Annotated in this window: 217 protein-coding genes, 4 tRNA genes and 4 pseudogenes (2 of these 225 cut by a window edge); 86 read left to right on the top strand and 139 right to left on the bottom strand. The window is 70.6% G+C overall.

Features of this window, described 5'->3' with window-relative positions:
• From rnc to rsmD, 7 genes are all read right to left on the bottom strand, one after another.
• Positions 1 to 334, bottom strand: the 5' end (the start) of a protein-coding gene (gene rnc / locus CRP55_RS05550) for a ribonuclease III (RefSeq protein ID WP_097318378.1). 428 nt of this gene lie to the left of the window's left edge; 334 of the gene's 762 nt are visible here — the first part of the coding sequence; it begins with the start codon at positions 332 to 334; its stop codon lies beyond the left edge, outside the window.
• A gap of 2 nt (positions 335 to 336) precedes the next feature.
• A complete protein-coding gene (locus CRP55_RS05545; protein WP_342751520.1) occupies positions 337 to 1248 on the bottom strand; it encodes a phosphate acyltransferase PlsX in 912 nt (303 codons plus the stop codon).
• A 111-nt stretch (positions 1249 to 1359) separates the two neighbouring features.
• Positions 1360 to 1533, bottom strand: a complete 174-nt coding sequence (rpmF, locus tag CRP55_RS05540) for a 50S ribosomal protein L32 (RefSeq protein WP_097318372.1) — start codon at positions 1531 to 1533, stop codon at positions 1360 to 1362.
• A gap of 3 nt (positions 1534 to 1536) precedes the next feature.
• Entirely contained in the window at positions 1537 to 2100 is a 564-nt protein-coding gene (locus CRP55_RS05535) for a YceD family protein (RefSeq protein ID WP_097318370.1), read from the bottom strand.
• Positions 2101 to 2204: 104 nt separating this feature from the next.
• A complete protein-coding gene (locus tag CRP55_RS05530; protein ID WP_097318369.1) occupies positions 2205 to 2702 on the bottom strand; it encodes an ATP synthase subunit B family protein in 498 nt (165 codons plus the stop codon).
• An 81-nt stretch (positions 2703 to 2783) separates the two neighbouring features.
• Complete coding sequence (gene coaD, locus CRP55_RS05525; RefSeq protein WP_097318367.1) at positions 2784 to 3263, bottom strand: pantetheine-phosphate adenylyltransferase; 480 nt, start codon at positions 3261 to 3263, stop codon at positions 2784 to 2786.
• The gene (gene rsmD, locus CRP55_RS05520; protein ID WP_097318364.1) at positions 3260 to 3823 is read right to left on the bottom strand and encodes a 16S rRNA (guanine(966)-N(2))-methyltransferase RsmD; all 564 of its coding nucleotides are present in this window, start codon (positions 3821 to 3823) and stop codon (positions 3260 to 3262) included. Before rsmD ends, coaD begins: the two co-directional genes overlap by 4 nt.
• Before the next feature lie 340 nt (positions 3824 to 4163).
• On the opposite strand from rsmD, the gene CRP55_RS52785 reads away from it, so the two are divergent.
• Entirely contained in the window at positions 4164 to 5243 is a 1080-nt protein-coding gene (locus CRP55_RS52785; protein WP_179855016.1) for a hypothetical protein, read from the top strand.
• Positions 5244 to 5365: 122 nt separating this feature from the next.
• Here CRP55_RS52785 and CRP55_RS05505 read toward each other — a convergent pair whose 3' ends face one another.
• The 4 genes and pseudogenes from CRP55_RS05505 to CRP55_RS56440 form a co-directional block, all read right to left on the bottom strand.
• Positions 5366 to 5713, bottom strand: a complete 348-nt coding sequence (locus tag CRP55_RS05505; RefSeq protein WP_097318358.1) for a DUF952 domain-containing protein — start codon at positions 5711 to 5713, stop codon at positions 5366 to 5368.
• Positions 5713 to 7896 (bottom strand): ATP-dependent DNA helicase RecG, encoded by a 2184-nt coding sequence (gene recG / locus CRP55_RS05500; protein ID WP_097318356.1) that lies wholly within the window; start codon positions 7894 to 7896, stop codon positions 5713 to 5715. The genes CRP55_RS05505 and recG overlap by 1 nt, the downstream gene beginning before the upstream one ends.
• Positions 7893 to 8822, bottom strand: a pseudogene (locus tag CRP55_RS56445) (fatty acid kinase subunit FakA-related protein); the annotation flags it as partial. The gene recG and the pseudogene CRP55_RS56445, both read right to left, overlap by 4 nt.
• Positions 8823 to 9554: 732 nt before the next feature.
• Positions 9555 to 10256, bottom strand: a pseudogene (locus tag CRP55_RS56440) (DAK2 domain-containing protein); the annotation flags it as partial.
• A gap of 157 nt (positions 10257 to 10413) precedes the next feature.
• Here CRP55_RS56440 and rpmB point away from each other — a divergent pair.
• Positions 10414 to 10605 (top strand): 50S ribosomal protein L28, encoded by a 192-nt coding sequence (gene rpmB / locus CRP55_RS05485; RefSeq protein ID WP_097318353.1) that lies wholly within the window; start codon positions 10414 to 10416, stop codon positions 10603 to 10605.
• Between the two features lie 53 nt (positions 10606 to 10658).
• Here rpmB and CRP55_RS05480 read toward each other — a convergent pair whose 3' ends face one another.
• Entirely contained in the window at positions 10659 to 11117 is a 459-nt protein-coding gene (locus CRP55_RS05480) for a GNAT family N-acetyltransferase (protein WP_438865754.1), read from the bottom strand.
• A 19-nt stretch (positions 11118 to 11136) separates the two neighbouring features.
• The gene (locus CRP55_RS05475; RefSeq protein ID WP_097318352.1) at positions 11137 to 12075 is read right to left on the bottom strand and encodes a thiamine-phosphate kinase; all 939 of its coding nucleotides are present in this window, start codon (positions 12073 to 12075) and stop codon (positions 11137 to 11139) included.
• 76 nt (positions 12076 to 12151) lie between these two features.
• Here CRP55_RS05475 and CRP55_RS05470 point away from each other — a divergent pair, with 76 nt between their 5' ends.
• Both CRP55_RS05470 and CRP55_RS05465 read left to right on the top strand, forming a co-directional pair.
• Entirely contained in the window at positions 12152 to 12385 is a 234-nt protein-coding gene (locus CRP55_RS05470) for an Lrp/AsnC ligand binding domain-containing protein (RefSeq protein ID WP_097318348.1), read from the top strand.
• 1 nt (position 12386) lies between these two features.
• Entirely contained in the window at positions 12387 to 13028 is a 642-nt protein-coding gene (locus tag CRP55_RS05465) for a DUF3515 family protein (RefSeq protein ID WP_097318346.1), read from the top strand.
• Here the strand turns inward: CRP55_RS05465 and CRP55_RS05460 are convergent.
• The 8 genes from CRP55_RS05460 to CRP55_RS05425 all read right to left on the bottom strand — a co-directional run bounded on the left by CRP55_RS05460 (position 13022) and on the right by CRP55_RS05425 (position 19389).
• Positions 13022 to 14104 (bottom strand): D-alanine--D-alanine ligase family protein, encoded by a 1083-nt coding sequence (locus CRP55_RS05460; RefSeq protein ID WP_097318343.1) that lies wholly within the window; start codon positions 14102 to 14104, stop codon positions 13022 to 13024. The genes CRP55_RS05465 and CRP55_RS05460 overlap by 7 nt on opposite strands.
• Positions 14105 to 14223: 119 nt before the next feature.
• On the bottom strand, positions 14224 to 14907 hold the full coding sequence (locus CRP55_RS05455; RefSeq protein WP_097318340.1) for a hypothetical protein: 684 nt from the start codon (positions 14905 to 14907) through the stop codon (positions 14224 to 14226).
• Positions 14904 to 15782: an ABC transporter ATP-binding protein gene (locus tag CRP55_RS05450; protein WP_097318338.1), complete on the bottom strand. Its 879-nt coding sequence runs from the start codon at positions 15780 to 15782 to the stop codon at positions 14904 to 14906. Before CRP55_RS05450 ends, CRP55_RS05455 begins: the two co-directional genes overlap by 4 nt.
• On the bottom strand, positions 15779 to 16129 hold the full coding sequence (locus CRP55_RS05445; RefSeq protein WP_097318337.1) for a GntR family transcriptional regulator: 351 nt from the start codon (positions 16127 to 16129) through the stop codon (positions 15779 to 15781). The genes CRP55_RS05450 and CRP55_RS05445 overlap by 4 nt, the downstream gene beginning before the upstream one ends.
• Before the next feature lie 83 nt (positions 16130 to 16212).
• On the bottom strand, positions 16213 to 16575 hold the full coding sequence (locus tag CRP55_RS05440; protein ID WP_245922791.1) for a hypothetical protein: 363 nt from the start codon (positions 16573 to 16575) through the stop codon (positions 16213 to 16215).
• Complete coding sequence (locus tag CRP55_RS05435) at positions 16572 to 17672, bottom strand: cystathionine gamma-lyase (protein ID WP_097318333.1); 1101 nt, start codon at positions 17670 to 17672, stop codon at positions 16572 to 16574. Before CRP55_RS05435 ends, CRP55_RS05440 begins: the two co-directional genes overlap by 4 nt.
• Positions 17669 to 18664 carry an NAD(P)H-dependent glycerol-3-phosphate dehydrogenase gene (locus tag CRP55_RS05430; RefSeq protein WP_097318330.1) on the bottom strand — a complete coding sequence of 332 codons (996 nt, stop codon included), beginning with the start codon at positions 18662 to 18664 and terminating at the stop codon, positions 17669 to 17671. The genes CRP55_RS05435 and CRP55_RS05430 overlap by 4 nt, the downstream gene beginning before the upstream one ends.
• Entirely contained in the window at positions 18661 to 19389 is a 729-nt protein-coding gene (locus CRP55_RS05425) for a lysophospholipid acyltransferase family protein (protein ID WP_097318327.1), read from the bottom strand. The genes CRP55_RS05430 and CRP55_RS05425 overlap by 4 nt, the downstream gene beginning before the upstream one ends.
• A 121-nt stretch (positions 19390 to 19510) precedes the next feature.
• Between CRP55_RS05425 and cofC the strand changes: the two genes are divergently transcribed.
• From cofC to CRP55_RS05410, 4 genes are read left to right on the top strand one after another with little or no spacing between them, the layout of a single operon-like run.
• Positions 19511 to 20149, top strand: a complete 639-nt coding sequence (cofC, locus tag CRP55_RS05420) for a 2-phospho-L-lactate guanylyltransferase (protein ID WP_245922790.1) — start codon at positions 19511 to 19513, stop codon at positions 20147 to 20149.
• 17 nt (positions 20150 to 20166) lie between these two features.
• Positions 20167 to 20364, top strand: coding sequence for a cold-shock protein (locus CRP55_RS54350; protein ID WP_245922789.1), 198 nt, complete (start codon positions 20167 to 20169; stop codon positions 20362 to 20364).
• 43 nt (positions 20365 to 20407) lie between these two features.
• Positions 20408 to 22624: an RNA degradosome polyphosphate kinase gene (locus CRP55_RS05415; protein WP_097318324.1), complete on the top strand. Its 2217-nt coding sequence runs from the start codon at positions 20408 to 20410 to the stop codon at positions 22622 to 22624.
• Positions 22624 to 23505 (top strand): NUDIX hydrolase, encoded by an 882-nt coding sequence (locus tag CRP55_RS05410; protein WP_097318321.1) that lies wholly within the window; start codon positions 22624 to 22626, stop codon positions 23503 to 23505. Before CRP55_RS05415 ends, CRP55_RS05410 begins: the two co-directional genes overlap by 1 nt.
• Here the strand turns inward: CRP55_RS05410 and CRP55_RS05405 are convergent.
• From CRP55_RS05405 to leuC, 4 genes are all read right to left on the bottom strand, one after another.
• Positions 23462 to 23893, bottom strand: coding sequence for a hypothetical protein (locus tag CRP55_RS05405; RefSeq protein ID WP_179855015.1), 432 nt, complete (start codon positions 23891 to 23893; stop codon positions 23462 to 23464). The two genes, CRP55_RS05410 and CRP55_RS05405, sit on opposite strands and share 44 nt — an antisense overlap.
• Positions 23894 to 23984: 91 nt before the next feature.
• Entirely contained in the window at positions 23985 to 24854 is an 870-nt protein-coding gene (locus CRP55_RS05400) for an HU family DNA-binding protein (RefSeq protein WP_097318316.1), read from the bottom strand.
• A gap of 178 nt (positions 24855 to 25032) precedes the next feature.
• Positions 25033 to 25620 carry a 3-isopropylmalate dehydratase small subunit gene (gene leuD / locus CRP55_RS05395; protein ID WP_097318313.1) on the bottom strand — a complete coding sequence of 196 codons (588 nt, stop codon included), beginning with the start codon at positions 25618 to 25620 and terminating at the stop codon, positions 25033 to 25035.
• Between the two features lie 14 nt (positions 25621 to 25634).
• The gene (leuC, locus tag CRP55_RS05390) at positions 25635 to 27074 is read right to left on the bottom strand and encodes a 3-isopropylmalate dehydratase large subunit (RefSeq protein WP_097318310.1); all 1440 of its coding nucleotides are present in this window, start codon (positions 27072 to 27074) and stop codon (positions 25635 to 25637) included.
• Positions 27075 to 27123: 49 nt separating this feature from the next.
• Here leuC and CRP55_RS05385 point away from each other — a divergent pair, with 49 nt between their 5' ends.
• From CRP55_RS05385 to CRP55_RS05365, 5 genes are read left to right on the top strand one after another with little or no spacing between them, the layout of a single operon-like run.
• Positions 27124 to 27810, top strand: a complete 687-nt coding sequence (locus CRP55_RS05385) for an IclR family transcriptional regulator (RefSeq protein ID WP_023561932.1) — start codon at positions 27124 to 27126, stop codon at positions 27808 to 27810.
• A gap of 30 nt (positions 27811 to 27840) precedes the next feature.
• On the top strand, positions 27841 to 30555 hold the full coding sequence (locus tag CRP55_RS05380; protein WP_097318308.1) for an AAA family ATPase: 2715 nt from the start codon (positions 27841 to 27843) through the stop codon (positions 30553 to 30555).
• Positions 30479 to 31441 (top strand): alpha/beta fold hydrolase, encoded by a 963-nt coding sequence (locus CRP55_RS05375; protein WP_438865766.1) that lies wholly within the window; start codon positions 30479 to 30481, stop codon positions 31439 to 31441. Before CRP55_RS05380 ends, CRP55_RS05375 begins: the two co-directional genes overlap by 77 nt.
• Positions 31438 to 32226 carry an alpha/beta hydrolase gene (locus CRP55_RS05370; RefSeq protein ID WP_097318302.1) on the top strand — a complete coding sequence of 263 codons (789 nt, stop codon included), beginning with the start codon at positions 31438 to 31440 and terminating at the stop codon, positions 32224 to 32226. Before CRP55_RS05375 ends, CRP55_RS05370 begins: the two co-directional genes overlap by 4 nt.
• Entirely contained in the window at positions 32223 to 32969 is a 747-nt protein-coding gene (locus tag CRP55_RS05365) for an MBL fold metallo-hydrolase (protein ID WP_097318300.1), read from the top strand. Before CRP55_RS05370 ends, CRP55_RS05365 begins: the two co-directional genes overlap by 4 nt.
• On the opposite strand, the gene CRP55_RS05360 is transcribed toward CRP55_RS05365, so the two are convergent.
• The 8 genes from CRP55_RS05360 to CRP55_RS05325 form a co-directional block, all read right to left on the bottom strand.
• Positions 32918 to 33616, bottom strand: coding sequence for an N-acyl homoserine lactonase family protein (locus tag CRP55_RS05360; RefSeq protein ID WP_097318298.1), 699 nt, complete (start codon positions 33614 to 33616; stop codon positions 32918 to 32920). The genes CRP55_RS05365 and CRP55_RS05360 overlap by 52 nt on opposite strands.
• A 724-nt stretch (positions 33617 to 34340) precedes the next feature.
• Positions 34341 to 34413, bottom strand: a tRNA-Glu gene (locus tag CRP55_RS05355).
• A 99-nt stretch (positions 34414 to 34512) separates the two neighbouring features.
• Positions 34513 to 34584: transfer RNA gene (locus CRP55_RS05350), tRNA-Gln, on the bottom strand.
• Between the two features lie 87 nt (positions 34585 to 34671).
• Positions 34672 to 35475 (bottom strand): NAD(P)H-binding protein, encoded by an 804-nt coding sequence (locus CRP55_RS05345; RefSeq protein ID WP_097318296.1) that lies wholly within the window; start codon positions 35473 to 35475, stop codon positions 34672 to 34674.
• A gap of 65 nt (positions 35476 to 35540) precedes the next feature.
• Complete coding sequence (locus CRP55_RS05340) at positions 35541 to 36332, bottom strand: fumarylacetoacetate hydrolase family protein (RefSeq protein WP_097318295.1); 792 nt, start codon at positions 36330 to 36332, stop codon at positions 35541 to 35543.
• A 39-nt stretch (positions 36333 to 36371) separates the two neighbouring features.
• Entirely contained in the window at positions 36372 to 36593 is a 222-nt protein-coding gene (locus CRP55_RS05335) for a helix-turn-helix transcriptional regulator (RefSeq protein ID WP_097318760.1), read from the bottom strand.
• 36 nt (positions 36594 to 36629) lie between these two features.
• On the bottom strand, positions 36630 to 37472 hold the full coding sequence (locus CRP55_RS05330; protein ID WP_097318293.1) for an ABC transporter permease: 843 nt from the start codon (positions 37470 to 37472) through the stop codon (positions 36630 to 36632).
• Positions 37472 to 38395 (bottom strand): ABC transporter ATP-binding protein, encoded by a 924-nt coding sequence (locus tag CRP55_RS05325; protein WP_245922841.1) that lies wholly within the window; start codon positions 38393 to 38395, stop codon positions 37472 to 37474. The genes CRP55_RS05330 and CRP55_RS05325 overlap by 1 nt, the downstream gene beginning before the upstream one ends.
• A gap of 183 nt (positions 38396 to 38578) precedes the next feature.
• Between CRP55_RS05325 and CRP55_RS05320 the strand changes: the two genes are divergently transcribed.
• Positions 38579 to 39520, top strand: coding sequence for a 3-methyladenine DNA glycosylase (locus CRP55_RS05320; RefSeq protein WP_097318287.1), 942 nt, complete (start codon positions 38579 to 38581; stop codon positions 39518 to 39520).
• Here the strand turns inward: CRP55_RS05320 and CRP55_RS05315 are convergent.
• Positions 39507 to 39737 (bottom strand): hypothetical protein, encoded by a 231-nt coding sequence (locus tag CRP55_RS05315; RefSeq protein ID WP_097318759.1) that lies wholly within the window; start codon positions 39735 to 39737, stop codon positions 39507 to 39509. The two genes, CRP55_RS05320 and CRP55_RS05315, sit on opposite strands and share 14 nt — an antisense overlap.
• Before the next feature lie 132 nt (positions 39738 to 39869).
• Here CRP55_RS05315 and CRP55_RS05310 point away from each other — a divergent pair, with 132 nt between their 5' ends.
• On the top strand, positions 39870 to 40148 hold the full coding sequence (locus tag CRP55_RS05310) for a helix-turn-helix domain-containing protein (RefSeq protein WP_097318284.1): 279 nt from the start codon (positions 39870 to 39872) through the stop codon (positions 40146 to 40148).
• Positions 40149 to 40364: 216 nt separating this feature from the next.
• On the opposite strand, the gene CRP55_RS05305 is transcribed toward CRP55_RS05310, so the two are convergent.
• Positions 40365 to 40562, bottom strand: a complete 198-nt coding sequence (locus CRP55_RS05305; protein ID WP_097318281.1) for a hypothetical protein — start codon at positions 40560 to 40562, stop codon at positions 40365 to 40367.
• 14 nt (positions 40563 to 40576) lie between these two features.
• The gene (arfB, locus tag CRP55_RS05300) at positions 40577 to 41017 is read right to left on the bottom strand and encodes an alternative ribosome rescue aminoacyl-tRNA hydrolase ArfB (protein WP_438865753.1); all 441 of its coding nucleotides are present in this window, start codon (positions 41015 to 41017) and stop codon (positions 40577 to 40579) included.
• A 73-nt stretch (positions 41018 to 41090) separates the two neighbouring features.
• On the opposite strand from arfB, the gene CRP55_RS05295 reads away from it, so the two are divergent.
• The 6 genes from CRP55_RS05295 to thrS all read left to right on the top strand — a co-directional run bounded on the left by CRP55_RS05295 (position 41091) and on the right by thrS (position 47597).
• Positions 41091 to 42395: a M16 family metallopeptidase gene (locus tag CRP55_RS05295; RefSeq protein ID WP_179855013.1), complete on the top strand. Its 1305-nt coding sequence runs from the start codon at positions 41091 to 41093 to the stop codon at positions 42393 to 42395.
• On the top strand, positions 42392 to 43738 hold the full coding sequence (locus tag CRP55_RS05290) for a M16 family metallopeptidase (RefSeq protein WP_097318277.1): 1347 nt from the start codon (positions 42392 to 42394) through the stop codon (positions 43736 to 43738). Before CRP55_RS05295 ends, CRP55_RS05290 begins: the two co-directional genes overlap by 4 nt.
• Positions 43739 to 43774: 36 nt before the next feature.
• Entirely contained in the window at positions 43775 to 44785 is a 1011-nt protein-coding gene (locus CRP55_RS05285) for an endonuclease/exonuclease/phosphatase family protein (RefSeq protein ID WP_097318275.1), read from the top strand.
• Positions 44782 to 45729, top strand: a complete 948-nt coding sequence (locus CRP55_RS05280) for an endonuclease/exonuclease/phosphatase family protein (protein WP_097318273.1) — start codon at positions 44782 to 44784, stop codon at positions 45727 to 45729. The genes CRP55_RS05285 and CRP55_RS05280 overlap by 4 nt, the downstream gene beginning before the upstream one ends.
• Complete coding sequence (locus CRP55_RS05275) at positions 45726 to 46253, top strand: GNAT family N-acetyltransferase (protein WP_097318271.1); 528 nt, start codon at positions 45726 to 45728, stop codon at positions 46251 to 46253. The genes CRP55_RS05280 and CRP55_RS05275 overlap by 4 nt, the downstream gene beginning before the upstream one ends.
• 144 nt (positions 46254 to 46397) lie before the next feature.
• Positions 46398 to 47597: a threonine--tRNA ligase gene (thrS, locus tag CRP55_RS05270; RefSeq protein ID WP_097318757.1), complete on the top strand. Its 1200-nt coding sequence runs from the start codon at positions 46398 to 46400 to the stop codon at positions 47595 to 47597.
• On the opposite strand, the gene CRP55_RS05265 is transcribed toward thrS, so the two are convergent.
• Positions 47563 to 47934 carry a RidA family protein gene (locus CRP55_RS05265; RefSeq protein ID WP_097318269.1) on the bottom strand — a complete coding sequence of 124 codons (372 nt, stop codon included), beginning with the start codon at positions 47932 to 47934 and terminating at the stop codon, positions 47563 to 47565. The two genes, thrS and CRP55_RS05265, sit on opposite strands and share 35 nt — an antisense overlap.
• Positions 47931 to 49508, bottom strand: coding sequence for a citramalate synthase (gene cimA / locus CRP55_RS05260; protein WP_097318267.1), 1578 nt, complete (start codon positions 49506 to 49508; stop codon positions 47931 to 47933). Before cimA ends, CRP55_RS05265 begins: the two co-directional genes overlap by 4 nt.
• 228 nt (positions 49509 to 49736) lie before the next feature.
• Between cimA and CRP55_RS05255 the strand changes: the two genes are divergently transcribed.
• Positions 49737 to 50489, top strand: coding sequence for a tyrosine-protein phosphatase (locus tag CRP55_RS05255; RefSeq protein WP_097318265.1), 753 nt, complete (start codon positions 49737 to 49739; stop codon positions 50487 to 50489).
• On the opposite strand, the gene CRP55_RS05250 is transcribed toward CRP55_RS05255, so the two are convergent.
• A complete protein-coding gene (locus CRP55_RS05250) occupies positions 50481 to 51461 on the bottom strand; it encodes a LacI family DNA-binding transcriptional regulator (RefSeq protein ID WP_245922788.1) in 981 nt (326 codons plus the stop codon). The genes CRP55_RS05255 and CRP55_RS05250 overlap by 9 nt on opposite strands.
• Positions 51462 to 51565: 104 nt before the next feature.
• Here CRP55_RS05250 and CRP55_RS52780 point away from each other — a divergent pair, with 104 nt between their 5' ends.
• Positions 51566 to 51709, top strand: coding sequence for a hypothetical protein (locus CRP55_RS52780; protein WP_179855012.1), 144 nt, complete (start codon positions 51566 to 51568; stop codon positions 51707 to 51709).
• Here CRP55_RS52780 and CRP55_RS56160 read toward each other — a convergent pair.
• A complete protein-coding gene (locus tag CRP55_RS56160) occupies positions 51706 to 52086 on the bottom strand; it encodes an MmyB family transcriptional regulator (protein ID WP_369076901.1) in 381 nt (126 codons plus the stop codon). The two genes, CRP55_RS52780 and CRP55_RS56160, sit on opposite strands and share 4 nt — an antisense overlap.
• Between CRP55_RS56160 and CRP55_RS05245 the strand changes: the two genes are divergently transcribed.
• Positions 52054 to 52683, top strand: a complete 630-nt coding sequence (locus tag CRP55_RS05245) for an SDR family oxidoreductase (RefSeq protein ID WP_245922787.1) — start codon at positions 52054 to 52056, stop codon at positions 52681 to 52683. The two genes, CRP55_RS56160 and CRP55_RS05245, sit on opposite strands and share 33 nt — an antisense overlap.
• Before the next feature lie 24 nt (positions 52684 to 52707).
• Here the strand turns inward: CRP55_RS05245 and CRP55_RS05240 are convergent, their stop codons facing one another.
• Together CRP55_RS05240 and CRP55_RS05235 are read right to left on the bottom strand one after the other, a co-directional pair.
• Entirely contained in the window at positions 52708 to 53805 is a 1098-nt protein-coding gene (locus CRP55_RS05240) for a branched-chain amino acid aminotransferase (protein WP_097318262.1), read from the bottom strand.
• Between the two features lie 126 nt (positions 53806 to 53931).
• Positions 53932 to 54963, bottom strand: coding sequence for a 3-isopropylmalate dehydrogenase (locus CRP55_RS05235; protein WP_097318260.1), 1032 nt, complete (start codon positions 54961 to 54963; stop codon positions 53932 to 53934).
• A gap of 317 nt (positions 54964 to 55280) precedes the next feature.
• Here CRP55_RS05235 and CRP55_RS05230 point away from each other — a divergent pair, with 317 nt between their 5' ends.
• Entirely contained in the window at positions 55281 to 55709 is a 429-nt protein-coding gene (locus tag CRP55_RS05230) for a hypothetical protein (RefSeq protein WP_438865752.1), read from the top strand.
• An 11-nt stretch (positions 55710 to 55720) separates the two neighbouring features.
• Here CRP55_RS05230 and serA read toward each other — a convergent pair whose 3' ends face one another.
• From serA to CRP55_RS05200, 6 genes are all read right to left on the bottom strand, one after another.
• Positions 55721 to 57325, bottom strand: coding sequence for a phosphoglycerate dehydrogenase (gene serA / locus CRP55_RS05225; RefSeq protein WP_097318259.1), 1605 nt, complete (start codon positions 57323 to 57325; stop codon positions 55721 to 55723).
• A 45-nt stretch (positions 57326 to 57370) separates the two neighbouring features.
• On the bottom strand, positions 57371 to 58582 hold the full coding sequence (gene mpgS / locus CRP55_RS05220) for a mannosyl-3-phosphoglycerate synthase (RefSeq protein ID WP_097318257.1): 1212 nt from the start codon (positions 58580 to 58582) through the stop codon (positions 57371 to 57373).
• Positions 58583 to 58676: 94 nt separating this feature from the next.
• Positions 58677 to 59690, bottom strand: a complete 1014-nt coding sequence (gene ilvC / locus CRP55_RS05215) for a ketol-acid reductoisomerase (protein WP_097318255.1) — start codon at positions 59688 to 59690, stop codon at positions 58677 to 58679.
• Positions 59691 to 59704: 14 nt separating this feature from the next.
• Positions 59705 to 60220, bottom strand: coding sequence for an acetolactate synthase small subunit (gene ilvN / locus CRP55_RS05210; protein ID WP_097318253.1), 516 nt, complete (start codon positions 60218 to 60220; stop codon positions 59705 to 59707).
• On the bottom strand, positions 60220 to 62043 hold the full coding sequence (locus CRP55_RS05205; protein WP_097318251.1) for an acetolactate synthase large subunit: 1824 nt from the start codon (positions 62041 to 62043) through the stop codon (positions 60220 to 60222). Before CRP55_RS05205 ends, ilvN begins: the two co-directional genes overlap by 1 nt.
• Before the next feature lie 203 nt (positions 62044 to 62246).
• Positions 62247 to 64559, bottom strand: a complete 2313-nt coding sequence (locus tag CRP55_RS05200; protein ID WP_342751515.1) for a putative bifunctional diguanylate cyclase/phosphodiesterase — start codon at positions 64557 to 64559, stop codon at positions 62247 to 62249.
• Between the two features lie 101 nt (positions 64560 to 64660).
• On the opposite strand from CRP55_RS05200, the gene ilvD reads away from it, so the two are divergent.
• Together ilvD and CRP55_RS05190 are read left to right on the top strand one after the other, a co-directional pair.
• A complete protein-coding gene (gene ilvD / locus CRP55_RS05195) occupies positions 64661 to 66508 on the top strand; it encodes a dihydroxy-acid dehydratase (RefSeq protein WP_097318249.1) in 1848 nt (615 codons plus the stop codon).
• Between the two features lie 744 nt (positions 66509 to 67252).
• Positions 67253 to 67984, top strand: a complete 732-nt coding sequence (locus tag CRP55_RS05190; RefSeq protein WP_179855011.1) for a siderophore-interacting protein — start codon at positions 67253 to 67255, stop codon at positions 67982 to 67984.
• Here the strand turns inward: CRP55_RS05190 and CRP55_RS05185 are convergent.
• Positions 67981 to 70623, bottom strand: coding sequence for a DHA2 family efflux MFS transporter permease subunit (locus CRP55_RS05185; protein WP_097318247.1), 2643 nt, complete (start codon positions 70621 to 70623; stop codon positions 67981 to 67983). The genes CRP55_RS05190 and CRP55_RS05185 overlap by 4 nt on opposite strands.
• Positions 70624 to 70661: 38 nt before the next feature.
• The gene (locus CRP55_RS05180) at positions 70662 to 71675 is read right to left on the bottom strand and encodes a LacI family DNA-binding transcriptional regulator (RefSeq protein WP_097318246.1); all 1014 of its coding nucleotides are present in this window, start codon (positions 71673 to 71675) and stop codon (positions 70662 to 70664) included.
• Between the two features lie 300 nt (positions 71676 to 71975).
• Here CRP55_RS05180 and CRP55_RS05175 point away from each other — a divergent pair, with 300 nt between their 5' ends.
• The 4 genes from CRP55_RS05175 (at position 71976) to CRP55_RS05160 (ending at position 77623) form a co-directional block, all read left to right on the top strand.
• Entirely contained in the window at positions 71976 to 73262 is a 1287-nt protein-coding gene (locus tag CRP55_RS05175) for an ABC transporter substrate-binding protein (protein WP_097318245.1), read from the top strand.
• 55 nt (positions 73263 to 73317) lie between these two features.
• The gene (locus CRP55_RS05170) at positions 73318 to 74301 is read left to right on the top strand and encodes a carbohydrate ABC transporter permease (RefSeq protein WP_097318244.1); all 984 of its coding nucleotides are present in this window, start codon (positions 73318 to 73320) and stop codon (positions 74299 to 74301) included.
• Positions 74302 to 74378: 77 nt separating this feature from the next.
• Complete coding sequence (locus CRP55_RS05165; protein ID WP_438865765.1) at positions 74379 to 75158, top strand: carbohydrate ABC transporter permease; 780 nt, start codon at positions 74379 to 74381, stop codon at positions 75156 to 75158.
• 17 nt (positions 75159 to 75175) lie between these two features.
• On the top strand, positions 75176 to 77623 hold the full coding sequence (locus CRP55_RS05160; RefSeq protein ID WP_097318242.1) for a glycoside hydrolase family 2 protein: 2448 nt from the start codon (positions 75176 to 75178) through the stop codon (positions 77621 to 77623).
• 39 nt (positions 77624 to 77662) lie between these two features.
• Here the strand turns inward: CRP55_RS05160 and CRP55_RS05155 are convergent, their stop codons facing one another.
• From CRP55_RS05155 to CRP55_RS05140, 4 genes are all read right to left on the bottom strand, one after another.
• Complete coding sequence (locus CRP55_RS05155; RefSeq protein ID WP_097318241.1) at positions 77663 to 78352, bottom strand: hypothetical protein; 690 nt, start codon at positions 78350 to 78352, stop codon at positions 77663 to 77665.
• Between the two features lie 5 nt (positions 78353 to 78357).
• The gene (locus CRP55_RS05150; RefSeq protein WP_245922786.1) at positions 78358 to 80952 is read right to left on the bottom strand and encodes a GGDEF domain-containing phosphodiesterase; all 2595 of its coding nucleotides are present in this window, start codon (positions 80950 to 80952) and stop codon (positions 78358 to 78360) included.
• A gap of 189 nt (positions 80953 to 81141) precedes the next feature.
• Positions 81142 to 81426, bottom strand: a complete 285-nt coding sequence (locus CRP55_RS05145; protein WP_097318239.1) for a MoaD/ThiS family protein — start codon at positions 81424 to 81426, stop codon at positions 81142 to 81144.
• Complete coding sequence (locus tag CRP55_RS05140; protein ID WP_097318238.1) at positions 81426 to 82505, bottom strand: WD40/YVTN/BNR-like repeat-containing protein; 1080 nt, start codon at positions 82503 to 82505, stop codon at positions 81426 to 81428. Before CRP55_RS05140 ends, CRP55_RS05145 begins: the two co-directional genes overlap by 1 nt.
• 65 nt (positions 82506 to 82570) lie before the next feature.
• Here CRP55_RS05140 and CRP55_RS05135 point away from each other — a divergent pair, with 65 nt between their 5' ends.
• From CRP55_RS05135 to CRP55_RS55545, 5 genes are read left to right on the top strand one after another with little or no spacing between them, the layout of a single operon-like run.
• The gene (locus CRP55_RS05135; RefSeq protein WP_097318753.1) at positions 82571 to 82945 is read left to right on the top strand and encodes a PH domain-containing protein; all 375 of its coding nucleotides are present in this window, start codon (positions 82571 to 82573) and stop codon (positions 82943 to 82945) included.
• A gap of 48 nt (positions 82946 to 82993) precedes the next feature.
• Complete coding sequence (locus CRP55_RS05130) at positions 82994 to 84175, top strand: PQQ-dependent sugar dehydrogenase (RefSeq protein WP_245922785.1); 1182 nt, start codon at positions 82994 to 82996, stop codon at positions 84173 to 84175.
• Positions 84176 to 84221: 46 nt separating this feature from the next.
• The gene (locus CRP55_RS05125) at positions 84222 to 85853 is read left to right on the top strand and encodes a metallophosphoesterase family protein (protein WP_097318237.1); all 1632 of its coding nucleotides are present in this window, start codon (positions 84222 to 84224) and stop codon (positions 85851 to 85853) included.
• Between the two features lie 52 nt (positions 85854 to 85905).
• Positions 85906 to 86955: a hypothetical protein gene (locus CRP55_RS05120; protein WP_097318236.1), complete on the top strand. Its 1050-nt coding sequence runs from the start codon at positions 85906 to 85908 to the stop codon at positions 86953 to 86955.
• A gap of 42 nt (positions 86956 to 86997) precedes the next feature.
• Entirely contained in the window at positions 86998 to 87123 is a 126-nt protein-coding gene (locus tag CRP55_RS55545; protein WP_281260755.1) for a hypothetical protein, read from the top strand.
• 8 nt (positions 87124 to 87131) lie between these two features.
• On the opposite strand, the gene gatB is transcribed toward CRP55_RS55545, so the two are convergent.
• The gene (gene gatB, locus CRP55_RS05115) at positions 87132 to 88625 is read right to left on the bottom strand and encodes an Asp-tRNA(Asn)/Glu-tRNA(Gln) amidotransferase subunit GatB (protein WP_097318235.1); all 1494 of its coding nucleotides are present in this window, start codon (positions 88623 to 88625) and stop codon (positions 87132 to 87134) included.
• Between the two features lie 115 nt (positions 88626 to 88740).
• On the opposite strand from gatB, the gene CRP55_RS05110 reads away from it, so the two are divergent.
• Positions 88741 to 90189 (top strand): M1 family metallopeptidase, encoded by a 1449-nt coding sequence (locus CRP55_RS05110; protein ID WP_097318234.1) that lies wholly within the window; start codon positions 88741 to 88743, stop codon positions 90187 to 90189.
• On the opposite strand, the gene CRP55_RS05105 is transcribed toward CRP55_RS05110, so the two are convergent.
• The 11 genes and pseudogenes from CRP55_RS05105 to CRP55_RS05055 all read right to left on the bottom strand — a co-directional run bounded on the left by CRP55_RS05105 (position 90182) and on the right by CRP55_RS05055 (position 103908).
• Positions 90182 to 90820, bottom strand: coding sequence for a DUF4276 family protein (locus tag CRP55_RS05105; RefSeq protein WP_097318233.1), 639 nt, complete (start codon positions 90818 to 90820; stop codon positions 90182 to 90184). The genes CRP55_RS05110 and CRP55_RS05105 overlap by 8 nt on opposite strands.
• Positions 90820 to 92226, bottom strand: a complete 1407-nt coding sequence (locus tag CRP55_RS05100) for an AAA family ATPase (protein WP_097318232.1) — start codon at positions 92224 to 92226, stop codon at positions 90820 to 90822. The genes CRP55_RS05105 and CRP55_RS05100 overlap by 1 nt, the downstream gene beginning before the upstream one ends.
• A gap of 29 nt (positions 92227 to 92255) precedes the next feature.
• A complete protein-coding gene (gatA, locus tag CRP55_RS05095; protein WP_097318231.1) occupies positions 92256 to 93719 on the bottom strand; it encodes an Asp-tRNA(Asn)/Glu-tRNA(Gln) amidotransferase subunit GatA in 1464 nt (487 codons plus the stop codon).
• 5 nt (positions 93720 to 93724) lie between these two features.
• Positions 93725 to 94024 carry an Asp-tRNA(Asn)/Glu-tRNA(Gln) amidotransferase subunit GatC gene (gatC, locus tag CRP55_RS05090; RefSeq protein WP_097318230.1) on the bottom strand — a complete coding sequence of 100 codons (300 nt, stop codon included), beginning with the start codon at positions 94022 to 94024 and terminating at the stop codon, positions 93725 to 93727.
• A gap of 78 nt (positions 94025 to 94102) precedes the next feature.
• Positions 94103 to 96181 (bottom strand): putative bifunctional diguanylate cyclase/phosphodiesterase, encoded by a 2079-nt coding sequence (locus CRP55_RS05085; RefSeq protein WP_097318229.1) that lies wholly within the window; start codon positions 96179 to 96181, stop codon positions 94103 to 94105.
• A 158-nt stretch (positions 96182 to 96339) separates the two neighbouring features.
• Positions 96340 to 98586, bottom strand: coding sequence for an NAD-dependent DNA ligase LigA (gene ligA, locus CRP55_RS05080; protein ID WP_097318228.1), 2247 nt, complete (start codon positions 98584 to 98586; stop codon positions 96340 to 96342).
• Positions 98587 to 98660: 74 nt separating this feature from the next.
• Positions 98661 to 99665 carry a uroporphyrinogen decarboxylase/cobalamine-independent methonine synthase family protein gene (locus CRP55_RS05075; protein WP_097318751.1) on the bottom strand — a complete coding sequence of 335 codons (1005 nt, stop codon included), beginning with the start codon at positions 99663 to 99665 and terminating at the stop codon, positions 98661 to 98663.
• A gap of 199 nt (positions 99666 to 99864) precedes the next feature.
• A pseudogene (gene mnmA / locus CRP55_RS05070) lies at positions 99865 to 100926 on the bottom strand (tRNA 2-thiouridine(34) synthase MnmA); the annotation flags it as partial.
• Between the two features lie 20 nt (positions 100927 to 100946).
• The gene (locus CRP55_RS05065) at positions 100947 to 102122 is read right to left on the bottom strand and encodes a cysteine desulfurase family protein (protein WP_097318226.1); all 1176 of its coding nucleotides are present in this window, start codon (positions 102120 to 102122) and stop codon (positions 100947 to 100949) included.
• Positions 102123 to 102192: 70 nt separating this feature from the next.
• Positions 102193 to 103116, bottom strand: a complete 924-nt coding sequence (locus CRP55_RS05060; protein WP_097318225.1) for an electron transfer flavoprotein subunit alpha/FixB family protein — start codon at positions 103114 to 103116, stop codon at positions 102193 to 102195.
• 12 nt (positions 103117 to 103128) lie between these two features.
• Positions 103129 to 103908, bottom strand: a complete 780-nt coding sequence (locus CRP55_RS05055) for an electron transfer flavoprotein subunit beta/FixA family protein (protein ID WP_097318224.1) — start codon at positions 103906 to 103908, stop codon at positions 103129 to 103131.
• Positions 103909 to 104274: 366 nt separating this feature from the next.
• Between CRP55_RS05055 and CRP55_RS05050 the strand changes: the two genes are divergently transcribed.
• From CRP55_RS05050 to CRP55_RS05040, 3 genes are all read left to right on the top strand, one after another.
• The gene (locus CRP55_RS05050; protein WP_245922784.1) at positions 104275 to 104655 is read left to right on the top strand and encodes a YidH family protein; all 381 of its coding nucleotides are present in this window, start codon (positions 104275 to 104277) and stop codon (positions 104653 to 104655) included.
• A gap of 81 nt (positions 104656 to 104736) precedes the next feature.
• The gene (locus CRP55_RS05045) at positions 104737 to 105057 is read left to right on the top strand and encodes a DUF202 domain-containing protein (protein WP_097318222.1); all 321 of its coding nucleotides are present in this window, start codon (positions 104737 to 104739) and stop codon (positions 105055 to 105057) included.
• Between the two features lie 293 nt (positions 105058 to 105350).
• Positions 105351 to 105692 carry a PLDc N-terminal domain-containing protein gene (locus CRP55_RS05040; protein WP_097318221.1) on the top strand — a complete coding sequence of 114 codons (342 nt, stop codon included), beginning with the start codon at positions 105351 to 105353 and terminating at the stop codon, positions 105690 to 105692.
• Here CRP55_RS05040 and CRP55_RS05035 read toward each other — a convergent pair.
• Genes CRP55_RS05035 through CRP55_RS05020 form a run of 4 tightly spaced genes read right to left on the bottom strand, consistent with a single transcriptional unit; the run spans position 105689 to position 110464 of the window.
• On the bottom strand, positions 105689 to 107311 hold the full coding sequence (locus CRP55_RS05035) for an acetolactate synthase (protein ID WP_097318220.1): 1623 nt from the start codon (positions 107309 to 107311) through the stop codon (positions 105689 to 105691). The two genes, CRP55_RS05040 and CRP55_RS05035, sit on opposite strands and share 4 nt — an antisense overlap.
• A gap of 21 nt (positions 107312 to 107332) precedes the next feature.
• Positions 107333 to 109024, bottom strand: coding sequence for an Hsp70 family protein (locus CRP55_RS05030; RefSeq protein ID WP_097318219.1), 1692 nt, complete (start codon positions 109022 to 109024; stop codon positions 107333 to 107335).
• A gap of 26 nt (positions 109025 to 109050) precedes the next feature.
• On the bottom strand, positions 109051 to 109650 hold the full coding sequence (locus CRP55_RS05025; RefSeq protein ID WP_097318218.1) for a hypothetical protein: 600 nt from the start codon (positions 109648 to 109650) through the stop codon (positions 109051 to 109053).
• 40 nt (positions 109651 to 109690) lie between these two features.
• Positions 109691 to 110464 (bottom strand): enoyl-CoA hydratase/isomerase family protein, encoded by a 774-nt coding sequence (locus CRP55_RS05020; protein ID WP_097318217.1) that lies wholly within the window; start codon positions 110462 to 110464, stop codon positions 109691 to 109693.
• A gap of 55 nt (positions 110465 to 110519) precedes the next feature.
• Here CRP55_RS05020 and CRP55_RS05015 point away from each other — a divergent pair, with 55 nt between their 5' ends.
• From CRP55_RS05015 to CRP55_RS05000, 4 genes are read left to right on the top strand one after another with little or no spacing between them, the layout of a single operon-like run.
• Positions 110520 to 110978, top strand: coding sequence for a DUF6232 family protein (locus tag CRP55_RS05015; RefSeq protein ID WP_097318216.1), 459 nt, complete (start codon positions 110520 to 110522; stop codon positions 110976 to 110978).
• 4 nt (positions 110979 to 110982) lie between these two features.
• Positions 110983 to 111339: a DoxX family protein gene (locus CRP55_RS05010; RefSeq protein ID WP_097318215.1), complete on the top strand. Its 357-nt coding sequence runs from the start codon at positions 110983 to 110985 to the stop codon at positions 111337 to 111339.
• Between the two features lie 38 nt (positions 111340 to 111377).
• A complete protein-coding gene (locus CRP55_RS05005) occupies positions 111378 to 111911 on the top strand; it encodes a PAS domain-containing protein (RefSeq protein WP_097318214.1) in 534 nt (177 codons plus the stop codon).
• A complete protein-coding gene (locus tag CRP55_RS05000; protein WP_097318213.1) occupies positions 111911 to 112798 on the top strand; it encodes a methyl-accepting chemotaxis protein in 888 nt (295 codons plus the stop codon). Before CRP55_RS05005 ends, CRP55_RS05000 begins: the two co-directional genes overlap by 1 nt.
• Here the strand turns inward: CRP55_RS05000 and CRP55_RS04995 are convergent.
• Genes CRP55_RS04995 through CRP55_RS04985 form a run of 3 tightly spaced genes read right to left on the bottom strand, consistent with a single transcriptional unit; the run spans position 112795 to position 115704 of the window.
• The gene (locus CRP55_RS04995) at positions 112795 to 113685 is read right to left on the bottom strand and encodes a ribokinase (protein ID WP_097318212.1); all 891 of its coding nucleotides are present in this window, start codon (positions 113683 to 113685) and stop codon (positions 112795 to 112797) included. The genes CRP55_RS05000 and CRP55_RS04995 overlap by 4 nt on opposite strands.
• 1 nt (position 113686) lies before the next feature.
• Positions 113687 to 114487: an ABC transporter ATP-binding protein gene (locus CRP55_RS04990; RefSeq protein ID WP_179855010.1), complete on the bottom strand. Its 801-nt coding sequence runs from the start codon at positions 114485 to 114487 to the stop codon at positions 113687 to 113689.
• A gap of 26 nt (positions 114488 to 114513) precedes the next feature.
• Positions 114514 to 115704, bottom strand: a complete 1191-nt coding sequence (locus CRP55_RS04985; protein ID WP_097318210.1) for an ROK family transcriptional regulator — start codon at positions 115702 to 115704, stop codon at positions 114514 to 114516.
• An 882-nt stretch (positions 115705 to 116586) separates the two neighbouring features.
• On the opposite strand from CRP55_RS04985, the gene CRP55_RS04980 reads away from it, so the two are divergent.
• The 3 genes from CRP55_RS04980 to CRP55_RS04970 are packed head-to-tail and all read left to right on the top strand — an operon-like array spanning position 116587 to position 118863.
• Complete coding sequence (locus CRP55_RS04980; protein WP_097318209.1) at positions 116587 to 117009, top strand: hypothetical protein; 423 nt, start codon at positions 116587 to 116589, stop codon at positions 117007 to 117009.
• The gene (locus tag CRP55_RS53825) at positions 117006 to 117956 is read left to right on the top strand and encodes a thiol-disulfide oxidoreductase DCC family protein (RefSeq protein ID WP_097318208.1); all 951 of its coding nucleotides are present in this window, start codon (positions 117006 to 117008) and stop codon (positions 117954 to 117956) included. The genes CRP55_RS04980 and CRP55_RS53825 overlap by 4 nt, the downstream gene beginning before the upstream one ends.
• On the top strand, positions 117937 to 118863 hold the full coding sequence (locus CRP55_RS04970) for a TetR/AcrR family transcriptional regulator (RefSeq protein ID WP_245922783.1): 927 nt from the start codon (positions 117937 to 117939) through the stop codon (positions 118861 to 118863). The genes CRP55_RS53825 and CRP55_RS04970 overlap by 20 nt, the downstream gene beginning before the upstream one ends.
• A gap of 305 nt (positions 118864 to 119168) precedes the next feature.
• Here CRP55_RS04970 and CRP55_RS04965 read toward each other — a convergent pair whose 3' ends face one another.
• On the bottom strand, positions 119169 to 121571 hold the full coding sequence (locus CRP55_RS04965; RefSeq protein WP_097318206.1) for a heavy metal translocating P-type ATPase: 2403 nt from the start codon (positions 121569 to 121571) through the stop codon (positions 119169 to 119171).
• Positions 121572 to 121606: 35 nt separating this feature from the next.
• Positions 121607 to 122452: an alpha/beta fold hydrolase gene (locus CRP55_RS04960; RefSeq protein WP_218854061.1), complete on the bottom strand. Its 846-nt coding sequence runs from the start codon at positions 122450 to 122452 to the stop codon at positions 121607 to 121609.
• 678 nt (positions 122453 to 123130) lie between these two features.
• Here CRP55_RS04960 and CRP55_RS04955 point away from each other — a divergent pair.
• Positions 123131 to 123736, top strand: coding sequence for a TetR/AcrR family transcriptional regulator C-terminal domain-containing protein (locus CRP55_RS04955; protein ID WP_097318205.1), 606 nt, complete (start codon positions 123131 to 123133; stop codon positions 123734 to 123736).
• Here the strand turns inward: CRP55_RS04955 and CRP55_RS04950 are convergent.
• The gene (locus CRP55_RS04950) at positions 123725 to 124255 is read right to left on the bottom strand and encodes a YbhB/YbcL family Raf kinase inhibitor-like protein (protein ID WP_097318204.1); all 531 of its coding nucleotides are present in this window, start codon (positions 124253 to 124255) and stop codon (positions 123725 to 123727) included. The genes CRP55_RS04955 and CRP55_RS04950 overlap by 12 nt on opposite strands.
• A gap of 52 nt (positions 124256 to 124307) precedes the next feature.
• Between CRP55_RS04950 and CRP55_RS04945 the strand changes: the two genes are divergently transcribed.
• Positions 124308 to 124931: a GntR family transcriptional regulator gene (locus tag CRP55_RS04945; RefSeq protein ID WP_097318749.1), complete on the top strand. Its 624-nt coding sequence runs from the start codon at positions 124308 to 124310 to the stop codon at positions 124929 to 124931.
• On the opposite strand, the gene CRP55_RS04940 is transcribed toward CRP55_RS04945, so the two are convergent.
• A complete protein-coding gene (locus CRP55_RS04940) occupies positions 124909 to 129843 on the bottom strand; it encodes an NAD-glutamate dehydrogenase (RefSeq protein WP_097318203.1) in 4935 nt (1644 codons plus the stop codon). The two genes, CRP55_RS04945 and CRP55_RS04940, sit on opposite strands and share 23 nt — an antisense overlap.
• Before the next feature lie 218 nt (positions 129844 to 130061).
• Between CRP55_RS04940 and CRP55_RS04935 the strand changes: the two genes are divergently transcribed.
• Positions 130062 to 131972, top strand: a complete 1911-nt coding sequence (locus CRP55_RS04935; protein WP_097318202.1) for a penicillin-binding transpeptidase domain-containing protein — start codon at positions 130062 to 130064, stop codon at positions 131970 to 131972.
• Positions 131973 to 132742: 770 nt separating this feature from the next.
• Here CRP55_RS04935 and CRP55_RS04930 read toward each other — a convergent pair.
• Both CRP55_RS04930 and CRP55_RS04925 read right to left on the bottom strand, forming a co-directional pair.
• Positions 132743 to 133682: pseudogene (locus CRP55_RS04930) on the bottom strand (arginase family protein); the annotation flags it as partial.
• A 15-nt stretch (positions 133683 to 133697) separates the two neighbouring features.
• Entirely contained in the window at positions 133698 to 134645 is a 948-nt protein-coding gene (locus CRP55_RS04925; protein WP_097318200.1) for a tetratricopeptide repeat protein, read from the bottom strand.
• A 96-nt stretch (positions 134646 to 134741) separates the two neighbouring features.
• On the opposite strand from CRP55_RS04925, the gene CRP55_RS04920 reads away from it, so the two are divergent.
• Positions 134742 to 135317: a TetR/AcrR family transcriptional regulator gene (locus CRP55_RS04920; protein WP_218854051.1), complete on the top strand. Its 576-nt coding sequence runs from the start codon at positions 134742 to 134744 to the stop codon at positions 135315 to 135317.
• Here the strand turns inward: CRP55_RS04920 and icmA are convergent.
• Both icmA and CRP55_RS04910 read right to left on the bottom strand, forming a co-directional pair.
• A complete protein-coding gene (gene icmA, locus CRP55_RS04915; RefSeq protein ID WP_097318199.1) occupies positions 135293 to 136966 on the bottom strand; it encodes a coenzyme B12-dependent isobutyryl-CoA mutase large subunit in 1674 nt (557 codons plus the stop codon). The two genes, CRP55_RS04920 and icmA, sit on opposite strands and share 25 nt — an antisense overlap.
• Positions 136967 to 136999: 33 nt before the next feature.
• Positions 137000 to 138160, bottom strand: a complete 1161-nt coding sequence (locus tag CRP55_RS04910; protein WP_097318198.1) for an FAD-dependent oxidoreductase — start codon at positions 138158 to 138160, stop codon at positions 137000 to 137002.
• A 52-nt stretch (positions 138161 to 138212) separates the two neighbouring features.
• Between CRP55_RS04910 and CRP55_RS04905 the strand changes: the two genes are divergently transcribed.
• On the top strand, positions 138213 to 138818 hold the full coding sequence (locus CRP55_RS04905; RefSeq protein WP_245922782.1) for a PadR family transcriptional regulator: 606 nt from the start codon (positions 138213 to 138215) through the stop codon (positions 138816 to 138818).
• A gap of 287 nt (positions 138819 to 139105) precedes the next feature.
• Here the strand turns inward: CRP55_RS04905 and CRP55_RS04900 are convergent, their stop codons facing one another.
• From CRP55_RS04900 to CRP55_RS04890, 3 genes are all read right to left on the bottom strand, one after another.
• Positions 139106 to 139561, bottom strand: a complete 456-nt coding sequence (locus CRP55_RS04900; protein WP_097318197.1) for a hypothetical protein — start codon at positions 139559 to 139561, stop codon at positions 139106 to 139108.
• Positions 139562 to 139721: 160 nt separating this feature from the next.
• Complete coding sequence (gene meaB, locus CRP55_RS04895) at positions 139722 to 140675, bottom strand: methylmalonyl Co-A mutase-associated GTPase MeaB (protein WP_097318196.1); 954 nt, start codon at positions 140673 to 140675, stop codon at positions 139722 to 139724.
• The gene (locus tag CRP55_RS04890) at positions 140672 to 141853 is read right to left on the bottom strand and encodes an acetyl-CoA C-acetyltransferase (RefSeq protein WP_097318195.1); all 1182 of its coding nucleotides are present in this window, start codon (positions 141851 to 141853) and stop codon (positions 140672 to 140674) included. Before CRP55_RS04890 ends, meaB begins: the two co-directional genes overlap by 4 nt.
• Positions 141854 to 141909: 56 nt before the next feature.
• Here CRP55_RS04890 and mce point away from each other — a divergent pair, with 56 nt between their 5' ends.
• From mce to CRP55_RS04865, 5 genes are all read left to right on the top strand, one after another.
• Positions 141910 to 142398, top strand: coding sequence for a methylmalonyl-CoA epimerase (gene mce, locus CRP55_RS04885; protein ID WP_097318194.1), 489 nt, complete (start codon positions 141910 to 141912; stop codon positions 142396 to 142398).
• Positions 142399 to 142578: 180 nt separating this feature from the next.
• A complete protein-coding gene (locus CRP55_RS04880) occupies positions 142579 to 143940 on the top strand; it encodes a DivIVA domain-containing protein (protein WP_097318193.1) in 1362 nt (453 codons plus the stop codon).
• Positions 143941 to 144180: 240 nt separating this feature from the next.
• On the top strand, positions 144181 to 145653 hold the full coding sequence (locus CRP55_RS04875) for a Laminin subunit beta-1 (protein WP_097318192.1): 1473 nt from the start codon (positions 144181 to 144183) through the stop codon (positions 145651 to 145653).
• A gap of 153 nt (positions 145654 to 145806) precedes the next feature.
• Positions 145807 to 146913: an AI-2E family transporter gene (locus tag CRP55_RS04870; RefSeq protein ID WP_245922781.1), complete on the top strand. Its 1107-nt coding sequence runs from the start codon at positions 145807 to 145809 to the stop codon at positions 146911 to 146913.
• A gap of 112 nt (positions 146914 to 147025) precedes the next feature.
• Positions 147026 to 148219, top strand: a complete 1194-nt coding sequence (locus CRP55_RS04865) for a helix-turn-helix domain-containing protein (protein WP_097318191.1) — start codon at positions 147026 to 147028, stop codon at positions 148217 to 148219.
• Here the strand turns inward: CRP55_RS04865 and CRP55_RS04860 are convergent.
• Together CRP55_RS04860 and CRP55_RS04855 are read right to left on the bottom strand one after the other, a co-directional pair.
• A complete protein-coding gene (locus tag CRP55_RS04860) occupies positions 148216 to 149013 on the bottom strand; it encodes an alpha/beta hydrolase (RefSeq protein WP_097318190.1) in 798 nt (265 codons plus the stop codon). The two genes, CRP55_RS04865 and CRP55_RS04860, sit on opposite strands and share 4 nt — an antisense overlap.
• Before the next feature lie 5 nt (positions 149014 to 149018).
• Positions 149019 to 149357 carry an Rv1322 family protein gene (locus tag CRP55_RS04855; protein WP_245922780.1) on the bottom strand — a complete coding sequence of 113 codons (339 nt, stop codon included), beginning with the start codon at positions 149355 to 149357 and terminating at the stop codon, positions 149019 to 149021.
• Between the two features lie 60 nt (positions 149358 to 149417).
• Between CRP55_RS04855 and CRP55_RS04850 the strand changes: the two genes are divergently transcribed.
• From CRP55_RS04850 to CRP55_RS04840, 3 genes are read left to right on the top strand one after another with little or no spacing between them, the layout of a single operon-like run.
• Positions 149418 to 150908, top strand: a complete 1491-nt coding sequence (locus CRP55_RS04850; protein WP_097318188.1) for an aldehyde dehydrogenase family protein — start codon at positions 149418 to 149420, stop codon at positions 150906 to 150908.
• Between the two features lie 15 nt (positions 150909 to 150923).
• The gene (locus tag CRP55_RS04845) at positions 150924 to 151562 is read left to right on the top strand and encodes an ABC transporter ATP-binding protein (protein WP_097318187.1); all 639 of its coding nucleotides are present in this window, start codon (positions 150924 to 150926) and stop codon (positions 151560 to 151562) included.
• Positions 151559 to 153055: a DUF6297 family protein gene (locus tag CRP55_RS04840; RefSeq protein WP_097318186.1), complete on the top strand. Its 1497-nt coding sequence runs from the start codon at positions 151559 to 151561 to the stop codon at positions 153053 to 153055. The genes CRP55_RS04845 and CRP55_RS04840 overlap by 4 nt, the downstream gene beginning before the upstream one ends.
• Before the next feature lie 4 nt (positions 153056 to 153059).
• On the opposite strand, the gene CRP55_RS04835 is transcribed toward CRP55_RS04840, so the two are convergent.
• The gene (locus tag CRP55_RS04835; RefSeq protein ID WP_097318185.1) at positions 153060 to 153674 is read right to left on the bottom strand and encodes a cytidylate kinase family protein; all 615 of its coding nucleotides are present in this window, start codon (positions 153672 to 153674) and stop codon (positions 153060 to 153062) included.
• Between the two features lie 2 nt (positions 153675 to 153676).
• On the bottom strand, positions 153677 to 154336 hold the full coding sequence (nucS, locus tag CRP55_RS04830; RefSeq protein WP_097318184.1) for an endonuclease NucS: 660 nt from the start codon (positions 154334 to 154336) through the stop codon (positions 153677 to 153679).
• Between the two features lie 52 nt (positions 154337 to 154388).
• Here nucS and CRP55_RS04825 point away from each other — a divergent pair, with 52 nt between their 5' ends.
• From CRP55_RS04825 to CRP55_RS04805, 5 genes are read left to right on the top strand one after another with little or no spacing between them, the layout of a single operon-like run.
• Entirely contained in the window at positions 154389 to 155015 is a 627-nt protein-coding gene (locus CRP55_RS04825; RefSeq protein ID WP_097318183.1) for a DUF4126 domain-containing protein, read from the top strand.
• Positions 155012 to 156331 carry a hypothetical protein gene (locus tag CRP55_RS04820; protein ID WP_245922779.1) on the top strand — a complete coding sequence of 440 codons (1320 nt, stop codon included), beginning with the start codon at positions 155012 to 155014 and terminating at the stop codon, positions 156329 to 156331. The genes CRP55_RS04825 and CRP55_RS04820 overlap by 4 nt, the downstream gene beginning before the upstream one ends.
• Before the next feature lie 58 nt (positions 156332 to 156389).
• Positions 156390 to 158990 carry an FtsK/SpoIIIE domain-containing protein gene (locus CRP55_RS04815; protein WP_097318181.1) on the top strand — a complete coding sequence of 867 codons (2601 nt, stop codon included), beginning with the start codon at positions 156390 to 156392 and terminating at the stop codon, positions 158988 to 158990.
• Positions 158977 to 159714, top strand: a complete 738-nt coding sequence (locus CRP55_RS04810) for a hypothetical protein (RefSeq protein ID WP_097318180.1) — start codon at positions 158977 to 158979, stop codon at positions 159712 to 159714. Before CRP55_RS04815 ends, CRP55_RS04810 begins: the two co-directional genes overlap by 14 nt.
• A 38-nt stretch (positions 159715 to 159752) precedes the next feature.
• Positions 159753 to 161039, top strand: a complete 1287-nt coding sequence (locus CRP55_RS04805) for a hemolysin family protein (RefSeq protein ID WP_097318179.1) — start codon at positions 159753 to 159755, stop codon at positions 161037 to 161039.
• Here CRP55_RS04805 and CRP55_RS04800 read toward each other — a convergent pair.
• Positions 160987 to 161340, bottom strand: a complete 354-nt coding sequence (locus tag CRP55_RS04800; RefSeq protein ID WP_097318178.1) for a hypothetical protein — start codon at positions 161338 to 161340, stop codon at positions 160987 to 160989. The two genes, CRP55_RS04805 and CRP55_RS04800, sit on opposite strands and share 53 nt — an antisense overlap.
• Positions 161341 to 161389: 49 nt before the next feature.
• Entirely contained in the window at positions 161390 to 162238 is an 849-nt protein-coding gene (locus CRP55_RS04795; protein WP_097318177.1) for a 3-hydroxyacyl-CoA dehydrogenase family protein, read from the bottom strand.
• A gap of 135 nt (positions 162239 to 162373) precedes the next feature.
• On the opposite strand from CRP55_RS04795, the gene CRP55_RS04790 reads away from it, so the two are divergent.
• On the top strand, positions 162374 to 162730 hold the full coding sequence (locus CRP55_RS04790) for a hypothetical protein (protein ID WP_097318745.1): 357 nt from the start codon (positions 162374 to 162376) through the stop codon (positions 162728 to 162730).
• Between the two features lie 3 nt (positions 162731 to 162733).
• Here CRP55_RS04790 and murA read toward each other — a convergent pair whose 3' ends face one another.
• A complete protein-coding gene (gene murA / locus CRP55_RS04785; protein ID WP_097318176.1) occupies positions 162734 to 164020 on the bottom strand; it encodes a UDP-N-acetylglucosamine 1-carboxyvinyltransferase in 1287 nt (428 codons plus the stop codon).
• Positions 164021 to 164062: 42 nt separating this feature from the next.
• On the opposite strand from murA, the gene CRP55_RS04780 reads away from it, so the two are divergent.
• The 3 genes from CRP55_RS04780 to srmL all read left to right on the top strand — a co-directional run bounded on the left by CRP55_RS04780 (position 164063) and on the right by srmL (position 166355).
• On the top strand, positions 164063 to 164641 hold the full coding sequence (locus CRP55_RS04780; RefSeq protein ID WP_097318175.1) for a cob(I)yrinic acid a,c-diamide adenosyltransferase: 579 nt from the start codon (positions 164063 to 164065) through the stop codon (positions 164639 to 164641).
• A gap of 3 nt (positions 164642 to 164644) precedes the next feature.
• Positions 164645 to 165031 (top strand): VOC family protein, encoded by a 387-nt coding sequence (locus CRP55_RS04775; protein ID WP_097318174.1) that lies wholly within the window; start codon positions 164645 to 164647, stop codon positions 165029 to 165031.
• Between the two features lie 148 nt (positions 165032 to 165179).
• The gene (gene srmL / locus CRP55_RS04770; RefSeq protein ID WP_097318173.1) at positions 165180 to 166355 is read left to right on the top strand and encodes a PheS-related mystery ligase SrmL; all 1176 of its coding nucleotides are present in this window, start codon (positions 165180 to 165182) and stop codon (positions 166353 to 166355) included.
• A gap of 234 nt (positions 166356 to 166589) precedes the next feature.
• On the opposite strand, the gene CRP55_RS04765 is transcribed toward srmL, so the two are convergent.
• The 14 genes from CRP55_RS04765 to glyA all read right to left on the bottom strand — a co-directional run bounded on the left by CRP55_RS04765 (position 166590) and on the right by glyA (position 178459).
• The gene (locus tag CRP55_RS04765; protein ID WP_097318172.1) at positions 166590 to 167393 is read right to left on the bottom strand and encodes a PhzF family phenazine biosynthesis protein; all 804 of its coding nucleotides are present in this window, start codon (positions 167391 to 167393) and stop codon (positions 166590 to 166592) included.
• A gap of 60 nt (positions 167394 to 167453) precedes the next feature.
• On the bottom strand, positions 167454 to 167918 hold the full coding sequence (locus CRP55_RS04760) for a DUF2550 domain-containing protein (protein WP_097318171.1): 465 nt from the start codon (positions 167916 to 167918) through the stop codon (positions 167454 to 167456).
• A gap of 9 nt (positions 167919 to 167927) precedes the next feature.
• On the bottom strand, positions 167928 to 168209 hold the full coding sequence (locus CRP55_RS04755) for a F0F1 ATP synthase subunit epsilon (protein ID WP_097318170.1): 282 nt from the start codon (positions 168207 to 168209) through the stop codon (positions 167928 to 167930).
• 69 nt (positions 168210 to 168278) lie between these two features.
• Positions 168279 to 169334: an LCP family protein gene (locus CRP55_RS04750; protein WP_097318744.1), complete on the bottom strand. Its 1056-nt coding sequence runs from the start codon at positions 169332 to 169334 to the stop codon at positions 168279 to 168281.
• A 236-nt stretch (positions 169335 to 169570) separates the two neighbouring features.
• On the bottom strand, positions 169571 to 171013 hold the full coding sequence (atpD, locus tag CRP55_RS04745) for a F0F1 ATP synthase subunit beta (RefSeq protein WP_097318169.1): 1443 nt from the start codon (positions 171011 to 171013) through the stop codon (positions 169571 to 169573).
• Positions 171013 to 171942, bottom strand: coding sequence for a F0F1 ATP synthase subunit gamma (locus CRP55_RS04740; RefSeq protein ID WP_097318168.1), 930 nt, complete (start codon positions 171940 to 171942; stop codon positions 171013 to 171015). Before CRP55_RS04740 ends, atpD begins: the two co-directional genes overlap by 1 nt.
• 2 nt (positions 171943 to 171944) lie before the next feature.
• The gene (gene atpA / locus CRP55_RS04735; RefSeq protein ID WP_097318167.1) at positions 171945 to 173594 is read right to left on the bottom strand and encodes a F0F1 ATP synthase subunit alpha; all 1650 of its coding nucleotides are present in this window, start codon (positions 173592 to 173594) and stop codon (positions 171945 to 171947) included.
• 89 nt (positions 173595 to 173683) lie between these two features.
• Positions 173684 to 174505, bottom strand: coding sequence for a F0F1 ATP synthase subunit delta (locus CRP55_RS04730; RefSeq protein ID WP_097318166.1), 822 nt, complete (start codon positions 174503 to 174505; stop codon positions 173684 to 173686).
• Positions 174505 to 175065: a F0F1 ATP synthase subunit B gene (locus CRP55_RS04725; protein WP_097318165.1), complete on the bottom strand. Its 561-nt coding sequence runs from the start codon at positions 175063 to 175065 to the stop codon at positions 174505 to 174507. Before CRP55_RS04725 ends, CRP55_RS04730 begins: the two co-directional genes overlap by 1 nt.
• 29 nt (positions 175066 to 175094) lie before the next feature.
• A complete protein-coding gene (locus CRP55_RS04720) occupies positions 175095 to 175331 on the bottom strand; it encodes an ATP synthase F0 subunit C (RefSeq protein WP_097318164.1) in 237 nt (78 codons plus the stop codon).
• Positions 175332 to 175419: 88 nt separating this feature from the next.
• A complete protein-coding gene (gene atpB / locus CRP55_RS04715; protein ID WP_097318163.1) occupies positions 175420 to 176214 on the bottom strand; it encodes a F0F1 ATP synthase subunit A in 795 nt (264 codons plus the stop codon).
• Positions 176215 to 176229: 15 nt separating this feature from the next.
• Positions 176230 to 176463, bottom strand: a complete 234-nt coding sequence (locus tag CRP55_RS51955) for an AtpZ/AtpI family protein (RefSeq protein WP_143234411.1) — start codon at positions 176461 to 176463, stop codon at positions 176230 to 176232.
• A 209-nt stretch (positions 176464 to 176672) separates the two neighbouring features.
• Positions 176673 to 177173 (bottom strand): hypothetical protein, encoded by a 501-nt coding sequence (locus CRP55_RS04710; protein ID WP_245922778.1) that lies wholly within the window; start codon positions 177171 to 177173, stop codon positions 176673 to 176675.
• Positions 177170 to 178459: a serine hydroxymethyltransferase gene (glyA, locus tag CRP55_RS04705; RefSeq protein WP_097318162.1), complete on the bottom strand. Its 1290-nt coding sequence runs from the start codon at positions 178457 to 178459 to the stop codon at positions 177170 to 177172. The genes CRP55_RS04710 and glyA overlap by 4 nt, the downstream gene beginning before the upstream one ends.
• 80 nt (positions 178460 to 178539) lie before the next feature.
• On the opposite strand from glyA, the gene CRP55_RS04700 reads away from it, so the two are divergent.
• Positions 178540 to 179997 carry an SDR family oxidoreductase gene (locus CRP55_RS04700; RefSeq protein WP_097318161.1) on the top strand — a complete coding sequence of 486 codons (1458 nt, stop codon included), beginning with the start codon at positions 178540 to 178542 and terminating at the stop codon, positions 179995 to 179997.
• Here CRP55_RS04700 and CRP55_RS04695 read toward each other — a convergent pair.
• From CRP55_RS04695 to prmC, 4 genes are read right to left on the bottom strand one after another with little or no spacing between them, the layout of a single operon-like run.
• Entirely contained in the window at positions 179975 to 180934 is a 960-nt protein-coding gene (locus CRP55_RS04695; RefSeq protein WP_097318160.1) for an L-threonylcarbamoyladenylate synthase, read from the bottom strand. The genes CRP55_RS04700 and CRP55_RS04695 overlap by 23 nt on opposite strands.
• Positions 180931 to 181524 (bottom strand): arsenate reductase/protein-tyrosine-phosphatase family protein, encoded by a 594-nt coding sequence (locus CRP55_RS04690; protein WP_097318159.1) that lies wholly within the window; start codon positions 181522 to 181524, stop codon positions 180931 to 180933. Before CRP55_RS04690 ends, CRP55_RS04695 begins: the two co-directional genes overlap by 4 nt.
• 1 nt (position 181525) lies before the next feature.
• Entirely contained in the window at positions 181526 to 182170 is a 645-nt protein-coding gene (locus CRP55_RS04685) for an L-threonylcarbamoyladenylate synthase (protein WP_097318158.1), read from the bottom strand.
• Positions 182171 to 182207: 37 nt separating this feature from the next.
• The gene (gene prmC, locus CRP55_RS04680; protein ID WP_438865764.1) at positions 182208 to 183035 is read right to left on the bottom strand and encodes a peptide chain release factor N(5)-glutamine methyltransferase; all 828 of its coding nucleotides are present in this window, start codon (positions 183033 to 183035) and stop codon (positions 182208 to 182210) included.
• Between the two features lie 129 nt (positions 183036 to 183164).
• On the opposite strand from prmC, the gene CRP55_RS04675 reads away from it, so the two are divergent.
• Both CRP55_RS04675 and CRP55_RS04670 read left to right on the top strand, forming a co-directional pair.
• On the top strand, positions 183165 to 184670 hold the full coding sequence (locus tag CRP55_RS04675; RefSeq protein ID WP_097318156.1) for a GGDEF domain-containing protein: 1506 nt from the start codon (positions 183165 to 183167) through the stop codon (positions 184668 to 184670).
• Positions 184671 to 185948: an outer membrane protein assembly factor BamB family protein gene (locus tag CRP55_RS04670; RefSeq protein WP_097318155.1), complete on the top strand. Its 1278-nt coding sequence runs from the start codon at positions 184671 to 184673 to the stop codon at positions 185946 to 185948. It abuts the gene before it with no gap.
• On the opposite strand, the gene prfA is transcribed toward CRP55_RS04670, so the two are convergent.
• Positions 185932 to 187023, bottom strand: coding sequence for a peptide chain release factor 1 (gene prfA, locus CRP55_RS04665; protein ID WP_097318154.1), 1092 nt, complete (start codon positions 187021 to 187023; stop codon positions 185932 to 185934). The genes CRP55_RS04670 and prfA overlap by 17 nt on opposite strands.
• Positions 187024 to 187105: 82 nt before the next feature.
• Positions 187106 to 187327, bottom strand: a complete 222-nt coding sequence (gene rpmE, locus CRP55_RS04660) for a 50S ribosomal protein L31 (RefSeq protein ID WP_097318153.1) — start codon at positions 187325 to 187327, stop codon at positions 187106 to 187108.
• A gap of 251 nt (positions 187328 to 187578) precedes the next feature.
• Here rpmE and CRP55_RS04655 point away from each other — a divergent pair, with 251 nt between their 5' ends.
• Together CRP55_RS04655 and CRP55_RS04650 are read left to right on the top strand one after the other, a co-directional pair.
• Positions 187579 to 188475 carry a phosphatase domain-containing protein gene (locus tag CRP55_RS04655; protein ID WP_097318152.1) on the top strand — a complete coding sequence of 299 codons (897 nt, stop codon included), beginning with the start codon at positions 187579 to 187581 and terminating at the stop codon, positions 188473 to 188475.
• Positions 188475 to 189092: an RNA ligase family protein gene (locus CRP55_RS04650; RefSeq protein WP_097318151.1), complete on the top strand. Its 618-nt coding sequence runs from the start codon at positions 188475 to 188477 to the stop codon at positions 189090 to 189092. The genes CRP55_RS04655 and CRP55_RS04650 overlap by 1 nt, the downstream gene beginning before the upstream one ends.
• On the opposite strand, the gene CRP55_RS04645 is transcribed toward CRP55_RS04650, so the two are convergent.
• Complete coding sequence (locus tag CRP55_RS04645; protein ID WP_097318150.1) at positions 189089 to 190165, bottom strand: NAD(P)/FAD-dependent oxidoreductase; 1077 nt, start codon at positions 190163 to 190165, stop codon at positions 189089 to 189091. The two genes, CRP55_RS04650 and CRP55_RS04645, sit on opposite strands and share 4 nt — an antisense overlap.
• A gap of 101 nt (positions 190166 to 190266) precedes the next feature.
• Between CRP55_RS04645 and CRP55_RS04640 the strand changes: the two genes are divergently transcribed.
• The gene (locus tag CRP55_RS04640) at positions 190267 to 191088 is read left to right on the top strand and encodes a helix-turn-helix transcriptional regulator (RefSeq protein WP_097318149.1); all 822 of its coding nucleotides are present in this window, start codon (positions 190267 to 190269) and stop codon (positions 191086 to 191088) included.
• On the opposite strand, the gene CRP55_RS04635 is transcribed toward CRP55_RS04640, so the two are convergent.
• From CRP55_RS04635 to thrB, 3 genes are all read right to left on the bottom strand, one after another.
• Positions 191050 to 192216, bottom strand: coding sequence for a nitric oxide synthase oxygenase (locus CRP55_RS04635; protein ID WP_097318148.1), 1167 nt, complete (start codon positions 192214 to 192216; stop codon positions 191050 to 191052). The two genes, CRP55_RS04640 and CRP55_RS04635, sit on opposite strands and share 39 nt — an antisense overlap.
• Before the next feature lie 125 nt (positions 192217 to 192341).
• Entirely contained in the window at positions 192342 to 194408 is a 2067-nt protein-coding gene (gene rho / locus CRP55_RS04630) for a transcription termination factor Rho (RefSeq protein ID WP_097318147.1), read from the bottom strand.
• A gap of 328 nt (positions 194409 to 194736) precedes the next feature.
• A complete protein-coding gene (gene thrB / locus CRP55_RS04625) occupies positions 194737 to 195648 on the bottom strand; it encodes a homoserine kinase (protein WP_097318146.1) in 912 nt (303 codons plus the stop codon).
• A gap of 62 nt (positions 195649 to 195710) precedes the next feature.
• Between thrB and CRP55_RS04620 the strand changes: the two genes are divergently transcribed.
• The gene (locus CRP55_RS04620) at positions 195711 to 196058 is read left to right on the top strand and encodes a hypothetical protein (RefSeq protein ID WP_097318145.1); all 348 of its coding nucleotides are present in this window, start codon (positions 195711 to 195713) and stop codon (positions 196056 to 196058) included.
• Here the strand turns inward: CRP55_RS04620 and CRP55_RS04615 are convergent.
• Positions 196041 to 197264, bottom strand: a complete 1224-nt coding sequence (locus CRP55_RS04615; protein ID WP_097318144.1) for an MFS transporter — start codon at positions 197262 to 197264, stop codon at positions 196041 to 196043. The two genes, CRP55_RS04620 and CRP55_RS04615, sit on opposite strands and share 18 nt — an antisense overlap.
• 27 nt (positions 197265 to 197291) lie before the next feature.
• Positions 197292 to 200474, bottom strand: coding sequence for an efflux RND transporter permease subunit (locus tag CRP55_RS04610; protein ID WP_097318143.1), 3183 nt, complete (start codon positions 200472 to 200474; stop codon positions 197292 to 197294).
• A 143-nt stretch (positions 200475 to 200617) separates the two neighbouring features.
• On the opposite strand from CRP55_RS04610, the gene CRP55_RS04605 reads away from it, so the two are divergent.
• A complete protein-coding gene (locus tag CRP55_RS04605) occupies positions 200618 to 201088 on the top strand; it encodes a MarR family winged helix-turn-helix transcriptional regulator (RefSeq protein WP_097318142.1) in 471 nt (156 codons plus the stop codon).
• Here CRP55_RS04605 and thrC read toward each other — a convergent pair.
• The 5 genes from thrC to argS all read right to left on the bottom strand — a co-directional run bounded on the left by thrC (position 201074) and on the right by argS (position 206923).
• On the bottom strand, positions 201074 to 202123 hold the full coding sequence (thrC, locus tag CRP55_RS04600; RefSeq protein WP_097318141.1) for a threonine synthase: 1050 nt from the start codon (positions 202121 to 202123) through the stop codon (positions 201074 to 201076). The genes CRP55_RS04605 and thrC overlap by 15 nt on opposite strands.
• A gap of 71 nt (positions 202124 to 202194) precedes the next feature.
• Positions 202195 to 202563 (bottom strand): VOC family protein, encoded by a 369-nt coding sequence (locus CRP55_RS04595; protein WP_097318140.1) that lies wholly within the window; start codon positions 202561 to 202563, stop codon positions 202195 to 202197.
• A gap of 3 nt (positions 202564 to 202566) precedes the next feature.
• Positions 202567 to 203874, bottom strand: a complete 1308-nt coding sequence (locus tag CRP55_RS04590) for a homoserine dehydrogenase (RefSeq protein ID WP_097318139.1) — start codon at positions 203872 to 203874, stop codon at positions 202567 to 202569.
• Complete coding sequence (lysA, locus tag CRP55_RS04585; RefSeq protein WP_097318138.1) at positions 203871 to 205256, bottom strand: diaminopimelate decarboxylase; 1386 nt, start codon at positions 205254 to 205256, stop codon at positions 203871 to 203873. The genes CRP55_RS04590 and lysA overlap by 4 nt, the downstream gene beginning before the upstream one ends.
• Before the next feature lie 2 nt (positions 205257 to 205258).
• The gene (gene argS / locus CRP55_RS04580; protein ID WP_097318137.1) at positions 205259 to 206923 is read right to left on the bottom strand and encodes an arginine--tRNA ligase; all 1665 of its coding nucleotides are present in this window, start codon (positions 206921 to 206923) and stop codon (positions 205259 to 205261) included.
• Between the two features lie 101 nt (positions 206924 to 207024).
• Here argS and CRP55_RS04575 point away from each other — a divergent pair, with 101 nt between their 5' ends.
• From CRP55_RS04575 to CRP55_RS04565, 3 genes are all read left to right on the top strand, one after another.
• Positions 207025 to 207831 (top strand): thioredoxin-like domain-containing protein, encoded by an 807-nt coding sequence (locus CRP55_RS04575; RefSeq protein ID WP_097318136.1) that lies wholly within the window; start codon positions 207025 to 207027, stop codon positions 207829 to 207831.
• On the top strand, positions 207831 to 208487 hold the full coding sequence (locus CRP55_RS04570) for a DUF305 domain-containing protein (RefSeq protein ID WP_097318135.1): 657 nt from the start codon (positions 207831 to 207833) through the stop codon (positions 208485 to 208487). The genes CRP55_RS04575 and CRP55_RS04570 overlap by 1 nt, the downstream gene beginning before the upstream one ends.
• 75 nt (positions 208488 to 208562) lie before the next feature.
• Positions 208563 to 208634, top strand: a tRNA-Arg gene (locus CRP55_RS04565).
• 84 nt (positions 208635 to 208718) lie between these two features.
• Here the strand turns inward: CRP55_RS04565 and CRP55_RS04560 are convergent.
• The 16 genes from CRP55_RS04560 to CRP55_RS04485 all read right to left on the bottom strand — a co-directional run bounded on the left by CRP55_RS04560 (position 208719) and on the right by CRP55_RS04485 (position 219872).
• On the bottom strand, positions 208719 to 210164 hold the full coding sequence (locus CRP55_RS04560) for a tyrosine-type recombinase/integrase (protein ID WP_179855008.1): 1446 nt from the start codon (positions 210162 to 210164) through the stop codon (positions 208719 to 208721).
• Between the two features lies 1 nt (position 210165).
• Positions 210166 to 210360 carry a helix-turn-helix transcriptional regulator gene (locus tag CRP55_RS04555; protein WP_097318134.1) on the bottom strand — a complete coding sequence of 65 codons (195 nt, stop codon included), beginning with the start codon at positions 210358 to 210360 and terminating at the stop codon, positions 210166 to 210168.
• On the bottom strand, positions 210357 to 210566 hold the full coding sequence (locus CRP55_RS04550; protein ID WP_097318133.1) for a hypothetical protein: 210 nt from the start codon (positions 210564 to 210566) through the stop codon (positions 210357 to 210359). Before CRP55_RS04550 ends, CRP55_RS04555 begins: the two co-directional genes overlap by 4 nt.
• A gap of 51 nt (positions 210567 to 210617) precedes the next feature.
• Positions 210618 to 212468 carry a replication initiator gene (locus CRP55_RS04545; protein WP_245922777.1) on the bottom strand — a complete coding sequence of 617 codons (1851 nt, stop codon included), beginning with the start codon at positions 212466 to 212468 and terminating at the stop codon, positions 210618 to 210620.
• 11 nt (positions 212469 to 212479) lie between these two features.
• On the bottom strand, positions 212480 to 213559 hold the full coding sequence (locus CRP55_RS04540; protein ID WP_245922776.1) for a hypothetical protein: 1080 nt from the start codon (positions 213557 to 213559) through the stop codon (positions 212480 to 212482).
• Positions 213560 to 213564: 5 nt separating this feature from the next.
• Positions 213565 to 214050 carry a Pycsar system effector family protein gene (locus CRP55_RS04535; RefSeq protein WP_097318132.1) on the bottom strand — a complete coding sequence of 162 codons (486 nt, stop codon included), beginning with the start codon at positions 214048 to 214050 and terminating at the stop codon, positions 213565 to 213567.
• Positions 214047 to 214286 carry a hypothetical protein gene (locus CRP55_RS04530; protein ID WP_097318131.1) on the bottom strand — a complete coding sequence of 80 codons (240 nt, stop codon included), beginning with the start codon at positions 214284 to 214286 and terminating at the stop codon, positions 214047 to 214049. Before CRP55_RS04530 ends, CRP55_RS04535 begins: the two co-directional genes overlap by 4 nt.
• Positions 214283 to 214789: a hypothetical protein gene (locus tag CRP55_RS04525; protein WP_097318130.1), complete on the bottom strand. Its 507-nt coding sequence runs from the start codon at positions 214787 to 214789 to the stop codon at positions 214283 to 214285. The genes CRP55_RS04530 and CRP55_RS04525 overlap by 4 nt, the downstream gene beginning before the upstream one ends.
• The gene (locus tag CRP55_RS55980; protein ID WP_342751513.1) at positions 214786 to 215442 is read right to left on the bottom strand and encodes a hypothetical protein; all 657 of its coding nucleotides are present in this window, start codon (positions 215440 to 215442) and stop codon (positions 214786 to 214788) included. The genes CRP55_RS04525 and CRP55_RS55980 overlap by 4 nt, the downstream gene beginning before the upstream one ends.
• Positions 215439 to 215738 carry a hypothetical protein gene (locus tag CRP55_RS04515; RefSeq protein ID WP_097318129.1) on the bottom strand — a complete coding sequence of 100 codons (300 nt, stop codon included), beginning with the start codon at positions 215736 to 215738 and terminating at the stop codon, positions 215439 to 215441. The genes CRP55_RS55980 and CRP55_RS04515 overlap by 4 nt, the downstream gene beginning before the upstream one ends.
• A complete protein-coding gene (locus CRP55_RS04510; RefSeq protein ID WP_143234409.1) occupies positions 215735 to 216793 on the bottom strand; it encodes a DUF6197 family protein in 1059 nt (352 codons plus the stop codon). The genes CRP55_RS04515 and CRP55_RS04510 overlap by 4 nt, the downstream gene beginning before the upstream one ends.
• A gap of 183 nt (positions 216794 to 216976) precedes the next feature.
• Positions 216977 to 217384: a hypothetical protein gene (locus CRP55_RS04505; protein WP_097318127.1), complete on the bottom strand. Its 408-nt coding sequence runs from the start codon at positions 217382 to 217384 to the stop codon at positions 216977 to 216979.
• Positions 217385 to 217449: 65 nt separating this feature from the next.
• A complete protein-coding gene (locus tag CRP55_RS04500; RefSeq protein ID WP_143234407.1) occupies positions 217450 to 218322 on the bottom strand; it encodes an FtsK/SpoIIIE domain-containing protein in 873 nt (290 codons plus the stop codon).
• A gap of 17 nt (positions 218323 to 218339) precedes the next feature.
• Positions 218340 to 218789 carry a single-stranded DNA-binding protein gene (gene ssb / locus CRP55_RS04495; protein ID WP_097318126.1) on the bottom strand — a complete coding sequence of 150 codons (450 nt, stop codon included), beginning with the start codon at positions 218787 to 218789 and terminating at the stop codon, positions 218340 to 218342.
• 4 nt (positions 218790 to 218793) lie between these two features.
• Positions 218794 to 219000, bottom strand: coding sequence for a hypothetical protein (locus CRP55_RS04490; protein WP_097318125.1), 207 nt, complete (start codon positions 218998 to 219000; stop codon positions 218794 to 218796).
• Complete coding sequence (locus CRP55_RS04485) at positions 218997 to 219872, bottom strand: hypothetical protein (protein WP_143234405.1); 876 nt, start codon at positions 219870 to 219872, stop codon at positions 218997 to 218999. The genes CRP55_RS04490 and CRP55_RS04485 overlap by 4 nt, the downstream gene beginning before the upstream one ends.
• 726 nt (positions 219873 to 220598) lie before the next feature.
• Between CRP55_RS04485 and CRP55_RS04475 the strand changes: the two genes are divergently transcribed.
• The 5 genes from CRP55_RS04475 to CRP55_RS04455 all read left to right on the top strand — a co-directional run bounded on the left by CRP55_RS04475 (position 220599) and on the right by CRP55_RS04455 (position 226304).
• Complete coding sequence (locus CRP55_RS04475) at positions 220599 to 221909, top strand: NsdA family TPR-like regulatory protein (RefSeq protein WP_498368165.1); 1311 nt, start codon at positions 220599 to 220601, stop codon at positions 221907 to 221909.
• 14 nt (positions 221910 to 221923) lie between these two features.
• A complete protein-coding gene (locus CRP55_RS04470; protein ID WP_097318122.1) occupies positions 221924 to 222469 on the top strand; it encodes a GNAT family N-acetyltransferase in 546 nt (181 codons plus the stop codon).
• Between the two features lie 1518 nt (positions 222470 to 223987).
• Positions 223988 to 224051: transfer RNA gene (locus CRP55_RS52770), tRNA-Ser, on the top strand.
• Between the two features lie 891 nt (positions 224052 to 224942).
• The gene (locus tag CRP55_RS04460; protein WP_218854041.1) at positions 224943 to 225182 is read left to right on the top strand and encodes a helix-turn-helix domain-containing protein; all 240 of its coding nucleotides are present in this window, start codon (positions 224943 to 224945) and stop codon (positions 225180 to 225182) included.
• Positions 225183 to 225356: 174 nt separating this feature from the next.
• Entirely contained in the window at positions 225357 to 226304 is a 948-nt protein-coding gene (locus CRP55_RS04455; RefSeq protein ID WP_097318119.1) for a type II toxin-antitoxin system HipA family toxin, read from the top strand.
• Between the two features lie 11 nt (positions 226305 to 226315).
• On the opposite strand, the gene CRP55_RS04450 is transcribed toward CRP55_RS04455, so the two are convergent.
• On the bottom strand, positions 226316 to 226795 hold the full coding sequence (locus tag CRP55_RS04450; protein WP_143234403.1) for a hypothetical protein: 480 nt from the start codon (positions 226793 to 226795) through the stop codon (positions 226316 to 226318).
• A gap of 162 nt (positions 226796 to 226957) precedes the next feature.
• Between CRP55_RS04450 and CRP55_RS04445 the strand changes: the two genes are divergently transcribed.
• On the top strand, positions 226958 to 227093 hold the start of the coding sequence (locus tag CRP55_RS04445; protein ID WP_097318117.1) for a hypothetical protein. It continues 176 nt past the right edge of the window; the window shows 136 of its 312 coding nt (coding positions 1–136); its start codon is at positions 226958 to 226960; its stop codon lies beyond the right edge, outside the window.

Below are 227093 nucleotides of genomic sequence, written 5' to 3'. Positions count from 1 at the left end.
CCTCGCCCTTGCCCAGCAGCAGGTGCTTGCCGAGCCCTTCCGGGCCGAGGCCGCGGGCCACGTCGGCCAGCGCGTGCATGTTGACCACGCTCGCCCGCAGTTTGGCCAGCTGCCCCTCGGGCAGGTCGGGGTGGTTGTGGAAGAGCGCCGAGGTGATCACGACGCCGAGCACCGAGTCGCCGAGGAACTCCAGGCGCTCGTTGGTCGGCAGGCCACCGTTCTCGTACGCGTAGGAGCGGTGGGTGAGCGCGCGTTCGAGCAGGGCGGGCTCGATCGGGACGCCGAATGCCTCCTCCAGAGGCAGGGTCGGTGGCCGGCGGCGCTTATCACTCATCTTCAGACACCTCGTTGTGCTTCGATCATGTCGGCCATGGCCGCGACGGCGGCCCGGCGGTGCAAATCGGCGGCGAACCCGATGCCCGCGGCGACGTCCGGCCCGGACGCGGCGCCGTGGCAGACCACCACGGTGCCGGCGACGCCGAGCAGGAGGGCGGCGCGCGGGGGCGGTGCGCCGTCGGTCAGGGGAGGCCCGAGTTCGGCGTACGCCGCCTCGAGCCCCTTGAGCAGGATGTTCCCGGTGAAACCGTCGGTCACCACGACGTCGGCGGCGGTGCCGGAGACGACGTCGTTGCCCTCGACCAGGCCGGCGTACCGGGCACCGCCCGGCAGATCGAGGGCGGCCAGCGCGGGCGGGAGGGCGCGGCGCAGGCGGTCGCCCTTGCCGCGCTCGGTGCCGATGGTGAGCAGGCCCACCCGGGGCGCGGCGACGCCGTGCACCACCGACGCGTACGCGGCGCCGAGCCGGGCGTGCATGGCCATGGTCTCCTCGTCCGGGTCGACGGACGAGCCCACGTCGAGCAGGACGAGACGGCCGGCGCCGGTCGGGAGGACGGCGGCCAGCGGCGGGCGGCGGACCCCGGGCCAGCGGCCCAGGCCGAGCGCGGCCGAGGTCACGGTGGCGCCGGTGTTGCCGGCCGAGATCACCGCGTCGGCCGCGCCCTGTGCCACGGCCAGCACGGCGGAGCGGACACCGGACTCGACCCAGCTCTCCACGCGCTCGCCGGGAGCTATGGGCATGCGAGTGACCCGGCCGTGCTCGGCCGGGTCGAAGGCATCAAGAAACTCGTCGGCGGCCTCGGCCGGTCCGACGAGCAACAGGTGAAGGGCGGGGTCGGCCTGGCAGGCACGCAGAGCGCCGTCAACCACGACGGCGGGAGCACTGTCCCCGCCGAGGAGGTCGACGGCGATCCGCGCGGTGCCCGGCTCCCCGACAGCTAGCTGTGGGGAGACCGAAGCACCGGGACGCCGTTGCGCAGGTGCGACCCGCCCGATGATCGGGCGCGTCACCTAAGCGCGGCTTCAGACCTCGAGGACCTGACGGCCGTTGTACGTGCCGCAGACCCCGCACGCGGTGTGCGGCAGGTGCGGCGACTTGCACTGGGGGCAGGCCACGGTCTGCACCGCGGTCGCCTTCCAGTTCGCCCGGCGGGACCGGGTGTTGCTGCGCGACATCTTGCGCTTGGGGACGGCCACGGCTTACTCCTCGGTATTCGTTAGGTTACGCAAAGCGGCCCAGCGGGGATCGACTTCCTCGTGGCTGTGACCAGCCGGAAGGTCGTCGAAGTGCACCCCGCAGTCGGGGCACAGGCCTGGGCAGTCCTGTCGGCAGAGCGGGTTCGTCGGCAAGGTCAGCACCACCGCGTCCCGCAGAGCCGGCTCCAGGTCGATCAGGTCGCCCTGCATCCGGCCCACCTCGTCCTCGTCCGTCGTCTCCTCCGTGGTGCTGTCCTCGTAGGCGAACAGCTCCGCGATCTTGACTTCGAAGGACTCGTTGATCTCGTTGAGGCACCGACCGCACTCGCCGACCAGCGAGCCGCGGGCGTTGCCGCTGACGTACACCCCCTCGGAGACCGACGTGAGCACGAGATCGAGCTCGACGTCAGACCCCTCGGGAACCGAGAGCAACTCCAGTCCGAGGTCCGCCGGGGCCGGGATCACCCGCTTGAGGGCACGCGTCGCACCAGGCTGGCGCGGAAGTTTCGTCGTGTCTGCGACGAGCGGCTGCCTGGGATCGAGGTGACTCTGTGGTGACTTGGGCATCGTTGTTCCTCAGCCTGGGTAGGCCGACAGAAAAGGTTACCTGAGCTGCCGCCGTACCGTCGAATCCGGGGTTACCCCCGCGCAGGAACTCTTCCCTGCCCTGCTTAGAACGGCAGCGGCCGTTCACTATCTTCCCCCTGGAAGTTCCCGATCTCGCGCAGGGCGTGCATCTTGTCACGGCCACGCTCGATCGAGGCCAGCGCCCGGGTCAGGAACTGCTCGAAGTTGGCCAGGGCGGTGTCGACGTAGTCGTCGACCTCCTCACGCAGGCGCTGGGCCTCCGTGCGGGCCTCGGCGATGATCCGGGCGCCCTCGTGCTCGGCCGACACCGTGATCTCGTTGACCGAGACGAGCCGGGCGTGTTCCGTCTCACCCTCGCTGATGATCCGGTCGGCCTCGCGCCGGCCGGCCTCGATGATCCGGTCGCGCTCCTCCAGCACGGCCGCCGCCTTGCGCAGCTCGCTGGGCAGCTCGGAGCGGAGCTCGTCGAGACGCTCGACCATCTCGTTGCGGTCGAACATGAAATTCGTCCGCGACATGGGCACGGAGCGCGATTCCTGAACGAGCTCGATGATCTCGTCGATACGGTCGAGCGGATCCACCGGTTCCTGCCTTTCCACGTGGTTCGCTCACGGTACTGCGTGTGTGACCGCTCCAGGAGGCACCGGCGCGCCGGGCGCCCCCTAGTTCTGCTTGAGCCGAGTCACCAGACGCTCGCCGACGAAGTCCGGTACGTACGCCGAGGCGTCGCCGCCCCACTTCACCACGTCCTTGACGAGACTCGACGACAGGAATGAGTACAGCGGGTTCGTCGGCATGAACAGTGTCTCCACGCCGGAGAGCCCGATGTTCATCTGCGCCATCTGCAACTCGTAATCGAAATCGCTGACCGCGCGCAAACCCTTGACAACGACCGCCGCGCCCTGAGCCCGGCAGAAATCGACGAGAAGCCCGTGAAACGAGGCCACCCGGACGTTGGCGTACGAAGACGTCGCCTCACGCAACATCTCGATGCGCTCTTCGATGGTGAAGAGGCCGGTTTTCGACTGATTGATCAACACGCCGATGATCACTTCGTCGAACAGCCGGCTGGCCCGCCCGACGATGTCGAGGTGGCCGTTGGTGACCGGATCGAAGGAGCCGGGACACACCGCTCGTCTCATGATCGGCGACCGTACCAAAGAGTGGTCTCCCCGTAACGCCTGCTGCGATCCGCGGTGATGCCGTCCACCCAGCTCATCGACGCGCCCCGGGTCGAGCGCTCCATGGTCACCACCGCGTCGGGGGCCAGCCAGCCGAGCTCGACCAGCGCCGCCTGCACCTCGGTGACCTCGCGGTCGGTCACCGCGTACGGCGGGTCGGCGAAGACCACGTCATAAGGCCCGCCGTCCGGCGGCGAGGCCAGGACCTGCGCGACCTTGCCGGTGACGAGCCGCGCCGAGGAACCCAGCCGCAACGCGACGATGTTGTCCCGGATCGTGCGGGCGGCCCGCCCGTCCGCCTCCACGAGCAGAGCGTGACTCGCACCCCGCGAGATCGCCTCGAGGCCGACCGCTCCCGAACCCGCATAAAGATCAAGAAAGCGAACGCCGGAAAGATCGATCATCGAATCGAGCGCGCTGAAATACGCCTCCCGCACACGGTCCGATGTAGGCCGGGTCTGCGCGCCGGCGGGCGCCGACAGCCGCCGGCCACCGTGCGCCCCGGCGATGATCCTTGTCATACGGCCTCTAACGGGTCGGAGATGAGCACGAGTCGAAGCTACTTCACGGTCTACCGCACGGTGGCGCCGAGTAGCCGGAATGCCCGAGAATTCCGCCACTCTCAGCAACGGGACGGTACCGTACCGTCGATCGAAGATCACGACTGTGCAACGAGACCATTAGCTGTCTCTGAGGGATTTCCCAGATTCGTATTAGTCGCTATGGTCACTGCTCGTTGCAGGCCGTTTTTCAAGGCTTGCCGACGACGTGGGGAGGCGCCGTCGACGGCCATCGCCTTAAATGCGCGACGGCCCGCCGCTTCCTCGCCGCATCCCGTTGATCCCCCAAACAGGAGTAGGCGTGAACCTGCTTAAGACCAAGCTTCGGCGGACCAGCGCGGCCCTGGCCGGCGCGGTCATCGGCCTGACCGGTGCCTTCGCTTTCACCGCGCCCGCCAGCGCCCACGCCCCCGTCCTCTCAGGCGACACCTCGTGCATCAAGGGCGAGAAGACCTGGGACATCGACTGGTCGATCGCCAACGACTACAAGCTGGACGCCAACATCACGGTGCTCTCGGCGAAGGCCTCGAACGGCCAGCCGGTGGACGTGACCGGCGTCAAGGTCGGCGACGTCGTCGCCAAGGCCGAGGGCCGTCACAACGGTCCGGCTCTGCACGGGGCGAGCGAGGTCAGCACCTCGGTCAACTGGGTGGAGCTGAAGGTCGTCCTGGCGTGGACGGACGGTTACACCAACAAGGACCGGCCGAAGACCGCGAAGGTCTACAAGCCGAACCGGTGCACCACCCCGCCCACCACGCCGCCGACGACCCCGCCGACGACGCCTCCCACCACGCCGCCGACGACTCCTCCGACCACGCCGCCGACGACGGAGCCCACCACGGTTCCGCCGACGACGCCGCCGACCACGGAGCCCACCACGCCGCCGGCCACCACCCCGGCCACGACGGAGCCGACGCCGAGCCCGTCCGAGACGCCGGAGCTGCCGGTTCCGACCCCGTCGACCACCAACGAGCCGGGCGAGTTCACGCCGATCGTCGAAGAGGACTGTGACACCATCACGGTCGGCATCGACAACCCCGCCGACGGTGTCGAGTGGAAGATCGACTACGAGACCAGCAAGGGCGAGAAGCGCAGCATCACCGTCGCCCCGGGCGAGAAGAAGACCGAGAAGTTCAGCGCCACCGAGGGCTTCTGGGTCAAGGTCACGCTGACCGTCACCATCGACGGTGAGACCTACTCGGACTTCACCCAGATCGACTACACCAAGCCGGCCGACTGCGCCGCTGGTGGCAGCGGTGGCGGCCTGCCCGTCACGGGTGCCGCCGCGGGCACCATCGCGGGTGGCGCGGCTCTGCTGCTCGCCATCGGTGGAGGCCTGTTCTTCATGGCTCGCCGTCGCAAGCTGAAGTTCACCGCCTGATAACCAGGCAGGGGAACTACTCCTGAGAAAGAGCGCGTCGACTTCGGTCGGCGCGCTCTTTCTTTGTCCCACGCAAAAGGCGCGCCGACCGAAGCCGGCGCGCCCTTTGCTATTTGCCCAGGTCAGACGAGATTGTCGGGCGGAGCGAATGTTCCGTCCGACTGCGGGTGATATTTCCTGACATGCGTGACCGCCTCCAGCGGCAGGGGCGCGTACAGGTGCGGAAACAGGTCCCCGTCCGGATCGGGCGGATCGCCCTGCTCCCAGGTGAGCGGCACCGGCAGGCGGGACTCGTCGATCACCAGCAGCAGGAGATCGTCGCGACCGCGGAACAGCGCCGTCGCCGGGCGATGCACCTGGCGCTCGGTGGAACAGTGAATGAAGCCCTGGACGGCCAGGGTGTCGCCCTCATAGACGCCGGCCGCCTGGGCGGCCTCCCACGCCGCGCGGGGAACGATGTGCAGAATCATCAGCCCTTCTCCAGGTACTCGGCCCGCTCCTCGTCGACGAACGCGGCCACCGAGGCGGCCAGGGCGGGGTATTTCGACAGGTCGGGGTCGTCGCCGACCAGGTCGGCGGCCTCGGCTCGGGCGTCGGTGATGAGCTTGGTGTCGCGCAGCAGGGACAGCAGGCGCAGGTGGGAGTGCTTGCCGGACTGGGAGGCGCCCAGGACGTCGCCCTCGCGGCGCTGCTCCAGGTCGATCTCGGAGAGCTTGAAGCCGTCGGTGGTGGAAGCCACGGCGTCCAGCCTTTCGCGAGCCGCCGTGCCCTCCACCGACTCGGTGACCAACAGGCAGATGCCGGCCGCCGAACCCCGGCCGACGCGGCCGCGCAACTGGTGGAGCTGGGAGACGCCGAACCGGTCGGCGTCCATGATCACCATGACGGTGGCGTTCGGGACGTCGACGCCGACCTCGATGACCGTGGTCGCCACCAGCACGTCCAGGTCGCCGGCGGCGAAACGGCGCATCACCGCGTCCTTCTCGTCGGCCGGGAGCTTGCCGTGCAGCACGGCGATCCGCAGGCCGTGCAGCGGGCCCTCCTCGAGGATCGGCGCCACCTCCATGACGGCCAGGGGCGGGCGCCGGGCCGGCTCGTTGTCGCCCGGTGGCTCCTCCTCTTCCTCGTTGGCGCCGGTGCCGATGCGCGGGCAGACCACGTACGCCTGATGGCCGGCCTGGACCTCCTCGCGCAGACGGCGCCAGGCCCGGTCGAGGAAGGCCGGTTTCTCGGGCGGCACCACGTGGGAGGCGATCGGCGAACGGCCGCGCGGCAGCTGCGACAGCACGGAAGTCTCGAGGTCGCCGTAGACGGTCATGGCGACCGTGCGCGGGATCGGCGTCGCCGTCATCACCAGCACGTGGGGCGGGGTGGCGGCCTTGGCCCGCAGCGCGTCGCGCTGCTCGACCCCGAACCGGTGCTGCTCGTCCACGACCACCAGTCCGAGATCGTGGAAGTCGACACCTTCGTACAGCAAAGCGTGTGTGCCCACGACGATGCCCGCCGTGCCGTCGGCGACCTTGGCCAGCGCGTTCCTCTTGGCGACGGCGCCGAGCGAGCCGGTGACCAGGGTGAGCTGCGTGCCGGCCGGATCGCCGTCGATCTCGCCGGCCCGGCCGGGCGCGCCCAGCTGCGCGCTGATGCCCCGGAAATGCTGGGTGGCCAGGACCTCGGTCGGCGCCAGGAGGGCGGCCTGGCCGCCGGCGTCGACGACCTGGAGCATCGCCCGTACGGAGACGAGCGTCTTGCCGGAGCCGACCTCGCCCTGCAGGAGCCGGTGCATCGGGTGGGCCTGGGCGAGGTCGGCGGCGATCTCCTCGCCGACGCTGCGCTGGCCGTCGGTCAGCTCGTACGGAAGACCGGCGTCGAACTTGGCCAGAATGCCGCCCTCTTTACGGGGCCGGGCCCGTCCCGGCGACTCCGCGGCCTTCTTGCGGCGCTGCGCCAGGGTCACCTGCACGGCGAAGGCCTCGTCCCACTTGAGGCGGTATTTCGCGACCTGGAGGGACTCCTGCGAGCTCGGCCGGTGGATCTCATGCAGCGCCTTGCCGATGCCGATCAGGTTGCGGTTGGCCCGCACCGGGGCCGGCAGCGGATCGGGCGGCGCCTCGAACGTGTCGAGCAGGGTCCGCACACACTTGGCGATCACCCAGGTCGGCACGGCCTGCGCGGCCGGGTAGACCGGGATGAGGGCGCCCGCGAACTCCTCGATCTCCTCGGCCGCCTCGTCCTGCGTGGCGTCGGCGCTGAGCAGCTGATAGGCCGGGCCGTTGAGCTGGCGCTTGCCCCGGAAATCGGTCACCTTGCCCGCGAACAGCCCCCAGCGCCCCTTGCGCAGCTCCCGCTCGCGCCACGCCTGGTTGAAGAAGGTGCAGGTCAGGGTGGCGCCGGAGCCGTCGCCGATGGTGACCTCGAGCATGTTGCCGCGGCGCTGCCGCATCGGCTTGACCGCGATGCCCTGCACCTGGGCGAGGAGGGTGACCTGCTCGCCGATCTGCAGGCCGCGCATGTCGGTGTGCTCGCCGCGCTCGTCGTAGCGGCGCGGGAAGTGGTAGACGAGATCACCGGCGGTGTGCAGCTCGAGATGGTCGGCGAGGGCCTTGGCGGTCTTGGCGCCGAGAACCTTCTCGAGCGGGGTGTCGATGGTGGTCATTCCACTCCAACCAGCAGGTGATAGCGGGGTTGCCCGCCGGCGTAGCTGTGCAGCTCGACAAAAGGCCAGGCCCGCGTCACGTACGACCGCAGCTTCTCCTCCAGGCCGTCGGGCGCGTCGGCGCCGAGCACGACGGTGGCCAGCTCGCCACCGCCGCCGAGCATGCGGTCGAGCAGTTGGAGACCGACCGCGGCGACGTCGTCACCGATCACGTGCACCTCACCGTCGACCAGCCCGAGCAGATCACCGGCCCGGCAGGGCCCGGCGACGGTGAGAGAGTCACGCTGGGCGGTGCAGACCTCGCCGTAGCGGCAGGCGCCGGCGGCCTCGGCCATGGCGATGACATCGTCGGCGAAGGACCGCCCCGGATCACGCACGGCGAGAGCGGCCAGCGCCTGCACGGGCGATCGCGTGGGCACGACACTGACCCGGACCCCGGCGGCCTCGGCCTCCCGGGCGGCCGAGACGGCGACGGCATGAGTGTTGGCGTCGTTGGGCAGCAGCACGACGCACCGGGCCCCGGACGCGGTGATCGCCTCGAGCATCTCCCGCGTCGACGGGTTGCGCCCGACGACGGTGGCCCCTTCGGCCTCGAACAGAGAGGTGAGCCCCTCACCGGCGGCGACGACGACGGCTCCGCGCCCGCTGGCGGGCCGCTCGGCCTCACCGGGCCCGTGCCCACGATCGTCGAGCGGCGTGACACTGATCCGATGCGGCCGCCCGGCCTCGACACCGGCCTCGACCGCGGGCCCGATCCCCCGCGCGCCGACATGCACGTGCACGTTCCAGGTCTGCGGCCCCGGCCCGCCGCTGCCCACCACGACAAGGGAGTCGCCCAGGGCGTCCAGCACCCGCCGCAGCCCGTCGACAGCCTCCGGCTCGGCCTCAAGCAGATATTGCACCTCGTAGCCGTACTCGCCCTCGCCCTCGCGTTCGCCCGGCCCGGACTCGCGGACGCCGGCATCGCCGCGCGTCTCGCCCATACGGCCGGGAGAGGGGTCGCCGCCGGGCAAAGGGCTGCCGACAGGCAAGGGACCGCCGCCGGACAAGGGGCTGCCGGCAGGCGAGGGGCCGCCAGGCAAAGGGCTGCTTGCGGGAGAGGAGCCGCCGCCTGCCCTCAAGCCGCCGGTGGACAGGGAGCCGCCGCCTGCCCTCAAGCCGCCGATGGACAGGGAGCCGTCGCCGGGCAAAGGGCTAACGACGGGCGAAGAGCCGTCGCCGGGCGCAGGGCTGTGAGCCGGCGAGGAGTCGTCGCCGGGCGCAGGGCTGTGAGCCGGCGAGGAGTCGTCGCCGGGCGCAGGGCTATGGGCCGGCGAGGAGTCGTCGCCGGGCGAGGGGCTGCCAGCGAACGAAGAACCGTCGCCGGGCGCAGGGCTGTGGACCGGTGCAGGGCTGTGGGCCGGCGAGGGGTCGTCGCCGGGCAAGGGGCTGCCAGCGGGCGAAAGGCCGGCAGCGGGCGAAAGGCCGGCGGCGGGCGAAAGGCCGGCGGCGGGCGAAAGGCCGGCGGCGGGCGAAAGGTCGGCATCGGGCGAAAGGCCGGCCGCGGGGGCAGGTATGTCGCTGGGCTTGGGTGTGCCGTTGGGGGAAGGTCTGTTGGTGAGGGCGGGATTGTTGTTCGGCTCAGCAACTTGGTCGTCGTGCGGGGTGGCGGCGGCTGGGGTCAGAGCTTCGACCAGGGCGTCCAGCAGGAGGCAGAGGCCGCGGCCGCCGGCGTCGACCACGCCCGCCCGGGCCAGGGCGGGTAGCTGCTGCGGGGTGCGGGCCAGGGCCTCGGAAGCGGCGCGGGCGGCGGCGCGGGCCACGGCCAGCAGGTCGTCGGACTTTATGCGGCCGGCGGCCTCGGCGGCGGCGGCCACGACGGAGAGCACGGTGCCCTCGACCGGGCGGGCGACCGCCGCGTAGGCGGCCTCGGAGGCCGACCTCAGCGCCCGAGCCAGCTCGCCGCCGCGCACGGCGGCCGACGCGGCGAGGCTGTCGGCCATGCCCCGCAGGATCTGCGAAACGATCACCCCGGAGTTGCCGCGCGCCCCCAGCAGCGCGCCCCGGGCCATCCGCCGCATGGCCCGCGCGAGCGGAGTGCCGTCCGCCACCCCGGCCAGGGCGGCCGGCGTGCCGTCCATGTCAGTCCGGGTGCCGTCCGTGTCAGTCGAAGTGCCGAGCGCCCCATGAGCCTCTCGAGCCTCGACAGCCTCCAACGCTTCCTGGGCCGAGGTGAGGGTGAGCACCAGGTTGGTGCCGGTGTCGCCGTCGGGGACGGGGTAGACGTTCAGCTCGTCTATCTCGTGCTGGTGGGCCCGCAGGGCGCGCAGGCCGACGCCGCACCAGCGGCGGACGGCGGCGGCGTCCAGGGTCTCGAGCACGCGAAAATCGTACTAACCACCTCTGACAATTGCCGGGGCGCCGCGAGCGGGGGCGACCGATTCGCCGACTCGCCCGGGCATCATGTAACCTTGCCGGGTTGCCTGCGGCCATGCTCGCTGGGCGCCTTCAGTTTTCGTTTCGACCCAGGAGTTACCCGTGGCTAGCGTGTGCGACGTCTGTGGCAAGGGACCGGGCTTCGGCCACAACGTGTCCCACTCGCACCGGCGGACCAACCGCCGCTGGAACCCGAACATCCAGTCTGTGCGCACCCCCGCCGGTGGTGGCACGACCCGCAAGGTCAAGGCCTGCACGTCGTGCATCAAGGCCGGCAAGGTCACTCGCGCCTGACCTGAGTTCGTCCCACCAGCCCTTCGGCCACCGGCCGGAGGGCTGGTGGCGTTTCAGAGGGGCTTCGCGAAGGACAGGACGCCCTCTTCGCCGGCGTAGTAGCCGAAGTCCTCGATGCGGACGTAACCGGCCGACTCGTACAGGCCGATCGCCTCGGGCTGTTTGTCGCCCGTCTCGAGGATGATCCGGCGGTAGCCGGCCTCCCGCGCCGATTCCTCGACCTTGGCCAGCAGGCGCCGGCCCAGTCCTTGGCCCCGGGCCGACTTCGCCGTGAACATGCGCTTGAGCTCGGCGTCGTCGCCGTGCCGACGCCAGCCGGCGCAGCCGACCAGCTTTTCGCCGTCGTCGGCCACGAAGAAGTCGCCGTTCGGCGGGAGGAACTCGGCCGCGTCGACGGGGGTGTCGTCGCCGCTGCCGCCGTAGCGGTCCGCCAGCTCTCGCATCACGTCGACGAGCAGCAGGCGGACCACGGGTTCGGCGAGCTCGGCCCGCCTGATCTTGATCTCTGGCACGGGCCCAACAGTAATGGCCTCAGCGGAAGTGGTCCCAGCCGAGCGGTCCGCTCCACGGCTTCTGGTCGACCGTGACTCCGGTGCCCTCGTGGACCCGGCCGATCGGGCGCCACCCGTCCGGCAGCGGGGTCTGCGCGGGGAAGGTGGCGGCCAGCGCGTGGTCGTCGCCGCCGCCCAGGAGCCACTGCATGGGATCCACCCCCAGGGCCTGGGCCGCGTCGCGCATCTGGTCCGGCACCTCGAAGGCGCCGCTGTGGATGTCCAGGCCGACGATGCTCGCCTTCGCGATGTGACCGATGTCCTGGAGGAGCCCGTCCGAGATGTCGATCATCGAGGTGGCGCCGGCCCGGGCCGCGGCCGGGCCGGCCTCGTACGGAACCGAGGGGCGGCGGTACGCCTCGACCAGAGCTTTGGGCGTACGGAATCCGCGGGAGAGCACCGTATATCCGGCCGCCGCGTAGCCGAGGCGGCCGGCCAGGGCGATGACGTCGCCGGGCTGGGCGCCGCTGCGGACGACCGGCGCCTGGCCGCCCAGGTCGCCCAGGGCGGTGACGGCGATGGTCAGGGTCGGGCTCGACGACATGTCACCGCCGACCACGCTCGCTCCCACCAGGGACGCCTCGGCCGACAGGCCGGAGGCCAGGTCTTCGGCCCAGGTGATGTCCATGTCGGGCGGAGCACACAGCGCGACCAGCAGCGCCGTCGGCTTCGCGCCCATCGCCGCTATGTCGGCCAGGTTGGCGGCGGCGGCCCGATGGCCCACGTCGGTGGCGCCGGACCAGTCGCGGCGGAAGTGACGGCCCTCGACAAGGACATCGGTGGATGCCACTATCCGACCGTCGGGCGCGGCCACGATCGCGCTGTCGTCGCCCGGACCGAGCAGCGTCGTCGGGCCGGTCTCGAGCCGCGCGACCACTCGGGCGATGAGCCCGAACTCGCCGGCCTCGGCAATGCTCACGTGTACACGGCCTTTCGTTGCTGGGTCACTACGGTAGTTTCACGTTCGGGTTACGGCGGTGGAATGGAGTCGGAGAGTGGTCCAGGCATACATCCTGATCCAAACCGAGGTCGGAAAGGCCCATGACGTGGCCGCCGCGATCGGCAAAATACCGGGTGTGGTACGAGTCGACGCGGTCACCGGGCCTTACGACGTGGTCGTGCTGGCCGAGGCGCACACCGTGGACGACCTCGGCAGTCTCATTGTGAGCAAAGTCCAGTACGTTCCGGGCATCATGCGGACGCTCACCTGCTCCGTGGTAAACCTCTGACATGGTTGACGTGGAGAACCCCCCGGTCGAGAAGCCGGATCCGGGCACGAAACGCGCGGCTCTGTGGGCCACGCTCATCGCCGTTCCGGTGGCTCTGATCGTGGGTCTCCTGGTCTTCTGGAAGATCACACCGGACGGCGACACGAAGGCCGCCGAGCCGGCCGCCGGCGCGTCCACTCCGGTCGTCGTGCCGTCCACTCCGGTGCGGATGGACGCGCCGAAGCTGGACGCCACGACGGCACAGGTCTGCCTGGCCGTGACTTCGCAGCTGCCCACCGACGTCCGCGGTCTGCCCCAGCGCAAGGTGAGCGCCGGCCCGGAGCAGAACGCGGCGTACGGGGAGCCGGCCATCACCGTCGCGTGTGGCCTGCCGCAGCCGACCATGTGCGAGCGCACCGACGGCGGCCACCCGGGCTGCGTGCCGCTGGACGCCACGATGCTGAAGATGAACGGCGTCTGCTGGTACGGCCAGGACCTGCCCGCCACCGACATCTTCACCACGATGGACCGTGAGGTTCCCGTGCAGGTCCAGGTGCCCGGCAGCTACGAGCAGACCGCGCAGTGGGCCAACGAGTTCTCGGACGCCGTGGTCCAGACGGTGAAGTCGAAGACCAGCGGCGTCCCCACGGGATGCAATCAGTGAAGGCCGGTGCCGCGGCGTAGCGCGGTGCGGACCAGGCGGTCGACCACCTTGGGGTACTCGAGGCCGGTGGCCGCCCACATCAGCGGGAACATCGACGTCGGCGTCATGCCGGGCATCGTGTTGATCTCGTTCAGGAAGATCTGGTGGTCCGCGGTGACGAAGAAGTCGACGCGGGCCAGGCCGGCGCAGTCGAGCGCGGTGAAGGTGCGCCGCGCGTAGTCCTGCACCTGCCGGGTGACCTCGTCCGGCAGGCCGGCCGGAAGGTCGTAGCCACCGCCGGTGATGTATTTCGTCTCGAAGTCGTACCAGTCGTTGTCGCCGACGTGGATCTCGGCCAGCAGCGACGCGTCGGGGGCGCCGCCGGCCTCGCTCTCCAGCACCCCGCACTCGATCTCGCGGCCGACGATGGCGGCCTCGATGAGCACCTTGGGGTCGATCTGGCGGGCGGTGGCGACGGCGTCGTCCAGGTCGGCCCAGTCGGTGACCTTGGTGATGCCGTGCGACGAGCCGGCGCGCGACGGTTTCACGAAGACCGGCAGGCCGAGCCGCTCCTTGTCGGCCTCCGACAGCGAGACGCCCGCGCGCAGCACCGCGTACGGCCCGACGGGAATGCCCTCGACGGCCGCGAGTTTCTTGGTGAACTCTTTGTCCATGGCCGCGGCCGAGGCGAAGACGTTGGCGCCCACGTAGGGCAGGCCGGCCATCTCGAGCAGCCCCTGGATGGTGCCGTCCTCGCCGTAGGCCCCGTGCAGCACCGGGAAGACCACGTCGACCCCGGCCAGCGAGGAGACGCCGTCGACCGGGTCGCGGACGATCAGCTCGGACTCGGCCAGGACCACGGAAGCGCCGCTGGCCGAGGTGATCTCCGGCAGTTTGCGGTCGGTGATGGCGAGGGCGGAAGGGTCGTCGCCGGCCAGCACCCACTGACCGTCACGCGTGATGCCGACCGGGACCACCTCGTACTGATCCGGGTCGAGCGCGCCCAGAATCGCTCCGGCGCTGACGCAGGAGATCGCGTGCTCGGTGCTGCGACCGCCGAACACGATCGCGACTCGGGTCTTCCGAGGGGTCGTCACTTCTCTTCGGGCCTCTCGCTAGCGGGCTTGCCGGGGGTGACCCTACTCTGCGTGAGCCACCTCCGGGATCCGCCGGTACGGCGCGAACTCCCAGTTCATCAGGCCTTTACGGGGTGTAGTCAGCCCGACGTCCGCCGGATCGGTGTGTCGCGCATGACGCTGTAGAGCACGAGGAACCCGGCCACGACCACCGTGAGCGTGATGACGACCGCGGGCCCGTACGGCAGCCGGTGAAGTGTCTCCCCGAACTGGTCGAAACGGACCAGGTTGTCGGAGACGGCGAGCGGGATCGCGCCCGGAATGATCAGGGGCACGCCGATCCACGGGTTCCACCGGTAGAAGCCGGCCGTGACGAGCATGCCGGTCACCATGTACGCCATCGAGCCCGGCAGCAGATGGCCGAACTCCGAGAGCGCGCCGTCGAGGGTGAAGACCGGATAGGTCGCTGCGCGCAGGTCGAGCGCGCCCAGCAGCGTGCTCTCGACGGCGTGCCCGGCGACCACGAGCGCCGCGAACAGCGCGGTCAGCCCCACCGCGAACATCCCCATGCCGCCGAGGAACTCGCCGCGGGTGATGCCGTTGGCCACGAAGAGCTTCATGTGCAGGCTGATCACGAGGATGCCGGCGACCAGCGGCCAGTACTTGATGGCGGCGCCGGCCATGACGATCCAGAAGCTGAACTTGTTCGGGCCGACCGCGTGGTCGATGACGACCAGGCCGATCACCTCGACCACCAGCATGATGCCCCAGAAGATGAGCAGGATCGGGCGGTAGAGCCGGAACAGGGTGCTGAACACGGTCATCGCGACGCCTCCAGCGGCTGCGAGGTGAGGTGCACGAACAGGTCCTGGATGCCGATCGGGCCGAAGCTGAGCCCGGCCGCCTCGCCGCGCTCGATGTCGCCGGCGGTGAAGTGGCCGTCGAGGGTGACGGCGCGCACCCCGCCGAGGCTCTGCTCGCCGAGGACGGCGTGCCCGGCGACGAACGACGTGACGGCCTCGGCCGGGCCGGTGACGGTGACGCCGCGGCCGCGCAGGGCGTCGGTCTCGTCGTGCACGATGACCCGGCCGCGATCCATGATGATCACCCGTTCGAAGAGGTCGGCGACCTCCTCGATGAGGTGGGTGGAGAGGATGATCGTGCGCGGGTGCCGGAGGTAGTCGTCCAGCAGCTCGCGGTAGAACAGGGTGCGGGCCACCGCGTCCATGCCCAGGTAGGACTCGTCGAGGATGGTCAGCGGGGTGCGCGCGGCCAGACCGAGCACGACGCCGAAGGCGGAGCGCTGGCCGCGGGACAGCGAGGAGACCCGCTTGCGGGGGTTCAGCCCGAAGACCTCGATCAGATGCGCGGCGTACGAGCCGTCCCACGTGGGACGCAGCCGGGCCGCGAGGTCGAGCGCCGTCCGTAGGCGGTCGGAGTCGCTCAGGTCGAGCGTGTCGCGGATGAAGCAGGTGCGGCGGGCCACGCGCGGGTTCTCGAAGGCCTCCTCGCCGTCGATCCGGACGATCCCCGAAGAAGGTTTGCGGTACGAGGCGATCGCGCTCAGCAGGCTCGTCTTGCCGGAGCCGTTGCGGCCGAGCAGGCCGTAGATCTTTCCACCGGCAAGGTCGAGGTCGACGCCGTCCACGGCCACGGTGCCCCCGTACCGGACGGTCAGCTCGCGTATCTCGATGCTCACTTCTCCCCCAGGTGCTTGACGATCTCGTCGACGCTGATGCCGATCCGTTTCGCCTCGTCGAGCATCGGGGCGACCACTTCGGCGAAGAACCGCTCGCGCCGCTCGGCGCGCAGCCGGGCCCGGGCGTCGGGGCTGACGAACATGCCGATCCCGCGCCGCTTGTAGAGCACGCCCTCGTCGACGAGCTGGGCGAAGCCCTTCGCCGCGGTGGCCGGGTTGATCCGGTAGAACGCCGCGTACTGGTTGGTCGACATCACCTGCTGGTCCTCCTCGAGGCTGCCGCTGAGGATGTCGTTCTTGATGCCCTCGGCGATCTGGAGGTAGATCGGGCTGCGGTCGTGGAACACGCCGAAGCCTCCCTACTTCAGTGGTTCATTACTCATGTAACGAACCATAGACGTACGGAGCCAAGGTCTTCAAGAGGGGTTTTCTAGGCCGCGAAGGTCTGCGGCAGCACGCCCTCGTCCCACAGGCGGTCGAGGTGGGCCAGAAAGCCGGTCAGGCTCCGCTCGAGGTCGCGGCGCTCGGCCTCCGGCAGCACGGCCAGCGGGTCGCTGAAGACCAGGCCGCCGGGATGCTTGGCCCGGGTGCCGACGAACTTCGAGCACGCCGAGCACCACACGTAGCTCACCAGGGTCGGGCGGCGCGCGTTCGCCGGCGCGGTGAAATAGGCCCGCAGGCGGCGCTCCCCGCAGGCCGGGCAGTCCCGCTCGCCCGGCTCCGCGAAGAAGCTCGCCCCCTGGGTCAGTGACGCGACCTGGTCACCGGTGAAGCCGCTCCAGGACACGCTCACGCCTGGTCCAGCGCCGCCGACAGATCGGCCAGCAGGTCGGCGGTGTCCTCGATGCCGCAGGAGAACCGCACGAAGCCCGGCGACGTGTCGTCGCCCCACTGCGCGCGCCGGTCGGCCGTGCTGTGCACCCCGCCGAACGAGGTGGCCGCGAAGACCAGGCCCGACGCGGCCAGGAACCGCGCCACCCGTTGCTCGTCGCCGAGGTCGAACGAGACCACGCCGGGGATGCGGCGCATCTGCTGTTTCGCCACCTCGTACGACGGGTCGCCCTCCAGCCCGGGCCAGCGCACCCCGGTCACGTCGTCGCGCGAGGCGAGGAACGCGGCGACGGCGGCCGCGTTCTGCGTCTGCCGCGCGAGCCGCAGGTCGAGGGTGGCGATCGAGCGGTGGGCCAGCCACGCGTCGAACGCGCCCGGCACCGCGCCGGTCTGCTTGCGCCAGGTCTCGACCTTGTCGAAGAGCGCGTCGTCGTTTGTCGACACGTAGCCCAGCAGGACGTCGGAGTGCCCGGTCAGCGCCTTGGTGCCGGAGGCGACGACGAGGTCGGCCCCGAGCGCCAGCGGCGTCTGCCCGAGCGGCGTGGCCGTCGTGTTGTCCACCGCGACCAGCGCGCCGGCCTGGTGCGCGGCCTGCGACAGCGCGCGCACGTCGCACACGTCGAGGCCGGGATTGGCCGGGGTCTCCAACAGCACGAGGCGTACACCCTCGAAGCTCGGATAAGGACCGGCGGTGGGCACCAGAACCGTTTTCACGCCGAGGTCGCGCAGCGTGCCCTCGGCGAAGGCCCGGACGGTGAAGTAGCCGTCCGAGGGCAGGGCCACGGTGTCGCCGGTGCGCAGCACGGCCAGCATCAGCGCGGTGATGGCGGCCTGGCCGCTGGCGAAGACCAGCGTCCGCCCGCCCTCGAGCTCGCCGATGGCCGACTCGAGGTTGCGCCGGGTCGGGTGCTGGGTGCGGGCGTAGTCGTTCTGCCCGGGCCCGGTCTCCGGGTCGAGGTGGTAGGGCGCGGCGAAGACCGGCCCCGGCAGGAAGGGCTCGCCCACCGCCGGCTCGGGCAGGCCGGCGTGCACAGCGCGCGTTCCGTCGGAGTAACTCATTCCGGCTTCATCTCCCGGCCCATCAGTAGTTTCACGGCGACCCGCGGGTCGGCGCCCTCGTGGCAGACCTTCTCGACCTGCTCGGTGATCGGCATCTCCACGCCGTGGGCCCGGGCCAGGTCGCGGATCGCCAGGCAGCTCTTCACGCCCTCGGCCGTCTGCCGGGCCGCCACCTGGGCCTGCTCCAGCGTCTTGCCGAGACCGAGCTGCTCACCGAACGTACGGTTGCGCGACAGCGGCGAGGAGCAGGTCGCGACCAGGTCACCCAGACCGGCGAGGCCGGCGAAGGTGAGCGGGTCGGCGCCCAGCGCCGCGCCCAGGCGGGCCGTCTCGGCCAGGCCACGGGTGATCAGCGACGCCCGCGTGTTGTCGCCCAGGCCCATCGCCGCCGCCATCCCGTAGGCCAGGGCGATCACGTTCTTGACCGCGCCGCCCAGCTCGCAGCCGATCAGGTCCTCGCTCGTGTACGGCCGCAGGTAGGGCAGCGCCATCGCGTGCTGCACGGCCCGGCAGCGCGCGGCGTCGGTGCCGGCGACCACGGTCGCGGCCGGCTGCTCGGCGGCGATCTCGGGGGCCAGGTTGGGGCCGGAGACGACCACGACGCGGTCCTGCTCGACGCGCGCGGTCTCGACGATGACCTGGCTCATCCGCTTGGTGGTGCCGAGCTCGATGCCCTTCATCAGCGACACGATGGTCGAGCCGGGCTCGAAGGCGCCGGCCCACTCGGCCAGGTTGCCGCGCAACGTCTGCGACGGCACGGCGATGGCGACCAGCCCGGCCCCGGCCACCGCCTCGGCCAGGTCGGTGGTCGCGGTGATGCGCTCGGGCAGCTTGATGCCGGGCAGCGCGCCCTCGTTGACGTGGCTGTCCCGGATCGAGGTGGCGACCGCGTCGCGGCGGGCCCACATCGTCACGTCGGCGCCCGCCTCGGCCAGCACCTTGGCGAAGGCCGTGCCCCAGGCGCCCGAACCGATGACCGCGGCCCGGGTCACGCGCTCTCCTCCGACGTCGCGGCCTTCTTCGGGCGCTCGTAGAGCGCGGCCGGCGGCTGCTCGTGGCGCAGCGTGCCGAGCAGGGCGCTGATGTCGCGCATGATGTGCTCGGTCATCTCCTCGAGCACCGCGCGCGACGGTGTGGCGCCGGCCCAGCGGCTCAGGTCGACCGGGTCGCCGGCGGTGACCGTCACCCGGCGGCGCGGGCGCAGGCTGAGCTTGCCCGTGCGCGGGTCGAAGATGTCCTGTGAGCCCCAGTTGGCGATCGGGATCACCTGGGCCCCGGTGACCAGGGCGAGCCGGGCGGCGCCGGTCTTGCCGCGCATCGGCCACAGCTCGGGGTCGCGGGTGGTCGTGCCCTCGGGGTAGATGACCACGACGCCGCCCTGGTTCAGGGCGTCGACGAGCACGTCGAGCGATTTCACGGCCTCGACGCTGCCCCGCTCGACCGGGATCTGCTTGACCTTGCGCAGGAACGGGCCCATCACCGGCACCCGCCACAGGCTCGCCTTGCCGAGGAACTGCGGCCACCGGCCGGCGCCGTAGATGTAGTGCGCCACCACGAGCGGGTCGAAGTGCGACACGTGGTTGGGGACGAGGATCACGCCGCCCGTCTTCGGCAACTTCTCCATGTCGAGCCAGGTCCGCTTGGTCCAGACCTTGAGCACGGGAATCACCAGCACGGCCGCGAACCGCCGCCAGAATCCGAGCCTGCGGTGCGCCACGGCCCCTCCTACCTGCTGTGCGGCGTGTCCCCGCCGCGTCTCAAATACGAAATCATGCCCGCTCGAAGGCCGCGGTACCAGGTGGGGTCCTTACCGGCGGAGGGCTGGCACACTTGGCCGAATGGGTGGGGACTGGACGGCGATCATGCCGGTCAAGCGGCTGGCAGCGGCCAAGAGCCGGTTGCGCGGCGCGGTTCCGCCGTCCCGGCACGCCGATCTGGCGCTCGCGATGGTGCTCGACACCGCGGCCGCGGTAGTCGCCGTCTGCGACCTCGTCGTGGTGACCGACGACCCGGTGGCCGCGACGGCCGTCACACAAGTGGGCGCGCGGGTCGTGCCGGATCGGCCGGACGCGGGCCTGAACGAGGCCATGCGGTACGGCGCGGACGAGGTGGCCGGGCTTTCCCGGCACCGGGCCGTGCTCGCCGGTGACCTTCCGGCGCTGCGGCCGGCCGAGCTGGACGAGGCGCTGGCGCAGGCGGCGCAGAAGCGGTCCTACGTGATCGACGCCGCCGGCACCGGCACCGTGCTCCTGGCCGCGCCACCCGGCGTACACCTGGAACCGAGGTTCGGAATCGGCTCGGCGAAGGCCCATGCCGAGTCGGGCGCGCGGGCTCTGGGTGGCGATTGGCCGGGCCTGCGGCAGGACGTCGACACCCCGGCCGACCTGGCCACCGTCCTCGCCCTCGGCGCCGGGCGGCACACCTGCGCGCTGCTGCGTGATCTGGGACTCAAGGTGGCCTGCGTCCCGGCCGCCTGAACGGTAGCGTCGAGGACATGCAGGGGACGATCGCGACATTCGACGCCGGCGACCGCAGCGGCACGCTTCTTCTGGACGACGGGACTGAGCTGGCCTTCGACGGGCCCGCTTTCGACGCCTCCGGTCTGCGCAAGCTCCGCCTCGGTCAACGGGTCGACGTCCAGCGTGATCCGGCGGGCATTGTCCGTCAGGTGAGAATCCCCGGCATCGTCTAGCCAGCGCGTTTCACGTTCCGCCGAAAGCGGCAATGATGGAGCGATGCAGACCCCGCCCCGGACACCGGAAAGCCGTCGGCGTGGCCCGAACGGCCGTTTTCTCCCACGATCGGCCGAGCAGAAGACAACGGAGCAACTCGTGACAGCCAGCATTGACCCCGTCGAGGCGCCCGAGCAGGACCGCCCGGAGCTGCCCGAGGACCGTTTCCTCAACCGCGAGCTGTCCTGGCTCGATTTCAACTCCCGCGTGCTGACACTGGCCGAGGAGCCGAAGACGCCGCTGCTGGAGAGGGCCAAGTTCCTGGCCATCTTCGCCAGCAACCTCGACGAGTTCTACATGGTGCGCGTGGCCGGCCTCAAGCGCCGCCTCAGCGCCGGCCTGCCGATGCGCGGCGGCGACCGCAGCTCGCTGCGCAACCAGCTCGAGATGATCTCGCAGCGGGTGGCCGATCTGGTCACCCGTCAGGCCGCCTGCTTCGCCGACGAGGTGCGGCCCAAGCTGTCGGCCGAGGGCATCGAGCTGGTCTCGTGGAGCGAGCTCGACGCGCCCGAGCGCGAGCGCCTTCGGACGTACTTCCGCGAGCAGATCTTCCCGGTGCTGACCCCGCTGGCGGTCGACCCGGCGCACCCGTTCCCGTACATCTCGAGCCGTTCCCTCAACCTCGCGGTGGCCCTGCGCGACCCCGACGACGCCAACGCCGAGCTGTTCGCCCGCATCAAGGTGCCGAACAACGTGCCCCGCTTCGTGACCGTGCAGAACGACAGCCGCGGCGTGCGCTTCCTGCCGGTCGAGGAGCTCGTGGCGGTCCACCTCGACCAGCTCTTCCCCGGCATGCAGGTGCTCGAGTGGCACCTGTTCCGGGTGACCCGCAACGCCGAGCTCGAGGTCGACGAGGACCGCGACGAAGACCTTCTGCAGGCCCTGGAGCGCGAGCTGGCCCAGCGCCGCTTCGGCCCGCCGGTGCGGCTCGAGGTGGCCGCCTCGATCAGCGACCACGTGCTCGAGCTGCTCGTGCGCGAGCTCGACATGGACAGCGAGGACGTGCAGCGGGTGCCGGGCCTGCTCGACCTGTCGGCGCTGTGGCAGGTGTTCGGCGAGAGCGACCGCGACGACCTCAAGGACCGCCCGTTCGTGCCGGCCACCCATCCGCAGCTGGCCGACGGCGAGGTGCCGCGCAGCGTCTTCAACCGGCTGCGCGAGAGCGACATCCTGGTCCACCACCCGTACCACTCGTTCTCGACCAGCGTGCAGCGCTTCATCGAGCAGGCCGCGGCCGACCCCAACGTGCTCGCCATCAAGCAGACGCTCTACCGCACCTCCGGCGACTCCCCGATCGTCGACGCGCTGGTCGACGCGGCCGCCGCCGGCAAGCAGGTCGTGGTGCTGGTCGAGGTGAAGGCGCGCTTCGACGAGGTGGCCAACATCGCCTGGGCGCGGACGCTGGAGCGGGCCGGCTGCCACGTCGTCTACGGCCTGGTCGGCCTGAAGACCCACTGCAAGACCGCTTTGGTGGTACGCCAGGAGGGCAACCAGATCCGGCGCTACTGCCACATCGGCACGGGCAACTACCACCCCAAGACCGCCCGGCTGTACGAGGACTTCGGCATGCTGACCGCCGATCCCGAGGTCGGCGCCGACGTCACCGACCTGTTCAACGTGCTGACCGGCTACAGCCGCCAGCGCAAGTACCGCCGTCTGCTGGTGGCGCCGCACGGCGTGCGTTCCGGCCTGATCGAGCGGATCGAGGAGCAGGCCCGCATCGCCCGCGAGGGCGGCCAGGCGCTCGTGCAGATCAAGGTGAACTCGCTGGTCGACGAGGAGAGCATCGACGCCCTCTACCGCGCCTCGCAGGACGGCGTGAAGGTCGACCTCATCATCCGCGGCATGTGCGCGCTGCGGCCCGGCGTTCCCGGCCTGTCCGACAACATCCGGGTCCGCTCGATCGTCGGCCGTTTCCTGGAGCACTCGCGGGTGTTCCGGTTCGGCGCCGGCGACGACGCCGAATACTGGATCGGCTCGGCCGATCTCATGCACCGCAACCTCGACCGCCGGGTCGAGGCGCTGGTCAAGGTGGTCAAGCCGAGCGCCCGCGACGAGCTGCGCCACGTCCTGGAGCTGTCGATGGACGACAGCATCGAGGGCTTCGACCTGCACGGCGACGGCAGCTGGCACCGCAACCCGGCCAGCCAGGCCGAGACGAGCATGCACCTTCAGGAGGCGCTGCTGCGCCGTGTCGACAAGAAGACGAAGGCGGTCTGATGCCCGAGCCGATCCGCGCCGCCGGCGGTGTGCTCTACCGCCCGGCCGGCGACGGCCTCGAGGTCTGCCTGGTGCACCGCCCCCGGTACGACGACTGGGCCCTGCCCAAGGGCCACCTCGACAAGGGCGAGGCGCCGATGCTGGGCGCCGTCCGCGAGGTGCTGGAGGAGACCGGCCGGCGGGGCCGCCCCCAGCTGGCCCTGCCCCGCGTCGAGTACGACCTGCCCGACGGCCGCCCCAAGACGGTGGACTACTGGCTGATGGCCGTCACCGGCGACGAGGCACCGGTGCAGGACACCAACGAGGTCGACCAGATCGCGTGGCTCCCGCTGGCCGAGGCGGCCGAGCGGGTCAGCTACGACGACGAGCGCGCCCTGCTCGACCACGTGGCGACGCTGCCGCGGGTCACGGCCGTGACGGTCCTCGTGCGCCACGCGCACGCCGGCGAGCGCAAGAAGTGGAACGGCAACGACGCGCTGCGCCCGATCGACCCGCTCGGGCAGACCCAGGCCGAGCGCATCGCCGATCTGGTCGTGCCGCTGGGGCCGGAGCGGCTGGTGGCGGCGACGCCGCTGCGCTGCAAGCAGACCCTGGAGCCGCTGGCGGCCGCGCTGGGCGGCAAGCCGATCGTGATGGACGGCGGTTTCGCCGAGCCGTCCGACGCCGACGAGGCGCCGGCCAAGGCCAAACTGGCCGCGCAGCGCCTGTCCGACCTTCGCTCCGGCGGTCTCACCGTGGTCTGCAGTCAGGGCAAGCTGATTCCGGGGCTGCTGGCCGCGCTGGCCGACGACGCCGACACGGGGCCCTACAAGACGGCCAAGGGCGACGGCTGGTTGCTCACCTGGTCCGGCGAGCGGCTGCTGGGGCTGTCGAGGCTCTGATCTTCGAGGGTGGGCGCGTGTCGGCGCGCCAGAGCCCGAGGCGGTCGCCGGTGAGCCAGCGGGCCCGCCACAGCTCGTCCGCGCGCGGTTCCCAGTCGCGATAGGGCAGCAGCGCGACCCGCCAGCTCAACACACAGACGAGATACCAGTTGTAGACAGGGATCAACCCCAGAAAGGCGTCCCGGGGCCTGTACGAGGCCCACGGGGCCAGCAAGCGCACGGCCAGGCCGGCCCAGGCGCCGGTGACGATCCAGTCGAGCAGGCCCGAGCCGGTCCACCGCTCGGCCAGCCCGCCCAACGTCCAGCCCGGCACGACGGCGGCCGCGAACAGCAGGGCCGCGATCAGCGACCGGCCCACCAGCCCTCGCGGCGACGCTCTGCGCTCCATGACCGGACGGTAGGCACAGTGGCCACTTCCGCGCCGGGACACAGAAAAAGCGTCCACCGTACGGGTGGACGCCTTCTCGGCGGTGCGTGCCTCAGCTGGTCTTGCGGCTGGTGCGAGGCGCGCGGGCGCGGGACGGGGTCTCCGCCGCGGCCGCGGTCGTGGTCTTGCGGGCGGTGGTCTTCTTGGCCGCGGCGGTCTTCGTCGCGGTGGCAGCCTTCTTGGCGGGGGCGGCCTTGGTCGCGGCGGTCTTCTTCGCCGCGGTCGCCTTGGTGGCGGTGGCCTTGGTGGCAGTCGCCTTGGTGGCGGCGGCCTTGGTCGCGGTCGCCTTGGTGGCGGTCGCCTTGGTGGCAGTGGACTTCGCCGGCGCCGCCTTGGTCGCCGTCGCCTTGGTGGCGGCGGTCTTGGCGGGCGCGGCCTTGGTGGCGGTCGTCTTCTTGGCGGCGGCCGTCTTGGTCGCGGCCGTCGTCGTCTTCGCCGGGGCCGCCTTGGTGGCGGCGGTCTTCTTGGCCGCCGTCGCCTTGGTGGCGGTGGCCTTCGTGGCGGTGGCCTTGGTGGCCGTCGCCTTGGTGGCAGTGGACTTCGCCGGGGTGGCCTTCGTGGCCGCAGCCGCCTTGGTCGCGGTGGCCTTCGTGGCAGTGGCCTTGGTGGCGGTGGCCTTCTTGGCCGGAGCCGCGGCCTTCGCGACCTTTCCGCTCGCCACCATCTCGCGGAAGGCGGTGCCAGGCTTGAACGCCGGCACCGACGTTTTCTTCACCTTCACCGGTTCGCCGGTGCGAGGATTGCGGGCCGTACGCGCATTGCGTGCCCGCTTCTCGAAGACGCCGAAGCCGGTGATGGCAACCCGGTCGCCCTTGGTGACGGCGTTCTCCACCTCGCTGATGACCGCGTCGAGCGCCGCCGTCGCGGTTTTCCGGTCACCTAGCCGGGCGGCCAGTGCCTCGATAAGCTCGGCCTTGTTCACGATTTTCCTCCCGAACGTGAGAAGTGGCCCAATGCGAGCCATTCTGCGCGCACCGTATGCCCTCTGACCAGCGGACACAAACATTAGTGTCAAAAAAACCCTTGCGTTACAACGAAATCGCCCCCACCGGGGATGCGGTGGGGGCGAAATTTCGTGCCAGGACAGGGTTTTTCGTTGCTCAGGCGACGACCGGTTTGAAGGCGGGGCGCTTCTTCTCGTACGCCGTGATGAGCTCTTCGTGGCGAAGGGTCAGTCCGATGTCGTCGAGGCCCTCCATGAGCCTCCACCTGCTGAAATCGTCGATCGGGAACGGCCAGGAGGCGTCGTCCACGCGCACCTGACGGGCGCCGAGGTCGACCGTGATCTGCTTTTCCGGCTCGCTCTCGGCGAGATCCCAGAGGGCTTCCACGGCTTTCTGGTCGAGCTGGACCGGCAGCAGACCCTCCTTGAGGGCATTCCCCCGGAAGATATCGCCGAAGCGGGCCGCGATGACCACCTTGAAGCCCCAGTCGCGCAGCGCCCAGACCGCGTGCTGGCGTGAGGATCCGGTGCCGAAGTTGGGCCCGGCGACCAGGATCGTGGCCCCGGCGTGGGCCGGGTTGTTGAGCACGAAGGAGGGGTCGTCCTTCCACGCGCTGAACAGACCGTCCTCGAAACCGGTGCGGGTGACCCGCTTCAGATAGACGGCGGGGATGATCTGGTCGGTGTCCACATCGGAGCGGCGCAGCGGCATGACCTTGCCGCTGTGTGTCTCGAACTTGTCCATCGTTGTCTCCGGTCTCAGAGGTCGGCGGGGGCGGCCAGCTTGCCGACCACGGCGGTGGCGGCGGCGACCTGCGGCGAGACCAGATGCGTACGACCGCCCTTGCCCTGCCGTCCCTCGAAGTTGCGGTTGGAGGTCGAAGCGGCGCGCTGGCCCGGGGTGAGCGTGTCCGGGTTCATGCCCAGGCACATGGAACAGCCCGCGAAGCGCCACTCGGCGCCCGCCTCGGTGAAGACCTTGTCGAGGCCCTCGGCCTCGGCCGCCTCGCGCACCTTGTACGACCCCGGCACGATCATCATGCGGACGCCGTCGTGCACCTTGTGGCCGCGGATGACGTCGGCCGCGGCCCGCAGGTCCTCGATGCGCCCGTTGGTGCAGGAGCCGACGAAGACCACGTCGACCGCGACGTCCTTGAACGGCGTGCCCGGCGCGAGATCCATGTATTCCAGCGCGCGGCGGGCGGCGCTGCGGTCGGTCTCCTCGATGAACTCCTCGGGGTCCGGGACCACGCTGTCGAGCGGCGCGCCCTGGCCCGGGTTGGTGCCCCAGGTGATGAACGGGCTGATCGCCGAGGCGTCCAGGATGATTTCCGTGTCGAACTCGGCGCCCTCGTCGGTGACGAGCGTGCGCCAGTAATCGACGGCGGCGTCCCACTGCTCGCCCTGTGGCGCGTGCTCGCGGCCCAACAGATAGGCGAAAGTGGTGTCGTCGGGCGCGATCATGCCGGCCTTGGCGCCCCACTCGATGCTCATGTTGCAGATGGTCATCCGGCCCTCCATGGAGAGCTTGCGGATGGCCTCACCGCGATATTCCACGATGTGGCCGTTGCCGCCGCCGGTGCCGGTCTGCGTGATGAGGGCGAGGATCAGGTCCTTGGCGCTCACGCCGGGGCCGAGCTCGCCGACGACCGTGACGGCCATCGTCTTCGGCTTCGCCTGCGGCAGCGTCTGCGTGGCCAGCACGTGCTCGACCTCACTGGTGCCGATGCCGAACGCGAGCGCGCCGAACGCGCCGTGGGTGGCGGTGTGCGAGTCGCCGCAGACGATCGTCGTGCCCGGCTGGGTGAGACCCAGCTGCGGCCCGATCACGTGCACGATGCCCTGATTGACGTCGCCCAGTGGGCGGATCTGCACGCCGAACTCGGCGCAGTTCTTGCGCAGCGTCTCGATCTGCGTCCGCGAGGTGGTGTCGGCGATCGTGAAAAGCTCGCCGCGCTTGGTGTTGAACGCCGGGTCGGCATAGCCGGTCGGCGTGTTGTGGTCCTCGGTCGCGAGCGTGAGATCGGTGCGTCGAACCTGACGGCCGGCCAGGCGCAGGCCGTCGAAGGCCTGCGGGCTGGTCACCTCGTGCAAGAGGTGCAGGTCGATGTAGAGCAGATCAGGCTCACCCTCGGCAGCACGCACGACATGGTCGTCCCAGACCTTTTCGGCCAGGGTCCTCGGAGTGACTCCCACCATCTGGACATCCTAAATTCTGGGAGGTATGTTTCGGCTTGTGGGACACAGTATGAGCGGTGTCGGCGTTCTCGACAAGGCGGTCGTCATCTTGGCGGCCTGTGTCGACGGCGCCAGCCTGGCGGAACTCGTCGACCGAACGAAGCTGCCCCGGGCGACGGCACATCGCCTGGCCCAGGCCCTGGAGATCCACCGGATGCTGGTGCGCGACACCCAGGGCCGGTGGCGCCCGGGCCCCCGCCTGGGCGAGCTCGCGAACGCCGCGCCGGACGTCCTGCTGACCGCGGCCGAGCCCCTGCTTTCCGCATTGCGGGACGCGACCGGGGAGAGCGCGCAGCTCTACTTGCGCCGCGCGGACGAGCGCATCTGTGTGGCCGCGGCCGAGCGGGCGAGCGGCCTGCGCGACACGGTTCCGGTCGGCTCGGTGCTGCCGATGGTGGCCGGCTCGGCGGCGCAGATCCTGCTCGCGTGGGAGCCGCCGGAGGCGGTCATGCCGCTGCTGCCCCGCTGCAAGTTCACCGGCCGCACCCTGGCCGAGGTCCGCCGCCGGGGCTGGGCCCAGAGCGTGGCCGAGCGGGAGCCCGGTGTGGCCAGTGTCTCGGCCCCGATCCGCGACCGGACGGGCCGGGTCATCGCCTCGATCTCGATAAGCGGTCCGATAGAGCGCCTCGGCCGCCGCCCCGGCGAGCGGCACGCGATGGCCGTTGTGCGGGCCGGTCAGAGACTTTCGGGCCTGTAGAAGACCGCTCGGCGTCGATAGGGTCGCGGCGTGCGACTCTTCGGGCGCGAGACCGAGTGTGCGACGCTGGACGACCTGGTCGCCGGGATCCGGCACGGGCGCAGCGCGAGCGCGGTGCTGCGCGGTGAGGCCGGCGTCGGCAAGACGGCCCTGCTGCGGCATGCGCAGGGCAGCGCGCCCGGAGGCCTGGCCATCAACGGGGCCGAGGCCGAGTCCACCTTCTCGTTCGCGGCGCTGCACCGGCTTCTGATCCCCTGTCTGCCCGAGCGGGCCCGGCTGCCGCAGACGCAGCGGGCCGCGCTCGAGGTGGCCTGCGGGCTCGCCGACGGGCCGCCGCCCGACCTGTTCCTGGTCAGCCTGGCCGCCCTGACGCTGCTCGCCGCCGAGCCGCGGCTCTGCGTGCTCGACGACGCCCAGTGGCTCGACCGGGAATCGTTGCTGGCGCTGGCTTTCGTGGCCCGGCGGCTGCACGCCGAGGGCGTCGTCCTGTTGTTCGGCTGGCGTGCCGCCCCCGGCGACGATTTCGAGCAACTGGCCGGTGTTCCGGTGATCGAGATAGGCGGGCTCGGCCGCGACGCCGCGGTCGCGCTGCTGGCCGATGTCGCGCCGGCGCCGCTCGATCCCGGCCTGGCCGAGGAGATAGCCGTTGCCACCGGCGGCAATCCGCTCGCCCTGACCGATCTCGGCCAGGAGCTCAGCACCGCGCAACTGGGTGGCGCGAGTCCGCTCACCGAGCCGGCGCCGATCGGCAGCCGGCTCGAGGCCCACTACTCGGCCGCGGTCCGCCGGCTTCCCGAGGCGGCGCAGACCTGGTTGCTGCTGGCCGCCGCCGGGGCCGGCGCCACCGGCGGTCAGATCCTGGAGGCGGCCGCCGGTCTCGGCATCGGGCCGGCCGACGCCGAGCCGGCCGAGGACCTTCGTCTCGTCGCCGGCACACCACCGGTCGACTTCCGGCATCCGCTGGTGCGCTCGGCCGTCTACGGCGACGCCCCGGCCGGCCGGCGGCGAGCGGTGCACCGGGCGCTCGCGGTGGCCACGACGCACGCGTCCGACGCCGATCGCCGGGCCTGGCATCTGGCCGCCGCCGCGACCGGCCTCGACGAGGAGGTCGCGGCCGAGCTCGAGCGCTGCGCCGAGCGGGCGGGCGCGCGCGGCGGTGTGGCGGCCCGGGCCACGTTCCTGACCCGCGCCGCCGAGCTGTCACCGGCGCCCGCGGATCGCGCCGCCCGCACCGTGGCGGCGGCCGAGGCGGCCGTGCCGGCCGGCGCGCCCGCCCGCGCCCTACGGCTCCTCGACGAGGTCGACGACGCTCTCCTGTCCGGACCGCGGCGGGGCTCGGCGTTGATGACCAGGGCCATGGCATCGGTCACCACCGGCACGCCGGGCGCGCTGCGCGACGCCGCCGCCATGTGCCTCGCCGCGGCCGGCGCCTTCGGCGACGCCGAACCGGATCGCACCCGCGAGGCCGTGCTGCTGGCCATGCACCACTCGATCACGGCCGAGGACCTGATGCGCGGCGTCACCGGTGAGCAGATCGCCGAGGCGGCCCGCCGGCTCGCCGGTCCCGATCCGTCCGGCCCGGCCGACCTGCTGCTGGCCGGCTTCGCCGCCTTCCTCACCGGCGGCATCGAGCAGGGCGCGCCGGCCATGCGGCGGGCGATCGCCGCGCTGACCGGTCCCGAGCTTCTGCTCAGCCACTTCCAGCTCGGCGTCACCCTGTGCACGCTGCTGTGGGACGACGAGTCCCGCCGGGTGGTGCTGCGCGGGGCCGAGGACGCGGCCCGCCGCTCGGGCGCCCTGCACACGCTCGACCTGGTGCATTTCATGGCCGCCATGGACGACGCCACACTGGGGCGGCTGCGCGACGCCGACCGCCACGACGCGGTCGGGCAGCGCCTGCGCACGGCGATCGGCGTCACCGCCGACCAGGAACTGATCTGGCGTCATCCCGAGCTGGTGGCCTGGCGGTCAGGCCCCGCCGACCGGGCCGCCCTGCTGCCCGCCCTCGACGTCTTCGACATGCTCGGCGTGGGGGCGATGCGATCGGTGACCCTGCACAGCATCGCGGTGCTCGACATCGCCTGCGCCGACTACGCGTCCGCGAAACGGCTGCTCCAGCCGATGGTGGAGCTCGGCCGTCCCGGCCGCTACGCCCGGGTGCTGCCCGATCTGGTGGAGTGCGCACTGCGCTCCGGCGACCGGCGGACCGCGGCCCTCGCCCACGCCGATCTGGCCGTGGCGGCCGGCGCGGCCGGAACAACGTGGGCGGACGGCCTCCAGGAACGCTCCAAGGCTCTGCTCAGCTCACCCGACGGGGCGGAACCGCACTATCGATCGGCCATCGAGATCCTGTCCGGTACCCGTGCCGTCGGCGACCTCGCCCGGGCCCATCTGTTGTACGGCGAATGGCTGCGCCGCCGTCGCCGGCGCCGGGACGCCCGTCTTCAGCTGAGGGCGGCGCTGGAGGTCTTCGAAGCCGAGAAGGCGCACGCCTTCGCCGCCCGGGCGCGGGCCGAGCTGAGCCCGCTCGGCGAGACCGGGCCCACCCCCGTACCGGAAAGCGAAACGGCCCTCACCCCGCAGGAGGCCGCCGTGGCCCGCCTGGCCCGGGGTGGGGGAACGAACGCGGAGATCGCCGCGCATCTGTTCCTGAGCGCCAGCACCGTGGATTACCACCTGCGCAAGGTCTACCGGAAGCTGGGCGTGCGCTCGCGACGGCAACTGCGCGAGGCCCTGCACGACTGACTACGCGTTTCACGGGATTCGCGAATGGACACGCTCCCAGGACGATCGGCTCATGGCACACGTGACAGCCACCGACGGGGCGGAGATCTTCTACAAGGACTGGGGCGCCGGGCGACCGGTCGTCCTCAGCCACGGGTGGCCGCTCAACTCCGACAGCTGGGAGGCGCAGCAGCTTCTGCTCGCCACCAACGGATTCCGCGCGATCGCGCACGACCGGCGCGGCCATGGCCGGTCCTCGCAGACGTGGCACGGCAACGACATGGACACGTACGCCGATGACCTCGCGACTTTGATCGACGCCCTTGATCTGCGGGACGTGACGCTGGTCGGTTTCTCGACCGGCGGCGGCGAGGTGGCCCGTTACGTGGGGCGGCACGGCACGGCGCGGATCGCCCAGGTGGCGCTCGTCTCCGCGGTGCCGCCGTTCATGCTGCTGACCCGGGACAACCCCGGCGGTCTGCCGATCGACGTGTTCGACGGCCTCCGGGCCGGTGCGCTGGCCGACCGGTCGCAGCTGTACCAGGACCTGGCCGACGGCCCGTTCTTCGGCCACAACCGGCCCGGCGCCGACGTGCCGGCCGGCGTCCGCGACGCCTTCTGGCTCCAGTCGATGGCGGCGGGGCACCACAACGCGTACGAGTCGATCGCCGCCTTCTCCGGCACCGACTTCCGCGCCGACCTGGACGCGTTCGACGTCCCCACGCTCGTCATCCACGGCGACGACGACCAGGTCGTGCCGTTCGCGGTCGGCGGACAGGCCTCCGCCGCCCGCATCGACGGAGCCGTGCTCACCGTCTATCCCGGCGCGCCGCACGGCATCACCGACACCCACAAAGAGCGGCTGGGAGCCGACCTCCTGGCCTTCGCGAAGGAGCACACCGCATGAAGCCGATCGTTCTGGTCCACGGATTCTGGGTCACGCCGCGCAGTTGGGAGAACTGGAAGGCGCACTACGAGGCCAAAGGTCATCAGGTCATCGCACCGGGCTATCCCGGCTTCGAGGTCGAGGTGGAGGCGCTCAACGCCGATCCGACCCCCATCGTCAACGTGACCGTGCCGCAGATCATCGCCCGTTACGAGGAGGCCATCAAGGCCCTGCCCGAGGCCCCGATCATCATCGGTCACTCGGCCGGCGGCGCCTTCACGCAGATCCTGCTCGACCACGGGTTCGGCGCGGCGGGTGTCGCACTCAATTCGGCGCCCACCGAGGGCGTACGGGTCGTGCCGCTCTCCCAGCTCAAATCGACGTTCCCGGTCCTGAAGAGCCCGGCCAACCGGCACAAGGCGATCCCGCTCACCTTCGAGGAGTGGAAGTACGCCTTCACCAACACGTTCAGCGAAGAGGAATCGCGCTATCTGTACGAGCGCTACGCGATCCCGGCCAGCGGCGGCATCCTGTGGGGCGGCGTGCTCGCCAACTTCCAGCCCGGCCACCAGGACACGTGGGTCGACTACCACAACGACAACCGGGCGCCGCTGCTGTTCGTGTCGGGATCGGAGGACCACATCATGCCGCCGGCCATCCAGGAGTCGAACCACAAGCACTACAAGTCCAACACCATCACCGAACGCAAGGAGTACGAGGGCTACGCCCACCTGCTGCCGGCGCAGAAGGGCTGGGAGTCGATCGCCGACGAGGTCCTCGAGTGGGCCCTGCGGCACGCTTCATGAGTGCCCTGACGATCACCCACATCGGCGGCCCGACGACGCTGCTGGAGATCGGCGGCGTACGCCTTCTGGTCGATCCGACGTTCGACGTCCCCGGCCGCCGCTACTCGTTCGGCTGGGGCACCTCCTCCCGCAAGACGGCCGGTCCCGCCCTGCCCGTCACGGCGCTGGGCCCGCTCGACGGCGTGCTGCTGACCCACGACCAGCACGCCGACAACCTCGACGACGCCGGCCGCGCTCTGCTCAAACGCGTGCCGGCGGTGGTGACCACACCGGCCGGCGGCCGCCGCCTGGGCGCGACCGGCCTGGCCCCGTGGTCGTCGACGAGAATCGGCGACGTCGAGGTGACCGCCACCCCGTCCCGGCACGGCCCGTGGTGGAGCGTCCCGATCGTCGGCCCCACCACCGGTTTCGCCTTACGCCCCAAGGGTTCCTCAACGGTCGTATGGATCTCCGGCGACACGGTCGTCTTCCCCGGCGTCCTGCGGGTGGCCGACCGCTTCGAGGTCGACACGGCGATCCTGCACCTGGGCAAGGTCCAGTTCGGCCTGACCGGCCCCGCCCGCTTCACCATGACCGGCCGCGACGCGGCCACGCTGGTCGACCGCGTGAAACCCCGCCACGTGGTCCCGGTCCATTACGAGGGCTGGTCCCATTTCCGGGAGGGCCGCCCGCAGATCGAGGCCGCCTTCCCTCAGGGCAGGCTGACCTGGCTGGAACCGGGGGTCCAGACAGCGTTGTCGTGAGCGAAGACCACCTGCTTGGGGTCGAACGCCATCAGATATTCAAGCCACGCCGGCTGCTCACCCACGCCGGCGTGGCGCCCCAGCACATCACTGGTGAACAGATTCGCGTTGTCATGACTCTGCCCCGCCACCACAACCGTCCCGTCCCTGCGCGACACCACCACCGACTGATGCCCCGCGGTATGCCCGGGCGTAGGCACGATCCGCACCCCCGGCATCACTTCGACCTCCCCGTCGATCTCCTCGACCCGGGCCCCCGCGTGATCGACCAGCTCCGGCAGCGTGTGACTCTCCACGGCCCGGGCCAGCGCCAACTCGGCCCGCTGCGCGAAAACAGGCGTACCCGCCAGCTCCGGATTCCCCCCGCAGTGATCGAAGTGCAGGTGGCAGTTCACTACATACCGCACATCTTCGAGGTCGGCTCCGGCCCTCTTGAGCGCCACCGCAAGCGGTACCCGCACCGGCCGGTAATGCCCCTCAACCCAGGCATCCCCACCCATGCCGGTGTCCACAAGCAACCGCCCGCGCTCCGGATGCTCGATCAGATATCCCAGAGCCGGCTCCACCCGAGCCCGCCCGGTCCCGGTCTCCTCCGCCGGCCGAACAAAGTACCCATAGTCGACCCGCCGCACCGCGATATCCCTCACTCCCCCAAGCTATCCGCCCGAGGTTCCCAGCTTTTACGCCCAAAACGAACTCCCACCCCACCCTCCAGCAGCCCTCACCCACAAGGACCGGCAAGCCAGACAGCAAAGAAGGCCACCTGCGCCTCAGCCAGTCGGCCGGCCGACCAACGAGGGAAGAGCGGCGGCCCCCAACCAGCAACCCGACGACGAACGCGGCATAGGTGGCAGCAACCGGCCCGCAAGCAACGAAGAGCACCAAGGCATCCACCGCGAGGAACGGCAAAAGGCGGCCGCCCAACGCAGAAGAAACAGCCGACCAAGATCCGCGACGACAGCCAGCAGCGCCCCACGACAAAAGCCGCAACTCGGCAACGCACACATCCACGATGCAAACGCACGCACCAAGCCGGCCCGCAAGGCGCAGCCCCACAAGCCCGACGGCGAAGGCCAAGGAGAAAAGGCGAAGAGCGAGGGCCAAGGCAAGGCGAAGGACGAGAGCGAGGCGAAGAACGAGGGCGAGGGGAAGGGAAAGGCCGAAGGGCAAGAGCCAAGGGGAACGCCGAGGGCAAGAGCCAGCGAAAGGGGCAAGGCCGAAGACCCTCCGACCGGACCCCGAAGGGGTTCGGACCGTGACCTAACCCGCACCGCAACCATCGCACCGTGGGGGTCTGGGGGGTCGCCCCCCAGGCAGATATGCGGAATGACCCCCGTCCGCGCGTTCTGCGGACGGGGGTCACCCGAAATGTAGCCCCGAAGGGATTCGAACCCTCGCTACCGCCTTGAGAGGGCGGCGTCCTAGGCCGCTAGACGACGGGGCCAGGACTTGCTTTGTACTGCTTTTCGCTTCGCTCTCGCGTTTGCGACGGGCCGAACTCTATCAGAAGTCCAGCGCCGCCTCTCCCGCGGGAGTTGTAGCGCTGGGGTACCAGGACTCGAACCTAGACTAACTGAACCAGAATCAGTCGGGCTGCCAATTACCCCATACCCCATTGGCTCGGCTTCTTGGTTTTTGCCGCGTTGCCGTGCCGAGAAAGAACTCTACCTGACCCCCGCATGACCAACAAATCGGGTTCGGTTCATCGGAAGATGTCCTGGTGGCGGCGGGTCCACTCTTCGTAGGTCATGGCCGGCCGGCCGGTGAGCCGGGCGACGGTGGGCACCGCCTGTTGGGGGTGGCCGACGGAGGCGGCGAGGCCGTCGAGGTACCACTTGGCGTACTCACCCATGGTCTTTTGGAATTGGGTCAGGGCCTCGTCGTAGGGGAGGTCGATGTAGGCGAGGTCACGTCCGAGGGCCTGGCCGATGGCCGCGACTTTCTCGCGGCGGGTGAGGGTGGTGGGGCCGGTGAGCTCGTACGACTTGCCTTCGTGGCCTTCGGTGAGGATGACGTGGGCGGCGACGGCGGCGATGTCTTCTTGGGCGATGGCGGCGTTGGCCACTGAGCCGTAGGCGTCGCGTACTTCGTCGCCGGCGCGGATCTGTGGGGCCCACAGGTCGGCGTTGGCCATGAATTCGCCGGGTTCGAGGTGGGTCCAGGGGACGCCGCTGGCTTCGACGGCGTCTTCGATGGCCTGCCAGTGGTCGCCTTTGGCGCCGGCCAGGTCGACGATGCGCTGTACGCCGGCCTCGGCGGCCAGCCGGCAGGCCGCGGCGGCGGTGGGTATGTGCGGGGCGAGGTACATCACGTCGACGCTGCGGAGGGCCGCCGGCAGGGTCGAGGGCCGCCCGACGAAGCCTTGTACTACCTCGACGGATGGGGGCAGCGCCGCTTTGTCCGGGTCGACGGTCAATGCCCGTACGTCTGAAGCTCCTTGGGCCAGCAGTTCGTCGACGAGGAGCCGGCCGACGTTTCCGGTGGCGCCGGTGACCAGTACCTTCATCACCGTATGGTATACGGAATTTCGGCCGGAAAAACAGGCCCAGGACGTGCCTGGGCCTGCCGAGGTCAGTCGAGGGAGACGACGGGGTTCCGCAGCTCGCCGATGCCCTGGATGCTCACCGACACCGTGTCGCCGGACGTGATCTCGCTGACGCCGGCCGGTGTGCCGGTCAGGATGATGTCGCCGGGCAGCAGCGTCATGACATGCGACACGTACGAGACCAGGGTCGGAATGTCGAAGACCATGTCTTTCGTACGGCCGATCTGCCGCACCTCCATGGCCTCAGGATCACGGCCGACCTCGCACCGGATCTCGAGGTCGCTCACGTCGAGCCCGGTGACGATCCACGGGCCGATCGGGCAGAACGAGTCGAAGCCCTTGGCCCGGGTCCACTGCGGGTCGCTGCGCTGCAGGTCGCGGGCGGTGACGTCGTTGCCGATGGTGTAGCCGAAGATCGCCTTCTCGGCGCCGGCCCGGTCGACGCGGCGGGCGCCGGTGGCGCCGATCACGACGGCGAGCTCGGCCTCCTCCTCGACGCGCTGCGACTGCGGGGGGAGGCGGATCGCGTCGTTCGGCCCGATGACCGAGGTCGACGGCTTGATGAAGATCAGCGGCTCCTTGGGCACCTCGTTGCCGAGCTCGGCGGCGTGGTCGGCGTAGTTGCGGCCGACGCCGATGACCTTGCTCGAGAAGATCGGGGCGAGCAGCCGGACGTCGGCGAGGGCCCAGCGCTGGCCGGTGAAGCGGACCTCCTCGAACGGCAGGGAGGAAATCTCGGCGATGGTCAGGCCGGAGGCGTCGCCCTCGACGACACCGAAGGAGACCCCACCAGCATGGACAAAACGGGCGAAACGCACGATGATCTCCTGTTCGCGGCTTTGATGCTCCTAGGAAATCTACGCCGGGCGCTGCGCTCCGTCCGCCGTCGCACCGAGACGGGGGAACGGGTCGAGCGAGAAGATCACCTCGATCGGCACCTCGAAGTAGCGGCCGATCTTGAGCGCCAGGTGGAGGCTCGGGCTGAACTCGCCGCGCTCGATGTAGCCGACGGTCTGATAGTGGACCCCGACCGCGTCGGCGAGCTGGCGCCGCGAGATGCCGCGCTCGGCGCGCAGCATCGCGATCCGGTTGTGCGTGACCTCGTTGCCCAATTCCTACCGCCCGACCGTGCTCATCATTCGCTCGCGCCGCGCCGCGACGGCCGAACCGGACTCGCGGCGCGCCATCCGCCGCAGAAGCGCCGGCGCCAGCGCCAGGCCGGCGACCGCCCACGCCACGAGCACGCCGAAGGTCTCCAGCGTGCGCCAGGACCCGGTCAGCTCGACCGCGGCCAGCGCGTCCGGAAGGAACGCCGAGCGCATGCCCAACCCTAGCCAGTACAGCGGGAAGACCTGAGCGACGCCCTGGATCCAGCCCGGCATCGCGGTGATCGGATAGAAGATGCCGGAGATCGCGATCAGCCCGAACAGCGGCAGCATGATCACCGGGAAGGCCCGCGGGCTCTCGAAGATCGAGCCCAGGGCGGCGCCGATCGGCATGGTGGCCAGCAATGCCAGCGGCAGCAGCCAGAGCAGGGTCAGCCACGTGCCGGGCCCGGTCTCCAGCCCGTCGACCAGCAGGGCGCCCGGGATCAGCACGGCCAGCACCGACACCAGCGTCATGCCGCCGACCGCGATGACCTTGCCGACCAGGTAGCCGCTCATCCCGTTCGGCGTGGCCTTGGCCCGCAGCAGGGTGCCGTCCTCGCGCTCGACCACGAGCAGCTGGGCGATCGTGATCAGGCCGCCGAAGGCCAGGTTCATCCCGAGCATGCCGGGCAGGGTGCTGGCGCCGAGCGAGAAGTCGGTGCCGGGGATCGTGGCGTCGCGCATGAAGAACAGGACGACGAGCAGGATCAGCGTCGGGAACAGGTAGCCCCACAGGTCGAGCGGGGTGGTCAGCGTCTGGCGCAGCTCGATGCGCCCGCGGGCGGCGCCGATCCGGACCGTCTCGAACATCACGTGCTCCCCTCGAAGTCGCGGACCAGCCGCATGTACGTGTCCTCGAGGCTGGTGCGGCGCACCTCGAGCTCGGTGACGTCGTCGCCGTACTGCACCAGCAGCTCGCGGACGAACGGCGTGGCCTGCTCGGCCGAGTGGACGAAACGCTGACCGTCGCGGGTCCAGCGGATCTCGCTCTCGCGCGAGACCAGGCGGGACAGCTCGTCGGCCGAGCCGTCGGCGATGATCCGGCCGCCGGAGAGGATCACGATGCGGTCGGCCAGTTTCTCGGCCTCGTCGAGGTCGTGGGTGGTGAGCAGGATCGTGGTGTCGTCCACATCGGTGAGCCGGTGGACCAGGTCGTGGAACTCGCGGCGGGCGGCCGGGTCGAAGCCGACAGTGGGCTCGTCGAGGAAGAGCAGCTCGGGCCGGCCGACGATGCCGATCGCCACGTCGAGGCGGCGGCGCTGGCCACCGGAGAGCCGGGACACCCGGACGCCGGCCTGCGCGGTCAGGCCGACCACTTCGAGCAGATCGCCGACGGGCCACGGGCGATCGGCTTCGGGCGTGGAGTACGGGCGGTAGTAGCGGCCCAGGTGTTCCAGCAGCTCGGCGACGCGCCACTTGCCGTGGTCGCGCCACGACTGGAGCACCACGCCGACGCGGGAGCGCCACCGCTCGCCGCCGGAGGCGGGGTCGACACCCAGGACCCGTACGTCTCCGGAGGACCGCATCCGAAAGCCCTCGAGGATCTCGATCGTGGTGGTCTTGCCGGCACCGTTGGGGCCGAGCAGAGCGAGGACCTCACCGCGCCGGGCGGCGAAGGTCACCCCGGTCAGGACGTCCTTGGTCCCGTACCGCATGCGGAGATCGTGAATGTCGATCACCCGCTCACCGGCCGGAACCTCCGGGCCGGTGGCGAGCGCCCCCGTCAATGTCATTCCTTCCATGTCCAGGACGTTAGCAAGGATGTAGTAGATGTACTACATATTTTTGCAGGTCTGCTCCGTCGGAAAAATTTACGGACCGAATTGGACGGATATGCCGGGAGTGAGCACCGTGGCGCGGCTCATTAGCGCGTGACGGTGATCGTGTTGATCGCCTCGGCTGGATACGCTGGTGCGATGGGGATCAAGCAGGTGAGGACGCTCACCACGACGCTGCCCTCGGTCACCTGGATTCCTATCGCCCGGGCGCACGCCGAGCGCGCCGACGAGATGACCGCGGGCCACCGTGCCCGCCGGGCCTCCGGCGAGAAGCACGCCATCGAGGATTTTCTGTACGACTACTACGGCACCCGGCCGTCGGTGCTGCGCCGCTGGCACCCCGGCGTCGGCACCGGTCTCGCCCCCTCGCCGGCCGGCGTGGCCGAGCACGCCGCGTGGAAGTTCTACATGACCTATCCCGACGGCGTGGTCACCCTCGACGAGGTCGCCTTCATGCACGCCCGCGGCGAGTCGGTGCGCTACATCCACGGCCTGCTGACCGCGACCGCGTCCCGCCCGGTCTTCTCCGGCTGCTTCGGCCTGCACGAGTGGGCCATGGTCTACCGCGACCCGGAGCACCGCCACGCGCTGCCGCTGCGCCTCGGCCAGGCCGAAACCGATCGGGTGGTCGAGGATCACCCGATCAGGTGTACGCACTTCGACGCGTTCCGCTTCTTCACGCCCGAGGCGGTCGGCCTCAACCGCCTCCAGCCGACCCGGGCCACCCAGGTCGACCTCGATCAGCCCGGCTGCCTGCACGCCGCGATGGACGTCCACAAGTGGGCGACCAAGCTCGGCCCCGCGGTGCCGGGCGCACTGGCGCTCGACTGCTTCGCCCTGGCCGGCGACATCCGGCTGCTGGACATGCAGGCCAGCCCGTACGACCTGTCCTCGTACGGCTTCGATCCGGTCAAGATCGAAACCCCCGAGGGCAAGGCCGAGTACGTGGCCCGGCAGCGCGAGTTCGCCCGCCGGGCCGCCGCCCTGCGGGCCCGCCTGATCCGCGTCTGCGAGGAGCTCATGGGCCCCGAGGACGCGTCGCGCAACCGCGAGGCCGTCGCTCCCTTCAATCACCGCTGAGCCCTTCCGGCGCCGGCCGCAGGCCCGCCATCTGCACAAATATCGAACGGCGCTCGACCGCCTCCCCGACGGCGTCGAGCTCGTAGCCGTCGATCCACACCCATCCCGCGTACGTCTGCCAATCGTGCACACGGATGACCCGGAACCTGATCGGCGTGGCGAACTGCACGCTGGCCGACCGGTCCACTTCCAGCACATCTCCCGGCTGAGGCACCATCACGCCACCCCCCGCTCCACATCGGACTAGGCGTGCGACACTAGTCCCGTGATCAGTTGCTCCGTGTTGCCAATCCGGCGGCGCGAAATTGGCAACACTTCTCCAGGAGGCGTTGTGGAAACATTCGGGGTTTTGGCACGGCGACTGCGCGGCACCCGCTCCCTGCGCGAGGCCGCCCGCGCCGCCCACCTGGACCCGGGCCACCTCTCCCGCATCGAGAGAGACCTGCGCCCACCCACGGTCGCGGTCGCGCTGGCCCTGGACACGCTTTACGGCACCGAGAACCGGTTGACGGCGCTCGCCGAGGCCGAGGCCGACCTCTCTCCCGCCGCCCGGCGCCTGATGGCCCTCTTCGGCCCACTCACCTACCGATCCGAGCGCACGGCTTTCACATCGGCCGGCCGCACCTGATTGTGATGTCCAGGCACATTGATCAACCGATGATGGGCGGGGTGAAGGCCTCAGCCGTCGGCAAGGGTGCGGTGCCGGCAGCACCCGGCAGATGACGACGTGCGGCTTGACCGGCTGGAGGAACCGGACCAAGGTTCGGGGCGCTGTTGGCGCTGCCGCGGGCTTCCAGGCCGGCCGGGTGGCGGGAGGCGCGGTAGGCGCGGGCGCCTCGCGAGGCTATGGGCGCAGGCGGCCGGCGGCGATCAACATTGCGGCGGCGGTCAGGGTGGACAGGGCGACCAGCGCCCACAGGACCATGCGGTCGCCCAGACCCCAGACGGCGGCCAGGAGCAGGATCAGCGCGATGCTGGAGGTGAAACTGCCGCCGGCCACCAGGGCGGCTTTGGCGGCGACGGTCGGGCGCGGCGCGGTCACCGCCTGATTATCGGCTAGTCCGTGGGGAAAGATCGGCGGTTCTGTTTGGTCTGGCCCCGGCGCTTCTTCTCGGCTATGCGGCGCTCGACCGAGCCGCGGGAGGGGCGGGTGGCCTTGCGGCTGCGCGGGGGCGGGGCCACGGCCGCGGCGATCAGCGCGGCCAGGCGCATGGTGGCGGCCTCGCGGTTGCGCAGCTGGGAGCGGAACTCCGAGGCCGTGATCGTCAGCACACCGTGTGTCAGACGGCCCGACAGGTGGGCCAGGGCCCTTTCCTTCAGGAAGTCGGGCAGGGCCTGGGAGCCGGCCACGTCCCAGGAGAGCTCGACCCGGGAGTCGGTGGTGTTGACGCCCTGGCCGCCGGGGCCGCTGGAGCGGGAGAAGCGCCATGCGAGCTCGGCCGCCGGGATCGTCAGGCGGTCGTTCACTCGCACGTCCTCGGTCACGCTGGACAGCATGGCATCGGGGGTGGGTGGACCGCCACGCGGTTATCGATCAAGAAAACGTTGACCCAGGGGGCAGTATGGGTGGGTGACGTCCCCAAGCGTGCCGGTTGTCACGACCGGCTATCCGTGGCCTATCGAAACCACGCGACTCGCCAACGGCCTCCGGGTCGTGGTGAGCGAGGACCGGACAGCACCGGTCGTCTGCGTCAATCTCTGGTACGACGTCGGCTCGCGGCACGAGCCGGCCGGGCAGACCGGCTTCGCCCATCTGTTCGAGCATCTGATGTTCGAGGGCTCGCAGCATGTGGCCAAGACCGAGCACATGCGCCTGGTGCAGGGCAACGGCGGCTCGCTGAACGCGACCACGAACCCGGACCGCACCAACTACTTCGAGACGATGCCGGCCGAGCATCTGGAGCTGGCCCTGTGGCTCGAGGCCGACCGGATGGGTGGCCTGGTGCCGGCGCTGACCCAGGAGACGCTGGACAACCAGCGTGAGGTGGTCAAGAACGAGCGCCGCCAGCGGTACGAGAACGTGCCGTACGGCGACGCCTGGCTGCGGCTGCTGGAGCTGCTCTACCCGGTGGGCCACCCGTACCACCACGCCACGATCGGTTCGATGGAGGACCTGAACGCGGCGAGCCTGGAGACGTTCAAAGCCTTCCATCAGCAGTACTACGCGCCGAACAACGCCGTGCTGACCGTGGCCGGGGACGCCGACCCGCAGCGGGTGTTCGCGCTGGCCGAGAAGTATTTCGGGCTGCTGGAGCCGGTGGCGGACATCCCGCCGGCGCCGAAGGGGCACATCACCCAGGCAGAGCCCAGAAGGGAAACGGTCACCGCCGCGGTGCCGGCGAGCAGGATCTACATCTCGCACCGCACGCACCCGTTCGGGACCAAGGGGTACGACGCGGTCACGGTGCTCGCGGCGGTGCTCGGCAACGGCCGGGGCAGCCGCCTCTACCAGCGCCTGGCCGACGGCAAGCGGATCGCCCAGCCCGACTACATCGGCTCGTACGGCGTCGACCTGGCGCACGCACCGGCCCCGCTGATCATCACGGCCACCGCCAAGGACGGCGTGGCGGTCGAGGAGCTCGAGGCCGGCCTCGACGAGGTCATCGCGAGCCTGGTGACCGAGCCGGTGACCGAGGACGAGCTGGCCCGGGCCAAGGCGCTGCTCACCACCGCCTGGTGGCGGCAGGTGTCCACAGTGGGCGGGCGGGCCGACACCCTGAGCCGCTACACGACGCAGTTCGGCGAGCCCGAGGCGGCCGCCTACCGCCTGCCGGAGTGGCTCGCGGTCACGGCCGACGACGTCACCGAGGCCGCCAAGTTGTTGCAGCCGGAGTCGAGGGTCACCCTCACGTACGTTCCCGAGGAGAAGGCATGACCCTCATCGCCACCCGCCCCGAGCCGGGTGAGGCCCGGCCGTACACGTTCCCGGACCTTCAGCGGGTCACCGTCGCCGGCGGCACGGTGATCGGCGCGCACCTGCCGGGCCAGCTGCTCGCGACCGCGATGCTGATGCTCGACGCGGGCGCGGCCCGGGAGACGCGGGGCCGTGAGGGCACCGCCACCGTGCTCGCCAAGTCGCTGGAGGAGGGCACGCAGCGGCGCGACTCCGCCGCGTACGCCATCGCTCTGGAGAGTCTCGGCGCCGAGCTGGCGCCGTCGGTCGACTGGGACACGTTCCGGGTCGGCGTCTCGGCCCCGGTGCCGCAGCTCCTCGACGCCGTGCGTCTCGCGGCCGAGGCCACCCGCACGCCGAAGCTCGACCCGGCCGACGTGGCCCGGGTGCGCGACGACGAGGTGACCGCGCTGCGGATGGACTGGGCCCAGCCCGGCCCTCGGGCCGACGCGGCGCTGCGGGCCGACCTGTTCGGCGCGGCCGAGCGCTTCGGACGGCCCATGCACGGCGATCCCGCTTCCGTGGCCGCCGTGACCGTGGACGACGTGCTCGCCTTCCACCAGGGCTGGATGCGCCGGCCGGGCGTGCTGCTGGTGGCCGGTGATCTCGACACGCTCGACCTGGCCGCGCTGGGCGAGGCCGCGTTCGGTGGCAGCGAGGGCGACCCGCTGCCGGTCGAGGGCCCGCTGGACTTCTCGGTCCGCGACCACCGCCGGATCATCCTGGTCGACCGGCCGGGCTCGGTGCAGTCGACGCTGCGGATCGGTCACCGTTCACCCGAACGGGCGACACCCGATTATGTACAGATGACGCTGGCCGCCACGATCCTCGGCGGCGCCTTCACGTCGCGCCTCAACCACCTCATCCGCGAGGTGAAGGGCTACACGTACGGCATCCGGGGCTCGTACGCCATGTCGCGCCGGTTCGGCCGCTTCGAGGTGGCCGCGGGCGTGCAGACGGCGGTGACCGTGCCGGCGATCGTCGACACGCTCGGCGAGATCGACCGCACCCAGCAGGACGGTGTCACCGAGGACGAGCTGGCGGTGGCCCGGTCGTGGCGGGCCGGGCAGCTCAGCGTGGAGATGCAGACGCCGGGCTCGATCGTGGGGGCGCTGAGCACGCTGGTCCTCCACGGCCTCCCCGACGACTACTACCCGCAGCTGCGCCGTAGCTATCTGGAGACGCCGCTGGCCGAGGTCTCGGCCGCCGCCGGCCGCCATCTGCACCCTCACGGGCTGACTCTGGTGGTCGAGGGTGACGCCGCGATCATCCGGGATGAGCTGGTCGCGGCCGGTATCGGCGAGATCGTCGACGCCGACCTCTAGATCAAATTCCCAGGGCGGCGAGATAACTTTGCCGCCATGACGATCACCACCACGCTGGCCGGGGCCCGGCCGGGTCGCCGGGTGAGGCGCACTCTGCTCCTCACTCTGCTGACCCTGCCGGGCCTGGTCTGGGCGGTCTTCCGGTCGCTCGGCTGGGAGCCCGGCTACGTCGTGATGGTGATGGCTTTCACGCCGTACGTGGCCGCGTGGACCCTGGTGCCGCTGATCGCGGCCCTGGCCGCCCGCAAGTGGCTGATCGCCGCCGTGGCCGCGCTGGCCGCGATCCTGCTCGGCACGGCCGTCCTGCCACGGGCGATACCGGGCTCGAGCGCCACGTCCGGGGTCCCGCTCACGGTCATGACGATCAACATGTTCATCGGGCGGGCCGACCCGGCGTCGGTGGTGCGGCTGGTCCGCGAGCACGACGTCGCGGTGCTGGCGGTGCAGGAGTTCACCCCGCACGCGGCCGAGGGGCTGGCCGCGGCCGGGCTCGGCGACCTGCTGCCCTACCAGGCGCTGGCCGACGAGGTGGGCACGACCGGGTCGGGCCTCTACTCGCGATATCCGATGACCGGCCAGGGTTCGCAAAGATTCCACGGCGACAACCTTCAACCGGGCAACATGCAGGCGTACGCGACGATCCAGCCGCCCGGGGCGGGTGCGGTGACCATCGAGTCGGCTCACCCGCTCGCGCCGTACTCGAAAGAGGCCTTGCCGTCCTGGAAGGCGGACCTCGATCAGGAGCCGCGGCCGTCGGGGAACGGGACGCCGCGGATTCTGCTCGGCGACTTCAACTCGACGCTCGACCACGCGCCGCTGCGCGAGCTGATCTCGGACGGCTATCGGGACGCGGCCGACACCGTGGGCAAGGGGCTGATCGCGACATGGGGTCCGTACGACGGCAAGCCGATCCCGCCGGTGACGCTCGACCACGTGTTGGTCGACGAGCGGATCGGGGTACGGGACGTCCAGGTGCACAAGGTCACCGACAGCGACCACCGTTCCGTGATCGCGTCCGTCACCTTGCCGGCGGCGGGAGGCGCATGACGACGGTGTTGACGCTTCTCGTCCTGCCCGGTCTGATCTGGGCCGTCATCCGGCTCGGCGGCTGGGAACGCGGCCCGTTGGTGCAGTTGTTCGCCTTCACCCCGTACGTCGCGGCCTGGGCCTGGCTCCCGGCCGTGGTGGCCCTGGCCACCAGGCGCTGGACGATCGGGGCGGTGGCCGTGGTGGCGGCGATCGGGCTGGCCGTCGCCGTCGCGCCGCGCGCCTTCCCGGCCCGCGACCGCGGCCCGCAGCAGGGCGTGAAACTCACCGTCATGACCAGCAACATGCTGTTCGGCCGGGCCGATCCAGCCGCGATCGTCAAGCTGGTCAGCGAGCGCGACGTCGACGTGCTGGCCGTGCAGGAGTTCACCACCGAGGGCCGGCAGGCGCTGGCCGCGGCCGGGCTGGGCGCGCTGCTGCCGTACTCGTCGCTCGCCGACGAGCCGGAGGCCGACGGCTCGGGGGTCTACTCCCGCTTTCCGGTCACGGACGCCGGGGCCCGGCGCAACGGCGGCGGCTTCATGCAGGCGTACGCCACGGTGCACACCCCAGGCGCCAGCGCGGTCGTCGTGGAGTCGGCGCATCCGATCGCCCCGTACGCTCAATCGATTCTCGGGCAGTGGCGCGCCGATCTGCGGGCCCAGCCGCACGCGGACGCGAGCGGGACCCCGCGGATCCTGCTCGGCGACTTCAACTCGACGCTCGACCACACGCCGATGCGGCAGCTGATCGCCCACGGCTACCGCGATGCCGCCGACGCCACCGGCAAGGGCCTGGCCGGGACGTGGGGGCCGTACGACGGCAAGCCGCTGCCGCCGGTCACCATCGACCATGTGCTGGTGGACGAGCGTCTGGGCGTACGGGAAGCAAGCGTGCACGCCATTCCGCGGAGTGACCACCGGTCGATCGTGGCCGAGCTGATGCTGCCGGCGGCCGCCCGATGAGCGCGACGACCCGGCTGACCACCGAGGGCGACGCGGCCGAGATCGGGGCGCTGCTGCGGGCCAACCGCGAGTTCCTCACGCCGTGGGAGCCGGTGCGCCCGGCCGAGTTCTTCACCGACGAGGGCCAGCGGCGCCTGATCAAAGAGACGCTTCGGCAGTACGAGGGTGGCGCCACCCTGCCGCACGTGATCGTCGACGACGGGCGGATCGTCGGGCGCGTCATGCTGACCGGCATCGCGCGCGGCCCCTTCCAGTCCTGCCACCTCGGCTACTGGGTGGCCCGGGACGCCAACGGGCGCGGCATCGCCACGGCCGCGGTCGGCCGGATCGCCGGCCTCGCGTTCGGCGAGCTCGGCCTGCACCGGGTCGAGGCGGGCACGCTGGTGCACAACGCCGCCTCCCAGAAGGTGCTGGAACGCAACGGCTTCCGGCGGTACGGGGTGGCGCCCCGCTACCTGAAGATCGCCGGAGAGTGGCAGGACCACGTCCTATTCCAGTTGCTGGCCGACGACGAGCGCGCCTAGCATTCGCGGCATGAACTTCGGTCAGCAGCTGACGACGCCGGGACGCCCCGGCGCGCGCTGACCTCTGCATCGGCCCCGGGCGAGACGCCCGGGGCTTTGTCATGGGGTGTCTTCCCGGGCCTCGACCCGAAGGAGAATCCCATGATCGTCGACCACCGCCGGCTCGGGCGCGAGCTGGACCTGTTCGACTCCGACCCGCTGATCGGCGCCGGCCTGCCGTTCTGGCTGCCCGGCGGCGCGGCCGCGCGCCACGCGGTCGAGTCCTATCTCTACGAGCTGGAACGCCGGGCCGGATATCGGCACGTGCACTCCCCCGCCCTCGGCAAACGCCAGATGTACGAGTTGTCGGGGCACTGGCGCAACTACGCCGAGGACATGTACCCGGCCATGCGGATCGGCGGCGACGAGCTGGTGCTGCGGCCCAGCCAGTGCCCGCACCACGCGCTGATCTTCAAGTCGCGCCAGCGGTCCTACCGTGACCTGCCGCTGCGCATAGCCGAGCTGGGGCCGATGTACCGGGCCGAGCGCTCCGGCGTGATCGGCGGTCTCGGCCGGGTGCGGTCGATCCAGCTCAACGACTCGCACATCTTCTGCGACCTCGACCAGGTCGTCGGCGAGGTGGCCGGCGTGCTGCGGCTGATGCGGGAAGCCCACGCGGCGCTCGGCTTCGAACCCTCGTCGTACCGGCTCTCGCTGCGCGGCGACGGCGGCAAGTACGCCGGGGACGACGCCATGTGGGATCTCGCCTCATCGTTGCTGCGCGAGGCGCTGGACGGCGTCGATTATGTCGAGGCGCCGGGCGAGGCCGCCTTCTACGGGCCGAAGATCGACGTGCAGATCGTCGACCCGGCCGGCCGGGAGTCGAGCCTGGCCACCATTCAGGTCGACTTCCACCAACCTTCGGCTTTCGGGCTTGAGTACGCGGACGGCGACGGCGGCCGATCGCGGCCGGTGATGGTGCACCGCAGCCTGGTCGGCTCGATGGAACGGCTCTTCGGGCACCTCATCGAAGTGCACGGCGGGGCCTTCCCGGTCTGGTACGCGCCGGTGCAACTGGCCGTGCTGCCGGTCGCCGAGGATCTCGCGTCATCGGCCGGCGCTCTGGAAGCGGCGGCGATCGAGGCTGGATTGCGGGCCGAGGTGCACCACGAGGGCTCGATCGGCGCGCGCATCCGGGCCGCGGCGGAGCGCAAGATCCCGTACGTCGGCGTCATCGGCCGCCGCGAGGCGCCGGACGGCCTGGTGGCGCTGCGGCATCGCGACGGAAGTCAGCTCGCCCCGATGCCGCACGCCGCCGCGATCGAGATGATCAGCGCCGCCGCGCGTCCACCTCGATCTCGATGAGCATCCGCGGGTCCGCCAGGCCGCACACCTGCATGGTGGCGGCCGGGCGGACATCGCCGAAGTACTTGCGCAGCACCGGCCAGCACGGCTCGAAGTCCTCGCGGTTCGGCAGCAGATAGCGGACCCGGACGACGTCGGTGAAGTAGCAGCCGGCCTCGGCCAGGGCCGCCCCGATGTTGCGCAGGCACTGCTCGGCCTGCTCGACGACGTCATCGGAGATCGTCATGGTCGAGTAGTCGAAGCCGGTGGTGCCGGAGACGTACACCCGGTCGCCGTCGACGACCGCGCGGGCGTAACCGATCTGCTCCTCGAAAGCGGAGCCCGAGAAGATCCTCACTTGGTCTCGGCCAGGCCGTACGTCAGGGCGTCGACCAGAGCGACCCAGCTCGCCTCGATGATGTTCTCGTGCACGCCGACCGTGGTCCAGTCGCGCTCGCCGTCGCCGGTCTCGAGCAGCACCCGGGTCACCGCGTTCGTGCCGTGGGTGCCCTCCAGGATGCGTACCTTGAAATCGGTCAGCTCGAAGGTCTTCAGCTGCGGGTAGTGCGCGGTCAGCGCGGCGCGCAGGGCCTCGTCGAGCGCGTTGACCGGGCCGTTGCCCTCGGCCGTGGCGATCACCCGCTCGCCGTTCACCCGCACCTTGACGGTGGCTTCGGAGACCACGGCGCCGTCCTCGCGATGCTCGACCTGCACGCGGTACGTCTCCAGGCCGAACGGGCGGGCGAAGCCCTCACCCGGCAGCTCGCCCCGCACCAGCAGCTCGAACGAGGCGTCGGCGGCCTCGAACGACCAGCCACCGGCCTCCAGGTCCTTCACCTTGCGGGTGACCGTGGACAGGGTGTCCGGGTGGCCGGCCAGGTCGATGCCGAGCTCGCGGCTCTTGAGCTCGATGCTGGCCCGGCCGGCCATCTCCGTCACCAGGATCCGCATGTCGTTGCCCACCACCGACGGGTCGACGTGGTTGTAGAGCAGCGGATCCACCTTGATCGCGCTCGCGTGCAGCCCCGCCTTGTGAGCGAAAGCGGCGGCCCCGACATAGGCCTGGTGGGTGTCGGGGGCGATGTTGGCGATCTCGGCGAGCGCGGTGGAGACCCGCGTCGCCTTCTCCAGGCAGCCCTCCGGTAGGACCGGCAGCCCGAGCTTGAGTTGCAGGTTGCTGACCACGGCGAACAGGTCGGCGTTGCCGGGACGCTCGCCGTAGCCGTTGGCGGTGCACTGGAAGTGCTTGACGCCGGCCTCGACGGCGGCGACGGTGTTGGCGACCGCGCACGAGGTGTCGTTCTGGCAGTGGATGCCGAGCCGGCCGGCCGGGACGCCGGTCCGCTCGACGACCTCGGTGACCGCCTTGGTGATCATCGAGGGGAGCATGCCGCCGTTGGTGTCGCACATCACGACCCGCTCGGCGCCGGCGTCGATGGCGGTCTTGACGACGCTCGCGGTGTAGTCGGGGTCGTAGCGGAAGCCGTCGAAGAAGTGCTCACAGTCGACGAAGGCGCGACGGCCGCTGGCGACCAGGTGCTGGACGGTGTCGCGGACCATCGCCAGGTTCTCGTCGCCGGTGGTGCGCAGGGCGCGCTCGACGTGGCGGATGTCGCTCTTGGCGACGACGCAGACGACGGGGGTCTCGGCGTCGAGCAGGGCCTTCACCTGCGGGTCTTTCTCGGCGGTGGTGCCGGCCTTGCGGGTCGCGCCGAAGGCGACCAGTACCGCGTTCTTCAGGTCGAGCTCGGTCTTGGCCCGCTGGAAGAACTCGGTGTCCTTGGGCATCGCGCCGGGCCAGCCGCCCTCGATGAAGCCCACGCCGAACTCGTCGAGCAGCTTCGCGACCGCCAGCTTGTCGGCGACCGAGTAGCTGATCCCCTCCCGCTGCCCGCCGTCGCGCAGCGTGGTGTCGAAGACCTGGTACTCCATGGCGCGTTCCCTTCGAAATTATTGGTGGCCCAACAAAAAGACCCCCCGCGGATGCGGGAGGTCTGCGCGTCGGCGAAAGGTCAGCCGGCGCGCTAGGTGCCAATAATCAGCACGAGGTGGGTCACGTAGCGAAGTTTGCCACGGGCGGACGTTGCTGGGACAAGAAATCCACCAGCTGGGACGACGTCCCTCGTAAGGGGGATCGACAGCGCGGGATAGGTTGGCGGTGTGGCTGTGGAACAGTACCCCCGCAATCTCGGTTTCTCCGCTACCTACAACTTCAGGGACGTCGGCGGCTATGAGGGCCTCGACGGCCGGACGGTGCGCTGGCGGCGCCTGTTCCGGTCGGACGCCCTGCATCGCCTCGGCGAGGCCGACGCCGAGGCGTTCGAGGCCCTCGGCGTGCGTACGGTGATCGACCTGCGCCGCCCACACGAGATCGAGAAGTTCGGCCGCGTCTCCGAGTCGCACGGCCTCGACTACCACAACATCGTGCTCAACCACATCGACTGGGAAGAGGTCGGGCATCCCGACGACGTGGTGCACGAGCGCTGGCTGGCCGACCGCTACCTCAACTTCGCCGAGGACGGCCGCGACGGCCTGCTGGAGTCGCTGCGGTTGATTGCCGACCCGGGCAAGTCACCGGCGATCGTGCACTGCATGGCCGGCAAGGACCGCACGGGAACGGTGTGCGCCCTGACCCTGTCCCTTCTGGGCGTGTCCGACGAGGACATCACGGCCGACTACGCGCTGACGACGAGCGCGATGGCCCCCTTGACCGAATACCTTCTGAAGACCAACCCCGAGGCGGTACGGGGTAACGAGCACATGTTCGACTCCCCGCCGGAAGCGATGCAGCTCTTCCTCGACGACCTGCGCCGCCTGCACGGCTCGGTCGAGGGCTTCGTCCGCGACATCGGCCTCACCACCGACGAGATCACCACGCTCCGAGCCCACATGCTCTCGCCCGTTTCAGGCTGAGCCCCGGACGAGCAATTGGGGCTCCACCACGGAGAGGCGGGGTGGCTCGCCGGCCAGGAGGCGCTCGGCCTCGGCCACGGCCAGCTCGCCCATCCGGCGTTTGTCGAGGGCGATCGTCGTCAAGGGCGGGTCGAGGAGCTCGCCGATGCCGAGGCCGTCGAAGCCGACCACGGCGATGTCGCCCGGGATGTCCAGGCCGAGGCGGCGGGCGGCCCGGTAGGCGCCCAGCGCGACCAGGTCGTTGAAGGCGACGACGGCGGTGAGGCTTTCGTCCGCCGCGCGCAGCCGCTCGAAGCCCGAACCACCGCCGGCCAGCGACTGCTCGACCGAGACGATCGCCTCGGCGGGCACGGCCAGGCCCTGGTCGACCGCCTCGGCCAGGAATCCGGCCCGTCGTCCCGGGTCGGCCGCTCCGGGGCAGTCGATCATTCCGATGCGCTGGTGGCCGCGCTCGGTCAGATGCCGCACGGCGGCGCGGACGCCCGCCTCCACGTCGATGTCGACCGCGCCGAAGCCCTGGCCGTCGTTGCGGCGGCTCATCACCACGAGCGGCACCCCGGCCACGGCCGCGATGATCACGTCGTCCGGCTGGAAGAGATAGGCGATCACGGCGTCGGCCTGACCCGACAGTGAGCGCAAGAGGTCCGCTTCCCGCTTCGGGTCGTCCTGGCTGCTGCTCACCACCACCTGCCAGCCGCGCCGCTCGGCGGCCTCGATGACGCCGGCGATCAGCTCGGGGAAGAACGGGTTCACGACGTCGTAGACGATCAGCCCGATCGTGGTCGTGTCGGGCTTGACCAGGCCCCGGGCGAAGCGGGACGGCCGGTAGTTCAGCTCCCGGGCCGCTTCCAGGACGCGGCGGCGGGTCTCCGGGTCGATCTCGCCCTTGTCGTTGATGGCCCGCGACACGGTCTGGTGCGAGACGCCGGCCAGCCGAGCCACGTCGCGCAGGGTCGCCCGTTTGTTCTCCACGATCAGCAAATCGTAGACCGAACCCGCTTGACGCCGCCCCAACCTCGGGCGCACGATGCCGTTAACGGTCACGTGACCGCTAACGGGATTGACGGGGAGCGATCATGGATCTGTTGGCAATGGTGTTGAGCGTCGAAGTGACCCGCCGGGAGGCCCGCTCGGCCCTCCCCGGCGCCGCAGTCGAACCACCACGCCAGCGCTGGTGGACCCGGATCAGGGCATCCCGCCGCGCGGCCGGCGGGAGCTAGTGCGGATCTGAATAGATCACCAGCGTCTGCTCGGTCTGCTCGGCCAGGTGGAAGGCGGCGCAGGCGTAGTCGACCACCACGCCGTCCGGGCGGCGCACGCTCATGCGGCCGCTGTCCCGCGGCTCGACCTCGTAGTGGCGCCACCACTGGCGCACCTCGGGACAGCCGTCGTGGAGTCCTCGATCAGCTCCTTGAACGGGGCGTCGGCCAGCAGCGCGCGGGCCTCCACCTCCCAGTCGACCACTGTGTCGCGGGCCTCGGGGGGTGAGGAAGGTCCATCGGGCCAGGTTCGGCGGCGGGCCCGTGCCGGCCACGGCCGGGAAGAGGTCGAACACGGCGGGATTGTGGCTGAGCACGTCGTACGTCGCGCCGACGATGTACGCCGGGCTGGGAGCCAGCAGCAGCGGCAGCGCCGCGACCGAGGGATCGACGCGCTCCTGAAGGGCCGGGCCGAGGGCTCCACCGACGTGACCCGGCGGGGAGATCTGCACGATCTGGTCGCCCTGGCGAAGGAGCGCTTCGGGCGACTGGACGTGCTCGTCTCCAACGCCGGCATCGGGCCGGTCTCGGCGCTCGGCGAGTTGCGTGTGGACGACTGGGATCGCATGGTCGACGTCAACGTGAAGGGAGTGCTGCACGGCATCGCGGCGGCGTTGCCCGTCTTCCGCGCGAAGGGCGGCGGCCACTTCGTCACTGTGGCCTCGACCGCCGCCACCAAGGCCGCCGTCCGGGTGATCTGTGAAGGGCTGCGCCAGGAGGCCGGCGAGTCGCTGCGGGTCACCCTGGTGACGCCGGGCATGGTGCGGACCGGCTTCGGCCAGGACGCGAGCGAAGACGTGCGGGCGTGGTTCGCCGCGATGGCCGACCTGGGGATCGGGCCCGAGGCCATCGCCGACGCCATCGCGTACGCGATCAGCCGGCCCCAGCGGGTCGGCGTCGGTGAGATCGTCGTGCGCCCGGCCGCCCAGGCCTGAGACGGGCCTGGGCGGAGGGGACCGTCAGAGGACCCGGTGGACCCAGCCGAACGGGTCCTCGGCGCGGCCGCGCTGGATGTCGACCAGCTGCTTGCGGATCTCGGTGGTGACCGGGCCGGTGCCGCCGTCGCCGACGGTGAACTCGGCGCCGGCGCTCTTGACCACGCCGATCGGGGTGATCACGGCGGCGGTGCCGCAGGCGAAGGCCTCGCGGATCTGGCCCGAGGCGGCCGACGAGCGCCACTCCTCGAGGCTGACCGGGCGCTCCTCGACCTTGTGGCCGGCCCGCTCGGCCAGCTTGATGACCGAGTCGCGGGTGATGCCGGGCAGGATCGTGCCGGTCAGCGGCGGCGTCACCAGGGTGCCGTCGTCGAGGACGAAGAAGACGTTCATGCCGCCCAGCTCGTCGATGTACTTACGCTCGATCGCGTCGAGGTACACCACCTGGTCGCAGCCGTGCTCGATCGCCTCGGCCTGCGCCGACAGGCCGGCCGCGTAGTTGCCGCCGCACTTGGCCGCGCCCGTGCCGCCGGGGGCGGCCCGGGTGTAGTCGGGGGTCACCCAGAGCGAGACCGGCTTGACGCCACCGGAGAAGTACGGGCCGGCGGGCGACGCGATGACCAGGTAGAGGTATTCCATTGCGGGCCGCACACCCAGGAAGACCTCGCTCGCGTACGCGAAGGGCCGCAGGTAGAGGCTGCCCTCCTCGCTCTGCGGGATCCACGACCGGTCGATCTTGATGATCTCGTGCAGCGACCGGAGGAACGTCTCGACGGGCAGCGCCGGCATGGCCATGCGCTTGGCCGACTCGGCGAAGCGGGCCGCGTTCGCGTCCGGGCGGAACATCGCGACGCCGCCGTCGGGCAGCGTGTACGCCTTCAGACCCTCGAAGATCTCCTGGGCGTAGTGCAGCACGGCCGAGGCCGGATCCATCGGGATCGGGGCCCGGGCCTCGACGCGCGGCTCGTACCAGCCTTTGCCGTCGGCGTACCGGACCGTGACCATGTGGTCGGTGAAGATGCGGCCGAAGCCGGGGTTGGCGAGCAGCGCCGTGCGCTCGGCGTCGCCCACGGGTGCCGGGTTCGGACGGATCTCGAAATCGAGGTTGTCACCACCGCTCATGACAGGTGGACCTGCTTTCTGCAAAGAAGATTTAGGCATGCGGAAGCACCCGTAGTGCTTCAAGAATCTACCCCGAACGGTCGTTAAAAGAGAGACCGCGGGTGAGAGGACGCCTGCCGCGAGGGTCTAGAGCGCGGCGGCGACGCGGTCGCCGACTTCGGCGGTACGCAGCGGCGCGCCCGCGGTGCGGGACGCGACCTCGGCCGCGACCGCCTCGGATACTCGCCGGGCCTCGTCGTGGTGGCCCAGGTGCTCCAGGAGCAGCGAGGCGGAGAGGATGGCGGCCGCCGGGTCGGCGATGCCCTGACCGGCGATGTCCGGCGCCGAGCCGTGCACGGGCTCGAAGGTCGACGGATAGGTGCGCTCCGGGTTGACGGAGCCGCTGGCCGCCATGCCGATGCCGCCGGTAACGGCAGCGGCGATGTCGGTGAGGATGTCACCGAAGAGGTTGTCGGTCACGACCACGTCGTACCGCTGCGGGTTGCTGACCATGAACATGCTGGCCGCGTCGATGTGCTGGTACTCGGTGGTGACCTCGGGGAACTCGGCCGCGACGGCCTTGAAGGTGCGCGCCCACAGGCTGCCCGCCTTGGTCAGCACGTTCGTCTTGTGGACGAGGGTGAGGTGGCGGCGGTCGCGGCGCTGGGCGCGCGCGAAGGCGTCCCGGACGACCCGCTCGACGCCGTACCGCGTGTTGAGGCTCTCCTCGGTGGCGATCTCGGCCGGGGTGTCCTGGTGGAGCACGCCGCCGGCGCCGACGTAGAGGCCCTCGGTGCCCTCGCGGACCACGACCATGTCGATCTCGCCGGGCTTCACGCCGGCCAGCGGGCTGGTGGTGCCGGGCCAGAGCTTCGACGGGCGCAGGTTCACATACTGGTCGAAGTCGAAGCGGAGCTTGAGCAGCAGGCCGCGCTCGAGGACGCCGGGCGGGACGCTGGGGTCGCCGATGGCGCCGAGCAGGATGGCGTCGTGGCCGGCCAGCTCGTCCTCGACGGACTGCGGAAGGACCTCGCCCGTACGGTTGTAGAAGCGGGCGCCGAGGTCGTAGTCCTCGAACTGTGTGCCGGGGAGCACGGTCTCGATGACCTTGCGAGCCTGCGCGGTCACCTCGGTACCGATGCCGTCGCCGGCCACCACCGCGATACGCGCCACGCTCACTTCGCACTCCTCAAGTTCGGGTCCTCGAAGGTTAACGCGCCAGTCCCGATCTTCGGTACAGCGGTCCCATTTAATGGACGTTAAACACCAACAGCCCCCTGGTCGCGGCAAACGACCAAGGGGCTGTTGCGACGAGTACGCGTGGCTCGGTCCCGCCGAAATACACCTAACCGCACGCACGGCAGCGGGCACGTCACCCGAAGACGGGCCCACCGACGCCACGCGCGGCAGGGACAACGCTAGCGATGCGGACTAATGACGCGCAAGACGCATCCCCCGCGTGTCGGGAACGTAGTTCGCAAGCGGCGGATGGCAGCATGCGCCGGGTGAGTTTCGACCTCGTGGTGTGGGCGATGGACCAGACGGACCTGCCGGACGCCGTGCGGGCCGCCAACGCGCGCTGTGCGCGCGGCGAGCACCCGCAACGCCCGGCCGACCCGCGTGTCGTCGCCTTCTATGACGCCCTGACCAGTGACTATCCCGACCGGGGCCCGCGCGCCTCGGCGCCCGGTTCTCCCTGGGCGCACGCGCCGCTGCATGCTGCCGCCGACCACATCCAGATGAGGCTGGACGAGAACTGCCCGGACGTCGTGCTCGAGACGATCGAGCGGCTGGCCGCCGAGCTCAACCTCGACCTGCTCGACCTTCAGGACGGCACTGTCTACCCGCCCCCTCTGAGGATTATTCACGACGGTGGAGACCGTGCGGCCAACCTGCGGCTCAGCGGAGCTCAAGGTCGGTCGTGAATAACCCTCAGTCAGGACCCGTTGATCCGCAGGTCGACGACGTGGCCGCGGGCCGAACCGATCGCCGCGGCCACGGTGGAGAGCAGCTCGGCGTCGACCGACGAGTCCACGGTCAGCGTCATCAGGGCCTCGCCGCCAGCCGTGCGGCGGGCCACCTGCATGGCCGCGATGTTCACGTCGGCCTCGCCCAGGATGGTGCCGATCGCGCCGACCACACCCGGACGGTCGCTGTAACGGAAGAACAGCAGCACGCCGTCGGCGTTCAGGTCGAGGTCGAAGTCGTCGACGCCGGTCAGCTTGGCGGTCTCCCGCACCCCGGTCACGGTCAGCGTGCCGGCCACGCTGACCCGCCGGCCGTCCGGCAGGGCGCCGCGCACGGTGACCAGGTTCTGGTGCTCGCACGGCTCCTCGCTGACGATCAGCTCGACCTCGACGCCCCGGTCGGCGGCGAGCTGGGGCGCGTTCACGTACGTCACCCGCTCGTCCACGACCGAGGTGAACAGGCCCTTGGTGGCCGCGAGGCGGAGCACCGCGACGTCGTGGGTGACGATCTCACCCCGTACCTCGACGGAAACGCTCGCCGCGACACCGCCGGCCACCGCGGTGAAGACCTTGCCGAGTTTCTCGGCCAGGGACAGCAGCGGCCGTACGTCCTCGTCGACCACCCCGCCCGCCTGCACGTTCACCGCGTCCGGGACGAACTCGCCGTCCAGGGCCAGCTTGACGCTGCGGGCCACCGAGAGCCCGGCCTTGTCCTGGGCCTCGGCGGTCGAGGCGCCCAGGTGCGGGGTGACGACGACGTTCTCGAAACCGAACAGCGGCGACGAGGTGAGCGGCTCGGTGGTGAAGACGTCCAGGCCGGCGCCGGCCACCCGCCCGTCGCGCAACGCGGCCGCGAGCGCCGTCTCGTCGATCAGTCCGCCGCGGGCCGCGTTCACGATCCGTACGCCAAATTTGATTTTCGCCAGCTCTTTCTCGCCGATCAGGCCCATGGTCTCGGGGGTGCGCGGCAGGTGCACCGAGATGAAATCGCTCTCCCGCAGCAGCTCGTCCAGCCCGACGAGGCGAACGCCGAGCTGTGCGGCGCGGGCCGGCTGGATGTACGGGTCGTACGCGATCAGCCGGGTCCCGAAGGCGGCCATGCGCTGGGCGAAGAGGACACCGATGCGCCCGAGCCCGACCACGCCGACCGTCTTGCCCTGCACCTCGACGCCGGTGAAGCGCGACCGCTCCCAGCGACCGGCCTTGAGCGCGGTCGAGGCGGTGACCGTGTGCCGCGCGACCGTGAGCAGCAGCGCGATCGCCTGCTCGGCGGCCGAGACGATGTTGCTGGTGGGCGCGTTGACCACCAGCACGCCGCGGGCGGTCGCGGCGGCCACGTCGACGTTGTCGAGACCGACGCCGGCCCGGGCGACCACACGCAGCCGCGGGCCGGCGGCCAGCACCCCGGCGTCGACCGTGGTGGCGCTGCGGACGATCAGGGCGTCGGCCTCGCCCACCGCGGCCAGCAGCGCGTCACGGTCGGCGCCGTCGACCGCCCGCACGTCGTAGTCGTGGGCGAGGACGCTGACGGCGGAGGGCGCGAGTTCCTCGGCGATCAGAACGACGGCGGCCATGCGACTCCATCCATTGCGGACAATCGATGCCCGCGATGGTAAGCGCTAAGCGACTCTCCGTGGTATCGATGCACGGTCGATCGGCGGCGCCGGCGGCCGTCCGGTCAGGGCCAGACCGTCCGGCTGACGGAAGCTGAGCGCCTCGGCGTCCAGCGCGTCGTAGAGAAGGTCCAGGTCAAGCGTGCCCACCGGCGGATAGGTCCGTTCGCGGGGCGGCTCCTGGCCGGTCGCCAGGGCGCCCTGCTCGATGAGAAAATCAAGGATCGATTGACGTACGGCCGGGAGCGTCACCGGCGAGTGGTAGAGCACGTTGAGAGCCTGCATCCGCATGCCCCGCACGTGCTCCTCGCCCTTGTTGTCGTGGAAGTGCGGGTTGCGCGTCTCGATCTGCAGAACTGGCACCGAGCTGGCCATCACATCCGGGTCGGTGCTCTCCAGCACGCCGCCGAACTGCTCGAACAGATCCATGTACTCGTACGGCTCGACGGCGAAACCACCGGCGATCCGCAGCTTCAGGCCCAGGGCGAGGGTCATCGCGTGCTCGCCCGCGTTGCCGGTGGCGATCACCTCGGTGCCGAAGCCCGAATACTCGGCCAGGAAGCGGTTGAGCCACTCGTTGGTGATCTGCGAGCTGCGGCCCTTGCGGCTGAAGAACAGCCGGCCGTCACGCAGCTTGGGCTTGGAATGCCAGGAGATCCGGACCATGGCGTACGGGGAGTCGGCCTGGGCCAGGCCGGCCGCGTAGGCCTTGCAGTACTCGTGCACGGACCCGGGTACGTAGTTGTCGGCGTCGACGTAGCCGATGTACTGACGGCCGGTCATCGCGGCCAGGGCCATGCCGAGCAGCATCGCCTCGCCCTTGCCGGCCCGCACCAGGCCGTCGTCGTCGATCAGCTCGGGCATGCCGGCCGCCTTGACCGCGGCGGCCACACCCGGGTCGCGCTGGTGCACGGTGATCGCCGAGCGCCCGGCGAGGCGGCAGAACTGCTCGACGGTCTGCGCCTCGATCTCGTAGCGGTCGACCGGCTGCCGGTCGCTGTTCGACACGAGCACGATGAGGCAGTCGTGCGGAATTCCGGATAGGACACCCTCGATGACCGAGCGTGTCTCATTCATGCACGGAACGACGACGACCATTTGCGATTCGACCGCGCGCAACGCCTCCGAGCTGCCGGAATCCAGCTCGATGACCCTCTGGAGCTCGTGGATCCGGACCGCCCCGAAACGCTCACTCCGGAAAGAATCAGCCAGTCGCATCTCGCGAGGCTACGAATGCCACGTGACAGATCTGTTTCCACGACAAAAAGAGCCCGGCCCCATCGCCGGGCCGAGCTCTTTTCGTCAGGCGAAATCAGGCGGTCTCGGTGATCGGCCGGTCGACCCAGCTCATCATGTCGCGCAGCTTGCGGCCGGTGACCTCGATCGGGTGGTTCGCACCCTGCTCGCGGTACTTGGTCAGCAGCGGACGGCCGTTGTCGTCGTCCTCGATCAGCTGGCGGGTGAACTCGCCGGACTGGATGTCGGCCAGGATCCGCTTCATCTCGGCCTTGGTCTCGGCGTTGATGACCCGCGGGCCGCTGACGTAGTCACCGAACTCGGCGGTGTCCGACACGCTGTACCGCATGCGGGAGATGCCGCCCTCGTACATGAGGTCGACGATCAGCTTGAGCTCGTGCAGGCACTCGAAGTACGCGATCTCCGGGGCGTAGCCGGCCTCGGTGAGCACCTCGAAGCCGGTCTGCACCAGGGCGGCGGTGCCGCCGCAGAGCACGGCCTGCTCGCCGAACAGGTCGGTCTCGGTCTCCTCCTTGAAGGTGGTCTTGATGACGCCGGCCCGGGCGCCACCGATGGCCTTCGCGTAGGAGAGCGCGAGCGCGAGGCCCTCGCCGGTCGGGTCCTGCTCGACGGCCACCAGGGCCGGAACGCCCTTGCCGTCCACGTACTGGCGGCGGACCAGGTGACCCGGGCCCTTGGGGGCGACCATGGCCACGGTCACGTCGGCCGGGGGCTTGATGAGCTCGAACCGGATGTTGAGGCCGTGGCCGAAGAAGAGCGCCTTGCCCGCGGTCAGGTGGGGGGCGATCGACTCGGTGTAGATCTTGCGCTGCGCGGTGTCCGGCGCCAGCAGCATGATCACGTCGGCCCAGGCCGACGCCTCGGCCGGCGTCTTGACCTCGAGGCCCTGCTCCTCGGCCTTGGCGCGGCTCTTGGAGCCCTCCTTGAGGCCGACCACCACCTCGACGCCCGAGTCGCGCAGCGACAGCGAGTGGGCGTGGCCCTGGCTGCCGTACCCGATCACGGCGACCTTCTTGCCCTGGATGATCGAGAGGTCGGCGTCGTCGTCGTAGAAAACTTCGGCGGTCATTGCATTCCTTCTTACTAGGCGGCGCGGAGCGCCGGACCGGTGGTGATCGAGCGAGAACCGCGACCGATGGCCACGAGCCCGGACTGGACCATTTCCTTGATGCCGTACGGCTCGAGGTCGCGCAGCAACGCGTCAAGCTTGTCGGGGTTGCCCGTGGCCTCGATGGTGAGGGTGTCCGGAGCGACGTCGATCACCCTCGCCCGGAACAACTCGACCGTCTCGAGCACCTGGCTGCGCTGCGCGCGGTCGGCGCGCACCTTGACCAGCAGGAGCTCGCGCTGGACCGACTGCTGCGGGTCCAACTCCACGATCTTGAGGACGTTCACCAGCTTGTTGAGCTGCTTGGTCACCTGCTCCAGGGGTGAGGAGTCGGCGTTGACCACGATCGTGATGCGGCTGACGTCCGGGTTCTCCGTCTCGCCGACCGCCAGGGAGTCGATGTTGAAGCCGCGCCGGGAGAAGAGGCCGCTCACCCGAGCGAGCACGCTCGGCTTGTTCTCCACCAGCACGGAGAGGGTGTGCCGATTCATCAGAGGTCGTCCTCTTCGAAGGCGGGACGCACGTCCCGGGCGAACAGAATCTCGTCGTTGCTCGTGCCGGCCGGCACCATCGGCCAGACCATGGCGTCCTTGCCGACCGTGAAGTCGATGACCACCGGGGCGTCGTTGATCTCCATGGCCTGCTTGATGATCTTGTCGACGTCGTCCTTCGACTCGCAGCGCAGCCCGATGCAGCCCAGCGCCTCGGCCAGCTTCACGAAGTCGGGGATGCGGTGCTTGTGCGTGCCCAGCTCGGTGTTCGAGTAGCGGCCGTCGTAGAACAGGGTCTGCCACTGCCGGACCATGCCCAGGTTGCCGTTGTTGATGACGGCGATCTTGACCGGGATGCCCTCCAGGGCGCAGGTCGCGAGCTCCTGGTTGGTCATCTGGAAGCAGCCGTCGCCGTCGATCGCCCAGACCGGCGTGTCCGGCTTGCCGACCTTGGCGCCCATCGCGGCCGGGACGGCGTAGCCCATCGTGCCCGCGCCGCCCGAGTTGAGCCAGGTGGCCGGCTTCTCGTACTTGATGAACTGCGAAGCCCACATCTGGTGCTGGCCCACGCCGGCCACGTAGATCGCGTCCGGGCCGACCAGCTCACCGATCCGCTCGATCACGTACTGCGGGGCGAGCGTGCCGTCGGTCGGCTCCTCGTAGCCCAGCGGGTAGCGCTCGCGCAGGTCGTTCAGCGTGGCCCACCAGGCCTCGTAGCTGTTCTTCTCGTTGCCCGCGCCGACCGCGGCGATCAACTCGTCGATCACGTGCCGGGCGTCGCCCACGATCGGGACGTCGGCGTGCCGGTTCTTGCCGATCTCGGCCGGGTCGATGTCGGCGTGCACGACCTTGGCGTCCGGCGCGAACGAGTCGAGCTTGCCGGTGACCCGATCGTCGAAACGGGCGCCCAGGGTGATCAGCAGGTCGGATTTCTGCAGCGCGTACACCGCCGGGACCGAGCCGTGCATGCCCGGCATGCCCAGGTGCTGCGGGTGCGAGTCGGGGAAGGCGCCGAGCGCCATCAGCGTGGTGACGACCGGGATGCCGGTCAGCTCGGCCAGCTTGCGCAGCCCGTCGGTGGCGCCGGCCTTGAGCACGCCGCCGCCCACGTAGAGCACCGGGCGCTTGGCCGCGGCGATCAGCCGGGCCGCCTCGCGGATCTGCTTGCCGTGCGGGTGCAGCGTGGGCCGGTAGCCGGGCAGGTCGAGCGCCGGCGGCCAGGTGAACGTGGTCTGCGCCTGCAGCACGTCCTTCGGGATGTCGACCAGGACCGGGCCGGGCCGGCCGGTGGACGCCAGGTGGAACGCCTCGGACAGGATCCGCGGGATCTCCTCGGCCGTCTGCACCAGGAAGTTGTGCTTGGTGATCGGCAGCGTGATGCCCTGGATGTCCGCCTCCTGGAAGGCGTCCGTACCGATCGCCGGGCGGGCGACCTGGCCGGTGATGGCGACGATCGGCACCGAGTCCATGTACGCGTCGGCGATCGGTGTCACCAGGTTGGTCGCGCCCGGGCCGCTGGTCGCGATGCAGACGCCGACCTTGCCGGTGGCCTGCGCGTAGCCGGTGGCGGCGTGCCCGGCGCCCTGCTCGTGGCGGACCAGGATGTGGCGGACCTTGGAGTCGTAGAGCGGGTCGTACGCCGGGAGGATCGCGCCGCCGGGAATGCCGAACGCGACCTCGACACCGAGCGCTTCCAGCGACCGCACGAGCGACCCGGCGCCCGAAGTGGGGACCGGGGAGGCTACGGCCGAGGCGGAGGCGGCCGCCGCGACAGTGGCCGGGTTGGCTCGGTGGGCGAGAGTCTCAGGTGTGGGTCTCGTCATGGCTACTCACAAACCTTTACGGGTCAGTCGGTCCGGTACTTGAGCAACAAAAAAGGCCCTCGTGCGGGAAGCACGGGACCTAGCGCACTCGGGTCGGCGGATCAGCCGACGAGAGTGCGCTCACATAAGTACTCGGGACGCGAAGCACATGGGAAACACCTTCCCCCATCTCACGCGGTGAGTCAACTGATCCCACATTTTGATCACTCGGACGGCTCACCCGTTCGGGCCCCGAACGACGGATCGGTCGGCAGAACGGCCCTGAGCTGCCGCATTCCCGGCCCGAGGGCCACCACCTGGCTGCGCGCGGGCTGGTCCTTGGGCGGCGCCGGCTTGGGCGGCGCGGGCAGCGCGCGGGTGCCCGTGCGCAACGTCTGAAGCTGGGCCTCCAGGTGCTCGGCGGGCACGCCCCAGCCGAACAGCGAGCCCTGACCGAGCCGGCAGCCCGCCTCCTCGACCACGGCCCGCTGCGACGGGGTGCCGATGCCCTCGGCCAGCACCTCGAGCCCGAGCCGGTGCCCGATGCGCACCACGACGTCGACCAGCGGCGCGGCCGTGCCGGTGCGCGACTCGGGCTCGGCCACCAGGGCGTGGTCGATCTTGAGGATGTCGACCGGCAGCGTGCGCAGCTGGCCCAGCGACGAATATCCGGCGCCGAAGTCGTCGAGGGCGATCCGCACGCCGGTCGCCCGCAGCTCGGCGAGGCGGCTGATCAGCTCCTCCATGTCGGTGGCGACCGCGTGCTCGGTCACCTCCAGCACCAGCCGCTGGGCTGGGACGCCGTGCTCGGCCAGCACGTCGGCGACCTGGCCGGCGTAGTCGACCGCGTGCAGCTCCTTGGGCGAGAGGTTGACCGACACCCAGACGTCGTGGCCCTTCGACAGCCAGTCGGCGAGCTGGATGACGGCCTGCTCCAGCACCCAGGCGCCGATCCGGTTGATCAGCCCGGACTCCTCGGCGACCGGGATGAACTCGTCCGGGCGCACCGCCCCCAGGGTCGGATGGTGCCAGCGCAGCAGCGCCTCGGCACCGACCGGGCGCATCGACGGCAGCGCCACCACCGGCTGGAAGACCAGGCGCAGCTGGTCGCGGTCGATGGCGTGGCGCAGCTCGCTCTCCAGCGTTCCCCGGCGGCGCAGCAGCTCGTCGTAGCGGGCCTGGTAGCGCTCGACCCTGTTCTTGCCGCGCTGCTTGGCGTAGCGCAGGGCCAGGTCGGCGTCGCGGATCAGCTCGCCCGTGTCGGCCACGCCGAGGCTGGCCGAGAGGAAGACCGAACCGCCATCCACCTCGTACGGCTCACACAGCACCGCCAGCAGCCGGTGCGCGGTCAGCATGGCCTCGTCGGCCGTGCCCCGCATGAGCACGGCGAACTCGTCGCCGCCGAGCCGGGCCGCCACGTCGCCGTCGAGCAGGTTGCGGCGCAGCCGCTCGCCCACCTCGACCAGCACCGCGTCGCCCACGTCGTGCCCGCGCATGTCGTTCACCGTCTTGAAGCCGTCCAGATCGATGCCGACCAGCACCTGCGCCTCGTCGACACCGGCGAGCGCCTCGCGCAGGCCGCGCCGGTTGGCCAGCCCGGTCAGCGGGTCGGTGTGCGCCAGCTCGCGGAAGTGGGCCTCGCTCTGACGAACCTCGAGCGTGTAGTGGCGTACGTCCCGAAGAGCCAGCCATTGCCGCCCGACCAGGGCCAGCCCCACGACGCTGATGCCGAGGTAGCCGTAGAGGTCGAGCGCGCCGTCCCGGGCCAGGTGGTAGCCGAGCGCGCTCACGCCGGCCACGATCGGCACCACCGCGAAGGCCGGGTTGCTGCGCTCGGTCACGTCACCGACCACCTCGACCGGCCGGTCGGCCACCTCGACGGCGCGGGCGATCACGAACAGGCCGGTCGGAAGCAGAAGGGCGCCGGTCAGCACCACGCCGTCCTGGTCCTGGCAGATGCCGGAGGCGATCGCGACCGCGGCGAAGGCGACCAGCGTGACGCCGCCGGCCACCCGCACGGTGATCAGGCGGGGGCGATGCGCGTGCATGGCCAGGACGATGGTCAGGCCGAGCGAGGTGACGGCCAGACCGGCCGGGACCACCACCGACAGGCAGGCCATCGGCGTGGCGTCGCCCAGGACGCGGGTCGGCTCGACCAGGAGCACCCAACCGACGAACCAGATCGCCGCCGCGACGACCAGCCCATCGAGCAGCCGCCGGACGGCCACACCCGGGGTCTCGGCGGCGCCGGGCAGCACGGCCGTGCCGATCAGCAGGGTGAGCACGCCGATCGCCGTGCCGACGGCCACCGCCGTGCCGAGACTGATCCGCGGCGGCTGGGCAGTGGTGATCAGCACACTGGCGACGCCGGCCAAGGCGGCGGCGGTCGCGACGGCGCCGCCCGCGGCCAGGATGAGGTGGGCGCGGCGGGCCGCTCCCGTGTGCCGGCGGCCGGAATTGCCCAGCAAGGCGACGGCCGGGACCGCGACCAGAAGGCCGAACAGCCCCGCCAGCTCCACGCCGGACGGTGATGGCACGGAGACACTCTGCCTGATCTCCATCAATTTCAACAGGGTCGAAATCCCGAGCAGTGGACGTCACGGGCCGTTTACGTCCCGGCCAGTGGCACTATGAGGGGATGCCTGACCTGCGTTCCCGGACCTCGACCCACGGTCGGACCATGGCCGGCGCGCGTGCCCTCTGGCGCGCCACCGGGATGACCGACGACGACTTCGGCAAGCCCATCGTGGCGATCGCCAACAGCTACACCCAGTTCGTACCGGGTCATGTGCACCTCAAGGACCTCGGCGGACTGGTCGCCGACTCCATCGCCCAGGCCGGCGGCGTCGGGCGCGAGTTCAACACGATCGCGGTCGACGACGGCATCGCGATGGGCCACGGCGGCATGCTCTACTCGCTGCCCAGCCGCGAGCTGATCGCCGACGCGGTCGAGTACATGGTGAACGCGCACTGCGCCGACGCCCTGGTCTGCATCTCGAACTGCGACAAGATCACGCCGGGCATGCTGATCGCCGCGCTGCGGCTCAACATCCCGACCGTCTTCGTCAGCGGCGGCCCGATGGAGGCCGGCAAGACGGTCGCCATCGAGGGCATCGTCCACGAGAAGCTCGACCTGGTCGACGCGATGAGCGCCAGCGCCAACGAGAAGGTGACCGACGCCCAGCTCGACACCATCGAGCGCTCGGCCTGCCCGACCTGCGGCTCCTGCTCCGGCATGTTCACCGCCAACTCGATGAACTGCCTGACCGAGGCGATCGGCCTGGCCCTGCCCGGCAACGGCTCGACGCTGGCCACGCACGCGTCGCGCAAGGCGCTGTTCGAGAAGGCGGGTTCGCTGATCGTCGAGATCGCTCGTGACTACTACGAGAAGAACGACGAGTCGGTCCTCCCCCGGAGCATCGCGAACCGGTCGGCGTTCGAGAACGCGGTCGCCCTCGACGTGGCGATGGGCGGCTCGACCAACACGGTGCTGCACCTGCTGGCCGCGGCCCGCGAGGCCGGGCTCGACTTCAGCGTGGCCGACATCGACGCCATCTCGCGCCGGGTGCCCTGCCTGGCCAAGGTCGCGCCGAACAGCCCGAAATACCACATGGAGGACGTGCACCGGGCCGGCGGCATCCCCGCCCTGCTCGGCGAGCTGCACCGTGGCGGATCATTGAAAACAGACGTGCGAAGCGTTCACTCGCCCGATTTGCCGAGCTGGCTGGACAAATGGGACATCCGCGGCGGCGCGCCTGCCCCGGAGGCTTTGGAGCTGTTCCACGCGGCGCCCGGCGGCGTGCGCACGACCCAGCCGTTCAGCACCGAGAACCGCTGGGCGACGCTCGACACCGACAGCGAGAAGGGCTGCATCCGCTCGGTCGACCACGCCTACACGGTCGACGGTGGCCTGGCCATCCTGTTCGGCAACCTCGCGCCCGACGGCTGCGTGGTCAAGACGGCCGGCGTCGACGAGTCGATCTGGAAGTTCACCGGCCCGGCCCGCGTCTACGAGTCGCAGGACGCGGCGGTCGACGGCATCCTCGGCAAGGAGGTCGTCGAGGGCGACGTCGTGGTCATCCGCTACGAGGGCCCGAAGGGCGGGCCGGGCATGCAGGAGATGCTCTACCCGACGAGCTTCCTCAAGGGCCGGGGCCTGGGCAAGGCGTGCGCCCTGATCACCGACGGCCGTTTCTCGGGCGGCACGAGCGGCCTGTCCATCGGCCACGTCTCCCCCGAGGCGGCCGCGGGCGGCCTGATCTCCCTGGTCCAGACCGGCGACGAGATCACCATCGACATCCCGGGCCGCAGCATCACCCTCAACGTCCACGACGACGAGCTGGCCCAGCGCCGCCACGAGGAGGAGAGGCGCACCAAGCCGTACACCCCGGTCGACCGCCAGCGCCCGGTCTCGGCAGCACTGCGCGCCTACGCCTCCATGGCAACAAGCGCAAGCGACGGCGCTTACCGCCGAGTCCCTGAATAGCCCGCAGCAAACGCACGCCCCGGAGCCCCGCACAAGCTTGGTGCGGGGCTCCGCCCGTTCTCCCACCGCGCTGCCCGCCACCACCGAACCGCCCCGACCGCCGGGCCGTTCCCCGCCCGCCGGACCGCCTCCCAGCCGCTTCGCCTCAGCCGGACCGCTCCCCACCGCCCGACCACTTCCCACCTAGCCGTGCCACTCCCACCGTGCGGGCGTTCCCCACCCGCCGGACCACTCCCCACCACCCGGCCGCTTCCACCCGCCGGACCACTCCCCACCACCCGGGCCGCTTCCCAGCCGCCACGCGGAAGCACTCGGTGTACCCCTGAAGAGGCCCCTTCCCGCCGCCGGGCCAATGGCGGCCGCCGGGCCGTGGGCCGCCGGGCCGTGGGCCGTTCCGGCCGCCGGGCCAGCAGATGGTTTCGCCAGATTGCGACTTAGATTAGCCTTACCTCGCTCTTTCGGTCGGCGGTGGCGGGGTCGAACAGCTCGTGGGCGGCGGTCAATGAGCGGCGCAGGGAAGGTCGGAAGGCCGGCATGCAAGACGGCAGAAGACCGGCGAAAGGCCGGCGCGCAAGACGGCAGAAGACCGGCTGAAGGCCGGCGCGCAAGACGGTGGGAGACCCACCGAAAGCCGGCACGTAAGACGGCGCAAGACCGACCGAAAGCCTGTGCGGAAGTCGGTGGAAGGTCGGGGCGGAAGACGGCTTAGGCCGTGGGAACTCGATGGGGAAGTGGTGGCGTTCTGTGGCGCGTGGATGGGAAGGTGCCGTCCTCAAGGTGCTCGGCGGGCGCGATCACGTGCTCACGCTGACCGGCAAGCGGGAGCTGGGACCGCACTATCTGCGGCTCAGTTTTGAGGCGCCTACGTTGCTGGAGAAGGTTCGGCCCGAGCCGGCGGCCTGGGTGCGTTTCTGGATTCCTGACCCGGATGGTGGCAAGCGCGAATATCAGCGCGCCTACACGATCGCCGGTGCTGACGAGCAAGCCGGCACGATCGACGTCGACTTTCTGCTTCATGAGCCGGCCGGGCCGGCGTCCCTGTGGGCCGGCGCGGCCGAAGCGGGCGCGAAGGTCGCCGTGGTCTCGCTGGGCTCGGCACCGTTCCGGCTCGATCCTGAGGCCGAGAGTGTGTTGCTCATCGGCGACCCGTCGTCGGTTCCCGCGATCAACGGCATCCTTCGCGCGCTGCCGCCCACCGTCGACGTCGCGGTGCTGTTGGAGGACGCCGACGGTTTTCCGCTCGCCGAGCACCCGCGGCTGACCGTGCACCACTGCGAGCGTGAGGGGAGCGGGTCGCTGGCTGCCGCCGTACGACCGCTGGTTGAACCTGGGTGTCAGGTGTGGGCGGCCGGCGAGTCGGGCTCGCTCAAAGCCGTGCGCTCTGTGGCCCGCGCTCGCGAAGGGGCGAGCAAGGAGAACACGTACACCCTGGCCTATTGGATCGAAGGCCGCTCGATGGGAACCAACCGCTCCTAGGCCGGCACCGGACTGCCCAGCGTGATGTCGTGGTCGGTGTGGTCGCCGGTCAGCTCGACGCGGGTGGCGACCGGGGCGTGACCGCTGGCCGCGACCGTGTAGACGCCCGGCGGCAGGTCGTGCAGCTCGTAGCGGCCGTCGGGGCCGGTCGTGGCGGCGCCGGCCACCGCGCCCGTACGGTCGACCGCCAGCACCGACGCCTGCGGGATCGGGTGTCCCGAGCCGGCGGCGCGGACGTTGCCGGTCAGCACGCCGCCCACGGTCAAGGTCAGGTCGGCGGGGCGGCCCGGCGAGACCGTGCGCGAGGCCGGGGACGCGTGCGGCGCGGTGGCGGTCAGCGTGTACTCGCGGCCGTCGAGGCCGGACATCGCGTAACGGCCGTCCACCCCGGTGTTCGCCGTGGCCACGACTTCGCCGCGCGGGCCGGTCAGGGTCAGCGCGGCCTCGGCGACCGGCCGTCCGGCCCGGTCGAGGATCCGGCCGGCGATCTGGCCGGCGCCGGCCAGCGACAGCACGCGGCGGATCTCGCCCGCGCCCACGTTGATGGTGGCGGCGGCCGGTTGATGATTCTCGGCCGCGCAGATCAGGAGCAGCGAGCCTCCGGCGGCCGGCGTCATCCGGTACGTACCGTCGGAGTCCGTCGTCGCCCGGGCCAGCTCCCGTCCCTGGAAGTCGGTGATCGTCAGGGTGGCGCCGGGCAGTGGCAGCCCGCCCGGCCCGTCGATCCGCCCCAGGACGACAGCCTCGGATTCGTTCAAGGTGTCCACAGTGGGCTTCCTTTCGGTGTGCACCGCGCGGGCCGGCGCGTGCGCGGGACGAATATCGAGCTCAAGCGCGGGCTCGGCAGACGGCTCGGGCCGGGCGTAAGGCTCGGTCTTGGCGGAAGGCCCGGGCCCGGCATAGGGAGAGGCCGTGACGAAGGGCCCGGGATCGGACTCGGCGAAGGGCCCGGGCTCGGGCTTGGCGGAAAGCCCGGGCTCGGACTTGGCGGAGCGCTGGGCGGAAGGGGCGGCGGAGGACTCTGGGCCGGGCGCGGACTCCGCGAAGGCGGCGGGTGAATGGTCGGCGCGGGAGCGCAGCGGCAGGCCCGGCAGGAAGAGGAACAGAACGAACGCCACCACGAGGACCGCCGCCGCGAGCAGGAACAGGGAGCCCATGGCGTCCGAGAACCCCACCTTGAAGGGATGCGCCAGCACCGGCGTCACATGTTCCAGGAACGACGTGTCGTCGAGCGCCGGCTTCCCTCCCACAGCGTCCAGGATCGGCCGGTCCCCCGGCGCCGGGTTCTTGATCGCGTTCTGGAACGCCGGATCGTCCGCCGCGTCCCGGAAGGCGTTGCCGATCTTGTCGCCGACCGTGGCGAACAGCACCGACAGGAAGACCGCCGTGCCCGCTGTCGCGCCCATCTGGCGGAAGAACGTCGACGAGGCCGTGGCCACCCCGATCTCCGATCGCGCCATCGCGTTCTGCACCGCGAGGGTGACCGGCTGCAGCACCCCTCCCAGGCCCAGACCGAAGACTCCCATGAAAAGACCGGTTTGCCAGTACGGCGTCTCGGCGCCGACCAGGTGCAGCAGCAGGAGCCCGGCGATCATGAGGGCCGCGCCGAGCACCGGGAAGATCCGGTACCGGCCGGTCCGGCTGATCACCTGCCCGGAGATCAGCGAGCCCAGCATGATGCCCGCGGTCATCGGCAGCAGTTGGAGCCCGGACTCGGTCGGTGTCGCTCCTCGCACGATCTGCAGATAGAGCGGAAGCAGCGCAAGCCCTCCGAACATTCCCATGCCGACCACGAATCCGCCGCCGGCGGTGAGCGCGAACGTCCGGTTGCGGAAGAACCGCAGCGGGATCAGCGCCTCCTCGCGCATGAGCCGCTCGGCCAGCAGGAAGAGCAGCAGCCCGGCTCCGCCCACGGCATAGCAGGCGATCGATCGAGCCGAGGTCCAGCCCCACTCCCGTCCCTGCTCGGCCACGGTCAGCAGCGGGCCCAGGCAGAGGCAGATCGTCAGCGCGCCCCACCAGTCGATGCGGTGCTCGCGCCGCTCGTGCCGGATCCGCAGCACCCGCGCCACGACGGCCAGGGCGAGCGCCCCGATCGGCACGTTGACCAGGAAGACCCAGCGCCATCCGGCGATGCCGGCGATCTCGTCGGCGCCGGCGAAGAAGCCGCCGATGACCGGGCCGAGCACGCTCGCCGAGCCGAACACCGCGAGGAAATATCCCTGGTAGCGGGCCTGCTCGCGGGGTGGCACGAGGTCGCCCACGATGGCCAGGGCGAGGGAGAAGAGCCCGCCCGCGCCCAGGCCTTGCAGCGCCCGGAATCCGGCGAGCTGGTACATCGATCCGGCGAAGGCGCAGGCGGCCGACCCGATCACGAAGATGGTGATGGCGGCCAGGAAGAAGCGCTTGCGGCCGTAGATGTCGGAGAGTTTCCCGTACAACGGCGTCGAGATCGTCGCGGTGATCAGGTAGGCCGTGGTGACCCAGGCCTGCATGCTCAGCCCGTGCAGGTCGTCGCCGATGGTCCGGATGGCCGCGGTGACGATGGTCTGGTCGAGCGCGGCCAGGAACATGCCGAGCATCAGCCCGGCCAGCACCTCCACGATGTGACGGTGACTCAGCTGTTTCTCTGCGCCCATGGATCGAGCAACGAGAAATGTTGCCCGATGGGAACGGCTCAGCGGGGAGGTGCCGTACTTCCCCGCGGTGTCAGCTGGGCCGTGCCGGCCTCGACGTTGCCGACCTGCTTGCCGTCGATGGCGGCCAGGAGCTCGCGGGCGGCGTGCGCGCCGTACTCGGCGATGTCGCGGCTCAGCGCGGTCAGCGGCGGGTGGACCAGGCTGCACAGGGGTGAGTCGTCCCAGGCCACGATGGACAGATCGCCCGGAATGGCCAGGCCCATCTCCTGCGCGACGGCCAGGCCGGCCACCGCCATCACGTCGTTGTCGTAGATGATCGCCGTGGGCCGGTCGTTGCCGATGAGCAGCCGCCGGGTGGCCCGGCCGCCTTCCTCGCCGGTGTAGTCGGACGGCACGGTGACCGCCTCGTTCAGCCCGAGCGACGCGCACACCGCGCTGAACGCCTTGGTCCGCGTCTGGGTGTGCAGCAGGTCGGGCAGACCACTGACCCGGGCGATCCGGCGGTGGCCGAGGGCGACCAGGTAGCGGACCGTCTCGGTGACCGCGCCGGCGTCGTCGGACCAGACCTGCGCGATGCGGCCGGTGTCGCCGGGGCCGCCGATCACCACGGCCGGCAGCTGGAGCTGCTGGAGCACGGGGATGCGGACGTCGTTCTCCCGCAGGTCGGTGACGATCACGCCGTCGATGCGGCGCTCGCCCCACCAGCGGCGGTAGACCTCGACCTCGAGCTCGGGGGTGGCGACGACCTGGAGCGTCAGCGCGTAGGAGCGGGCCGCCAGCTCGGCCTCGAAGCCACTGATCAGGCCCATGAAGAACGGCTCGATGCCGAGCATGCGGGCGGGCCGGCACAGGGTCAGGCCCACGGCCCGGGCGCTGGCGCCGGACAGGGCGCGGGCGGCGCTGTTCGGGTTGAAACCGATCTCCTGGGCGATCGCGACGATGCGCTGCCGGGTCGCCTCGGAGACTCCCGGCTGCCCGTTGAGCGCGTACGACACGGCGCCTTTCGACACTCCGGCACGCCGCGCGATGTCGGCGATCGTCGGCCGCTTCACTCGGTCTCCTCTGTTCCCGCTGAGCTTACCGGCGTCGCTCGCCTGGACGCGGATCGGTAGAGCGCTCTCACGAAGCCTTTCGCGGCATCGACCCGCCGACTTGATCGGTTAAGTGTCACCGCACACACCACCCTTTGTAAACGCCAGTGTCCATGCTTGTCCGGTTTGTTCAACTTACCGTTCACTGACAACGTTGACAGATCAACCCCGTAACAAGCTATTGACACTCATCAAGCCCGGCTTTAGCGTCTCCACAACTTATCCGGTTCAGTGAATTCTTCTCTCCGTCATGGAGGCGTAATGGAACGGCTGGGCAAACGAACTCTGCGTGCCGCCGCTGCGGGCGTCGCGGCCACTCTCGTGATCGCCGGGTGCAGCGGGCAGGCGCTCGAGGGCGGCACCGAGGACAAGGCGAGCGGCGACCAGGTCACGCTCAAGGTCGCCTTCTGGGGCGACATGGGCCTCGACAAACTCAAGGCCGCGTACGAGAAAGACCACCCCAACGTCAAGATCGTGCTGAACTCGGGCGAGTACAACGCCCAGCACGAGGACCTGCAGAAGAAGCTGGTGGCCGGCTCCGGCGCGCCGGACATCTCGGCTGTCGACGAGGGCTTCATCGTTCAGTTCCGCGGCCAGGCGGACAAGTTCGTCAACTACCTCGACAAGGGCGGCGCCGAGTTCGAGTCGAAGTACCTGCCCTGGAAGTGGAAGCAGTCGCTGTCGTCCGACGGCAAGCAGATCGGCCTCGGCACCGACGTCGGCGGCCTGGCCATGTGCTACCGCAACGACCTGTTCAAGAAGGCCGGCCTGCCGACCGACCGCGAGGCGGTCAGCAAGCTCTGGTCCAACTGGGACCAGTTCATCGAGGTCGGCAAGCAGTACACGGCCAAGACCGGCAAGAAGTTCGTCGACTCCGGCACCAACATGTTCAACCCCGTGCTCGCCCAGCAGCCGGTCGGCTTCTACGACGAGCAGGAACAGCTGAAGATGGACGGCGGCCCCAAGGTCGCGTTCGACCTGAGCATGAAGGCCATCCAGGCCGACATCTCGGCCGACCTGGCCAGCTTCCAGCCCAACTGGGACCAGGGCTTCAAGAAGGACCAGTTCGCCGTGCTGGCCTGCCCGGCGTGGATGCTCGGCCACATCCAGGACACCGCGCCCGAGCAGAAGGGCAAGTGGGACATCGCCTCGATCCCCGGCGGCGGCGGCAACTGGGGCGGTTCCTGGTGGACCGTGCCGTCGCAGGGCAAGAACGTCGACGCGGCGGTCGACTTCGTGAAGTGGCTGGTTCAGCCCGAGCAGCAGATCGAGGTCTTCAAGACCGTCGGCAACCTGCCCTCGCAGCCGGCGCTCTACAAGGACCCGGCGGTGCTGGACTACAAGAAGGAGTTCATGAGCAACGCCCCCACCGGCCAGATCTTCGCGGCCACCGCGGAGAACCTCCAGCCGCAGTACCTGGGCAAGAAGAACGGCCCGACCCGCGTCGCGGTCGAGAACGTCATCACCCGCGTCCAGCAGGGTGGTCTGAAGCCGGAAGCGGCATGGGCCGAGGCGGTCAAGGAAGCCGAGAAGGTCGCCAAGTCCTGATCTGAAGGCAGCGGCGGGGCGGCGTGGGCCGCCCCGCCCTCACCTAGGAGTGGCCGTGTCCCTCACCCAGCTCCGGCCGGCGGCGCACCACAGGGCTGAGCCGCCCAAGACGCCGAGCAAGGCCAAGCAATGGCTCTACCGGTTCGACATCAAGACCGTCCCGTACGCGCTGATCGCCCCGTTCTTCATTCTCTTCGGCGTCTTCGGGCTCTTCCCGATCATCTTCAACGGCGTGGTGGCGCTGCGGAACTGGCGCCTCGACGACCCGACGCTGACCGGCTGGGCCGGCTTCGGCAACTTCACCAAGCTGCTGTCCGACGAGGACTTCTGGAACGCGCTGGGCAACACGTTCGGCATCTTCATCCTCTCCACCGTGCCGCAGCTGATCGCGGCGCTGATCATCGCCAACCTGCTCAACCGGAAGCTGCGGGCCACCACCTGGTGGCGTATCGGCGTACTGCTGCCCTATCTGACCCCGGTCGTCGCCTCGACCCTGGTCTTCGCGGTCTTCTTCTCCCGCGACTACGGGCTGGCCAACTGGTTCCTGTCGCTGGTCGGATTCGGACAGGACGACCCGCTCGACTGGCGGGCGGCCAAGTGGAGCAGCTGGATCGCCATCGCGACGATGGTCAACTGGAAGTGGATCGGCTACAACGCGCTGCTCTACCTGAGCGCCATGCAGACCATTCCCAAGGACGTGTACGAGGCGGCGGCGGTGGACGGCGCCGGGCCGTGGCGGCAGCTGTGGCGGATCACCGTACCGATGATCCAGCCGGTCGTGGTCTTCACCGTGATCCTGTCGACCATCGGAGGGCTCCAGCTGTTCAACGAGCCGATGATGTTCGACGAGAACCCGCAGTCGGCCAGCGGCGGCTCCGACCACCAGTTCCAGACGATCGCCCAGCTCATCTACAAGGTCGGCTGGAAGGACCTCAACCTGGGATACGCGGCCGCGATGTCCTGGGCCCTCTTCCTGATCATCCTGATCGTGGCCGGCGTCAACGCCCTGCTCACCAAGCGGATCGGAGGTGACCGGTGAGCACCCATCGCTTCGCCCTGAGGGCGCCGCAGGACACGCCCGGCACGTGGAAGACGTACACCGGCCTCGTCCTCATCATGCTTCTCTCGGCGTTCCCGGTGTACTGGATGTTCGTGATCGCGACGAGCACCGACGAGGCGGTCACCAAGATGCCGCCCTCGATCATCCCCGGCAACCAGCTGATGGTGAACCTCAACGAGGTCTTCACCCTCCAGGACGTCTACTTCACGGCCTCACTGATCAACAGCTTCATCACGGCCACGACGATCACCCTGGCCACGCTGTTCTTCTGCTCGCTGGCCGGCTTCGCCTTCGCCAAGCTGCGCTTCCGCGGGCGCAACGCGCTGATGGTCGTGGTGATCCTGACCCTGACCGTGCCCAACCAGCTCGGCGTGGTCGCGCTCTACATCGTGATGGGCAAGCTCCAGTGGAACGGCACCCTGCTCGCGGTGATCGCGCCCGGGCTGGTCAGCGCGTTCGGCGTGTTCTACATGCGGCAGTTCATCGCGCACGCCGTGCCGGACGAGCTGGTCGAGTCGGCCCGCATCGACGGCGCGCTGACCCTGCGCGTCTACTGGAACATCGTGCTGCCGGCGATCCGGCCCGCCCTGGCCGTCCTCGGGCTGCTGACTTTCGTCATGGCCTGGAACGACTTCCAGTGGCCGCTGATCACGCTGAACGGCACCGAGTTCCCGACCTCGATGGTCGCCCTCTCCGACCTGGCCAGCGGAAACTACGTCATCTACCGGCGGGTGCTGGCCGGCGCGTTCGTGGCCACCGTTCCGCTGATCATTCTGCTCCTGATCGGTGGACGGCAACTCGTCCGGGGGATCATGGAAGGCGCCGTCAAGTCCTGACCGCTCGAAGGAGAACCGTGACCTCGTACCAGTCCCTGCACGAAGGGTGGACCGTCTCCGGGGGCGACCTCGTGGACGTGCCGGCGGCCGTTCCCGGCTGTGTGCACACCGATCTGCTCACGGCCGGCCGGATCGACGATCCGTACCTGGACGAGAACGAGAAGAAGCTGGCCTGGATCGGCCGTACGGACTGGACCTACGCGACCACGTTCTCCTACACACCGGGCTCTGTTCGCGCCGACCTTGTCTGCGAGGGCCTCGACACGATCGCGGAAGTCTCGGTGAACGGCTCGCCGGTCGCCGAGACCGCGAACATGCACCGGGGCTACCGCTTCGGCGTCGGCCCGCTGCTGCGGGACGGCACCAACACCCTTCAGATCAAATTCACCAGCGCTTATGCGTACGCCGAGGCGCAGCAACAGAGGCTGGGGCGCCGCCCCAACGCGTACGACGAGCCGTTCAACTTCATCCGCAAGCAGGCGTGCAACTTCGGCTGGGACTGGGGCCCGACCCTGGTCACGGCCGGCATCTGGCAGCCGATCGGCCTTCACACCTGGTCGGTGGCCCGCCTGGCCGAGGTCCGCCCCCAGGTCACCGTGACCGGGGGCGTGGGCCGGGTCGAGCTGCGCGTCCGCCTCGAGCGCGCCTCGGACGAGCCGGTGACCATCAGCGCCTCCATCGCCGGCCGCACGGCTCAGGCCACAGTGGACGGCGTCGAGGCGCTGCTGATCCTCACCGTCGACGACCCCGCGCTCTGGTGGCCGCGCGGCTACGGCGACCAGCCCCTCTACGACCTGGAAGTCGTGGCGACCTCCGCGAGCGGTGAGCTCGACCGCTGGTCGCGGCGGGTCGGTTTCCGGTCGGTGCGGGTCGACACCTCGGACGACGGCTTCGTGCTGGTCGTCAACGACGTGCCGGTCTTCGTGCGCGGCGTCAACTGGATCCCCGACGACGTCTTCGACAACCGCGTCACCCGCGACCGCCTGGCCTCCCGCTTCCGTCAGGCGGCCGGCGCGAACGTCAACTACCTGCGGATCTGGGGCGGCGGCCGCTACGAATCCTCGGCCTTTTACGAACTCGCGGACGAGAGGGGCTTTCTCGTAGGACAGGACTTCCTGTTCGCCTGCGCCGCGTACCCCGAAGAAGAGCCTTTCCGTTCGGAGATCGAGGCCGAGGCCCGGCACAACGTCCTGCGGCTGGCGTCGCACCCGAGCCTGGTGATGTGGACCGGCAACAACGAGAACCTGTGGGGCCACGAGGACTGGGGCTGGAAGCCCGCGCTGAACGGCCTCTCCTGGGGCTCCACCTTCTACTACGACCTGCTTCCCCGGATCGTCGCCGAGATCGACCCGACCCGCCCGTACTGGCCCGGCAGCCCGTACTCCGGCTCCCCCGACCGCTACCCGAACGATCCCGCGCACGGCACGACCCACATCTGGGACGTCTGGAACACCGACGACTACACGAAGTACGCCGCCTACCGCCCCCGTTTCGTGGCCGAGTTCGGCTTCCAGGCCCCACCCACGTACTCCACACTGCGCCGCTCGATCTCGGACGAGCCCCTGGCCCCCGACTCCCCCGGCATGGCCCACCACCAGAAGGCCGCCGACGGCGACAAGAAACTGCAACGGGGCCTGGAAAACCATCTCCCGGCACCACGCGATTTCGACGACTGGCACTACCTGACCCAGCTCAACCAGGCCCGCGCTCTGGCCTTCGGCATCGAGCACTTCCGCTCCCTGCGCCCCCTCTGCGCCGGCACGATCATGTGGCAGCTCAACGACTGCTGGCCGGTGACCTCCTGGGCCGCCGTCGACGGCGACGGGCACAAGAAGCCTTTGTGGTACGCCTTGCGCGACTCCTACGCCGACCGGCTGCTGACCTTGCAGCCGCGCACCGGCGCCCCGCTGGAGCCGGGCGGCCCGCAGACCGAGATCGAGCCGGGCGCGGTCGTCCCGCCGGCGGGCGAGCCCGCCCTGGTGGCGGTCAACGACAGCCGCACCCCGTGGGCCTTCTCGGCCACCGTGACCCGCCGCAACCTCGACGGGGACGTGCTGGCCTCGGCCGTCCTGGGCGCCACGGTCGCCGTGGCCGGGTCCACCACCCTGCCCCTGCCGGCCGGCGTGCGCACCCCCGGTGACCCGTCGGTGGAGTTCATCCTGGCCGAGATCGACGGCCACCGCGCCTGGTGGTTCTTCGCCGAGGACAAGGACATCCCCTGGCCGGCCCCCGACTACACAGCCACGGCCGACTCCACGAAGGTCACCGTCACGGCGCGGACGATCCTGCGCTCCCTGACCGTCTTCCCGGACCGCCTGCACCCCACGGCCGAAGCCGACCGCGCGGCGGTGACGCTCCTGCCGGGCGAGTCGGTCACCTTCCACATCGAGTCCGGCGTGCCCTTGGACCCCGACGCCCTGACCAGGCGCCCGGTCCTCCGCTGCGTCAACGACGTGGCCCGCTGACCGGCCCGGCGCTCCCAGTCCCACCCTGGGAGCGCCGGGTCACGCTTCCTCCATCAACCATTCGCCAGGCAGGACCTCCCGCACGGCCACGATCGCCTCGGCCGACTGCGCACGGCACCACAACCACGTCCCGGCATCCACCCGCAGAATCACCCCGTCACCGGCGAACCACCGCATCGGCCCGCCGCCCGCCCAGAGCGGATAGTCAGGCATAGGCAGCCGCCTGAACCGTTCCTCCAGCACCACCAGGTCGCCGTCGTCCAGTTCCCGGTTGTCGGTGAACTCCCCGCCGGAGAACATCCACTCCGACAGCACCATCTCCACGCACGCCAAGGACACTGTCGCCAGGAAGGGCTGCCACGCGCGCTCGGCGGCCGGGAACGAGGGGCACCGGAACACCACCGGCGGATCGGGTTCGTTCACCGCCGTCAGCGGAACGCCCCACTCCGCGACGTGCTGGTTCTCCACCCGGAAGATCAGCACGTCGCCCGTGTCGTCGACGTGGACCTCGTCCGGGGCGAGTAGCCGGTCCTGGCTGCGGGTCAGGTCGAAGCGGCGGCCGAACAGCTCGTACGCCCGCCGCAGTGAAGCCGGCAGCGACACTCCCAGCTCGGCCTCGTCGCATCCGTCCCCGGGAAGGAGCGGAGTCGCCCACGTCTCAGCGAACCACCGAATGAACTGCCAGGCGTCGGCCGAGGCCATCTCATGGCTGAGGTCGGCGGCGGTCACCTGGTTCAGGCCCGGTGGCTTTCGAGGTAGGCCTCGATGCGCTCGGCCGGGCCCGGGTGGCCGAGGGCGAAACCCTGGCCGTAGAGGCAGCCGGCCTGGGCGGCTCGTTCGATCTGGTCGGGGGACTCCAAGCCCTTGGCGACGATCTCCAGGCCCAGGCGGCGGCCGAGGCTCACCACGATGTCGATGACGGCGGGGCCGTTGCCGGGCAAGGGCTCGGGGGTCGTGTTGGTGAGGGAGGCGTGCAGTTTCAGCATGTCGACCGGGAGGCGGCGCAGGTGGGACAGGGAGGCCTGGCCGGAGCCGAAGTCGTCCAGGGCCGCCCGCACGCCCAGCTTGCGCAGGCCGGACAGGGAGGCCACGATGGCCGGCACGTCCTCGGCGATCCAGTCCTCGGCCACCTCGACCACCAGGCGCTCGGGGGCTATGCCGTAGCGGCGCAGCGTGGTCGCCACGCGGTCGGGGAAGCGGGCCGTCAGGAGCTCGCGCGGCGATACGTTCACCGAGAGCCAGAAGCCCGTGTCTCCCGTGGACCAGGCCGACAGGTGTTTGCAGGCCGTGTCGAGGACCCACTCGTCGAGCTCGGGGGCGATGCCGACGGCGCGGGCGATGGGGAGCAGCTCGTTCGGCATGATCGTGCCGAGGGTGGGGTGGCGCCAGCGCAGCAGGGCCTCGACGCCGGCCGGCTGGTCGTCGCGGAGGCCGACGACCGGCTGGAAGACCAGGTCGAGCTCGTTGCGCTCGATCGCGCCGAGCAGCTCGCGCTCCAGGTCCATGCGGCGGTTGAGCTTCATCTCGACGTCGGGGTCGTACCACTCGACGCGGTCGAGGCCGAGCTGGCGGGCGCGTTTGCGGGCCAGGTCGGCGTGGCGCAGCACCTCGTCGGAGTCGCCGCCGCCGGCCAGCTCGGCCAGGCCGATGCTGGTGTGCAGCTCGACCACCGCGCCGGGCAGCTGGTGCGGCTCGGACAGGACGGTGGCGATGCGGGTGGCCAGCGCGTACGCCAGGACCGCCCCGTCCGTGGTCAGCACCGCGAACTCGTCGCCGCCGAGACGGGCCGGCACGTCCTCGTCGCCGAGCAGGGTGCGCAGGCGGCGGCCGACCTCGATGAGGACGGCGTCGCCGGTCTCGCGGCCGCGCGAGTCGTTGATGTCGCCCAGCCCGTGCAGGTCGATCACCAGCAGGGTGCCCTGCCGGCCGGGACGGCGCCGGTAGGTGAGCAGGTCACGCATCAGCGCCCGGCGGTTGGCCAGGCCGGTGAGCTGATCGGTGTACGACAGTTTGTGCAGCGCCCGCTCGAGATGGCGCCGCTCGCCGATGTCGCGCACGTGCACGACCAGGGCCGCCACCTCGGGCACGGAACGCTGGTCGGAGATCGTCGACTCGGTGTCGCGCCAGAGCTCGGCCCCGTCGCGCAGCCGGGCCGTGACCAGCGCCGGCGGCCCGTCGGCGTGCTCGCCGGCCAGCACCGCGTCGATCATCTCCTGGGCCCCGGCCACGTCGTCGGGGTGGATCAGCTCGGTGAAGCCCTTGCCGACCACCTCGTCGTCGGAGAGGCCGAACAGCCGGGACGCGGCCGGCGACTGCCAGCGGATGCGCAACTGCTCGTCGAGCACGAGGGTGAGGTCGGTGGCCCCGGCGACCAGCGAGCGGAAGTGCGCCTCGGCGGTCTGGAGCTGGCCCGCGTATTTGCGGATGTCGCGGACCACGAGCAGCTCGCGCATCGCCAGCACGGCCACCATCGCGATGCCGAAGATGATGCTGGTCGGGTCGAAGCTGCGGACCTCGACCAGGTGCCAGATGGCCGCGACCACGCCGACGCCGGCCGGCACGGCGAGCAGCGGATAGCTCGCGAGGTACTGGTCGGGGTTGCGCGGCTCGGGCGGCGGCAGCGGAAGGTCGCGGCGGGAGCCGCCGTCGGCCGTCAGCGCGAGCCCGGCGACCAGCAGCACACCGACCAGGGCCGGCGCCACCCCGCCGACGCTCCCGGTGATGGTCCCGCCGAGACCGGGGTCGAGCAGCGTCGCGAGGGCGGCCAGGCCGATCAGGACCAGGATCGCCCCGGAGCCGCAGCGGACCGCGGGCCGGCGGTGCGGGGTGCCGCGCAGCACCGAGACCAGCACGATCGCGATGCCGGTGGCGGCGATCAGCGTGACCGGCAGGGTCGCCGGGTGCGCCTGTTTGACGGGCGGGATCAGGTATCCCGCGAAGGCGATGCTGACGCCGAGACCGAGCCCGTCGAAGGCGCGCCGGCTGTGCAGCGCCCAGCCTCGCCCGGCACCGGGCAGCAGCAGGGTGCCGACGGAGTAGCAGGCCGCGGCCACGCCGAGCCCGGCGGTGGCCCAGACCGTCGCGCCGGGCGGCGACCAGGCGGGCACGGTGGCGGTCAGGGCGGTCGCGAGCCCGCCCATGCCGACGAAGCCCGCACCGCGGCAGGCCACGAAGGTGCCGTCGGAGTGGTGGATCGCCAGCGCGGCCCGCACGAGGACCGCGGCCGCCACGAGGCCGTAGCCGCCGGCCGCGACCGCCAGCGCGAGCCGGGCCGGGATCAGCCCGGCGGCGCCGGCGATCAGGATCGCGGCCGCGATCGCTGCGGGCACACCGAGGATCAACACCCGGTGCCGGGGCGACCGGGTGGCAGGTGCGGTGGGGGGCTGCACTGCCAAATCGACGATCCTCTGGGAATCTCGCCGGGTAGGGGGGTTGTACGGGGGCGCTGTCCGGATAACGACGCGTCCCCCGAACAGGTTACGGCCGGGTAGTTCGGGGGCGCACGTCGAAGTTGTCGGCTATGGACGGCTCCCTCCGGCCACCGACGGCAGCACCTGGATCTCGGACCCCTCGGCCACCGGGGTGTCCAGCCCGGCGGTGCGCCGGCTGTCCTCACCGTCCACGTAGACATTGACATAGCGCCGCACCGCGCCCTGCTCGTCGCGGATGCGGCGGGCCAGCCGGGGCCAGCGCTCGCCGACCTCGGCCAGCACGGCCGCCAGCGACCCCGACGCGGTGATCTCGAGCCGGGACGCGCCGCCCGCCTCGGCCCGCAGCACGCCCGGCACCAACAGGACCGGCATCAGATCGACACCGCCCGCACGGAGAGCACGTCGGGCAGATGAGCCACCACCGTCGTCCACGACTCGCCCTCGTCGCCCGAGGCGAAGACCTCGCCGGCCCGGGTGCCGAAGTAGACGCCGGCCGTGCCCGCGTCGTCGGTGCACATCGCGTCGCGCAGCACGACCGGGTAGTAGGGCCCGCCGGGCAGGCCACTGCTCTGCTCCTCCCACTTGTCACCGGCGTCGGTGGAGCGGAAGACGCGGCAGCGCAGCTCGGTGGGATGCCTTTTCGAGTCGGCGGTCAGCGGGAAGTTCCAGATCACGCCGGGCCGGCTCGGGTGGGCGACCATCGGGAACCCGAAGTCGCTGGGCAGGGTCTCGGCGATCGACTGCCACGAGTCGCCGCCGTCGGACGAGCGGTAGACGCCGTGATGGTTCTGCGCGTAGAGCCGGGTGGGATCGGCGGCGTCACGGGCCACCCGGTGCACGCACTGCCCGAACTCGGGCCACGGATCGGGCATGAAGTACGCCTTGATGCCCTTGTTGGCCGGGGCCCAGCTCTCGCCGCCGTCGGACGAGCGGTAGACGCCGCCGGTCGACATGGCCACGAGCAGGCTCGCCGGGTCGGTGGGGTGGGGCAGGATCGTGTGGACCGCCTGGCCGCCGAAGCCGGCGCCCCACTCCGGCCGGTGCGGGTGGTCCCAGAGGCCGCGCACCAGCTCGAACGAGCGGCCGCCGTCGGTGGAGCGGAAGAGCGCGGACGGCTGGGACCCCGCGTAGATCACGCCGGGCTCGGCGCCGGGCACGATCTGCCAGATCCGCTCGACCGACGCCCCGGCGCCGTCGGGGAAGGCGACCGGCGCGGAGTCGGGCTCCTCCCAGGTCTCGCCGAGGTCGTCGCTCACCGCGATGCTCGGCCCGAAATGTGAGTTGTCCACGGCCGCGAGCAGCCTCGGCCGCGGTCCGCTGGTGTCCACGCCGACCGTGTAGATCGCCGTGCCGGAGAAGTGTGCCGGACCCACCTGCCAGGTCCGCCGGTCGTCGTCGCTGGTGGCCAGGAACAGCCCTTTCTGCGTTCCGATCGCGAGCAGCGTTGTCATGCCGCCGAGTATGCGCCGTGGGTCCGACAGAAATGGCGCACAACGTGGGTGGGACACTGGGATACGTGAGTTCTAAGCCCCTTCTCCGTGTCCGCAAGACCGGTGCCCTGCTGGTCGCGGCCGGTCTGGCCTTCCTCGGCGCCATCCCGTTCGCCGGCGCCCGGTGGGAGCTCACCCCCGTGCTGCTGATCCCGATCGCCTTCTTCGTCTGGGCCTGGCGCGCCGGCACCGACGTCTATGCCGATGAGCTGCGGGTCAAGGCGCTCGTCGGCAGCACCCGGGTGCCGTGGCCGCGCATCGCCGAGCTCGCCCCCGACGAGCGCGGACAGGTCTCGGCCCTGCTCGACAACGGCAACGTCATCAAGCTGACCGCCGTCACCTCGGAAAACCTGCCGCGGGTGCTCGCCGCCGGCGGGCAGGAGATCAAGGAAGCCGACTGACTCAGGTTCCGCCGCTACCCTGGGGTGCGTCGAGATCGAGGAGGTCGAGTGATCGTGCGTTCCCGCCGGGGCCGGGCCGTCGCCGCGGCGCTTGCCGCCGTGCTCGCGCTGACCGCGGCGTGCAGCTTCGGGCCGCCCGATCCCGACCAGCAGGGCGCACCGCCCAACCTGCCCAAGCCCTCGGCGGTCGAGCCGTCCGGTGACGCCAGCGCCGATCCCGGCGGCGGCAGCCAGGAGGTCGCCGTCACCGTGCTGGCCAAGGCGCTCGACGTCCCGTGGGGCATGGCGTTCCTGCCCGACGGCACGGCGCTGGTCACCGAGCGCGACACCGGCCGCATCCTGAAGGTCGGCCCGGAGTCCGACGCGAACGGCCTGACGGTCACCGAGGCGCAGCGGCTCAGCGAGGTGCAGGCGTCCGGCGACGGCGGCCTGCTCGGCATCGCGGTCTCGCCGAAATACGCCACCGACAAGACCGTCTTCGTCTACTACTCGACGGCCAAGGACAACCGGATCGGCAAGCTCACCCTCGGCGGCAAGCTGCAGACGATCCTCACCGGCATTCCGCGCTCGGCCTCCGCCAACGGCGGCGCGCTCGCCTTCGGTCCCGACGGCATGCTCTATGCGGGGACCGGCGACGGCACGGCCACCGGCACCCTCGCGCCGAACCCGAAGAGCCTGGGCGGAAAGATCCTGCGCATGACCACCGCCGGCAAGCCCGCCGCCGGAAACCCGGTCAAGACCTCGCTGGTCTGGTCCTCCGGGCATCACAACGTGCAGGGCATCGCCTGGGACAAGACCAAGCGGATGTACGCCACGGAGACCGGCCAGAAAAAGTCGGGCGAGCTCAACGTCATCGTCAAGGGCAAGAACTACGGCTGGCCCAAGACCGACGGCACGGGCGCCGACGCCAAGCTGAACAACCCGATGTTCAGCTGGCCGGTCGCCGAGTCGTCCTGCTCCGGCGTGGCCGTGATCGAGCAGACCGTGGCCACCGCCTGCCTGCTCGGCCAGCGCGTCTACCTGCTCAACGTGACCGGCAACGGGACGGTGCTGGGCACCCCGCAGGCCGTGCTGACCGGCGAGTACGGCCGGCTGCGGGGCATCATCGCCGCCCCCGACGGCTCGCTGTGGGTGAGCACGTCGAACCGGGAGGACGGCGGCACCCCGGACACCGACGACGACCGCATCATTCGGCTGGTCTTCTCCGATGGTGGGGCCGGTCGCAGCTGACCATGGCACGGTTTGACGGGAAGCGGGTGGGGGCAGGGAGCCGACGATGACCGAGCAGACGGCCTCGGCGGCGACGTGGCGCCGCTGGTGGGCAGCAGTTGACCGATGGGCACGGGCGACCGCCCGCGTGACCGGGCGGGTCCACCGCAACCGGTGGACCCGGCGGCTTCGCACAGGCGCGGCGGTCGCGCTGGTCAGCGTCGGCGGCGTCATCATCGGCGCGATGCTGTTCGCGCACGCCGACCTGAACGTCGGACCGTTCCGCGCCGAGATGTCGATCAGCCCGTCGCTGCTCGGCGGCACCGAGGTCGACCTGCCGCCGCTCGGCTCGCTGCACCTGGACAGCCACGACGGCCCGATCCACCTCAAGGTCGACCTGGCCTCGCTCGACCAGAACCGCACCGAGGCGCTGATCGACGATCCGACGGCACTGACCTCGGCCGGTGAGAACGCGGTGGACGACGTCCGCACCGGCGTCATCCGCCTCGGCGTGCGGACGCTCGGCATCTCCGTACTGGCCGCCCTGATCCTCTCGGCCCTCATCTTCCGCAACGTCCGGCGTGTCGCCGCGGCCGGCGTGACCGCCCTGGTGGTGACCGGCGGCAGCCTCGGCCTGGCGGCCGGCACGCTGCGGCCCGAGTCGATCGCCGAGCCGCGGTACGAGGGGCTGCTCGTCAACGCGCCCGCGGTGGTCGGTGACGCGCGCCGGATCGCCGACAACTACGGCAAGTACGCCGACCAGCTCCAGCAGATCGTCAGCAACGTGAGCCGGCTCTACACGACGGTCTCGTCGCTTCCGGTGTACGAGCCGGAGGGCAACACCACGCGCATCCTGCACGTCTCCGACCTGCACCTGAACCCGTCCGCCTTCGGCCTCATCCGCACGGTGGTGCAGACCTTCGAGATCGACGCCGTGGTCGACACCGGCGACCTGGTCGACTGGGGCAGCAGCGCCGAGACCGGGTACGCGGCCTCGATCCCGTCGGTCGGCGTCCCGTACATCTGGGTCCGCGGAAACCACGACTCGGCCGCGATCCAGGCCGCGGTCAAGCGCCAGGACAACGCGGTGGTGCTGGACAACCAGATCACCACGGTGGACGGCCTGACCATCGCCGGCATCGGCGACCCCGAGTTCACCCCGGACAAGAGCGAGACGCCGGCCGCGCAAGACCCGGCGAGCACGCAGGAGAGCCCGCTGCTGCGCTCGGGCAGCCAGCTCGCCGAGACGATCCGCTCCTCGGGCAAGACGGTCGACGTGGCGCTGGTGCACGATCCGGCGATGGCGCCGCCGCTGTCCGGCGTGGTGCCCCTGGTGCTGGCCGGCCACAAGCACCAGCGTGAGGTGAGCCTGCTGCCGGCCCCGGTGGCCGACCCCGGCGCGTCGGCCTCACCGTCGCCGGCGCCCTCGGGCGGCGCGGCCGCGCAGGCGCCGCTCGCGACACGCCTGCTGGTCGAGGGCTCGACGGGCGGCGCCGGCCTGCGCGGCCTGGAGAAGGAGGAGCCGACCCCGCTGAGCCTGTCGGTCCTCTACTTCGACGAGAACCACCAACTGAAGGCGTACGACGACATCTCCCTCGGCGGCACCGGCGAGTCCAACGTGGAAATGCAACGCAACGTCGTCGGCGCCGAGCCGGAGGAGAAGCCGTCCCCGTCGGCCTCGGTGGTCCCGCAACGCTGAAAAGATTGATAGGTTTCCCCGCGCTCCTTCACAAGATCACGGGGAATCCGACATGTCTTTCATGGCCCGGCCACCGCGCGCCTGGGAAATTCACACCAACGCCACGCTGTCCGCGATCCTGGCCACCGCGCTGGCCAGCCTCGCCTTCGTGGTCGCCAACCTGCAACTGCGCTCGTGGGTACTGGCCGGCGCCGACGGCGAGGTCTCCGGGCTGGCCGCCACGATGCTCGACAATCTGGACGCCTTCGACTTCCTCGCCATGGTGCTCGTCGTGGCCTACATCGGAACGTACCTCTGGTGGCGCAAGAAGACCCTGGAGATCATCCGCCGGATCGGCGCCGAGGCGGGCCTGCTGCGGCACTGGTCGGTGAACGCCTGGGGCATGTGCCTCATCCTGTCGATCGTGGTGTCGCTGCTCAGCGGCGACGCTCTGGAGCCGGGCAACCTCGACGCGCTGGCCACCACCCTGGGCCGGGACGCCGCGGTCCAGGCGATCCGCGTCCTCGGGCTGGCATTCCTGCTGTACGGCGTCTGGCAGCTCCGCCTGACCATCCGCCGCGCGGTCGCCGACGCCGGCGTGGCCTTCCGGGTGGGCGACCTGGGCTCGTCCGTGTCCAAGCCGGTCCCGGCCCAGCCGCTGCCGCCGGCGGCCCGCGCCGAGCCTCCCACCGGCCTGCCGCCCGCGGACGACGCCTTCTGGGACGGCGTGCGCCGCCTGGCCGCGGAGGCGGGCGCCGACCTGGCCCTGCTGGAGACCACCGAGGGGGTGGCCCGCCGCTGGAGCCTCATCCCGACGACCGGCGACGTGGCCGCCCTGCGCGCCGCCGTGCCGGCCGGCGCGGTGATCACCGTCTACCCACAGCCGCCCACTGAGGCGGAGACCGAGGGCTTCACCCCACCCGAGGCCGACGAGTACTACGGCTTCCTGGAGGACGCCGCCTCGGGCTCCCTCTGGTACCAGTCGGTCCGCCCCAACCGCATCCCGGCTTTCCTGGCCCGCACCCGCTCGGCCCGCCGCTGGGCCCTCTACCCGGCCCAGTCCCCGGAAGCTCTCACCGCGGTGGTCCCCGCCGTCAGCCCGGCGAGTTCCTCCGACCTCTGACCTTTGACGCGGAAGCGCCGCCCGCGAAGCGCGGGCGGCGCGATGAGGGTGGGCCGGCAGTGGGCCGGCCTGCTCTCGTTGCAGGACAGCCCGGCGGCCGCGGCAGAGGGGCCGGGACGGCAGCGCCCGGGCTTGTGGGCCCGGGCGCTGTTCGTCGATTCGTACTGAATCTTGGTTTAAGAGAGACGCTGCAGGATGAGCTCGCGGACCGACTTGGCGTCGGCCTGGCCTCGGGTTGCTTTCATGACCGCGCCGACCAGGGCACCAGCGGCGGCTACCTTGCCTTCGCGGATCTTGGCGGCGATGTCGGGGTTGGCGGCGATGGCCTCGTCGACGGCGGCGGTCAGGGCGCCCGTGTCGGAGACGACCTCCAGGCCCCGCGCGGCCATGACCGCGGCCGGGTCGCCCTCGCCGGCCACGACGCCCTCGAGCACCTGGCGGGCCAGCTTGTCGTTCAGCTTGCCCTCGTCGACCAGTTTCTGCAGCGCGGCGACCTGGGCCGGCGTGGCGCCGACCTCGGCCAGCTCGACGCCCGTCTCGTTGGCGCGGCGGGCCAGCTCGCCCATCCACCACTTGCGGGCGCCCGCGGGGGACGCGCCGGCCGCGATGGTCTCCTCGATCAGCTCGACGGCGCCGGCGTTGGCCACCGACTGCATGTCGACCGCGCTGATGCCCCACTCCTCGCTGAGCCGGGCCCGCTTGGCGCTCGGACGCTCGGGCAGGGACGCCTTGAGCTCGGCCACCCACGCCGGGTCGGGCGCGATCGGCACGAGGTCGGGCTCGGGGAAGTAGCGGTAGTCGGTCGCCGTCTCCTTGGAGCGGCCGGGGCTGGTGTCGCCGCGGTCCTCGTGGAAGTGGCGGGTCTCCTGCACGATGCGGCCGCCCTCGTCGAGCACCGACGTCTGCCGGATGATCTCGGAGCGGACCGCGCGCTCGACCGAGCGCAGCGAGTTGACGTTTTTGGTCTCGGTGCGGGTGCCCCACTCCTCGCCCGGCTTGTTGAGCGAGGTGTTGACGTCGCAGCGCAGCGAGCCCTGCTCCATGCGCACGTCGGAGACGCCGAGCGAGCGGATGATGTCGCGCAGCTCGGTGACGTAGGCCCGGGCGATCTCGGGGGCGAGCGCGCCGAGGCCGGGAACCGGCTTGGTCACGATCTCGACCAGCGGGATGCCGGCGCGGTTGTAGTCGACCAGCGACTCGGTGGCGCCCTGGATGCGGCCGGTCGCGCCGCCCACGTGCAGGGTCTTGCCGGTGTCCTCCTCGAGGTGGACACGCTCGATGCCGATGCGGTAGCTCTTGCCCTCGTATTCGACGTCGACGTAGCCGTCGACGCAGAGCGGCTCGTCGTACTGCGAGGTCTGGAAGTTTTTCGGCATGTCGGGGTAGAAGTAGTTCTTCCGCGCCATGCGGCACCAGGTGGCGATCTCGCAGTTGAGCGCGAGGCCGATCCGGATGGTCGCCTCGATGCCGGCCCGGTTGGCCACCGGCAGCGCGCCGGGCAGGGCCAGGCAGACGGGGCAGACCTGAGTGTTGGGCTCGGCGCCGAAATCGGTGCGGCAGCCGCAGAACATCTTGGTGGCCGTGCCCAGCTCGACGTGGGTCTCGAGGCCGATGACCGGCTCGTAACGCGAAATGGCGTCCTCGTATGAGGGCAGCACGGTGGTGGTCATGCGGTGAGCTCCCAGGTGAAGACCGGCGACTGAACGGCTTTAAGAGTAGTGGGCCCCACCGACAGAATTTCCGGTGACCCACGACCGCCCCCACTGCGGGGTACGGTTCCCGGCCATGCGACGCGTTCCCCTCGCCGTCGTCGCCCTCACCGCGGCCGTTCTGCCGGCCGGATGCGACGGCACTCCCACCCCTCGGCCCACGCCCTCGGCCCCCACTTCCGCTCCCGCTCCCCCCACGATCGACTATTCCGCTTGGCAGGCCGGCGCCTCGAAGCCGGTCGCGGACAAGCTCTACCCGAAGCACGGCACGGCGGCGCTCGACGTCCTGCACTACGACCTGAAGCTGGCCTGGCGGCCGGAGGACAAGACCCTGACCGGCACGGCCACGCTGCGCCTCCGCCCCACCGTCGACGCGTCGGAGATCAAGCTCGATTTCAAGCCGTACGCCTTGGACGAGGTCAGTGTGAATGGCCTGGCCACCGAGGGCGCGAAGGTGACCGCCGAAAAGCTCGTCGTCCCGGCCACCGTGAAAACCGACGAGCCGGTCACCCTGACCGTCGGCTACCACGGCAAACCGGCCACCACCCCGATGCCGTCGCACCGCGGCGACGTCGAGCCGCTCGGTCTGACCGTCACCAAGGACGGCAGCCTGTGGACGATGCAGGAGCCGTTCGGCGCCTTCACCTGGTACCCGGCCAACGACCAGCCGTCCGACAAGGCCCTCTACGACATCGCCGTGACCGTGCCGGCGGGCTGGTCGGCGATCGCCGCCGGCACCCCGGCCGGCCAGAGCGGCACCACGTTCCGCTACCGCAGCACCGACCCGATGGCCTCATATCTGCAGACCCTGGCCGTCGGCAAGTACAAGAAGATCGCCGCCGAGGGCCCGAACGGCCTGCCCCTGACCTACTGGTACCGCCCCGGCGTCGACGAACGCCTGCTCCCGTCGCTGAAGAAGTCGCCGTCGTTCATCAGCTTCCTGGAGAAGCGCTTCGGCCCGTACCCGTTCCCCACCGGCGGCATCGTGATCGTCGACTCCGCCTCCGGCATGGAGACCCAGCAGATGATCACGATGGGTGGTAGGCCGGCGAAGTTCGACCCGGCGGCCTACGAGGAGGATCTGCTCCACGAGTACGCCCACCACTGGTTCGGCGACTCCGTCAGCCCGAGCACCTGGACCGATCTGTGGCTCAACGAGGGCTGGGCGACCTACGTGCAGTTCCTCTACCAGCAGAGCCTCGACGGCTTCAGCGACGCCGAACTCGAGACCTACCTGCGGCAGGGCGACGCGCGCCTGCGCAAGAGGCTCGGCCCTCCCGGCTCGCCTCAGGCGGCCAACTTCGCCGAGAGCAACGTCTACATCTGCCCGGCCGCGATGCTCAAGGAACTGAACGACGCCCTGGGCGACGCCGAGTTCTTCGCGCTGGGCAAGGCGTGGGTGCAGACCCAGAGGAACACCCAGCAGGACCGGGCGTCGTTCATCGCCTTCGTCAACAAGCAGACCGGGAAGGACTTCACCAAGCTGATCAACACTTGGCTGGACGCGAGGTCCACCCCTAAGTGACGCCGCGCCGGTAGCCCATGTCGGCAAGTGCCTCGACCGTCTGCTGTTCAAAGGCGTCGAAGGACGGCACCTTACGGAGCACGTCGAGCGAAATGGACTCGGCGATCTCCTCGAAGAAATCTTCGATCGGGCGGCCCCGGCGTCGCGCCAGCCGCCCGATCGGAATCTTCGGGTCCGCGATCGCCTCGACATCCTTCGGCCGGGCGGGCACACCCATCTCCGCGTCGCTCCACTGAACGCCGAGGGCAGCCCGCAGCGCGGCTCCATCGGCGAGCAGCCACGCCTCGGTCTCACGAACCGGCACAACCGGCACCAGGCGTTCCGATCGCGACCGGCCCCACGCCTTGATCAACGGAGCGATCCACTCGTCGCGGACACGATCCGCGTTGGCGCCTCGATCTCGGTGAACGAAAACGAGGTGGAAGGTGTCCGCGTTCTCCTCCACAAGCCCGAGAATTTCGGGCACGTTCGGCGGGCGTTGCAGATGACGGAGGACCGTGACCTGGTCAACGTCCACCGGATCCTCGAACCGGGTCAGGCAGATCTCCTCGAGCGCCCGATAGAGCAGGAAGGGAAGGAAACGGTCATCGGAAACACCCTCCGAGATGAGGGCGGAAGCGAGATACCGCATCAGGCTTCCAACGCCTGACCGACCTCGAATTCCGCGATCTCCGCGGGGCTGACCAGACGTTCGTTCGGCTCCCGCCGGTCCTGGACCGCCAGGGACGGGCGGGCGCTGGTCGCGATGAGTCTCGGCTGTGTGATGCGACTCCGGGATCTGCCGGGCAGGATCCGGGAGACCGTGGTGAGGAAGACCGCGTCGGCCCTCGTCCCCTGTGCTTCGACCGGCTTCAGCGCGCGCAGGATCGCTGGGGAATGGCTGGTCAGGAGAAGCTGGGTGAGGGGTGCCGATGGATCGCCCGCACGCCGGTCGACGGCTCGATCGACGATCGACCGGAGGCGCTGGACAAGCGTGATGAGCCGTTGCGGATAAATGCCGTTCTCGGGCTCCTCGAAGCAGAGGAGGCCCGAATTCTCCGGATCATAGGCCGCGGTCAGGAGCGCCGCGGCACGGAGCGTCCCGTCCGACGCCACCCGTGCTGACACCGGCTCCCCGCGGCCGCGGGCACGGAACTCCACCTCCCGGCGCCGCCTCTTGACGTCCTCGTCCACTTGGACGCCGCTGACGTCGGAGATGATGCTCGCAAGGTCGGCCGAGACGTCACCCAGAAGACCTTGCGGCTGGTCGAGGGTGCTGGTGGTCTCGGCGATGCGGTGCAGGGTGTTCGGCAGGTGCCCGCCGTCCGCGCCGAGAGCCGCCGGATCGTCGAAACCGTCGGGGCGCCGGAGGGCGGTCGGGTCGAGGTGGAGCTGCCGCCAGGACTCGAGTTCACGCCTCAACGCGTAGAGCGTCGCGACCTGGGAAGCAGTGCCGATGACCGACAGCACCGTCGCGCTGGCGTTCCCGGCAGGAATTCGAACCGCTGGCACCACGGTGTCGCCGGCCCACAGCTGGAAGTTCGACGAGTTCGCCTCGCGCTGAGTGTCGAGGAATCGGGCGTTCGACTCCCGATCGGCTTCCAACAGCCGGTCAGCGAGGACCGGGAATCGTGCGGCCCACCGGTCCTCGCCAGGTGAAAGCGCCCGCGCGGCCTCGTCCTTGACGAAGGGCCGAAGCCCGGACGGGGTTTCCCTGAACTCGATCGTCAGCTCGTACCGGACCCGCGTCGCCTCCACGGCGCGGGTCTCGCCGAAAGCATCCGTGACACGACTGTCGAGCAGGACTTCGACCGCGAATCGCATCTCACGGTCGGAGGAACTCGCGGCGTCGCGGTGAAACAGTTCGCGAAGGTCGCCGCGGACGTGCTGAGCCGCCTCCGCCACCGGCTCGGAAGCCAGCCGGGAAAGGAACCGAAGCGCATCGAACAGATTCGACTTCCCCGTTCCGTTTCGCCCCAGAACCACCAGGAACGGCGGCAGGTCCAGGGCGAAATCACGGAACGTCTTGAAGCCGTCGATCTCGATTCGAGTAAGCACTTCGGCCCCTCCCGAAGGCGGCTAATCCGTCACAGCGCGGGCGGGGTGAAGGTGCCGACCGCCGACTCGAGGGCGGCGGCGACGCGGTACATCCGGTCGTCGGCCATGGTCGGCGCCATCACCTGGAAGCCGACCGGCAGGCCCTCGGAGAGGCCGCAGGGGACCGAGATGGCCGGGCCGCCGTAGAGGTTGGTCGGGATGGTGAAAAGGTCGGCCAGGTACATCTGGTACGGGTCGGAGGTGCGCGAGCCGAACGGGAACGCGACGAACGGCGTGGTCGGCGAGACCAGCACGTCGACCTTTTCGAAGGCCGACTCGAAGTCGCGGGTGATCAGCGTGCGGACCTTCTGGGCCTGGCCGTAGTAGGCGTCGTAGTAGCCCGACGACAGCGCGTACGTGCCCAGGATGATCCGGCGCTTGACCTCGGGGCCGAAACCGGCCTCGCGGGTCAGCGACATGACCTCCTCGAGCGAGTGCTTGCCGTCGTCGCCGGTGCGCAGGCCGTACCGGACACCGTCGAAGCGGGCCAGGTTGGACGAGGCCTCACTCGGGGCGATCAGGTAGTAGGCCGGCAGCGCGTACTGGAAGTGCGGGCAGGACACCTCGACTACCTCGGCCCCCAGCTTGACCAGGGCCTCGAGCGACTCGTGGAAGGCGGCCAGCACGCCCGGCTCGGAGCCGTCGCCGGCGAACTCCTTGACCAGGCCCAGCTTGACGCCGGCCAGGTCGCCCGAGCCACCGCGGCGGGCGGCGGCGACGACGTCGGGCACCGGCTGCGGGATGGAGGTGGAGTCGCGCGGGTCGTGCCCGGCGATCACCGAGTGGAGCAGGGCCGCGTCCTCGACCGTGCGGGCGCAGGGCCCGGGCGTGTCGAGCGACGAGGAGAAGGCGATGAGGCCGTAGCGGGAGGTGCCGCCGTACGTCGGCTTGGCACCGACCGTGCCGGTGACCGCGCCCGGCTGGCGGATCGAGCCGCCGGTGTCGGTGCCGATGGCCAGCGGGGCCTCGTACGCGGCGAGGGCGGCCGCGCTGCCGCCGCCGGAGCCGCCGGGGATGCGCCCGAGGTCCCACGGGTTGTTCGTGGGCCCGTACGCCGAATACTCCGTCGACGAGCCCATCGCGAACTCGTCCATGTTGGTCTTGCCGAGCATCACCGTGCCGGCCGCGCGCAGCCGCTCGACGAGCGTCGCGTCGTACGGCGGGCGCCAGCCCTCGAGGATCTTGGAGGCGGCCGTGGTCGGCACGCCCTTGGTGGCGATGACGTCCTTGACGGCGATCGGCACGCCGGCCAGCGGACCGGTCACCTCGCCCCGGTCGACCCGCTCGGCCGCGGCCAGCGCGCCCTCGCGGTCGACGTGCAGGAACGCGTGCACGCGCTCGTCGACCGCGTCGATCCGGTCGAGGTGGGCGGTGGTGACCTCGACGGCCGAGGCTTCCTTCGAGGCGATGGCCGACGCCAGCTGGGCCGCCGTCATCCTGGTCAGATCGGTCACGGCGGTCAGTCCTCCTCGTCCAGGATCCGCGGCACCCGGAAACGGCCCTCGTAGGCGTCGGGCGCGCCGGAGAGCGCCTGCTCCTGGGTGAGGGACGGCTGCGGGACGTCGTCGCGGTACACATTCGTCAGCGGCACGGAGTGCGACGTCGGCGGGATGTCATCCGCCGCCACGTCACCGATCCGGGCGACGGACTGGAGGATCACGTCGAGCTGCCCCGCGAACCGGTCCAGTTCCTCCTCGGTCACGGCGAGCCGCGACAGGCGCGCCAGATGCGCGACCTCTTCGCGGGAGATGGCGGCCATCCTGCCCCTACTTTCTCGAATGCGACGCTGACGGGTGGAGTCTATTTCGCCCGCTGGCGCAGGCTGTGGCCGGGACCGTCAAGAACTCGGCAGTGCGGCCCGCGGCAGGCGGACCGGGCGGTAGCGGGAGAGCCAGACGGCCAGGTCGGAGGCGGGCATGGGTCGGGCGTGGAACCAGCCCTGTGCGGCGTGGCAGCCGGCCTCGGCCAGCAGGCGCCAGGTGCGCTCGTCCTCGACGCCCTCGGCCACGGCGCGCAGGCCCAGGGCCTCGGCCAGGTCGATCACCGAGCGGACGATGGCGGCGTCGCCGCGGTCGGTGGCCATGCCGAGGACGAACGAGCGGTCGATCTTCACTTCGGCCAGGGGCAGGCGGCGCAGGTGCTGGAGCGACGAATAGCCGGTGCCGAAGTCGTCCAGGGAGATGGCGATGCCCATCCGGTCGAGGCGGGTGATCGTGTTCAGCACCCGGTGCGGGTCGGCCATCAACGCGCTCTCGGTGATCTCCAGTTGCAGCAGGTCGGCCGGTACGCCGTACGACCGCAAAAGATCTTCGACCCGATCGGCGATGTCACCGGCGTGCAGGTCGCGGGCGCTCACGTTGACCGCCGCCCGCATCGGCCGTCCGGCCTCCCGCCACTGCGCGAGCTGGGCTGTCACGTCGTGCAGCACCCGCTCGGTCAGCAACCGCATGACCGGGGTGGGCTCGGCGACCCGGATCAGCTCCTCCGGGCCGACCAGGCCCCGCTCCGGATGCCGCCAGCGCAGCAGGGCTTCGACCCCGACCACCTCGCCGGTCGCGATGGCGATCTGCGGCTGGTAGAACAGCGTGATCCCGTCGTCGGGCGCGTCCTCGCGCAGCGCGTGCCGCAGGTCGGCCAGCAGGGCCAGCCGGTCGGGCGAGTGGTGGGCCGCGTCCGGGCCGTAGACGGCGACCTGGTCCCCGCGCTGCTTGGCGTCGTACATGGCGGTCTCGGCCTGCCGCAGCAGCGTCGAGCCGTCACCGCCGGGTTCCCGCTGCAGGGCGATCCCGATCGAGGCCGACACGTCGACCGGCATGCCGTCGAACGCGAAGGGCCGGTTGAGGGCCTCGGCCAGGTGGTGCGCGATGCGGCGCGCGCCGGGCGCCCCGTCGACCCGCGTGGCGAGCACCGCGAATTCGTCCCCGCCCAGCCGCACCACCAGATCGTGGGCCGGAACCACCGCCGCCAGCCGCCGCGCGACCTCCACGAGCAGGCGGTCTCCCACGCTGTGCCCGAGGGCGTCATTGACCGTACGGAATCGGTCGAGATCGAGAAGCAGAAGCGCAAGCCTCTTCCCCCTGCCCTGCGAGAGGACGGAGGCGTGCAGCGCCCGGCGATTGGGCAGCCCCGTCAAAGCGTCCACCCGGGAGGCCCGCTCGAACTCCCCCGCCGACCGGACCATCCGGTGCACGGCATGAAGAGCAAGGAGAACTAGTGGTACGAAGGCGAGCCCGACCTGAGCGGTGGCCAGCACCACCGGCCCGAGCAGAAGCAGGGCCCCGGTCGCCAGCACCTCGACCCCGCGCTGGCGCCACCGGGTCCGCGTGCGCTCCGCCACGGCCCGCGCCACGACAGCCGCCAGCCCGTACCGGGCGACGATCCAGGCAGTGGCCGCGGCCACGGTCAGAAGCGCGTCGTCCCAGTCGTAGCGGGGTCCGATCCGCAGCGAGACGAGAGCCGCCACCGCGCTGGTGGCCGCCAACGCCACCGTATGCTGCAGCGCCAGATGCAGGGTCCGCCGGACCGGCTGCCGCATCCGCACCCCGGCCACCGCGACGGCGACGATCTGAACGGCCAGCGCCGCCCCGAATCCCCACGCCAGGGCGATGGCGAAGGTGAAGCAGATCGACGGCAGGATCACCGAGCTGGCCCGCCGGTTGGCCACGACATAGGGCCGGGCGTCGACCACGACGGCCAGCGCCCCCATGAGCCAGTAGGCCGCCGGCAGTTCCCCGAACCCGTCGCGCCCTCCGAGCCAGAGCAGCCCGTCGACGACGAACGCCAGCCCCCAGGTGACGATCAGCGCGCGCCGCCGCTTGGGCCCGTTCAGGCGCTCATCCGCCCCCGGCTCGACGGCAGGGCAGAGCTCGGCAAGGCGGCGGTTCGCCGTGGAGTTGCGGGGGCGTGCGGCGTCCATGCGACCTCCACCATGGCGTCGATCAACCGATCGTTCTCACGATAGATCCACATGGTCTTTTCGCCGCGAAACCGCTTTGCCGTTATCAAATCGGCATAAGCCCTCAAACGTGCAATAAACCCAAATTACTCCCTTCGAGTGACGGCATCGCTCAGGTGTCAGGTCTCATCGCCGCCGATTTCGGCCACCTCCCGGGCCGCGTCGGGGCCGTCGGCCAGGAGGACGGCGAAACCCTCCTCGTCGAGCACCGGAACCTTCAGGGAGATGGCCTTGTCGTATTTGCTTCCCGGGTTGTCGCCGACCACAACGAAAGCCGTCTTCTTCGACACGGAGCCGCTCACCTTGCCGCCCCGGGAGGTGACGGCCTCGGTCGCCTGGTCGCGGGAGTAGGTGGCGAGCGTTCCGGTCACGACGAGGGTCATGCCCTCGAGCGGACGGGGGCCCTCGTCGACCCGCTCGTCGGCCATGCGGACGCCGGCCTCGCGCCACTTGCGGACGATCTCGCGATGCCAGTCGACGGTGAACCACTCGCGCAGGCTCTCGGCGATCGTCGGGCCGACGCCCTCCACCGAGGACAGCACGTCCGGCTCCGCCTTGGCCTTGGCCGGGGTCGTGGTCTCGGCGCCGGCGGCCTCGACCGCGGCCGCCTCCTCGGCGCTGCCGGGCGGGGCGGCCACGATGGCCTCGATGGCCTCCATCGAGCCGAACTGGCGGGCCAGGGCCTGGGCCGCGGTCGGGCCCACATGGCGGATCGAGAGGGCGACCAACACCCGCCACAAGGGACGGTCCTTGGCGCCCTCGAGGTTTTCCAGGAGCTTCACCGCGTTCGTACCCAGGCTGCCGTCCTGGTTGACGAAGAACGGAGACTGGCGCAGCTGGTCCTCGGTCAACGCGAACAACTCGCCCTCGTCGGTGATGACGCCGGAGTCGAGCAGGGCCTGCGCGGCCTTGTAGCCGAGCACCTCGATGTCGAAGGCGCCCCGGCCGGCCAAGTGGAAGACGCGCTCGCGGAGCTGGGCCGGGCACGACCGCGTGTTGGGGCACCGGATGTCGATGTCGCTCTCTTTCGCCGGCGCCAGCTTGGTGCCGCAGGCGGGGCAGTGCGTCGGCATCACGAACGGGTGCGCGTCGTCGGGGCGCAGGTCGATGACCGGGCCGAGTACCTCGGGGATCACATCGCCGGCCTTGCGCAGCACAATCGTGTCGCCGATCAGCACGCCCTTGCGCTCGACCTCGCGCGCGTTGTGCAGCGTGGCCTGCGCGACAGTGGAGCCCGCCACCTTGACCGGCTCGAGGACCGCGAACGGGGTGACCCGGCCGGTGCGGCCGACGTTCACCGCGATGTCGAGGAGCTTGGTCGTGACCTCCTCGGGCGGGTATTTGTAGGCGATGGCCCAGCGCGGCGCCCGCGACGTCGAGCCGAGGCGGCCCTGGATGGCCACCGAGTCGCATTTGATGACCACGCCGTCGATCTCGTGCTCGACGTCGTGGCGATGCTCGCCGTAGTACGCGATGAACTCGCGGATGCCGTCGAGGCCGTCGACCAGTTTCCACCGGGAGCTGGTCGGCAGACCCCAGGACTTCAGGGCCTCGTACGCATGCGATTGCGACGCCGGCGTGAAACCCTCCCGGGCCCCGATGCCGTGCACGACCATGCGCAGGCCGCGGGACGCGGTGACGCGCGGGTCCTTCTGCCGGAGGCTGCCGGCGGCCGCGTTGCGCGGGTTGGCGAACGGCGCCTTGCCCTGCTCGACCAGCGACGCGTTGAGATCGGCGAAGGCCGACACCGGGAAGTAGATCTCGCCGCGCACCTCGAGCAGGTCGGGCGGGTTGTCGCCGGCCAGCCGCTCGGGGATCTCGCGGATCGTGCGGACGTTCGACGTCACGTCCTCACCGGTGCGCCCGTCGCCCCGGGTGGCACCGCGGACGAGACGGCCCTTCTCGTACGTCAGATTGATCGCCAAGCCGTCGACCTTGAGCTCACAGATGAACTCGACCGGACCGCCGGCGTCGCGCACCGTGCGGTCGACCCAGCCGCTGAGCTCGTCGTCGTCGAAGACGTTGTCGAGCGAGAGCATGCGCTCGGCGTGCTCGACCGGTGTGAACAGCGTGGAGAAGGTGCCGCCCACGTTCTGCGTCGGCGAGTCGGGCGTGCGCAGCGCCGGGAACTCGGTCTCGATCGCCTCGAGCTCGCGCAGCAGCTTGTCGAACTCGGCGTCGGAGACGGTCGGCGAATCGAGCACGTAATAGCGGTACTGATGACCGCGCAGCTCGTCGCTCAGCTCGGCGTGGCGCGCGCTCGCCTCGGGCGTCGGATCCTTGCCGGCGGCGGCCTCCTGCTCGGCGGTCGGACCGGCGACGACGGCCTCGTCGCTGTCCTGCTTCGATTTCGCCTGATCAGGCACCGTGACCCCCTAGCTCGACCTTCTAGGGGAACGGTAGTCGCCACCTCTGACATTTTGGTGACCGCGCGCCGCGATCAGGCCTCGGCCAGCCTCCGCGCGGCTTCACGGCAGGCGGTCAAGACCTCTCGCGCGTACGGCTCGGTGGCCCCCGCCAGCCCGCAGGCCGGCGTGATCACGACTTGCTGCGGCAACCGGGCCGCCGGGAACCCGAGCCTTTTCCACAGCGTCGAGACCCGCTCGGCCGTACGCTTGCCGGCCGTCGACGGATCACCCGAGGAAGCCTGGCCGGTCGAGGGCACGGCCCCCGCGAACAGCCCGATCCCGGCCTCGATGGCCTCACCCAGCGGGTCGAGATCTTTGAGCAACGACAGGTCGAGCGCGACGGCCACGCTCCGCGCGTCTTTAAAGACTTGCAGGGGTACGTCCGGTGCACAGCAATGCGCGACGACGGGCACCCCGACGGCCTCGACGATCGTTCGCAGCGCCGTGGCCGCGTCGGCCCCGTCGACCGACTTGTAGGCGCCGAGCCCACTCTCGGTCGGCACCCGCCCGGCCAGCACCGCCGGCAGCGAGGGCTCGTCGATCTGCAGCAGCAGGCTCGCACCGGGCAGCCGCTTGCGCACCTCGTCGACGTGCTTGCGCAGCCCCTCGGCCAGCGAGTCGGTCAGATCACGCACGGCACCCGGATCGCGCAGCAGCCGCCCGCCGATCGGCCGGTCGATGCTCGCCGCCAGCGTCCACGGCCCGGCCGACTGGAGCTTGACCGTCCCCGTGAACCCGTCACCCTGCTCGGTGAGCTGGTCGAGGTCGCGTTCGAGCAGATCGGCCGTCCGCCGAAGGTCTTTCCCGGCCCGCGGCGCCACCTGCCACCGCCCCGCATAGAGCTGCACCGGCAGCTCCACGAGAAACCCGGCGCTGCGCCCGATCATGTCGGCCCCCGGCCCGCGAGCCGGCAGCTCGGCCAGATGGGGCAGGAGGGGCAGCTCCCCGAAGACGATCCGCTGCGCCTCGGCGATGTCCGTCCCCGGCAACGACCCGATCCCGGTCGCCGCTCCGACCGGCCATGGGAAATCAGCCACGGTCGTCACCGGAAGCACCGACCGCGACAGCCACAGACCCGCCGGCCCTCACCGCAAGATCATCACGGGAAGGGGAGGCGGAGGGCGCGGAAGCGGAGAGCGCAGAGGCAGAGGCGGAGGCGGAGGCGGAGGCGGAGGGCGCGGAAGCGGAGGGCGCGGCAGGCGCCGAGGGACGCAGCGCTTCCGAGGCCGTGCCCTCGGTGATGGTGGCCGAGCCCAGGACGATGTCGCCGGCCGCCGGGTCGCGGCGGTAGGCCACGATCGCCTGGCCGGCGGCCACGCCCCGGGCCGGGGAGAGCAGGCGGGCGGTCAGGGTGCCGTCGGCGACGGTCACCACGGCCGGGACCACCTCGCCGTGGGCGCGCAGCTGGACGTCGCACTCGACCGGGGTCTCGGCGCCGTGCCAGATCGGGCGGGTCGCGGTCACCACGTCGACCTCGAGGTCCTCGCGCGGGCCGACCGTCACCGTGTTGGTCACCGGGGTGATCGACAGGACGTAGCGGGGGCGGCCGTCCGGCGCCGGCACGCGGAGGTCGAGGCCCTTGCGCTGGCCGACCGTGTACGCGTACGCGCCGTCGTGGGTTCCGAGCTTCTCGCCCGTACGGCCGTCGACGATGTCGCCCGGGGCCTCGCCCAGCTTGCGCTGGAGGAAGCCCTTGGTGTCGCCGTCGGCGATGAAGCAGATGTCGTGCGAGTCGGGCTTGTCGGCCACGGCCAGGCCGCGCGCGGCCGCCTCGTCGCGCACCTGCGCCTTGGTCGAGTCGCCGAGCGGGAAGACGGCCCGGGACAGCTGATCGCCGGTGAGCACGGCCAGCACGTACGACTGGTCCTTGGCGTGGTCGACGCTGCGCCGCAGCAGGCCGTCGGCGCCGAGGCGGGCGTGGTGGCCGGTGACGACGGCGTCGAAGCCGAGCGCGACCGCCCGGTCGAGCACCGCCTCAAACTTGATCTTCTCGTTGCAGCGCAGGCAGGGGTTCGGCGTGCGGCCCGCCGCATACTCCGCGACGAAGTCGTCGACGACGCTCTCGTGGAACTGGTCGGCCATGTCCCACACGTAGAACGGGATGCCGATCACGTCGGCCGCCCGGCGCGCGTCACGGGAGTCTTCCAGCGTGCAGCAGCCTCGCGCGCCCGTCCGATAGGTCTGGGGGTTTCGCGCCAGCGCCAGGTGCACCCCGGTGACGTCGTGACCGGCGTCGTGGGCGCGCGCGGCGGCAACGGCGGAATCGACCCCGCCCGACATGGCCGCTAGTACTCGCATGCCGGTAAGCGTATCCGGCCTCAGCGGGGCGTCTTCCAGGCCGTGGCGCGGCGGGCGCGCTCGACCGCGCCGGGCAGGGCCGCCACGAGGGCGTCGATGTCGGCGGTGGTCGAGGTGTGGCCCAGGGTGAAGCGCAGCGAGGAGCGGGCGCGGTCGTCGTCGGCGCCCATGGCGATCAGCACGTGGCTGGGCTGGGCCACGCCGGCCGAGCAGGCCGAGCCCGTCGAGCAGTAGATGCCCGCGGCGTCGAGCAGCAGCAACAGCGCGTCGCCCTCGCAGCCGGGGAAGCTGAAGTGCGCGTTGCCGGGCAGCCGGTCGCCGGTCATCCCGTTGCAGATGACGTCGGGGACCGCGGCGCGGACCCGGGCCACCAGATCGTCGCGCAGGGCGCCGACCCTGGCCGCGTACTCCACCTGGCTCTTGACTGTCGTCTCGACGGCCGTGGCGAAGGCCACCACCCCCGCGGTGTCGAGCGTGCCCGAGCGGACGTCGCGCTCCTGGCCGCCGCCGTGCAGCAGCGGCGTGCAGGCCACGTCGCGGCCGAGCAGCAGCGCACCCACCCCGACCGGGCCGCCCACCTTGTGGCCGGTGACCGTCATCGCCGCCGCGCCGCTCGCCGTGAAGTCGACCGGCACCTGGCCGACCGCCTGCACCGCGTCGGTGTGGAACGGGATGCCCGCCGCCGCGGCCAGCGCCGCCAGCTCGTGCACCGGCTGGAGCGTGCCCACCTCGTTGTTCGCCCACTGGACGCTGATCACGGCGATCTCGTCCGCGTACTGGTCGATGACCGCGGCCACGGCGGACGGGTCGACCCGGCCCCCGGAGTCGACCGGCAGCCAGCTGATCTGGGCGCCCTCGTGCGTGCCGAGCCACTCCACCGCGTCCATGACCGCGTGGTGCTCGACCGCGGACGCCACGACGCGGTTGTGGTTGAGCGAGGCCGACCGGCGGGCCCAGAAGATGCCCTTGGTCGCCAGGTTGTCGCTTTCGGTGCCGCCGCTGGTGAAGACCACCTCGGACGGGCGGGCGCCGAGGGCCGCGGCGATGCGCTCGCGGGACTCCTCGACCAGCCGCCGGGCGTGCCGGCCGGCCGCGTGCAGGGACGACGGATTGCCGACCTCGCGGGCGGCGGCGACATACGCCTCCAGCGCCTCGGCGAGCATCGGCGTGGTCGCCGCGTGATCCAAGTAGGCCATCACGATGAAGCTTATGCCTGACGGCGAACGGCCCGGCGCACAGCGCCGGGCCGCTCGTGCGTGAGCACTGTTACTTCCGCTTACGGATCTCGTCGGCGGCCTGGGGCACAACCTTGAACAGGTCGCCCACCACGCCGTAGTCGGCCAGCTCGAAGATCGGGGCCTCGGGGTCCTTGTTGACCGCGACGATCGTCTTCGAGGTCTGCATGCCGGCCCGGTGCTGGATCGCGCCGGAGATGCCGAGCGCGACGTACAGCTGCGGCGACACGGTCTTGCCGGTCTGGCCGACCTGGAACTGGTGCGGGTAGAAGCCCGAGTCGACGGCCGCGCGGGACGCGCCGACGGCGCCGCCGAGCAGGTCGGCCAGCTCCTCGACCAACTTGAAGTTGTCGGCGTTGCCGACGCCGCGGCCACCGGAGACGACCACGCCGGCCTCGGTGAGCTCGGGGCGCGAGCCCTTGGTCTCGGTGACCCGCTCGACGACCTTGGTCAGCTTGTCGGCCTCGGACAGCTCGGCTGTGACCTGCTCGACGGCCGGGGTCGCGGCCGACGGCTCAGGGGTGACCGAGTTGGGGCGGATGGTCACGATCGGCAGGCCCTTGGTGACCTTCGACTTGACGATGGTGGAGCCGGCGAACGCGACCTGGGTGGCGGTGCCGTCGGCGGCCACCTCGACCGCGTCGGTCAGCAGGCCGTTGTCGAGCTTGACGGCCAGGCGGCCGGCGATCTCCTTGCCCTCCTGCGTCGAGCCCAGCAGGACGGCGGCCGGCTGCTTCTGGCGTACGAGCGAAGCCACGACGGTCGCCTTGGGGGCAACGAGGTAGTCGGACGCCTCGGCCACGTAGATCTTCTCCGCGCCGTACTCGGCCAGCTTCGCCTGGTCGACGTCGCCGAAGACGACGGCGGAGGGTGAGCCCAGCGTGCGGGCGATGGTCAGCAGCTCCAGCGTGACCTTCTTGACGGAGCCTTCCACGACGACAAGAACTTCAGCCATGACCGGCCCCTCTCAGACGAACTTCTCGGTGGCGAGGTACGACACCAGCTGCGTGCCGCCGTCGCCCTCATCGGTGATCTTCGTGCCGGCCGAGCGCGGCGGGCGCTTGGCGAACTCGAGCACCTGCGACGTGGCGCCGGCGAAGCCGACCTCGCCCGCGTCGACGCCCAGGTCGGACAGGGCCAGGGCCTGCACCGGCTTCTTCTTGGCGGCCATGATGCCCTTGAAGGACGGGTACCGCGGCTCGTTGATCGTGTCCCAGACGCTGACGACGGCCGGGGTGGCCGCGGTGACGACCTCGTAGCCCTCGTCGGTCTGCCGCTCGGCGGTCAGCTGCGAGCCGTCCACGGTGAGCTTGCGGGCGCCGGTCAGCGCCGCGATGCCGAGACGCTCGGCGATCATGTGGGGCAGGACCTGCACGCGGCCGTCGGTCGACTCGGCGCCGCAGAGGATCAGGTCGGCGCCCAGCTGGCCGAGAGCGGTGGCGAGAACCTTGGAGGTGGCCACGGCGCAGGAGCCGTGCAGCGCGTCGTCGGAGATGTGAACGGCCTTGTCCGGGCCCATCGACAGCGCCTTGCGGATCGACTCGGTCGCGCCGCCCGGGCCCATGGTCAGCACGGTGACCTCGCCCCCGTGCGCCTCCTTGATCTTCAACGCCTCCTCGATGGCGTACTCGTCCATCTCGTTGATGACGTTGCTCGCCGAGGCACGCTCGACCGTGAAGTCCTGCGAGCTCAGGGTGCGCTCGGCACCGGAGTCGGGTACCTGCTTCACCAGTACGACGATGTTCATCGCGCTTTTACGACCCTCCTGTTATGACCGCCGGCCCATACACCCGCCAGGTTACCCGTCAGTAAGTTGCACGTGGCGTGCACCTAGTAGTGACTCACCTCACCCGTCCCGCCCGCAAGACGACTACGATCAGGGCAAGGAGGTGTCGCGATATGTCCGGCCAAATCGCTCCGCTGGTCGACGGTGTGCTTCCGTCCGACTCACATACTCCCCCACGCCTGGACGGCCCTGCGCCGGACACCCATGGACGTGCCGGACCCGACTCACCCTGGTGCCGATGCGGCCGGCCCCGCGAGGCGTGCGTCAGTGACGAAGTCCGCATGCTGTGGGCCCGCCTTCTGGACCTCCGCGGTCAATAATCAACAGGTGTTACGGGAGTGGTTCGATCCGGAGAAGACGCCGACCGTCGGCCGCACGCCCGACTACCGGTTCTCGCTGGCCAACGAGCGCACCTTCCTGGCCTGGATCCGCACCGGCCTGGCGCTGATCGCCGGCGGGCTGGCCTGCGCCCAGTTCCTGCCGCCGCTGCCCATCACGTTCCTGCGCGAGGGCCTGGCCATCGCCCTGCTGCTGCTCGGCAGCGTGGTCGCCCTGCGAGCGGTCGACCATTGGGCCCGTACGGAGAGGGCCATGCGCCTGGGCGAGGAGCTGCCCGGCTCGAAGTTCCCGGCCATCCTGGCGATGGTCGTCGCCTTGGGCGCCCTGCTCCTGATCATCACAGTGTTGATCAACGCGGCCAAGGAATGATCCGCAGCCGTGGACTGACGCGCGACCGCGGACTGACGCGCGACCATGCAATGAGGCGCGGCCATGCAATGAGGCGCGGCCGTGGATGACGCCGCGGCCCGGACCGCCGATCATGGCGCCGCCGCCGAGCGGACCCGCCTGGCCTGGCGCCGCACCGCCCTCTCGGCGGCGGCGGTCGCCCTGCTCGCCCTGCGACCGGCCATCACCCACCCCGCCCACGCCGGGCGGTGGATCGCGGCCGCCCTGATTTTCCTCGGCTGGGCGGTGATGGTGGCCATCGCCTACCGGCGAGCGCGGGGGCTGACCTCGATCCCGCCCAGGCCGGCACGCCGCACCGTGCCGGCCTTCGCCCTTCTCGCCCTGGCCTTCGCCCTGCTCGGCGGCTTGGTCATCGCCCTCTGAACCCCCGCCGGGGAGGGAGAGGGGGCGCGAGGAGAAGCGAAGAGCGCGGGCGCGAGGAGAAGCGAAGAGCGCGGGCGCGAGGAGGGAAGGGAAGAGGAAGGCGCGAGAGGACAGGAAGGCGCGAGAGGACGGCCGGGGGCGCGAGAGGACAGGAAGGGGAAGGAGGAGGGCTAGGCCGGAAACGGCGCGGAGGTGCTGCGTACGGGCCCTCGAGGGGGCGGCGCCGACCATTTTGGTCCGGTTGTCATGCTCTGATCGTCGCCGGAAGCGCCGGGGCGCGTCATCATTGCCTCATGGTCCGGTTGTTCATCCTCCTGGCTGCCGTGCAGCTGGTGCTCTTCGTGCTGGCGCTGATCAGCTGTCTGTCGGCCGATCGGGTGCGTAACGCGCCGCGCCTGGTGTGGGTTCTGGTGATCCTGCTGATCCCGCTGCTCGGCCCCATCGCGTACTTCGTCTGGGGCCGGCCCCTGCCGCCGCCGACGGAGGGCGGCCCCGTCCGCCGTCACGCGTCGCGGCCCTCCTCCCCCGACGACGACCCCGATTTCCTGCGGTCGGTCGACACCGAGAAATCCCGCCGGGACAGCGAGATGCTCGCCCAGTGGGAGAAGGAGCTGAACAAGGGCGAGGAGGACTAGGCCAGGTTCGACGACCGCGGATAGGCGTCGGCCGGGTCGGTCAGCACGTTGACCAGGTAGGGCACGCCCGCGGCGAAGGCCCGTTCGAGTGCCGGGCCGATGCCGGACGCCTTCTCCACCGTCTCGCCGGCGCCGCCGAGGGCACGGACCACCTCGTCGTAGCGCAGGCCGGGCTGCAGGTCGGCGGCCACGTCATACCCGTACATGGCCTGCATGGGGTGTTTCTCCAGCCCCCAGATGCCGTTGTTGCCGACCACCATGACCACCGGGAGTCGCTGCCGGACCAGCGATTCCACGTCCATCAGGGAGAAACCGGCCGCGCCGTCGCCGAAGAGCACGCAGATCTGCCGGCCGGGATAGGTGACCCGGGCTCCCATGGCATAACCCATTCCGGTGCCGAGGCAGCCGTACGGGCCGGGGTCGAGCCAGGTGCCGGGCTGCGACGGCTCGAGATACCTTCCGGCGTACGACACGAAGTCGCCCCCGTCGCCGATCGTCACCGCGTCCGGCGCCAGAATCTTGCGCAGTTCGCCGTAGACCCGCGCCGGCTTGATCGGGTCGGATTCGGCCGCCATCGCCTCGGCGTCGCGCGCCTTGCCGGCGTCCTCGGCCGAGCGCAGACCGTCGATCCACTCCGAGTGGTCGGCCCGGTCGCCGGTGTGGTCGGCCAGCGCCGTGAGGATCAGCCGCAGGTCACCGGTGGGCGCGACGGCCGGGGTCACGTGTGTGGCGCGCTGCGAGGGCGCGTCCACGATGTGCACCACCTGGGCCTCGCCGAACTCGCCGAAGCCGAGCCGGAAGTCGAGCGGCGTGCCGATCACGCAGACCACGTCGGCCTCGTTGAGGGCGGGCCGCCGCGCCTTGGCGAAGGCCAGGGGGTGTGACGGCGGCAGCGCGCCCCGGCCCATGCCGTTGGTGAAGACCGGAATCTGAAGCGCCTCGGCGGCCGCTTTCAGAGCGTCGATCGCGTCACCGCCCCACACGTCCGATCCCGCGATGATCACCGGCCGCGCGGCGGAGGCCAGCAGGCGGGCGGTCTCCTCGACCAGCGAAGGATCCGGCTCGATCACCGGGATGGCCGGGGTGCCCGGCGCGGCCGCCTCGCCGGTCGAGAAGACGACCTCCAGGGGCAGGTCGAGGAAGGCCGGGCCGCGGTGGGCGGTGAGCGCCGAGGTCAGCGCGGCCCCGATCTCGCCCGCGATGGCGTCGGTGTCGCCGACCGTCGCGGCGTACTTGGTGATCGTCTTGACCAGCGGCACGTGGTCGAACTCCTGGAGGCTGCCCGACCCCCAGCGGAACGCGGGCGCCCGGCCGCCCAGCACGAGCACCGGCGAGGCGTTGAAGAACGCGCTGGTCAGGCCGGAGATGCCGTTGGTCACGCCGGGTCCGGCGGTGAGCACGGCGAGCCCGGGGCGCCGCTGCAGCTTGGCCACGGCCTCGGCCGCGAAGACCGCGGACTGCTCGTGGCGTACGTCGTAGATCGGAAATCCGGTCTTGTGCGCCGCGTCGTAGAGCGGGAACACGTGCCCGCCGGAGAGAGTGAACATCTCGGTCACGCCGTACGCACGCAGGGCCGCCAGCGCCAGATCTCCGCCGTGCCCCTCGATCACCTCAGCCATGTCCAGCAGGTTACCGGTGAGTTAGATCCCGAGCAGCTCCCGAATCTCGTTCCACAAGTTTTCCGCGTCGAGCGGCAGCGAGTCGCCGTTGCCGTAGCCGTACGCGACGACCAGCGCGACCAACGGCACGACGATCATCAGCAGGACGCTGAGCGTGACCTGGAGGAAGCGCACGAAGCCGCTCGACCGTTTGCGCGGCTTCTTCCCGGCCGGCTGGGGCGGCTGATAAGGCTGCGGCGCGGGCGACATCGGCCGGCTCGCGCTCGGCGCCGCCGTCGCCACACCCCTGGGAGGTACGGAGATCGGCCGCTCGGTGCGGGGCGGCGCGCTCACCGGCTGCGTGAAGGCCGATTTCGGCGTCGGCACCGTCGCGTGCGGGTCCTGCGCCCAGTGGTTGTGGTCCGCGTCCGGCCACGGGTCGACCGGCGGCTGCAGCCCGGTGGTCCCGGGGATGTGCTCGGCCACGGGCGTCGTCGCGGCGTAATGCTCGGCCATCGGCGCCGTCGAGGGAAGGTGCTCGGCGGCCGGCGCCGTCTTCGGCATGTCGGCTGCCTCGACCCGTACGGTCGCCGACTCCGCCTTTCCCGTCGAGACCAGCCGCAGCTCGGCGGTCGGCCCGGGCGCGGCCGGCCCCGAGGCCAGCAGCGCGGCGCCGGCCAGGATGCTGCCCTCGGCCACCACCAGTTCCGGCTGCTCGATCACCACCGGCGCCTCGCCCAGCTCACGGTGGAGCAGGGTGGCCACCAGCGGGATGCGGCTGGCCCCGCCGACCAGGAAGACGCCGGCCAGCCGCCCCTCGGGCAGGTCGGCCCAGTCGAGCATGCCCTTGGTGATGCGCACCGTCTGGTCGAGGATCGGCCGGGCCAGTTTTTCCAGCTCGTCGCGGGTCAGGTGGACCTCGGTGTCGAGCAGCGGCACCACGAAGTCGGCCGACTGGGTGCGCGACAGCCGCTCCTTGGCGATCCGCACCTCTTCCCACAGCTGCCGCCGCGCCCGCCTCTCCTGGGCCGTGGTCGGCTCCAGCAGGCGCTGCCACTCGTCGGTCTTGAGGTGCTCGACGATGGCGGCGTCGATGTCGAGGCCGCCGATGTCGTCACGGCCGTCGACGGCCATGACTTCAAACCCTTCGGCCGTACGGGCGACGACGCTCGCGTCGAAGGTGCCCGCGCCGAAGTCGTGCACCACCACGACCGACCCGATCGGCACGTCGCGGCCGAGCACCTCGGCGAAGTACGTGGCGGCGGCGACCGGCTCGGCGACCAGCCGGGCCCGGGTCAGCCCGGCCTGGGCGGCCGCCTCGGCCAGCAGCGTGCGACGGGTCGCGCCCCAGGTGGCCGGGCAGGTCAGCGTCACCTCGGGCAGCAGCGGGCCGACCGCCCGGTGCCACTCCTCGGCCACCCGGGCCAGCACCGACGCGATCAGGTCGACGACCGGCACCTCCTGCTCGCCGAGGAGCACGAGGCCGTCGTCGATGCGGCGTTTCGGGTTGGGCTCGAAGCGGGCCGGGTCGAAACGGGCGGCGTGCACGGCGTCACGGCCGACGACGAAGCTGCCGTCGGGCTCGGCGTAGACGGCGGAGGGCAGCAGCGGGGACCCGTCGACCAGGATCGGGCGGGCGCGGCCGTCGGGCCAGCGCGCCACCGCGACAGTGTTCGAGGTGCCGAAGTCCACGCCGAGGGCATGCCTCTTCGGCTCACCTTGGTCGATGGGCATGGACCGAGTCTAGGGGGTACTTGCCCTTAGACGATCTTCCAGCGCGGAGGGTCATATCGCGCGCGCAGACAGCGAACGAGTTGATCGTCGCGGGTGCGCCCGAAGGCACCCTCGGGCCAGCAGCGGTCACCGACGGTCACGTCGCGCTGGACCTTGTCACCGTCCGGCCTCGGCTGGTCACGGGGCGTGGGCGAGGCGCTGGCCGAGGTGGTGGGCGGTTCCGGCGGCAGCAGGATCAGTTCGCTCGACGGCGTGACGCTCGGCACTGACGGCTCCGGCGCGGCCGGCGGGCTCGCGGCCGGTGAGCTCGGTGGAGAGGTGGTCGGTTTGCCCGGCGTGGCGGTCTTGGCCGGCCGGCGCGTCTTCGAGACCGGCGCTTGAGGGCCGCGCGACGCCGCCACCGGCGGCTCGGGAGCGGGAACGGCCGGAGCCGGCGCCGCCGAGGTGAGCCGCGGCGGCGGGGCGGCGGCCTGGTCGACCGCCGCGCCGGAACCACCCGGATCGGAGCTGGACCGGCCCAGCGTGAGCCAGCCGATCAGCGCGCAGAGCAGAGCCTGCCCGATCACCAGGGCCACGGCCATGCGCACGGTGCGGCGCACCCCACGCGTGACCGGAACCGGTTCCACACCGCGTGACTTTATGGCAACTGATCGATATATGCGAGGGTCAGCGGCCCGTAAATGTGGGTTTACGCTTCTCGACGAAGGCGGTGGTGCCCTCGATCCGGTCGTCGGTGGCGAACAGCCCGGCGAAAAGCTGCGACTCCAGCGCCAGGCCGGAGGCCAGATCGAGGTTGAGCCCGCCGTCCACCGCCAGCTTGGCCGCGCGCAGGGCCAGGGAGGGCCCGGAGACGTACGGCCGGACCAGCTCGACGGCTGTCCGATAGACGTCACCGGCCGGCGCCACCCGGTCGGCCAGGCCGATCCGCAGGGCCTCGTCGGCGCCGACCATGCGGCCCGAGAAGATCAGATCTTTGGCGCGGGCCGGGCCGATCAACCGGGCCAGCCGCTGGGTGCCGCCGGCGCCCGGGATGATGCCCAGCTTGATCTCGGGCTGGCCGAGCTTGGCGTCGTCCGCCACCACCCGCCAGTCGCAGGCCAGGGCCAGTTCGCAGCCGCCGCCGAGGGCGTACCCGGTGATCGCCGCGACGACCGGCTTGGGGATGCGCGCCACGGCGTCGAACGCGCTCGACAGCGCCTCGGCCCGGACGGCCATCTCCTGGTAGCCGACCTTCGTGAACTCAGTGATGTCGGCACCGGCGGCGAAGACCTTCTCACCCCCGTACACAATGACGGCCTTGACCCCCTCATCACCGGTGGCGGAATGCGCGGCGGCCCGGAGCTCTTCTTGAAGCTGGGTGTTGAGAGCGTTCATCGGGGGCCGGTTCAGCTTGATGGTTCCGATACCGTCGTTGGTCTCCAGCGTCACGAACTCGCCCACGAACAGCCTCCTGAGTATTGGTTCAGGTCAGCCTACGACGGGTACGGAGAAGACAATGACCACCTACTACCGGGACCCGGACGTGTGGATCACGTCGGCGGGTGTCCGGATGAACGGCATGGATCTGGGCCTCGACGACCTGATCCAGGTCTGGCACACGCGTGGACGCCGGTCATGGGCGACGATCGCCGGCCGGGGCGCCCTGGGCCTGGCCATCCTGGTCCCGATCCTGCTCGGCGCGCTCGGCATCGCGGTCGCCCTGCTGATCGACGCCTCCACCACCACGACCATCGCCCTGGTCGGCGGGGGCGTGCTGGTCGGCCTGGCCACCTTGCCGCTGGCCGACGTGCTGCTGGAGCAGGTCGACCGGTCGTACGACCGCGGCAGCCGCACCCGGGAGATCTGGGCCCGCACGCCGACCGGCAAGGTGATGTTGCTGCGGACGCCCGACTCGGCGCGCTTCGGCCGCATCTACCGGGCCCTGCAAAGGGCTTTGGAGCCTTCTCTAAAGTGACGCGATGAACAAAGACGCCGCCGGTCTCTCGGCGATGCTGGCGACCATGGGCGCGCTGCACTTCGCGGCGCCGAAGCCGTTCGACTCGATCGTGCCGCGCTCCCTGCCAGGTTCGCCGCGCACGTGGACCTATCTGAGCGGCGCGGCCGAGCTGGCCGTGGCGGCCGCGGTCGCCCACCCGCGCACCCGCCGCGCCGGGGCCCTGGCCGCGGCCGGGCTGTTCGCCGCGGTCTTCCCGGCCAACGTCAAGATGGCGATGGACTGGCGGCACGCGTCACCGGCCAAGCGGGCCGTCGCCTACGGCCGCCTGCCGATGCAGATACCGCTCATCCTGTGGGCCCGCCGCGTTTTCTCGGATTAACGGACGGGCGCTCACATAATCGGTGACCATCGGAATTGATGCGAGCCACCCAGACGCGCCCCACCGGTGTCGAGCGGACCTTCGGCGTCGACGAGATCATCGTGACGAAGACGGACCCGCGCGGCGTCATCACGTACGCCAACGAGGTGTTCCTGCGGACGTCGGCGCTGACCGAGGCCGAGGCGATCGGGCAGCCGCACAACCTCATCCGGCACCCGGACATGCCGCGGTCCGTCTTCAAGCTGCTCTGGGACACCCTCGAACAGCGGCAGGAAATCTTCGCGTACGTGAAGAACCTGGCCGCCGACGGCGCCCACTACTGGGTCTTCGCGCACGTCACGCCCTCGTACACGGCCGACGGCCGGTTCGCCGGATATCACTCCAACCGCCGTTCCCCCGACAAGCCGGTCGTCACCGAGGTGAGCCGCCTGTACGACCGGCTGCTCGCGGCCGAGCGGGGCGCGCCGAACACCAAGGCGGCGGTCGAGGCGGGGTGGCAGGCGATGCTGGCGGAGCTCGGCGACCAGACGTACGACGAATATGTCTGGGCCTTGACCACCGGTGCCCGCTGATGGCCGACGAGATCCTGCGGCTGATCACCGACGTGTGCCGCAAGGCCGCGGCCGGTGACCTCGAGGCGCGGCTGCCCTCGATCGGTGAGTCGGCCGAGGCGGTGGCGGCCCGCGACGCGATAAACAACCTGCTCGACACGAGCGACGCGTTCCTGCGCGAGTCGAGCGCGGCCTCGGCGGCGGCGGCCGAGGGCCGCTTCCACCGCCGCATCCTGACCCGGGGCCTGCGCGGCGCGTTCAAGATGGCGGCCGAACAGATCTCGGCCTCGACGTCGGTGATGAGCGACGACGCGGCCCGCATCGCGGACGCGAACAGGGCCCGGGTCGCGCTCGCGGACGACCTGGAGTCGGCCGTGCTGTCGGTGTCGGAGCAGGTGGCGACGGCGGCCACCGAGATGGGGGCGACCGCCAACGGGCTGGCCGACTTCGCCCGCGACGCGGTCAGCGAGGCCGAGCGGGGCCTGTCTACGGTGACCGGGCTGCGCACGGCCTCCGATCAGATCCGCACGGCGGTCGACCTGATCAACGCGGTGGCCAAGCAGACGCGGCTGCTGGCGCTGAACGCGACCATCGAGGCGGCCCGCGCGGGCGAGGCCGGCAAGGGCTTCAGCGTGGTCGCGGGCGAGGTGAAGACCCTGGCCACCGAGACCAGCGCCTCCAGCAACGAGATCATGGGCCAGGTCAACACGGTCCAGGAGGTGGCCAACGACGCGGTGACGGTCCTGGAGACGGTCACCAACAGCATCCGCGAGATGAGCGGCCTGGTGAACGGCATCGCCGCCGCGGTCGACGGCGGCGGCGACGCGGGAAGCACCGGCCTCTCCCAGCTGGCCGAGGTCCTGCGCTCCGAGGTGAACCGCTTCGTCACCACGGCCCGCCAGACCTAGCCGTTGTAGATCTCGTCGATCTCGGCTCGGGTCGGAAGCGAATTCGAGGCCCCCACTTTCCGTACGCAGGCGGCGCCGGCCGCGTTGGCCCAGCGGACCGCCTCGACCAGATCGCGGCCCTCGCCCCAGGCCACGGCCAGCGCGGCCGTGAAGGCGTCACCGGCGGCGGTGGTGTCGACGACGCTCACCTTGAACGACGGGATGTGCTCGTCGCGGCCCTCGCGGTCGGCGTAACGAGAACCGCCGCCGCCCAAGGTCAGCACCACGCGCGGCACCAGGGCCAGCAGGGCCGGCACGTCGATGGTGTCGCCGCCGGTGATGGCCAGCGCCTCGACCTCGTTGACCACCAACAGGTCGACGTTCTCCAGCAGCTCCGGCGGCAGCTCTCGGGCCGGGGCCGCGTTCAGGACCATGCGGGTGCCGCCGGCGCGCGCGGCCCGGGCCGCCTCGGTCACCGTCTCGACCGGGATCTCCTGCTGGCAGAGCAGCACGTCGGCGGCGGCGATCTCGGCCCGCTCGCCGTCGCCGAGGCCGGTGAACGCGTTGTTGGCGCCGGGGGCGACCAGTATCGAGTTCTCCCCCGCGCGATCCACCATGATCACGGCGACGCCCGAGACCCCGTACGTCGTCCGCACATGGGTCATGTCGACGCCGGCGCCGTTGAGCCGGGCGTTCAAATTGACGCCGAACGAGTCGGAGCCGATCGCGCCCAGGAAGCACGTGCGCCCGCCGGCCCGGGCGGCGCCGATCGCCTGGTTGGCGCCCTTGCCGCCCGGCATCATCAGGAAGTCGTCGCCCAGCACCGTCTCGCCCGGCCGGGGCAGGCGCTCGGCCAGCCCGACCAGGTCCATGTTGGCGCTCCCGGCGACGACGATGCGCGGGGTCATGTCAGGCCGCCCGTGCCGTGTACCGGTCGCCGAAGCGGTCGATGACCAACGGCAGGCCGAACGTCTTGGACAGGTTGTCCGCCGTCATGACCTCACCGAGCAGCCCGGCGGCGACGATCGTGCCCTCGCGCAGCAGCAGCCCGTGGGTGAAGCCGGGCGGGATCTCCTCGACGTGGTGGGTGACCAGCACCATCGCGGGCGAGTCGGGGTCGAGGGCGAGCTCGGTGAGCCGGGCGATCAGATCCTCCCGGCCGCCCAGGTCGAGCCCGGCGCTCGGCTCGTCGAGCAGCATCAGCTCGGGGTCGGTCATCAGCGCCCGGGCGATCAGGGTGCGCTTGCGCTCGCCCTCGGAAAGGGTGCCGAACTCGCGGTCAACCAGCGCGCCCATGCCCAGCTGGGCCAGCAGCTGCCGGGCCCGCGCCTCGTCCTGCGGGTCGTAGCTCTCACGCCAGCGGCCCACCACCGACCAGGCGGCGGTGACCACCACGTCGAGCACCCGCTCGTCGGCCGGCACCCGGTCGGCGAACTGGCCGGTGGCCAACCCGATCCGCGTCCGCAGCTCGTTGATGTCGGTGCGGCCGAGGCGCTCGGCCAGCACGTACGCCGTGCCGCGGGAGGGGTGCAGCCGGCCGGAGGCCAGGTTGAGCAGGGTCGTCTTCCCGGCGCCGTTCGGGCCGAGGACGACCCAGCGCTCGTCCAGCTCGACCTGCCAGGACAGGCTGCGAACCAGGAAGTTTCCGTTGCGGATCACGCTGACCCGGTCGAACGCGATGACGGTGTCGTCGTCGGGAGGGAGAGTCACGGCACCATCCAACCACGCGTTTTGGGTCAGGCCGTTGTAGACCCGAACACCTCATCCCGTACGGCGTCGAGCGCCGTCCACAGCGCGCCGTGCAGCACGGGATCGGACTCCACACCGGTGATGACGACCTTGGGATGTACGAGGGTGATCGCGGCGACCTCCTGCTCGACGCGCTCGGCCAGCGCCGGGCCACCGGCGTGGCTGATCTCGCCGGCCAGCACGACGAGCGGCGGGTCGAGAACGACGCAGGTGGCGGCGACACCGAGCGCCAGCCGCGCGGCGAGCTCGTCGAGCACCGGCTCGCCGGCCTCACCGGCGGCGACAGCGTCACGGATCACATCGGCCGCCTCGGCGCCGCGGAAGCCGTACTTCTTGCCGATGGTCTTGACCGCCTCGGCCCCGGCCAGGCTCTGGAAGGCGCCGCGGACGCCGCCCTTGGCCGCCCGCTTGGAGGAGTGCCGCGGAACCTCGGCCCCCGGAACCGGCAGATAGCCGATCTCACCGGCGGCGCCCGTGCTGCCCTGGTGCAGCCGGCCGTCGATGACGCTGGCCAGGCCGACGCCACGGCCGACCCAGATCAGCACGAAGTCGCGGACGCCGGTGGCGGCGCCGGTGCTCTGTTCGGCGACGGCGGCCATGTTGACGTCATTGCCGAAGAAGACGGGGGTGTGCAGATCGCGCCGCAGGTCGTCGAGCAGGCCGCGGTGCCAGCGGGGCAGATCCCAGGCGAACGAGATCTCGCCGCTCTGCGGATCGACCAGGCCCGGCGTGCCGAGAACGACCCGCCGCACGGAGCCCATGTCGGCGCCGGCCTCGGTCGCGGCCCGCACGACAGCGTTGTGCACGACGCCGACCGGATCGTCGGTGTCCTTGGTGGACTGCTCGTCCCGCCCGATGATCGTGCCGGTGATGTCGGCACAGGCGGCGACAACCCGATCCGGCCCGACATCGACACCGATCACATGCGCGCTGCCGGGCGTCACCGCGTACAGCTGGGCGTTGGGCCCGCGACCGCCCGCCTGCTCACCGACCCGGCGCACGAGACCGCGCTGCTCGAGCCGCTCCACGAGCTGCGACGCCGTGACCTTGCTGAGGCCGGTCATCTCACCCAGCTGGGCCCGCGTCAGCGGACCGCGCGAGAGCAGCAGTTCCAGCGCCGCGCGGTCGTTGAGCGCGCGCAACAGCCGGGGCGTGCCCGGAAGGCGGGTGGCGGCCATGAGATCCCCTACTTATTTAGGATTATTTCCTATTAGATTACCGGCACCCAGCGAACGGGTAGGCGCAGCGTAACGGTCCCGGCGCGTCGACAACTCCCCCCGCCGATCGACCCCGAGCGATCATGGCAGCTCCCACCCCCTCCGACCAGACCCGCAGGCACATCACCACCCTCCCCGCCGGCTCACTCTCCCCGCGGCCTACCCCCATCCCGACACCGCCACCACTCCTCCTTCACCACCGCTACCTGCCGCCCCGCTTTCGCTGCCACCCCCTTTCGCTGCTGCACCCCTCTCCACCGCCGCATCTCCTTAATCGCCGCACCCTCTTGCTGCCGCTCTTCGCACCGCCCCACTTTCGCCGCCCCACTTTCGCCGCCCCACTTTCGCCGCCCCACTTTCGCTGGCGCCCCCTCCGCCGCTGTTCCCTTCTCTACCGCCGCACCTCCTTTGTCGACGCACTCTCTTCGCTGCACTTCTTGACACCACCCCTCCTCCGCCGTCCGCTTTCACCGCCGGCCGCCCTTCGCCGCTGGCCCCTCTTCGCCGCCGCGTCCCCGTCGCCGCACCCCTTCACCGCCGCGCCCTCTCGCCGCCGCGCTCTCTCGCCGCCGCGTGCTCTCGCCGCCGCGTGCCCTCGCCGCCGCGTGCCCTCGCCGCCGCGTGCCCTCGCCGCCGCGTGCCCTCGCCGCCGCGCGCCCCTTGGTCGCCGGGCCGCTTTCGTCGCCGCTTCTTCGCCGCCGCCCGCCCTCGCCAACGCCGTCCTCCGCGACTGCGGCTTCCCCCAACGCCCCTCTCCGGCGCCCCACACCCCTTGTTGAACATGTTCAAGTTTGGGTCTACGCTGAGGCGAGTTAGTTGAACGCGTTCGAGAAAGGTGGTCCGATGGACCCGAAGGTGTGGATGTACCTCGTTTACCTGGCGGTCAGCGTGGGTCTGACGGTCTGGGTGGCGACCACGCTCTCCCGCAACGGGCTCGTCTTCCTGGCCGACGTCTTCGCCGACGCGAAGCTGGCCAAGGCGGTCAACCAGTTGCTGGTGATGGGCTTCTACCTGCTGAATCTGGGATACGTCACCGTGACGATGCGGTCGGGAGACACGATCGCGGACACCAGCGAGGCGCTCGAGACCCTCTCGATGAAGATCGGGCTGGTGCTGCTCGTGCTCGGGGTCCTGCACTTCTGCAACGTCTTCTTCCTGGGCCGCTACCGCCGTGGCCGCCTGCGCCAGCAGCAGGGCATGCCGCCGCTGCCGCCCGCCGGCCGCCTCCCGTTCCACCCGCAGACCCCACCACCGGCCCGGGCATGACCGGCCACCGCGCCCCCGATCCGGCCGTCCGCCGCGATCTCCCGCCGATCGACGAAGAGGCCGGCCACAACAACCTCGGGCCGGCCGGCCCGGACGGCGGCCACCTCGATCTCGATCCGGCCGGTCACGGGGCTGGCCGGGTCGGACCACCCGGTGGGGACCGCTCCGGCACGGTCCCCACCGGGCCGGGGGAAGAAGCACAGATCGAGTCGTTGGAGAAAACGCGGACCGGGCCGCGAGGAGAAGCACGGACCAACCCGCAAAGAGAAGCGCGGACCGAGCCGCGTGAAGTAGCGCGGACCGAGCCGCAGGAAGTAGCACAGATCGGTCTGCGGGAAGAAGCCCGGTCCGAGCCGCAGGAAGAAGCGCGGACCGAGCCGCAGGAAGAAGCGCAGATCGGGCTGGGGGAAGAAGCGCGGACCGGACCTCGGGGAGAAGGGCGGATCAGGGCCTTCACTGTTCTGTACGACGCCGGGTGCCCGATCTGCCGGGCCGCGGGGCGATGGCTTCGGGGGCGGGATCAGCTCGTACCACTGGAGTTCCTGCCTGCGGGGTCGGCCGAGGCTCGGGAGCGGTTCGCCGGGCTGGATCACGATGCGACGCTGCGGGACATCACGGTTATCGGAGATGACGGCTCGGTCTATGTGGGTGACGGGGCGTGGGTGGCCTGTCTGTGGGCGCTCGCGGACTATCGGGCCATGGCCGAGCGGATCAGCTCGCCGGCCCTTCTGCCGAGCGCGCGGAGGTTCATCGCCGCGGTGTCGGCGATCCGGGAGGCGACGCGCTCGTCAGCCGGGCAGGCAACGCTCCCACCGGCCGGGCAGGAGACGCGCCCGTCCGCCGGGCAGGCGCGGGAGACGACGCGGTCTTCGGCGGGGCCGGTCGGGGAAGGACGCGACGAGTGGGCGCTGGACTACGGTGGCGGGTGTGACGACCGCTGCCGCTGAACCGACCGGCCCGGACGGCCCGGCGCCGGCCGCGGCCCCCACCGCCGGCCTCTCCCCGGCTGCCGGTGCCGCGAATGCCGCCGGAGCGGCCGCGCCCGGACGAGGCGCCGCACACAGCGAGAGCACCGCGCCCAGCGAGAGCAGCGCGGCAGGCGAGAGTGCTGCGGCAGGCGAGAGTGCTGCGGCCGGCGGCAAGGAAGGCGGGGTCGGGGAGCGGGCCTCCCGCGTCGGGGTGGACAAGCCTCGGCGGGCTCGGGGGGAGCAGACGCGGCAGCTGATTCTCGAGACGGCTCTGCGGCTTTTTCGGGAGCGGGGCTACGCCGAGACGACCATGCGGGCCATCGCGAAAGAGGCGGGGGTCGCGGTCGGGAACGCGTATTACTACTTCGACTCCAAGGAACACCTTATTCAGGGGTTCTACGACCGGAACCAGGCGTTGCACCGGGCGGCCGCGGAGAAGGTCTTCGCCGGTGAGAAGGATCTGGCGCCGCGGCTTCGGGGAGTGTTGCACGCGGGGATCGACGTCAATGCGCCGTACCACTCGTTCGCGGCCACCTTCTTCAAGAGCGCGGCCGAGCCCACGTCGCCGTTGAGCCCGTTCTCGCGGGAGTCGTCGCCGGCGCGCGAGGCGGCGATCGCGATCTTCCGGGATGTGGTGGAGGGCTCGACGGCCAAGCTCGATCCGGAGTTGCGCCGGGAACTGCCCGAGCTGCTGTGGCTCGGGTGGATGGGCGTCATTCTCTTTTGGGTGTACGACAATTCGCCCGGCCAGAGGCGCACCCGACGGCTCATCGACGGCATCGTGCCGCTGATCGACCGGCTCGTCTCGCTGTCGCGGCTGCGGGTGCTGCGGCCGGCGTTGCGGCAGGTCCTGGCCCTGATCGACAGCATTCGCCGCGACGATTGATCACTTTCGGTAGTGCGTCACCGTCGCGACGGTGAGTAATCGGCTGCCAAGTTATATGCCTTCGTGTCCGGAGATAGCCGGATCTGTCGCCCATTCCGCGTGGGCCGAACGGCCATTTCGGCCATCGAGAGCTTTCGGCCGGCAACCGCCGGCACGTAGCGTTATCACCGCAGGTGGGTCTGGGGACGTCGCGGCACAGGGTTCGAGCTACGGGACCAGTTCGAGCCTTCGCGACGCAGACGGTGAGCCGGGCACGGCCGCGGATTTCGGGAGCAATCCGCCGCCGGCCCGGCTCACGCTGCTTTTCAGGCGGCCTTGAAACCGCGCAGGCGCAGGCTGTTGAGGACGACGAAGATCGAGCTCAACGCCATCGTGGCCCCGGCGATCATCGGGTTGAGCAGGCCGGCCGCGGCCAGCGGCAGCGCCGCCACGTTGTAGGCGAAGGCCCAGAACAGGTTGCCGCGGATGATGTTCAGGGTGCGGCGCGACAACCGGACGGCATCCACGGCGGCGCCGAGGTCATCCCGTACGAGAGTCAGGTCCGAAGCCTGAATCGCGACGTCTGTGCCGGCGCCCATCGCCAATCCGAGATCAGCCTGGGCCAGCGCGGCCGCGTCGTTGACGCCGTCGCCGACCATCGCCACCGACTTGCCCTCGGCCTGAAGGCGCTTGACCACGTCGACCTTGCCCGTCGGCAGCACCCCGGCGAAAACCTCGGTGATGCCGACCTCGGCCGCCACCGCCTCCGCCACCGGCGCGGCATCGCCGGTGACCAGCATCGGCTCCAGCCCCAGCCTCCGCAGACCCGCGATCGCCGCCCGGCTCGTGGGCCGCACCGCGTCCGCCAGCGCCAGCCACCCCGCCACCGCCCCGTCGACGGTCACCTCAACCCAGGTCGCGGCGCCGGGAAGTGCAGCCGCGACCCGCACCGAGCCCAAGCCGGCACCCAAGACCGAAGCGGCCCCCGAGCCCGAGCCGGCACCCAAGGCCGAAGGGGCCCCCGAGCCCGAGCCGGCACCCAAGGCGGAAGCGGCCCCCAAGGCGGAAGCGGCCGCCGAGCCCGAACCAGCGCCCAAGGTTGAAGGGCCCCCCGAGCCCGAGCCACCGTCCGAGGCGGCGTCCACCGCCGGGCCATCACCGGCCGCGCGACCGGCACCCGACTCCGAGCCGGCGCTCGGTGGCCTTCCTGCGCTCACGGCCACCTCCACCTCGCCGACCCGGCCGCGCACTCCGACGCCGGCCGTCGCGTGGAAGTCCGTGACCGCCGGCAGCGCGCCCTTCTCGCGGGCCGCGTTCGTGATCGCGCGGCCGATCGGGTGCTCCGACGCCGCCTCGACGGCGCCGGCCCAGCGCAGCAACTCGTCCGGGTCGGTTTCCCCGGCCGGCACCAGCGCCGCCACCGCCATCCGTCCCGTCGTCACCGTGCCCGTCTTGTCGAGCACGATCGTGTCGGCTCGGCGGGTCGACTCCAGGGCCTCCACACCGCGGATCAGAATGCCCAGCTGGGCGCCACGGCCCGTACCCACCAGCAATGCCGTTGGTGTGGCCAGGCCCAGCGCGCACGGGCACGCGATGATCAGCACCGCCACCGCGGCGGTGAACGCCGCCGACGAGCCCTCGCCCGTGCCCAGCCAGTAGCCCAGCGTGCCCACCGCCAGGGCGATCACCACCGGGACGAACACCCCGGAGATGCGGTCGGCCAGGCGCTGCACGGCCGCCTTGCCGTTCTGCGCCTCCTCGACCAGCCGGGCCATCTGCGCCAGCTGCGTGTCGGCGCCCACCTTTTCGGCCCGCACCACCAGCCGCCCGCCGGCGTTCACGGTCGCGCCCGTCACCGGGTCGCCCGGCCGCACCTCGACCGGGACCGACTCGCCGGTCAGCAGGCTGACGTCCAGCGCCGACACTCCGTCGACCACCACGCCGTCGGTGGCCACCTTCTCGCCAGGGCGTACAAGGAAAATGTCACCCGGAGTGAGATCGCCGGCCGGAATGATCCTCTCCACGCCGTCCGCGAGGACGGTGACCTGCTTGGCCCCGAGCTCGAGCAGCGACCGCAGCGCGTCACCCGCGCGCCGCTTGGCCCGCGCCTCCAGATAGCGCCCGGCCAGCAGGAACGTGGTGACCCCGGCCGCCGCCTCCAGATAGATCGCGTCACCGTCGCCCGCCGTCAGTGAGAACGGGTGTGTCATGCCCGGCATGCCGGCGTCGCCGAGGAAGAGCGCCCAGATCGACCACCCGAAGGCCGCCAGTGTCCCCATCGAGACCAGCGTGTCCATCGTGGCCGCGCCGTGCCGCAGGTTCACGAAGGCCGATCGGTGGAACGGCCATCCGCCGTACACCACGACCGGTGACGCCAGAACGAGCGACAACCACTGCCAGTAGTCGAACTGCCATGACGGAACCATGGCCAGAACGATCACCGGAAAACTCAGAACGGCCGAGATGAGCAGCCGGTCGCGCAGCGGATCACGGCGCTCGTTTTCCACAGGTTTTTCCACAGCGGGCTCGGCCGCCGTGTAGCCCGTCTTCTCCACCACGGCGATCAGGTCGGCCGCGGAGACGGAGGCCGGCACGGTGGCCCGCGCTTTCTCGGTGGCGTAGTTGACCGTGGCCGTCACGCCGTCCACCCGGTTCAGCTTCTTCTCGATGCGATTGGCGCACGCGGCGCACGTCATCCCACCGATCTCGAGCTCGATCACCCGCTCCATGCCCCGAGCATACCCCTCGGGGGTACGGGTATCCCTCAGAGGAAGCCCGAAACGGCCGCCGCCACTCGCCCGGGCGCCGTGCGCTCGGCGGTATGCCCCAGCCCCCGCATGGTCATCCGCGTCCCGTTCGGCAGCACTCCCTCGAGCGCGTCCAGCCGATCGATCAGATGCCGAGGGCTGCGGCTTCCGCCCAACAACAAGACCGGCACTGCGATTTGCCCGTACGCCGCCAGCCGGTTGCCAAGCGCATCGATGGCCTCCCCGTCATCCCATTGACGTTCGACGAGCGGCCCCATCTCCGCCCCTTTCCGGTTCATGACGAACTCGGCCACCCCCACCATCGGCGACCGCATCCGAGCCACGTCCCGAAGAAAAATCGCAAACGCCGTCCCCGCCCGCCCGGCTTCGAGCGCCGCCCGGGCACGAGGCGCCACCCCAAGACTCAGCACTTCATCCACCACGATCGGCGGCTCATAGAGCACCGCCGCCGAGTAGAGCCCTGGATCCGCCACAAGCGCTTCCAACGCCACAACCGCCCCCGATGAGTGCCCTACAAGCACCGGCCGCCGATCCGCCACACTTCCCAGCACTGCCCGCCCATCCGCCGCACTCCCCGGCACCGGCCCCGCGCACGCGGACCCTTCCCCCGCCGCCGGGCCCGCCCCCGGGCCGATGAGCGCCGCGGCCGCCTCCCGCACCTCGGCCACCTCGTCGGCGATCGTCACCTTCCTCGGCACCTCCAGCCGGTACTGCCGGCGATGCAGCCGCACCGTGCGGAACCGATCGTGCAGTCGGTCGGTCACCCTCGCCCAACTGCCGAGATTGCCCATCCCACCGTGCAACACGAGGATCGGGCGACCTTGCCCTTCATCAACCTTCACCGTTGCCTCCTTATCACCGCTAAGGAAAATTTAGCACTGCTAAGGTGAGGCCATGAAGGGCTCGACACGGCCGAACCGGCGAATCGGAAGGGGCGACCAGACCTGCGGGCCGTGCGAAACGGCCAGACCGGCGGGCCGTGCGGGGGCGACCAGACCGGCGGGCCGTGCGGGACGACCAGACGGCGGGCCGGGAGGGGCGACCAAATCGGGCGAACCGACAGAGCAGCTGGACCCACGAACCCGACGGACGACCAAACCGGGGCAAAGCGCCGGAGCAGCCGGACCGGCGAGGGGTGCGGGCTCAAGGCGGACGGAGCCCTCAACTGCTCGACGCAGCAGCAACCGAAAGGGCTCAAGGTGGGCGGAGCCGCGAGCTCAAGGCGGGCGGAGCCGAAAGGACTCGACGCGGGCGCAACCACAAGGGCTCGACACGGGCGCAACCGCAAGGGCTCGACACGGGCGCAACCGCAAGGGCTCGACACGGGCGCAACCACAAGGGCTCGACACGCGGACGCTCGCCGGCGATGTCGGCTGGTGACTGCCGGGCGAGGTGGGCGGCGGCTTCCACCGCGGGTGCCGATGGCGCCCGCCCGCGGCTGCGGAGCGAGGTAGAGCGGTGACACCGGCGTCCAGGGCGCTGATCGGGGCCAGTGCGGTGCCACGGAGAAGGGTGGAGCGGTGAAAGGGCTGTCGCGGGAAGTGCTCATCGATGCCGGGCTGCGGCTGCTCAACGAGGGGGGCCTCGACGGGCTCACTGTGCGCAAGCTGGCCGCCTCGCTCGATGTGCAGTCGCCGGCTCTCTACTGGCACTTCAAAACCAAGCAGGATCTGCTCGACGGGATGGCGAGCGCCGTCATCCAGCGCGCCGGCATGGGCCCTCCCCGCGACGGCGAAGCGTGGCCCGACTGGCTTCGGCGGCGGGCCCGGGCGTACCGCCGATCGCTTCTCGCGCATCGCGACGGCGCCCGGCTCATCACCTCGGCCCGGCGCGCCCCCGATGCTCTGCACGGCTTCGAGGAGGAGTTGGCCGCGATGGTCCGGCTCGGCTTCACCCCCGCCCTCGCCTTGCAAACCATCATGACCGTGGCCGACTACACCAACGGCTTCGTCCTTCAGGAACAGGCGACCGTCGGGCCGCCGGGCGAGGCCGAACTGGCCGCCCTCGCCCAGCTACCGACTTTGATGGCCGCCTTCGAGTCGGCCGGCTACCGCCGCCCCGACGAGTCCTTCGAGCACGGCCTGTCCGTTCTGGTCGCCGGCACCGAGGCCGTGCTACGAGATTGACGCCGTGGCGATCAGCGTGGCCCGGCCCAGGATGTGGCCGGCCATGGTGAAGCCCAGGTTGGCCGGTGTCGCGTCGGCCGGGACGCCGATGTCGGTCACGTCCAGGGCGTGCACCGTGATGAAGTACCGGTGCTCGCCGTGCCCGGCCGGCGGGGCCGCCCCCAGGAAGCGGGCCAGCCGGGCGTCGTTCGGCAACTGCACGGCGCCCGGCGGCAGGCCGGAGCCGCTGTCGTCGCCCGCGCCCTCGGGCAGTGATGTCACGTCGGCCGGGATGTTGGCCACGGCCCAGTGCCAGAAGCCGGAGCCGGTGGGCGCGTCCGGGTCGTAGACGGTGACGGCGTAGCTCTTCGTGCCGGCCGGCGCCCCGCTCCAGCTCAGCTGGGGCGACGCGTCCTGACCGCCGGGGACGCCGAACATGCCGGAGTGCTGCGCGGACGGCAACCGTTCCCCGTCGGCGACGGTCGTGCTCGTCACGGTGAAGCTGGGCGCCTCGGGAAGGCGGGCGAAAGGATCGTTCATAGTCGACTACGCTAGAGATAATCGATTATTTTGACAAGATAGAGTGATCCACATGACCCCCTCGGAACGGATGTACGTGGCCTTGCGCGCGGCCATCCTGCACGGCGACTTCGCGCCTCGGCAGTCGCTGAAACCGCAGGAACTGGCCACCAAGCACGTGGTCAGCCTGGCCGTGGCCCGCGAGACCCTGCTACGCCTGGTCGGCGAAGGGCTGGCCGAGCGGCTGCCCAACCGGGGCTTCGCCGTGCCGGCCACCGGGGCCGAGCGCTGGCAGCAGATCGCCGAGGCCCGGGCCACGGTCGAGCCGGCCATGCTGCGGATGGCCATCGAGCGCGGCGACCTCGAATGGGAGGCCCGCGTGCGGGCCGCCCACCATCGGCTGGCGCGCGCCACGCCGTACGAGCAAGATCCTGATTCCTGGTCCGAGGCGCACCGCCTCTTTCACCGCGCGCTGCTCGAAGCCTGCGGCAACGACGTGCTGCTGGGCACCTTCGACCGGCTCTGGATCGACAGCGAGCTGGCCCGGCGCTGGTCGGCCGTCAAGGAGCCGGCCCGTGACGCCGCCGCGGAGCACCTGGCTCTGGAGGAGGCGGTGCTGGCGCGGGAGGCCGGCCGGGCGGCCGACCTCCTTCGCCGTCATGTGACCCGGACGGTCAGGACGCTGAGGACGTCTTGACCAGGGTTCGGATCTGGCGGAGCAGCACCGACAGCGCCGCCAGCTCGGCCGGCGTGTCGTTCACGTTGCCCATGGCGTTGGCCGCCCGGGCGATGGAAGCTGCATTGACACGTTCCCACTCGGAAACCCGGTCGTCGGCCGAGGCGTCCACCGGTGTCGACTGCAGGACCTCGGCCGTCAGCGCGGCCAGCGCCGCGTACAGGTCGTAGCGCAACGCCATCCGGGCCAGCGTCTGCCAGCGGTCCCCGCGCGGCAGCTTGGAGATGTGCGACAGCAGCTGGTCGATGTGGAAGCGCTCGGACAGGGCGAAGTAGACCGGGGCCACCTCGTCCACGTCGCGGCCGGTGGCCACGCCCGTCTCCAGGATGTCGAGCACGCCGAAGCCGTAGTTGACCAGCGTCACCCGCTCGGCCAGCTCCATCGGCACGCCCTTGTCGACCATCCAGGCGATGTGCTCGTCCATCGAGAGACGCTCGTTGCCCTTGAGGACCGCCGACATGCGCGGCATCAGGTCCTGCACGCCGGGGCGCAGGCGGGCCACCTCACCGGCCACGTCGATCGGCGAGCGCCGGGTGCTCACCAGCCAGCGGACCGCCCGGTCGAGCAGCCGCCGGGACTCGAGGAAGACCACCGTCTGAGCCGGCGTCGGCACCTGGTTGTCCAGGGCCTCGGCGTCGGCCCAGATGCCGGCCAGCCCGTACGTGTCGCGGATGACCACATAGGCCCGGATGACGTCGGCCGCCGAGGCGCCGCTCTCCTCCATGGCGCGGAAGATGAACGACGTGCCGCCCCGGTTGACCACCTCGTTGACCAGGACGGTCGTGATGATCTCGCGGCGCAGCCGGTGCCCGGTCATGCGGGAGCCGAACCGCTCGCGCAGCGGCGTCGGAAAGTATCCGGACAGGACGGAGGCTGTCCAGGGCTCGTCGACGAGTTCGTCGGCCAGCACCTCCCGTTCCGCGGCGATCTTGACGTACGCCAGAAGGACCGCGAACTCCGGCGCCGTCAGCCCTTCGCCGTTCTCGTAGCGGGTGGCCAGCTCGGCGTCGGTCGGCAGGGCCTCGAGCTCGCGGTTGAGCTGCCCGCTCTCCTCCAGCCAGGTCAGCATGCGGCGGTGCACCGGCAGCAGCGAGTGCGCCTGCGAGCGGGCGTTGCCCAGGGCCTGCGCCTGCTCGTAGTTGTCGCGCAGCACCAAGGCCGCGACCTCGTCGGTCATGGCCGCCAGCAGCTCGTCCCGCTCGGGCAGGCTGAGCTCGCCCTCGGTGACCGCGCCGCCCAGCAGGATCTTGATGTTGACCTCGTGGTCGGAGCAGTCGACACCGGCCGTGTTGTCGATGAAGTCGGTGTAGATGCGGCCGCCGGTCCGGGCGAACTCGATGCGGCCGCGCTGGGTCAGGCCCAGGTTGCCGCCCTCGCCGACCACACGGCAGCGCAACTGGCCGCCGTTGACGCGGATGGCGTCGTTGCCCTTGTCGCCGACGTCCGCGTGCGTCTCGGAGGCCGCCTTGACGTACGTGCCGATGCCGCCGTTCCAAAGCAGATCGACCGGCGCGCGCAGGATGGCCCGCATGAGCTCGACCGGGCTGACCGCCGTCGCGTCGCCCAGGTCGAGGGCGGCGCGCACTTCCGGCGAGACAGGGATCGATTTGGCCGTACGGGGATAGACCCCACCGCCCTGCGAGATGAGCGACCTGTCGTAGTCGTCCCAGGACGACCGCGGCAGGTCGAACAACCGCTGCCGCTCGGCGAACGACGCGGCGGCATCCGGAGTGGGGTCGAGGAAGATGTGCCGGTGGTCGAAGGCGGCCACCAGCCGGATGTGCTGGGACAGGAGCATCCCGTTGCCGAAGACGTCGCCGCTCATGTCGCCCACGCCGACCACGGTGAAGTCCTGCGTCTGGGTGTCGACGCCGAGATCGCGGAAGTGCTTCTTGACCGACTCCCACGCGCCCCGGGCCGTGATGCCCATCTTCTTGTGGTCGTAGCCGGCCGAGCCACCGCTCGCGAAGGCGTCGCCCATCCAGAAGTCCTTGCCGACCGAGATCTCGTTCGCGATGTCGGAGAACGTGGCCGTGCCCTTGTCCGCCGCCACCACCAGGTACGGGTCGTCGCCGTCGTGCCGGACCACGTCCCGCGGCGGCACGATCTTGCCACTGTGGATGTTGTCGGTGACGTCGAGCAGCGCCGTGATGAAGCGCTTGTAGCACTCCACCGCCTCGTCGCGGTCGCCCGGCTTCTGCTTGAGCACGAAGCCGCCCTTGGCGCCGACCGGCACGATCACCGCGTTCTTCACCATCTGCGCCTTGACCAGGCCGAGGATCTCCGTACGGAAGTCCTCACGCCGGTCCGACCAGCGCAGGCCGCCGCGGGCGACGGCGCCGAACCGCAGGTGGACGCCCTCGAAGCGAGGGGAATACACGAAGATCTCGTACTTCGGGCGCGGCTGCGGCAGGTCGGGGATGGCCTGCGGGTCGAGCTTGAACGCCACGTACGACTTCGGCCGCCCGTCCGCGCCCCGCTGGAAGAAGCTCGTGCGCAGGGTGGCCTGGATCAGCGTCAGATAGGAGCGCAGGATCCTGTCCTGGTCGAGGCTGTCCACGTCGTCGAGCAGCCCGGTGATCCGGTCGACCAGCTCACCCGCGAGGTGCGTCCGCTGCTGCTCGCCGGCCTCGAGCCGGGGCGAGAACCGCGTCTCGAACAGCCGCACCAGCAGGCGGGCGATCTCCGGGTAGGCGATGAAGGTCGACTCGAGGTAGCGCTGGGAGAAGACGCTTCCGGTCTGGCGCTGATATTTGGCGTACGCCCTCAGCACCACCACCTGACGCCAGGTGAGCCCGGCCCGCAGCACCAGCTCGTTGAAGCCGTCCACTTCGGCCTCACCGCGCCAGGCCGCCGCGAACGCGTTCTCCACCTGCGGGCGCACCTCGGCCAGCTCGCGATGCGCGGCCGGCGGCTGCAACCCGAAGTCGTACAGATAGATGGTGCCGTCGCTGCGCCGGATCTCGTACGGCCGCTCGTCCACCACCCGCGCACCCAGCGAGTGCAGCACCGGCAGCACCGCCGACAGCAGCATCGGCTCGCCGTACCGGTAGACCTTGAACCGCACGTCGTGGTCGTCGGGCTCGGGCTCACCCGTGCGCCCCGGCCGCCGCTTGCGGTAGAGGTGCATCTCGAGCTGGCCCTCCTCCTCGAGGAGCTCGAGCTTGGCCAGGTCCTGCATGCCCTCGTACGGCGTGTGGCCGTCCTTGTAGCTGTCCGGGTAGGCCGTCGAATACCGCGTGAACAGGTCGCGCGCCGCCTCCTCGCCGAGCTTGCGCTCGAGCACCAGGGAGAAGTCGTCGTCCCACATGCGGGTGGCGTCGGCCAGCATCTCGGCCAGCGCGTTCGGGTCGACCTTGCCCGGCGGGTCGGCCGGGTCGGTGCGCACGATGAAGTGCACCCGGGCCAGCATCCGCTCGGTGACCCGGGTCGTGTAGTCGAGGCCGACGCCGTTCAGCTCGCGGAGCAGGATCTCCTGCATGTGCAGGCGGTTGCCGGTGGTGAACCGGTCGCGCGGCATGTAGACCAGGCACGAGATGAACCGGCCGTAGCCGTCGCGCCGCAGGAAGAGGCGCAGCTGGCGGCGGCCCGCCATCCGCAGGACGCCGATCACCGCCTCGTACAGGTCATCGGTCTTGATCTGGAAAAGCTCGTCCCGGGGGTACGTCTCGAGGATCTGCAGCAGGTCCTTGCCCGAGTGGCCGCGCGGCGAAAGGCCCGAGCGGTCGAGCACCTCCATCACCTTGCGCTTGACGACCGGCAGCTCACGGACGCTGGTCCGGTACGCCGAGGAGCTGAACAGGCCCAGGAAGCGCCGCTCGCCGATCACCTCGCCGGACGAGTCGAACATCTTGAAGCTGATGTAGTCGAGGTAGGCCGAGCGGTGCACGGTGGCTCGCGAATTGGCCTTGGTGATGACCAGAAGCCTTTTCTCCAGGGCCCTCTTGTACGCCTCGGGGGTCATCGACGAGAGCTTGCGGGGCTTGCTGTCACCGCGCAGGATCCCCAGCCCGGAGCCGGGAACGGCACCCAGCACGTCGCCGTCGAGGCGGTACTCCCGATAGCCCAGGAACGTGAAATGGTCGTGGGCCAGCCACTTGAGCAGCTCGATCGAGTCGGTGACGTCCTTGTCGGGCACCGGCAGCTTGGTGTCGGAGCCGCGCGCGGTGGCCAGCTCGTCGGCGATCACTATGGCCCGCTGGCGCATCCGCGGCCAGTCCTCGACCGCGTCCCGCACGTCGGTCAGCACCCGGCGGACCTCGTTGTGCAGCTGCGACCGGGTGTCCTCGCTGCGGATCGGGTCGATCTCGATGCGGATCCAGCTCTCGACCAGGTCGCCCTCGATCGCGTCGTCGGGCTCGACGTCGGCGGCCAGCTCGGCCAGCGCGCCCAGCGGCTCGCGCCGCACCACGATCAACGGGTGCACCAGAAGGTGCACCTGCAACTGGTGGGCCGACAGCAGCGCGATCACCGAGTCGACCAGGAACGGCATGTCGTCGGTGACGATCTGCACGACCGTGTGGCACTGCGACCCGGACGGCGGCGTGATGGCCAGTTTCAGCTCGCCCGGCAACCTCGTGCGGGCGAGCTCGCGATGAGCGACCGCGGCGTCGTACATCTCCTGCGGCGTGAACCCGACCAGCTCCTCATCGGGCGCGAACCGCCAGAAGCGGCCCACGAGCTGGGCGGTTGCATGATCGCTGCCCGCTACCTCGACGGCCTGGGCCACCAACCGCTCCCCGTTGGGCAGCGGCTCGTCGAGCTCGCCCTCGTCGGCGGAGGCGCCGAGGCGCCCCGTCAGGGCCAGCCCCGGTCCGGCGGCGTAGTCCAGATCGGCTTCGGTATCGGTTGCGGCCTCATCGGCGACAGCCATGGTCTGGCGCTCCCCTCACCCACCACACTGTGGGTTCGAACGTGTCGAGGACAGCCTAGAACGCGCCGGAGGCGGCGATCACACTCGCGGTGTGAACGGTCCGATCGGCGGCGATTTTGACCTTTCTCACCTTGCCCGGGTCAACGGGACGGGCATCGGTTGACTACCGTCACGTCAGATCCTTTGGGTTTGTCTCATACCCCCGGAAAGGTGTGACCATGCGCCGGTTCGCCGCCACCGCCGCCACCCTGGCTCTGGCCGGTGCTCTGCTCGCCGGCTGCACCGGCGACGGGCCCGACGGCGCCCTCGACGACTTCCTGGCCGGCTGGCGCGCCAACGACCTGAGCAAGGTCGGCTTCGTCAGCGCGGCCGGCGGCAAGCTCGCCTCGGCCGACGTGCAGGCCCAGCTCAAGGAGCTCACCGGCGAGCTGGTCAACGCGAAGATGACGGTCACCAAGACCGGCGAGCCGAAGACCACCGGCGACGACGCGACCCACCCGATCAAGCTCGAGTGGAAGCTCCCCGGCGACGTCACCTGGTCGTACGACAGCACCGTCCGTCTCACCAAGAGAAACACGGACGGCTGGTCGGTGATCTGGGAGCCCGCGCTGGTGCAGAGCGACCTGGTGGCCGGCGACAAGGTCCGGCTCGTGCGCGTCCCCGCGACCCGGGCCAGCGTCCTCGACGCGGCCGGCCAGCCCATCGTCACCGCCCGCGAGGTGGTGACCATCGGGGTGGTCCCGCAGAACATCACCGACCTCGCGAAACTCCAGAAGGACCTGACCACCGCCCTGGCCAGGGTCGGCGTCACGGTGGACATGGCCGACCTGGCCACCCGCGTGAAGGCCTCCGACCCGGGCGCGTTCGTCGACGTGGTCACCCTCCGCCGCCCCGACTACCTCAAGATCCGCAACGAGGTGCGCCCGCTCAAGGGCACCCAGTTCCAGGAGGCGAAACGCGACCTGGCCCCGACCAGGGCCTTCGCGCGGGCCCTGCTGGGCACGGCCGACCAGGCGACCCGCGACGACATCGACGAGAACCCGCAGAAGATCGTCCAGGGCGACGTCGTCGGGCACGGCGGCCTGCAGGAGAAGTACGACGCCACACTGCGCGGCACGACCGGCCTGTCGGTGGTCGTCTCCCGCCCGACGTCGGAGTCCGACGACACCCCCAAGGACACGGAGATCTTCACGGCGAAGCCGGTGGCCGGCAAACCGATCAAGACCACGATCGACGTGAAGACCCAGCTCGCCGCCGACCAGGCCCTGGCCTCGATCAAACAGCCGAGCTCCCTGGTCGCCGTCAAAATCAGCGACGGCGCGGTCCTGGCGGTGGCCAACGGCCCCGACGGCGGCACGGTCGACACGGCCCTGACCGGTCAGGTCCCACCGGGTTCGACCTTCAAGGCGGTTTCCGCGTACGGGCTGTTGCAGCGCAAGGCGGTGACGGCCAACGCCACGGTCGCGTGCCCGGCGAAGGCGACGGTGGCCGGCCGCGAGTTCAAGAACGCCGACGGCGAGGTCCTGGGCAACGTCCCGTTCCACGTCGACTTCGCCAAGTCGTGCAACACGGCCTTCGTGGCCCTGGCCCCGAAACTGGGCGCCGACGGCCTCCAGAAGGCGGCCACCGACCTGGGCCTGGGCGGCAAGTGGGACCTGGGCGTGGAAACCTTCAGCGGCAAGGTGTCCCCCGCCGCCACCCCGACCGAGCTGGCCGCCGCCACCTTCGGCCAGGGCGCGACGGCGGTGAGTCCGCTGGCCATGGCCAGTGCCACCGCGGCCATCGCCCGGGGCCAGTTCAAGCAGCCCAAGCTGGTCCTCGACCCGGCCCCCGCGGCCCCCGCCGCCGACGGCCCCAAGCTGGACGAGGCCGCGGTGACCCCGCTGCGCCAGATGATGCGCGAGGTGGTGACGGCCGGCACCGGCACGGCCCTGAAGTCCACCCCCGGAGGCCCGGTACACGGAAAGACCGGAACCGCCGAGTTCAGCGAGGAAACCGAGGACACCCACTCCTGGTTCATCGGCTACCAGGGCGACATCGCTTTCGCCGTGATGGTCCAGAAGGGCGGCGCCGGCTCCGAGGCGGCGGTCCCCGCGGTCGACCGCTTCCTCCGAGCCCTGGCGAAGTAGTCAGGCGATGTCGGCCGGCGCGCCCTGACCAGGGCCGAGGCCGACCTCGAAGGCCGGGCGCTGGGCCGGGAGGGAGAAGTTGTCGGGCGCCGGTTCCTCGTTGATCCGCGGCCGCAGCATGCCGGGACGGGTGGCGGGCAGCGGGTCGGAGTCGAGCAACGGTGCCTGCCCCAGCGGCCTCGGCACGAGGCCCGCCGCGGCCACCGGCTCGGACTCGGCCTCCACGGCAACCTGGGGCTCGGGCTCGGCCTCCGCAACGACCTCGGGCTCGGGCTCGGCCTCATCAGCGTGATCGACAGGCTCGGCGTGATCGGCGTAATCGGCGGGCTCGGCGTAATCGGCGGGCTCGGAACCCGCAACGCTGTCGGCGAGGTCGGCCGGCTCGGAAACCTCGACGCCGCCGTCGCGGTCGGCGAAATCGGTGAAGTCGGTGGGCTCGGGGTTGGCCGGCTCGACCGGCTCCTCGTCGCCCGCGTCCGGCTCGTCTGCGTCGTCCGGAGCCTCGTCGGGGATCTCCTGGTCGGGGTCGCGGGGCAGCGGCGGCGTCTCGGCGCCCTCCTCGACGGCCAGGATCGTCGTGGCCGGGACCGCGGACTCGCCGGAGGCTTCCTCCACGCCGGCGGACATGCCGGCGGCGGCCAGCGTCACGCTCGCTGTTGCCGCGGCGGCTCGACGGTGTTCCCACTCCACGTCTTCCGGCGAAGTGGCGGAGGGGAAGGAAGTGGGCGGGGAGAGCGGACCCGCCGGGGCAGCGCCGTCCATGTCGGCCCGGGCCGCGATCAGGTCGGGGCGTGGGGTGACGTTGTGGGCCACTTCCAGGCCGGCCACCACGGCGGCGGTGATCTCGGTGGCGTAGCGGCCGTCGGGGTCGTAGTCGGGGTCGAAGACCGTGATCTCCACGCCAAGGCAGTGTGGGGACTCGACCAGGCCGGACAGCAGGATCTCCAGCTCGGGGAAGGCGATGCCGCCAGGAGACGGAGCGTCGACCGCGGGCATCACGGCCGGGTCCAGAACGTCCACGTCCACGTGCACCCAATAGCCGGCGCAGTCGACCAGCTGGTCGCGGGCCCACTGGGCGCTTCGGGCGGCGCCCTCGGCTCGCAGCGCGGTGACCGGGCGGGTCACTATGCCGGCGGCCTGGAGGTCCAGGCGGTATTCGTCCTGGGCCCGGATGCCGAGGACCACCACGTCGACGTCGCGGAAATAGGGGCGGCGGCTCTCGATCGCGGCCAGGTCGGCCTGGCCCCGGCCGGTCACCAGGGCCAGGTCCTCGCCGGCGGCGGCCCCCACGTAGGACGCGTTACCGGGGTGGCGGAAGTCGGAGTGGCCGTCGACGAAAACCAGGCCGATGCGGCCGCCGACCGCCTCGCCCAGGCGGTGCATGGCCACGCCCGAGCCCAGCAGGATCGAGCAGTCGCCGCCCAGGACCACCGGGAACTCGCCGGCGTCGAGGATCGCACCGATGCGGTCGGCCAGGGCCCGGGAGTACGCCGCGATCTGCTGCGCGTGGGCCACCCCGTCGCCGGGACGCCAGTCGCCCGGGTCGTACCGGGGCGGGGTGAGGCAGCCGGCGTCCCGGGCGCCCAGCTTGGTGATCAGGCCTTTGTCACGAAGCGCTCCGGGCGCCTTGGCGCAGCCCGGCACCGACGTCTCGGTCGGCGGGCGCAGACCGAGATTGGACGGTGCGTCGAGGACAGCGATGCGGCGCACGGAGCGGCTCCCTGCCTAGAAGAGGGCGCTGGCCAGGGCGCGCCGGGCGCCGGCCACCGCGGGATCGTCGGGGCCGGCCACGCTGAACAGCGAGAGCAGGTGTTTGCGTACGGCGTCGCGGTCGTCGCCCGCGGTCCGCTTGACCAGGGCCACCAGGCGCGCGTAGGCCTTGTCGGCCTGGCCGCTGAGCACCTCGATGTCGGCCGCCAGGCGCTGGGCGTCGACGTCGTCGGGGGACGCGTCGGCCTTGGCCAGCGCCGCCGCCGGGTCGGCGCCCTGGATGCGGCGGTAGAGCTCGACCTGGGCCAGGCCCGACTCGGCCGCGGCGTCCTGCGGGGACTCGGCCAGGATCTTCTTGTACGCCGCCTCGGCCTCGTCGAGGTCGCCGGTCATCAGGGCGTCGTCGGCCGCGTCGAGCCTCGGGTCCTCGGGCGCCTCGACGGCCACGCCGCCGGCCTTGAGCACCGCGTCGACATACTGCTTGACCTGGCTCTCGGGCAGCACGCCGGTGAAGCCCTCGACGAGCTGGCCGCCGACCACCGCGACCACCATCGGGATACCCTGCACGCGCAGCGCCTGAGCGAGCCGCGGGTTGGCGTCCACATCGACCTTGCCGAGCACCCACGAGCCGCCGCCGGCCTGAGCGAGCCGCTCGAGGATCGGGGACAGCTGCTTGCAGGGCTCGCACCAGTCGGCCCAGAAGTCGAGGATGACCGGCGTCGCGAGCGAGCGCTCGAGGACGGCCGACTGGAAATTGGCCTCGGTGACGTCGATGATCGTCTCGGGGCCGGCGCCGCCGGGCAGGCCACCCGGGATGGCGCCGGGAGGCGGCCCGCCGTGCGCGGCCGCCTGCGGGTCGGCGGGGGCAGCGGGGCGGCTCGGCGCCGGAGAGGGCGCGCGCAGCGCGCTGAGATCGACCGCGCCGCGGGTGAAGATCGACGGAGTGGTCCGTGGGTCGCTCATGGTTACCTAGTCTCGCACGCTGACAAGGCGCTCCGCCGCGCCGCGGCGGGCCTGATATCGGACGTCACAGCATAACGGATGAGTTATCCTTTTAGAATGCCGTCGCTGAATCCCGAGAAGCTTCGGGCCGACTCGGCCCGGGTGCGCGAGCTGATGCTCTCGGTCGCCCGCGAGCGGCTTCGGGCCGGCGACACCGACCTGCCGATGAACGCCATCGCCAAACAGGCGGGCGTGGGCGTCGGCACCGCCTATCGCCACTTCGAGACCCACCAGGTGCTGCTCGAGGCGCTCGCCGCCGGCAGCTTCGCGGCGCTGGTGTCCGAGGCCCGGGCCGCCGAGCGCGACACCGACCCGGCGGCCGGCTTCGCCCGGATCATGCGGGCCGGCCTGCGGCTGATGCTGGCCGACCCCGCGCTGGCGGCCGTACTCTCCCGGCCGAGCTTCACCTGCGACGAGACGATCGCCCTCGGCGCCGAACTGTTCGAGGCGTTCGGCGCCGTGCTCGAGCGGGCCCGGGCCGCCGGCGCCGTCCGCCCCGGCATCACCGGCGACGACCTGCGCCGGCTCATGTGCGGCGTGCAGCACGCGGTCCGCACCGGCGGCGACGATGCCTCGGAGCGCTACCTCGGCGTACTCCTCGACGGTCTTCAGAATCGGGCCGGCTCGCGGTAGACGCCCCACTCCTGCTTGAGGACCTCGCAGATCTCCCCGAGGGTGGCCTCGGCCCGCGCCGCGTCGAGCATGGCCGGGATCATGTTGTCCCCGCTGCGGGCCGCCGCCAGCATGCGGTCGAGGGCTTCCTTCAGCCGTACGCCATCACGCCCGGCCTTTCTCGCACCCAGCTCCCGTTTCTGCGCCACCTCGACCTCGTGGGAGACCCGGAGGATCTCCAGCTCCTTGGCCACCGTGCCGGTGTGCGCGTTGACACCGACGATGCGTTTCTCGTTCTTCTCCAGTGACTGCTGATAGACGAACGCCGCCTCGGCGATGTTGGCGGTGAACCAGCCGTCCTCGATGCCACGCAGGATGCCGGCCGTGATGCTGCCGTCGTGGCCGAGCTCGCGGATGCGGGCGAAGATCTCCTCGGCCTCGGCCTCGATGCGGTCGGTCAGCTCCTCCAGATACCAGGAGCCGCCGAGCGGATCGGCCACGTTGATCACGCCGGTCTCCTCCATCAGCACCTGCTGCGTCCGCAGGGCGATCTCGGCCGACTCGTCGGTGGGCAGCGCGAGCGTCTCGTCGAGCGCGTTGGTGTGCAGCGAGTTGGTGCCGCCGAGCACCGCGGCCAGCGCCTCCACCGCCGTACGGACGACGTTGTTGACCGGCTGTTGTGCCGTCAGGGAAACGCCGGCCGTCTGCGTGTGGAACTTCAGCCACAGGGCTTTTTCGCTGGTCGCGCCGTAGTTGTCGCGCAGGTGGCGGGCCCAGATGCGGCGGGCGGCGCGGAACTTGGCGATCTCCTCGAAGAAGTCGATGTGCGCGTCGAAGAAGAAGCTCAGCCCCGGCGCGAACTGGTTGACGTCGAGCCCGCGGCTGAGGCCGAGCTCGACGTACCCGAAGCCGTCGGCCAGCGTGTACGCCAGCTCCTGCGCGGCGGTCGAGCCGGCCTCGCGGATGTGGTAGCCGCTGACCGACAGCGGCTTGTATTTCGGGATCTCGCGGGCGCAGTACTCCATGAGGTCGCCGATCAGGCGCAGATGCGGCTCGGGCTGGAAGAGCCACTCCTTCTGCGCGATGTACTCCTTGAAGATGTCGGTCTGCAGCGTGCCGTCGAGCTTGTGGATGTCGGCGCCCTGGCGCTCCGCGGCCACCAGATACATGCAGAAGATCGGCACGGCCGGGCCGGAGATCGTCATGCTGGTGGTGGTCTTCTCGAGGTCGATGCCGTCGAAGAGCACATCCATGTCGGCCGCAGAGTCGATCGCCACCCCGCAGTGCCCGACCTCGCCGAGCGACTGCGGCTCGTCGGAGTCGCGCCCCATCAGCGTCGGCATGTCGAACGCGACGCTGAGGCCGCCCCCGCCGGCGGCCAGGATCATCTTGTAGCGCTCGTTGGTCTGCTGGGCGTTGCCGAAGCCGGCGAACTGCCGGATCGTCCAGGTGCGCCCGCGATAGCCGGTCGGATAGAGGCCCCGGGTGTACGGGAACTCGCCCGGCCAGCCGATGCGGTCGAACCCGGGATAGGCGGCGCCCGCCGGCGGCCCGTAGACGGGGTCGACCGTGGCGCCGGACAGGGTGGTGAAGTCAGCGTCGCGCTTGCGGGCGGCGTCGTAGCGCCGCTGCCAGCGCTCGCGTCCGGCCTCGATGTCGGCTGCGTCCATGCGCACCATCCTAGGGGCAAACCTGAACGATCCCTAAGGCTCTCTTCCCTCGAAGATCCAGGCCTGCGGATCGCCCTTGCGATACAGCATCTTCATGACCAGCGGGAACATCGCGTCCCGGATCGCCGACCCGATCGGCCCGGCGGTCTTCGAACTGCCATTTCGTTTGCCGTACGCGACCACGCGCTCGACACGCGCACGACGGCGCCGCTCGTATTCGGCCAGGGAACCGCTCCTCCCGAGGGCCACCGCGTCCTCGATCGCCATCGACGCGCCCTGCCCCGACGAGGGCGAGACCGCGTGGGCGGCGTCACCCGCGAGCACGACGCGCTCGCTGTGCCAGACCGGCACCCGGGGCAGGTCGTCGGTGTTCCACGGCCCGAGCGCCTCGTCCGTGGCCCGGATGATCGCCGCGGCCGGCAGGTCGTCACCCTCGAACAGCTCGATCAGATGGGCCCGCCACTGCTCCGGGGTGAACTCCCCGGGCTCGACCGGCCACTTGCGGGGCGGATTGGCGAACCACCACACCCGGCCGTCGGGCGCGACACCCCACCCGAAGAAGGCCCGCCGGCCGAAGGCCATGTGCATCATCCCGGGCGCCCGGTCCAGCGGCACGTCGACGGGCCGGTCGGTGAAGCCGCCCGCGTTGAGCAGCCCGAGATAGCGCGGCTTCGGGCCGCCCGGGTTGAGCAGCTCCCGGGTCCGCGACCGGAGGCCGTCGGCGCCGACCAGGAGGTCGCCCGTCTCGTGAGTGCCGTCTTGGAAGCTCACTGTCACACCGCCGGGCTCTTCGGTGAAGCCGGTCAGGCGCTTGCCGTGCTCGATCGGGATGCCGCGCTTCTCGGCGGCCCGGCGCAAGGCCGCGTAGAGGTCACTTCGCTTGATCGTCGTCGTGACGGTGCCGTCCGGAGTGGGCCCGCCCAGCGGCACCACGGCCAGGCGCCGCCCCTTGGCGTTGCTCATCGTCAGCCGCGGCGTCGGAAAGCCGGCGGCCAGGATCTCGGCCGGGTCCTCGCCCAGCTCGCGCAGGGCCGCGAGGCCATTGACGGCCACGGTGAGCCAGGCGCCTTTCTCACTTTCGTTTTCGGCGTACGCCTCGTAGACGCGCGGCTGCCAACCGGCCCGCTCCAGGGCGAGCGCGGCCACGGTGCCGGCGACACCACCGCCGGCGATCACTGCTCTCTTGTTAGTCATACTCTAACTATGCATACCATGACTATGAGGGTCAACCCCGTACGCTGATCACGTGGTCACCTCCGAACCGCGCCGGTCCACGCTGGGCATGGTGCTGCTGGCGCTGCTCATGGAAGCGCCCATGCACCCGTACCGGATGCAGCAGATGATCAAGGAGCGGGGCCAGGACCAGCTGGTCAACGTGGCCCAGCGCAACAGCGTCTACCAGGCCCTGGACCGCCTGGTCCGCGACGGACTGGCCCGCCCCGGCGGCACGTCACGAGAAGCCGGCCGCCCCGAACGCACGATCTACGAGATCACCGAAGAGGGCACGGCCGCGATGCGCCGCTGGCTGACCGGAATGCTGCCGGCCCCCGCGCGAGAGTTCCCGGAGTTCCCGGCGGCCCTGGCCTTCCTGCCGGTCCTGCCACCGGCCGAGGTGCGCGAGCTGCTGGAAAAGCGCATGGAGGCCCTGACCGAGAAGGCGGCCGCCATCCGGGCCCAGGCCCCGGCGGGCCTGCCCCGCTTGTTCCTCATCGAGGACGAGTACCGAGTCGCCATGCTCGACGCCGAGCTGAAATGGCTCCGCGGAGTAGTGAACGACCTGACTGAGGGCACCTTGACGTGGAGCGCGGAGCTGATCGCCGAGACGCTGGAGCGCTTCCCACCCAGCACGTGACGCAGTCCGCCCGAAGCTCCCGATTCATAAGCCCAGGACGGGTCGAGATCGTCGACGGCCCGCTCGCCGGTACCACCTACCGGACCCCGAGCGAAGCCGCACGCGCCGTGGTGGCGCACTACAAGCCAGCCGTCTCCGCATCGCAACGGCTGGTCCTTTTGGCTCCTGACGGTGAGCAGACGTCACTCCACCGCTCGCCCCAGGCGAGTAGCCGACCCCTGAGGGACGGACCACCCGCCTGAGACGACAGCCGGTGAGCAACGAGCAGGCAGCCCGACGATCGAGACCTACGCCGTCAGGTCCAGGGCGTGGTACAGGCGGGATGTCGTCGTGTTCAGGTCGGCCAGGCGGGACGCGGGGACGCCGCTCATCAGGGCCACCCGCCGCTCCCCGGCGGCTCGGCTGAGCAGGACGCCGACCTGGGTCGACGCGCGTTCCATGACCATCTGGCGGGCCAGCATCGTGGTCGGGTCGGTCTCGTCGACGGTGGGGGCGACCTTGGCCGTGGCCTTGACCGTGTTCGCGGCGACTGTGGCGTCGCGGGCCAGGCCGGCCGAGTACGCGGCCGTGCGGTCCACCGAGGTGACGGCCGGGATCGCCGGCATCTCCAGAGTGGGTGCTGTGGTCCGGGGCTGCGTGTCGGCCACGCGGGAGCTCTGCTGCAGGGCAGCGCTCTGCAGTAGCGGGTGCAAGTAGGTGGCCGTGGTTCCGGTGACCCGGGGGAAGGTGATCGGTGCAATCATGCTGCACCCCGGCTGCTGCCCTTGTGACTGATCATGTCCGCTATCCTTTCCGGCGCTGACTAATTCAGCGTATGCCGGAAAAATCAGGACGTCATCGGGCGCACGGGCGAGAGGCCACGCCGTCCGAGCGTGCCGATACGGTCAGAAAACGCGAAGGGGCTCAGAGGCCCTTGATCAGCTCATCGGCGGCGGCGTAGGGATCAAGCTCGCCGGCCGCCACCGCGGCCGCCAGCGTGGTCAGCGCGGTGCCCTCCCGCAGGCTGCCGATCCGTGACCGGAGCGTCCCGAGCGCGATCGCCTCCACCTCGACGGCGGCGCGGCGCTCACGCCGTACGGCGAAATTGCCTGTCTTGGAAAGCCAGTCGCGGTGCTTGTCGACGGCCGCCAGCACGTCTTCCACGCCCTCGGCCTTGACCGCGGTCGCCTTCACCACCTGGGGCCGCCACTCCCCCGGGCCTCGCTCACCGAGGCCGAGCATGCCCTGGATGTCGCGGTACGTGGCGTCGGCGCCGGGGCGATCGGACTTGTTGATCACGAAGATGTCGGCGATCTCGAGCACCCCGGCCTTGACCGCCTGGATCGCGTCGCCCATCCCCGGCGCCAGCAGCACCAGCGTGGTGTCGGCCAGCGAGGCGATCTCCACCTCGGCCTGGCCGACGCCGACCGTCTCGACCAGGATCACCTCGCATCCGGCGCCCTCCAGGACCCGTACGGCTTGCGGCGTCGCGGCCGAGAGGCCGCCCAGCTGGCCCCGGCTGGACATCGAGCGGATGTAGACGCCCGGATCGGTCGTGTGCTCCTGCATGCGCACCCGGTCGCCCAGGATCGCGCCGCCGGTGAACGGGCTCGACGGGTCGACCGCGAGCACGCCGACGCGTTTCCCCACCTTTCGGAGCGCGCGCACCAGCTCGTTCGTCGTCGTGGACTTGCCGACGCCCGGCGATCCGGTCAAACCAAGGACCTGAGCGTTTCCGGCGTACGGGGCCAGCGCCGCCGCCACCTCGGGCAGCGCCGGATCGCCGTTCTCGACCAGGCTGATCAGCCGGGCCACCGACCGCGGGTCCCCCTCGCGCGCCCTGGCGACCAGGGTGGGGACGTCACGGGATCTGCTCAAGGCGCCACCTTGATGATCAGGGCGTCGCCCTGGCCACCGCCGCCGCACAGGCCGGCCGCTCCGTAGCCGCCGCCCCGCCGGCGCAGCTCGAGGGCGAGGGTGAGGACCAGGCGGGCGCCGGACATGCCGATCGGGTGGCCGAGCGCGATCGCGCCGCCGTTCACGTTCACGATCTCGTCGTCGACCTTGAGCTCGCGCATCGACTGGATCACCACCTGGGCGAAGGCCTCGTTCATCTCGATCAGGGAGAGATCGTCGACCGTGAGGTGGGCCTTGTCGAGAGCGTGCTTGATCGCGTTGGCCGGCTGGGACTGCAGCGAGCTGTCGGGGCCGGCCACGTTGCCGTGCGCGGTGATCTCGGCGAGCCAGCGCAGACCCAGCTCCTCGGCTTTGGCCTTGCTCATCACCACGACCGCGGCGGCGCCGTCGGAGATCGGCGACGAGCTGCCCGCGGTGATGGTGCCGCCGGCGGCGAACGCCGGGCGCAGCTTGGACAGCGACTCGGCGGTGGCGTCGGGGCGCACGCCCTCGTCGACCTCGACGAACGCGTCGTCGGCGCGCTGGCCGGTCTTGACCGCCACGATCTCCTCGGCGAAGCGGCCCTCGCGCTGGGCGGCGGCGGCCCGCTGGTGGCTCTGCGCGGCGAAGGCGTCCTGCTCGGCGCGGGTGATGCCGAGCTTGACGCCGCTCCGCTCGGTCGACTCGCCCATCGAGATGCCCTCCCAGGGATCGACGAGGCCGTCGTACGCCGTGTGGTCGCGCACCAGGACGTCGCCGAACTTGGTGCCCTGGCGCTGGTTCATCAGCAGGTGGGGGGCGTTGGTCATCGACTCCATGCCGCCGGCCACCACGATGTCGAACTCACCGGCCCGGATGAGCTGGTCGGCCAGGGCGATCGCGTCGAGGCCGGACAGGCACACCTTGTTGACGGTGACCGCGGGGGTGGTCATCGGGATGCCGGCGGCCACCGCGGCCTGCCGGGCCGTGATCTGACCGGTGCCGGCCTGCAGCACCTGGCCCATGATCACGTATTGCACCTGGTCGGGGCGCACGCCGCCGCGGTTGAGGGCGGCCTCGATGGCGGCACCCCCGAGGGTCGTGGCCGGTACGCTCTTGAGGTTGCCGAGCAGGCGCCCCATCGGCGTCCGGGCCCCACTCACGATCACCGAGCTGGTCACGTCATTGTTCCCATCTTGAAAGGCGACTGAACGTGCGTTCAGGCAACACTAATAGAATGACATCTCTTCCACCCAGTGTCGCCGGGGCCGAGAATCTCACATCGCCGGACGTCGGACTGCTCCGAATCGACCACGTCGGCATCGCCGTGGCCGACCTCGACGAGGCCCTCGCCTTCTACGCCGACAACTTCGGCTTGCGCTGTGTGCACGAAGAGACCAACGAGGAGCAAGGCGTACGGGAGGCCATGCTCGCCGTGGGTGACGGCGACGGCCCGCGGCTGCAGTTGCTGGCGCCGTCGCGGCCCGACTCGGCCATCGCGAAGTTCCTCGACCGCACCGGCCCCGGCCTGCAGCAGCTGGCCTACACGGTGGCCGACGTCGAGGCGGCCTCGTCCGCGCTGCGGTCACGCGGGCTGCGGCTGCTCTACGACACCCCGAGACGCGGCACGGCCGGGTCACTGATCAACTTCGTACACCCGAAAGACGCCGGAGGCGTTTTGGTGGAGTTGGTCCAGCCTGTCAGCCCTTCGGATGAATCATCCTGACGTCGACGCCTCCGCCTGGCAGGATCGGAAGGACACGGACGGCACTCTCCCGGATCGCGGATGAGCAGCGGAGCCCACACCGAACGGGTGGGTTTCGGGCAGCTCAAAGGTGATCTAACGTGTCCTTTCCGATGCCCGTCCGCTCTTGCGTGGCCGGTGCGTCTTCGCCAGGATGGCCCAATGCCCCAGCAGCAGGATCAAAACTTGGCATTCTTCGACGGCGCGAACTCCCAGCACGACTTCACCGTGGTGCTGCGTGGTTATGACCGCGGGCAGGTGGACGCCCACCTCGGCCGGCTGGTCGCCGCCATCAACCAGTCCACGCAGGCCGGTGCCGAGGCCGAGCAGCGGATGAACGACGCGCAGCGCCGTCTGCGCCAGGCCGAGCAGCGGCTGGTCGCGCTCGAGCAGAAGCTCGCCGACAGCAACAAACTGCTGGAAGAGAACAACCGGCCGACGCTCTCCGGGCTGGGCACCCGGGTCGAGCAGATCCTGCGGCTGGCCGAGGAGCAGGCGAACGATCACCGTAGCGAGGCCAAGCGAGAGTCCGAGGGCATCCTCTCCGCGGCGCGCCTCGAGGCACGGGAGATCACCGACAAGGCGCGGGCCGAGGCCGCCGCGATGAAGGCGACCGCCGAGCGCGAGGCCGGCCAGGTCCGCACGCACGCCGAGCGCGAGGCGGCCGAGGCCCGGGTGCAGGCCCGCCGCGAGGCCGACACCCTGCGCTCCGACGCCGACCGCGAGACCAAGCAGCTGCGCACGGTCACCGCGCACGAGGTGGCCGAGCTCAAGTCGACCGTCGAGCGTGAGGTCGCGTCGCTGCGCGCCACCGCCGAGCGCGAGATCACCCAGCTGCGGGCCAAGGCGTCGCGCGAGGCCGAGGAGAAACGGGCCGAGGCGACCAAGCTGCTGACCGACGCGCGCGACAAGCGTGACAAAGATCTCCAGGCGCTCGCGCTCGAGATCGCCGAGCGGCGCGAGAAGGCCGAGCGCGAGGAGTCGCAGCGGCACGCGGCCCAGGTCAGCGCCACGCAGAAGATGGTGTCCGAGGCCGAGGAGCGGGCCCGCGCCGCCGAGGACCGCGCCAAGGAGATCGAGCAGCGCGCCGAGCAGCGCCGCGTCGAGTCCGAGCGCAACGCCGCCGAGACCACCGAAAAGGCTCGCGCCCTGTCCGAGAAGACGGTCAGCGAGGCCCGCGCCGAGTCGCAGCGCCTGCTCAGCGAGGCCCGCACTGAGGCCGAGCTCACCACGCAGGCCGCCAAGCGCGAGGTCGAGGACCTGACCCGCCAGAAGGACGCGGTCACCAACCAGCTCGGCCAGATGCTCTCGGGCCTGTCCGGCCTGGTGCCGGGCGTCGGCGGGGCCAAGCCGGCCGAGGCCGCGCCCGCTGCCGCCGCTCCGGCCGCCGCCGCGGTGGCCGCCGCCGCAGCCGCGGCCAAGGAGGCCGCGCCCGCTCAGCGCGCCGCGGAAACGCCGGGAGCTGCGGAAACACCGCAGGAGGCGCAGGACGAGGCCAAGCCGGAGCCGGCCAAGACCAACTGAGCGGGCACTCTCAGCGGTTGCGCGCCCTGCGCGGGTGCGCAACGGTGGGAGCCGGCCGGTGGGTGACTTCTTCAAGATCGACGCGGGCCGTATCGGAGTTGCTCCGGTACGGCCTCACTCGTTCTCGCGCGTAGTCTGCTTTGCCAGTCGGCTCAGACAAATCACAACTAGACGCATAGTCCGGCCAGGTGGGTGTGTATCCCCCCGAGGCCGAGCAATGCGTATGTGAGGATGGACAGCATGTCGCACGGCGAAATCTTCGGTCTCGGCTCTGACGCGGCTACCGAACCCAGCTTCGAGACCGCCCTCCGCGGTTATGAGAAGAAGCAGGTCGAGCGGTACGTCGCCCGCGCCGAGAACGAGATCGCCGCGCTGGCGGCCGAGCGCGAGCAGGCGTATACGCAGATCCAGGCCATGTCGGCGCAGATCGAGCGGCTACAGCAGGAGGCGGTGCAGGCCCGCCGCCAGGGTGGTCTGAGCCCCGAGGCCTCGTTCCGCCACCTCGGCCCCCGGGTCGAGCAGATCCTCGCGCTGGCCGAGGAGCAGGCCGAGGCGATCAAGCAGTCCGCCACCGACGACATCGCGGCCCGGCTGGCCGAGGCCGAGCGGATCCGGGCCGAGGCCGAGGCGCACGCGCACAACGGCATCCGTGACTTCGAGATCGCGCTGGCCGCCCGCCGCGCCGAGGAGGAGCGGGCCGACGCCGCCAAGCGCCTCGCGACGGAGAAGGCGCTGGCCGCCGCCCGGCAGAGCGCCGAGCAGATGCGGGCCGAGGCCGAGACGACGCTGTCGCGGGCCCGGGCCGAGGCCCAGCAGCACACCGAGCAGACCGCGCAGCAGGCCCACCGCGTCCGCACCGAGGCCGACGGCTACGCCCAATCCACGCGCATGCAGGCCGATCAGGAGATCAAGGCGCTGCGCGACAAGACCCAGCAGGAGATCAACGCCCAGCGGGCGGCGGCCGAGCGGCAGGCCACCGAGCAGCGGGCCGCCCTCGACAACGAGCTGGGCCAGAAACGCGCGGCCGTCGCGCAGGAGCTGACCCAGATCCGCACGGCCGTCGAGAAGCAGTGCGCCGACCTGCGCAGCGAGGCCGACAAATACGCGGAAGAGGTGCTGCGCCGCTCCGACGAGCAGGCCACCGCGGTCCGCAACGAGATCGCCGGCCAGCAGGAGAAGATCGCCGAGGCCGGCCGCGAGCTCGAGGCGGCCAAGGCCAAGGTGACCGAGGCCGAGCGGGAACTGGCCGCCGCGCAGGAGCGGGCCCGGGCCGGGGCGCAGGAGGCCGACAAGGTGCACCAGAGCCTGGCCGAGGCCCGCAAGGAGCTGGAGGCCGAGCTCAAGCGGGTGGCCGACGCCAAGAAGGCGGGCGAGGCGGCCGAGCGGCACGCGGCCGACGTTCGGCGCCAGGTGCAGAAAGAGGCGAAGCGGGTGGCCGAGCTGGCCGCCGCCGCGGTGCTGGCCGCCGCGGGCTCGTCCTCCGACGACGACGATGCCGAGGCCGAGCCCGAGAAGTCCGTGGCCGGCGGCCCGGTCGGCGCCCACGCGGCCGAAGCACCCACCGGCGCCGTGCCCACCGGCACCGCGCCCACCGCGTCCGCGGGCGGCCCGACCGGCGCCCACGCCGCCGACGCTCAGACGCCCAGCAAGGTGACCGCGTCAGCCAAGGTCACCGTCCCACCGGCGACGAGGGTCGGCGCGGACGCCGAGTAAGCCGGCGACGGGGTTCGGCGCGGAGGCTGATGTGCCTGCCCTCACGTCGGCGCGCGTGGCGGTCGTTGCGGTACAGCGATAACGTCGCGGCCGAGACGCGTGCGGCCGGCAAGTTGGTAAGACCCGGCTCACCCACCACAGTGGAGGAACCGGGTGGCCCAAGAGACAGAGCCCGCCGAAAACGAGCTGGACGAGCCGGCTATCCCCGAGCATCGCTTCGGGCGCCCGGGGCCGCCCCTGGACAAGCGCAACCCGTTCATGATGGGCCTTCTCGGCGGGTTCGGCGTGCTGCTGGCCTGGGCGATCTTCCTGGGCATCCGCAACGCGGCGTCCATCCTGGTGCTGATCTTCATCGCGCTGTTCCTGGCCATCGGGCTCAACCCGGCCGTCACCCGGCTGCGCAAGTGGGGCCTGCCCCGCGGCCTGGCCGTGACGATCGTCGCGCTGGCCGTGGTCGGCCTCATCGCCGGTGGCATCATCGCCCTGATCCCCCCTCTGGTGAGCCAGACCACCCAGCTGGCCGAGAACGTGCCCGACTACATCCAGCAGCTTCAGCGCAACGAGACCGTCAACGAGCTCGTCCAGCGCTACGACATCGTCGACCGGGTCAGCACCGCCCTCAACGCGGGCACCGTCACCAACGCGCTCGGCGGCGTGGTCGGCGCCGGCCGGATGATCGCGGGCACACTGTTCAACGTGCTCACCGTGCTGGTGCTCACGATCTACTTCATGGCCTCGTTCGACCGGATGCGCGAGACCGCGTACTCCCTCGTCCCGGCCTCGCGCCGGGTGCGGGTGCGGCTGCTGACCGACGAGATCCTGACCAAGGTCGGCGCGTACATGGTCGGCGCGATCTCGATCGCCGTGCTGGCCGGCGCCAGCAGCTGGCTGCTGGCCGTGATCCTCGGGCTCGGCTATCCGTTCGCCCTGGCCGTGGTGGTCGCCGTCTGCGACCTCATCCCGCAGATCGGCGCGACCCTCGGCGCGATCATCGTGAGCCTGGTCGGCTTCGCCTCGTCGCTGACCGCCGGCATCGTCTGCATCGTGTTCTTCATCATCTATCAGCAGGTGGAGAACTATGTGATCTATCCGAACGTCATGCGGCGCTCGGTCAAGGTCAGCGATGTCGCCGCGGTCGTCGCGGCTCTGCTCGGTGTCGCCCTGTTCGGCGTGGTCGGCGCGCTCGTCGCGATCCCCATGGTGGCCGGCGTCCAGCTCATCGTCCGCGAGGTGGTGCAGCCCAGCCAGGAGGCCCGCTGACGCGGCGGAAAAGCGGCTGGGACGCGGCCGGGAAAGCCCGGCCGAGAGGCCCGCTGACAAGGGCGGTACAGGTTTGTACCGCCTGCGGGCCGGGCGCCATTACCGTCGGGTCATGAGCCCACGACCCATCGCGGACCCCACCGTCGGGGAACGCATCCGGGCCCGCCGCCTGCTGCGAGGGTGGAGCATCCGGTACGCGGCGAGCCGCGCCGGCATTTCGCACGCCACCTGGGGGCGCATCGAACGGGGGCTGCAGGCGGCGAACAATCGTTTCGTGCTGGCCGACATCGCCGAGGCGCTGGAATGCTCCTCCGGTGACCTGGCCGGCATCGCGGTCCCCGGCCTCGACCGGGCGGCCGCGGCCACCCGGGCCGGCGTGCAGTCGCTGCGGACCGCGCTGATCGACATCGACCTGAGCGAGCCCGGCACCGACGGCGCCCCGCCGATGGCCGAGCTCGATCGGGCGCTGTCCCTGGTGGACACGCTGCGGCAGGCGTGCGACTACGCGGGGACGATGCGGCTGCTGCCCGGCCTGCTCCGGCATCTGCACGCCGAGACGGCCGGGCCGGATCGCCGGCGGGCCCTGCGGCTGCTCTGCGAGGCCGCCTTCATCGCCTCGTCGGTGCTGCGCAACCTCGGCCATCCGGGCGACGCCTGGCTGGGCGCCGAGCGCTGCCGCGACGCGGCCGAGGCGGTGGACGATCCGGTGCTGCTGGCCTACGCGGCGTACGCGCTGGCCACCGCCGCGACCGCCAGCGGCTCGCACCAGAGGGGACAGACGCTGGCCGAGCGGGCGGCCGACGGGCTGCGCCGCCATCTGGGCCGGCCCGGCGGCACCGAGATCCTCGGCTCGCTGCTGCTCATCTCGGCCAAGGCGGCCCGGGGCCGCGGCCACCCCGAGGACAGCGAGAGCTGGCTGGCCGAGGCGCGGAGCCTGGCCCGGCGCACCGGCGAGACCACCACGATGGGCCTGTTCTTCGGCCCGACCAACGTCGACATCTGGCGGATCAGCATCGAGGTCAACGAGGGCGATCCGGCACTGGCCGCCGCGATCGCCCGGCAGACGTCGCCGACGGTGATCGCCGCCGGTTTCCGGCAGGTCTTCTACTACGCGGACACGGCGCGGGCCCTGGCGCGCCTCCCGGGCCGGGAACGCGACGCGGTGCGCTATCTGCTGACCGCCGAGCGGATCGCCCCGCAGCACGTGCACACCACGGCCGACCTGCGCCTCACCACCCAGGCGCTGCTCGCGCAGACCGGCGCTTCCGAGTTGCGCGGGCTTTCCGAACGGCTGTGGACTCCCTAATCCGACGCCTTCGGCATCGGCACGTCGCGGAAGGCCGATGTCGTGCGGTCGGCGTAGGCGTTCATGTCGCCGGTCTCCATGGGGCCGTCCCACGTACGCGGGAGCGGCACCGGCACGGACGGCGCGACCCGCTTCACGATCTCGTCGAGCACCGTCTCGGCGTCACCGACCCAGAGGTGCTTGGCGCCCTCGACCGGCACCACCTCGCACTGCGGCACCGCGGCGAAGCGGTCGGCGGCCTCGGCCGGGCGCAGGTAGTCGTCGAACTCCGGGATCAGCGCCGTGACCGGCTTGCCGGACTTGGCCCAGGCCTCGAGGTGGCCGGGCTGCGAGAACCGCAGCGGCGGGGACAGCAGGATGGCCCCTTGGACGGCCGGGTCGAGGCCGTGCATGAGGGTCAGGTCGGTGCCGAACGACCAGCCCACCAGCCAGATGTTGGGCAGGTCGGCGAACTCCGCGTATTCGATGGCCGCGGCCACGTCGTACTTCTCGTCGGCCCCGGCCGAGAAGGAGCCCTCGCTGGTGCCCCGGACGCTGCTGGTGCCGCGCGTGTTGAAGCGCAGCACGGCGACGCCGGCCAGGGCCGGAAGCCGCCACGCGGCCTTGCGGAAGACGTGGCTGTCCATCATCCCGCCGTGCGTGGGCAGCGGGTGCAGGCAGACCAGCGTGGCCACCGGCTCGCCTTCGACGGGGCGGGCCAGCTCACCGACCAGGGTGAGGCCGTCGGCGGTCTGCAACTCGATGTCCTCCCGTTGTGCGGGCAGGATCGAGTTCGCGCGAATGGGACTGCTCATGATTCCTAACCGTAGCGGGGTGCGTTGCGGGAGCGCTCGACACCGGGGAAGCGCCGATCACGAGCCTTCCAGCACCCCGTGTGCCAGTGCCGCCGATCGGTCTCGTCGCCGCGCCCGTCGATCGGCCAGGCCACCACGTGGGCCACGCCCGGGCGGATCTCCTGGAGACACCCCGGGCAGGTGTACGACTTCACGGCCGCCCCACCGAAGATCGACCGGACCATCCACTCGCCGTCCTGCCACTGCTGGACGCCCTCGATGCCCTTGCGGACCCGCTCGTCGGTCAGCTGGCGGGGCTCGTCGGACCCGTCACGGCGGCGGGGGCGGTTGCGGCGGGGACTCACGACATCAAGCGTACGCAGAGGTACTGACTCACCGGTAACAACGGTCATAGACTGCCGACCATGACCGCTACTCGCGTGCCCGGCCTCCCGGTCGTCGAAGACGGCGTGCTCATCTCCACCAACCCGGCCACCGGCCACGAGGCGGGCCGCGTCCCGGTCTCGGACGCCGCCGCGGTCGAGGCCGCCACCGCCCGGGCCAAGGAGGCCGCCCTCTGGTGGCAGTCCCTCGGCTTCGACGGCCGCCGCGAGCGGCTGCTGCGCTGGCGCTCGCTGATCGCCCGCCGGGTCGAGGAGCTGGCCGAGCTCACCGGCCTCGAGGCGGGCAAGCCGCGCGCCGACGCCGTGGTCGAGGCGGCCGGCGCGGTCGAGCACCTCGACTGGATGGCCCGCCACGCCAAGAGCGTGCTGGGCCCGCGGCGCACCTCGAGCCGCCTGCTGCTCATGGAGCACTCCGGTCACCTCGAATACCAGCCGTACGGCGTGGTCGGCGTGATCGGCCCGTGGAACTACCCGATCCTCACCCCGATGGGCCCGATCGCCGGGGCGCTGTCGGCCGGCAACACGGTCGTCTTCAAGCCGAGCGAGTACACCCCGATCGTCGGCCAGTGGCTGGTCGACACGTTCGCCGAGGTGGTGCCCGAGCAGCCGGTGCTGCAGGCGGTGCACGGGCTGGGTGACGTGGGCGCCGCGCTGTGCCGCTCGGGCGTCGGCAAGGTGGCCTTCACCGGCTCGACCGCCACCGCCAAAAAGGTGCTGGTGGCCTGCGCCGACAACCTGGTGCCGGCCGTCATCGAGGCCGGCGGCAAGGACGCGATGATCGTCGACGAGGACGCCGACGTGGACGCGGCGGCCGAGGCCGCGGTCTGGGGCGCGATGACCAACGCCGGCCAGACCTGCATCGGCATCGAGCGGGCGTACGCGGTCGCCCCGGTCTACGACGCCTTCGTGGCGGCCGTCGTGCAGAAAGCCGGCAAGCTGCGCACCGGCGCGGAGATCGGCCCGATCACCATGCCGAAGCAGATCGACATCATCCGCGACCACATCGAGGACGCGCTGGCCAAGGGCGGCCAGGCGGTCCTCGGCGGCGCCTCTGCCGTGCAGCCGCCGTACGTGGAACCGACGGTTTTGATCGATGTTCCGGACGACTCTCGCGAGATGCGGGAGGAGACGTTCGGCCCCACGCTGACGATCACCAAGGTCGCCGACGCGGAGGAGGCGCTGCGGCGGGCCAACGACACGGCGTACGGGCTCGGTGGCTCCGTCTTCGGAAAGAAGAACGCGGTGCGCCTGGCCCGGCGGCTGCGCTCGGGGATGGTCGCCGTGAACGGCGCGCTGACCTTCTCGGGCATGGGCACCCTGCCGTTCGGCGGCGTCGGCGACTCCGGCTTCGGCCGCATCCACGGCGAGGACGGCCTGCGCGAGTTCGCCCGGGCCAAGGCCATCACCGTGCGCCGCGGCCCGTCGCTGCTACCGGCGATGACCTTCGAGCGCACGTCGTCGCAGGTCGCGACGATCATCAGAGCGTTGAAGATTCTGTACGGGCGTAAGTGAGCTAGGGTCCTCGACGTGGAAGCGGTCGAGGTCGAGGGCCTGCACGCCGGTTACGGGGCCACGCCGGTGCTGGTCGACGTCAACCTCACCGTGCCGGCGGGCGAGGGCGTCTGTGTCGTGGGCGAGAACGGTGTCGGCAAGTCCACCCTGCTGCGCTGCGTCAGCGGCCTCCAGGAGATCGAAAGCGGCAGGATCACGGTCTTCGGCGGCGACCCCGGCGCCACCCCGGAGTTCTGGCGGGCCGTCGTCACCACCGTCGAGCCGCCGACCTGGTATCCGGGGCTGACCGCCCGCGAGCACGCCGAGCTGGTCTGCCGCGCACACGGCCAGGACCCGGCCGAGGCCGGCATCGACGAGGCGCTGGAGCGGTTCGGCCTGGCCAAGCACGCCGACGCCATCCCGCCGTCGCTCTCCTCCGGTCAAAAGCAGCGGCTCGTGCTCGCCATCGCCCTGCTGCGCCCGAGCTCGCTGCTGATCCTCGACGAGCCCGAGCAGCGCCTCGACCGCGAGGGCCGGGCCGACGTGGCCGGCCTGCTGGCCGACTACATGGCCGGCGGCGGTTCGCTGCTGATGGCCAGCCACGACGACGACTTCGCGATCGCCTCGGGCGCGGCGATCACCACGATGGAGTCGCTCAGCGCGGTCGCCGGATGACCACGGTCCCGCTCGCTCCCGTCCGGCGCTGGATCCTGCGCACCCAGTCCGCGCACCGCGAGCGCGGCGCCACCCTGAGCAGCCTCTACATCGGCGTCCTGACCGTCGCGATCATCGGGGGCATGCTGCACCGGCAGCTGGCCGAGGTCTTCTGGCCGCCGCACCCGGACGCCTCCGGCCTGGCCGGCGCCTCGCTCACCGCGCTCTGCTACGGCCTGCTCTACCTGGCCCTGCGCCGCTTCGGCCCGCTCGCGCTGAGCCGGGCCGCGGCGTCCTGGCTGCTGACCGCGCCGGTGAGCCGCCGCAGCCTGCTGATGCCGTCGCTGCGCATCGCCGCCGCCGTCGCCGCGGTCATCGGGGCGCTGATGGGTGTGGCGATCGTCGGCCACACCGCTCCCCGCACGCTGATCGGCGACGAGATCGCCCTGCTCACGGCCGGCGGCGCCCTGCTCGGACTGATCCTGCTGCTGATCGCCACGGCCGCGCAGGCCGGCGGTCGCTGGGGCGCCGCGGTCGACACGCTGATGAGCCTGGTCTTCGCGGCCGGTTTCGCCGGCTTGGTGATCGACACGACACTCGACGAGCCGGTCGCGGTCACCGCGTGGCCCCCGGCGGAGACGCTGGTCCCGCTGGTCGCGGGCGTCGCGGTGGTCGTCGTGGTCATTCTCGCTCTGGCCGTACGGGGTCTCGCCCGCACGCCGAGCGATCACATCCTGGACGCTTCGCGCACGGCCGGCACCCTGTTCGACACGGCCTTCGGGATGGAGCCGTCGTTCCTGACCGACATGATCGAGCGCCGGTACTGGGCCGGCCGCCGCCTGCGCTCGATCCGGCTCCCGTCCCGCCTGCCGGTGCTGGTGGCCCAGGACATCATGCTGACCCTGCGCCGGCGCCGCCGCCTGGTGTGGCTGGTCTTCGCGGCCGCCTTCCCGCTGCTGCTGGGCAACGCACCGGCCTGGATCGTGGGCGCGGCCGTCCTGCTCGGCTCGCTGATCGCCGCCATGACGGCCACCGGCAACGTCCGCACCGACGCCGGCAACGCGGTCCTGCTGCGCCTGCTGGGTCTCTCCTCACGCCAGGCCGTCCTCCAGCGCCTGTGGGTCCCCGGCGTGCTCGCGGCCCTCTGGTCGGCCCTCGCCCTGACCGCCCTCGATCTGCTGGGCGACCTGCCGTCCGGCCCGTGGTGGGCCCTGGGCCTGGCCCTCGGCCCGGTCGGCGCGGCCGCGGCCGTCCACCGGGCCCGGGCCGGCTTCGTCCGCAACGACCTGCTGCCCCTGGACACCCCGATGGGCACCCTCTCCACGGGCCCGCTGGTCAACGCCGTCATGGGCCCCGACATGCTGCTGCTGGGCCTGCCCGCCCTGGTCGAGATCGCCCAGGGCAATCCGCTCTCCCCCACCACGGTCCTGGTCCAGGCCGTGGTCGGCGTCATCGGCGCCCGCGCCTACCTGTCCGGCACGACCGACACCAACCGCACCGAGCTGCACCGCTGAGCCGTCAGTCGTTGTCCACGACGACATCGGCGTGATCGGCCGGCCGGACCGCGCCGAAGTACAGCCGCTGGGCGGGCAGGTACCGCTCGCGCCAGCGCCGTTCGACGTCGGCCCGCTCCCGGATCACGGCCCGTTCCACGGTCTTCTCGAGCGCGACCGACACGAAGATCCGCAGCTCCCATCGGTCGATCAGCTCCGGCCGCAGCAGGAACACACCGTCGAAGAGCAGCACAGCACCGGCGGAAGCGGTGACCGGCGGCGGCGACGACACCGTGTCGGTCTCGTGGTCGTAGACCGCGGTCTGGAAGCGCCGATCCCCGTCCGGCCCGAGCGGGTCGAGCAGCACCCGCTTGAGCCCGTCGTTGTCGTGAGTGTCGTAGTAGCAGCCCTCGGCCGAGAACTCGCCGCGCGCGTAGCGCCGCGCCCGGGGGAAGAGGAAGTCGTCGATCGTCGCGCGGATGACGTCCCGGCCCCGGGCGCGCAGGACGACGGCCAGCTCGTCGGCGAGGGTGGTCTTGCCGGCCGCGGGCGGCCCGTCGACGGCCACCCGCACCGGGTGGGCGACGGTGACGGCGCCGACCGCCTCGGCCAAGCGGTCGAGCACCTCGGCGCGGACCATCGTCAGAAGAGGGTGAGCTCGTTGCGCTCCATGCCGCGCAGCTTGTCGTAGTCGACGACCACGCAGCGGATGCCGCGGTCGGTGGCCAGGACACGGGCCTGCGGCTTGATCTCCTGGGCGGCGAAGACGCCCTGCACCGGGGCCAGCAGCGGGTCGCGGTTCATCAGTTCGAGGTAGCGGGTGAGCTGCTCGACGCCGTCGATCTCGCCGCGGCGCTTGATCTCGACCGCGACCGCCTTGCCCTCGGCGTCGCGGCAGAGCAGGTCGACCGGGCCGATCGCGGTCATGTACTCGCGGCGGACCAGCGACCACCCCTCGCCGAAGGTCTCCGGGTGGGCCGCCAGCAGCTCCTGGAGGTGGGCCTCGACGCCGTCCTTCTGCAGGCCGGGATCGATACCCAGCTCGTACGACGTGTCCTGGAAGATCTCCTCCAGGGTGATCCGGAGCTCCTCGCCGGCCTTGTTGACGACCTTCCACACCCCGGGCTGCTCGTGCAGCTTGCAGGGCGGGCTCATCCAGTTCAGCGGCTTGTAGGCGCGGTCGTCGGCGTGGATGGAGACCGAGCCGTCGGCCTTGACCATCAGCAGCCGGACGGCCGGAGGCAGGTGGGCGGACAACCGTCCGACGTAGTCGACGGAGCACTTCGCGATGACCAGGCGCACTGGACGACCGTACCGGAAGGCGGGAATGGCGCCCGAATGCCATCCTGGAGACGTGCTCGAAGCGCTCACCGGCACCGGCCTGGCCGCATCGGCCGGGCTGAATGCCTACATCCCCCTGGTGACCATGGGCCTGCTGGCCCGGTACACCGACCTCATCGATCTCCCCAACGGGTGGGGCTGGCTCGCCAACGGCTGGACCCTGCTCATCCTCGCCCTGCTCCTGGCCATCGAGGTCGTGGCCGACAAGGTCCCCGTGGTCGATCACGTCAACGACGTCGTGCAGACCGTGGTGCGCCCCACCGCCGGCGGTCTCGCCTTCGGCGCCGGCTCGGCCTCGGAGACGGTCACGGTCAGCGACCCGGGCTCGTTCTTCGGCTCGCATCAGTGGGTGCCGATCGCGGCCGGCGTCGTCATCGCGCTCGGCGTGCACGGCGTGAAGGCCGCCTCCCGGCCCGTCGTGAACACCACCACGGCCGGTTTCGGCGCTCCGGTGGCCAGCACGGCCGAAGACATCGGCAGCGTGCTGATGGCCGTTCTGGCCATCGTGTTGCCCATCTTGGTCCTGGTAGGACTGCTGTTGATCGTGATCGGCGGCTTCTGGGTCGTCCGCCGCCGACGTCAGAAGAGGGCGAAGCGCACACAACTGTCGGGTTCCGGCGCGCCACACTCTTTTGGTTGACTCTTCGAGTGCCCGCGATCGCCGTTCCCGCCTTCGCCCTCGCGTGGTGGGCCGCCTGCTATCTGCTCGGCCGCGATCCGGTGCGGGCGCCGACGGCCCGGGCGGCGGCCGCGCTCCTGGCGTACGCCGCCGGGGTCGTGGTGTGGACGGTCGAGCCGAACTCGATGGCGGCCCAGGTCCTGTTCTGCGCGCCGGCCCTGCTCTGGGCCGGAGCCGCGGTGGCCCTGCTGCCCCCGGCCTCGCCCGAGCGGCGGCAGATCGACATCGGCTGGATGGTGCTCTCGGTCGCGTTCCTGATCACGGTGGTGGCGCTGCCCGAGGCCGGTCGGCTCGTGGTGCTGGCCCCGCTGGCCGGCGGGGTGGTGCTGCTCTGGCGGTTTCGTGACCAGGTACGGCCGCCGATGCTGCCGGCCGCCCTGGCCGTGGCCGCCGTCCTGTACGGCGTGACGCTGACCGCGTTGCTGCTGCCGGTCAGCCTGGGCGTGCCGATCCTGGTGATCGCCGCGCTCGGGCTGGACCTGCTGATCCTCGCCTTCCTGGTCGCGGTCGACGACGCCCTGACGGCCGGCGAGCGGCTGCGTCCCGATCTGATCCGGTCGGTGCTGGGCGCCCTCGCGGGCATCGTGCTGCTGGGCGGTCCGGCGGCGCTGACGATGATCGCGGTGGACTCGGGCGCGGTCCGCGTCCTCCAGTTCGCCCTGGTGGCGGTCGTGATGACGCTGGCCGGCCTGTCCGGTGCGGTGCAGCGGGCGCTGAACGCGATCGCGTTCCGCGGCGACAGCCGGTTGCGGTCGGACCGGGCGGCCCTTTTGATGAGGGTCGAAGCGCTTCCGCGGCAGCGGACCCTGACCAAGGTGAGCGAGGACGACTTCCGGCGCTTCACCCGGCAGGCCCTCGACAATTACGGCGACCTGGGCCGGCTCATGCGCAGCCCGCTGACCGGCCTGGCCATTGTCGACCAGGGGCGGACCAGCCGCGAGGAAAAGGCACTGCGGCTGCGGGCGGTGCTGCACGAGGGCGTCGACCGGCTGCGGCCCGCCGGAGAGTTCGACACCACCGATTCGTGGCGGCTCTACAACGCGCTGCACTACTGCCTGGTGCTCGGCCTGAACCCGTACGCCCGAAGGCTGAACACGGACGGCCTGGACCGCGACGCCCGCCGGGCCCTCGACTGGATGCGCCGGAAGGTGCCGCGCCGCACGCTGCGCCGGTGGCAGGAGGAGGGCGCCGCGGTGATCGCGGGCCGGCTCCAGGCCCAGCTGAACGGGGGAAAGCCACGGTGGAGCGTGCGGGGCGCACCGACACGCAGCACATGATTGTCCGTTTCGCGCAGAAAGTCAGTAAAATCCCCCAGCGTGATTTCCAGGGGGTCGTGTGGGTAGCCACCGCAACGCGCTGGTCGCCGTCGTCCGGCAGGAGCTGGCCGAGGCGCGCGGGGCGGCCCGGGCCGTGCTGGCCGAGGCCGAGTCGGCGCGCGGCGAGGCGCAGAACCGGCGGCGGCTCGTCCGCGACGCGTACGCGACCTGCCTGAACCAGCTCGCCGAGGCCCGCGACGCCGCCCGCCGCGACATCCAGCGCCGCTTCCAGCACGAGTCGACCCGGCTCGCCGGCAACGTGCGCCGGCTGGCCGCGGTCAGCGCCACCGGAGCGGCCGGCCTGCCATGGCGGATGTGGGCGCCGACCGAGCCCGCGCCGGGCGCCCGGCCCGGCCTGCTGCGGATCGGCTCGCTCAACCTGGACGACACGGCCGCGCTGCCCGCCCTCGTGCCCTTCCTGGACGCGGCCCACCTGCACTTCGAGGGCACCCACCCGGTGGCCGACGGCGTGATCACCGGCCTGCTGCTGCGCGCGCTGGGCAGCAGCCGGCCCGGTGACATCGAGCTCACCGTCTACGACCCCGAGCATCTGGGCGGCACGCTGGCGCCGTTCGCCCCGCTCGGCATCTCGTTCGTCGCGCCCGGCTCCCTCGGCGCCACCCTGGACGATCTCGTCGAGCACATCTGCCGGGTCAACGAGACCGTGCTGGCCGGCGAGCACCAGTCACTGGCCGACCTGACCGCGGCCACCACCGGCCCGCGGCCCGAGCCGTGGCGGGTCGTGGTGCTGCTGGCCGACCCGGCCACGGCCGAGGAGCTGACCAACGCGCAGCGGGCCCAGCTCGACCGGATCGTGCGCACCGGCGTCGCCTGCGGCGTGCATCTGGTGGTGCGCGGTCTCGCGCTGGGCGACCATCCGACCGTACGGCGCCTGGTCGTCACCGATCAGACCGCGACCTGCGACATCACCGGCGACCTGGAGATCCGCCTCGATCCCCCGCCACCGGCCGACCGGGTCACCTCGTTCTGCCGGGCGACCGCCGAGCGCCTGCGCGCCGGCCCGCCGCCGGCCCGCTTCGCCGACCTGGAGCCGCGCGAGCTGTGGGCCGAGTCGTCGGCGCACGGCCTGGTCGCCCCGATCGGCGACGCCACCGACGGCTCGCTGGTCGAGGTGCCGCTCGGCGACGATCCGCCGCACGCCCTGGTCGGCGGCCCTTCGGGCTCGGGCAAGACCAATCTGCTGTACGCCTGGCTGGCCGCCCTGGCCACCCGCTACGGGCCCGAGGAGCTCGCGTTCTACCTGCTCGACTTCAAGGAGGGCGTGTCGTTCGCCCGCTTCGTGCCCGGCCCGCGCGACCCGGCCTGGCTGCCCCAGGTGCGCCTGGCCGGCATCAACGTCAACGGCGACCGCGAGTTCGGCCTGGCCATGCTGCGGCACCTGAGCGAGGAGCTGCGCACCCGGGCCCAGGCGGCCAAGCGGGTCGACGCCACCAAACTGGCCGAGCTGCGGGCCGAGGACCCGACCGGGCACTGGCCGCGCATCGTCGCCGTGATCGACGAGTTCCAGGTGCTGCTCTCCGGCCGGGACGCGGTGGCCGACGAGGCCGTCACGCTGCTCGAGGACCTGGCCCGGCGGGGCCGCTCGCAGGGCATCCATCTCATCCTGGCCAGCCAGGACGTCTCCGGCATCGAGGCGCTGTGGGGCCGCAGCGGCCTGATCGGACAGTTCACCCTGCGCATCGCCCTGCCCAAGGCGCGCCGCATCCTGGCCGACGACAACCTGGCGGCCGCGGTAATCCCCCGCTTCCACGCGGTGGTCAACACCCAGTCCGGCACGTCCGGGGCCAACCAGGTGGTGCGGCTGCCCGACGCCGGCGACCGGCTGGTCTGGCGCAGCCTCCAGCGCCGCCTGTGGCGTGACCGGCCGGAGGGCTGCGAGCAACCCCGGCTCTTCGACGGCGACGCCGTGCCCCGCCTGCCGGAGAGCTGCCGGCCGTCGGGGCCGGTGCCGGACGCGGCGGCCCCGGTCGGCTCGTCGCCGGGCGCGGTGCTGGGCGAGCGGATCGACGTGGCCGCCCGCCCGGCCCGGCTGCGCCTGGGCCGCATGCCGGGCCGCAACCTGGCCGTGCTCGGCACCCGCACCGAGGAGGCGTGCGACGTGCTCGCGGCGGCCGCGCTGTCGCTGGCCGCGCAGGGACCGGCGCACTTCAGCGTCGTCTGCCTCGACCCGGACGCGGCCCGCGCGGCGGCCCGGCTCATCGCGGAGCTGCCGTCGGCCGACTGGTGCGACGTGGTGCCGTCGGAGCCGTTCGGCACCATCCCGCACTACGTGCTCGGTTACGCGCTGGACGCCGGCGCCGACCCGGCCGCGCTGCGCCGCCTGCTGGTCGAGGGCCCCGAGCACCGCACCCACGTGCTCGGCTGGTGGCGTTCGCCGGGCCGGCTGCGCGACAGCCTGGGCGGCCCCGGCGCCCGCCTCGACCCGATCGGGGCCTGGGTGGCGCTCGACGTGCAGGGTCCCGATCTGGCGCCGCTCTATCCGCAGCCCGGCGGCCCGGCGTGGTATCCGCGAAACCGCCGCGCCTTGTTCTTCGACCGCTCGGTGCACCGCACCCCGGAAGTCATCGTCCCGTACGAGGTGAACAGTGACCACACGTGACCGTCAGCCCATCGGGCGCGACTACCAGCTCATGGTGAGCGCGCTGGCCGAGGCGACCGCCCGGCGCGACGCCGAGATGGGCAACGCCGAGCACGCCTATCAGGAGAGCGCGGCCCAGGCCGCGGGCGAGCTGTCCCGGGCCGAGGGCGACGCGATCTCGGCCGACCGCTGGGCCGGCGCCGCGGCCGCCCAGGTGCTCGACGTGGACCGGGAGGCGGCCCGGCTCTGGGATCAGCTGCGCCGGGCCCGCGGCCTGCGGGTGCGGGCCCTGGGCGAGATGCCGGAGCCGGTGCCGGTCGACGCCGTGCCCCGGGCCGCGCTGCCCCGCAGTCCGGAGTCGCCGCAGGTCAAGGCTCCGCGGGCCCTGCTGGCCCGGGCCGCCGAGCGCATCGACCACACGATCCATCCGGCCGGTCGCCGCTCGCTCCCGCGCTGGGCGCTTCCGCTGCTGCCGATCCTGGGCGCGCTGGTCGCGGCGCTGGCGGGTCTCGTCGGGTCCGGCCTGGTGACTTTCGGCAGTACGCAGGTGTGGGGTGGCCCGGTCCTGAGGGCGCTCGGCTGGCTGGCCTTCCTCATCGCCCCGTCGGCCGGCGTGCCGGTGGCGGCGCTCGTGGCCCACAAGCGGCTCCAGGCCCGCCTCGACATCGGCGGCATCGGCCTGACCCTGCTCGGCGGCATGATCGCCGCGACTCTGATGTCCCTGGCCTTCGCCGCGAAGCACTGAGACGCTTGACGGCGACCGGGAAAGGGTAAAGCGGGCCCGTGGGCGGATATGGGTGGCAAATCGTTCTGGTCGTCGTGCTGGTGCTGGTCAACGCCGCCTTCTCCGGCAGCGAGATGGCGCTGATCTCGCTGCGCGACAGCCAGCTCCAGCGCCTCGAGCGGCAGTCGCGGGGCGGGCGGACGCTGGCCCGGCTGGCCCGCGACCCGAACCGGTTCCTGGCCACCATTCAGATCGGCATCACGCTGGCCGGCTTCCTGGCCTCGGCCGCCGCCGCCACCTCGCTGGCCCAGCCGCTCACCGGTCCGCTGAACTTCCTCGGCAGCGCGGCCGAGCCGGTCGCGATCGTGCTCGTCACCATCGTGCTGACCTTCTTCACGCTGGTCATCGGCGAGCTGGCGCCCAAGCGGATCGCGATGCAACGGGCCGAGGGGTGGGCGTTGCTGGCCGCCCGGCCGCTCGACCTGCTGTCCACGCTCTCGCGCCCGGTGAACTGGCTGCTCGGCAAGTCGACCGACGTCGTCGTGCGGATGACCGGGGTCGACCCGAACGCGACCCGCGAGGAGGTCAGCACCGAGGAGATCCGCGACATGGTCACCCAGCAGCAGGAGTTCACCCCGGAGCAGCGCACGATCATCAGCGGCGCCTTCGAGATCGCCGAGCGGATCCTGCGCGAGGTGCTGGTGCCGCGGCGTGACGTGCTGATCCTGCCGGCCGACCTGCCGTCGAACGAGGCGCTGACCCGGCTCGTGGCCAGCGGGCACTCGCGGGCGCCGGTGACCGGGCCGATGGGCCTGGACGACGTGCTCGGCGTGGTCCACCTGCGCGACCTGATCGACGCCCAGGGCCCGGTGCGCGACCACCTGTACACCGCGCTCTTCCTGCCCGAGTCGCTGAAGGTCTCCGACGCCATGCGCCAGCTGCGGATGCAGCACCAGCAGTTCGCGTTCGTGGTCGACGAACGCGGCGCCATCGACGGCATCGTCACCATGGAGGATCTGGTCGAGGAGGTCGTCGGCGAGATCTACGACGAGACCGACCGCGACGTGCAGTCGGTCGTGCGCGAGCCGGACGGGGCCATGCTGCTGCCGGGCACCTTCCCGATGCACGACCTGCCCGACATCGGCGTCGACGTCGAGCGCCGGGACGAGGGCGACTACACGACGGTGGCCGGCCTGGTGCTGGCCGAGCTCGGGCACATTCCGACCCAGCCCGGCGAGGTGGTGGAGGTCGACGGGCACACGGCCGAGGTCGTCGAGGTCACCGGGCGGGCGATCACGCAGGTTCGGGTGCGCCCGGCGCCGAGACAAGACCTGGAATTCGATTAGGACCTTCGGCGTACGCCACGGAGAGCACCGCGTGGGCGACGAGCACCGCGTGCTCCTTGGCGTCGTAGGGGCCGACGCGCAGCTCGACCGCGTGAGTGCCGAACAGCGCCCGTACGGTCCAGCTGTTGGGGTGACGATCGTCCTCACGGCTGTGGTTGACGATCACCTGGGTGGCCGCCCGGACGTTGATCGCCGACCACTTCTCGTCGGAGGTCCCCCAGGCCCGGAACCAGCCCGGAGCGACGGCCAGGGCGCCCTTGCCGGCCTCGGCCAGCGCCCACTCCATCTGCTCAGGGGTCATAGGCAGATCGTAGGGGCCGCTCACGGCGAGCGGCCCCGAACCGGCCGGATCAGTACGTGTAGAAGCCCTTGCCACTCTTACGGCCCAGGTCGCCGGCCTGGACCATGCGCTGGAGCAGCTCCGGCGGGAAGAATTTCTCGTCGGCCGTGTCGCGGTAGATGTTGCTCGCCGCGTTGAGCATGACGTCGAGGCCGGTCAGGTCGACCGTGGCCAGCGGGCCCATCGAGTGGCCGAAGCCCAGCTTCATCACCGTGTCGAGGTCGGCCGCGCTCACCACGCCGGTCTCGACCAGCTTGATCGCCTCGACCAGGATGGCCGAGAAGAGCCGGTTGGAGACGAAGCCGGCCACGTCGCGCTTGACCTCGACGCAGGTCTTGCCGACCTCCTCGGCGTACGCGCGGGCCGTGGCCAGCGTGTCGTCGGAGGTCTGGTAGCCGCGGACCAGCTCGACCAGCTTCATCATCGGCACCGGCGAGAAGAAGTGGATGCCGACGACCGACTCGGGCCGCTCGGTGACCGTGGCGATCTGGGTGATCGGGATGGCCGAGGTGTTGGTGCCGAGCACCGCGCCCGACTTGCAGATCTTGTCGAGCGAGCGGAAGACCTCGTGCTTGGCCTCGACCTTCTCGTAGATCGCCTCGACCACGACGTCGGCGTCGGCCACCGCGTCGAGGTCGGTGGTGGTCGTGATGCGGCTGATGGCCGCCTCGGCCTCCTCGTCGGAGATCTTGCCCTTGGCCGTGAACCGGCCCAGCGAATCCCGGATCGCCGTCATGCCCCGGTGCAGCGAGGCGTCGTCGACGTCCCGCATGGTGACCTGCCAGCCCGCCTGCGCCGAGACCTGCGCGATGCCGGAACCCATCAGTCCGGAGCCGATGACCGCGAGTCGACCCGCCATGTGCCTCTCCTGTCGATAAGAGTGTCGTCGGCCTCACCCTAGCCTTGTTACTGAACGGAAACTCAGGTGGAGCACCCGTCTTCCTATCGGGTCAAATCCGCTTAAAAGCCGGCGTAGCGGTGCGAGACTATGCCCATGGCCACAGGCAACGGCTGGTACCTCCTCGGGCCACTCATCGCCGTCGGTCTGGTCGGCTTCCTGGGCGCGGTCTTCTGGCGCATGGGGCTTCAATGGACGCTCGCCCGCGAGCCCTCGAACGACCCATGCCCCGACGGACTCGCCATCTTCGGCGAACCGGACGACTACGGCCTGCTCTGCCCGGCCGCCGTCACGATCGACGCCGCGATCGCCGACGAGATCAGGCGACTGCTCGGCGACGCCGGCATCCGCGCCACCCAGGCGGTCGCCCGCGACGGGCGTACGGCCGTGCTCGTCTTCCCCGAGCACGTCGAAGAGGCCCGCCGCCTGGTCGGCGACTCGCCGGCCCTTTAGCTCTCAGAAATCGAACGTCGGCTCGGGCACGTCGGCCCGCTCCACCTCGGCCCCCAGCGCGGCCAGGTCGGCCACGAAGTCGGGGTAGCCACGGTCGATGTGGTGCACCTCACCCACCTCGGTCACGCCGTCGGCGCAGAGACCGGCGATGACCAGGCCGGCGCCGGCCCGGATGTCGGTCGCGCGCACCGGCGCCCCGGACAGGCGCGGCCGGCCGTTCACCACGGCGTGGTGCCCGTCGGTGCGGATGTCGGCGCCCAGCCGGACCATCTCGTTCACGAACATGAAGCGGCCGTCGAAGATGTTCTCGGTGATCAGCGAGGAGCCCTCGGCCACCGAGGCCAGGCCGATCGCCATCGGCAGCAGGTCGGTCGCGAAGCCCGGGTAGGGCAGGGTGACGATGTCGACCGCCTTGGGGCGCTCGTCCATCCGTACACGGAAGAAATTGTCTCCCGGCTCGACCGTCGCGCCCGCCGTGACCAACTTGTCGAGCGCGATGTCGAGGAACTCGGGCCGAACGCCCCGCACGGTCACGTCGCCGCGGGTCATGGCGGCGGCGAACGCCCAGGTGCCACCCACGATCCGGTCACCGACGGTGGTGTGGCGCACCGGGCGCAGCTCGTCGACGCCCTCGATGATCAACGTGGACGAGCCGGCACCCTCGATGTGGGCGCCCATGTCGGTCAGCATCTCGCAGATGTCGACGATCTCCGGCTCGCGCGCCGCGTTGTCGATCTCGGTGGTGCCCTTGGCCAGGACGGCCGCCATCAGCAGGTTCTCGGTGGCGCCGACGCTCGGGAAATCGAGCCAGATCTTGCTGCCACGCAGGCCGTGCGGCGCCGAGGCGATCACGAAGCCGTGCTCACCGGAGATCTCGGCACCCATCCGGGCCAGCCCCGACACGTGCATGTCGAGCCCCCGCGAGCCGATCATGTCGCCGCCCGGCAGAGCCACCCGCACGTAACCGCGGCGGGCCAGCAGCGGCCCCAGCACGCAGATCGACGCCCGCAGCCGGCGCACCAGGTCGTAGTCGGCCTCGCTGCCCGGCTCGGCCGGCACGTCGATGGTGGCCTCGCCGCCGTCCAACGTGACCTGGCAGCCCAATCGGCGCAGCACCTCGGCCATGATGGCGATGTCGGTGATACGCGGAACGTTCTCGACCACGCTGCGGCCCTGCGCGAGCAGAGCGACCGCCATCAGCTTGAGAGCCGAGTTCTTCGCGCCACCCACGCCGACCTCACCGGTCAGCGCGGTACCGCCCTTCACCCTGATCACATCCACGCGGGCCATGGTATGAGTCGGCGGCGAACGGCCGCTCCGTAGGGTGGGGGCATGGCCGTACACCTCACCCGCATCTACACCCGCACAGGCGACGGCGGGAAGACCCGCCTGGGCAACAACGAGGTCGCCGACAAGACCGATCCGCGCATCGCGGCATACGCCGACGCCGACGAGTGCAACGCGGCGCTGGGCGTCGCCCTGGCCCTCGGCGACCTGCCCGACGACGTTCGCTCGGTGGTCCAGGCCGTACAGAACGATCTCTTCGACGTCGGCGCCGACCTCTGCAACCCCGCCTCCGAGGACCCGCCCTACCCGCCGCTGCGGATCACCGAGCAATACGTGACGCGGCTCGAGGGCTGGTGCGACGAATACCTGGAGCGGCTGCCGGCGCTGGACAGCTTCATCCTCCCGGGCGGCACCCCGGGCGCGGCCCTGCTGCACGTGGCCCGCACGGTGGCCCGGCGGGCCGAGAGGTCGGCGTGGGCCCTTCTTCAAGCAGACCCTTCGCGTACGAGTGAGCTACCGGCCAAATACCTCAATCGCCTCTCCGATCTCCTGTTCATCCTGTCCCGCGTGGCCAACCCCGGCGGCGATGTGAAATGGGTGCCGGGCGGCGGGACGGCGGAGTAGCCCGTGCTGCATCACGTGGAGCTGTGGGTGCCCGACCTGGCCGGCGCGCTGCGCCCCTGGGGCTGGCTCCTGGGTTCATTGGGATGGGAGCAGTACCAGGACTGGCCGGGCGGCCGCTCATGGCGGCACGGGGACGTGTACCTGGTGCTGGAGCAGTCGCCGGCGATGTCCGGCGCGGTGCACGATCGGCTGGCGCCCGGCCTCAACCACCTGGCCTTCACGGTCGGCGGCGAGGAAGAGGTCGACCGGCTGACCGCTTCGGCGCCGTCACACGGGTGGACGCTGCTCTTCCCGGACAAGCACCCGCGAGCGGGCGGGCCGTCGTCGTACGCGGCCTACCTGGAGGACGCGTGGGGCTACGAGGTCGAGCTCCAGTCGGGGCCGCCATAAATCGCTTCCCCGGTCTGCCAACATAGGTTTATGACCACACGCGTTTTCACCCGGCCCCCGGCGGCCGGCTGATCTGCGCGTTCCTGGCCGTCCCTCGCGGCGGCCAGTTCTTTTTCGGCTTCCCGCCCTCTTCGAAGCGGAGAAGCCCATGTCTCTCACTGCCACCCTGGCCGTCCGTGACCTGACCGACCCGGCCGAAGGCCCGCACGCGATCCAGGAGATCGTGACAGCGGTGCTCAACGCCGTCACCACCCGCTGGCCGTCAGCGGACCTGCTGGTCCACCGCGGCGACCGCATAGTCGACGTGGCCGACAACTACGACCGCCTCGGCTACAGCCCGTCGGCGGCCGCGCGGGACGCCCGATACACCCGCTATGTCAGCGACGGGCGGATGCTGCGCTCTCAGACATCAGCCCTGATTCCCGGCGCCCTGCGCCTGCTGGGGGCGACGCCCGGCCCCACCCTGATCGCCTGCCCCGGCATCGTCTACCGCCGAGACTGCATAGACCGCCTGCACACCGGCACCCCACACCAGCTGGACCTGTGGTGGGTCACCCCGACCCCCGCCCCCTCAGGAGGCGCCCAGCCCTCGAGCGACCAGACCCGGGGCGGCCGGACTCGGGACAGCCAGAGCCAGGACGGGAAGGCGGTCGAGTTGCTTGAGCTCGTCGAGACCGCGCTCGCGGCCGCCCTACCCGGAGTTCTTTGGCGGACAAATCCGGCAAGCCACCCTTACACCACCGGCGGGCTGGAGATCGAGGCCTGGACCGGCGCCGGCTGGGTGGAGATCGGCGAGTGCGGGGTGGCCGCACTCCACGTCATCGGGCCGGACCGAGCTGGGCTGGCACTGGGGCTCGGGCTGGATCGGCTTCTCATGGTGCGCAAAGGTGTCGACGACATCCGGCTGTTGCGCTCGGCCGACCCCCGGGTGGCGACTCAGATGCTGGACCTGACGCCGTACCGGCCGGTCTCGGCCCAGCCCACCGCCCGCCGGGACGTCTCGGTCGCCCTGCCCGCGGGTGTGACCGCCGAGGAGATCGGCGACCGGGTGCGTGACCTCCTAGGCCCCGACGCCGTCCTGGTCGAGGAGGTGAGCATCCTCTCGGCGACCGCACCGGACGACCTCCCGCCCGCCTCCCGCGAGCGCCTGTCCCTGCGCCCCGGCGAGGTCAACGTCCTGGTCCGCGTCATCCTCCGCGACCTTCACGCCACCCTCCCCCGGCGCCGGGCCAACGCCCTGCGCGACCGCATCTACGAGGGCCTCCACAACCCAGCCCACCGCGAGCCACCCACCCGACCCCGCCCAGCGCACAGGGCGGCATAGGGAGGGAAGGTGGGGCCGCGCCCGGCTGGATGGAAAGGCGACGGCGCGCCGGGCCGGGAGCGAAAGCGAGGGTGCGCCCAACCGGGCGGGGATGGCGAGGGTGCGCCCGGCCGGGAGGGAAGGCGAGGACGCAAGGAGGGAAGGCGGTCGGGTGGGAATGACTCGCCCGGATGGAAGAAGCGGCCCCTGCGCGCCCGGACCGGCGAGGCGGGTCGAGTGCGCCGGGGCGGGCGCTCAGGCGTGCAGGGTGCCGTCGATGACCGTTACGGCCTTGCCGGTCAGCAGGGTGCGGTCTTCTCGGAGGGCGACCCGCACGTAGCCGCCCCGGGCGGAGGCCTGGTAGCCCGTCAGGTCGGTGCGGCCGCCCAAGCGGGCCGACCAGAACGGGGCCAGGGCCGTGTGGGCGCTTCCGGTCACCGGGTCCTCCGCCACGCCCGCGGCCGCGCCGAAGAAGCGGGACACGAAGTCGTAGCCGCCGTCCGGGTCGTCGGCCCTGGCCGTCACCACCACGCCCCGGTTCTCGACCTTTGCCAGGGCCGTCAGGTCGGGGGTCAGCGTGCGCACCGCCGCCTCGTCCAGCAGTTCGATCAGCAGGTCGTCGGTGTTCGGGCCGGTGTGGTGGACCGACAGTGGCGTCACCCCGAGCGCGTCGAGCACCTGGGGATCGGCCTGGACGGGGCTGAGCGGCGCCGTCGGGAAGTCCAGCGTGATCCAGCCCTTCTCGTCCGTCTCGGCGGTCAGGATGCCGCTGCGGGTGGCGAACCGCACCAGCCCCGCCTGGTGCAGGGCGTGTGCCGTGGCCAGGGTGGCGTGCCCGCAGAGGGCCACCTCGACGGCCGGGGTGAACCAGCGCAGCGCGTAGTCGGCCTCACCGGAGGTCAAGGGGTGCAGGAAGGCCGTCTCGGACAGGTTCACCTCGGCCGCGACGGCCTGCATCCACGAGGCTTCGGGGAACGACGGGCCGTCCAGCACGACCACCCCGGCCGGGTTGCCGGCGAACGGCTGCTCGGTGAAGGCGTCGATGATTCGAATCCGCATGACACGACGCTAAAGGCCTCGGGTGTACGAGGCGAGAGCCACCTGGGAAGGCGCGGCGCCTTACTGCTCGATCGTGCGAGGGCGGATGACCGGGCGGGCGATGCTGCCGGGCGGGCCGGGCGGGGCCGCCTCGAGCCAGGAGAGGAAGCCGGTCACCGTGGACTCGGCCATCGCGATCTCGAGCTCATCCGTGGCCGTGGCCAGTTTGAGGACGACCCAGTGGCCGGGGATGGTGAGGCGCTCGGGGCCCTCGGGGCGGCGGCGCTCCTCGATCGTGAGGGCGCCGCGGTCGAGCACCCGCTTGGGGCGGAAGGCGAAGCTGAACATGCGGTGGATGCGCAGCTCGCCGCCGACGAACTGGCCGATCGCGGTGGACCAGCCGCGGCCCGGCACCAGGGTGCTGATGTGGATCTGGAGGCGAATGGTTCCGCCGCCGACCATGAGCAGCCGGCGGCGGAAGAAGATCGCGAAGAGACAGACGAGCGCAGCGATGAGGCAGATTCCGGCGACTTCCAGAATCTCCATCGCCGGTCGTCAGTGAGTCTCGGGGGTGGCGGGGGTCGCGCTCTCGGCGAGAACGGTGACGCCGTCGGCGTCGATCGAGAGGAAACCGCCGGAGACGTCGTACGTGATCTGCTCGCCGCCGGCGAGCTTGACCCGCACCTGCGAGGGCTCTTTCAGCAGGCCCAGCAGCGGGGAGTGACCCGGCAGCACGCCGATCTCACCCTCGGTGGTCCGCGCGACGAGCATCTCGGCCTCACCGGACCAGACGCTTTGCTCGACGGCTACGACCTTGACGGGCAGCTGGTTGGCCACGCTGTCCTCCTGTGTATGAATCCGATTGGGTGAAGTCTAGACGGCGCTCTTTTCACGGAGCGCAGCAGGTCAGACGTTGCTGTTGATGTACTCAGGGTGGCGGAAGATGAAGTTCTGCACCTGGTCGTCGCGGACGGCCTTGAAGAAGTCGTCCGCGCTGTCCTCCAGCGCCTCGCCCCGGTAGTCGCCGTTCACGATGACCGAATCGCCCGGCAGCTTGATCAGGGTCATGTCGTCGGAGCGCAGGTTTTTCAGCGCGAAGGCCCAGTCGACCACGTTGTGCCCGTTGCCGTCGAAGATCAGCGCCTTGCCGGCCGCCTTGAGCACCGCGTCGAGCTTGGTCGGGCTGGTCACCACGTTCTTGCTGAGCGCCTGCTTGGCCATGGCCTTGATGAACTGCTGCTGGTGGCGCTGGCGGTCGTAGTCGCCGCGGGGCAGGCCGTAGCGCTGCCGCACGTAGTCGAGGGCCTGCCAGCCCTCGAGGTGGCGGGTGCCGACCTTGTACTCGGCCTGGGGGCCGTAGTACGGGTGGGCGCAGCTGTTGTCGGCGCAGCGCGAGTACCGCGGCCGGGCCTTGCCGTTGGGCTGGAGGTGCTCGGACTTCACGTTCTGGTCGATCGTCATGGTGACGCCGCCCATGGCGTCGACGATCGCCTTGAAGCCGTTGAAGTTGAGGATCACGCCGGCGTCGAACTCGTCGATGCCGGTCAGCTGGCCGACCGTCTTGGCCAGGAGGTCGAAGCCCTGGACCACGTCGTGCTTGCCGTTGCCGACCGCACTGCCGTACCCCATAGCGGCGTTGATCTTCGATCGTCCGCCCTTGAAGCCGGTCTTGGGGAAGGCCGGGATGTCGACGATGAGGTCGCGCGGGACCGAGAAGAGATAAGCCTGGTCCATGCCCTTGGGGATGTGGGCCACGATGATCGAGTCGGAGAGCGGGGTCTGCGTCTCCTTACGCGGGTCGACGCCGACCAGCAGGATGTTCAGCGGGCCCTTGATGTCGGAGACCTGCTTCTTGGTGGCGCCGACGGCCGGCTCGCCGAAGAGGTCCTGGGTCTCGACGGCGCCGGCGTACCGGGCCACGAGCACCTGCTGGGTGACGATGGCGCCGCCGCTGACCACCATGAGGACGCAGCCGAAGATCGCGCTGAGCCGCGCCCACAAGGGCGCACGCCTTTTCCTCGCCACAGGTCTCCCCCAACAGTTGTCGATATCGGCCGCCTGACGAACGACAAGAGTACCCAGAAAGAGCTACGGGATCTGAGACCCACATAAGGCGTAAATCAGACAAATCCCACCCAGGATACGGCGAAGCCGCGCCCACCATATGGTCGGCGCGGCTCCGCTGTCGCTGAGTCGGCTCAGCCCTTCATCAGCTCGTGCGCGTTCTTCTCGAGGTCCTCGAGGCCACCGCACATGAAGAAGGCCTGCTCGGGGTAGTTGTCGTACTCACCCTCGCTGATCTTCTTGAACGCCTCGATGGTCTCCTTGAGCGGGACCGTCGAGCCGGGAACGCCGGTGAACTGCTCGGCGGCGTACGTGTTCTGCGAGAGGAAACGCTCGATGCGGCGAGCCCGCTGCACCGTGACCTTGTCCTCCTCGGAGAGCTCGTCCATGCCAAGGATGGCGATGATGTCCTGCAGGTCCTTGTACTTCTGCAGGATGCGCTGCACCTCGCGGGCGACCGCGTAGTGCTCGGCGCCGACGAACTCGGGCGCCAGGATCCGCGAGCTGGAGGCCAGCGGGTCCACGGCCGGGTAGATGCCCTTGTCGGAGATCGACCGCTCGAGGTTCGTGGTTGCGTCCAGGTGGGCGAACGTGGTGGCCGGCGCCGGGTCGGTGTAGTCGTCGGCGGGCACGTAGATCGCCTGCAGCGAGGTGATCGCCTTGCCACGGACCGACGTGATCCGCTCCTGGAGCTCGCCCATCTCGTCGGCCAGCGTGGGCTGGTAACCCACGGCGGACGGCATACGGCCGAGCAGCGTCGACACCTCGGAACCGGCCTGGGTGAACCGGAAGATGTTGTCGATGAAGAGCAGCACCTCCTGGTTCTGGACGTCCCGGAAGTACTCCGCCATGGTCAGCGCGCTCAGCGCCACCCGCAGACGGGTGCCCGGCGGCTCGTCCATCTGGCCGAAGACGAGAGCGGTCTTGTCGAGAACGCCACCCTCCTCCATCTCCAGGATGAGGTCGTTGCCCTCGCGGGTGCGCTCACCCACGCCGGCGAACACCGACGTACCACCGAAGTTACGGGCAACGCGGATGATCATCTCCTGGATGAGCACCGTCTTGCCCACGCCGGCGCCGCCGAACAGGCCGATCTTGCCACCGCGCACGTACGGCGCGAGCAGGTCGAGCACCTTGATGCCGGTCTCCAGCATCTCGGTCTTGGGCTCGAGGTCGGCGAACGCCGGGGGCTTGCGGTGGATCGCCCAGCGCTCCTGGATGTCCAGGGTCGCCGGGTCGGCGTTGAGCACGTCGCCGAGGGCGTTGAACACGTGGCCCTTGGTCACGTCACCGACGGGCACCGAGATCGGCGCGCCGGTGTCGGAGACCTCGGCGCCGCGGATCAGGCCGTCGGTCGGCTGCATCGAGATGGCGCGGACGATGTTGTCACCCAGGTGCTGGGCGACCTCGAGCGTCAGCGTCTTGGTGCCCTCGGAGAGGGTCACCTGCACGTGCAGCGCGTTGAAGATGTCGGGCATGGCGTCACGGGGGAACTCGGCGTCGACGACCGGGCCGATGACCCGGACGACGCGGCCGACACCGGTCTCCGCCTTGGTGGGCTCAGCTACAGCAGTCATCACATATCACTTCCTGCCGAGGACAGCGCCTCGACGCCGCCGACGATCTCACTGATTTCCTGGGTGATCGCGGCCTGCCGCGCGGAATTCATCTCGCGCGTGTACCGCTTGAGCAGGTCGTCCGCATTGTCCGACGCGCTCTTCATCGCCCGACGGCGCGACGCCGACTCGCTCGCCGCCGAGGACAGCAACGCCGCGTAGATCCGCGTGTTGAGGTACTTCGGCAGGAGCGCGTCGAGCAGCTCGTCGGCGTCCGGCTCGAACTCGTAGGCCGGGCGCAGCCCGGGCTCGACCTCGCGCTCCTCGACCTGCATGGGCGCCAGGAAGTGCGCCTCGGCGCTCTGCGTCATCAGCGACTTGAACTGCGTGCTGACGATGTGCAGCTCGTCGACGCCCTGGATGCCGTCCGGGCCGTAGGTGGCGTCGGTGTCGTCCGCGCCGGCCACGAAGGCCTCCAGCAGGGCGTCACCGATCGCCTTGGCGTCGGAGAACGAGGGCCGCTCGGAGAAGCCGGTCCAGCTCGTCTCGATCGGCCGGTTGCGGAACCGGTAGTAGCCGACGCCCTTGCGGCCGACGACGTACAGCACCGCTTCCTTGCCGTCCGCCTTGAGCCGGGAGATCAGCTGCTCGGCGGTGCGGATGGCGTTGGCGTTGTAGGCGCCGGCCAGGCCGCGGTCGCTGGTGATGAGCAGGACACCCGCCCGCCGGACCCGCTCGCGCGGGACCAGCAGGGGGTTGTCGATCGTCGCGTTGGACGCCAGGGCGGTCAGGACCTGGGTGATCGCCTCCGCGTACGGCTTGGAGGCGGCAACCCGCTCCTGGGCCTTGGCGATGCGGCTGGTGGCCACCAGCTCCTGCGCCTTCGCGATCTTCTTGGTCGACCGGACGGTGCGGATGCGCCGCCGGAGGGCCTGTACCTGACCGGCCATGACTACTGGCCTTCGGCCGGACGGGGAACCTCGCGGGTCACCGTCTCGCGCGTCTGGCGGCCCTCTTCCAGCGGCTCGGCCGGGTTCTCGTTGACCGAGGAACCGGTCTCGCCGCGCTTGAAGAGCTCCTTGAACTCGGTCACGCCGCTCTTCAGGTTCTCCACGTCGTCGTCCGACAGCAGGCCGGTCGAGTCGATGGCGGTGTAGGTGTCGCTGCGGTGCCGCTTGATCCAGCCGAGGAAGTCCTGCTCGAAGCGGCGCACGTCGCTGACGTCGATGTCGTCGAGCTGGCCGGTGGTGCCGGCCCAGATCACGATGACCTCGTCGACCACCGAGTACGGCGAGTACTGCGGCTGCTTGAGCAGCTCGACCAGGCGGACGCCCTTCTCGAGCTGGGCCCGCGACGCGCGGTCCAGGTCGGAGGCGAAGGCCGAGAAGGCCTCCAGCTCACGGAACTGGGCCAGGTCGAGGCGGAGACGGCCGGAGACCGAGCGCATCGCCTTGACCTGCGCCGAGCCACCCACCCGGGACACCGAGGTGCCGACGTTGATCGCCGGGCGGACACCCGAGGCGAACAGGTCGGTCTCCAGGAAGATCTGGCCGTCGGTGATCGAGATGACGTTGGTCGGGATGTAGGCCGAGATGTCGTTGGCCTTGGTCTCGATGATCGGCAGACCGGTCATCGAGCCGCCACCCAGCTCGTTCGAGAGCTTGGCGCAGCGCTCGAGCAGGCGGGAGTGCAGGTAGAAGACGTCGCCCGGGTACGCCTCGCGGCCCGGCGGGCGGCGCAGCAGCAGCGACACGGCGCGGTAGGCCTCGGCCTGCTTGGTCAGGTCGTCGAAGACGATCAGGACGTGCTTGCCGTTGTACATCCAGTGCTGGCCGATGGCCGAGCCGGTGTACGGGGCGATGTACTTGAAGCCGGCCGGGTCGGAGGCCGGGGCCGCGACGATCGTCGTGTACTCCAGCGCGCCCTGCTCCTCGAGGGTGCCCCGGATCGACGCGATGGTGGTGGCCTTCTGGCCGATCGCGACGTAGATGCAGCGGACCTGCTTGTCCGGGTCGCCGGACTCCCAGTTCGCGCGCTGGTTGATGATCGTGTCGATCGCGACCGTGGTCTTGCCGGTCTTGCGGTCGCCGATGATCAGCTGGCGCTGGCCGCGGCCGATCGGCGTCATGGCGTCGATCGCCTTGATGCCGGTCTGCAGCGGCTGCTTCACGGGCTGGCGGGCCATGACGTTCGGCGCCTGGAGCTCGAGCTCGCGCTCGCCCTCACTGGCGATCTCGCCGCGGTCGTCGATCGGACGGCCCAGCGGGTCGACCACGCGACCGAGGAAGGCGTCGCCGACCGGGACCGAGAGGACGCGGCCGGTCCGCTTGACCTGCTGCCCCTCCTCGATGCCGGCGAAGTCACCCAGGACCACGACGCCGATCTCGCGGACGTCGAGGTTCTGCGCGACACCCAGCGTGCCGTCCGCGAACTCGATCAGTTCGTTCGCCATCGTCGAGGGCAGGCCCTCGACGTGAGCGATGCCGTCGCCCGCATCGGAGACGATGCCGACCTCCTCGCGGGAGACCTCGGGCGTGTAGGACGAGACGTAGCGCTCTAGCGCCCCCCGGATCTCGTCCGAGGAGATGGTCAGCTCGGCCATCCTCTGCCTTCTCTGTCTAGCTCGGGACGTCGCCGCCACCGAGGGGCCTGCTCAGCCCCGCGCTCTCAAGCGCGGGGGCCGAGGGAAAATTACTTGGAGAACGCCTGCTTGGCGGCGTTGAGCCGACGCAGGATCGTGCCGTCGTAGAGGTCGGAGCCGACCTTGACGCTGACGCCGCCGATGATCGAAGGATCGACGTCGACCTTCAGCGAGACCTGCCGGCCGTAGATGTCGGACAACTTGGCAGCCAGCGCCTGCTCGTCGGCGTCGGTGAGCGGCTTGGCGACCGTCACGTACGCGACCTCGCGATCGCGCTTGGCGGCGGTCAGCTCGACCAGCCGGGTCAGCGATCCCTCGAAGCTACGGCCCCCGAAGCCCTCGAGAGCCACCTCGATGAGCCTTACCGTGGCCGGCTGGGCCTTGCCCTTCAGCAAGTCCTCCACCAGCTTAACCCGCCGCTCGGTGGGAGCGCCGGGGTCACTGAGCGTGATGGCGAGCTCGGGGTTGCCGGAGACGATCTGCCCGAAGCGGAACAGCTCGTCCTCGACCTCGGCCAGGTTGCCGGCCTTCTGAGCGGACGACAGCACGGCGTCGGCGCCGAGGCGCTCCGTGACGTCGAGCAGCTCGGCCGGCCGGGAGAACCGGCCCGACACCAGCGCGGCCAGGACGTCGACGGTGACCTGCGAGACCTTGCCGGACAGCAGCGAGCGCAGCAGCTCGCCGCGGTCCGCGCCGGAGCGCGAGGGGTCGGTCAGCGCCCGGCGCAGGGCCGGCTGGGCCCGCAGGACGCCGGCCACCGACAGGATCTCGTCGGCGACGGTGGCGAGCTGCGCGGCCGTGGCCGTGGCGGTGCCGGCGGTGAGCCGGTCGTTCGCCTCGGCGAGCGCCTGCTGGCTGACGGTCGACGCCATCAGCGCCGCCCGCCCGCCGAGCCGGCGCCGAGCTCGTCGATGAACCGCTCGACCGTGCCGCGGCTGCGCGCCTCGTCGGCCAGAGCCTCGCCGACGATCTTGCCGGCCAGGTCGACGGCGAGCGTGCCCACCTCGGAGCGCAGCTCACGCACGATGCTCTCGCGCTGAGCGGCCAGCTGCTCGTTGCCGGCCGCGATGATGCGGTCCGACTCCTCGCGAGCCTTGGCCAGCACGTCCTGACGGATGCCCTCGGCGTCCGCCCGGGCCTCGTCGCGGATGCGCGCGGCCTCGGTGCGGGCCTCGGCCAGCTGCGCCTTGTACTGCTCGAGCAGCTGGTTGGCCTCGGCCTGCGCGGTCTCGGCCCGCTTGATGCCGCCCTCGATGGCGTCCACCCGCGCCGCGAAGGTCTTCTCCATCATCGGGAAGACGAACTTCATCAGCACGAAGCAGAGGATGCCGAAGGCGATGATGCCGAGGACGACCTCTTCCCAGAGCGGGATGATCGGGTTGTGCTCGGTCTCAGCCGCCTCAGCCGCTAGCTGGTAATACGTGGTGATCATTCAGACCTCCGCAGCGCGGGAAGGGGGGCTTAGAACTCGCCGGCCCAGATGAAGCCGAAGGCGATGCCCAGGAGGGCGAGCGCCTCGATAACCGCGAAGCCGATCCAGACGTAGGGCAGGGTCAGGCGCGACGACTCGGGCTGACGGGCGGTGGACTGGATGTACGCGGAGAAGACCAGACCGACACCGATGCCGGGGCCGATGGCGGCAAGGCCGTAACCGATGGCGGCGGTGCTACCACCGACGGCGGCAAGAACGTCAACCATTGCAATTTCCTCCTGGTATCTCGCGTGAATGTCACGCGGGACGACAACGGGGTGTTACTGGTGGTGCAAGGACGTGCTTGAAAGGAACTCAGTGCTCGTCGGCGAGCGCGCCTTGGACGTAGCTCGCGGTCAGCACGGTGAAGACGTAGGCCTGGAGGCAGATGACCAGGAACTCCAGGAAGGTCAGGGCGATGGTCATCGCCCACGACACGACCGAGAACGGCGCGAACCACACGTTGGCGTTCAGCATCGCGAAGCCGCCCAGCGTGAACACCAGCAGCAGCATGTGGCCGGCGAACATGTTGGCGAAGAGACGGACGGCGAGCGAGAACGGCCGGACGATGAAGGTCGAGAAGAACTCGATCGGGATCAGCAGCGGCAGGATGAACCACGGCGCGGGCGGGATCAGAGCGTGCTTGAAGTACTTGAGGCCGCCGTGGTGCTTCATGCCGATGTAGATGAACATCACGTAGCTGATCACCGCGAGCACGGCCGGGAAGGCGATGTGCGAGTTCGGCGAGATCTGCGCGAAGGGCACGATGGCCCAGAAGTTCATGATCAGGATGAAGACGAACAGCGTCGTCAGGTACGGCGCGAAGTTGATGCCCCGCTTGCCGAGCATGTCGACCGCGATGTTGTTCCGCACGAAGCCGTAGATGCTCTCGGCGATCCACTGCTTCTTGGTCGGAACCAGCTTGGGCTTCCGGTACGTGACCAGGAAGAAGATGATGATCAGCGCAACCGAGATCCACAGGAGCGCAGTGATCTTGGTAAACCAGTAGCTGTCGTGCCCGCCCCACGGCACGATGCTGGGCAGGTAGAAATCCTCGACGCTCGGCGGGAACGGAACGTCCGCCGCGAGGACTGTCGACTGACCGGTCACCGTAGCCCTTTCCTGTCAGGCGCCGAGACGGCGCACGATGAGGTAGACACCGCCGCCGATACCAACGACCGCGCCGATGCCGGCGAAAATGCCCTTGGTCCCGACCCAGTGGTCGACCAGCAAACCGATCCCTCCCCAAACCAACATCCCCGCGATGAGGTAGGCGACGGCAGTCATTCCCATGCCCGTATCGGGCGGAGGCGGACCGTCGTCGTCCTGGGGATTCCTGGGAGGTTCTTGACCGGTCATGACGGCCCGAACGATATCAGCAGGAAAGACAAGGCTAAGCGCGGCCCCCCGCACAACCGCAGTTGTCCAGGCGTCAGGGGTCGCGCAACTGGAAGGACACGGTACTCCCCCTTCGCCATAACCTGACACGCCACGGCCGTTCACGTCACCGTTTCGAGGTCAACAAACCACGAAAGGGACGCTGACGAGCGCAAACGGCCGTTAGATGATCACTTTGAGCGACTGACGCGGTGAATCCACCACGCCTGCACGGCCGTCCACACGACCACGCCCGCGACGATCCCCCAGCCGAGCGCGTCCTTGCCCTGCCAGTCGCTCGTGACCCCGTAGGCCAGGACCACACCGAGAACCGAGTACTTCAGCACGTAGGTCAGCAGCGCGAGCGGCATCAGCAGCGCCGGCCGCACCGTGTCGGCCCAGGCGATCACCAATGTCGACATCGTATAGCTGATCGTCACTATCAGCACGCCAATTGCGGCGCCCAGGCCGGCCGGGGCGCCGTCGACCAGGAAGCCGGCCGAGGCCGCGAACAGCAGCAACGCGAAGGCGACGGTCGTCAGGAACGGCAGGTGAGCCACCCGCCAGCGCGGGTCGGCGGGCAGCGGCGGCAGGTCCGGCAGCGGGAGGTCGTCCTCGTCGCCGGTCTCCTTCAGAGTCGGGTCGAGCGCGGGGTCGTACGGCTCGACCTCGATTTCCTTGGAGCGCTTCACGCCATCACCTCCTGCCGAGCGTAGGCGGGGAAGCGGGCCACGAGATCGGCCACCTCGGCCGCGGCGCCGGCCAGCCGCGCCGCGCCCGCGCCCGTCTCCGGATCGCTGCGCACCGCGACGCCGATCAGCCCGGCGATCTGCCGCATCTCACCCTCCCGCATGCCCTGGGTCGTCACGCTCGGCGATCCGACCCGGATGCCCGACGCGATCGCCGGACGCTGCGGATCGTACGGGATGGCGTTCTTGTTCAGGCTGATGCGGGCCTGGTCGCAGCGGGCCTCGGCGTCCCGGCCGGTCACGCCGAGGCCGGTGAGGTCGGCCAGCGCGAGGTGGGTGTCGGTGCCGCCGGAGACCGGGCGCATCCCCTCGGCGGCCAGCCCGGCGGCCAGCGCCTGCGCGTTCTTGACGACCTGGCGGGCGTACCCCTGGAAGTCCGGAAGCGCGGCCAGCCGCAGCGCCACCGCCTTGGCCGCGATGGCGTGCATCATCGGGCTGCCCTGGCTGAACGGGAAGACGGCCCGGTCGATCCGCTCGGCCAGCTCGTCGCGGCACAGGATCAGGCCGCCGCGCGGCCCGCGGAGGACCTTGTGGGTGGTGCAGGTGACGACGTCGGCGTACGGGACGGGCGACGGCACCGCCCGGCCGGCCACCAGGCCGATGAAGTGCGCGGCGTCGACCAGCAGGTAGGCGCCGACCTCGTCGGCGATCTCGCGGAAGGTCGCGAAGTCGATGGCCCGGGTGTACGAGGTGGCCCCGCAGATGATCAGCTTCGGATGATGGGCCCGCGCGAGGTCGCGTACCTCGTCGTAATCGATCTCCTCGGTGTTCGGCGTGACCCGGTAGCCGACCGGGTGGAACCACTTGCCGGAGAAGTTGACCCGGCTGCCGTGCGTCAGGTGGCCGCCGTGCGGCAGCTCCATCGCGAGCACGGTGTCGCCGGGCTCGGCCAGCGCGGCGTAGGCGGCCAGGTTGGCCGAGGTGCCCGAGTGGGGCTGCACGTTGGCGTGGTCGGCGCCGAACAGATCGCACGCGCGCGAGACGGCCAGCTCCTCAGCGCGATCGGCCTCGGCACACCCACCGTAGTAGCGGCGGCCCGGGTAGCCCTCGGCGTATTTGTTGGCCAGCGTGGAGCCGAGCGCGGTCAGCACCTCGGGCGACGTGAAGTTCTCGCTGGCGATCAGCTGAAGCCCGCCGCGCTGGCGTTCCAGCTCGCCGATCAGGACCCCGGCGATCTCCGGATCGGCCCGCTCGAGCGCGGCGAAGTCCGGCCCCCAGAACTTGTCCACGCGCCCTCCCCAGGTAGGCAACGCTGCCGAAATCGAGCATATGGCTTATCGGGCCCCTTCGGCGGGCACAGTCTGCAGTTATGCGCTGCTTGGTGACGGGTGCGACCGGCTATATCGGCGGGCGGCTGGCGCCGCGACTGCTCGAGGCCGGCCACGAGGTGCGATGTCTGACCCGCGGGCCGGGCCGCCTGCGGGATGTTCCGTGGGCCGGCCGGGCCGAGATCGTCGAGGGTGATCTGGAGGATCCGGAATCGCTCACAAAGGCCTTCGAGGGCATAGAGGTCGCGTATTTCCTCATGCATTCGCTCGGCCGCCGCGATTTCGAGAAACGCGACCGGCGGGCGGCGGAGAATTTCGCCGCGGCCGCCCGGAAGGCCGGGGTAAGGCGAATCATCTACCTCGGCGGCCCGGAACCACCGGCCGGCGAAAAAGCAAGCGCACATCTCCGCTCGCGCGCCGAGGTGGCACGGATCCTTCTGGCCGGCGGCGTGCCGACCACGGTCCTGCGGGCCCCGGTGATCATCGGATCGGGCTCGGCCTCGTTCGAGATGCTGCGCTATCTGACCGAGCGCCTGCCGGTCATGGTGACGCCACGCTGGGTGCGCAACCGGATCCAGCCCATCGCCGTGCGTGACGTGCTGCGCTATCTCATCGTGTCGGCCAGCATGCCGTCGTCGGTCAACCGCGCCTTCGACATCGGCGGCCCGGACGTCCTCACGTACGCCGAGATGATGCAGCGCTACGCGAAGGTGGCCGGCCTGCGCCGCCGCGTGATCGTGCCGTTGAAGCCGCTGAGCCCGTGGCTGTCGGCCCACTGGGTCGGCCTGGTCACCCCGGTGCCCAACGCCATCGCCCGGCCGCTGGTGGCCAGCCTGATCCACGAGGCCGTGGCCCACGAGAACGACATCGCGCAGTTCGACGCGGAGAAGCCGATCGGTTTCGACGAAGCCGTCCGCTACGCCCTCGGCAAGATCCGGGACGCGAACGTGGAGACCCGGTGGGCCGACGCGGCCGGGCGCGACGCCGCCGCCGAACCGCTGCCGTCGGACCCCGACTGGTCGGGTGGCAGCGTCTATGTCGACGAGCGGTCGAGGCCGGTCGACGCGCCCGTCGAGGCCCTCTGGCGGGTCATCGAGGGCGTCGGCGGTGAGAACGGCTGGTACTCGTTCCCCCTGGCCTGGTCGGTGCGCGGCTGGCTCGACCGCCTGGCCGGCGGCGTCGGCCTGCGCCGCGGCCGCCGCGACCAGCACCACCTGCGGGTCGGCGAGGCCCTGGACTGGTGGCGGGTCGAGGAGATCCAGCCCGGCAAGTTGCTGCGCCTGCGGGCCGAGATGCGCGTGCCGGGCCGGGCCTGGCTGGAGATGTGCGCCTCGGCCGACGGCGAGGGCCGCAGCGTCTACCGCCAGCGCGCCGTCTTCCTGCCGCGCGGCCTGGCCGGTCACGCCTACTGGGCCTCGGTGCTGCCCTTCCACGGCATCATCTTCAGCGGCATGGCCCGCAACATCGCCAAGGGTGCTACTTCGCCGCCGCGCGGGTGAGGCGGTCGCGGACGGCGAGCCAGTCCTCGGTCTGCGGCGGCTCCTGCACCAGGATCGTCGCCACGCCGGCGTCGTCCAGCCGGTGCAGGGCCGCGTAGAGGTCGGCCGCGTACTCGGCCGGGTCGCCCGAGAGCATCTCGGCGCCCGGCACGTCCGCGGTCTCGTACGTCAGCACCCCGACCGGCTCGGCCAGCTCGGAGCGGTCGACGTCGCGCACGTCCTTGGCCAGGATCAGCCGGGCCTTCGGCGCGTAGTGCCGCCGGCTCATCCCGGGTGACGGACGGGCCGCGCCGTCCGCCGGTCCGGCGTCGGGCAGGCGGATGGTCCCGGTCACTTCCCGGAGGGTACGCAGAGGCAGCGCACCCGGGCGCAGCAGCGCGGGCTCCTCACCCACGAGGCTGAGCACCGTCGACTCGATCCCCCACGAGCTCGGCCCGCCGTCGAGCACGAGCGGCACCTCGGGCAGGCTGCGCACCACGTGGGCGGCGGTGGTGGGCGAGATCGACTCGGAGCGGTTGGCGCTCGGCGCGGCCAGCGGCAGCTGCGACGCCTCGAGCAGGCTCAGCGCCACCTCGTGGTCCGGGACGCGGATCGCGATGGTGTCGTCGCCGGCGCCGACACCGGCGAGGTGGCGGGCGCGGGGCAGCACGAGGGTGAGCGGACCCGGCCAGAACTGCGCGGCCAGGTCGTTGGCGAGCGACGGCCAGGACGAGGTCAGCTCGCGGGCCGCCTCGACGTTGGCCACGTGCACGATCAGCGGGTTCCAGGACGGCCGGTTCTTCAGCCGGTAGATCTCGCCGATCGCCTTGGCCGAGAACGCGTTCGCGCCCAGCCCGTAGACGGTCTCGGTCGGGAACGCCACCACCGACTCGGCCCGCAGCACCTCGACGGCACGGCGCAGCCCCTCGGCGTCGGGGCGGACGATGGCGCCGGTCACGGCAGGAGCAGGGAGGCGAACGGGACCGTGGTGTCCTCGATCTCGTTGCCGATGCGCTGGAAGGTCTGGTCGCCGCGGCCCCACGGGTCGTCGAGGTCGTCGCCCTCGCGCGGCGCGTCGTCGCCGCGCAGCCGGGCCACCTCCTCGACGATCGCCACGCCGCGGGCGTGCACAGCGTCGACACGCAGAGCACCGGACGGCAGGCGCGACGCGTCGACCCCGGGCAGCAGCCGGCCGAACTCGCCGGTCACGAAGGTGCGCGACGCCGCCTCGGGGCGCAGCGCGACCACGTAGTCGAGCTGGTCGGCGGTGGCGGTGAGGATCAGGTCGGCCTCGTCGATGAAGTCGCCGCGCAGCTTGCGGGCCGCGAAGCCCTCGGCCGCGCCGCCCCGGGCCCGCACCTGGCGGGCCGCGGGCGGATTCATCTCCTCGCCCTCGTGCCAGCCGCCGGTGCCGGCGCTCAGGCTGCGGACCAGCTTTTCGCCGTCCTCGCCGGCGCGGTCGCGGACGGCGCGGGCGAACAGGCGCTCGGCCATCGGCGAGCGGCAGATGTTTCCCATGCAGATGTGCAGGACGGTGAACGGCTCCACGTCAGCCCTCCGCCGCCACGATCTCCGGCACGACATCGCGCAGCTTCTCGAACGGGACGGCGCCGTTGCGCAGCACCCGCGGCACGTCGCCGGTCACGTCGACGATGGTGCTGGGCGCCGGGTCGAGCGCGGGGCCCGCCTCGAGGTAGACCCGCACCGCGTACTCCAGCTGGTCGCGGGCCTCGTCGGCGGTGTTCGGCGCCAGCCGGCCCGTCTTGTTGGCCGTGGTGACGGCCATCGGGCCGACCTCGCGCAGCACCTCGAGGGCGACCGGGTGCAGCGGCATGCGCACCGCGACCTGCCCGCCGGTGTCGCCCAGGTCCCACTGGAGGCTGGGCGAATGCTCGACGTAGAGGGTGAGCGCGCCCGGCCAGAACGCGTCGGCCAGCTCGCGGGCCGCCTTGGGCAGCGAGTAGACCAGGCCGTCGAGCGTGTGCCGCGAGCCGACCAGCACCGGCGGCGGTACCTGGCTGGTGACGCTGCGCGCCTGGTGCAGGGCGGTGATGGCGTGCGGGGTGAAGGCGTCGGCGCCGATGCCGTAGACCGTGTCGGTCGGCATCACCACCAGCTCACCGCTCTTGACCGCCTCGACGGCGGCGGCGATGCCGCGATCCCGGTCCGCGGTGGTACGGCAGTCGTAGAGCATCACACCGTGCAGTCTGCCATGCGCCGCGGCGCATCGATCAGGTGCGCCGTGCCGTCGTGTACCGGGGGCGACCCGCGAGATCGGCGTGCGCGGCCACCTCGGCGAACCGGCCGTCGGCCCGCAGCAGCTCCGGCACCGCCGAGCCGTGCACGTCGTCGTGCTCGATTCCCACCACACCACCGGGTTTCAGCAGCCCGGCCGCGCGGAGCACGACCTCGCGGATGACGGTGAGCCCGTCGGCGCCGCCGAAGACCGCCTCGGCCGGGTCGTGGTCGGCCACCTCGGGCGGCACCGGGGTGCCCTCGGGCACGTACGGCGGGTTGCAGAGCAGCACATCGACGGCCCCGCGCAGCTCGTACAGAAGCGAGGGGTCGGTGACGTCGCCCTCGACCACCTCGACGGCCGGGAACGCGGCGGCGTTGCGCCGCAGATAGCCCAGCGCGACCGGCGAGCGTTCCACGGCGACCACCCGCGCGGCCCGGCTCTCGTCGGCCACCGAGATCGCGATCGCCCCCGAGCCGCTGCACAGATCGACCACCGTCGCGCCGGGTTCCGTGCGCTCGATGCCCCAGCCCGCGAGAAGCTCCGTCTCGGGTCGTGGGACGAAAACGCCGTCGCCGACGGAAAGTTCCACGTGCCGGAACGCGGCCGTGCCGAGCAGATGCTGGAGCGGGATCCGCCGGGCCCGCTCGGCCACCAGCGTCCGGAACCGGTGCAGCTCGCCGGCCCGGATGCCGTCCACCAGCAGCAGACGGCCGCGCGGAAGCTCCAGCACGTGCGCGGCCAGCAGCTCGGCGTCGACCCGGGGCGACGCCACCCCGGCCGCCGAGAGATCGGCGACCGCCGCTGCGATCGCCTCGCTCAGCCGCGTCCGTACCGGAGGTCGGGAGCTGTCTTCGGAGTCCGGGTCCACGGCATAATCATCGAACGTCACGTGCGGCGCCGACCGGCCGGGTCGGCGATCTGTTCGCGTGCCGCGGGTGGGAGGCGCCTGGTGAGTTGGTTGGACCAGCTCGCGGAGAACGTCGACGAGCTGCACCGGGCCGGCGCCCTGCAACAGGACGGCCGGTCGGCCGAGGCGCTCCCGATCCTCGACGGCGTCCTCGCCACGGCCACCGATCCCACGACCCGGGCCTACGCGCTGGTGCAGCGTTTCGGCGCGCTGATCAATCTCGGCCGCGTGGCCGAGCTGGCGACCGCGATGTCGGCCGCCGACAACGCGGTCCGCGAGATCCCCGACCCCTACCTGCGCGGCCAGATGCACGCCTTCGCCGCCCTCGGCGCCCACCTCGAGCGCAACCTCGACCGGGGCGTGACCCACCTCGTGCAGGCCTCACGGTCACTGGCCGCGGTGCGCGACAACGACTCCGAGACCGCCTGGGGCTGGCACGACCTGGCCATGGCGTACTCCTACCTCGGCTTCCACGGGCACGCGCTGACCGCGATCGAGCAGGCCCGGCAGGTCGGCGCCGCGGCCGGCATGGCGCCCGAGATCTTCGCCGCGCCCGGCATCCGGCTGCGCAACGCGGTCTCCCTCGACCATCAGGGCGACACCGACGGCTGCCTGCGGGTGCTACGCGACATCGACGCCGAGCTGACCCGCTACGGCGCGGCCGGCGCGGGCCGGCTGCGCCCGGGCAGCCGGGCGGCGTACGGCTACGCGCTGGCCCGCCGGGCCGCGCTCGGCGAGCAGACCCAGGCCGACGCGTCCGAGTGGCTGACCGGCGGCGGCGACAGCGTCCGCACCCGCGACCTGCGCCACCTGGGCAACGTCTGCCTGGCCATCGCCGGTGGCCGGCCCGGTGTGGCGCTGTCCATGCTGGACGCCGTGCCGGTGGCGCCCGAGGTGCTGGGCGCGGCCGAGCCGGCCCGGCTGCGCAGCATCTGCCACGCGGCCGCGGGCGACCACGCCGCCGCGCACGCCGCCGACCGTTACGCGTTCCGCCTGACCGCCCAGCGCATCGACCGGCTCCGCGACGGCTATCTCGACGGGGTCGCGGCCCGCCTCGACGCCCAGGAGACGCAGCGCGACCCGGGCCGCTTCGGCGACGAGACGCTGACCGATCCGCTGACCGGCCTGCCCAACCGCCGCCAGCTCGAACGCTACGTGGCGGCTCTGCTGGCCCGGGGCGAGCGGGCCGCGGTCGGCGTGTGCGACCTGATCGGCTTCACCGCGGTGAACGCCCGGCACGGCCGCCATTGCGGCGACCTCGTGCTCCAGCGCATCGCCGGCGTGCTGAACAGGGTGATGCGCCGCGGCGATTTCGTGGCCCGGTTCGCCGGCGACGAGTTCGTGGTGGTGTTGCCGGGCGCCGGCACAACGCAGGCGGCCGAGGTGTCGCGCCGGCTGGCCGCCGCCACGAACGCCGAGAACTGGCAGGTCCTGGTCCCCGGCACACCGGTCGGGCTGGCCGCCGGCTGGTCCGAGGTGGGCACCAATGGGCGTACGCTCAGTGCGGCCCTGGCGGCCGCGGCGGCGAACAGGACACCCACCAGATAGATGGCCACGATCGAGCTCGGCGAGATCTCCGGCAGGCGCCCGGAGCAACGCCGCCCGCTCGGTCGCGATCGGCGGATCGCCGGCGCCGCGGTGGCCCTACTCGGCCTGTTCGTGGTGGCCGGCTCGGCCGTGCCGGGCCCGCACGGCGTCCGTCCGCTGTGGAGCGTCCCGGCCGCCGGCAGTCAGGGCATGGCGCTGACCGCGGAGACGGTCTATCTGCATCGCGCCGACGGCCTCGGCTCGCTGATCAGCGCGTACGACCTCGCCACCGGCCACATCCGCTGGCAGCGGCCGTTGTCCGGCTCGGTGGGATATGTGCAGGCGGCCGAGGAGGCGGGCCTGCTGCTCATCCCGGCCGAGGCCGGCCGGGGCGGATATCGGACGATCGCCCTGTCCACCGCGACCGGCGACGAGGTGTGGCGGGCGAGCGGCGAGCCGCGCACCATCGGCGGCGACACCGCGCTGATGGCCGACTACACCGCCGACGGTGGCCTGCGGCAGATGCGGCTGGTCCGGCTCGCCGGCAACAGCACCCTGTGGCAGCGCGACACCCCGGGCGTGCGCAACCAGATCGTGGCCATGTCCGGCGATCGCCCCGACAGCGTGGTGACGGCGACCGCCGGCGGCGAGGTGCGGGTCTACGCGTACGGGACGGGCGCGCTCACCGCGGCCGGCCGCATCCCGATGGTCGATCCCCGGCCCGAGGAGGGCTACTTCAACGACCTCGTCGCCTTCGGCGGGCATCTGGTGGTCAACCGGTCCCGGGCCGGCGTCTTCGAGTTGTCCGTCTACCGCCTGGACACGCTGCGGGAGCTCTGGCACGCCGCCGACACCGACGGGTACGCCTTCTCGTGCGGCCCGTCGCTGTGCCTCAGCGGCGCCGGCGGCGTGGTCGCCCACGACCCGGCGACGGGCCGGGTCCGGTGGCGCCTGCCCGGCGCGACGAACGCCCTGACCGTGGGCGACGGCCGGCTGGTGCTCGACGACGGCAGCGAGGAGGGCGAGCCCGTGCTGGTCGACGCGGCCACGGGCGAGCCGGTCGGCGCGCCCGGCCGCGGCAGCCCGGTCTGGAGCCCCGACCCCGGCGACAGCGTCCTGCTGCTGCGCTCGACGGTCAGCCCGCCGGGGCGCACGGCGGTGACCCGATGGGAGCTGGACACCGGCCGGCACGTGCTGCTCGGCACTATCGAGCGGATGCCCGGCTATCACTGCCAGTCGGCGGCGCGCTTCCTGACCTGCGCCCGCGGCGACGTGATCGAGGTCAGCGAGGTGCCGTGAAGCTCGTCTCGCCGGCCAGCCGGGCCTCGCGGTCGGCCGCGGCCAGGGCGTCCAGCACACCGTCGAGCTCGCCGTTGAGGGCCAGGTCGAGGTTGTACGCCGTGTAGCCGATCCGGTGGTCGGTGATGCGGTTCTGCGGGAAGTTGTACGTCCGGACCCGCTCCGAGCGGTCGACGGTGCGCACCTGGGCCTTGCGCGAGTCGGACGCGGCCGCGTTGGCCTCCTCCTGCGCGATGGCCAGCAGCCGGGAGCGCAGGATGCGCATCGCCGACTCCTTGTTCTGGAGCTGGCTCTTCTCGTTCTGGCAGCTCACGACCGTGCCCGTGGGCAGGTGGGTGATGCGCACGGCGGAGTCGGTCGTGTTGACCGACTGGCCGCCGGGGCCGGACGAGCGGAAGACGTCGATGCGCAGGTCGTTCGGCTCGATGTGGATCTCGACGTCCTCGGCCTCGGGCAGCACCAGCACGCCCGCGGCCGAGGTGTGGATGCGGCCCTGCGACTCGGTGACCGGCACGCGCTGCACCCGGTGCACACCGCCCTCCCACTTGAGCCGCGACCAGACGCCGTGGCCGCCCTCGGGCACGCCCTTGGTCTTGACCGCGACCGAGATGTCCTTGACCCCGCCGAGGTCCGACTCCTGCGAGTCGATCACCTCGACCACCCAGCCGTGCCGCTCGGCGTAGCGCGTGTACATGCGCAGCAGGTCGCCGGCGAACAGCGCCGACTCCTGGCCGCCCTCGCCCGCCTTGATCTCGACGATCACGTCCTTGGCGTCGTTGGGGTCGCGCGGGATCAGCATCTCGCCGAGCTTCTCCTCCAGCGGCGCGATGGTGGCCGCCACCGCCTCGACCTCGGAGGCGAACGACGGGTCCTCGGCCGCGAGCTCCTTGGCCGCGGCCAGGTCGGCCCGGGCCGCCTCGAGCTCGGCGTTCGTCGCGTAGATCGGGGCCAACTCCGCGAAGCGGCGGCCGACCCTGCGTACGAGAGCCTGGTCAGCGTGGATGGAGGGGTCCTCCATCTGCTTCTCGAGCTGGGTGTACTCGTCGAGAAGGCTGCTCAGCCGGTCGGTGCTCACGGATGTCTCCCCAGGAAGAAAGTCGGGTCACATGCGAACGGCGCCCGCTCCCGGAAGCCGGGTGCGGGCGCCGTCGACGCAATTACTTCTTCTTCGCGGCGTTGACCTTGGCGTACTTGGCCTGGAACTTCGCCACGCGGCCCGCGGTGTCGAGCACGCGCTGCTTGCCGGTGTAGAACGGGTGGCAGGCGCTGCAGGTCTCGACACGGATGTCGCCCTTGGCGGTGCTGCGCGTGGAGAAGGTGCTGCCGCAGGAGCAGATGACCTCGGTGGTCGTGTACTCCGGGTGGATGCCGCTCTTCATTTTTCTCGGTCCCTCTCAGTTGGTGGTCGCCGGGTCGCTGTCAGCACCGCGCCGCCCCGCTAGGGCCAGAACCCTGGGGGCAACGCAGCTCGGGCGTGAACCGGAACCTTGGCCGATGGACCAGTCTGCCATGTCTCGTGGCGTACCGAGAAATCGCCGGTCCGATGGGCTCCAACGCGCGGTTTCGCACTGCTATTCCCCGCGCCTAACGCGAATAATGTCCGTTTCTTGTCCGGTAGAGTCGCTGGTGCATGACCAGACTGCTGATCACCCGGGGTCTGCCGGCGTCCGGCAAGACCACGTTCGCGCGCAAGCTCCAGCCCGGCGTGGTGCGGGTCAACCGTGACGACCTGCGCTGGATGCTGCACGGCACCCGGCTCTACACCCAGTGGGCCGAGGCGCAGGTCACCGACGCCCAGCGGGCCACCGTCGAGGCGCTGCTGCGCCGGCGCACGAGCGTGATCGTCGACGACACCAACCTGCGGCCGAGCAAGGTGCGCGAGTGGGCCGAGCTGGCCGCGCGCTACGGCGCGAGCTTCGAGGTGCACGATTTCACCGACGTACCGCTGAAGGAATGCCTCCGCCGGGACGCCGCGCGTCCCGAGTCCGAACGCGTCGGCGAGGAATCCATCCGCCGCATGTTCGACCGCTACCTGGCGAATCGATCGCTGCCGCTGCCCGTGCCGTACGTGGCGCCCGGCAGCCTCGCCGCCGTCTACGACCCCGATCCGGAGCTGCCGCCGGCGTTGCTGGTCGACATCGACGGCACGGTCGCCCTGATGAACGGCCGCGGGCCGTACGACTGGGACGAGGTCGGCTCCGATCTCCCGCACCAGTCGGTGATCACGGCGGTGCGGGCGATGCACGCGGCCGGCAACGCGATCGTCTTCTGCTCCGGCCGCGACGAGGTCTGCCGGGCCGAGACCGAGGCCTGGCTGGGTCTTTACGTCGGCGTGCCCTACGAAGCACTATTCATGCGGCCCTGGGGCGACAGCCGCAAGGACTGGGTGGTCAAACAGCAGATCTTCGAAGAGCAGATCCGGGACCGCTGGCGGATCGTCGGCGTCTTCGACGACCGGCAACAGGTGGTACGGATGTGGCGTGAGCTCGGCCTGACCGTGTTCCAGGTGGCGGAAGGAGACTTCTAGTGAAGTACCCCCGCACCTTCCACCTGCCCGGCTCGCCCGGCGCCACCCACGACGACAAGGTGCAACACGATCTGTCCTGGCTGGACGGTGAGCTCGTGGTGACCGAGAAGCTCGACGGCGGCAACCTCACCTTCACCCGCGACGCGATGTACGGCCGGTCGCCCGACTCGGGCACGCAGCCGTGGGACCGGCCGGCCAAGGCGCTGTGGGCGATGACGGCCTACCGGATCCCCGACGACTGGCGTGTGTGCGGCGAGTCGATGTGGGCGCGGCGCAGCATCGCGTACTGCGACCTGCCGGGCGTCTTCATCGTCTTCGGCATCTGGGACGAGACGGACACCCTGCTCGGCTGGGACGACACGGTCGACTGGGCCCACCGGCTCGAGCTGCCGGTGGTCCCGGTGCTCTACCGCGGCGGCAGCCTCACCGAGGCGTGCGCGGCGTGGGCGGCGCGCCGCGACGAGGAGAGCTCCGAGGGGTACGTGGTCCGGGCGGCCGGGCGCATCCCGGCCGCCGAGTTCGACCACAAGGTGCTCAAGTGGGTGCGCGCCGGCCACGTCCGCACCCCCGACTCGTGGCGCCACCGCGATGATTTCGCGGTGAACGAGTTCGCTTAGGCGCCGAACAGGCCCCGGTAGTGGTCCAGCAGGAAGGTGCCTTTGAAGCTGGACGCGCCCTCGGCGTCGAAGAAGCCGTACTCCGGGGCGTAGCCGGCGCCGCCGGACGGGCCCACCGTGACGATGATGCCGTCCTGGAACGGCTCGTACGCGGTGAGCGGCCCGCCCTCGATCAGGGCCCGGATGTTCTCGGCCGCCACCTCGGCCTGACGGGAGGCGGCCCGGCCGGTCTTGATCTCCGGTGTGTCGTTGAGGTCGCCGACGGCGAAGACCCGGTCCTGCCCGGCCACGCGCAGGTGCTCGGTCACCGCCAGCCGGCCGTTGGGCTGCCGGGCGGAAGCCAGGCCGGCGCTCAGATAGTCGCTCGGCACGCTGCCGCCGTAGCAGGCGAACCACAGGTCGGCCGCGAGCACCTCGCCGCCGGCGGTGGTCACCGTGAACGGCCGGACCGCACCGGCCGGGACGTCGGGCGCAGTGTCCAGTTTGGTGCCGAGCAGCACCCGGACGCCCATGTCGCCGAGCTGCCGGGCCACGTCGGCACGCATCTGTTCCGGGAACCGGCCACCGAACATCTCGTCCGACGGGTCGACGATCGTCACCGGCTTGCCCGGCCAGGCCGCGGCGATCTCGCCGGCGAACTCCACGCCGATCGCACCGGCGCCGAGCAGCAGCACCCCGGACGCCCGGTCCAGCGACTCGTGCAGCTCGCTCAGCCGCCCGGCCACCGCGTCGCGCTCCGGGTGGTCGAGCCGGGTCGGGAACGGGCCGGTCGAGCCGGTGGCCAGCACCACGTAGTCGGCGTCCAGGCGGGCGCCGGAGGCCAGCTCGACCACGCCGGGGCGCACCTCGGCCGCGGTGTCACGGATCACCCGGCCCCGGGACAGCAGACCGTCGTACGGGAAGAAGATCTTCTCCGCCCAGGCCGGATCGGCCGCCGCCCGCAACTGGGCGACGTGATGGAAGAACATCTCCTTCGGCTCCACCACGGTCACGTCCGCGATGTCGTCCAGGGCCTGAGCCACCACGATGCCGCCGTAGCCGCCGCCCACCACAACCACTTTCCGCTCTGTCATGCCGAGAACTGTTCTGCGGCCGGCGGCGGACAGGGAGGCCGCGCTCAGAGTGGTAGCGGCGGGGTCACCTTCAGCGGCCGTCGCGTTGTTACCGTCGATCAGTGGGCGACAACGAGCTGGGCACATTCCTGCGGGCGCGGCGGGCCGAGGTGACACCGGCCGAGGTCGGGCTGCCGCCCGGCACCCGGCGGCGCACGCCCGGACTGCGCCGGGCCGAGGTGGCGATGCTGGCCGGGGTCAGCGTCGAATATCTGATCCGCCTCGAGCAGGGCCGCGACAAGCACCCGTCCCCGCAGGTGCTGGCCGCCCTGGCCGGCCCGCTGAGGCTGAGCGCGGCCGAGCGCGAGCATCTGTACAAGCTGACCAAGTCGTCCAGCGGGGTCTGCGCCGCGCTGGCCCAGGACCCGATGCGGACCGTCCGGCCCGGCCTGCGGGCGGTGCTCGACCGGCTCGAACCGGCCGCCGCGATGCTGACCAACCAGGTCGGCGACCTGATCGCGTACACCTCGGGCTTTCGTCTCCTGGCCGGGCCGATCGGCCTGCTCGACGGCGATCCGCCCAATCTGACCCGCTATCTGTTCGCCGATCCCCGCGCCCGCGACGCCTATCCGGACTGGGCGCACATGGCCGACGAGCAGGTGGCCGTGCTGAAGGCCGGGCCGCCCCGCCCGGACTTCGCCGGCGAGCTGACCGTGCTGGCCGGCACCGAGTTCACCGAGCGGGCCGAGCGCGTGCCCGGCCTGCCCCGGTCGCACGGCCTACTGCGCCTGGTGCATCCGCAGGCCGGCCCGCTGCGGCTGACCTACGAGACCATGACGCTGCCCGGCGACCACGGGCTGCGGCTGGTCATTCAGCTCCCGGCCGACGAGGCCACCGCCGAGGCGCTACGCGCCATCACCCCGCTGCGGCTCGTTGCGGGCTAACCGCGCCGCCTCCTCGTCCAGGTAGAAGTTCGGCTTCAGGTCGGCCTCGTCGTAGTAGCGATGGAAGACCGGCGTGACCCCGCTCGACATCGGCGGCACGATCCACGTCCAGTCGGCCGGCACCCGGCGGCCCGCCCGCTGCTCGTTCTCGATGTGCTTGAGGAACCGCTCGGACTCGGTGTGGTGGTCACTCATCCGCACGCCGGCCTGCTCGAACGAATGCAGCACGGCCCGGTTCAGCTCGACCAGGGCCCGGTCCTTCCACAGCGTCGAGGCCCGGCTGGTGTCCAGGCCCATCCGGGCCGCGACCACCGGCAACATGTCGTAGCGGTCGGTGTCGGCCAGGTTGCGGGCGCCGATCTCGGTGCCCATGTACCAGCCGTTGAACGGCGCCAGTGGATAGTGCACGCCGCCGATGGTGAGCCGCATGTTGGAGATGGCCGGCACCGCGTGCCAGCGCAGGCCGAGCTCGGCGAACCAGGCGAACTCGGGATGGGTGAGCGGCACCTCGCGGATCGCCCGCTCGGGGAGCTCGTAAAGGCGTACACCCTCATGTGGGGTTTCGATGGCCAGCGGGAGAACGTCGAACTGCTCGCCCTTGCCCCGCCAGCCGAAGCCGCGCATGGCGTCGGTGAACCCGGTCAGCCGGGAGTCGCCCACCGGGCATCCGCCGGCGTCTCGATATCCGGCGTAACGGATCAACTGCTCATTCCACACCCGGGCGTACGGACGTCCGGGCTGCGCCGCCGCGAAAATGCTGATCACCGGGCGGATCGTGCCCTCGCCGGCCGTGCGCAGATGATGCACGAGCAAGGAGAAGATCTCGTCGGCGGTGCGGGCACGGCGGCGGTCGAGCACCATCAGGCTGCGCCAATAGAGGCGGCCGATGCAGCGGCTCGCGTTGCGCCACGCCATCTTCGCGCCGTAGGCGAGTTCCTCGGTGGTGTGCACGTAGGTGCCGGTCGCCGCGATCTGCGCGCGGACGATGGCCAGCCGGGGCTCGACCGGGCCGAGCCGCGGGTTCTCCGTGTAGCACTGCCGGAGGAAGTCCTCGGCCTCACCCGGATCGGCGGGAGCCGCCGGATCCCAGGTCTCGGGCGGTGTATCCCGGTAGCCGGGCACGTTCATACGAGCGCCTCCCTTGAGAGCTTCAGGGAGATTCGCACGACCCCAGTCGGGGGGACGCGCACAACGTGTCCGACAAAAAGGACGCAGCCCCTCCGTAAAGAGAGGCTGCGTCCCGTTTTGCGCTATTACTCGCCAGGAGTCGACTTGGCGATCTGCATCAGGAACTCGATGTTGGTCCTCGTCTGCTTGAGGCGGTCGAGGAGCAGGTCGAGCGCGGCACCCGAGTCGAGCGAGTGCAGCACCTTCCGGAGCTTGTGGATGATCGCCAGCTCTTCCTTGCCGAGCAGGATCTCTTCCTTACGCGTACCGGACGGGTCGATGTCGATGGCCGGGAAGACCCGCTTGTCGGCGATCTTGCGGTCGAGCTTGAGCTCGGCGTTACCCGTGCCCTTGAACTCCTCGAAGATCACCGTGTCCATCATCGAGCCGGTCTCGACCAGCGCGGTGGCGAGAATCGTCAGCGAGCCGCCGTTCTCGATGTTGCGCGCCGCGCCCAGGAACCGCTTCGGCGGATAGAGCGCCGTCGAATCGATACCACCCGACATGATGCGGCCGGAGGCCGGCGCGGCCAGGTTGTACGACCGGCCCAGACGCGTCACCGAGTCGAGCAGCACGACCACGTCGTGGCCCAGCTCGACCAGCCGCTTGGCCCGCTCGATGGCGAGCTCGGCGACCGTGGTGTGGTCCTGCGGCGGCCGGTCGAACGTGGCCGCGACTACCTCGCCCTTGACCGAGCGCTGCATGTCGGTGACCTCTTCGGGCCGCTCGTCGACCAGCACGACCATCAGGTGGCACTCGGGGTTGTTCTCGGTGATCGCGTTCGCGATCGCCTGCAGCACCATCGTCTTACCGGCCTTGGGCGGCGAGACGATGAGCGCCCGCTGGCCCTTGCCGATCGGCATGACGAGGTCGATGACCCGGGTGGTCAGGATGTGCGGCTCGGTCTCGAGACGCAGCCGCTCCTGCGGGTAGAGCGGGGTGAGCTTGTAGAACTCCGGACGGCGCCGGGCCTCGTCGGGCTCCATCCCGTTGATGGTGTCGAGCCGGACCAGCGGGTTGTACTTGTCGCGGCGCTGGTCGCCCTGGCCGCTCTCGCGGGGGGTGGCCCGCACGGCGCCGGTGACCGCGTCGCCGCGGCGCAGCCCGTGCTTCTTGACCTGCGACATCGACACATACACGTCGTTGGGGCCGGAGAGGTATCCGGTCGTGCGCACGAACGCGTAGTTGTCGAGCACGTCGAGGATGCCGGCGACGGGCACGAGAACGTCGTCCTCGCCCACGTGCGGCTCACGGCCGCCGTCGCGCTGACCGCCCTCGTTGCCGTCCCGGTCGCCCCGGCCGCGGCGACGGTCACGGAAGCGGCTGCGACGGCTACGGCGTCCGCCGTCGCTGTCGTCGTCGTCGTGACCCTGGTCGTCGCGCTGGTTGCGGTCGTCACGCTGACCCCGGTCGCCCCGGTCGTCGCGCCCGCCACGGTCGTCGCGGGGGCCACGGTCGTCACGCGGGCCGCGGTCGTCGCGCTGGCCCCGGTCCTCCCGCTGACCGCGGTCACCACGGTCGCCGCGGTCGTCCCGGTTGTTGCGGTCGCCGCGGTCGTTGCGCTGGCGGTCGCGGTTGCGCTCGCCACGCTCGGGCCGCTCGGTGCGCTCCACGGTCTCCGTCTCGGCGGCGGCCACCGCCGGCACCGGGGCCGTGGCGACGACCGTGGCCGGAGCCGACTCGGCGGCGACGGCCGGCGCCGTCTCACGCTGAGTGGTCTCACGCGGGGCAGTCTCACGCGGGGCACGCTCACGGCGGGCCCGCTCGCGACGGCTGCCACCCTCGGCGGCCGGCGCCGCCTCCGGCTGCGCGGCAGCGGTCTGCGGCGCCTCGGTCGCGGGCTGCGCCTCGGTCACGGGGGCCTCGGCCTTGACCGCGGGGGCCTCGGCCTTGGCCGCGCTCCGCGGGCGCGGCGCGCTCTCGGCCGCGGCACCGCCGCTCTGCTTCTCGGTGATGGCGGTGATCAGCTCACCCTTGCGCATGCGGGCCGTGCCCGAAATGCCCAGGGAGGCGGCGAGGCTCTGCAGCTCGGGCAGCAGCATCGCGGACAGCCCGGTGCCGCCCCGGCGGCGCTTCGTGGCGGTCGCGGTGGTGCCGGCGCCGGCGTCAGCGACGTCAGAAACACCCGACGTCACGTCGGTGGTGTCGCTCAATGGATTCCTTCCGTCGGAAAAAGCCCGAGACTCCCGGTTTCTGCAGCCTGGTGGCCGGGTGTCGCGGTACCCGCCTCGCACAAGCGGCGCGGGAGTTTGTGCAGCACGGCAGCTCGACGGTGTCCCTGCTCGTCAGAGGTTGGCGAGTAGGTCTCGGCGAGTGCAGCGACCTTTCGATGCTGCTCGGCGTGTGCCTTTGAGGAGGTGAGACGGCCAGAAGGCCTCAAGAGTCTCGGGGGTGCGCGCCGAACCGCAGAATCGCTCGCTTCGCGGCTGTGCTTGGTCTTGAGCGTAGTCAACTCGTGCGACCTGCGGCAACAGGGCCCCGCTAGGCGAGTTCCACCATACTCCCTTTGACAAGAGCACCGGCGACATCCACGCCCAACGTCTCGGCGCGCCACTCTGTTCCCGGACGAAAATCGGCCGGGACCTCGGTCAACGCCAGCACGGACGGGCCGGCGCCGCTCACCACGGCGGCCACGCCGACCGACCGCAGCGCCGCCACGAGCGAGGTGGTGCCCGGCATGGCGTCGGCCCGATATCCCTGGTGCAGCCGGTCCTCGGTGGCCGCGTGCAGCAACTCGGGCGCGGCGGTCAGCGCGTGCGTGAGAAGCGCCGCACGGCCGGCGTTGAACGCGGCGTCCGCGTGCGGCACGGCCGAGGGCAGCGCGGCCCGCGCCGATGCGGTATAACCGCGTTCCTTCGGAACAAAGACCGTCGGGTGTACGCGATCCGACACTGCCAACCGCACGGCGCGCGCCCCCGCCCCCTCGGTCCAGGCGATCGTGAAGCCGCCGAGCAGGCACGGCGCGACGTTGTCGGGATGGCCCTCGAGCCGGGCCGCGATGCGCAGCGCGGCCTCGTCGTCGAGCAGGTTCGGCCCGTCCGCGACCAGACCGCGCGCCAGCTGCACACCGCCGACGATCGCGGCCGACGACGACCCCATCCCGCGCGCCTGCGGGATCCGGTTGACGCACTCGACGGCCAGCCCGGCCGGCCGCTCGCCCAGTTCGTCGAAGGTGGCGAGCATCGCCCGCAGCACGAGGTGCGTCTCGTCGCCGGGCAGCTCACCGGCACCCTCACCCGCGACCGCGACGGTGTAGCCGCCGTCGGTGACGCGCGCGGTCAGATCGTCGTACAGGGTGAGCGCGAGCCCCAGCGTGTCGAAACCCGGCCCGAGATTGGCACTGGTCGCCGGCGTGCTGACGGAGACCGGCTCGCTACTGAAGGTCAGGCCCATCGCCACATGCTAGGTCCCGGCGATCAACGTTCTTGTCGCACCCACCCACTAAGTTCTGCCTCGTGTATGCGATCGGGCCGTTCGTCGGCATCCTCATGGTTCAGTTCCCGGTTCTGGCCGTCCTGATCGCGGGGCTGGTCATCGTCTCGATGCCGGGGCGGCGGCTGACCGGGCGCAGCGGCGGGCTGGCCCGGGCCGGGCTCGGCGTGCTGCTGGCCGAGGTCGTCGCGTCGATGATCTGGAGCGCGGTGTTCACCCAGATCGTCGCGCAGGGTCCGTTCGACATGTCGGTGACCCAGTTCAGCGTGGTCAACGCGATCATCAGCTTCATGCTCGCGGTGCTCTTCGCGGCGGGTCTCGGCCTGCTGGTCGCGGCCCTGGTCAGCGCCCGGTCACGAGCCGACGGCTGACGGCCTTCCGACCCGCCTCGTGGCGATCCGCCAGCCGATCGCGTAGAGCAGGGTGATCAGGCCGCAGCCGGCCAGGATCCATCGTTCGTCGACCACGTCGACGACCGCGGTGGCGCCGAGCTGGCTGACCGCGATGGCCATCGTGGCCAGCATGAGGTCGGTGGCGAAGACGCGGCCGCGCAAGCGATCGGGCACCTCGCCCTGCAACGCGTAGTTCGAGAGAGTCCAGTTCGCGCCACCCGCGAGGTGCGCGGCGAAGACCAGGACGAGCACGGCCGGAAACCACGGCGTCACCGCCACTCCGAGATAGCTGACGCCGTAGAGGGCCATCGACAGCGCGAGGCCCGGGAAGAGCCAGGACTGCCGGCGCAGCACCGGCCGCAGCAGGAACGGGCCGACCAGCGCGCCCGCGCCGCGGACGGCGAACAGCAGACCCGCGCCGAGCACGCCGGCGCCGTGCATGCCGGCGATGAGCGGGAAGACGATGAGTACGCCGTTGCCGAGGCCGGCCGCGCTCTTGACCGTGACCAGGGCCCGGATCCGCGGGTTGGCGCGCAGATAGCCGAGCGACTCGCGGATCGCGTGCGACGTGCGCTGCGGCTCGGCGCCGTCGTCGCGGGGCGCTTGCATCGGGCGGCGGATCAGGGCGGTGAGCAGCGCGCCGGTGAGCAGGCAGACGGCGGCGACACCGAAGCTGACGTACGGGCCGAAGGCCGCTCCCACGACGCCGCCGAGCGACGCGCCGACGATCGTCATCGTGCCCCAGGTCGAGCCGGAGACCGCGTTCGCGGCGGGCAGGTCCTCGGGATCGACGACGTTCGGCAGGGCGGCCGAGGCGGCCGGCGAGTAGAAGGCCTTGGCGATCGCCATCAGGCCGATCGCCACCAGGGCCAGCGGCGCGGTCGCCTCGGACCGGACGGTGAAAAGCAGCAGCACCCCGGCGAACACGGCGAGATTCGACAGAATCAGGATCTTCCGTCGATCGAACCGGTCGGCCAGGGTGCCGGTGAACTGCAGGAGCAGGGCGTTGATGCCCGTGTCGACGGCGAGCACCAGGCCGCCCCAGATTCCGCTGCCGGTGAGCTCGGGGAGCAGCACCAGCAGCGGAACCATGACGAACCAGTCGGAACCGAAGACCACCAGCTCGGCTCCGAAGAGCCGGCGGAAGTCCCTGTTGCGGGTAAGGACCGAGAACGCTTTCGACACGTACCCGAACCTACCGGCAGTGTGCGGTCAGCCCTCCTGGCGCTTGGGCATCTTGAGAACCTCGAACTGGTCGGTGTACCCGCGCAGCGCGGAGGCGGGCTCCTTCGGCGGCTCCGGCGCATCCTCCTTCGCCGCCCAGGATCCGGCCTTCCGGGCCTCGCGCTTGGCCCGCCGCTTCTCCTTGCGGTTCTCGACCATCGTGTAGAGCGTCGGCACCAGCACCAGGGTCAGCAGCGTCGAGCTGACCAGGCCACCGATGACCACAATGGCCAGTGGCTGCGAGATGAAGCCGCCCTCGCCGGTGAGGCCGAGCGCCATCGGGATCAGCGCGAAGATGGTCGCGATGGCGGTCATCAGGATCGGCCGCAGCCGGTGCCGGCCGCCCTCGATCACCGCCTCCTGCACGCCCATGCCCTGCGCCCGGTAATGGTTGATCAGATCCATCAGCACGATGGCGTTGGTCACCACGATGCCGACCAGCATCAGCACACCGATCAGGGCCGGAACGCCGAGCGCGGTGCCGGTGACCAGCAGCAGGATGATGGCGCCGGTGGCCGCGAACGGGATCGACACGAGCAGGATGACCGGCTGGATCAGGCTGCGGAACGTCGCCACCATGATGATGAAGACGATCGCGATGGCGGCCAGCACGGCCAGGCCCAGCTGCTGGAACGCCTCGGCCTGGTCGGCGCTGGCGCCGCCGATGGTGGCCGTGGCGCCGGCCGGCAGGGTCAGCGCGTCCAGCTTCTTCTGCAGCTCACGGGTCGAGGCGCCGAGGTCGGAGCCGGTCGCGGTGCCGGTCACCGAGACCGTGCGCTCGCCGTCGACCCGGGTGACCTCCTCGGGGCCGTTGACCTGCTTGATGTCGGCCACCTGGCTCAGCGGCACGACGCCACGGGCGGTGGTGAGCGGCAGCTTGGCCAGGGCGGCCGGGTCGGCCGGGGCGGCGCCGAACGAGATCACCACATCCTGGCTGGAGCCGTCGACCGAGATCTGACCGGCCGGAACCGAGCGGAAGGAGCCCGACACGGTCTGCGCGATGCCGGCCTCGGTGAGCCCGTACTGAGCGGCGACGTCGCGCTTCACGGCCACGTCGAGGCGCGGCACGCTGGCGGCCAGGGTGCTGGCGGCGTCGATGACGCCCGGCGTCTCGGACATCGCCTTCTGCACCTGCTCGGTGGCGGTGGTCAGCGCCTCGGAGTCGGCCGACTTGACCTGGACCGAGAGCTCGCTGCCGCCGCCGAGACCGGAGTCGTCGGCGCCGACGGTCACCTCGCCGACGTTGCTCAGCTTGCCGATCTCGTCGCGCAGCTGGTCGGTGAGCTCGACGGCGTCGGCGTCCTCCTCGAGGCCCACGTTGAAGCTCGCCGTGCTGGCGCCGCCGCCACCGAGGAACGGGTTGAAATCGCCGCCGCCGATCGAGACCTGGTACGTCTTGACCCCGTCGGTCCCGGCCAGCACGCCTTCGATCTGCTTGGCCGCGGCGTCGGTGGTGGCCAGGTTGGTGCCGACCGGCAGCTCCTGGCTGATGGTCAGCGAGTCCTGACCGGACTGGTCGAGGAAGTTCGTCTTGAGCTGGGTGGCCAGGCCGAGGGTGCCGATCAGCACGACCAGGCCGATCGACAGGGTGGCCCAGCGGCGCTTGGTGGCGAAGCGGATGACCGGCAGGTAGCCGCGCTGGAGAGGGTTGCGCCGCTCCTTCTCCTCGGCCTTCTGCCGGATCGCCTCGGTGTCGGCGCCCTCGGGCGGCGGCTTGAGGAACCAGTAGGCCAGCACGGGTACGACCGTGAGAGCCACGAAGAGCGAGGCGATCAGGGCCACGGTCACGGTGATCGCGAAGGACGAGAAGATCTGGCCCACGAAGCCGCCGACCAGGGCGATCGGGGCGAACACGGCCACCGTGGTCAGGGTGGACGCGGTCACCGCGCCCGACACCTCGCGGACGGCCGTGATGATGGCGTGGACCTTCCCCTCGCCGTACTCCAAATGTCTCTTGATGTTCTCCAGGACGACGATCGAGTCGTCGACCACCCGGCCGACCGCGATCGTCAGCGCGCCCAGGGTGAGCAGGTTGAGGGTGTAGTCGCCGACCCAGAGCGCGATCAGCGCGATCAGCACCGACAGCGGGATGGAGACCGCGGTGACCAGGGTCGACCGCACCGACATGAGGAAGATCAGGATGACGATGACGGCGAACACGAGGCCGAGCAGGCCCTCGGTGGTGAGGCTCTCGATCGAGCGCTCGACGAACGGCGCCTGGTCGGTGACGACGGTCAGCTTGGCGCCGGAGTCCTTCTCGAGGTCGGCCAGCTTGTCGCGCACCTCGTGGGAGATGTCGACCGGGTTGCCGTCGGGCCGCGCCGTGACCGCGATGCCGAGGCTGGCCACGCCGTCGGTGCGGGTGTACGAGGTGGCGGCCGGCAGCTTGCTCTCGACAGTGGCCACCGAGCCGAGCTGGACCGGGCCCTTGCTGCCGGTCAGGTAGACCTGCTTGAGCTGGTCGACAGTGGTGATCGGCGTGCCCACCTGGACGGTCAGCGACTTGGTGCCGTCGTTCACGGCGCCGGCCGGCACCGAGATGCCGTTCTGCTGCAGGACGGTGGTGATCGCCTGCGGGTTGACGCCGGCCGCGGTCAGCTTGGCCAGGTCGGGCGTGATGACCACCTGCTGGGACCGGGCACCGGTGATCGTGGTGTCGCGGACGCCCTCGATCCCGTTCAGCTCGGGCACGACCGTGTCGTTGAGCTTGGCCAGGAGCGCACTCTCGTCACCGCCGCCGGAGGCGGCCAGCACGATCGCCGGGATGTCGTCGGTGCTGCCCGCGAAGATCGTCGGCTCGACGTCGTCGGGCAGTTGCGGCTGCACCCGGTTGACCGCGGTGGTGAGCTGGTTGACCGCCGAGTCGATGTCGGTGCCGTAGACGAAGGCCACGGTGACCGTGGCGACGCCCTCACGAGTGCTCGAGGTGACGCTGTCGATGCCGTCGAGGCCCTTCGCGGCACCCTCGAGCGGCTCGGTGATCTGATCCTGGATGATCTCCGGGCCGGCGCCCGGCAGCGTCGCGGTCACGAAGGCCGCGGGGAACTCGATCGACGGGAACAGTTGCTGCTTCAGCGACGGGATGGCGAAGATCCCGAAGCCGGCGATGACGATGGCGACTAGAGCGACCAGGCCTCTGTTGGCGAGGCTGAGCCGGGTCAGAAATGACATGTGCGCTCCCCCGGTAATAGTTCGTCCAGCATGAATAGTTTGCCTGACGCGAACAAATGGTTTTTCCCCGGGGTGCACTGGTAGCGTCGGCCACCAGATGGCAACAAAACGGCCATCAAAGCGTCACAGGGAAAGGGTCGGCGGTGGCCGAGAAGGAACAGCTCATCGCGGACATTATGGGCGCGCAGCATCGGCTCCAGGACCTGATCGCCGAGGACCAGGCCGATCCGCTGTTCTCGTCGCACCTGACGTTGTCGCAGCTCAAAATACTCATGCTGCTCTCACGGCACGGCAATGTGCCGTTCGGTGAGCTCGCCGGTCTGCTCGGGGTCGGCGCCGCCGCGCTCAGCGGCATGATCGACCGTCTGGTCGTGCAGGACCTGGTGACCCGCACGGAAGACCTGCACGATCGGCGGGTGCGCCGGATCGGGCTGTCACGTGCGGGCCGCGAGCTCATCGGAAGCATCTTCAACGCCGGGGAGGCGAAGATGCGCGCGCTCCTCAGCCGTCTCTCAGCCGAGGAGCTCGATCGGGTCGCTCAGGCGATCCTGCTGCTCGTCAAGGTCGCCGACGAGGAGTGGGGTGGGCGCGGAGGCGGCTCAGGCCAGGCCTAGCTCGCGGGCCGCGATCAGCACGTCGTTCTGGATCGTGGTCGGCGAGGGGGCGGTCGAGATGGCCCACTCCGGGTCCTTGAGGCCGTGCCCGGTGACCGTGCAGACCACCCGGGAGCCCGCCGGCACCTTGCCCGCCTGCGCCTGCTGGAGCAGACCGGCCACGCTGGCCGCGCTGGCCAGCTCGACGAAGACGCCGACCTCGCGGGCGAGCAGCCGGTAGGCCGTGAGGATCTCGCGATCGGTGACCGCCTCGATCAGACCGCCCGACGAGTCGCGGGCGTCGAGCGCCTTGGTCCAGCTGGCCGGGTTGCCGATGCGGATCGCGGTGGCGATCGTCGACGGCTCCTCGACGACCTTGCCGGTGACGATCGGCGCCGAACCGGACGCCTGAAACCCGTACATCTTCGGAAGCTTTGTGCTGTTGCCCGCGTCTTTGTCCTCGCGGTAGCCCATCCAGTACGCGGAGATGTTGCCCGCGTTGCCGACCGGCAGGCAGTGGATGTCGGGGGCGTCGCCGAGCGCCTCGACGATCTCGAACGAGGCCGTCTTCTGCCCGTGCAGCCGGAAGATGTTGACCGAGTTGACCAGGGCGACCGGGAAGTCCTGCGACAGCTTGGAGGCGAGCGCCAGGCAGTCGTCGAAGTTGCCGTTGACCTGCAGCAGCTTGGCCCCGTGGACCAGCGCCTGAGCCAGCTTGCCGAGCGCGATCTTGCCCTGCGGCACGAGCACCGCGCAGGTCAGGCCGGCCCGGGCCGCGTACGCCGCGGCCGAGGCGCTGGTGTTGCCGGTGGAGGCGCAGATGATGGCCTTGGCACCGTCCTCGACCGCCTTGGACACGGCCATGGTCATGCCGCGGTCCTTGAACGAGCCGGTCGGGTTGGCCCCCTCCACCTTGAGGTAGACGTCGGCGCCGGTGCGCTGCGACAGCACCGGTGCGGGCACGAGCGGGGTGTTGCCCTCGTGCAACGTGACCACGGGGGTGGCGTCGGTGACCGGCAGCCGGTCCCGGTACGCCTCGATCAGTCCCCGGTACATGGTCGTCTCCCTTTTTTCGTTGGCCTGCAACAGGGTGCCCCAGCGCGCCGAATTTTGGGACTTCGCGTCCGCTATTCGGGACGGTGGCACACCGCCTCGACGTTGTTGCCGTCCGGATCGCGGACGAAAGCGCCGTAGTAGCTCTCGTGGTATTCCGGGTGGAGGGCCGGCGCGTGCAGCACCTCGGCGCCCGCCGCGACCGCCGCCGCGAAGAAGGCGTCGACCGCGGCCCGGTCGGCCGCCGCGAACGCGATGTGCGACTCGCGGAAACCCTCACCCTCGCTCAACTCGCTGATCCAGAAGTCGGCCTGATCGGTGCCGTACCCGATCGCGACCTTGACGTCCATGAGCCGGCGGCCGCCGAGGGGTGCCAGCGCCGCGTCGTAGAAGGCCGCGGCCGCGGCCAGGTCGGAACACTGGAACCCCACGTGGTCGAGCACGGCTCAGACCCCTCCCTCGACGCGCAGCACGCTGGCGATGGACCGGACGATCTCGAGCCGGGACAGCGACTCGACGGTCGCGGCCAGGTTGGCGTCGGGCGCGCCGTGGGTGACGATGACCAGCTTGGCGTCCTCCTCGCGACCGGACTGGCGCACGGTCGCGATCGACACCTCGTGCTGGGCGAAGACGCCGGCCACGGCGGCCAGCACACCCGGGCGGTCGTCCACGTCGAGGTTGATGTGATAGCGCGTGACGGCGGCGCCGATCGGGCGTACCGGCAGGTGGGCGTAGTTGCTCTCGCTCGGCGCCCGGGTGCCGGCGAGCCGGTTGCGGGCCGCGGCCACGATGTCGCCCAGCACCGCGCTCGCGGTCGGCCGGCCGCCCGCGCCGCGGCCGTAGAACATCAGCTGCCCGGCCGCGTCGGCCTCGACGAAGACCGCGTTGAAGGCGTCGCCGACGCTGGCCAGCGGGTGGCTGCGCGGGATCATCGCCGGGTGCACGCGGACGCTGACCGATTCCTGGCCGGTCTCGTCCGGGCCGCGCTCGGCGATGCAGAGCAGCTTGATGGTGCAGCCCATCTCCTGCGCGCTGGCCATGTCGCCGGCGGTCACGCCGGTCATGCCCTCGCGGAAGACGTCCTCGGCGGTGACCCGGGTGTGGAAGGCGAGCGAGGCCAGGATGGCCGCCTTGGCCGCGGCGTCGAAGCCCTCGACGTCGGCCGTCGGGTCGGCCTCGGCGTAGCCCAGCTCGGTGGCCTCGTCGAGGGCCTCGCTGAAGCCGGCGCCGGTGGCGTCCATCGACGACAGGATGAAGTTGGTGGTGCCGTTCACGATGCCGGTGACCCGGGTGACGCGGTCGCCGTGCAGCGACTCGCGCAGCGGGCGCAGCAGCGGGATGGCCCCGGCCACGGAGGCCTCGTAGTAGAGGTCGGCGCCGCCCTCGGCGGCCGCGTCGTGCAGCGACCCGCCGTCCTCGGCCAGCAGCGCCTTGTTGGCCGTGACCACGCTCTTGCCGGCGCGCAGCGCCTCGACCAGCCACGAGCGGGCCGGCTCGATGCCGCCCACCACCTCGATCACCACGTCGACGTCGTCGCGCTTGACCAGCCCGAGCGCGTCGGTGGTGAACAGTGCCGGGTCGACCGGGAGGTCGCCGCGCTCGCGGCCGAGACGGCGCACCGCGATCCCGACGATCTCGAGGGGCGCGCCGATCCGGGCCGTCAGGTCGCCGGCCTGGTCGTGCAGCAGGCGTACCACTTCCGAACCGACGGTGCCGCAGCCCAGCAGGGCCAGGCGTACCGGTTTCACACTCATCCGACATCCAATGCGAGCAGGTCGTCCTCGGTCTCCCGGCGCACGATCACGCGCGAGGCGCCGTCGCGCACCGCCACCACCGGCGGCCGAGGGACGTGGTTGTAGTTGCTGGCCATGCTCCGGCAGTACGCGCCGGTGCCGGGCACCGCGAGAAGATCTCCGGGCTGCACGTCCGCGGGCAGGAATTCATCCTTCACGACGATGTCCCCGGATTCACAATGCTTTCCCACCACGCGGGCCAGCATCGGCTCGGCGGCGCTCTCCCGGCTCGCCACGGTGGCCGAGTAGGAGGCGTCGTAGAGGGCGGTACGGATGTTGTCGCTCATACCGCCGTCGACGCTCACGTAGGTGCGGATGCCGTCGACGTCCTTGACCGTTCCCACCTCGTACAAGGTGAAGACAGCCGGGCCCACGATGGCCCGGCCCGGCTCGATGGAGATCCTCGGCTTGCGCAGCGAGGCGAGATCGCACTCGCTCTCGATGATCTTGTTGAGCCGTTTGGCCAGGTCGCCTGGGGTGGAGGGGGTGTCCTGGGTGGTGTACGCGATGCCGAAGCCGCCGCCCAGGTCGAGGTCGGGCAGCTCGACCCCGCGGGCGTCGCGGATCTGGGCCTGGAGCTCGACGATGCGGCGGGCGGACACCTCGAAGCCGCTGGTGTCGAAGATCTGCGAGCCGATGTGGGAGTGCAGGCCCTTGAGCTCGAGTTTGTTCTCGTCGAGGATCTTGAGCGCGGCCTGGAGGGCCGCCCCGCCGGCCAGCGAGAAGCCGAACTTCTGGTCCTCGTGGGCGGTCGCGATGAACTCGTGGGTGTGAGCCTCGACACCCACCGTGACGCGTACGAGGACGTTCGGCCGCTTGCCCGCCCTTTCGGACATTTCGCTTAGGCGGTCGATTTCCTGAAAAGAGTCCACAATGATGCGGCCGACGCCCGCGTCGAGCGCCCGCTGCAGCTCGGAGATCGACTTGTTGTTGCCGTGGAAGCCCATCCGCTCCGGCGGGAAGCCGGCTTTGAGCGCCACCGCCAGCTCGCCGCCCGAGCAGACGTCGAGGAAGAGGCCCTCCTCCTCGATGATCCGCACGACCGCCTTGCACAGGAACGACTTGCCCGCGTAGAAGACGTCGGCGTCACCGAAGGCGGCCGCGAACTCCCGGCACCGCGAGCGCAGATCGTCCTCGTCGAGCAGGTAGGCCGGCGTGCCGTGCTCGGCCGCCAGATCGGCCACGCTCACGCCGCCGATCTCCAGATGCCCGCTCTCCGAGCGATTGACCGTGCGGGGCCACAGCTGCGGCACCAGAGCGTTGACATCCTCGGGCGTACGCAGCCACGCCGGTCCCCGGTGCCCGAGGTCGCCGTGCAGCGCCCCGGCCTCATGCGCGCGCATCCCTACATCCTTTCGGGCGCCGAGACGCCGAGCAGGCCCAAACCGTTGGCAATCACCGTACGGGTGGCGTCGTTGAGCCAGAGCCGCGCGCGGTGGGTGTCGGTGACCGGCTCGTCGCCCTGCGGCGTGACCCGGCACTCGCTGTAGAAGCGGTGGTACGCCCCGGACAGCTCCTCGAGGTAGCGCGCGACGTGGTGCGGCTCGCGCAGCTGCGCGCTCCGGGCCACCACGTCCGGATATTCGCCGAGGGTCTTGAGGAGCTCGTTCTCCTTCTCGTGGACGAGCAGCTCCGGCTTGAAGTCGGCCGCCTCGCCGCGGGTCACACCCTTGTCCCGGGCGTTGATGGCGACGTTGAAGGTGCGGGCCGCCACGTACTGCACGTAGTAGACCGGGTTTTCGTTGCTCGCCCGGGTCCAGATCTCGATGTCCAGGTTGATCGGCGAGTCGGACGAGTAACGGGCCAGCGCGTACCGCGTGGCGTCCACGCCCAGGGCGTCGACGAAGTCCTCCAGGGTCACGACCGTGCCGGCGCGCTTGCTCATCCGTACCGGCTCGCCGTCGCGCACCAGATTGACCAGCTGGCCGATGAGGATCTCGAGATTTTTCGACGGGTCGTCGCCGAAGCAGGCCGACATCGCCTTCATCCGGCCGATGTAGCCGTGGTGGTCGGCGCCCAACATGATCACGACCCGGTCGAAGCCGCGCTTGCGCTTGTCGAGGTAGTAGGCGCAGTCGGCCGCGAAATAGGTCCAGTCGCCGTCCGACTTGCGCAGCACCCGGTCCTTGTCGTCGCCGAACTCGGTCGTGCGCAGCCAGGTGGCGCCGTCGGATTCGAAGATGTGCCCCTGCTCGCGCAGCCGGTCGAGGGCCTCCTGCAATTCGCCCCGGTCGTGCAGGTCCTTCTCGTTGAAGTACGTGTCGAATTGCACGCCGAACTCGGTCAGCGACTGCTTGATCTCGGCGAACATCAGCTCCACGCCGACACGCCGGAAGGTCTCGAGAGCTTCAAGATCATCCAGCTTGAGTACGTCGGGAGCCTCGGCCACGACCGCGGTCGCGATCTCCGCGATGTACGCGCCGCCGTAGCCGTCCTCGGGCGCGGGCTCGCCCTTGGCGCTGGCCAGCAGCGACTTCGCGAACCGGTCGATCTGCGAGCCGGCGTCGTTGAAGTAGTACTCCGTGCCGACCGTGGCGCCGGCCGCGCGCAGCAGCCGGGACAGCGCGTCGCCGACCGCGGCCCACCGGACGCCGCCGATGTGCACCGGTCCGGTCGGGTTGGCCGAGACGAACTCGAGGTTGATCTTCTCGCCGGTCAGGGCGCCCGAATGCCCGTACTCCGAACCGGCCGCGACGATGTCGCGGGCCAGCACCCCGGCCGCGGCGGCGTCGAGCCGGATGTTCAGGAAGCCCGGGCCGGCGATCTCCACCGACTTGACGCCCGGCTGACTGCTCAGCTCCTCGGCCAGCGCGGCGGCCAGCTCACGCGGCGCCACCCCGGCCTTCTTGCCCAGTTGCAGGGCGAGCGTCGAGGCGTAGTCGCCGTGCTCGGGGTTGCGGGGCCGCTCCACCGTCGTCGTCTCCGGCAGCGCGGAGAGGTCGAGGCCGCGGGTCTCGAACACGGCACGAGCAGCTGAGAGAACGGTGGAAGCAAGGTTGGCGGGAGTCACTCAACCATGCTATCGGGGGTAGACTTCGACGCTCGGTGGCCACCCGCGCACCGGTTTCCCCCTCCTGACGAATCCCCTCTCCTGACGAACGACGAGGAACGATGAGCATGAGCACGCCGGGTCCCGAGAGGGTCCCGTCCACCGTCAAGGTCGGCAAGACCTCCGGTCAGGGCAAGCCGCCCGCTGGCGGTTCCCGCCCCGGCGCGTCTCGTCCCGGCGCCAAGAAGCAGACGCCCGGCAAGGGGGGCAAAGGCCGCAAGCCCGTCACTCCGGTCAAGGTCTCCGGCAGCCGCAACTGGGGCCCCATCGCGGTGGCCGGCGTCGTCGTGCTGATCGCGGTCGGCATCATCGGCTACGGCGTGTTCGCCGCGGTCAAGGGCGGCGGCAGCTGGGAAGACCGGGTCAACGCCATCGACGGCGTCGTCGACTACCGCGCGCAGAAGAACGCGGCCATCGACGCCCGCGACCACAAGGACGGCACCCTGCAGTACATCACCAGCCCGCCGGTGGGCGGCGCCCACAACGGCGTCTGGCAGAACTGCATGGGCGACGTCTACACCGAGCCCATCGCCAACGAGCACGCGGTGCACAGCCTCGAGCACGGCGCGGTCTGGATCACGTACAAGCAGGGCCTCGCCGCCGACCAGGTCGAGGAGCTGAAGCAGAAGGTCCAGGGCCAGGACTACATGTTCATGTCGCCCTACGCGGGCCTCGACAAGAACATCTCCCTCCAGGTCTGGGGCTACCAGCTCAAGGTCGACAACGCCGACGACAGCCGCATCGACGAGTTCATCAAGAACGCGCGCCTCAACGCGTCCATGGAGCCCGGCGCGGCCTGCTCCAGCGGCAACACCACCACCGGCCCGGTGACCGCGGCGGCCACCGGCACCGGGATGACGGGCAGCTGATGCCGGTCACCACCGACCAGTCCGCGACGGTCGCCGCCCCGATCTCCTCGGGCGGCGGCCGCCGGGTCGGCCTCTGGTGGCTGGTCGCCACCCTGGCCCTCGGCCTGGCGCTGGGCCTGGGCGGCGGCGTCCTGATCCCCCGCCTCACCCACCCCGGCGACGACTCGGTCGAAGCCGGCTTCCTGCGCGACATGTCCACCCACCACGCCCAGGCGGTCGAGATGTCGATGATCGCCCACGCCGACTCGGCGGACAGCCGCATCGTCACCCTCTCCGGTGACATCGCCCTGACCCAGCACGGCCAGATCGGCTACATGCAGGCCTGGCTGCGCAACTGGGGCCTCAGCCCGACCAGCTCCCAGGAGCCCATGGCCTGGATGCCCGACTCGGCCGGCTCGGTCGTCAACGGCCTCATGCCCGGCATGGCCACCCCCGAGCAGCTGGCCAAGCTCCGAGAGGCCAAGGGCAAAGACCTGGACATCCAGTTCCTCACCCTGATGCGCCAGCACCACCTGGGCGGCATCCACATGGCCCAGGAGATCCTCAAGCTCTCCGACAACAAAGACGTCACCTGGCTGGCCCAGACCATGGTCACCGGCCAGCAGAGCGAGATAGCCCTGATAGACCAGCTCCTGAAAAGCATCCAGGCCAGCTGACAACCCGTAGGCGCCGCCAACCCGTATCCGGTTGGCGGCGCTTCCTTGGGGCCTGCTAGAGTTCTGAACCACTGAGCCCCCGTAGCTCAGGGGATAGAGCGTCGCCCTCCGGAGGCGAAAGCGCAGGTTCGAATCCTGCCGGGGGCACAAGGCACCACCAGGGCACACACCCTCTCTACCAGCGGAAACACCCCAGTCCGCTTCGAACGCTTGTCCGGCTGCATCCGATCGTCACCGGCCCTCTACGAGGATCTGTGCCGAATACGTGCCGACGTTCGACCCGCCTCCCGCCTGCCGGGTGACGCCGTAACCGGCCTCCATCCGACGCCGCAGCTCTGCCACTCCACCGTCGAGGCACTTGGCGTAGTTACGCCATAGCACCTCCGGCGATTGACCGGCCCACTCCGCGATCTGTGTAGGCGAGATGCCCGCGTTGAGCTGCGTCGAGATCCCAGCATGGCGCAAGTCGTAGGGCGTCTCCCCCAGCGGCGAGGCGTAGACCTCCGGCGTAAAGGCCGCCGCGCGTGCTTGCCGCCAGACGCGATTGATCGTCAGGATCGGCAACTCAGTCTTATTGCGCTCGCCGACGAACAGCCGTCCTCCGGGGCCGAGCTTGAACCGCTCGATGTGCCGACGGATGCTCGCGGTCAGCACCGGCGGGCAGGGTACCCGCCGGACTTCCCCGATCGCCCGTTGCTTGAGCTGGCGGCGGTCACGGTTCCGGCCGGAATCGGTCCATGCCTTCCCCGCGTGCGGCTCAGCCGCCTCCAGGACGAACTCCCCCCATTCGTCGTCGCCGTCCGGCAGCACGAGGTTGCGGGGCAGCTCGATACTCGCCGCCTCCTCCGGTCGCAGCATCGCGTAGTACAGGCACTCGTAGTACGTGACCATTCGCGGCCCGATCCGCCCCTGACGACCTACCGCCGCAAAAAGGGTTCGGGCCTGCATCGGATTGACCACCCGTCGCCGATCGACACCGCTATTCGATGAACGCGGAGCCGTCCATTTCAATTTCGGCCACGGATTGTGGCCGAGCGCCTTTGCCTCGACCCCGTGTTCCAGCATCGCGGTAAATATCTTTCGCCGACGCGAGACCACATCCGGAGACATCGGCTGTCCGTCCAAGCGGAGGGTTAGCCCGTCCAACGTGCGGCGCAGCACCTCGGCGTCCAGTAGCGCCGAGGCGGGCAGGCTGTTCCGCGCCACCCACGACAAAGCGGCACGGATCTCGGACGGTATCGCCTCCTCGTGCTGGCGGGCGGGCGTGTTGAACGCCCACCGACGCAACGCCGTCCGGATAAGCCGATCGGCCGGCTTACCCTTCGTACTCTTGAAGAGCTGAGGGATGACAGCGGTCAGCGCTTCCGCCGCCGTCTTGCGGGTCATCGCAGCCGATCGCGGCCACTTCAAATCGGCGTACGAGCACGCGAGTTCGTAGCACGTCATGTTGCGCAGCTCCCGGTGCAGCGACACCGGGCGGCCGCTCTCGACAACGAAAGCTTCGCCCTTACGGGCAGCCGACGTCAGGTCGGCCCGGAAGCTTTCAGCCAGAGCCTTCTGCCTGAATGGCTCTTTGAAGCGCCGATCGGCCACCCGCCACCGCACCCAGTACGTGGTGGCCTTCGCACCCCGGTAGACCTCCGTCTTGTAGATACGGACGTCGTACGTCGTCTCCACCCTAGGCCGCCTTCGCTTCTTCCAGTTCGTCAAGCCACCGTTCATATTCGGATCGCCTGATCCGCAATTCCCCGTTCGGCAGCTTGATACAGCGGGGAGCGACCTTCTTGGTTCGCCAGTCGTAGAAGGTAGACCGCGCGATTTCCATTTCCGCGCAGAAGTCAGCCACCGTCAAATGCGAGCGGGAATTCCTCATCTGGGTGACACCTCCGTCGGGCGGACGGTCAGGTAGGCGTTGATCTCGCCGACGTGATCGGCGTGCCGGGTGCTGGTGCGGCATATGTGGTTCTCGCCGTAGACGGCGGCGAAGTGTTCGATCAGGTGTCGCTTATGAGCGGCGACGATGTTTGCGGGGCCGGTGAGCCGCACCGCAAGCAGTGGCCGGGGCCGGGTGGTGGGCATTGCGGTTCCTTCCTCTGGAGGGTCAAGGCGGCCTTGACGCTGAATCGCGCGTCAGGCGGCGGCGGTAGCCAGGTATGCCCTGGCGGCCTCCTGGTGCTCTCGGGCCATCGCAGCGGAAGTGTTGGCAAGCATGGCGTCGGCGGCAGTGCGCCAGCCGGACCCGACGAATTGCAGGAAGTTCACGACCAGCGTGGTGGGCTGTTCGCCCGGCTCGGTGGTCTCGGGGCCGGCACTCTGCTGGCGACGGAATTCGACGCGGCTGCCGCGCAGTATGGCGAAGGTGAGCGAGTAGCGGCGGCTCTTAGTGAGGAAGTGGCCGCCGAAGCCGAGCATGTGTGCCCACCGGCGTAGCCGGGCGGCCGGGTCGGTGGCCCGGGGGCGCTGCACGGGCTGTTGCTGCTTCAATGCGGCTGTGGTTGCCCGGTCGTCGGCGGCAGTGTGGGCCGAGCAGGTCGGGCACACGCGCAGGTGGGTGCGGGTGCCGCAGGCCGGGCAGCGCCACGGTTGGGCGAACGGGCCGTCGAGGGGGCCTTGGTAGCCGCGCAGCGTGCGTAGGCCGTCGCCGTGGTCGGGGCTGAGGTGCTGCGGGGCGCGGCCGAGGCGCCAGCAGGCGTTGATCAGCCTCTCGGTGTGGCTGCCGTGGGGGTTGGCGTGCAGGCCGATCGTGTCGATGTCGAGGCGGGCGGAGGCGTGTCCGGTGATTTCCGTCGACTTGGTGGCGTACTTCGCGAGGTAGGCGGCGACCTGGGTATCGGTGACGTCGCCGTCAGCGGCGACAGTGATCACCTTGGTCAGGACGCCTTTGTCGCCCCAACGGATCGCCCAGCCCTCGCGTTTAGCCGGGTGCGGGTCGGTGGTGAAGTGCACCGTCGTAGCGGCGTGGTCGATCGCGGCGACCAGGTCGGCGGCGTCGAGCCCGGCCGGGGGTGGGAGCACGCTGTCGGGGGTGTCGGGGTGGTAGCCGTCGAGCCGGATGATGGCGTGGAAGTGCACGACGCCGCGTCGTTGCATCTCCGCGGCTTTGCCGAACGACAGCCGCCACGGCGGGACGAGTCGACTGCGCTGCTTGCCGTGCTTGTCGATGTAGTAGATCCGGAATTCGGGGATGCCGCGCTGGCGGGCGAGTCGCCGGATGTAGCGGTTGATGGCGATGGTGGTGCGCCGCCACAGTTCGCCGGCCATCACGTTCCATACCGCTTGGGTGCCGTAGTCGTAGCAGTCCAGGCACAAAGGGGTGCCGAGGCGGGGATCGTCGCCGCTGTGCCGGGCGTAGCAGACTAGCCGGACGCCGTGCGAGCAGACGCTAAGATCACGGCGGGCGTGACACGGCTCGGGGCGGCAGTCGCAGTCCTTGCGGCGGGCGCAGGTGTGCCGTTTGACGACGCGGGTATGGACCTCGCCGAAGCCGGGAGCGGTGAACGTCGGGAAGACCGCCGGGTGATGCGCCACCTGCTCCGGTACGCCTTTGCCGCCGATCAAGCCGGTGCGCAGGATCTGGTAGGCGTCGTTCTGGTAGAGCTTCGAGCAAGCGGGGCAGACGGATTCGCGGCGGTTGCCGCAGGGCTTGTAGATGACCCCGTCCGGCATGTCCGCTGTGGAGCGCTCGGCGAGCAGGCGGCCGGTGGCGGCTTCGATGGTGGCGATGGTTCCGGCCAGCCGGACCGGCCGCGTGCACGCGGAGGCGGCTTTGACGTGGGTGAGCCAGGCTGGGTAGTCGTCGCGGGCGGCTCGGGCGATGGCCTGTTGGTGCAGGTCGGCGGAGCGCCAGTACCAAACTGGAGCAGCCGGAGGATTTGCGGCCGAGGGGTGTGAGTTCGTGGGGGTTGGCAGAAGATTTTGCGGTGAGGCCTGCGCGCTGGGGGCCGTACCCGAAGCAGTGGTGGCTTCGGGTACGACGCTCAACGTGGAGACGGTCACCGGCTGGCCTTTACGGGGTTGCCGTTGACGGTCGGAACAGGTGTTGTCGGGCTGTTCGGGCCGAGATCCAAGACGGCGAGGGCTTGGGCTGCTACGTCGGAGTTCACCTTCAGACGGGCGGCGAGCTGTCCGGCCTTGATCGGGACGCCATGTTCGGTGCGGTACTGCTCGGCGGTCTCGCGGGCCTTGACCAACAGGGCCGGGTCGACGGTGTACGGCAGGGGCAGCTGTGCAGGCTCCGGCTCGCTGACAGAGAAGTCGTCGGCGGGAGCGGCCAGGTGCTCAGCCGCGCGTGTCGGCGCGGTCTTGCGGGGCCGGGGCTTGGAGACGCCGGGAGTAGCCGGCCGTTCGGCGGGCGATCGCAGCGGGAGTTTCGCCGGGTCGGGGGTGACCCGGGTAGCGACCTGCGCTGGGGTCGGGACGTCGGTCCGGGTGTCCGCAGCGGGTTCCGGCGTCGGGGCCGGGGTGGTGCGAGGCTGCGGTGTGGTGTCACCCGTGGGCGTCGCCGCTGTGGTGCGTGGCGGGACGGCGGGTGCGCTCGGGGCCGTGTCGACAGGGTTCGCCGGGGCCGGGACGGGCAGGTCGTGTGAAGTTGTGGATTGAGTTGTCTGTGTAGTTGTGGATGCTGCTGGCGTGGTGTCGCGGTGTCCGGTGGCGAGGAGTGCTCCGGTCGCCATGACCATGAGTCCGTCGACCGCGAGCGGTCCGAGGACACGCACGATGTCTTCTTCGCCGTAGTAGGCCAGAAGTCCGGACAGGTGCCGGTAGGACACCAGGGCAGCGACGGCCGCGACGGGCGTCACGCTGATGAAGCGCAGTAGTTGCCACCACCAGCGGTGCGGCCACGCTACACGGGCCAGGATCTCCACGGCGATGAACAGGAACACCGGCCAGACGATCGCGCCGATGACAGCGCCAGGCTTGGGTGTCCACGTGTCGGGAGATCCGGTCGGAGGGATGTAGGAGTGGGCGACGTTCGCGGCGATCGAGACCGCAGCGCCCAGGGTCGAGCCCATGTAGGCCCAGAAACGGCCGGAGACCAGCGCGTTTCGCAGAACTTTGATGATGGTGGACACGAGGCTCACCAGCCCAGGCCGATGAGGATCGCGGTGAGGCCGGCGGTGGCCAGGGCGCAACCGAACGTGTCGACGGCCCGGCGCACGCGCCAGTATTTGAGGTACGCGCTACGCGCCATCAGGTGCAGTTGCTTGGCGCGTTCCTCCTCGGTGGAGTAGGCGTACAGGTCGCTGATCAGCGACCGGAAGTGTGGTATGGCGGCGTAGCGGACGAAGCCGCTGTTGCCGTCGAGGTTCGGCCGGATGGCCATGCCGAGCAGCAGCAGAGCACTGCTGATCAGCAGCACCGTGCACACGACGCCGACGATCGACGCGGGGTGCAGGTTCGCCTTGGTGCAGATCGCCGCGAGGGCGGTCAGGCTGGCGAGGCCGAGGGCCGTCAGGATGGACGCCTTGGTGTCCACCCGGGCGAGCTGGGCTTGCACGTCAGCCATCGGCTGAGCGAAGGCATCCCGCTCGGTGTTGATCTGGTAGGTGTGGATGTCGTTCATCGGGTCCGCCCCGGGGTGGCAACGGGCTCGGTTTCGGTGCGCAGCAGGTTGTAGCCCATGACCAGGGCGTTGGGGTAGCCGTTCGAGCGCAGGTTCTGCTCGATGAGCTGGACGCCGGCCAGGTCGGTGACCTTGACGGAGATCCGGAACTCCATGTTGCTGAAGCCGAGCCCGCCGTTGTGGCCGTACTGAATCGCGACGAAGTACACGAACCAGGTCCGCTGCGTGGTGGTCATCGGACGACCCCCGTCCCCAGGTCGTGGAAGCTGAGCACGACCGGGTTGGGCATCCTGTGGTGGTGCCGGAGCAGCTCCTCAACCTTCATGACGTCGTTCAAAGAGTTGATCGGCGTCTCTTGGGTGATCTCGATCCGCTGGAGCGGAGTGGAGCTGCGGGCCCGGCGGGGTTCGGTGGACACGAAGTAGCGGTACCTGCGGGTCACCGTTTCGCCGTTCGGGCGCTTACCAGCGGGGTCCCCGGGCCGGATGACCTGGATGCCGAGCAGGCTGAAGCCTGTCAGGATCTGGTCGGGTGCGTCGAAGTGCTCGGCGATGAGCTGTTGCAGCTCGGTGATGCTGTTCGCCGAGGTGATCGGCCAGTCCCGAGTGATCTCGGTCTGCCGGAATTCGACGAAGTTGCCGACCTCGATGGGCCGCACGGACAGCAGGTAGCTGTATCCGCGTGCCGCCGGGATGCCCTGCGTGGTGCGGGCAGTGTTGGTGTTGATGGGTGTGGTCATGACGTGTGGTCCCTTCCGTAGGGGTCGAACAGGGTTGGTGCGCTGCGGAACGGACCTGACGTCGGGAAGGCCGACTGCCGGACCGTCTGCCGCGTACGCGGGTTCGTGGTTCCGATCAGGTCGGCGAGCTGGACAGGGGACAGACGGGTTACCGCTTCCGGCGTTTCACGACGGCGGCGACGCAGGATCGGTCGCACAGTGGCGTTGGTCGGGCAGTCGAACTCGCCCTGCCGGTAGCGGTAGCCGCAACCCGGGCACGTTGATGCGGCCGGGTCACCGGGGTGATGCTCGGCGAACACCTGCACGAGGGTCGCCACGGTCACGCTCAGACCTGCCTCACGAAGCCGGCGGTCCAGAGCGTTAGGGGTCGTGGAGTCGCCGAAGCGCTGTTGCGCGGCCTGCTTGGAGACACCAAGCCGGTCGGCGATCTCGGACCAGGAGTAGGAGTAAGGGGCTCGCCGGAGTCCGGCCACGGCCAGACGGATCGTCGTGTCCACCTCGGCGGACAGTGACGCCAGCGAGGTCAGGGATTCGACATCGCCCGCGGCGACGCGACGGGCGTAGGCCCGCAGGATGCGCCGGACGAACGCGTCGAACTGGCTGTTTTCCACCTCACGCTTGGCGCGCTTGGCGGGTTTACGGTTGGCGGTCATCGGGTGACCACCTCGGCCAGGATCAGCAGGGCGGCGGCCACGAGGGTCAGCCGGATTCCTGCTTTCTGCCAGCCAGCGGCCATCGCCCACCACCGCCAGGTGACCAGGTACGACGGCACGCCGACACGGCGGGTCGCCTTAGCCCAGAACGTGGCGTTGCTGTACCGGCGCCCATCCAGCGGACGACCGGTCAGGAACCGCACCAGGAACGTGACCCAGACACGGGCACGACCGCGACGGTTCCGGCGACGACGGCGGTTACGGGTCAAGACGGGCTTGACGGTGTTCTTGCTCATTGACCGTCACCGCCCTGAGCTGCCCGCTCGGCGTTTTCGCCCGTGACGACGTCCAGGCAGGACATCGGGCCTTGCGAGCGTTGGCAGTACGGGTAGCCGCCCGGGGCACCACAGAACAGGCAGTGGCTGCCGTCGCTGTCCTTCTCGGCCAGCAGTGCGCAGTGCACGCACAGCACGCCGGAAGCGCAGAAGCACGAGGCTTCACACGCCGGGCAGTCGTAGAGGGTGCCGGGTTGATGCGGGTAGTCGACGTGTTCCGACGGCTGTTCAGCCGTGGGCTGGTCACCGGCTTTCCCGGTTGGCACGAGGCATCGTTCGATGGCCAACGGCAGCCGGGTACCGGCACGCAGAGCGTCGATCAGCTCGTCGGCCGGAGTGGAGGCCGCCTCACGCAGTACGGCGATGACGTCCTCGACACGGCGGCCGTGAGCGTCGTTGAACTCATAACTCTGGGTGCCGTCGTGCACGAGCAGCCACCGGTCCAGGTGCAGGACCGCTTGTTCGAAGTCCAGGAAGCCTGGATCGTCGAAGTGCTGCGACGGAGCGTCGACCGGGCCGCCGTAGCAGACCATGCCGATGGCGCCGGCCATGTCCGCCGGGGGCGTGAATACGCCGGTCGTGGCGTCGTAGTACGCGCCCTGGATCCAGCCGTGGCGCTCGAGGTAGCGTGCGGCCAGCCGCAGCACCACCGTGTGGGTGATGTTCGGCGATCCCACCGTCTCAAAACCGGTCGGGCTTTCGCCGGGCTGAGCCGGGATCATCGTCACGCAGTTCGGGCACAGCTGTTCGTCCCATGCGTAGACGCCGATCAACGGCTCGTTGCAGTCCAGGCAACGCCGGGCGTTGACGACCGTCCAGGGCTGCCCGTCCCACTCGGCGATTGCCTGGTCGTCGTCGCCTTGGCAGAGGAAGCAGCAGCACTCGCGGTGATGCCCTCCCGGCTTGGTGACGACGTCCGGCAGCAGCCGTGCGAGATCCTGCGGGTCAGGCAGTGCCTGGCTGATCGTCGCCCGGAACCGGGTGTCGTCGCCGAGCAGGCTGACCAGATCACGCACGAGGGTGCTGTCCTCGTGGTGGGGTTCAGGAGTGTTGTTCTCCTGGTGGTGGGTAGGGTTCATTGCGCCGACTCCTTCCGTCGGATGTGGGTTGGTGATGGGGCGGCGGCACCGGGAATCGCTTTGGTCGGTAATGCCTGGTGTCGTCCGCTCGGACCTGCGGTCCGTTGTTGTTGGAGCTGATCAGTGCCAGTGCTGCACGACGGTGATGCACTTGTGCCCGCCGAAAACAGCGGCACCAGCAGCGGCGAGCAGGATCGGGAAGGCGAGAACGCCGAGGCCGATGACGGACAGGAACATCCAGGCCATCCAGACCAGCCAGCCGAGCACGCCCAGGAACACGACACCGACGGTGACGCCGAAGCCGAGCCAGAAGCGCCGGACGCGACGATCACGCTCGTTGATCACGGCGCGCTGTTTGGCGTACCGGATGCGCTGACGGGCGTTCTTGGCGTGCCAGGCTTCGACCTCTTCGGCCGTCGTCAGCACGACATCGTTGCCCTGCTTTGCGGCGAGCTGCTGATGGGCAGCCCAGTCGAACGCCGGCCTTTTCTCCTGCACGTGCGCCGGGAGACGGTTGTTTCGGTCCATGAGGAACGGACCTCCTAACAGGGTTGTGGTTGTCTGCCCGGGGTTCCGGGAAGTTGTGGGACGCGCTACGCCGCTACCAGGACCGGTCGCTGGGTGCGGTGGTCGTGGGTGGAAGCGGTGGCGCGCATGTTGGCCGCGTAGGCGGCGATGGCCGCGCAGGTGCGGTCATCGAGGTAGGCGGTTTTGACCAGTCGGGGACTGCCGTTCTCGGCGATCAGCAGGCCCGAGCCGGGGTTGTCGACACTGAGAGCGGTCGCTGACCAGCCCTTTTTCTCCCAGCCGAAGCCCAAGATGACGTCCGAGGAGCTGTCGGTGGTGCACCGTCCGGCGAACCGCCACGAGAACAGATCCCGCAACGAAGTCGGGATGATGTCGTGGCTCGGACGTTGCGTCGCGGCGACAGTGATGATGCCGACCGCGCGGCCCCGAGCTACCAGGTCCCGCAGCAGTTTCGAGAAATCTTCCTGCTGCTTTTTGTCCCCGGCCACGGTCGTGAAATAGGCGATTTCATCGATCGCGATCAGGTAGGGGACGAACACGTCCGTACGCTTGATCTTGCGGCGTCCGCAGGCGACCAGGTAGCTGTACCGGTTGTCCATCATGATTTGCAGGCGCCGCAGCACGGAGATCGCGTGCACGATGTCCGGTCCGACGAACACCTCAGCGCACGGCCGCCACTGGCCCATCTCGACCTGTTTGCCGTCGAACAAGGCCAGCTTGCAGTCCAGCGACAGCGCCGCATGCGCCACCGCCAGGTTGATGATCGCCGACTTACCGGTGTCCATCAGGCCACCGGCCAGCAGGTTCCGGTAGATCAGCTGAAGCGTCACCGGGTCGCCGAACTCGTCGATCCCGATATAGACCGGGTCGAAAATCGACAACGGGAGACCGGCCTGCAGCGAAACGCCAGAGCCGTCAGCAACCAGGACGGGCGACATGATTCGTAGCCCTCCGGTCAGGCCGCCGGCGCGGGAGCCGCGGAGGCCCAGGCGTCGTCCGGCACGTCGCTCGGGGTGAACCCGTCACCGCCCTTGTTCCGGGTGATCCGGCTGACCTTCGCCTGAGCGAAACGCAGGCTCGGGCCCACCTCATCGACGTCCACGCTGAACCCGGACCGCTTCTGCCCGGTCTCCTTGTCCTCCCACCGCGACTGCCGCAGCCGCCCGATGACGATGACGCGGGTGCCCTTGGTCAGCGACTCGGCGATGTGCTCGGCCAGGTCGCGAAACGCGGTGCAGGACATGAACAGCGCCTCGCCGTCCTTCCACTCGCCCGACTGGCGGTCGAAGGTGCGCGGCGTGGACGCGACCGTGAACTTCACCATCGCGGTGCCGGAGTCCAGGAACCGCAGTTCCGGATCGCCGGTCAGGTTGCCGACCAGGTTGATCGGTGTTTCGTTGGCCATTTCCTTACTCCTTTGACTCATCGCGGGCGCTGACCGTCAGCACCTCGCGTGCTTGATCGAGCGCGCAGCTCAGCCGCTCGATATCGGCCGCCCGGACCATGAGGCAGAAGTCCGCACCCACGCGGATCACCGCCGTGTCCGGATGACCGTCGATCGGGCGCACCACCAGCGGTTCCTTACCGGTCCCCACGAGCGAGACGGACAGCGTCATCGCCGCCCTCCTCGCATCGGAGACGGTGCCGGCGGTTCGTCGATGTCGGCGAAGTCCAAGCCGACCTGCGGCACGGCCGGGGAGACCGGCACGTCCGCTTCCTCGCTGTGACGCAGGCTCGGGATCAGCAGCGCCAACGGCGAATCCACCAGGTTGGTCAACGGGTCACGACGGGTGATGTCCACCCGCACCAGCGCCGCGTTGCGCTCCGAGGCACCCGACATGCGGACCTGCTTGGCGTAGCAAGCCACCGCGATCAGCGGGCCTTTGCCTTCCAAGCTCTCCAGCGCGAAACCGGGACGCAGCCACAGCCACACCCGCTCACCCGCATGCGTCGGGCGCGCCCACAGCAGCAACGGCAACGCCGGAGGCGGGCTCCCTTGCACCCGGCTCTGACTACGCACCAACGTGGCGAAACACAGCCGTAGCCGGTGGCGAACCACCAGACACCACGACCACGCCCACACGAACCGGCGAGACCGACCCGGCACCAACACCGCCACCGTCACGGCCAGCAGGACCACCGAAGCGATCCACCACGTCGCGGCATGCGCCAGCACGACCCAGCCAGTCGCGACCAGCGTCACGGCCGTGATCTCGAAAGACCACCACCACAGCACCCGCGCAACCGGCCAGATCCGCACCAGCACCGCCGCGACCACTGCGCACACGACACCCGACGCCGCGCCCAGCGCCACCGCCAACCACAGCGGGTAGAACACGCTGAGCACCGCCGTGACCAGCACATCGAGCGCCAGGCCCACGACCAGGGCCGCGACCTTCGCCCGCCGGATGTACCACTGCGATACCGGCGGCTCCACGAGGGCCACGGTGCCGACCATCTGACGACCCGACGAACTTCCTGCCTTCATCGGTTGTCACCTCCTACTCGTCGATCAAATACAGCATCGGTGCTGTATTCCTAAGCCGACCGTACAGCGCCAGTGCTGTATTCGCTAGGCGCGCGTTGAAGGATGGCGCAGAGAGTGAATTACTTGCTGCGGCGCGGCCGGGCTGCGGACCAGGCCTTCACGGTCGCGGGCCTCCAAGCCGGTGACCGGCCGAACATTCGCTCCGAGGCTGGTGCCTGACCGCGCGCCACGTACGCCGCCCACGTGCTGCGAGTGATCCCGAGGTACGCGGCACACTCGGCCGCAGTCCACCAATCCGTGGGCAGCTTGTCGTATTCGGGCGTCGAGGTCATCACCTCTAACCGTAGACGAGCGTCGCTCAGGGCTTGCGGATCCACGCCTACCTCCGACGCGCATTCGCGCTCGCAGGATCGTGCCCCAGCGCGGCCGCCGGGCTCCGTGGTTAACCAGAAGGATGAAAAGGATTTCCAGGACCAGCAGCGCGATTCCGCCAAGGAAGACGATCACGGGGACCGCCATAGAGACATTCCTCATCGGTTTCTTCCTCTCCCTCTGCAAGGTCGGTCGCGTACATCCGAGAGTGAAGTGATCGACAAGGACCTATCTAGGTCCCGAAGTGGACCAGTGGTGGACCAGCGGCGGACATGTGAGGGACATTGGTTGTGGAGCTGCCTGGCGTGCGCGACCGTCGAGGTAGAACCCACTATCTGGAGACCGGAGGGGATCGTGGCCCGACCACGCAGAGAACCCCGAACCGTTCTGGAGCACCTGATCCAGCAGCGGGATCGAACGTACGAAGAGATGGCCGCTGACTTCGAACGGCTCGATGAACGAGCGACGATCAGCGCCCGCCACCTGGCGCGCCTTGCTCGCGGCGAACGCGGGACGGCAGGCGCCACGCCGGCCACCCGGCGAGCCCTACAGGCCCTCTTCGGCGTGCCCCTCGATGAACTGCTCAGACCGTGGGTTCCGACTCCAACCACAACAGCGCTGGCCACCGACGGCTCCCTGGTGCTGCCGTCCTCCGGCGACGAAAGGAACATCATCACCATGGCCGCCGAACGCGCCCGCCGGTTCACACTGCTCGCCGCCGAGAGCACCACACCAGAATCCGTCGATCAACTTCGCGAAGATGTTCAGCGGCTCGCGCTGGCCTACCCGCAACGACCGCTTACGGAGCTGCTCGGGGATCTCGCCGAAACTCAGGACACGCTCTTTGCCCTGCTCGAACGCCGCCAGACGCCTCAGCAGGCACGACAGCTGCACTTCCTGGCGAGCGTAACCAGCGGGCTCCTCGCCAAGGCCTCTCACGACCTTGCCGACCCGCACGCCGCCATGCTCCAGGCACGCACGGCGATCCTCTGTGCTGACCAAGCGGACCACAATGGCCTCCGAGCTTGGCTACGTGGCCTGCAATCGATGGTCGCCTACTGGGCCGGCCGATACGCCGAAGCCGTCCGCTATGCCGAGATGGGAACGGCATTCGCGAACCAGGGCAGCGGGACAACCACCGTCTGGCTGCCCGTCAGCCTGGCTCGCGCATACGCCGCTCTCGGCAACGGAGATAAGGCGCTCGCCGCAGTACGTAACGCCGAGGATGCGTGGGAGTCCGTCCGGCCCGACGACATGGACGAGCTAGGCGGAATCTGCACCTTCACCCGACCGCGAACGCTCTACTACGCCGCCGATGCCCTCGCCTGGCTGCCGAACGAGGCTGACAACGCCGTCTCGTATTCGACCAGGGCCGTCGCCGCGTACTCCGACACCACCGACCCCGCGTGGGCCTTCGGCGACGAGGCCGGCTCTCGCACTGACCTCGCTATCGCACGCATCGCTTCCCGCCAAATCGAAGGTGCCGCCGAAGCACTCGCCCCGGTCCTCGATCTAGCGCCGGAGCAGCGAATCAATGGCATCATCAGCTCGGCTCAGCGCGTCCACCAGGCGGTAACCCGCGCTGGTCTGGCGAACGACGGCCGCGAGTTGATCGAACAGATCGAGGACTTCACACTCACCCCTCTGAAGGCTCTGCCCAGGTAGGGCAAGATGTGCCTATGTACCCGGTAAAGCTCGCTGGCCGCGCCGTTCTACTGCGGGAATTCCGCACGGACGACGCGGCCGCTTCTTTGTCCATCGTCGGCGACGATCGGGTCACTCGGTGGCTGTCCTTCGACAGCCGCAACGAGGCCGCCGCAGAGGCAATGATCGATGGTGTCGTCGAGCGAGCCCAAAGCAGCCCGCGCACGGAGTACTACCTCGCGGTTACCGCACCGGACGACGAGCTGGTCGGCTTCGCCCGTCTCGGCCTGTCCGGTGTCAAGGCTGCCAAGCTCGGCTACGCCATCCGTGCCGACCGCTGGGGCAATGGCTACGCCACCGACGCCGCCAGCCGAATGATCTCCTTCGCTTTCGAGGAGCTGGGTCTGCATCGCGTCTCCGCGGCCATCGGACCCGACAACACAGCCTCCATAGCCGTCGCGCGCAAGCTCGGCATGCAACACGAAGGCCGCCTTCGCGACCATGTCTTCACCAACGGCGCTTGGCGCGACTCACTTCTCTACTCGATCCTTACGGACGAGTGGGATCACTCGAAGAACTGACCGCGAACATGCGAGTGCCGGCCCTGATGCCCGTCGAACAGCACGCACCCGTTGTCGTCCGCCTCCAGGTCGCCGGGACTTCGCTCTGCCGTACACATTCCCAGTCGGTTGACCTCAGCGGCAATCAGCGACCACTGAACCCACCACTCGTTCCCAGCGGCGCTCTGGCCCAGCCCTGCATGCGCGCCCGCGTGTCCCCGCTCCAGCTCGCAGGAGAGCTTCTCCGGCGGCACGTGAACGGGCGACGGTAGAGCGTTCAGAAAGCGACTCTGGAGCGGGTCAAGCACAAGCACAGCCGGACAGTAGCTGGGAGCACCAGTCGACATCTCCTCAGAGTACGAGCCGCGCGAATTGCTGTCTGTCCGCGATCTATCTAGAGCACAAAGTAGGGCCTAGCCGATGCTCGCGTGGGTCCTAAACCGGGTGAGAACTTTCTCTACATCTTCAAGGCGCGGCCCGGGATCGACGCCTCTCGCCTTCGGCTTCGGCGTCGACCCGTCCGCGCAATTACGAACCTCGGCCGAACACAACGAAGCCCCGGCTGGCCTCCGTGACGGAAGGCAATCGGGGCTTCGTCTGTTAACCGGACTACTAGAGCAGACCACCCACCGCACCGATCACTGCCGCGACAGCCAGCAGCACCGGGGGAAGGATCCGCAGGTAACGACAGACCACTTCATGGCGGTCCGTACGTCGTCCCTGGTTTCGCCTGGTCCGCCGTCTTGGTACGTTCGTCATGGCTCCCTCGCACTCTGTCCGCTAGACGGGTTCACGGAGCCGCTCAGCGGTGTCCGAGGGATCAGCTCGGGCACCGCTTTCTGTTAGGCATCCGTCCGGAAAGGACCACCATTTGGTGGCACCTGAACGATGACAGCGCGTAGTCGGCCGTTTTGCAAATGAAGTCCAACGCATGCGAATGCGGGCATGTAACTATCGGTTACGGAATGTGGGATCTTTCACCGCGAAATTACGGGCAAAACCGGCGGGCACCTATTGACACGTCTCTGCACCCGAGAGACCTCGCTTCGCGCTCGGGTGCAGCGTAGTCAGCGCGATATCGCTATGCGTGTAGCCACTCCGCGTGTCTGATGTGAAGTACGACACATTCCCCGTCATATCGGCTTCGACCGAAGTCGTTATAGCTTTTCGACATAACTACAGCGAGCAACCGGGACACAAGTTGCTAGCAACTCTCTTTGCCGGGCCTGAAACCCGCCTCCAGCGGCCGGGGCGTCGCCCCGGACCCCACCTAAGACCACGCCTCCGGCGGCGCTCAGGGAAGAGGCTTCCCGTCACCCCGCTGGAAGCAATCAGACCGGGCGTCGGCCGGCAAGCGGAGGAGCGTGCTTGCCGGCCGACGCCCGGCCCGATTGGGCTACGCCCGGCGCGACGGGAAGCCTCTTGGCCCACTCCCTCGTAATAAAACCCCTGATCAGACCCACCCGTGCCGAATACGTGCCGAAGCAGGTGTGCACGCCAACCCCGGTAGCCGACATATACCCTGTTCAACCCACATCCGCCGTTCCGGATCTCACGTCGCCCTCCGGAGGCGAAAGCGCAGGTTCGAATCCTGCCGGGGGCACGAGTTTGGGAGTCCTCTGCCTGCTGAAGAGCGCAGGCCGGGGACTCGTGCTTTTTCTCCTGGGGCCCGAGCCCCAGACCCCACGCCGTGGGGAGGTCCCCCGGATCCCCCATCTCGGTGGTTGCGCTTGGGAGCCATCTCTCTCGATGGTTGCGCCGCTTGGGAGCGGTCTCTCTCGGTGGTTGCGCCGCTTGGGAGCGGTCTCTCTCGGTGGTTGCGCTTCGGGGTGATATCTCCCGGTGGTTGTGCTTCGGGGCGGTCTCGCGGGTGTGCCTTGAGAGCTGGCCGGGATTGTGCTTGGCGTCGGTCGGCTCGCGCCTCCTCGCTCGCTACTTCCCTCGACCTCAGGCACCGCGTTTCCTCTCGCCCTTGCGGGCCACCGACCCCTCACGCGTATGCGCGCCGCCCTTCTCGCCCGTGCGGGCCACCGCTCCCCTCTCACCCTCTCGCCTCTCGCCCGCGCGCGTGGTCCTCCTCCTCTCGCGCTCGCGTGTCGCGGCGCTCTCGCCTCCGCGCGCCGCCCCTCTTTCCCCTCATGGGCAGCCCTCTCGCCATCACGCGTCGCGGCCCTCCCGCCCCCGCACGGCGCCCTCGCCTCTCGCCATCGTGCGTCGCGGCCCTCCCGCCCCCGCACGGCGCCCTCGCCTCTCGCCATCGTGCGTCGCGGCCCTCCCGCCCCCGCGCGTAGCCCCCTCTCGCCCTCGCGTGCCGCCCTTTCCCTCTCGAACCTGCGGGACGACCCTTTCCTCTTGCCTAGCAATGGAAAGTAAGGGTCAGGATGTTGAGCGTTAACGGGTATAGTGGTCTAGATAGTGAGCGTTAATGGGAGGGGTTGTGCCTCGGGGGTCGGCGCGGGTCAGTGCGGCTGCGGCCAGCATTGGGGAGCAGTTTGTGGCCTGGCGGAAGTTGCAGGGGCTCACGGCGGTGCAGGTTTCGGAGCGGGCCGGCATCTCGCGGAACACCCTGCGACGTGTTGAGACGGGCGATACGGGGGTCGGTATGCAGGCCTTTCTCAGCGTTGCCCGGGCCCTTGGTGTGCTGGAGGCGATCGTGAAAGCGACGGATCCGTACGAAACTGATCTGGGCCGTGCGCGCGCCGACGAGATTCTGCCGATGCGGGTTCGTCAATGAGCCGCCTTCTCACCTACGTCGAGCTCGGCCGATCCCGCGCTCCGCCTCACGACGGGCTCGTGGCCCTTACCGTCCGGGCTTCCCGGCGCTTTCAGTGACGCGGCCCCCGATCGCTGGGGCCGTAACCTGATCGCGCGGCGCCTTCGCGCCGAGGCCGGCGCGGCCGGCCGGGCCGTGCCCACTCTGGACGACCGGGACTATCTGCTGGGAGTCAGCGACGAGACCCGGCAAGGCGCGTTGCGCTTCAAAGTCGAGGGCGAAGCCCAGTTTCAACATCCGTCCCCGGATGTTCCGAAGCTCATCGCGCTCCCCTCGCTCATGTATGCCGCCGACGCCGCTTCACGCGACGGGCCGGACAACATGGAAGCGATCAAAACGCTGTTGGACGCGGGGACAGCATCGCTCGGCGGCGCGAGACCCAAAGCCTCGGTTCGCGATGGCGATCGCCTCCTGATCGCGAAGTTTCCGCACCACGCGGACGGGTGGAGCGTCATCGCGTGGGAGAAGACCGCCCTTGACCTCGCGGAGGCGGCGGGAATCCCGGTTCCCAGAAGGCAACTGGTCGGTGTGGAGGGAAGTCCCGTCCTTCTGCTCGACCGGTTCGACCGGGAGGGATCGCGCCGGGTCGGATACATCAGCGCGATGACCCTCCTGGAGGCGCAGGACGGGCAGCCTCGCGACTACACCGAGATGGCCGAGGTCATTCCCGAGCAGAGTTCGGCAGCGGTCGACGACCTCCGCCAGCTGTGGCGGCGCATCGCGTTCTCCGTGGCCCTGCACAACACCGACGACCACCTTCGCAACCACGGATTCCTACGTCGTGGCCCGGGTTGGCGGCTGGCTCCCGCCTTCGACATCAATCCTCATCCCGACCTCGCCGCGCAACGGGTCACCGGCATTGCCGGAGCAGCCGATCCGGCCGATGAGGTTCAAGCCCTTCTCGTCTACGCGGAGAGTTTCGGCCTGACCGACAGCCAGGCACGGGCCGTCCTGTCCGAGGTTGCGGACGCCGCCTCCAATTGGGAGGCGGTTGCGCGGAGCAACGGCATTCCCCAGTCGGAGATCGCCCGTTTCGAGAGCACCCTGAGTCAAACCGTGAGCGTCGTCCGCTCGAAGACGTAGCGGCCGGTGGGTCAGAAGCCGATGTACAGGGAAGGGCCGGCGTAGCACTGCTGGCGGGTGTCGCCTGAGTCCCAGCGCAAAGTGATGCAGACGGCGGGGTACATGGAGTTCGCCGTGGTGCCGGTGTCGAGGAACGCAGCGGGGGTTGTCGCGGGCAGGCCGGGGCTGGTCAGCTCGGGGCTGCAGGAACGCTGGTAGCGCGGGGTCTCCCAACTGGTCTCGCGGGTCACCATCTTGGCCCAGCCGGTCAGGACGCAGGACGAAGCTCCGGTGGCGCCGGGGCTGACCAGGACACTGGCGTTGAAGAAGACCCACTTGCCCTGGGTGGGGTAGGAGTCGCTGTTGGCGTACGGGCAGACCTGGATCCCGCCCCACGGCGTGAAGCACGGGTCCCAGACTGCGGCCTGAGCGGGCGTGGCCGTCAGCGACAGGGTCGCTATGCAGACCGCGGCGATCGCCAGCAACCGGCGTACAAACGGAATGTTTCGCATGGGCCCTCCGCGGATCTTCGTCGCCTGAAGGGACGCTAACAGTGTTATCGGCACCAGTCGATGTCCCGCCGGTGAACAGCTGCGGGTGACCCGCGTGACAGCTTCGGTTATGTGCTCAGGGCGTCGGGTAAGCCCAGCCCCGAGAGGGAAGGGGATAGCGACATGACCAGGGAGAACTTCAACACCGAGGCCGCCGAGGGTGAGCGTGACCGCCGGTTTCACGGTGGCAGTCCCGCGCACCTCGACGATGACGAGCTGGCTCGCCGGACCGAGGCGGAGCGGGCCGAAGCCGGCGTCA

Source organism: Paractinoplanes atraurantiacus, assembly GCF_900215205.1.
In the GTDB taxonomy this organism is placed as follows: Bacteria; Actinomycetota; Actinomycetes; order Mycobacteriales; family Micromonosporaceae; genus Actinoplanes; species Actinoplanes atraurantiacus.
The sequence above is the reverse complement of the archived record's forward strand: the minus strand, read 5'-3'. Positions and strand labels throughout refer to the sequence as shown.

Excerpts from the sequence above, each read along its gene's own strand:
- CRP55_RS05110 (WP_097318234.1), top strand. The coding sequence starts at position 88,741 with ATGCGACGCGTTCCCCTCGCCGTCGTCGCCCTCACCGCGGCCGTTCTG.
- rpmE (WP_097318153.1), bottom strand. The coding sequence starts at position 187,327 with ATGAAGAGCGGCATCCACCCGGAGTACACGACCACCGAGGTCATCTGC.
- CRP55_RS51955 (WP_143234411.1), bottom strand. The coding sequence starts at position 176,463 with ATGACCGGTCAAGAACCTCCCAGGAATCCCCAGGACGACGACGGTCCG.
- CRP55_RS05035 (WP_097318220.1), bottom strand. The coding sequence starts at position 107,311 with ATGGCTGAGGTGATCGAGGGGCACGGCGGAGATCTGGCGCTGGCGGCC.
- CRP55_RS04535 (WP_097318132.1), bottom strand. The coding sequence starts at position 214,050 with ATGAACGACATCCACACCTACCAGATCAACACCGAGCGGGATGCCTTC.
- thrB (WP_097318146.1), bottom strand. The coding sequence starts at position 195,648 with ATGGGCCTGACCTTCAGTAGCGAGCCGGTCTCCGTCAGCACGCCGGCG.
- ilvC (WP_097318255.1), bottom strand. The coding sequence starts at position 59,690 with ATGACCGCCGAAGTTTTCTACGACGACGACGCCGACCTCTCGATCATC.
- CRP55_RS05345 (WP_097318296.1), bottom strand. The coding sequence starts at position 35,475 with ATGAAGGTACTGGTCACCGGCGCCACCGGAAACGTCGGCCGGCTCCTC.
- CRP55_RS04635 (WP_097318148.1), bottom strand. The coding sequence starts at position 192,216 with ATGAACGTGCCCGGCTACCGGGATACACCGCCCGAGACCTGGGATCCG.
- coaD (WP_097318367.1), bottom strand. The coding sequence starts at position 3,263 with ATGAGACGAGCGGTGTGTCCCGGCTCCTTCGATCCGGTCACCAACGGC.
- CRP55_RS04985 (WP_097318210.1), bottom strand. The coding sequence starts at position 115,704 with ATGGCCGCCACCCGCCTTCCGGGCACGCCCCGGCTGTTGCGCGCGCTC.
- CRP55_RS04730 (WP_097318166.1), bottom strand. The coding sequence starts at position 174,505 with ATGGCGTCGACCGTCAGCCAGCAGGCGCTCGCCGAGGCGAACGACCGG.
- CRP55_RS05435 (WP_097318333.1), bottom strand. The coding sequence starts at position 17,672 with ATGAGTTACTCCGACGGAACGCGCGCTGTGCACGCCGGCCTGCCCGAG.
- CRP55_RS05370 (WP_097318302.1), top strand. The coding sequence starts at position 31,438 with ATGAAGCCGATCGTTCTGGTCCACGGATTCTGGGTCACGCCGCGCAGT.
- CRP55_RS04515 (WP_097318129.1), bottom strand. The coding sequence starts at position 215,738 with ATGAGCAAGAACACCGTCAAGCCCGTCTTGACCCGTAACCGCCGTCGT.
- CRP55_RS04995 (WP_097318212.1), bottom strand. The coding sequence starts at position 113,685 with ATGACCCCGCGCATCGTCGTCGCCGGGAGCGCCAACATGGACCTGGTC.
- CRP55_RS05320 (WP_097318287.1), top strand. The coding sequence starts at position 38,579 with ATGGGGATCAAGCAGGTGAGGACGCTCACCACGACGCTGCCCTCGGTC.
- mpgS (WP_097318257.1), bottom strand. The coding sequence starts at position 58,582 with ATGCGACTGGCTGATTCTTTCCGGAGTGAGCGTTTCGGGGCGGTCCGG.
- gatC (WP_097318230.1), bottom strand. The coding sequence starts at position 94,024 with ATGGCCGCCATCTCCCGCGAAGAGGTCGCGCATCTGGCGCGCCTGTCG.
- leuD (WP_097318313.1), bottom strand. The coding sequence starts at position 25,620 with ATGGACAAGTTCGAGACACACAGCGGCAAGGTCATGCCGCTGCGCCGC.
- CRP55_RS05290 (WP_097318277.1), top strand. The coding sequence starts at position 42,392 with ATGACCCTCATCGCCACCCGCCCCGAGCCGGGTGAGGCCCGGCCGTAC.
- CRP55_RS04940 (WP_097318203.1), bottom strand. The coding sequence starts at position 129,843 with ATGGCTGTCGCCGATGAGGCCGCAACCGATACCGAAGCCGATCTGGAC.
- rsmD (WP_097318364.1), bottom strand. The coding sequence starts at position 3,823 with ATGACAAGGATCATCGCCGGGGCGCACGGTGGCCGGCGGCTGTCGGCG.
- CRP55_RS04610 (WP_097318143.1), bottom strand. The coding sequence starts at position 200,474 with ATGTCATTTCTGACCCGGCTCAGCCTCGCCAACAGAGGCCTGGTCGCT.
- CRP55_RS05060 (WP_097318225.1), bottom strand. The coding sequence starts at position 103,116 with ATGGCTGAAGTTCTTGTCGTCGTGGAAGGCTCCGTCAAGAAGGTCACG.
- CRP55_RS05015 (WP_097318216.1), top strand. The coding sequence starts at position 110,520 with ATGACCACCTACTACCGGGACCCGGACGTGTGGATCACGTCGGCGGGT.
- CRP55_RS05010 (WP_097318215.1), top strand. The coding sequence starts at position 110,983 with ATGAACAAAGACGCCGCCGGTCTCTCGGCGATGCTGGCGACCATGGGC.
- CRP55_RS05140 (WP_097318238.1), bottom strand. The coding sequence starts at position 82,505 with ATGACAACGCTGCTCGCGATCGGAACGCAGAAAGGGCTGTTCCTGGCC.
- CRP55_RS04750 (WP_097318744.1), bottom strand. The coding sequence starts at position 169,334 with ATGGTGGTCAGCGGCGGCGCCATCGTCACCCAGCAGGTGCTCGTGGCC.
- CRP55_RS04500 (WP_143234407.1), bottom strand. The coding sequence starts at position 218,322 with ATGTCGCCCGTCCTGGTTGCTGACGGCTCTGGCGTTTCGCTGCAGGCC.
- CRP55_RS04910 (WP_097318198.1), bottom strand. The coding sequence starts at position 138,160 with ATGACTAACAAGAGAGCAGTGATCGCCGGCGGTGGTGTCGCCGGCACC.
- CRP55_RS05280 (WP_097318273.1), top strand. The coding sequence starts at position 44,782 with ATGACGACGGTGTTGACGCTTCTCGTCCTGCCCGGTCTGATCTGGGCC.
- CRP55_RS04725 (WP_097318165.1), bottom strand. The coding sequence starts at position 175,065 with ATGATCACCACGTATTACCAGCTAGCGGCTGAGGCGGCTGAGACCGAG.
- CRP55_RS05415 (WP_097318324.1), top strand. The coding sequence starts at position 20,408 with ATGCAGACCCCGCCCCGGACACCGGAAAGCCGTCGGCGTGGCCCGAAC.
- CRP55_RS04780 (WP_097318175.1), top strand. The coding sequence starts at position 164,063 with ATGGCCGTACACCTCACCCGCATCTACACCCGCACAGGCGACGGCGGG.
- CRP55_RS04950 (WP_097318204.1), bottom strand. The coding sequence starts at position 124,255 with ATGAACGATCCTTTCGCCCGCCTTCCCGAGGCGCCCAGCTTCACCGTG.
- CRP55_RS05065 (WP_097318226.1), bottom strand. The coding sequence starts at position 102,122 with ATGGCCTACTTGGATCACGCGGCGACCACGCCGATGCTCGCCGAGGCG.
- CRP55_RS05465 (WP_097318346.1), top strand. The coding sequence starts at position 12,387 with ATGGTTGACGTGGAGAACCCCCCGGTCGAGAAGCCGGATCCGGGCACG.
- CRP55_RS04880 (WP_097318193.1), top strand. The coding sequence starts at position 142,579 with ATGCCCCAGCAGCAGGATCAAAACTTGGCATTCTTCGACGGCGCGAAC.
- cimA (WP_097318267.1), bottom strand. The coding sequence starts at position 49,508 with ATGGAGTACCAGGTCTTCGACACCACGCTGCGCGACGGCGGGCAGCGG.
- CRP55_RS05385 (WP_023561932.1), top strand. The coding sequence starts at position 27,124 with ATGAGCGGTGTCGGCGTTCTCGACAAGGCGGTCGTCATCTTGGCGGCC.
- CRP55_RS04720 (WP_097318164.1), bottom strand. The coding sequence starts at position 175,331 with ATGGTTGACGTTCTTGCCGCCGTCGGTGGTAGCACCGCCGCCATCGGT.
- lysA (WP_097318138.1), bottom strand. The coding sequence starts at position 205,256 with ATGCGCGCGCATGAGGCCGGGGCGCTGCACGGCGACCTCGGGCACCGG.
- CRP55_RS04965 (WP_097318206.1), bottom strand. The coding sequence starts at position 121,571 with ATGGAGCGGGTGATCGAGCTCGAGATCGGTGGGATGACGTGCGCCGCG.
- CRP55_RS05325 (WP_245922841.1), bottom strand. The coding sequence starts at position 38,395 with ATGACATTGACGGGGGCGCTCGCCACCGGCCCGGAGGTTCCGGCCGGT.
- CRP55_RS04875 (WP_097318192.1), top strand. The coding sequence starts at position 144,181 with ATGTCGCACGGCGAAATCTTCGGTCTCGGCTCTGACGCGGCTACCGAA.
- CRP55_RS04645 (WP_097318150.1), bottom strand. The coding sequence starts at position 190,165 with ATGACAGAGCGGAAAGTGGTTGTGGTGGGCGGCGGCTACGGCGGCATC.
- ilvN (WP_097318253.1), bottom strand. The coding sequence starts at position 60,220 with ATGAATCGGCACACCCTCTCCGTGCTGGTGGAGAACAAGCCGAGCGTG.
- CRP55_RS04530 (WP_097318131.1), bottom strand. The coding sequence starts at position 214,286 with ATGACCACCACGCAGCGGACCTGGTTCGTGTACTTCGTCGCGATTCAG.
- CRP55_RS04840 (WP_097318186.1), top strand. The coding sequence starts at position 151,559 with ATGACCACGGTCCCGCTCGCTCCCGTCCGGCGCTGGATCCTGCGCACC.
- CRP55_RS05505 (WP_097318358.1), bottom strand. The coding sequence starts at position 5,713 with ATGATTCTGCACATCGTTCCCCGCGCGGCGTGGGAGGCCGCCCAGGCG.
- CRP55_RS05185 (WP_097318247.1), bottom strand. The coding sequence starts at position 70,623 with ATGGGCGCAGAGAAACAGCTGAGTCACCGTCACATCGTGGAGGTGCTG.
- CRP55_RS04800 (WP_097318178.1), bottom strand. The coding sequence starts at position 161,340 with ATGACCCCTGAGCAGATGGAGTGGGCGCTGGCCGAGGCCGGCAAGGGC.
- CRP55_RS05535 (WP_097318370.1), bottom strand. The coding sequence starts at position 2,100 with ATGCCCAAGTCACCACAGAGTCACCTCGATCCCAGGCAGCCGCTCGTC.
- CRP55_RS04925 (WP_097318200.1), bottom strand. The coding sequence starts at position 134,645 with ATGAGCGACCCACGGACCACTCCGTCGATCTTCACCCGCGGCGCGGTC.
- CRP55_RS04490 (WP_097318125.1), bottom strand. The coding sequence starts at position 219,000 with ATGACGCTGTCCGTCTCGCTCGTGGGGACCGGTAAGGAACCGCTGGTG.
- CRP55_RS05315 (WP_097318759.1), bottom strand. The coding sequence starts at position 39,737 with ATGGTGCCTCAGCCGGGAGATGTGCTGGAAGTGGACCGGTCGGCCAGC.
- CRP55_RS05285 (WP_097318275.1), top strand. The coding sequence starts at position 43,775 with ATGACGATCACCACCACGCTGGCCGGGGCCCGGCCGGGTCGCCGGGTG.
- mce (WP_097318194.1), top strand. The coding sequence starts at position 141,910 with ATGACATCTCTTCCACCCAGTGTCGCCGGGGCCGAGAATCTCACATCG.
- thrC (WP_097318141.1), bottom strand. The coding sequence starts at position 202,123 with ATGTACCGGGGACTGATCGAGGCGTACCGGGACCGGCTGCCGGTCACC.
- CRP55_RS04860 (WP_097318190.1), bottom strand. The coding sequence starts at position 149,013 with ATGAGCAGTCCCATTCGCGCGAACTCGATCCTGCCCGCACAACGGGAG.
- CRP55_RS04790 (WP_097318745.1), top strand. The coding sequence starts at position 162,374 with ATGGCCACAGGCAACGGCTGGTACCTCCTCGGGCCACTCATCGCCGTC.
- CRP55_RS05105 (WP_097318233.1), bottom strand. The coding sequence starts at position 90,820 with ATGCGGTATCTCGCTTCCGCCCTCATCTCGGAGGGTGTTTCCGATGAC.
- CRP55_RS04795 (WP_097318177.1), bottom strand. The coding sequence starts at position 162,238 with ATGGCGGGTCGACTCGCGGTCATCGGCTCCGGACTGATGGGTTCCGGC.
- gatB (WP_097318235.1), bottom strand. The coding sequence starts at position 88,625 with ATGACCACCACCGTGCTGCCCTCATACGAGGACGCCATTTCGCGTTAC.
- CRP55_RS05145 (WP_097318239.1), bottom strand. The coding sequence starts at position 81,426 with ATGCCGGTCCTGTTGGTGCCGGGCGTGCTGCGGGCCGAGGCGGGCGGC.
- CRP55_RS05000 (WP_097318213.1), top strand. The coding sequence starts at position 111,911 with ATGGCCGACGAGATCCTGCGGCTGATCACCGACGTGTGCCGCAAGGCC.
- CRP55_RS04980 (WP_097318209.1), top strand. The coding sequence starts at position 116,587 with ATGGACCCGAAGGTGTGGATGTACCTCGTTTACCTGGCGGTCAGCGTG.
- CRP55_RS05410 (WP_097318321.1), top strand. The coding sequence starts at position 22,624 with ATGCCCGAGCCGATCCGCGCCGCCGGCGGTGTGCTCTACCGCCCGGCC.
- CRP55_RS55980 (WP_342751513.1), bottom strand. The coding sequence starts at position 215,442 with ATGACCGCCAACCGTAAACCCGCCAAGCGCGCCAAGCGTGAGGTGGAA.
- CRP55_RS04550 (WP_097318133.1), bottom strand. The coding sequence starts at position 210,566 with ATGCCCACCACCCGGCCCCGGCCACTGCTTGCGGTGCGGCTCACCGGC.
- CRP55_RS05455 (WP_097318340.1), bottom strand. The coding sequence starts at position 14,907 with ATGACCGTGTTCAGCACCCTGTTCCGGCTCTACCGCCCGATCCTGCTC.
- CRP55_RS54350 (WP_245922789.1), top strand. The coding sequence starts at position 20,167 with ATGCAGGGGACGATCGCGACATTCGACGCCGGCGACCGCAGCGGCACG.
- CRP55_RS05175 (WP_097318245.1), top strand. The coding sequence starts at position 71,976 with ATGGAACGGCTGGGCAAACGAACTCTGCGTGCCGCCGCTGCGGGCGTC.
- CRP55_RS04590 (WP_097318139.1), bottom strand. The coding sequence starts at position 203,874 with ATGAGTGTGAAACCGGTACGCCTGGCCCTGCTGGGCTGCGGCACCGTC.
- cofC (WP_245922790.1), top strand. The coding sequence starts at position 19,511 with ATGGGTGGGGACTGGACGGCGATCATGCCGGTCAAGCGGCTGGCAGCG.
- CRP55_RS05205 (WP_097318251.1), bottom strand. The coding sequence starts at position 62,043 with ATGACGAGACCCACACCTGAGACTCTCGCCCACCGAGCCAACCCGGCC.
- CRP55_RS05055 (WP_097318224.1), bottom strand. The coding sequence starts at position 103,908 with ATGAACATCGTCGTACTGGTGAAGCAGGTACCCGACTCCGGTGCCGAG.
- leuC (WP_097318310.1), bottom strand. The coding sequence starts at position 27,074 with ATGGTGGGAGTCACTCCGAGGACCCTGGCCGAAAAGGTCTGGGACGAC.
- CRP55_RS05030 (WP_097318219.1), bottom strand. The coding sequence starts at position 109,024 with ATGCCCATCGACCAAGGTGAGCCGAAGAGGCATGCCCTCGGCGTGGAC.
- CRP55_RS05240 (WP_097318262.1), bottom strand. The coding sequence starts at position 53,805 with ATGAGCGGTGGTGACAACCTCGATTTCGAGATCCGTCCGAACCCGGCA.
- srmL (WP_097318173.1), top strand. The coding sequence starts at position 165,180 with ATGTCTCTCACTGCCACCCTGGCCGTCCGTGACCTGACCGACCCGGCC.
- CRP55_RS04865 (WP_097318191.1), top strand. The coding sequence starts at position 147,026 with ATGAGCCCACGACCCATCGCGGACCCCACCGTCGGGGAACGCATCCGG.
- CRP55_RS04920 (WP_218854051.1), top strand. The coding sequence starts at position 134,742 with ATGCCGTCGCTGAATCCCGAGAAGCTTCGGGCCGACTCGGCCCGGGTG.
- CRP55_RS04900 (WP_097318197.1), bottom strand. The coding sequence starts at position 139,561 with ATGATTGCACCGATCACCTTCCCCCGGGTCACCGGAACCACGGCCACC.
- CRP55_RS04740 (WP_097318168.1), bottom strand. The coding sequence starts at position 171,942 with ATGGCCGGTCAGGTACAGGCCCTCCGGCGGCGCATCCGCACCGTCCGG.
- CRP55_RS05165 (WP_438865765.1), top strand. The coding sequence starts at position 74,379 with ATGCTTCTCTCGGCGTTCCCGGTGTACTGGATGTTCGTGATCGCGACG.
- CRP55_RS05085 (WP_097318229.1), bottom strand. The coding sequence starts at position 96,181 with ATGGACGCCGCACGCCCCCGCAACTCCACGGCGAACCGCCGCCTTGCC.
- arfB (WP_438865753.1), bottom strand. The coding sequence starts at position 41,017 with ATGCTGTCCAGCGTGACCGAGGACGTGCGAGTGAACGACCGCCTGACG.
- CRP55_RS04555 (WP_097318134.1), bottom strand. The coding sequence starts at position 210,360 with ATGAGGAATTCCCGCTCGCATTTGACGGTGGCTGACTTCTGCGCGGAA.
- CRP55_RS05120 (WP_097318236.1), top strand. The coding sequence starts at position 85,906 with ATGTCTTTCATGGCCCGGCCACCGCGCGCCTGGGAAATTCACACCAAC.
- CRP55_RS04935 (WP_097318202.1), top strand. The coding sequence starts at position 130,062 with ATGCGCCGGTTCGCCGCCACCGCCGCCACCCTGGCTCTGGCCGGTGCT.
- CRP55_RS05230 (WP_438865752.1), top strand. The coding sequence starts at position 55,281 with ATGCGCCGGGTGAGTTTCGACCTCGTGGTGTGGGCGATGGACCAGACG.
- CRP55_RS04525 (WP_097318130.1), bottom strand. The coding sequence starts at position 214,789 with ATGACCACACCCATCAACACCAACACTGCCCGCACCACGCAGGGCATC.
- CRP55_RS05275 (WP_097318271.1), top strand. The coding sequence starts at position 45,726 with ATGAGCGCGACGACCCGGCTGACCACCGAGGGCGACGCGGCCGAGATC.
- ssb (WP_097318126.1), bottom strand. The coding sequence starts at position 218,789 with ATGGCCAACGAAACACCGATCAACCTGGTCGGCAACCTGACCGGCGAT.
- CRP55_RS05405 (WP_179855015.1), bottom strand. The coding sequence starts at position 23,893 with ATGGAGCGCAGAGCGTCGCCGCGAGGGCTGGTGGGCCGGTCGCTGATC.
- atpD (WP_097318169.1), bottom strand. The coding sequence starts at position 171,013 with ATGACTGCTGTAGCTGAGCCCACCAAGGCGGAGACCGGTGTCGGCCGC.
- CRP55_RS05330 (WP_097318293.1), bottom strand. The coding sequence starts at position 37,472 with ATGTTCGAGACGGTCCGGATCGGCGCCGCCCGCGGGCGCATCGAGCTG.
- recG (WP_097318356.1), bottom strand. The coding sequence starts at position 7,896 with ATGACCACCATCGACACCCCGCTCGAGAAGGTTCTCGGCGCCAAGACC.
- murA (WP_097318176.1), bottom strand. The coding sequence starts at position 164,020 with ATGGCCCGCGTGGATGTGATCAGGGTGAAGGGCGGTACCGCGCTGACC.
- CRP55_RS04835 (WP_097318185.1), bottom strand. The coding sequence starts at position 153,674 with ATGGTCCGCGCCGAGGTGCTCGACCGCTTGGCCGAGGCGGTCGGCGCC.
- CRP55_RS04850 (WP_097318188.1), top strand. The coding sequence starts at position 149,418 with ATGACCGCTACTCGCGTGCCCGGCCTCCCGGTCGTCGAAGACGGCGTG.
- CRP55_RS04450 (WP_143234403.1), bottom strand. The coding sequence starts at position 226,795 with ATGCGAAACATTCCGTTTGTACGCCGGTTGCTGGCGATCGCCGCGGTC.
- serA (WP_097318259.1), bottom strand. The coding sequence starts at position 57,325 with ATGGCCGCCGTCGTTCTGATCGCCGAGGAACTCGCGCCCTCCGCCGTC.
- ilvD (WP_097318249.1), top strand. The coding sequence starts at position 64,661 with ATGCCTGACCTGCGTTCCCGGACCTCGACCCACGGTCGGACCATGGCC.
- CRP55_RS05125 (WP_097318237.1), top strand. The coding sequence starts at position 84,222 with ATGACCGAGCAGACGGCCTCGGCGGCGACGTGGCGCCGCTGGTGGGCA.
- CRP55_RS04470 (WP_097318122.1), top strand. The coding sequence starts at position 221,924 with ATGTACCCGGTAAAGCTCGCTGGCCGCGCCGTTCTACTGCGGGAATTC.
- CRP55_RS52780 (WP_179855012.1), top strand. The coding sequence starts at position 51,566 with ATGGATCTGTTGGCAATGGTGTTGAGCGTCGAAGTGACCCGCCGGGAG.
- CRP55_RS05335 (WP_097318760.1), bottom strand. The coding sequence starts at position 36,593 with ATGCTGCGCGCCGAGCGCGGCATCTCGCGGCGCCAGCTCGCCGACGCG.
- CRP55_RS04685 (WP_097318158.1), bottom strand. The coding sequence starts at position 182,170 with ATGCTCTACGACTGCCGTACCACCGCGGACCGGGATCGCGGCATCGCC.
- CRP55_RS05040 (WP_097318221.1), top strand. The coding sequence starts at position 105,351 with ATGGTCCGGTTGTTCATCCTCCTGGCTGCCGTGCAGCTGGTGCTCTTC.
- CRP55_RS04700 (WP_097318161.1), top strand. The coding sequence starts at position 178,540 with ATGCGCTGCTTGGTGACGGGTGCGACCGGCTATATCGGCGGGCGGCTG.
- CRP55_RS05005 (WP_097318214.1), top strand. The coding sequence starts at position 111,378 with ATGCGAGCCACCCAGACGCGCCCCACCGGTGTCGAGCGGACCTTCGGC.
- CRP55_RS04655 (WP_097318152.1), top strand. The coding sequence starts at position 187,579 with ATGACCAGACTGCTGATCACCCGGGGTCTGCCGGCGTCCGGCAAGACC.
- atpA (WP_097318167.1), bottom strand. The coding sequence starts at position 173,594 with ATGGCCGAGCTGACCATCTCCTCGGACGAGATCCGGGGGGCGCTAGAG.
- CRP55_RS05365 (WP_097318300.1), top strand. The coding sequence starts at position 32,223 with ATGAGTGCCCTGACGATCACCCACATCGGCGGCCCGACGACGCTGCTG.
- CRP55_RS55545 (WP_281260755.1), top strand. The coding sequence starts at position 86,998 with ATGAGGGTGGGCCGGCAGTGGGCCGGCCTGCTCTCGTTGCAGGACAGC.
- CRP55_RS04760 (WP_097318171.1), bottom strand. The coding sequence starts at position 167,918 with ATGGAGATTCTGGAAGTCGCCGGAATCTGCCTCATCGCTGCGCTCGTC.
- CRP55_RS04765 (WP_097318172.1), bottom strand. The coding sequence starts at position 167,393 with ATGCGGATTCGAATCATCGACGCCTTCACCGAGCAGCCGTTCGCCGGC.
- CRP55_RS04945 (WP_097318749.1), top strand. The coding sequence starts at position 124,308 with ATGACCCCCTCGGAACGGATGTACGTGGCCTTGCGCGCGGCCATCCTG.
- CRP55_RS04485 (WP_143234405.1), bottom strand. The coding sequence starts at position 219,872 with ATGAAGGCAGGAAGTTCGTCGGGTCGTCAGATGGTCGGCACCGTGGCC.
- CRP55_RS04570 (WP_097318135.1), top strand. The coding sequence starts at position 207,831 with ATGCCGGTCACCACCGACCAGTCCGCGACGGTCGCCGCCCCGATCTCC.
- CRP55_RS53825 (WP_097318208.1), top strand. The coding sequence starts at position 117,006 with ATGACCGGCCACCGCGCCCCCGATCCGGCCGTCCGCCGCGATCTCCCG.
- CRP55_RS04505 (WP_097318127.1), bottom strand. The coding sequence starts at position 217,384 with ATGGACCGAAACAACCGTCTCCCGGCGCACGTGCAGGAGAAAAGGCCG.
- CRP55_RS04670 (WP_097318155.1), top strand. The coding sequence starts at position 184,671 with ATGGCCACGATCGAGCTCGGCGAGATCTCCGGCAGGCGCCCGGAGCAA.
- CRP55_RS04575 (WP_097318136.1), top strand. The coding sequence starts at position 207,025 with ATGAGCATGAGCACGCCGGGTCCCGAGAGGGTCCCGTCCACCGTCAAG.
- icmA (WP_097318199.1), bottom strand. The coding sequence starts at position 136,966 with ATGGACGCAGCCGACATCGAGGCCGGACGCGAGCGCTGGCAGCGGCGC.